Origin of the sequence: Viridibacillus sp. NPDC093762 (assembly GCF_050279675.1) — a bacterium.
Lineage (GTDB): Bacteria > Bacillota > Bacilli > Bacillales_A > Planococcaceae > Viridibacillus.
Genome location: NZ_JBNNUK010000001.1, coordinates 592,042 through 781,914 on the forward strand (window position 1 = coordinate 592,042; position 189,873 = coordinate 781,914).

Consider the following 189,873-nt stretch of genomic DNA (forward strand, 5'->3'; position numbering starts at 1 on the left):
GCCCTGCAGATGAGCTTGGTGAAATTCATTTAAGTGCTGTGCAGGAAGCAATGAACCAAATGATGGGTTCTGCTGCAACATCTATGTCTACGATCTTTAATAAAAAAGTGGACATTTCACCGCCATCAATCGATTTGATGAATATTTCTAAAAATGAAGGTAGAGATAATATTCCTGAAGAAGATTTACTTGTTAAAGTTTCTTTCCGCTTAAAAATTGGTACTTTAATAGATTCAGATATTATGCAACTACTACCTCTAGGGTTTAGTAGGAAGTTGGTTAACCAATTAATGAATCAAGATACTGAAGAAATTGCTTCAACTATGGTAGCTCCTGCACCAACACCACAGGAAGCACCAGTTCAAGCACCTCCTGTACAACAGGCACCAGTAGCACCACCTGCTCCAATGCAAGAGCAACAATATCAACAATCATATGCAATGCCTGAAAGACCAATGTATTCACAACAGCCGGCAAATGTACAACAAGCACAATTTGCAAGCTTTGAAAATGCATCATTGAAGCAAGCAGAAGCTAGAAATTTAAATATGCTACTTGACATACCACTGCAAGTTACTGTTGAATTAGGACGTACGAAGCGTTCCGTAAAAGAGATATTAGAGCTAGCAAGTGGATCTATTATTGAACTTGATAAACTTGCTGGTGAACCGGTTGATATTCTAGTAAATAGCCGTCTCATTGCTAAAGGAGAAGTAGTTGTAATAGACGAAAACTTCGGTGTTCGTATTACAGATATTTTGAGTAAAGCGGATCGCTTAAACAATCTAAGATAGATAGTTATTGGAGGAGTTTGACATGTCTAAAAGGATTTTAATTGTGGATGACGCAGCTTTCATGCGCATGATGATCAAAGATATTTTGACGAAAAATGGTTTTGAAGTTGTGGGAGAAGCTGGTGATGGCGCCCAAGCTATTGAGAAATACAGCGAATTAAAACCAGATTTAGTAACAATGGATATTACTATGCCTGAGATGGATGGAATTGCCGCATTAAAATCTATTAAAGAAAAAGATTCAAGTGCAATTGTTATTATGTGCTCAGCAATGGGACAACAGGCAATGGTAATCGATGCAATCCAAGCAGGGGCAAAAGACTTTATCGTAAAACCTTTCCAAGCTGACCGTGTTATCGAAGCGATCCAAAAAGCGTTAGGTTGATCAAAATGTTTTATAAAGCCTTATTGAAACTGATGTTGTGTGCATCATTATTAACAATTACATTTATTATTCCTATGCTAAACCCGACACCAGTTTTTGCTGAGGAGGGTGAAACGGTTGATAAATGCTTAAAAGACCCAGGTGCATGTGAAGAGGATTCAACTACAGCTGTCGATAAAAACACACAATCGACAGCTGTCGGCTTGTCTCCATGGGATTATATTAAAATGGTCCTAGCTCTTATCTTTGTAGTAGCACTATTGTATGGAATGTTAAAATTCGTCAATAGTCGCAGCCAAAAATATCAACATAATCAATTGATGCAAAATTTAGGTGGATTATCTTTAGGCCAACAGAAATCTGTGCAGCTCTTAAAAGTAGGAGATTCGCTCTATTTGGTTGGCGTAGGTGAGGATGTACATATTCTTAAGGAAATCTCAAACGAGGTCGAAAAAGAGCGTCTAATGACCTTATATAACGATAAACAAGAATTTGCAAATCAAGTTCCATATATTGCAGACCTTTTTACTAGTTTCAAAGAAAAAGTACGACCTTCATCGAAAGTAGATGAGAAGCCAAACGAAGAATTCAAAGATCTATTTCAACAAAAAATCTCGAAAATAAAATCTGAACGTAGTCAAGATTTGAATGAGTGGAAGCAAAAGGAGAGCGATAAAGAATGAGTGATTTAGTTAATTATTTCTCAGGCAGCGATCCATCCAATGTTTCTACTTCTGTAAAACTGATGTTAATGCTAACAGTCTTATCATTAGCACCAAGTATATTAATACTAATGACATCTTTTACAAGGATTGTTATAGTCCTTTCGTTCGTACGTACAGCTTTAGCTACACAGCAAATGCCTCCAAACCAAGTAATCGTTGGATTGGCACTTTTTTTAACATTTTTTATCATGGCACCAACATTCCAAGAAGTGAATAAAGAAGCATTACAGCCTCTTTTTGATGAGAAAATCACATTGGATGAAGCTTACGAAAAAGCGAGTGGGCCATTTAAAGACTTTATGAGTCAGCATACAAGGCAGAAGGATTTAGATTTGTTTTTAAAATATTCTGGTGCAGAACGTCCTGAAACAGTTCAGGATATTTCATTAACTACTTTAGTACCTGCTTTTGCGTTAAGTGAGATTAAAACTGCTTTTCAAATTGGTTTCATGATTTTCATACCATTCCTTGTAATCGATATGATTGTTGCAAGTGTATTAATGTCTATGGGTATGATGATGCTACCGCCAGTTATGATTTCACTGCCATTTAAAATCCTATTGTTTGTACTTGTAGATGGCTGGTATCTTGTAATGAAATCATTGCTGCAAAGCTTTTAGGGGATGAATCAATATGACAGGTGAAATGGTCATTTCAGTTGCAGAACGTGCGATCATGGTTGTCCTACTTACTTCAGGGCCTTTATTACTAATCGCTTTAATTACTGGTTTGGCGGTCAGCATTTTCCAAGCAACGACACAAATTCAAGAGCAAACGCTTGCGTTTGTGCCGAAAATTATTGCTGTTTTAGTAGGTATTGTGTTTTTTGGACCTTGGATGCTTACGCAAGTGACTTCGTATGCAACAGATATTTTTGAAAATTTACTGCGATATGTAGGGTGAGCGAATGGAAGAACTAGTACCAAAAGTAACGGTGTTCCTTCTCATTCTAGTGCGAATTTCGGCATTTTTTATAACGGTCCCCTTGTTTTCTTATAAAACAATCCCGTCCAAAATGCGACTTACATTAGCGGCAGTAATTGCATGGATGATGTACTACACAATTGACGTTACTCCTATGGAAGTAAACGGGGAATACATATTATTGGTAATAAAAGAAGCCATGGTTGGTTTAATTATCGGTTTAATTGCTTATATAATTATGTCAGCTATCCAAATAGCAGGAAGTTTCATAGACTTCCAAATGGGTTTTGCTATTGCGAATATTATAGATCCACAGACAGGGGCACAAAGCCCCCTCTTAGGACAATTCTTTAATACTCTGGCATTGCTAGTGTTGCTAGGTACCAATGGTCATCATTTACTATTGGATGGTATTTATTATAGTTATGAATACTTACCAATTGGTGAAATGTGGCCATCCTTTGGATCGGAAAATTCCACTGACTTTATTATTAAAATGTTTGCTACAGTGTTTGGTATTGCTTTTCAAATGGCTATCCCAATTGTTGCTACTTTATTCTTAGTTGATATTGCTTTAGGGATAACAGCTAGAACAGTTCCGCAGTTGAATATTTTTGTGGTTGGTTTTCCAATCAAAATTGGTGTGAGTTTTCTTGTTCTTGTAACAATGATGGGTGTAATGGTAGCAGTTATTCAAAAGTTATTTAATATTATGATTGTTAGTATGCGTGATTTTATGGTTCTAATAGGTGGTGGATAAGATGCAATATATTCGTCTTGACTTACAATTTTTTGCGGGAGAAAAAACTGAAAAAGCAACGCCTAAGAAAAGATTAGATGCCCGAAAAAAAGGTCAAGTATTAAAAAGTCAGGATGTTACAAGTGCAATTGTCCTCCTATCTGTTTTTTTATTCTTATTATTTGGCGCAGCATCTATGCGAGATAGCATCATGGCGTTTTTTAAACAAACATTTAGTCGATACTTGTTAGTTGAATCTATTTCGATTAGCTCAGTTATGGAAGTCTATAAAGAAGTCATGATTGAGATGGCATTTGTCTTATTACCAATCATGGTGATTGCGGTAATTGCTAGTCTCGCTGGAAATTTCCTTCAATTTGGATTACTTTTTACAACAGAGTCATTAAAATTTGATTTAAAGAAGATTGATCCAATTAAAGGCTTAAAACGGATGTTCTCAATGAGAGCTATTATTGAGTTATTAAAATCAGTTTTAAAAATAACCTTTATCGGATCAGTTACAACAGTTATTCTTCTCATGAATATAGATGATGTACTAAGTTTGTCTTTTAAATCTCCGTGGGTCACTTTAATAACTGTTGGAAAATTAACAGTAATAATGGGGATTGCAGCTTCATTTACATTGTTTTGTGTGGCAATCTTGGATTATTTCTATCAGAAGTTTGATTATGAAAAAAACTTAAAAATGTCCAAGCAGGATATTAAAGATGAATATAAAAATACTGAGGGTGACCCCCTTATAAAATCAAAAATAAAACAACGTCAACGTGAAATGGCTATGCGTCGTATGATGTCGGAAGTACCTAAAGCGGACGTGGTTATTACCAATCCAACCCATTATGCAATTGCACTGCAGTATGATGATGAAAGTATGGATGCGCCAAAAGTTGTTGCTAAGGGGACCGACTTTATCGCACAAAAGATTAAATTAATTGCCAAAGAAAATGATGTTGTGATGGTGGAAAATAGACCGTTGGCTAGAGCAATGTACGATCAAGTGGAAGTTGGGGGCCGCATCCCAGACGAGTTTTTCAAAGCGGTTGCGGAAGTTTTAGCTTATGTATACCGTATTAAACGCAAAATTTAAAGTTTTAAGCAGGAGGGACAAGTATGAAAATTCGCGACATAGGGGTATTATCGGCAGTTATTTTAATTGTAGCGATGCTCATTATCCCTCTACCTCCGTGGATGTTAAGCTTTCTCATTATTATTAATATATCGCTAGCGTTATTAGTTTTATTAACAGCTATGAACATGCAAGAGGCACTTCAATTTTCAATATTCCCATCATTACTTTTATTACTTACATTGTTTCGCTTAGGATTAAACGTTTCGACAACCCGAGCAATTTTAAGTGGTGGTGAAGCTGGGAATGTAGTTGAAACATTTGGAACATTTGTTGTAGGTGGAAATATTCTTGTCGGTTTAGTAGTGTTCGTAATTTTGATTATCATTCAGTTTATTGTTATTACTAAAGGGTCTGAGCGTGTTTCTGAAGTTGCTGCCCGTTTTACATTGGATGCGATGCCAGGTAAGCAAATGGCGATTGATGCCGATTTAAATGCAGGATTAATTTCTGAAACAGAAGCTCGTCAAAGACGTGAAAAAGTAAGTAATGAGGCCGATTTCTACGGAGCTATGGACGGTGCCACAAAATTTGTTAAAGGGGACGCCATTGCAGGTATTATTATCGTTATCATTAACCTACTTGTAGGAATGATTATCGGCGTTGTGCAAATGGATTTAGAGTTCTCTGAAGCAGTGCATCTTTTCTCTACTTTAACAGTAGGTGACGGTTTAGTGTCGCAAATTCCAGCACTATTAATTTCCACAGCAACAGGTATTGTAGTTACGCGAGCAGCTTCTGATGGTAATTTAAGCACAGATATTACAGGGCAATTGCTTGCTAATCCAAAGTTGTTGTATATTGCAGCAGCTACAATCTTTCTGTTAGGAATTGTAACGCCAATTGAATTAATTTATACAGTTCCATTAGCTGGGCTACTTGCATTCGTAGCATACCGTATAAGTCATAAAAAACAAGAAGAAATTGAAGAATTACAAGAAATTGAAGAAGAAGTGGTTACTGATAATCTGAAAAGTCCGGAAAATGTCATTAATTTATTGAACGTTGATCCGATTGAATTTGAATTTGGTTATGGATTAATTCCATTAGTAGATGCAGCACAAGGTGGGGATTTATTAGATCGTGTTGTAATGATTCGACGACAACTTGCGCTTGAGTTAGGAATTGTCATACCGGTTGTTCGTATTCGAGATAATATTCAATTACAACCGAATGAATATCGTATTAAAATTAAAGGGAACGAACTTGCGCAGGGTGAACTATTATTAGATCACTACTTAGCAATGAGTCCTGGGGATGATGACTCGATTGAAGGAATCGATACAGTGGAGCCCTCATTTGGTCTACCTGCAAAATGGATTACTGACCAAGTGAAAGAGGAAGCTGAAATGCTTGGTTATACAGTAGTGGATCCGCCTAGTGTTGTTTCTACTCATTTAACTGAAATTATTCGTGCAAACGCTTCAGACTTACTTGGTCGCCAAGAAACAAAACAATTAATCGATCATTTAAGAGAATCAGCACCAATTTTAGTAGAAGAGTTAACACCAACCCCATTATCAATCGGTGAGATTCAAAAAGTATTGGCGAAATTGTTAGAAGAAAATGTTTCAGTTCGCAATTTACCAATCATTTTCGAGACATTAGCAGATTATTCAAAGTTAACATCAGATGTGGATGTTCTTACTGAGTATGTCCGCCAAGCACTTGCTCGTCAAATTACTACTCAGCATGCAGGCAGTCAGCCAGAGCTAAAAGTATTAACTGTGGCTGCTAAAGTGGAAAAAATGATTGCAGATAGTATTCAACAAACGGATCACGGAAATTATTTAGCGATGGATCCACAAGATTCTCAAGCGATACTAGAATCTATTGCAAGAGAAATAGAGCGTATTGCATTCTTTGAACAATCTCCGGTGATCTTATGTTCACCAGCTGTTCGAATGTACCTACGACAATTGACAGAGAGATATTTCCCTCAAATTCCAATTCTTTCGTATAATGAACTGGAAGCATCGATTGAGATCCAAAGTGTTGGGGTGGTGAATGTTGAATGAAAATGAAAAAATATGTAGCACCGTCAATGCCAGCCGCAATGAAAAAAGTTCGTGCTGATTTTGGTGATGATGCAGTCATTGTTAATTCTAAAGTAGTGTATTCAAAAGGTTTTTTAGGATTATTTAAAAAGAAAAGTATTGAAGTGGTAGCAGGGCTAGATCGCGCAGAAGTAAGACAATCTGCGCCTCTTCTAGCTCCAGTTCAGCCTTTGATTGAAAAAAGTATTCATTCAGATCAAAATTCTGAAGAAATCAAAAAGGAAATAGCTGATTTGAAATTACTTATGCAATCAATGCAACGACACTCTGTAGGGGCCCAGTATCCAGATGAACTCTTACCTCTTATTGAACAACTAGAGAAACAGGAGCTAAATCAAGAGCTTGTCACATGTATTGGTGATGAGCTTTTTGCAATTATAAAAAATAGTAAAGGAGATTTATCGCAAGAGGAGCTTTTCAATCTTGCAAAAGAATCTCTTGTAGCTAATATTGAGCAGCTTCCTTTCGGTGGTATTTCTTATGAAAAAAAATATATAAACGTTTTAGGACCAACTGGAGTTGGTAAAACAACGACAATTGCTAAAATGGCTGCTAGAGCAGTACTCGAGAAGAAACAAAAAATAGGTTTCATTACAACTGATACGTATAGAATTGCTGCAATTGAACAGTTGAAAACGTATGCGAATTTACTGCAAGCACCTGTAGAGATTGTTTACAACAAACAAGACTATGAACATGCGTTAGAAAAATTTGATCATCTAGATTTAATCTTTATTGATACAGCTGGGCGAAACTATAAAGAAGTAAAGTACGTAGAAGATTTACGAGAATTAATGAATTTTGAACAGAATATGGAAAGCTTTTTAGTCCTATCAATGACATCAAAAGAGCGAGATATGGAAACGATTATTCAACAATTTTTGGAATTTCCTATTACTAAACTAATATTCACTAAGCTTGATGAAACAAATTCTATTGGCTCAATGATTAATTTAATGGTTAAATATAATAAAGGACTTGCTTACTATACAACTGGTCAAGAAGTACCAGAGGATATTGAGGAGGCCTCTTTTGAAAGTGTAGTTGAATTGTTCTTTCAAGGAGATAGGAAATGAGAGATCAAGCAGAATCTTTAAGAATGTATATGTTGCGAAGCCAGGGATTAATAGGGAAATCTATTGCAGTTGTAAGTGGTAAAGGTGGCGTTGGAAAAAGCAATTTCACAACGAATTTTTCTAATACTTTAGCCTCCCATGGTAAAAAAGTTGTCATTGTTGATATGGATATCGGAATGGGTAATATTCATATTCTTTTAGGTGAAAGCGCAAGGAAAAGTTTAAAGGACTATTTACAGGGAGATTGTTCATTACAAGAGGTTATTTTTGAGGGGCCTAATGGTTTGCAATATATTTCAGGCGGTACGGGTATGAATGGGCTAATGGAATGGTCTGAAAAAATGTTTAATCGTTTGATTGAAGCATTCGAAGTGCTGCAAAAGTCAGTTGATTACATAGTGTTTGATATGGGAGCAGGAGCAACTAATTGGTCTTTAGATTTGTTAGTCGCAGTTGAAGATATTATTGTCATTTCTACTACTGAGCCAACATCAATTACAGATGCTTATTCTATGATGAAATATATTCACTATAGAGATTCAGAAAAAAAGTTTTATCTTCTTTGTAATCGTACTTTGGATCAAGAAGAAGGTCCTGATGCCCTTAGGCGTTTAAGCCATGCTATGTCACGATTTTTGTCAAAAGAAGTCACTGTATTAGGGTCTTTACCTGAAGATCCACTTGTAAGACAAGCTGTTCGCAAACAAGTTCCCTTTTCAATTTTATTTCCAAATGCTCCAATCACGAAAACGTTACGAGATATAACTTATCGTTATATGGAAGATTGCATTGAAGAAGTACATGCACCTGCTCAGACGAATAAGTTTTTGTCTAAATTGAAAAGTATTTTTTCGAAAGGTCGTGATTAGTTGAACATTTCTCAACCCAAAAAGCTACTCATCGTTGATGACTCTGCTTTTATGAGGAAGCTCATTTCAGATTTTTTTACGGATAATACTAAAATACAAGTTATAGGCACTGCTCGTAACGGTAATGATGCATTACGCAAGATTAAAAGTCTTAAGCCTGATGTTGTCACTATGGATGTTGAAATGCCAGAAATGAATGGTTTAGAAGCTCTTAAAAAAATCATGGTAGAATCACCGGTTCCTGTTGTAATGCTTTCAAGTACAACAGAACGGGGGGCTGATTCGACTCTAGAAGCAATGGCTAATGGTGCTGTTGATTTTATTGCTAAACCAAGTGGTACAATTTCACTAGATTTACATAAAATCAAAAATGACCTTGTATATAAAGTTGAGCATGCTGCTAATGTACAAGTTTCAAAACTTCAGCAAACAGTTGTCAAATCAAATACAACTAAATTTACTGGAGAACTGAGTGATTCTGCTCTTTTATCACGAAAGGTACAGAGAGTTAAACAACTGGAAAGAATGTCTGAAACAGCTACAACGCAAGTCAAAAGGGACTGGTCAGCTCATTCTAAGAAAATAATACTGATTGGAACTTCGACTGGAGGTCCAAGAGCTTTACAAGAAGTCATTACTAAAATACCGGCAACCATCAAAGCGCCAATCCTAATTGTTCAACATATGCCTGCTGGTTTTACAAAGTCACTATCCAATCGATTAGATCAACTATCTGATATTACTGTGAAAGAAGCTGAAAATGGTGACATTTTGCAAAATGGAGTAGCTTACATTGCTCCCGGTGGTTATCATATGAAACTTCGTAAAATAGGTATGTCTTATGGCATCGTACTAGATGATCAAGAGCCACCTCGTGGGGGACATAGACCGTCTGTCGACGTACTTTTTGAAGATAATTGTCAATTTAATGAAATTGACAAAATAGCCGTTATTATGACGGGAATGGGCTCCGATGGAACGAAGGGTTTAATTCAGTTGAAAAATACTGGGAAAGTAATTGCTATTACAGAATCTGCTAATACATGTATTGTGTATGGCATGCCTAAGGCAGCTTTTGAAACGGGCTTAGTTAATGAAGTAGCGGATGTAGATGATATTGCAGAAACAATAATGAAATATTTACCTTAAAGGGGGACATTCTATGGATACGAATCAATATTTAGAAGTGTTTATTGACGAAAGTAAAGAGCATCTTCAGTCTTGTAGTGAAAGTCTACTAGAATTAGAGAAAAACCCAAATGATTTAGCAATTGTGAATGATATTTTCCGTAATGCTCATACATTAAAAGGTATGTCAGCGACAATGGGCTTCGAAGATTTAGCTGATTTAACTCATAAAATGGAAAATGTTTTAGATGCTATTCGTAACGAAAAGATTAAGGTTACACCAGAGATTTTGGATGTTGTCTTTGAATCAGTAGACCATCTTGAAGAAATGGTTAACGATATTGCAAGCGGTGGAGATGGGAAAAAGGATGTAAGAGCAACAGTTGAATCTCTAAAGAAAATAGAATTAGGTGAAGCGCTTACTAGTTCTATTTCAAATAACGAAGTGGCAGCAACTACAAATGTTGAATCTGCAGTGTTACTTGAATACGATGACTTTGAATTAACGGTTATTCAACAATCACAAGAACAAGACTTTAACACATATGAAATTTCAGTTCATCTACGTGAAGATTGTTTATTAAAAGCAGCACGCGTATATATGGTGTTTGAATTGCTTGAAAAATTGGGTGATGTTATCAAGTCATCTCCTTCTGTTGAAAAGCTTGAAGAAGAGCAATTTGATAATGACTTCTATATTGCCTTTATAACAAAAGAACCAGCTGAAGATATTGAAAAAAAATTGTTAAAAGTATCTGAAGTAGATCGTGTCATTGTTCAGCCAGTCGATTTCCAAGTCTTAAATCAAGCAATGCTTGGAACGCTAGAAACACCACAAGTTGAACCACCACAGCAACAGGTAGCGAAGAAAGAATCTGATAATGCACCTGCTGCTAAAAAAACACCTACAAAGAATAGTGGTGGTCACGCAACTAGTAAAACCATTCGTGTGAATATTGAACGTCTTGATATTTTAATGAATCTGTTTGAGGAGTTAGTAATTGATCGTGGGCGTTTACAATCAATCGCGTCAGAGTTAAATCATAGCGAACTAAATGAAACAGTTGAAAGAATGTCCCGAATTTCTGGAGACTTACAAAATATTATTTTAACAATGCGTATGGTGCCAGTTGAAACAGTATTTAATCGTTTCCCTAAAATGGTGCGTCAGTTAACACGTGAATTAAACAAAAAAGTAAATCTAGAAATTATCGGAGCTGAAACAGAATTAGATCGTACAGTAATTGATGAAATCGGTGATCCACTTGTTCACTTAATTCGCAATGGTTTGGATCATGGTGTTGAAAGCCCTGAAGTACGTCGTGCAAAAGGTAAACCAGAAGAAGGTACAATCGTTCTGCGTGCTTATCATAGCGGTAACCATGTCTTCATCGAATTAGAGGATGACGGTGCGGGCATTAACCGTGAAAAAGTATTGTCTAAAGCAATCTCTAAAGGTGTCGTAACGCCAGAAGTTGCAGCATCAATGACAGACAATCAAGTTAATGAATTAATTTTATCATCTGGGTTCTCAACAGCAGACGTTATTTCAGACGTATCAGGTCGTGGTGTAGGACTAGATGTAGTTAAATCCACAATAGAATCTTTAGGTGGGAATATTACAATCGAATCGACTGAGGGTAAAGGTTCATTATTCTCAATTCAACTACCATTAACATTGTCAATTATTTCAGTAATGCTTGTGGAAATTGATAAAGAGATTTATGCAATTCCTTTATCTTCAATTATCGAAACATCAATTATTCGCTCTTCGGATATTATGAATGCGCATAATCAAAAAGTAATTGATTTCCGCGGCAAAGTTGTACCTCTTGTATTTTTAGAAGAAATCTTTGAAGTGCCACGTAATGAAGCAATAGATGAAGAGTTCCATTCAGTGGTCATCGTCCGTAAAGGTGAGAAAATGGCTGGACTAGTTGTTGATTCATTTATTGGGCAACAAGAAATTGTACTAAAAGCTTTAGGTAATTATTTAACAAATGTTTTTGCTATTTCTGGTGCAACAATTCTTGGGAACGGTAAAGTTGCATTAATCGTAGACTGTAACGCTCTTATTAAATAATGAAATGATCGAAAGAGGTGTAAATGATGGTAAATACGCTCGATGTAGAAAGTTTGAAAGTAATTGTTTTTCAATTGGCAGATAAAGAATACGCAATTCCTGTTAGTCAAGTTCAAGGAATTGAAAAAACAATGCATATTACACGTGTTCCAAAAACACCAAGATACGTGAAAGGTGTTATCAACTTACGAGGTGTAGTAACGCCGATCATTGATTTACGCGAACGCTTTGACTTGGATACTTCATCGGATAATGAAAGTACTAGAATCATCATTATTTCATTGGATGAAATGGAAGTTGGATTCATCGTTGATGCAGCTAATGATGTAATGGATATACCAAAGGAATCAATTGAACCGCAACCTGAAGTGGTTGGTTCATTAGAAGAAGAATTCATTTCAGGTGTTGCGAAAGTCGGTAAGCGCCTTCTTATTTTGCTTCATTTAGATAAAGTGCTAAATACGTTAAAGTAAAGAAAGGTATGAACCTATGACATTTCACGATAAAATCACGTCATTACATTTAGATGTTTTGAAAGAGATAGGTAATATTGGAGCAGCGCATGCTGCTACTGCTCTTTCATCTTTATTGAATACAAAAATAGATATGCGTGTACCGAAAGTTGAAATGGTGTCATTTAATGAAATGATGGAAAGAGGTGGCGGTGCGGAACAAGCCGTCGCTGGCATCTATTTGAGAATTGAAGGAGATGCTAAAGGTGGAATGTTCTTTATTCTACCGATTGAACAAGCTAATCATTTCATACAAAAATTAATACGAGATGAAGACTTTGATTTCCGTCAAACACCTGTTTCCGAATTAGGTTTTTCTGCAATGCAAGAGCTCGGAAATATTTTATCGGGCTCATATTTATCGGCGCTCTCGGATTTCACTAGTTTGAAAATTTATCCAACCCCACCTGCTTTAAGTATTGATATGTTTGGTGCTATTATCAGTTTTGGATTAATCGAAGTATCGCAAGTGAGCGATCATGTTATTGTCATTGATACTACGATTTATGAAGAAAATATGGGAGATACAGAGACGGTTAGAGGACATTTCTTCTTGTTACCTGATCCTGACTCCTTTGAATCTATTTTTAGAGCATTAGGAGTTTCTTAATATGATAGATAGCTCTAGTGTAGTCAAAGTAGGAATAGCTCAAATGGACGTAGCAAAAGCACCTAACACAATCCGAACATCTGGGTTAGGTTCATGTGTAGGGGTTGTGTTATATGATGAATTAAAAGGGGTAGCGGGGTTAATTCACGTGATGCTTCCAGATTCCCAACTTGGCAGAACAGACTCGATTAATGTGGCGAAATTTGCCGATACAGGTATTCCTGCCATGGTAAATCAATTGAAACAAGATGGGATCCAACCTTTTAGGTTGAAAGCAAAAATAGCTGGAGGGGCGCAGATGTTCCAATTTACATCGAGTAGAGATTCTATGAGAATTGGACCGCGCAATGTAGAGGCTGTGAAGTTGCAATTAAAAAAATTGTCCATACCCCTTATTGCGGAAGATACAGGTGGTAGTAGTGGTCGAACGATAGAGTTTGATTTACAAACGACCAAATTAAATATTCGAACAGTAAATCAAGGAGTGAAAGATATATGATGGTTGGCTCAATTTTATGGAATTGTTGGGCTTCTCTGATTGGATTTTCAATTTATTTTTTCATGACATTCCAATCATCTAAGATGCCAACGACAATATTATTTAACTCATTTATAATTGCTTTAGTCGTTTTTTTAGTTGCGTTTTTAGTGCGATTTGTCATTGCATTTGTCTTTTTTTCACCACAATCAGAAGGTTTGACTCTTGCAGAGGATGGACTTGCAGTGAACAATGGACAAATAAAAGAGCAGCAGACAGGTCAATTGAGTAATACTATTGAAGAAAATGCTGAAGAAGTAGCAAAAGTAGTTCAATCCATGATGTTAGAAGACATAAAATAAACCTGAATTGCTTGGAATTAGCGAGTTTTATACAGTAATAGATTGATATAATAGATTTACAAATCGTACTTTACTAAATGGGAGGATTCGGCGATGCAACCAACTGTAAATGAAGAGCAGAAGCTTTGGAGTAGCTGGACTGCTGAACGAGATCCTCGTGCAGGAGACTTGCTAATAAAAAAGTATATCCCATTAGTATCCTATCACGTACAGCGTATTAGTACTGGCTTACCTAAAAATGTATCAAGGGATGAATTAACAAGCCTTGGAATGATGGGACTCTTCGATGCATTAAATAAATTTGATCCAACTCGTGATTTGAAATTTGATACATATGCATCATTCCGCGTTCGCGGAGCCATAATTGATGGTCTTAGAAAAGAAGATTGGCTTCCACGTTCTGCTCGTGAAAAAGCAAAAAAATTAGATGCACAAATTGAGTCGTTAGAGCAACGTTTAATGCGTCATGTAACACCAGAGGAAATTGCTGTTACTTTAGATGTGCCTGTCGATGATATTTATCAAACAATGCAAGAACATTTTATTTCAAATGTATTGTCAATGGACGAGCAGTCTCAAGATCAGGATGATCATGAAGGTAAATCATTTATTATTCGTGATGATACTGTGAAGACTCCTGAACAAGAAGTTGTGAAAATGGAATTATTAGGGGATCTTGCGGACAATATATTAAAGTTAAATGAGAAAGAGCAACTTGTATTAAGTCTGTTTTATACTGAAGAAATGACACTTACTGAAATTGGAGAAATGCTAGAGCTTTCAACTTCGCGTATTTCACAAATCCATTCAAAAGCATTATTTAAATTGCGGAATCTATTATCATCTGAAATGCAAAATGCATAAATGGAGGCATGTTGTATGAGCTTAAAAGGTGTCGAGCTTCAAATAGCTATTCCAAAAACATTCGAAGCTGGTAAAATGGCTGACCAAGCACAACAACAAGTAAACACGAACCAAGACTTGGCTAATGTAGCTTTGCAACGCCAAATTGAGCGCAATCGTACATCTGTATTGGAATCAGAAAGTACTGATGAGATTAAAGATGAAGATCCAGCTGCGAATGATCAATCAGGTAGTGGTAAGAATGGTAAGAAAAAACAAGAGTCAGAAGAAGTGAACGAAAAAGCTAAACATCCATATAAAGGACAATTCGTGGATTTTAGCGGTTAGGAGCAACAATGGTAGCTGCAATACTTGTCTTTTTATTTATCGCGCAAATCATCAGCTTCTTTTTAATTATCATGCTATATTCTAAGCTTTCACGTTTTAAAGATATTGAAGTAAAACAAGAGCGTTTAAAAGATGACATGGATAACGCAGTTGGTGCCTATTTGGCTGAAATGCGTGATGAAAACAATCGATTAATCGAAGAACTTTCTAACATTAATATAACTAAGAAAACAACCGATAATGAGCCGCTGGAGCAATTGATGAAAGAAAAAGAAGTCCCAGTTGTACCTGAAAGCGAACATAAGCAAAAAAGCGAAGAAGCCTTTTTGCTACCAACATTTAGCGCATCAAAAAATGTTGCAGCAAAGGCTTATAAGCAGAACCAATCTCAACCACAAAAAAAACAACAAGCTGTTGAAACAGTTCCTCAAGCGAGTGAAGAGACAGTAGCAGTTATAGAACTTTCTCTAGAAGATCAAGTTCGAGAACTATATTCTAAAGGTCGATCAATCGAAGAAATCGCCAAAACCTTACAAAAAGGCAAAACTGAAATTGAACTGATACTAAAGTTTAAGCATTAAATTTGTTGCAGTTGTAAATGTTGTGTGATATAGTAGCAAGTGGTGTTACAATACACACGTATTCTGATGTATGGAGCAGGTGCTCTTTTAATAGAGTTACTCTTACAAATGACGAATACGGAGGACAAAAAAACCATTTTCAGGAGGAAACACACATGTCAGTAATTTCTATGAAACAATTACTTGAGGCTGGTGTACATTTCGGTCACCAAACTCGCCGTTGGAACCCAAAAATGAAGAAATACATTTTTGTTGAACGTAACGGTATTTACATTATCGATTTACAAAAAACTGTTAAAAAATTAGAGGAAGCTTATGACTTCATGCGCCAAGTTGGTGCTGATGGCGGTAAAGTGCTTTTCGTAGGTACGAAAAAACAAGCACAAGAAGCTATCAAAGAAGAAGCAGAGCGTTCTGGTAACTACTATATTAACCAACGTTGGTTAGGTGGTACTTTAACTAACTTCGGTACTATCCAAAAACGTGTTGCTCGTATGAAACAAATCGAAAAAATGGAAGAAGACGGTACTTTTGAAGTTCTTCCTAAAAAAGAAGTTGTTCAACTTAAAAAACAACACGAACGTTTAGTTAAATTCTTAGGCGGTATCCGCGACATGCAAGGTATCCCTGATGTTATGTTCGTTGTAGATCCACGTAAAGAACGTATTGCTGTTGCTGAAGCACGCAAACTAAACATCCCTCTTGTAGGTATTGTTGATACTAACTGTGATCCAGATGAAATCGACTACGTTATTCCTGCAAATGACGATGCAATTCGCGCTGTTAAATTATTAACTGCAAAAATGGCAGACGCTTTAATTGAGTCTAAACAAGGTGAAGAAGAAGCTCCAGCTACTGAAGCTGCAGCAGAGTAATTCACGAGTAAGAAACAGGTGATAAGCGGCTAAACCCTCTTATCGCCTTTTTTTGAGAAAATAAAATTCATAACATGATTACACAAGGAGGAACTAACAATGGCAGTAACTGCACAAATGGTAAAAGAATTACGCGAAAAAACTGGTGCTGGTATGATGGATTGTAAAAAAGCATTAGTACAAGTAGACGGAGATATGGACGCAGCAATCGACTTCCTACGCGAAAAAGGTCTTTCTGCTGCAGCTAAAAAAACAGATCGTATTGCAGCTGAAGGTACAACTTTCATCTTAGAAGAAGGAAACGAAGCTGTACTAGTTGAAGTAAATGCTGAAACTGACTTCGTAGCTAAAAACGAAGGCTTCCAAGTTCTTGTAAAAGAATTAGCAGCTCATCTTCTTGCTACTAAACCTGCTTCAGTTGAAGTGGCTGTAGAATCTACTATGGAAAACGGTTTAAAAGTAGCTGATCACATTTCAAATGCGATTGCTAAAATTGGTGAAAAAATCACTCTTCGTCGTTTTGAAATTGCTACAAAAACTGACGCTGACTCATTCGGACCATACCTACACATGGGCGGTCGTATCGGCGTATTAACAGTAGTTGAAGGTACAACTGATTCTTCAATTGCTAAAGACGTAGCTATGCACGTTGCAGCTTTAAACCCTAAATACATTACTCATGACCAAATTTCTCAAGAAGAAATCGATCATGAGCGTAAAGTATTAACTGAACAAGCTCTTAACGAAGGTAAACCAGAAAACATCGTAGCTAAAATGGTTGAAGGTCGTATTCGTAAATACTTCGAAGAAATTTGTGTTCTTGACCAATCATTCGTTAAAAACCCAGACCAAAAAGTTGGCGATTTCGTTAAAGCTGCTGGCGGTACTTTAAAATCATTCGTACGCTATGAAGTGGGCGAAGGTATTGAAAAACGCGAAGACAACTTTGCTGAAGAAGTAATGAACCAAGTTAAAGGTAACTAATTAATACACATTTAGTATAAACAGACTAGGGAGCACAGCTTTTCGTGTTCCCTATTTTTCAAGAAAAAAGTATGACGGAGGTTTCCAATGAGTGTGCCACAATACAAAAGAGTCGTCATCAAATTAAGCGGTGAGGCTTTAGCAGGGGATCAAGGCTTCGGACTTGTTCCTAATATCGTAAAATCAGTAGCAGAACAAATTAAAGAAGTTGTGGACCTAGGAGTAGAAGTTGCCCTTGTTGTTGGCGGCGGTAATATTTGGAGAGGTAAAATCGGTAGCGAAATGGGTATGGAACGTGCAAATGCGGACTATATGGGTATGTTAGCTACAGTGATGAACGCTTTAGCACTACAAGATTCATTAGAAAATCTTGGTGTTGCAACACGTGTACAGTCTTCAATAGTTATGACACAAGTAGCGGAACCTTATATTCGTCGTAAAGCAGTACGCCATTTAGAGAAAAAACGCGTAGTTATTTTTGCGGCAGGTACAGGTAACCCTTACTTCTCGACAGATACAACAGCTGCATTACGTGCCGCTGAAATTAATGCGGATGTAATTTTAATGGCGAAAAACAATGTAGATGGTGTATATTCAGCTGATCCAAAAACAAATGCTGATGCAGTTAAATATGATAATTTGACATACTTAGAAGTTATTCAACAAGGATTACAGGTAATGGATTCTACTGCTTCAACGCTTTGTATGGACAATGATATCCCGCTCATAGTATTCTCAATAATGGAGAATGGAAATATTAAACGTGCCGTTCAAGGTGAAACTATTGGCACAGTTGTTAGGAGGAATTCGTAATGCCTAAAGAAGTGATGACTCAAGCTAATGAGAAAATGGTCAAAACAATTAACGCGTATTCTCGCGAACTAGCTTCAATTCGTGCTGGTCGTGCGAACGCTTCATTATTAGACCGAATTTCAGTTGAATATTATGGTTCACCAACACCTATTAATCAATTAGCAGGTGTATCTGTTCCTGAAGCTCGTCTTTTAGTTATTCAACCATATGACAAAACAGTTCTAGGTGACATCGAAAAAGCACTAATGAAATCAGATATCGGTATTACACCAACGAATGATGGGAATGTGATTCGCTTAGCAATCCCTGCTTTAACTGAAGAACGTCGTAAAGAACTTGTAAAGGTCGTTAAAAAATCTGCTGAAGATGCTAAAGTTGCAATCCGCAACGTGCGTCGTGATGCAAATGAGGATTTCAAAAAACTCGAAAAAAATGGCGATATTACAGAAGACGATTTACGCGGCTATGCTGATGATGTCCAAAAGGCTACAGACGAAAGCATTGTAAAAGTTGATGAACTTGCTAAAGAAAAAGAGAAAGAAATCATGGCAGTTTAATTTCAAGAACCTTGTTTTCTAAAAGACGTCCTAACTAAGGGGACGTCTTTTTTTTAACAAGATTAAGGAAAAGAATTCTTATTTTTGATATGATAGAGGAAGTATACGTTCCGATTTGTAAGCTAGTGGAGGATTCTAAATGTTGAATAAACTCGTATGGAGAAAATCAGATAAACAAAATCGAAATTTACAGGAACGAATTTCAGATATGACCGGAGAAATTGTGCCCAAGCACATTGCTATTATTATGGATGGTAATGGTCGTTGGGCAAAAAAACGTGCAATGCCACGTGTAGCTGGTCACCATGAAGGTATGAAAAATGTCCGTAAAATTACAAGGGCTGCAAATAAGATTGGTGTGCAGGCTCTTACTTTGTATGCATTCTCAACTGAAAATTGGAAGCGTCCTAAAATGGAAGTGGAATTTTTGATGCGCTTACCTGAGGAATTTTTAACTTCATTTTTACCCGAACTCATGGAACTGAATATTCGAATCGCTATGATTGGAGAAATGGGCTCTCTTCCTGAACATACACAAAATGCTGTAAAAAAAGCGATGAAAGAAACGGAAAAAAATACAGGTATGGTATTAAATTTTGCACTTAATTATGGTAGTCGATCTGAGATAATATCAGCAGTACAACAATTAGTTAAGAAAGCTCAAAATGGTGAAATTACCGTGGAAGATATTACAGAAGATAGTATTTCAACACATTTAATGACCAGTGAGTTACCAGAACCTGATTTATTAATTCGTACAAGCGGGGAGATCCGTTTGAGTAATTTTATGCTTTGGCAGCTAGCATATACTGAATTTTGGTTTACTGACACGCTCTGGCCGGATTTTGACGAACATTCACTTTTAGATGCGGTGAACGATTATCAAAAACGTAATCGTCGATACGGAGGATTGAAAGGGGAATAAAAGGTGAAACAGCGTATTATCACAGGCGTTATTGCTGCTGCGTTATTTATACCATTTGTTGTTTTGGGAGGACTTCCATTTTCGTTATTAGTATATGCGATGGCAGCAGTTGGGCTGTATGAAATTTTACGAATGAAAGGCATTTCGCTATTTTCAGTACAAGGCATTTTAACATTACTAACAATGTTTATTTTGCTAATGCCAAATGAATGGGCAGCAAAAGTTTTAGAAGTAACATCTTATTCGAAAATAGAATTTCTGTTTTTAGGTGCTATTCTATTACTGATCTATACAGTGCTAATTAAAAATAAGTTCACTTTTGATGAAGTAGGATTTGTTATTATTAGTGTGCTTTATGTTGGAATGGGTTTCCACTATTTGATTGAAACACGAATGGAAGGGTTAGAATATATTATCTATGCCTTAGTTATCGTGTGGACAACGGATTCAGGTGCGTATTTTGTAGGGCGAAAGCTTGGGAAAAACAAATTATGGCCAGAAATTTCACCAAATAAAACAATTGAAGGATTTATAGGCGGGATTGTTACCGCTATTGTCTTTGCAATACTATTCCAACTTATTGTTGGTATTGAAACAACATATGCCACTTTAATTATTGTATCGGTTATTGCTTCTATTTTCGGTCAAATGGGCGATTTAGTAGAATCAGCGATTAAACGTCATTATGATGTAAAAGACTCAGGTAAAATATTACCTGGACATGGCGGTATTTTAGACCGTTTTGATAGCTTATTATTTGTATTACCATTGTTGCATTTCTTGCACTTTGTTGGATGAAGAAGGAGATTATTTTGATGAAATCAATTAGTTTACTAGGCGCAACAGGATCTATTGGTATTCAAACGTTGGATATTGTGAAGGACCATAAAGATTCGTTTCAACTTGTAGCCTTCTCAGCAGGAAGAAATATTGAAAAAACACGTGAAATTGTAACGGAATTTAATCCTCTAATCGTTTCAGTACAGCTTGAGGAAGATGCAACAGCTTTGCAAAAAGAGTTTCCTAAAACTGATTTTGTATTTGGGACACAGGGCTTAATAGACGTAGCTACTTGCCCAGAAGCTGATGTGTTAGTCAATGCCGTATTAGGAAGCGTTGGTTTAGAGCCTACACTAGCAGCGATTAGAGCTAGAAAGAATATTGCTATTGCTAATAAGGAAACCTTAGTAACTGCGGGTCATATAGTAATGTCGGAAGCCAAAAAACATGGCGTGGCAATTCTCCCGGTAGATAGTGAACATTCGGCTTTATGGCAATCGATGCAAGGTGAAAATCGCAAAGATATTTCTCGTTTAATATTAACTGCTTCAGGTGGTAGTTTTCGGGATCAAACGCGTGAAGATTTGAAAAATGTTTCTTTAAAAGAAGCGTTAAATCATCCAAACTGGTCAATGGGAGCTAAAATTACAATTGATTCAGCAACATTGATGAATAAAGGGCTTGAAGTCATTGAAGCGGCAGTGTTATATGATGTGGATTATGATAATATTGACGTGTTAATACATAGAGAAAGTATTATTCACTCAATGGTTGAATATCATGATACTAGTATTATGGCTCAACTAGGGACACCTGATATGCGAACACCAATTCAATATGCACTTAGTTATCCAGAGCGTTTACCACGGTCAACCGCAGAACGTCTTGATTTGGCGAAGATATCTCAATTACATTTTGAAAATGTAGATTTAAACCGTTTCCGCTGCCTTGATTTTGCATATCAAGCAGGTCGTATGGGAGGGACAATTCTTACAGCCATGAATGCAGCAAACGAAGCAGCTGTTGGAGCATTTTTGCAAGAGAAGATTAAATTCTTAGAAATTGAAGATCTTATTGAACGAATTATGGACAAACACGTGAACATTTTACAACCTGATTTAGAAACTATTTTACACGTGGACAAAGAAACGAGAAAATCAGTTCAAAGCATGATAAAATAACTACAGAATTGAATGATATTTTTTCAAGCTGAAGAAGGTGGGATTCCATGCAATCAATTATTGCATTCATAGTAGTGTTCGGCTCAATTGTATTCTTTCATGAGTTAGGTCACTTTATTTTTGCGAAACGTTCAGGTATTTTAGTTAGAGAATTTGCAATCGGCTTTGGTCCTAAAATTTTAGGGATTACTAAAGGTGAAACACTGTATACTATTCGATTACTTCCACTTGGTGGTTATGTACGAATGGCTGGAGACGATATGGACAATATCGAGCTACAACCTGGTTATAGAATCGGTATGCAGCTGAATGACAAAGATGAAATCGAAAAAATTGTTTTAAATCAAAATAAGCAACTACCGGACATATTATTTTTGGAAGTTGAAAAAGCAGATCTACAAACGGAATTGTGGATTGAAGGCTACGACGAAGATGAACAACTTGTACGTTATGATGTAGCGCGTGATGCAGTTATTAATGAAAATGGTACAGAAACAATTATTGCTCCTTATGATCGTCAGTTTAATTCAAAATCATTAGGTAAGCGTGCAATGACGATTTTTGCAGGTCCATTATTTAACTTTATCCTTGCATGCATAATATTCATTGTTATTGGACTAGTTCAGGGAATTCCAACGAATGAGCCAGTTATTGCTGATGTAGTAAAAGGTAGTCCCGCTCAAGTGGCAGGTATAGTTAAAGGGGATGTCGTTACTGCTATAAATGGTAAAGCGATTGACAGTTGGCAAGAATTATCTGAAGCTATTCAAAATAGCCCGAAAAAAGAAATGACTTTAGATGTACAACGTGGTGAAGAAAAAGAACGAATTAAATTAACACCAAAAGAAGTTGTAGTAAATGAACAAAAAATGGGACAAATAGGTGTACAATATTCAAGTCCGATGGAAAAAAATCCACTAAAAGCATTCTCGTATGGTGTGGAACAAACGTATACATGGATAATGAAAATCTTTGAACTATTAGGTATGCTTGTAACTGGTAAATTTACACTAGATGCATTATCTGGTCCTGTTGGTATTTACAAAGCAACTGAAGAGGTAGCTAAATACGGTTGGACAAATGTCATGAACTGGGCAGCTATTTTAAGTATCAACTTAGGAATCATGAATTTATTACCACTACCAGCTTTAGATGGTGGACGCCTATTATTCTTCGGTTTTGAAGCTATACGTGGCAAACCGATTGATCGCCAAAAAGAAGGTATGGTACATTTTGTTGGTATTATGTTGTTAATGATATTAATGATTGTCGTTACTTGGAACGATATTCAAAGATTTTTCTTTTAATAAATAATTATAAATAACGCTAAAGGTGTGGTTTTTATGAAACAAAGTAAAACATTTATCCCAACCTTACGTGAAATACCTGCTGATGCTGACGTTAAGTCTCATCAGCTATTATTACGTGCAGGTTTTATCCGTCAAAATACAAGTGGTGTCTATTCATACTTACCACTAGCTACAAGAGTACTTAAAAAAATAGAACAAATTGTTCGCGAGGAAATGGAAGCAATCGATGCTGTCGAATTGTTAATGCCTGCTTTACAGCAAGCTGAACTTTGGCAAGAAACAGGACGTTGGGAAGCGTATGGTCCAGAGTTAATGCGTTTAAAAGACCGTCATAACCGTGATTTTGCATTAGGAGCTACACACGAAGAAGTTATTACTTCTTTAGTGCGTGACGAAGTAAAATCTTATAAAAAATTACCATTAACACTTTATCAAATTCAAAATAAATTCCGTGATGAAAAGCGCCCTCGTTTTGGTTTATTACGTGGTCGTGAATTTGTTATGAAAGATGCATATTCATTCCATGCTACTCGTGAAAGTTTAGATGAAACATATAATGATATGGTAAAAGCTTATACGAATATTTTCACTCGACTTGGCTTGAACTTCCGTGCAGTTATCGCAGATTCAGGTTCAATAGGCGGTAAAGATACACATGAATTTATGGTGTTATCTGAAATTGGAGAAGATACAATTGCTTTCTCTGATGAATCAAGTTTTGCTGCTAATATTGAAATGGCTGAAGTAAACGTAGATTATAGTCATTCAAATGACGATATGCATGAACTTGAAAAAGTTTCTACACCTGACCAGAAGTCAATTGATGAGATTGTTGAATTCTTAAAAGTATCCCCTGAATCTTGTATTAAATCATTAGTATTTAATGTAGATGACGAACTAGTTGTTGTATTAGCTCGTGGAGATCATGAAATCAACGATATTAAATTAAAAAACGCACTTGATGCACAATCTGTTGAATTAGCAGATGACAAAGTTATCTTTGATTTATTAGGTAGTCATGTTGGTTCTTTAGGGCCTGTAAAACTTCCGGTGAATGTAAAAGTAATTGCGGATAATGCAATCAAGTCTATCCGTAACGGTGTATGTGGTGCAAATGAAGACGGATTCCACTATATTAATGTAAATCCAGGCCGTGACTTTGCAATTGATCGTTTTGAAGATTTACGTTTCATTCAAGTGGGCGACCCATCTCCAGATGGAAAGGGCACAATTAAATTTGCTGAGGGCATTGAAGTTGGGCATGTATTCAAACTAGGTACAACATACAGTGATTCTATGAAAGCAACTTTCCTGGATGAGAATGGACGAGCTCAATCATTTATCATGGGTTGTTATGGTATCGGTGTGTCACGCCTTGTAGCTGCAGTTGCAGAACAATTCCAAGATAGCTATGGCTTTGTTTGGCCAAAACAAATTGCGCCATATGATATCCACTTGATTTCAGTAAACGAAAAAGATGAAGCACAAAAGAATTTAACTGAGGAAACGTACAAATTGTTACAATCATATCGCTATGATGTGCTTTATGATGATCGTAAAGAGCGTGCGGGCGTTAAATTCGCAGATGCAGATTTAATCGGTTTACCAGTACGTGTTACAATTGGTAAAAAAGCTTCAGAAGGTATTTTAGAAGTGAAATTTAGACAGTCTGGCGAGACTTTCGAATGGGCTAAAGAAGAGTTAGTCGATCGCTTGAATAACTTTTTTCACGCTGAGTAATGTCGAATGAGTCAAAAGGAGGAAGTACTTTAATGTACTTCTTTTCTTTTTTTACAGAAGGTAGGTGGGATAATGACAAACGAGCAAGACGCAAAGTTGAAATTTCAACTACTGCTTCAACAAATTGATCTAACAGAAGACGTTTATATGCCTTATTTTAATGCTGCAGAATTAGCTAGAATGACTGTACACAAAAAAGAACGCGTTTGGCGATTTTCTCTCAAATTACCTGCGATCTTACCATTTGGTGTATATCGCGAATTTGAAACACGCGTAACAAAGGCATTTTCGCAAATTGCACAAATTGAATTAAATATTGAAGCTCCGCAACAAACAATTTCAAAGGAATTAGTAACGGATTATTGGCTAAAAGTGATTGAAGACATTGATGAACTATCCCCACCATTGCGAGAAGGTTTAGTGAAACAGCTACCTGAGTGGAATGGTCAGAAAATGATGATCACTTGTCAACAAGAGCTAGAAATGATGACACTTAAGAAGAAGTATACAGAGATTATAGCGGATGCTTATGAAACCTATGGATTCCCGCATATGCCAATTGATTTCCAACTAAATGAATCAACTGAAGCATTAGCAGAAGCACAACTTGCCTTTTTAGAACAACGCCGTTTAGAAGAGGAAGCTTTTGCAAAAAAAGCCGTCGAAGATATGCAAAAGCGTGAAAAAGAACGCAACGATAATCCAAGTGGTGTAGACGTTTCAGACCGTCCATTCCAGCTTGGAATCCCTATAAAGCCCGATGAAACTATAATGGAGATTCAACAAATTCAAGATGAAGAACGTCGCATTACGATTGAAGGTTTTGTCTTCGCTGCAGAAGTAAAAGAATTACGTAGTGGTCGATCGCTCCTGACTTTGAAAATTACCGATTATACAGATTCCATTTTAGTGAAAATGTTCTCACGAGATAAAGAGGACGCTGCACTTATGCAGCAGGCTAAAAAGGGTATGTGGGTGAAGGCGCGTGGATCAGTTCAAAATGATACATTTGTTCGCGATCTAATTGTTATGGCACAAGATATTATGGAGATAAAACCAGTCTTACGTAAAGATACTGCTCCAGAAGGTGAAAAGCGTGTCGAGCTACATCTTCATACACCGATGAGTCAAATGGACGCTGTTACATCTGTTGGTGATCTTGTTGCTCAAGCAGCTAAATGGGGGCATCCAGCAATTGCAATTACCGATCATGCTGTTGCTCAATCATTTCCTGATGCCTATAATGCGGGGAAGAAGCATGGAATAAAAATTTTATATGGTTTAGAAGCCAATCTAGTAGATGACGGTGTACCTATCGCATATGATGAACAGCATCGCCTACTTGAAACGGATACATTTGTTGTATTTGACGTAGAAACAACTGGATTATCAGCTGCATACGATACTATTATCGAGCTCGCTGCTGTTAGAATAGTTAATGGTGAAGTAGTCGATAAATTTGAGAGTTTTGCAAATCCTCATCATCCTCTTTCTGCAACAACGATCGAACTCACAGGTATTACAGATGATATGGTTAGAAATGCACCAGAAGTTGTGGATATGATAAAAAAATTCCATGAATTTATTGGTGATGGAATTGTTGTCGCTCACAATGCTTCATTTGATATAGGTTTTTTATATGAGGCTTATAAAAAAGCAGGAATTGATGAAAAGAATCATCCAGTTATAGATACATTGGAGCTAGCTCGTTTCTTACACCCAGAAATGAAGAATCACAGATTAAATTCTTTATGTAAAAAATTCAATATAGAATTAACACAACATCACCGTGCCATTTATGATACGGAAGCTACGGGATTTCTACTTTTACATCTCTTAAAAGAAGCAGATGAAAAGGGTATTAAATATCACGATGATTTCAACAAAAATATCGGTGGAGGGGATTCATACAAACGAGCTAGACCAACACACTGTACAATTTTAGCAACTGATAATGTCGGTCTGAAGAATCTCTTTAAACTTATTAGCTTTTCACATACGCAAACTTTTTACCGTGTCCCTCGCCTTACACGCTCAATGTTGACGAAGTACCGAGAAGGGTTAATTATCGGTTCAGCTTGCGATAAAGGTGAAGTTTTCACAACAGTTATGCAAAAATCAATGGAGGAAGCAGAACAAGTTGCAAAATTCTATGATTATTTAGAAGTGCATCCAAAAGCTGTATATTCACATTTGATTGATAGTGAACTTGTCCGTGATGAGTGGAATTTAGAAGATATAATCCGTAAAATTGTCAAGTTAGGAAAAAAATTAGACAAGCCTGTTGTGGCGACAGGGAATGTTCATTATTTAAATGAAAATGATGCTATATTCCGTCAAATTTTAATCCGTTCACAAGGTGGGGCAAACCCATTGAATCGTCATACGTTACCAAAAGTACATTTCCGTACAACTAATGAAATGCTAGATGCATTTGCTTTTTTAGGAGACGACATTGCAAAAGAGCTTGTTGTTACAAACCCTCAGAAAATTGCTAATATGATTGGTGATGTGAAGCCGGTAAAAGATGATCTTTACACACCTAAAATTGAGGGTGCAGATGAGGAAGTACGTAATATGAGTTATGATATGGCTCATTCTATTTACGGCCCCAACTTACCTGAAGTTGTAGAAGCGCGTCTTGAGAAAGAGTTAAAATCGATAATTGGTCATGGATTCGCTGTTATTTATTTAATTTCACATAAACTTGTGAAGAAATCATTAAATGATGGTTATTTGGTAGGTTCGAGGGGGTCGGTAGGTTCGTCACTTGTTGCAACAATGATGGAAATTACCGAAGTAAATCCTTTGCCACCACACTATGTATGTCCAAATTGCCAGCATGCAGAATTTTTCGATGACGGTTCTGTTGGGTCAGGCTTTGACCTCCCTAATAAGGATTGTTCTGAATGTGCTACGTCTTATCAAAAAGACGGCCACGACATTCCATTCGAAACTTTCCTTGGATTTAAAGGAGATAAAGTTCCTGATATCGACCTTAACTTTAGTGGTGAATATCAACCACAAGCCCACAACTATACGAAAGTATTATTTGGCGAAGAGTATGTGTATCGAGCGGGAACAATTGGTACTGTCGCAGAGAAAACTGCATATGGCTATGTAAAAGGTTATGCCAGTGATAATAACTTGAATTTTCGTGGTGCAGAAGTAGACAGACTTGTACAAGGTTGTACCGGTGTTAAACGAACAACAGGGCAACATCCGGGCGGTATTATCGTAGTACCTGATTATATGGATATTTACGATTTCTCGCCAATTCAATTTCCAGCAGATGCACAGGATTCTGAATGGAAAACAACCCATTTCGACTTCCACTCAATTCATGATAACGTTTTAAAACTAGATATACTTGGACATGATGATCCGACGGTTATTCGTATGCTACAAGACTTATCTGGAATTGATCCAAAAACAATTCCTACTGATGACGTAGAGGTTATGCAAATTTTCAATGGTCCAGAGTCATTAGGTGTAACATCTGAACAAATCAATTGTAAAACAGGTACTTTGGGTATCCCAGAGTTTGGTACACGATTTGTTCGTCAAATGTTAGAAGAAACGAAACCGTCGACTTTTTCAGAGCTTGTCCAAATTTCTGGACTATCTCATGGTACCGATGTTTGGTTAGGGAATGCTAGTGAATTAATCCAAAATGGTACATGTGTATTATCTGAAGTTATAGGCTGTCGTGATGATATTATGGTGTATTTAATCTATCAAGGATTGGAGCCATCATTGGCCTTTAAAATTATGGAGTCAGTGCGTAAAGGTAAAGGATTATCAGAAGAATTTGAAGCAGAAATGAAAGCTAATAAAGTACCTGGGTGGTACATCGATTCATGTAAGAAAATCAAATACATGTTCCCAAAAGCCCATGCCGCTGCATATGTATTAATGGCAGTGCGTATTGCATATTTTAAAGTACATTTACCAATTCTTTATTATTGTGCATACTTTAGTGTGCGTGCTTCAGACTTCGATCTTATCGCGATGGTGAATGGTTCGCAGATGATTAAGTCAAAAATTGATGAAATTGATGCAAAAGGTTTAGAAGTTTCTACGAAAGAAAAAAGCTTGCTAACTGTCCTTGAGCTTTCTTTGGAAATGTGCGAACGCGGTTATCACTTCCAAAAGGTAGATTTATATCGTTCTAAAGCAACGGAATTTGTGATTGATGGGGATAGTTTAATTCCTCCTTTCAATGCAATTCCGGGTCTTGGTAACAACGTAGCATTTGCCATTGTTAAAGCACGAGAAGATGGCGAATTTTTATCAAAAGAAGATTTACAACAACGTGGACGTGTATCAAAAACATTAATCGAATATATGGATAAACTCGGTTGTTTAGAAGGTATGCCAGATGCTAACCAACTCTCTCTGTTCTAGGGTTTATTTGCATTTCGGGCTATACTGTGCTATCATTTGTTTAATTAATTTGTTGATAGAACGCCAGCAAAAGAGTGGGATTTCCCGCTCTTTTCTGTTGTTATGACAACATGAAGTGAGTCAGGAGGATTGTATGAGCAAAGTTATCTCAGCAGTGGAACAACTTGCAACGCCTATAGTAGAAGGGTTAAACCTTGAATTAGTCGAAGTTGAATTCGTTAAAGAGGGTCGCGATTGGTTTTTGCGCGTTTACATTGATACTCCTGAAGGAAGCATTGACATTGAACAATGTGCTCAAGTAAGTGAATTATTAAGTTTAAAATTGGATGAATCTGATCCAATTGAACAAAATTATTTCCTTGAAGTGTCATCTCCAGGAGCAGAACGACCATTAAAAAAAGAAGCTGATTTTGAAAAAGCTATCGGTCAATTCGTGCATATTAAATCATATGAAGCCATTAACGGTATGAAAGTATTTGAAGGTTATTTAAAATCTTATACAGACGCAGGTGTAGAACTTGACGTTAAGATTAAAACAAGAAAAATTAAGGTCGTTATCGATAAAGATAAAATAGCATTAGCTCGTTTAGCAATCGATTTTTCTGCAGAAAGTTAATAGTAGGAGTGAAATAGACAATGAGTAAAGAATTGGTTGGTGCGTTAAATGCACTTGAAGCAAAAGGTATCTCTCGTGATATCATTATTGAAGCAATCGAGGCGGCACTTATTAATGCATATAAAAAGAATTACAACCAAGCGCAAAACGTGCGTGTTGATTTAAACCTTGACCGCGGTACAATGCACTTGTATTCAAGAAAAGATGTAGTAGATGTAGTAGAAGACGATCGCTTACAAATCTCTGTAGAAGATGCGCAAGTTATCAACCCTGCCTATGAGATCGGTGATATTGTGGAACAGGAAGAAACACCACGTAATTTCGGACGTATCGCTGCAACTACAGCGAAACAAATCGTTACTCAACGATTCCGTGAAGCAGAACGTGGCATTGTCTATGAAGAATATGTGGATCGCGAAGATGATATCGTAAATGGTGTTGTAGAGCGTTTAGACCCACGTAATATTTATGTTGGTTTAGGTAAAGTCGAAGCGGTATTACCACAAAATGAACAAATTCAAGGTGAGTCTTATGCACCTCACGATCGTATCAAAGTGTATATCACGAAAGTAGAACGTACTTCTCGTGGACCACAAGTATACGTATCACGTACTCACCCAGGTTTACTTCGTCGTTTATTTGAATTAGAAGTTCCTGAAATCTTCCAAGGTACAGTAGAAATTAAATCAATCGCTCGTGAAGCTGGCGATCGCTCTAAAATTTCTGTCTTTGCACATAATGAAGAAGTAGATCCAGTAGGTTCATGCGTAGGTACAAAAGGTGCCCGTGTACAAACAATTGTTAACGAACTAAACGGTGAGAAAATCGATATCGTTGAATGGTCAGAAGATCCTGTCGTATTCGTTGCAAACGCACTAAGTCCTTCAAAAGTTCTTGATGTGCAAGTTGATGAAGAAGAAAAGTCAACTACAGTAGTAGTTCCTGATTATCAATTATCTTTAGCTATTGGTAAACGTGGTCAAAATGCTCGCCTTGCTGCGAAGTTGACAGGCTGGAAGATTGATATTAAGAGTGAAACAGATGCAAGAGAATTAGGAATCTACCCAAGTCAATCTTCAACTGTTGTTTATGAGGAAGCTCAAGACGAAGAAGATGTTGATTATGACGTTGATTTATATAAAGACGACGAAGAATAAGTAAAAGCATTTGATCATATGTAAAGTCTTTTAATAGAACCAATATGGCCAAAAGTTCTTACGCTATAAGGAAGGTGTGTTCTTATGTCGATAAACAGAAAAATTCCTTTAAGAAAATGTGTAGCAACTGGTGAAATGTTCCCTAAAAAAGAGATGATCCGGGTTGTTCGTTCTAAAGAAGGCGAAGTTTCCGTGGATGTAACAGGCAAGAAATCAGGTCGCGGCGCATATGTTTCAAAATCCGAAACAGCTGTTGCAGAAGCGAAAAAGAAAAATGTCCTGAAACATCAGTTAGAAGTGGAAATTCCTGAACAAGTATATGAAGACCTTTTGAAAGTCATTCGCAAGGAGACGTTAACATGACGCCACAGCAATCTATTTTAAATTTACTTGGATTGGCTGCCAGGGCTCGTAAAATCGTTTCAGGCGAAGAACAAGTTATTAAAGAAGTGCGCAATAATGGTGCGAAGCTTGTTATTTTAGCAACAGATGCTTCTGCCAATACGCGCAAAAAAATGCAAGATAAATGTTATTCTTTCAACGTTGAGTTGCAGGAGTTCGGGACTAGATATGATCTCGGACATGCTACGGGGAAAGACGCACGGGTCTCATTAGCCATCGTGGATGACGGTTTTGCAAAAAAACTGTCCGAGCTTCTCAACGAAATCTAACCGGGGGTGAATACATGACAAAATTACGCGTCCATGAATATGCGAAACAAGTAAATAAGTCAAGTAAAGAAGTTATTGATCAGCTTACAAAGCTACAAATAAACGTCACAAACCATATGTCTACGTTAGAAAAAGATGCAGTTAGCAAACTAGATGGTGTATTTAAAATGAAAATTAACGCACAATCATCACAAGGACCAAAAAGAACTGAGCACCAAAACAGAGGACAACAAGGGAATCGTCCGAACGCTAGAAAAGACGAAAAAGCACCACAAACTAGCGCTGCTCAACCAAAACAAAATACTAATCAAGGAAGTACTATGAATAACAATTCCACTTCAAAAAACAACTCAAACTCAAATTCAAACAATCGTTCTAACTCAAATGCAAGACCAAATACTAATGCAAGACCGAACTCAAACACAAGTTCAAGACCAAACACTAATTCAAACACAAACACAAACTCAAGACCAAATACAAATTCGAACACAAGAACTGGTTCGAATACAAACTCAAGTCAAAATCGTAATACAAATCGCGGCCCAAGTGGTCAATCCAACCAACAAGGTGGAAACCGTAACTTTAACCAAAGAAAAAAACCAGGTATTAATGGTGGACAACGTCGTAAACACAGACCACAACCAGTTGTACCTGCAGTGAAAAAAGAATTACCAGAAAAAATCACTTTCTTCGAATCATTATCAGTAGGCGAATTAGCGAAAAAATTAGGCCGTGAGCCATCTGAAATTATTAAAAAATTATTCATGCTTGGTGTTATGGCTACAATTAACCAAGAGCTTGAACAAGATGCTATCGAACTAATCTGTGCTGATTATGGTGTGGAAGTTGAGGAAGAAATTCGTATCGACGTAACAGACCTAGAAACGTACTTTGAGGGTGACCAAGAAGAAGTAAATACAGCTAACATAACAGAGCGTCCACCAGTTGTAACAATTATGGGTCACGTTGACCATGGTAAAACAACATTACTAGATTCTATTCGTAACACAAAAGTAACTGCTGGAGAAGCTGGCGGTATTACACAACATATTGGTGCTTACCAAGTAGTTGTAAACGATAAGAAAATTACATTTTTAGATACACCTGGACACGCAGCGTTCACAACAATGCGTGCGCGTGGTGCAAGAATTACTGACTTAACAATTTTAGTAGTTGCTGCTGATGATGGTGTAATGCCACAAACAGTTGAAGCAATCAACCATGCAAAAGCTGCAGAAGTTCCAATTATTGTTGCTGTAAACAAAATGGATAAACCAACAGCTAACCCTGATCGTGTAATGCAAGAGCTAACTGAGCATGGTCTAGTACCAGAAGCTTGGGGAGGCGAAACAATCTTTGTTCCAATTTCAGCTTTAAAAGGAGATGGCATTGATTCATTACTTGAAATGGTATTGTTAGTTTCAGAAGTAGGCGAATTAACAGCTGACTCAAAACGTAAAGCTATTGGTACTGTAATCGAAGCACAACTTGATAAAGGTCGCGGTTCTGTTGCTACTTTATTAGTACAAAATGGTACTCTTAACATAGGTGATCCAATTGTAGTTGGCCACGCTTACGGTCGTGTTCGTGCAATGGTTAATGATATTGGACGTCGCGTAAAAACTGCAGGTCCTTCTACACCAGTTGAAATTACTGGATTAAGTGAAGTTCCTCAAGCTGGTGATCGTTTTGTAGTATTCGAAGATGAAAAAACAGCTCGTCAAGTAGGGGAAGCACGTGCAATGACTGCTATTCAAGCACAACGCTCTGAAAAACAACGAGTAACTCTTGATAATTTATTTGAACAAATGAGTCAAGGTGAAATGAAAGAATTAAACTTAATCGTTAAAGCTGACGTTCAAGGTACAGTAGAAGCAATGGCAGCTTCATTAATGAAAATCGATGTAGAAGGTGTAAATGTACGTATCATCCACACAGGTGCTGGTGCAATTACAGAATCTGATATTTCGTTAGCAGCTGCATCAAATGCGATTGTCATTGGTTTCAATGTACGTCCTGATACTAATGCGAAACGCGCAGCTGAAGCTGAAGGCGTAGATATCCGTCTACACCGTGTTATTTATAAAGTAATTGAAGAAATCGAAGCAGCAATGAAAGGATTACTAGATCCTGAATTCCAAGAAAAAATAATCGGTTCAGCAGAAGTTCGTGAAACATTCAAAGTATCTAAAGTCGGCACAATTGCTGGTGGATACGTACTTGAAGGTAAGATTACACGCGATAGTGGCGTTCGTGTTATCCGTGAGGGTATCGTTATTTTCGAAGGCGAATTAGACTCTTTAAAACGTTTCAAAGATGATGCAAAAGAAGTAGCTAAAGGTTATGAATGTGGATTTACAGTGAAAAACTTCAATGACATTAAAACAGAAGATGTAATTGAAGCATTCATCATGGAAGAAATTGTACGCAAATGATTGTCTACGCAGAGTGTGAATTCTTCATCCCTGCGGCCCATTCATTAAAAGAAAAACGTGCTGTCTTGCAAAGTATGATTACCCGCACAAAACAGCGGTACAATGTTTCCATTGCAGAAATTGACCATCAAGATGTTTGGCAAAGAGCGTTGCTCGCGATTGTTACTGTAGCTTCTTCTAAGGATGCAGCAGATCGTGAGCTCACTCGTGCTCTTCAACTTCTAGAATCAAATCCCGAATGGGAACGACTAAACATACAAAGAGAGTACTTATAAGAATTGAGGTGAAACGATTATGAGTATGCGCGCGAACCGTGTTGCAGAACAAATGAAAAAGGAACTCGGCGATATTATCGTTCGTAAACTAAAAGACCCTCGTGTCGGATTTGTTACTGTAACAGATGTTGAAGTAACAGGTGACCTACAACAAGCAACAATTTATATTACTTGCTTAGGTACTGAGAGAGAGCGTCAGGACACATTAAAAGGACTTGAAAAAGCAAAAGGCTTTATTCGTTCTGAAATTGGTCAACGTATTCGTTTAAGAATTACACCAGAATTACTCTTTGAGTTCGACTCATCAGCAGAATATGGTAATAAAATTGACACGCTTTTACGTCAACTACATGAATCAAAAGATCAATAATTGAAACAAGCCTGCAAACCTTTTTATTTGCAGGCTTTTTCTGTCTTTAAAATAAAATTATTTATACTAAAAAGGAGTTGACACGAATGCAACATGGCATACTTCCTCTATGGAAAGAACGGGGAATGACTTCTCACGATTGCGTATTTAAATTACGCAAAATATTGCAAACGAAAAAAGTAGGGCATACAGGTACACTTGACCCAGGTGTAGAAGGTGTTTTGCCGATTTGTATTGGCAATGCAACACGTTTAGCAGAATATTTGACAGACGCAGGTAAAACGTATGAGGCCGTTATTTCAATTGGTACTTCTACAACAACTGAAGATGCTGAAGGGGAAATAGTTGCGGAAGATAGTAGTGTCAAAACTATTTCCCATGAACAATTATTACAGGTACTTGCTAACCTTACTGGAGAAATCTCACAAACACCACCGATGTATTCTGCAGTAAAAGTAAATGGCCGGAAGTTATATGAATACGCTCGACAAGGTCAGATCATCGAACGTCCATCCCGTAATGTGATGATCTACAGCTTGGAACTATTAGATGATGTATTGGTGTATGAAGGAGCTACAATCACTTTCCCAGTCCGCATTGCATGTAGTAAAGGGACATATATTCGAACTTTAGCAGTACAAATAGGTGAAGAGTTAGGATATCCTGCGCATATGGCTTCACTAGTTCGTACAGCTTCTGGGAATTTCAAGAAGGAAGATTGTGTAACAATTTCTGAATTACGTGAAATCGCTGAGGCGGGGGAATTGGATAAAGTAATAATGCCAATTGAGCAAGCATTAACTAATTATCCAACTTTCCAAATTACTGAAGAGAATCATAAGCAAATTACAAATGGACAAGTACTTCCTATGCACCCATCTCTAGAAGAACATGATAAAATAGTATTTGTAGAAAATAGAAGAGCGGTTGCTATTTATATTAAGCATCCAACAAAAGACGGGCTTATGAAGCCAGAAAAAATGTTCCCAGCTGTTGATTAGGAGGCAGTCTTTATGATGAAAGTAATTCAATTAATGTACCCTCACCAAATTAGTCATCCAAATATTGAAGGACCCTATTCGCTTGCAATCGGCTTTTTTGATGGAGTACATCGAGGTCATCAAGCGGTGATTGGGCATGCGAAAAAGCAAGCACACGATAAAAACTTGAAAACAGCTGTTATGACGTTTGATCCTCACCCTTCGATTGTATTAGGCCAAAGTAAAGAACAAGTATTTTATATTACACCTATAAAGCAAAAGCTAGATATCCTTGAAAGTATGGGAGTTGATACGGTATTCGTCGTACGCTTCACTTCGGATTTTGCTAAGCTTAGTCCTAGTAAATTTGTAGATGTATTTATTCGTAATTTAAATGTAAAACATGTGACAGCAGGATTCGACTTTACATTTGGTGCATTTGGTAAAGGAACGATGGAAGATATGGAGTCACTTAGCAATGAAGACTTTGGAGTTACTGTAATTGAAAAGCAAGTTCAAGAAGAGGATAAAATTAGCTCTACTAGAATTCGCAAGTTGTTACAAATGGGTGAAATGGAAGCTGTTCATAGTTTACTAGGAAGACCATTCCAAATTCCAGGTATTGTCGTCCATGGTGATAAACGCGGACGTCAGATTGGTTTTCCAACAGCAAATATTCAAGCGCATGAAGGAACGTTCATACCTGCGAATGGTGTTTATGCTGTTAGAATGCAAGTTCAAAATGAATGGTTCGATGGTGTTTGTAACGTGGGATATAAACCAACATTCAAAAACCCGGATGAAAAAAACTTATCAATAGAAGTACATATTATGGACTTCAACAAAAATATTTATGCTGAAGAAGTACAAATAGATTGGTATAAGCATTTAAGGTCAGAACAAAAGTTTGATGGGATCGATGCGCTAAAAAGGCAAATCGAAATAGATAAGGAAACGGCAATGAAATATTTACGTGAACGTTAGATAATAGTTGATTCTATTAGGCGCTTATGTTACTATTTCATAAGTGAGTTGCTCTAAATGAAGTATTTCATTTGCAACCACTGAACCATTGCTTGGCTTTCGAATCACCAACGTTTGCTCAGCATTTGGGGATATTTCAATTTAGGAGGTGAATAGGATGGCACTAACACAAGAACGCAAAAACGAAATCATTGCTGAATTCCGTGTACACGAAAGTGATACTGGTTCACCAGAAGTTCAAATCGCTATCCTTACGGAAGAGATTAACAACTTAAATGAGCACTTACGTACTCATAAAAAAGACCACCATTCTCGTCGCGGTTTATTCAAAATGGTTGGACGTCGTCGTAACTTATTAAAATATTTACGTGAAAATGACGTACCACGCTACCGTGAAATCATTACTAAACTCGGCTTACGTCGATAACATGCAATTTTGTGAAAGCGGGCTTGTCCCGCTTTTTCTTTATGCTTCAATAAATTAACCTCCTACAACAATTTGAATATAAAGAATTGAAATGTTTCGCATAAGCCTCCCTTTTTTGATAAACTAATAGTACTACATAAATACATGAATAGATGTTTTCTTTGAGAGAGGAGTTCAAATAAATGAACGAAAAAAAGGTTTATACCTATGAATGGGCCGGACGACCTTTACAAATCGAAGTAGGTCAGCTCGCAAAGCAAGCTAATGGATCGGTATTAGTACGTTATGGAGAAACAGTTGTACTATCAAATGCAACAGCTTCAAAACACCCAAAACCATTAGACTTTTTCCCATTAACAGTTAACTATGAAGAAAAATTATATGCAGTTGGTAAGATTCCTGGAGGGTTTATCAAACGTGAAGGACGTCCTTCTGAAAAAGCGGTATTAACATCTCGTTTAATCGACCGTCCAATCCGTCCATTATTCCCAGATGGCTTCCGTAATGAAGTACAAGTAATCTCTATGGTTATGTCTGCTGATCAAGATTGCCCTTCAGAAATGGCAGCTATGCTCGGATCATCACTTGCACTAATGGTTTCTGATATTCCATTTGACGGACCAATCGCAGGTGTCCAAGTTGGGCTTGTTGACGGTGAATTTATCGTAAATCCAACAGTTGCACAATGGGAAAAATCAACAATTAATTTAATTGTTGCTGGTACAAAAGATGCGATTAACATGGTTGAAGCAGGTGCTTTAGAAGTTCCTGAAGAAAAAATGTTAGAAGCTATTATGTTTGGCCATGAAGAAATAAAAAAAATAATTGCTTTCCAAGAAACAATTGCTGCTGAAGTCGGCAAAGAAAAAATGGAAGTAATTTTACACGGAATAAATGAAGAATTATACGCTGAAATCAATGCGGAATTCGGAACTAAGATGGTTGCTGCTATCCAAACTTATGAAAAGCATGCTCGTGAAGAAGCAATTAATGCTGTAAAAGCTGAAGTTGTTGCAAAATACGAAGAAGCTGAAGCAGATGAAGTAACTTTAAAACAAGTAGGCGAAATTCTAGATAAAATGGTGAAAGAAGAAGTTCGCCGTTTAATCACTGAAGATAAAATTCGTCCTGATGGTCGTAAATTAGATGAAATTCGTCCATTATCTTCAGAAGTAAATTTACTTCCAAGAGCACATGGATCTGGCTTGTTTACACGTGGACAAACTCAAGCACTCTCAGTTTGTACTTTAGGCGCACTAGGCGATGTTCAAATTATCGACGGTTTAGGTGTTGAAGAGTCTAAACGCTTCATGCATCATTATAACTTCCCTCAATTCTCAGTAGGAGAAACTGGACCAATTCGTGGACCAGGCCGTCGTGAAATTGGGCATGGTGCGTTAGGTGAACGTGCTTTAGAAGCAGTTATTCCAAATGAAAAAGACTTTCCTTACACAATCCGTTGCGTATCAGAAGTTTTAGAATCTAACGGTTCTACTTCACAAGCAAGTATTTGTGCTTCAACTTTAGCAATGATGGATGCAGGTGTTCCTCTTAAAGCACCAGTTGCAGGTATTGCGATGGGTCTTATTAAAAAAGATGAACATTATTCAATCCTAACTGATATCCAAGGAATGGAAGATCACCTGGGTGATATGGACTTCAAAGTAGCAGGTACTGCAAAAGGTGTTACTGCACTTCAAATGGATATTAAAATTGATGGATTATCAAATCAAATTTTAGAAGAAGCTTTAACTCAAGCAAAAATTGGTCGTATGCATATACTAGAGTCTATGCTTGCAACTATGCCAGAAAGACGTGATCATCTTTCTAAATATGCTCCGAAAATTATCATGGTAAAAATTAACCCAGATAAAATTCGTGATGTTATCGGACCTGGTGGTAAACAAATCAATAAAATCATCGAAGAAACTGGCGTGAAAATTGATACTGAACAAGACGGTACAATTTACATCTCTTCTATTGATGAAGCAATGAATGCACGTGCAAAAGAAATCATTGAAAATATCGTACGTGAAGCAGTTGTAGGCGAATATTATATGGGTAAAGTAAAACGTATCGAAAAATTCGGTGCATTTGTTCAAATCTTCCCAGGTAAAGACGGTTTACTACACATTTCTGAAATTCAAGAAGAGCGCACTAAAGCAGTAGAAGATGTTCTAAAACTAGAAGATGAACTACTTGTAAAAGTCATCGAAATCGACAACCAAGGTCGCGTAAACCTTTCTCGTAAAGTAGTGTTAAAAGAAGAAAAAGAACGCGCAGAGCAAAAGTAAACTGAGGTCTTCCGAAATAGGGGATTCCAATTCAATACTTCTCGCTCACAACTTGAGTGTCTCAACATCATAAATGTTAAAATTATTGAGGTCGTCCGTTTCCAGCAAAACGGCGACCTCTTTTGCTTGTATTAAAAGGAGGAAACTAATTGGTTACAAAACATATTTGTGCTAATGGAGTACGCATCGTTGCGGAAGATATACCGCATGTACGTTCAGTAGCAATGGGGATTTGGGTAAATGTAGGTTCTCGATACGAACAACCGCATGAAAATGGAATGACACACTTCATTGAGCATATGCTATTTAAAGGGACAGATACACGTTCTGCAAAAGATATAGCTGAAGAATTTGATCGTATAGGAGGGCAACTCAATGCCTTCACATCAAAGGAAAATACTTGTTATTATGCAGTTGTTCTTGATCATCATGCAGAAAAAGCAATTGAGATGCTGTCTGATATGTTCTTTCATTCCAAATTTAGTCCTGAAGATATTGACAAGGAAAGACAAGTGATATTAGAAGAAATTGCAATGACTGAAGATGCACCTGACGATGATGTAGATGAAAGATTATGGCAGGCAATGTTTCCGAATAGCGCATTAGGTTCGCCGATACTAGGAACAACAGAAACATTACAAACGTTTAATCGTGAAAATCTTCTAGCATATATGCACAGACATTATCGTCCCGAACAAGTAGTAGTTTCAGTTGCGGGTCATTTGTCACAAACGTTAATTCAAACGATTGAGAAATTATTCAATCAATTCCCAACAACAGCATCATATGAGCCTACAATTTTTACTTCACCAACATTTGTTCCTGCGAAAATCGAAAAGAAGAGTCAAGTAGAACAGTCACATTTGGCATTGGGCTATCCGGGGTTAAGTATGCAAGCACCTAATCTATTAAGCTTAGTTGTGTTAAATAGTGTACTGGGTGATTCTATGTCTTCTCGTTTATTTCAAGAAGTAAGAGAGGAAAAAGCGCTTGCTTATTCCGTCTACTCCTATTATTCTGCGTATCAAGATGCCGGTGCATTTGTTATTTATGCGGGCACTTCGCCGCATCAGCTACCTTTGTTGCAGCAAACAATCACTCGTTCTATTGACACGATATGCAGAGAAGGTATTACTGAAAAAGAATTACTATTTGCAAGAGAACAACTTGAAAGTAATTTGCTTCTTGGATTAGAAACAGCGTATGATTTTATGAGTCGCAATGCTAAGAATGAACTTGTATTTGGTTATGATCGCACGATTGAAAAAGCACTATCTGAACTAAAACAAGTAACTGTACAATCAGTAAATCACATTATTAATGACCATTTAAAACAACCATTTGCAAGCTCCATCATTACACCAGCTAAGGGAAGCAACTAATGCCCTTAGCTTTTTCTTTTGTTCTTTTTTCCTTTGAAGCAAAAAATCACTAAAAACAAAGCAAAAGCATATACATAATATACATGCGAAAAGGAGGGGAAGCATGCTCTTATCAGAGTTAGCTGAAAAAGAATTAATTCAAATGAATGATGGCATACGTTTTGGTATTTTGGCTGAGACAGAATGTTTACTTGACCCAAAAACAGGTCAAATTTTTGGTTTTGAAATGATTCATAAAGGGCATCGAATTCCATTTAAAGCAAAATCACCAAAAATGCAAGAATATATCCCGTGGGATGAAATTGTTCTCATTGGAGAAGATCGAATTCTATTTAATCAAGTAAAGCCAATGAATTCGGGGTTAACAGAATGACCGATGAAAGATGGCTACTTATAGGAACGGACGCACGTTTTAAAAAGCTTGCAGTACAACTTTCAAAACCTCATCGAACCGTTGTATACAAATATACTGACGAGTGGAATGAAGAGCTCTTAATGTTGAGTAAAAAGCTTCAACCAAATCGCATTGTTTTACCTATTCACCCACCTAAATGGTCAGCAGATATGAATAGTTTTTTTAGTGTAGCTGAGAATGCAATGTTGTTTGTTGGAAGAACGACTCCAGACTTTAAACAACAGTTATCTACTACACAAACTGTTTACTACCTAGAAGATGAACAATTTATCTGGCAAAATGCGAAGCTCACTGCAGAAGGGATGCTAAGATCATTCTACGATCATGAACAAAGATCAATGGATGGGCAACACCTCATTATTACAGGCTTTGGAAGAGTCGCAAAGATGACTGCTGCATTATGTAGAGACCTAGGTGCTACAATCCATGTTATGGCACGCTCAGCAACTCAAATATATGAGGCCGAGGCTTTTGGTTATAGAGCTTCTGTTTTGGCGCCTGAGGCTTTTGAAAGTAAATCAGACTACATCATTAATACTATCCCCGTAAAATGGATTACAAGCGCTTTTAGTGAGAGGTTACAATCATCTACTACAGTGTTTGATTTAGCATCAGCACCAGGATGTCTGGCATTTGAAGAACAACCTGATTTTGACTATATACAATTACCAGCATTGCCCGGGAAATTTTTCCCCCAAGATGCTGCAGATTTACTAATTCAAACGATTGAACTGCATAATGCAAAATATAAGGAGGAACATCATGCTTGATGGGAAGCGCATCGGCTTTGGCATAACTGCATCACATTGTACGTATGAAGACGTTGTACCAAAAATCAAACATCTTAGAGATGTAGGCGCGACAGTTGTGCCTATTATTACCCACTCAGTATTGCATGCGGCAACCAGATTTGGTACAGGGGAAGATTGGATTGCAAAAATAGAGGAAGTTTCAGGTCATGAAGTGGTTAAGACAATGGTGGAGGCAGAGCCACTTGGTCCGAGAAATCCACTAGATTGCATGGTGATTGCACCGATGACAGGGAACTCACTCAGTAAATTTGCTAATGCGGCAACAGAATCGCCAGTTCTAATGGCAGCGAAAGCGACACTACGTAACGGTAGCCCAGTTGTCATCGGCGTTTCTACGAATGACGCTTTGGGGTTAAATGGTATGAATCTCATGAAACTCCTAAATACAAAGAATATTTTCTTTATACCATTTGGGCAAGACGACCCATATAAAAAGCCAAATTCATTAATTTCTGATTTTACTAAAATAAATGAAACAATTATAAGTGCGTTAGAAAAGAAACAACTTCAGCCATTATTGATTCAATATACTAAATAATTTAATTTTTATACACAATTATGAAAAATTATGATACAATAGCGCCATTATCAATGTCGAGTTGAGGAGAGATGTATGATGACTAAGCAATATACAGTAGCTGTCGTAGGAGCTACAGGAGCAGTAGGAACGAAAATGATGGAGCAGCTTGCTAAGCGTAAGTTTCCGATTGGTAAGATTAAATTACTAGCTTCCAAAAAATCTGCTGGAAAAGATATTACATTTAACGGTCAGTCATACACGATTGAGGAAGCAACACCTGAAGCATTTGAAGGTGTAGATATTGCGCTATTCAGTGCAGGTGGTGCTGTATCAAAAGTGTTGGCACCAGAAGCTGCAAAACGTGGTGCTGTTGCAATTGATAACACAAGCGCTTTCCGAATGGATCCAGAAGTACCGCTTGTTGTACCTGAAGTAAACCCGGGTGATTTGGCTAAACACAAAGGGATTATTGCCAATCCAAACTGTTCGACAATTCAAATGGTCGCAGCATTAGAGCCAATTAAAAAAGCATTTGGTTTATCAAATGTAATCGTATCTACATATCAAGCAGTATCTGGTTCAGGTATAAATGCCATTGAAGAGCTTAAAACACAAAGTGGTGAGTGGGAAAAAGGTAAAGAAGTGGAAGCCAATGTATTACCAGTTAAAAGCGATAAAAAACATTATCCAATCGCTAGAAACGTTATTCCACAAATTGATGTCTTCACTGAAAATGGCTTCACATACGAAGAGATGAAAATGATTAATGAAACGAAGAAAATTATGCATATGCCAGAGCTTCCTGTAGCAGCAACTTGTGTTCGTGTACCAGTTGTATCAGGACACTCTGAATCTGTTTATATTGAAGTAGAAAAAGATAATGTGTCGGTCGAAGATGTAAAGAAGGTACTTGAAAACGCATCTGGTATTTTACTAGTTGATGATATTACAGCGCAAGGTTATCCAATGCCAATCTATGTAGAAGGCGAAGATGAAGTATTTGTGGGCCGTATTCGCAAAGATTTAGCGAAGGATAATGGCTTCCATTTATGGATTGTTGCTGACAACCTATTAAAGGGTGCGGCACTTAATTCTATCCAAATCGCAGAAGCTTTGATTGATGAAGGTATAATCTAAGGGGGCGTCACATATGAACATAGGGAATGTAGCGACAGCAATGATTACTCCATTTCACGAAGATGGCTCTATACATTATGAAATGGTGGCAAAAGTAGTAGAACATCTAATTGCAACAGGGACTGATTCAATTGTTGTTTGTGGTACAACTGGAGAATCACCAACATTAACACATGAAGAGAAAATGCATCTTATCCAGTTTGTTGTTGAAACCGTACGTAAACGCGTTCCAGTAATTGCTGGTACAGGAAGTAATAATACGGCGGAATCGATTCAAGCAACAAAAGAAGCAGAGGAAGCTGGTGTTGATGGCGTTATGCTCGTGACACCATATTATAATAAGCCTAGCCAACGTGGTATGTATGCTCACTTTGCAGCGATTGCTAAAGAAACAACGTTACCGGTTATGCTTTACAATGTTCCAGGACGTTCAATAGTAAATCTACTACCTGAAACGATTCTAGAATTAAGTAAAATATCAAATATTCAAATTGTGAAAGAAGCAAGTGGTAGTCTTGATCAAATGACAGAAATTCTAGCAGGCGCACCTACAGGTTTCAAAGTTTACTCAGGTGATGATGGTTTAACTTTACCACTTTTAGCAGTTGGAGGATCTGGTATCATTTCTGTAGCAGCACATGTTGTTGGTGAAGATATGCAGAAAATGATCCAAGCTTTTAAAGAGGGGCGTCATAAGGACTCAGCGTTTATACATCAAGCATTACTCCCTTTAATACGTGCTTTGTTCGCAACTCCGAATCCTACTGCGGTTAAATATGCTCTTAGTAAATTAAATATTGCGTCTGAAACAGTTAGGTTGCCTTTAGTGGAAATGACTGAACAAGAAAAAGTACATTTTGATATAATTTGGGAACATTATTTAGTAAAACAAAAACAGTTCCAATAAAAAAATGGAATGGGTGATAAAACCCATTCTTTTTTTGTTTGTGAAAACGGTCTACTACCGATATAATAAAAACAAGTGGATGCTGTTCGGGATTATTTTTAGGAGGAAAACAAGTGGTTAAAACAAAAAATGAAGTAATACGAGTAATACCTCTAGGTGGGGTTAGTGAAATCGGCAAAGCAATGTATGTCGTTGAAATTGATGACGAGCTATTTGTAGTCGATAGTGGACTAATGTTTCCAGAGGATGAAATGTTAGGAATTGATTTTGTTATTCCGGACATTTCATATTTAGAAGAAAATAAAACAAGAGTAAAAGGAATCTTCTTAACACATGGTCATGAAGATGCAATTGGCTCAATTGCGTACCTATTACAAAAAGTCAATGCACCAGTGTATGGTTCAAAACTTACAATTGCTTTAGCGAAAGAACATTTAAAAGAATTGCCCGCGCCACAACAAGTGAAGTTTTTTGAAGTAACAAGCAAAAGTCGTATGAATTTCCAAACGACATATGTGACATTTTTCCATACAACTCATAGTATTCCAGATTCACTTGGCGTTGCATTCCATACATCTGAAGGTGCAATCGTACACACTGGTGAATTTAAATTTGACCAATCAGCACAAGGGAAGTACAAACCCGATATCGCTAAAATGGCTGGTCTAGGTGAAGAGGGTGTCTTCATCTTAATGTCTGATTCAACAGAAGCAGAACGCCCAGGATATACAATCTCAGAATCAATTATCCGTGAAAGATTATCAAAAACATTCCATCGTGCAGAAGGAAGAATCCTTGTAGCACTGTATGCATCAAACTTCATCCGTATTCAACAAGTATTTGACCAAGCCGCAGCATCAAACCGTAAAATTGCTGTTGTAGGTCGTAGCCTAGAAAATGTTTTTGAAGTAGGTATGCGTTTAGGTTATCTTTCTGTTGATCCAGAAAGAATTATTCCAGTAAGTAAAATCAATGATTACCCTGAAAATGAAATTGTTGCAATTGTAACAGGTAATCAAGGTGAGCCTTTAGAAGGTCTTGAGAAAATCATTCGTAAGCATCATCGTGATATTCGCATTAAACCTTCTGATACTGTATTAATTACTTTCACACCTTCTCCAGGTATGGAAGTGCAAATTGCTGAAACAATGAATAGCCTTGCCAAAGCAGGTGCTAAAGTAATGTCAGCCGATAAAAAGGTACATGTATCTGGGCATGGTTCGCAAGAAGACCTTAAATTAATGCTTAATCTTATGAAACCAAAGTACTTTATTCCTATTCAAGGGGAATATCGTATGTTAATAGCACACTCTAAACTTGCTCAAGAAACAGGTCTATCGAAAGCGCAAATTTTCATCGCTGATAAAGGCGATATTGTAGAATACAAAAACGGTAAAATGCGTATGAGCGGCCGTGTAACTGCTGGTAATGTTTTAATAGATGGCATTGGCGTTGGTGATGTGGGTAACATCGTTTTACGCGATCGTAAATTATTAAGTCAAGATGGTATCTTTATTGTTGTTGTTACTATTGACCGCCAACATAAGAAAATTGCTTCAGGTCCGGAAATTTTATCTAGAGGATTCGTATATGTTCGTGAATCAGAAGAACTAATGGAAGAGTCTGCAGCACTAGTGAAGAATGTTGTCGAAAAGTATGTGAATAAAGGTACGTACGAATGGACAAACATTAAACAAGAAATCCGCGATACGCTAAATTCCTATTTATTCCAAAAAACGAAGCGCCGCCCAATGATCATCCCGATTATTATGGAATATTAATGCGTAGCGGATACAAAGGATTTCCTAGCCGATTTATGGTGGGAAATCCTTTTTTCCTTTAAAAGAGAAAGGCAGGTCCGGAAATTGGCTATAAAAAAGAAAAAAGAAACAAAACCTAAAAAGCCAGAACAAAAACTTACCATGCATCCTCTGATGTATGAAATCATCGGCCTCCTATTAGTAGGAATCGCCATCATTACATTCTTTGAATATGGCTTAGTTGGACGATTCTTTCAAACAGCTGCTTTATTTTTATTTGGTAATTGGTCAATTGCTGTACCGTTTATGCTTATTCTTAGTGCTCTTATTTTAATGATTCGTAGAACCGTTCCGAATATGAAAAATCGAACAATTCTAGGTTGTGCTTTTATTCTAGGGAGTTTAGCTTTATTCAGTCATATTGCACTGTTTGAACAATTACTAAATGGAAATGGAATTGGAAGTAATTCCGTATTAAAAGAAACATGGAGAATACTCATAACGAGTGGTGGTATTGAAGAACGTAGTCAAGCACTTGGTGGGGGAATGGTCGGCGCTTTATTATTTGCATGCTTCTTTGTTTTATTTGACTCTGCTGGAGCGTCTATTGCTAGTTGGTTAATGTTATGTATTGGGATGATTTTATTAACTGGGAAGGCATTAGTTCCATACTTAATGCAAAAGACACCTGAATGGCAAACTAAATGGAGAGAACGACGTGCCCAAGCGAAAAGCGCGAAACAAGCAAAAAGGTCTCCGCAAAAACAAGAGGCGCCAAAAGCTACATCACGTCGCGCTCGTAAATCTGTAAAAGATGAAGCGACGCAACAAATTGAAGAAAATCTTGAAGCTGCCACAGACGTAGAGCTTCCTGTCCATAAGGAACCGTTTATTTCAGCTTTTACACAACGTGTTGAAGAAACTGAAGTAAAACCACAGGAAATAAAACCAGAAGAAGAAATAGAGATTCAACCAATGGCGGGTGATGAGGTTATTGAAAATGTCAATTACCAATTACCGGCAATGTCTTTATTAAAAGCACCACCACATGTTGATCAAAGTGGAGAATTTACATTGATTCAAGCAAATGCACGAAAACTGGAACAAACTTTTCAATCGTTTGGTGTGAAAGCAACTGTAACACAAGTCCATTTAGGTCCAGCTGTTACAGAGTATGAAGTACTTCCAGATAAAGGGGTTAAAGTAAGTAAAATTGTCGGCTTGCAAGACGATTTAGCATTAGCATTAGCAGCTGAAGATATACGTATTGAAGCACCTATTCCTGGGAAATCGGCTGTCGGTATCGAGGTACCAAACAAAGAAGTGGCAATTGTTAGTTTGCGTGAAGTATTAGAGGCAAAAGAAAATAATCAACCTAATGCCAAACTACTAATTGGTTTAGGGAGAGACATTACGGGTGAAGCGAAGTTGGCCCAGTTAAATAAAATGCCACATTTATTGGTAGCTGGTTCAACAGGTAGCGGTAAAAGTGTTTGTATTAATGGCATCATAGTAAGTATATTAATGCGTGCAAAACCTCATGAAGTGAAACTCATGATGATTGACCCGAAAATGGTTGAGCTAAATGTTTATAATGGCATTCCGCATCTGTTAGCACCAGTTGTTACAGATGCACGTAAAGCTTCTCAAGCTTTGAAAAAGGTTGTATCTGAAATGGAACGCCGCTATGACCTGTTTTCACATACAGGAACACGTAATATTGAAGGCTACAATGGACATGTTGATGCGTTTAATGCCGAAAATGATGAGAAGCATCCCAAATTACCATTTATCGTCGTCATTGTTGATGAGCTAGCGGATTTAATGATGGTTGCCTCGAGTGATGTAGAAGATTCCATTACTAGACTTGCCCAAATGGCACGTGCAGCAGGTATCCACTTAATTATTGCGACACAAAGACCAAGTGTCGATGTCATTACGGGTGTCATTAAGGCAAATATACCATCTCGAATTGCTTTTGCAGTATCATCTTCAATTGATTCTCGTACCATTTTAGATATGGGCGGAGCAGAACGTCTTCTTGGAAGAGGGGATATGCTATTTTTACCAGCAGGACAATCGAAACCTGTTCGAGTCCAAGGGGCCTTTTTATCAGATAATGAAGTACAGGATGTTGTTGATTTTGTTATTAGTCAACAAAAAGCACAATACCAAGAAGAGATGATACCGACTGAAGAGGACGATTTAAAGAACTTAGATGACACAGATGATTTGTATGAAGAGGCAGTACAATTAGTAATGGATCAAGAAACGGCATCGGTATCATATTTGCAAAGAAAGCTAAAAGTGGGGTATGCAAGAGCGGCTCGTATAATGGATCAGATGGAAGAAAGAGGAGTTGTAGGGCCTGCTGAAAAAAGCAAGCCGCGTCAAGTTCTTATCGGAAAATGATAATGGTAAAATTTTCTGTATCAAAAAAATACTAAAATAACTACAGATGTAAAAAAAAAAAACTGTTTTAGCACAGTTTTTAAAAAAACCTATTTATTTACCTAAATAATAATGGTATAGTAACGAATTAGTAGGAATGTTTTACGTCAGATGTCTGATCTCTCTAGGTGGTGGTATGTATGACGATTAAAACAGATAGTCGGCATTTGTATCTCCAAGTAATCGATCGTTTGAAAGAAGATATTGAAAAAGGAGTTTTTAAAGCAAAAGAAAAACTCCCATCTGAATTCGAATTATCCAAAAAACTTGGAGTCAGTCGTGCCACTCTACGTGAGGCACTTAGACTGTTGGAAGAAGAAAACATCATTGTTCGTCGACATGGAGTGGGAACATTTGTGAATCCAAAACCTGTGTTTACATCAGGAATTGAACATTTATCAAGTATTTCTTCTATGATCATAAATGCTGGAATGGAACCCGGAACAAACTATTTAAGTTCATTCGGGTTGCCAGCTTCTGAGGATGATGTAAAACGCTTTCATTGCGAAAAAGATGAAACTATCATATCAATTGAAAGAGTTCGTACTGCGAACGGAGAGCCCGTAGTCTATTGTGTAGACCAAGTACCTTCAAAGTATTTGCCTAATGATTTTTCAAATCGTGAAGATTCTTCAATCTTTTCTGCGATAGAGGAATCTGGTGATATTCATGTCGCGTATGCAATCACATATATCGATCCGGTTGGTTATCATAACCAAGCATCTCCAATTTTAGAGTGTGAGCCTGAAACAGCTCTCCTCGTTTTAAAACAGCTCCACTATGATGATAACGATCAAGTGGTGTTATATTCTAAAAACTATTTTAGAGCTGATAAATTCAGCTTCCATGTAGTTCGAAAACGTGTGTAAAACTGTATGCATTCCTGCTAACATCAAACACTTTTGGGGGGACTCCAAATGAAAAAACGTAAATTTGGCTTAGCACTTTCAGTCGTATTAGCTGCTGGTACTTTATTAGGTGCATGTGGTTCTAAAGATGATACATCTAAAGGCGACAAAGAAGACAATTTCTCACTTGCAATGGTAACTGACGTTGGTGGTGTGGATGACAAATCATTCAACCAATCGGCTTGGGAAGGTATCCAAAAATTTGGTAAAGACAATGGTTTGAAAAAAGGTGACGGTGGTTATGACTATAAACAATCTTCGTCTGATGCTGATTACAATCCAAACTTAACTAGTATGATTCGTCGTAACTTCGACCTAATATTCGGTGTTGGTTTTATGATGGCTGATTCTGTAAAAGAAGTTGCTGAACAAAAACCAAATTCTCAATTCTCAATTATTGATGCTGAAGTTGATGCTCCAAACGTAGCTTCTATCTTGTTCAAAGAGCAAGAAGGCGCTTTCCTTGCAGGTGTAGCTGCAGCTAGCGTTACAAAATCTAACAAAATCGGTTTTGTAGGTGGTATGGATATTCCGGTTATTAATCGCTTCCATGCTGGATTTGTTGAAGGTGTTAAAGCAGTAAACCCAGATATTACAGTTGATGCTCAATATACTGGTGCTTTTGATAAAGCAGAGCTTGGTAAAACTACTGCTAATCGTATGTATTCTACAGGCGTAGATGTAATTTTCCACGCTGCTGGTGCAACAGGTAATGGTGTATTCACTGAAGCAAAAGAACGTAAAGCTAAAGACCCTAATGCGAATGTATGGGTAATCGGCGTAGATGCTGACCAATACAAAGAAGGGCAAGTTAACGATAAATCTAATGTTACTTTAACTTCCGTTCTGAAACGTGTTGATGTTGCAGTACAAGACGTTGCAAAACAAGCAAAAGAAGGTAAATTCCCAGGTGGAGAAACTGTAGTATACGGTTTAGCAGATAATGGTATGGCATTAGCAGATTCACATGGTGCTATTTCAGAGGATATTATGAAAAAAATCGATGATTATGCTAAACAAATTGCTGACGGTACAATTAAAGTTCCAGAAAAAGTAGAAAAGAAAAAGTAATAATTTAACTTAAGTCGTCATCATAAAGACTAGTTAAGTACAAGTCTTTATGATGACTTTTATCTGAAAAAATTTAATAGATAAAAGTTTTTGATAATTTCAAAATCTTTCCTGTGTTAATTTTTTTAACCTATGTTAATTTATTAATAACAACAAATATAATTTACAGTGTCCAAGGGAGTGAACACATTGGAATATGTGATAGAAATGCTAGATATTCGAAAGCAATTCGGATCTTTTGTAGCAAATGATAATATCACCCTTCAGCTGAAAAAAGGTGAAATTCATGCATTGCTTGGTGAAAATGGTGCAGGGAAATCGACTTTAATGAACGTGCTTTTCGGACTTTATCAACCTGAAGCTGGCGAAATTCGTGTGAATGGAAAGAAAGTTAAAATTTCTAATCCTAACGTAGCGAATGACCTAGGTATTGGAATGGTTCATCAACACTTCATGTTAGTTGAAAATTTTACAGTAACAGAAAATATTATTTTAGGTAGTGAGCCTACTAAAAATGGCATCGTTAATATCAAAGATGCTGCGAAAAAAGTACAAGCTCTATCTGAAAAATATGGATTGAATGTAGATCCATATGCGAAAATAGAGGACATTTCTGTCGGTATGCAACAACGTGTAGAAATTATTAAAACGTTGTATCGTGGGGCAGAAAATATTATTTTCGATGAACCTACAGCATCATTAACACCACAAGAAATTTCAGAATTGATTCAAATTATGAAACGTTTGATTGCAGAAGGTAAATCTATTATCTTAATCACTCATAAATTGCAAGAAATTATGGAAGTTTCAGATAGAGTGACTATTATCCGTAAAGGACAAGGCATTGGAACGGTAACAACTTCTGAAACATCACCAAATCAATTAGCAGAGTTAATGGTTGGACGTCAAGTTGAATTTAAAACAAAAAAAATAGAAGCCAATCCTAAAGAAGAAATTTTGAAAATTGAAAACTTAGTCGTAACTGACTACCGAAATATTGAAAAAGTGAAAGGTTTGAATCTTTCGATACGTAGCGGTGAAATTGTCGGTATTGCCGGTATTGATGGTAACGGACAGTCCGAATTAATAGAAGCGATAACAGGACTTCGTAAAGTGAAGTCAGGTACAGTTTCATTAAATAATCAAAATATAACTAATCTAAAACCACGTGATATTACGGAATCTGGTGTTGGGCATATCCCACAAGATCGTCATAAACACGGATTAGTATTAGATTTTCCAATCGGTCACAATATCGCACTTCAAACTTATTACAAGTCTCCAATCGCAAAAGCTGGAATAATAGATTATAGCAAAATATCTGAACTTGCGCAAAAGATAATGAAAGAATACGATGTTCGCTCAGGTCATGGTGAAGTTACACCAGCTCGTGCATTATCAGGTGGTAATCAACAAAAAGCAATTATCGGTCGTGAAGTAGATAGAAATCCAGATTTACTAATTGCTGCATTGCCAACACGTGGCTTGGATGTTGGAGCCATTGAGTTTATTCACCAACGCCTAATTGAACAACGTGATAAAGGAAAGGCAGTATTATTAATTTCATTTGAATTGGATGAAGTTATGAATGTTTCTGATAGAATTGCAGTTATATATGAAGGTCAAATTATCGATACTGTGAAGCCAAATGAAACGACTGAACAAGAGTTAGGTCTATTAATGGCAGGACAAGGTCGACAATCTAATAATGGACAAGTAAAGGAAGGTGACGAATAACATGTCGAAGAAATTGACTAATATCCTCGTCCCTGTGATTTCAGTAATTCTAGGCTTAATTGTCGGTGCAATTGTTATGCTTGTAAGTGGTTATGACCCTGTAGAAGGTTATATTGCTCTTTGGGAAGGTATCTTTGGGGATATGTTTACTATTGGTGGCACTATCCGCCAAATTACGCCATATATATTGGCAGGTTTAGCGGTAGCATTTGCGTTCCGCACAGGTTTATTTAATATTGGTGTTGAAGGTCAATTAATTATGGGGTGGTTAGCAGCTGCATATGTAGGATATGCTTTCGAACTACCAGCTATTATTCACCTTCCATTAGCTATAATAGCTGCTGCAGTAGCAGGAGCACTATGGGCGTTTATCCCAGGTTTATTAAAGGCGAAATTACAAGTGCATGAAGTTATCGTCACAATTATGATGAACTATATTGCTCTACATGTATCAAATGCAGTGATTAAATCACTTTCTGATAATGGAGAAAAAACACCGATGATTCATGAATCGGCATCATTGCGATCGACTTTTTTAGATACGTTTACTGATTATTCACGTATGCATTACGGTATTATAATCGCTTTAGTAATGGTTGTCGTTATGTGGTTCATTTTAGAGAAAACAAAACGTGGTTTCGAGCTTAAAGCAGTTGGTTTCAATCAAAATGCTTCTGAATATGCTGGTATGAATGTTAAAAATAATATTATTCTTGCTATGGTTATTTCGGGTGCGTTTGCCGGTCTTGCAGGTGCAATGGAAGCGCTTGGAACATTCGGTAACATTTCAGTTAAAGGTGGCTTTACTGGTATTGGATTTGATGGTATTGCGGTAGCTTTACTCGGTGCCAATACACCATTTGGAGTATTATTAGGTGCAATATTATTCGGTGCATTGAAATTCGGTTCATTAAATATGCCAAACGTCGGCATACCTTTAGAAATAGTTTCGATAGTAATAGCATTAGTTATTTTCTTTGTAGCTTCAGGTTATATCATTAGATTATTCCTTGAACGATTGAGCAAGAAAAAGGAGGCGAAATAGCATGAGCTTTTTGGAAGTGTTATATTTCCTTGTTCCTACTGCGATTTTCTATGCAGCGCCTCTTATTTTAACGGCTGTCGGTGGTGTATTCTCCGAACGTTCTGGCGTAGTTAATATAGGACTTGAAGGTTTAATGGTTATAGGTGCGTTTGCTGGGATTGTATTCAACTTAACGTATGTTGATACATTTGGAGCTTGGACACCTTGGATTGCATTATTAGTAGCAGGACTTGCTGCTGGTATTTTCTCAATATTACATGCAGTAGCAGCTATTTCATTCCGTGCCGATCAAACGATTTCAGGGGTAGCCATCAATTTGCTTGGTCTTGCAATAGCATTATTCTCTGTGAAAATGCTTTACGATAAAGGGCAAACAGATATGATTAAAGTTCGTTTCCCACGCTTTAATATTCCTTATCTAGAGGATATTCCGTTAATCGGTCCTATGTTCTTTAAGGATGTTTATGGTACCTCAATTCTAGCAATTGCAGTAGCGATTCTTGCTTGGGTGATTATTTATAAGACACCATTTGGTTTGCGTTTACGTGCAGTTGGGGAACATCCAACTGCGGCAGATACGATGGGTATTAATGTAACGAAAATGCGTTACATCGCCGTTATCATTTCAGGTGTTTTAGGTGGTATTGGTGGTGCAATCTATTCGCAAACAATTTCTGGTGACTTTGGTCACGGAACAATTAATGGGCAAGGGTTCATGGCTCTTGCGGCAATGATTTTCGGTAAATGGCATCCACTAGGTGCCTTAGGAGCTGCAATTTTCTTCGGATTTGCGCAATCTTTAAGTATAGCAGGGAACTCGATTCCATATATTCAAGACATTCCATCTGTATACTTACACATTTTACCTTATGTATTAACAATCTTCGCTGTAGCTGGCTTTATTGGTAAAGCACATGCACCAAAAGCAGTTGGTCAACCATATATTAAAGGTAAGCGTTAATTTTCATTTAAAAGAAAGGACTGGGCATTAGCCTAGTCTTTTTCTTTGTGAATAAAGACTCTTTAATAGCAAGACTTAATACTCACTTTGCCTGAAGTTGCTTTTTTATTTAAAAGGCATGTATAGTGAGTGTAATGGTTTGTTATATTAAAGAGATAGGAGGGGTCTACATGTTCCAAACAATTCAAGTGGCAAAAGGTGTCAATATTCATACAAGAACGACTGATCAATTCAAAACTGTCAATTTTTCAGTGAAATTTAAAAGACCTTTAACTGTCGAGGATGCATCTGAAAGAACGGTGTTAACAAATGTACTGCAACATAGCAGTGCGAGATATCCATCTACTGCTGCTATGCGTATGTATTTAGATGATTTATATGGAACAGTATTGTATTTTGATACTACAAAACGTGGTGATGAACATACTGTTTTATTAAATGTTGAAACAGTCAATGATCAATATTTGAAAAATGGGGAAGTTTTAGACAAAGTGCTAGAGCTAATGCAATCAGTTCTATTTGAGCCGAACTTCGATAACGGTGTATTCCGTGAAAGTATTGTTGGGCGTGAAAAAGAAATGGTGATTGAGCGAATTCAATCTGTTTTTGATGATAAATCACGCTATGCTCAACAGAAATTATTAAATATTATGCGCCCAAATCATCCCGCATCTATCTCAGCTAACGGCACAATTGAAGATGTTAAAAAAGTTACGTCAGCGTCATTAGTTAAAACGTACGAAGAGATGTTAGCTGATGATTTAATTGATATCTACGTAGTTGGGGATATTGATGAAAAAACAATAGTTGAAAGCTTGAAAAAAGCATTACCATTTGCTGATCGTACAGTGGAACATGCTACACATCCAACTGTGGAAAGTAAACCGACTGAAACGTTTGTCAGTGAACAGCAAGATATGAAGCAAGGTAAATTACATATCGGCTATCATACTCCTGTCACTTTCACGCACCCTGATTTTCCTAAAATGCAAATTTTTAATGGTATTTTTGGAGGATATCCACACGCGAAATTATTTATGAATGTACGTGAAAAAGAAAGTATGGCTTATTACTGCTCAAGCTCATATTCTGCCCAATATGGGTTAGTATTTGTCATATCAGGAATTGATGCCAACAAAGAGAAAAAGGCGATTTCATTAATCGACGAACAACTAGTTGCGATTCAAAAAGGCGACATTACAGATTTAGAATTAGCGCAAACTAAAGCGATGTTAACTAACCAAATAAAAGAAGCACTTGATTCAGCAAGAGGCCAAATCGAAATATATGATCAATATAAAGAATTGCCTACGGAGTTCTCGGTAGAAAATATGGCAGCAAAATGGCAAGCAGTAACGAAGGAAGATGTAGTTAATATGGCTAAACAAGTAGAAAAAGAAACAGTATATTTCTTAAGGGGTAAGGAGGATGCTGCAGAATGAAAACAATCCAATTCGATCAATTAGACGAAACGCTTTATTACGAGAAGTTAGATAATGGATTAGATGTTTATATTTTGCCGAAAAAAGGCTTCTCTAAAACATTTGTCACTTTTACTACAAAATATGGTTCCATCGATCGTTCATTCATACCGCTTGGTGGTACGGAAGCTATTACAGTTCCAGATGGTATTGCACATTTTTTAGAGCATAAAATGTTTGAAAAAGAAGATGGAGATGTATTCCAAAAGTTCGGTGAAAAAGGTGCTTCAGCAAATGCTTTCACATCTTTCACAAGAACAGCGTATTTATTCTCTGCAACAGATCATTTATATGAGAGTACGAAAACGTTACTTGATTTCGTACAACAACCATATTTCACGGAACAAACCGTTGAGAAGGAAAAAGGTATTATAGGTCAAGAAATTACAATGTATGATGACCAACCAGATTGGCGTTTATACTTTGGAACGATTGAAAATATGTTCCATGAGCATCCAGTGAAAATTGATATAGCAGGTACTATTGAGTCGATCGATGATATTACGGCAGATCATTTATACACTTGTTATAATACGTTTTATCATCCATCTAATATGCTTCTATTTGTCATCGGTGCTGTTGAACCAGAGAAGATGATGGATTTTATTCGTGCTGATCAAGCAGATAAAACATTCGATGAGCCAGCACCAATTCAACGTATTGAAGTGACTGAACCTACAGATGTAGCAGTAAAAAGTAGCACGTTAGAAATGGATGTATTAAAGCCAAAAGTTATTGTAGGTATAAAAGCCAAAGAAACAAGCCTTTCTGGCAAAGCTATGTTAAAGCATGAGCTGTCTATCCAGTTAGCGCTGGATGTATTATTTGGGCGTTCTTCAGAATTTTATACAAATGTGTATGAAAAAGGCATGATTGATGAATCGTATTCTTATGACTTCTCATTAGAAAAAGGCTTTGGTTTTGCCTTAATTGGTTCTGATACGAATCAAACAGGTGAATTAGTTGAAGCTATTCAAAATGTATTACAAAATGCACAAGAAAAATGGCCTTTTGGTGAAGATGGATTAGAGAGAGTAAAACGTCGTAAGATCGGCTTTTATTTAAGAGCATTAAATTCAATTGAATTTATCGCAAATCAATTCACAAGATATGCTTTTAATGATATGAATTTATTTGACGCAGTTCCGGTCATTGAAGAATTGACGATAGCGGACGTGCAACAAGCTTTTGCTTCATTACAAGGGGAATCACAGCAAACAGTATTTAAGATTTTACCTGTAGGAAATAAAGCGAAATCAAGTAATGATAAAGAAGGTCAAGAGCGATAATGAAACAGTTTTGCTTAGTACTTGGCGCGTCCGGTGCAATTGGACGTGCCATAAGTGAGCAGCTTGCTAAAGATGGCTGGTCTTTATATTTGCAGTATAATCACAGTGAAGAGGTGGCTGTCGAGCTTGAAAGTAATCTGTCAGCCTTATATCCTGATCAAGAATTTATGAAGATGCAAGCTGATTTAACAGACCCTCTTGCTGCAGAAAATATTTCTAATTCCGTATTTTCAATACAAGCGATTGTAGTAGCTAGTGGACAAGCACTTTACAAACTTGTGGAAGATACTACTGCTGATGAAATGGATGCGCTTTGGAAAGTCCATGTACAAACTCCAATTAGATTGATTAGCCTTTTAGCTTCAAAATTACGCCAGAACGAAATAAGTCATATTATTATGATTGGTTCTGTTTGGGGCGAAGCAGGGGCATCAGGAGAGGCTTTGTACGCTACTGTGAAAGGTGCACTTCATGCTTTTGTTAAATCGTACGCGCAAGAAGCAGCGAGAAATGGTGTTCTTGTTAATGCGGTAGCACCAGGCTTAATTAGTACTAAAATGAATGGGCATTTGACGGATCAAGAAGAGCAGGAGCTAATAGACGAAATTCCATTAGCAAGAGCAGGAGAACCAGCTGAAGTTGGTCATTTAGCGTCTTTCTTGTTATCAGGACGTGCCAATTATATCACTGGTCAAATTCTTCGAATTAATGGTGGATGGTACATATAAATACCTTTTTTACACATACTAAATGTGAAAAGGAGGGATTCTATGGATATCATTGAAAATTGGCAGAAGTGGACGAGCTTTTTAGGGCAAAATGTTTCAAAAGCGGAATCTGCAGGAATGTCACAAAAGGTAATACAAGAAGCGGCAGTACAAATAGGTGAATACTTGGCAAATCATGTCGATCCAAAAAATGAACAAGAGAGAGTACTTTCTGAGCTTTGGTCGGTGGCAAGCGATGACGAAAAGCAATCTCTAGCTAATTGTGTTGTAAAATTAGTCCAGAATAGGAAGGTGCAATAGGAAAAAGGGGGTTATTGCCCCTCTTTTCCTTTTTTTCTTTCCATATGTATAAAAATCAGCTATTATGGAACTTAGAAATGTTTTAAGCGTCGTATAATAGAAGGGATCGTTGTATGTGAGAGAATGGTATTTTGAATATGAAATACAAATCAATCGCCCCGGCTTATTAGGAGATATTGCTTCCTTATTAGGTATGCTTCGTGTGAATATTGTGACAATCAACGGTGTCGATCAAGTTCGAAGAGGAATGCTTTTACGAGCTGAGAAGGACGAACAGATTGAACGATTTGAGAACATCGTTTCGACTATGGAAATGATAAGTGTAACAAAATTTCGCGAGCCAACAACACGTGATCGTCTAGCGATTCGACATGGTCGTTATATACAAAGAGAAGCAGATGAAAAAAAGACGTTTCGCTTTGTACGAGATGAACTAGGTATTTTAGTAGACTTTATGGCAGAAATTTTTAAAAAGGACGGTCATAAACTTATTGGAATTCGAGGGATGCCTCGTGTTGGAAAGACGGAATCAGTCGTAGCGTCTAGTGTTTGTGCAAATAAGAGATGGTTATTTTTATCATCGACTATGATTAAACAAACTGCACGCAACAAGCTGATTGGAGACGAATTTAATAGCAATAATATATTCATTCTGGATGGAATTGTCACAAGGAGATCTTCTGATGAAAAACATCAACAACTTGTACGTGAAATGATGAGTATGCCATCTATTAAGGTAGTAGAGCATCCTGATATGTTCGTGCAACATTCTGAATATACAATTGAAGACTTTGATTATATTATCGAATTAAGACATCATCCAGATGAAGAAATTACATACGAAATCATGGAGAAACATAACAGCTTACTTCAAGATTCGAGTGGTTTCGGTGGCTTTGGAGGATTTAATTTTTAACAGGTAGGTGTTACAGTTGACAGAATTAGGAGCTCGTTTAAAAGAAGCGAGATTGTCAAAAGGGTATAGTCTGGATGACTTACAAGAAATTACGAAAATTCAAAAACGCTATCTTTCTGCAATCGAAGAGGGAAATTATAGCATAATGCCTGGAACGTTTTATGTTCGAGCATTTATTAAACAGTATGCAGAAGCGGTTGATTTAAGTGCCGATGAATTACTTGAGACGTATAAATCTGAAGTACCTGCAAACAAAACAGTTGAAAGTACAACGACAGCAACAATTCAACAACCTCAATCGCGTAGAAGCTTGTCTAAAATGCCATCAAAAGGTTTTATGGACTTAATGCCGAAACTTGTTGTTGCTTTATTTATCATAATTGCAATCGTAGTAATCTGGGTATTGTTCCAAAATAAAGCTGATAATTCTACACCAGATATTAATGCAGAAACACCAGTAACTGTGGATACAAAAACTCCACCTACAACTGGCAAGAATAAAGACAATGAAGTAGCCGGTTCAAAAGATCAAGATAAGAATGATGAAGAAACAACTAAAAAAGAAGAAAAACAACAAGAACTTTCTAAAGGTACACTAGTGAACGATAATGAGACAACTAATTATACTTTAACTGGTACAGAAGAGTTTAAAATTCGTGTAGAAGTTACTGGCGATACATGGGTTGGTGTACAAGATGAAAATCGTACAGAAATCTCTGATACAGCAGATGTATATCATGCTGATGATGTAGTTGAAGTTGATGCGAAGGGCAAGCAAAGCGTTCGTATTCGATTAGGAGCATCTGCAAATGCTAAAGTTTTTGTCAATGATGAGAAATTGAAACTTGCGGCTTCTCCAAGCGAGCGAAGTACTCAAAATATCGTCATTAATTTTTCAGAGAAAGAATAGTCATCTAGAGAAAGATGGCTATTTTCTTTGAAAGAAGGGTGAGGAAATCGTGAATATACCAAATAGAATTACAGTTTCAAGGGTTTTGCTAATCCCAGTATTCGTGCTTTTAATGTTAGTGGACTTTGGATGGGGGCAAATGACAGTACTTGGTGCAACAATGCCTATCGAGCACTTTGTTGGTGCGATGATTTTCATCATAGCTTCTATCACAGATTGGGTAGATGGCTACTACGCACGGAAATATAATTTAGTAACAAATATGGGGAAATTCTTAGACCCATTAGCAGATAAATTGTTAGTTTCTGCTGCATTTATCCTGCTTGTTGAATTAGGAACAGCTCCTGCATGGGTAGTTATTATTATTATCAGCCGTGAATTTGCAGTAACTGGTTTACGACTAATTTTAGCGGGTGGTGGCGAGGTAGTCGCTGCTAACCAATTAGGTAAAATTAAAACATGGGCACAAATTGTTGCGATTTCTGCGTTATTGCTAAATAATATTTTCTTTACTATGTTTAGCATTCCTTTTGCTGATATTGCATTATATGTAGCTCTATTCTTTACTGTTTGGTCTGGAGCAGATTATTTCTACTTGAATCGTCGTGTATTATTAGATTCAAAATAATTATATTATGAATTTTAGTAGGTGAGGATGTAAGTGTGGAGGATTTTCTCCTACATTATATACCTCGCCTTTTGTAATTTTGCACTTTTTGAGCATCATACATATTATTAGATAGAGGAAGGGATTGTTAGAGATGAATGCAGAAATCATTGCAGTTGGATCAGAGCTTTTACTAGGTCAAATTACGAATACAAACGCACGTTTTATATCGGGTCAATTATCTGAGCTAGGAATTAATGTGTATTATCACACTGTCGTCGGAGATAATGTAGATCGTTTAGTAAACGCGATTAAAGTAGCTGAGACCCGTGCAGATCTCATTATCTTCTCAGGCGGCTTAGGGCCAACGAAAGATGATTTAACGAAGGAAACAATCGCACGACATTTAGGGACTGTACTGGAAATAGATAATTTTGCTATGCAATCGATTGAAGAATTTTTCACTTTTCAAAATCGTATTATGACAGATAATAATCGTAAACAGGCTCTCGTATTAAAAGATTGTGAAGTTCTAATAAATCGTCATGGTATGGCCCCTGGTATGCTGTTGGAAAAAAATAACCATATATATATGTTGTTGCCAGGACCGCCGAAGGAATTGGAGCCTATGTTCCAATTTGAAGCGAAGCCAAAATTAGCTGCAAGAGTTAATGATGGAGCTCAGATTGTATCTCACGTACTACGCTTCTATGGCATAGGTGAGGCAGAGTTAGAGGTAAAGGTACAAGACTTACTTGATAACCAAACAAACCCTACTATAGCACCGCTAGCGTCAGATGGGGAAGTAACTCTACGTATTACAGCAAAGGCATTTAGTCTAGAACAAGCTGAACAGCTAATAGCTGGAGCAAAGGATGAAATATTACGTAGAGTTGGGCATTTTATGTACGGTGCGAATGATGATTCTCTTTCTTCTAAAACAGCTGAAATTCTTATTGAAAACAATTTAACCATTGCCGCTGCGGAAAGTTTAACTGCTGGACTCTTTCAATCTGAATTAGCAGAAAATCCTGGTATAAGTCAATCGTTAATTGGTGGAATTGTTACTTATACAGAAAAAGCAAAACGTGAGCAACTAGGAATTTCTGCTGACTTATTAGAAAAATACGGAGTTGTAAGTTCCCAATGTGCTGTGGCAATGGCTAGTAAAGTAAAAGGAAAGTTCGGTACAGATATAGGTATAGGTTTAACGGGGGCGGCAGGTCCTGAAGGGCATGATAATCAACCAGCCGGTACTGTGTGGATAGCTGTAGTTATCGGTGATAATGAACCTCAAACTTATCAATTACATCTAACAGGGCAACGCAATACAAATCGTTTACGCGCAGTGAAACGTACTTTTGCTTTTATTATTCAATTATTGACCGAACAAGGTTATCGTAAAATATAAATTTATCCATTCAAAGTGGAGTAAAATCAGCTTTTGAGCAATAAGTTGGGCATACTTTTCGATTTTGGTTAAATTTTTCCGAATAAATGTTCGCTTTTTTCTTGTGTATTTCTCAAAAAAGAAGTATAGTAGATACAGATATAAAAGAGATAATGTTTTCGAAGGAGGAACAAGATTGAGCGATCGTAAAGCAGCATTAGACATGGCCCTTAAACAAATTGAAAAGCAATTTGGTAAAGGTTCAGTTATGAAATTAGGCGAAAAAACAGACATCGAAATTATGACTTCTTCAAGTGGCTCTTTAGCACTTGATACAGCACTTGGAGTAGGTGGATATCCACGAGGTCGTGTTATTGAAATATATGGACCAGAGAGTTCTGGTAAAACAACTGTAGCGCTTCATGCTATTGCGGAAGTACAAGCTAACGGTGGTACAGCAGCGTTTATTGATGCAGAACATGCACTTGATCCAGTCTATGCACAAAAATTAGGTGTTAATATTGATGAATTATTACTATCACAACCTGATACAGGGGAGCAAGCTTTAGAAATTGCTGAAGCTCTTGTACGTAGTGGTGCAATCGATATCATTATCATCGATTCTGTAGCAGCTCTTGTACCAAAAGCTGAAATCGAAGGTGACATGGGTGATTCACATGTTGGTCTACAAGCACGTTTAATGTCGCAAGCATTACGTAAACTATCAGGAATTATTAACAAATCTAATACAATTGCTATTTTCATTAACCAAATTCGTGAGAAGATTGGTGTTATGTTCGGTAATCCAGAAACAACACCAGGTGGACGTGCTCTAAAATTCTACAGTTCTGTACGTTTAGAAGTACGTCGCGCAGAAACAATTAAGCAAGGTAATGATATGGTAGGTAACAGAACTAAAATTAAAGTCGTTAAAAACAAAGTGGCACCGCCATTCAAAACAGCTGAAGTAGATATTATGTATGGTGAAGGGATTTCAAAAGAAGGCGAAATCATCGATATCGGTGTAGAAAAAGAAATCGTGCAAAAAAGTGGTTCTTGGTATGCGTATGAAGAAGAGCGTTTAGGCCAAGGACGCGAAAATGCAAAACAATTCTTAAAAGAAAACCCTGAAATCAGCAATGAAATTGCACATAAAATCCGCGTAGCTTCTGGGATTGCAACTGACTCTTATACAGTTGAAAATGAAGAAGACGAAGCAATGGATGCAGAATTATCATCATTATTAAATGAAGAGTAAGATTTTCAGAGGGTCTTTCAATGTCAATTGAAGGGCCCTTTTGACTATAACTATAACTGTGAATCCTTGACATTGTTTTTTTTCAACTATACAATTAAACTTGTATAATTTCTAAAATTGAAATGAAATAGGCAGTATATTGAGAGCTCATAGAAATACTTAATGTATAGCCGACTAAAAATGAAAACAATACAGCAAGAGGAGGTGTTCGAATGACTGGAAACATCATCTCCGCTTTGCTTGGACTCATCGTCGGTGCCGCTGTTATCTATTACGTCAATAAAAGAGTGAATGATTCAAAAGTGACAGGTGCAAAGAGTTCCGCAGAGCTCATCATAGATGAAGGTAAAAGAGAAGCGGAAGCTCTAAAGAAAGAAGCACTTCTTGAAGCAAAAGATGAAACTCACACACTTCGAACTGAAGCAGAAAACGACATCCGTGAACGCCGGTCTGAGCTTCAGAAACAAGAAAACCGGTTATTGCAAAGAGAAGAAAATCTTGATCGCAAGGATGAAGCTCTGAATAAGAGGGAAGCAGGTTTAGAGCGCAAAGAAGACGCTCTTAACGACAGACAACAGCATATTGAACAGATGGAAAGCAAAGTGGAAGAACTCGTAGCTAAACAGCAATCTGAAATCGAACGTATCTCAGCATTAACTCGTGAAGAAGCAAAAGTCATTATTCTAAAACAAGTAGAAAACGAGTTATCAACTGATATAGCAGTTATGACGAAAGAATCTGAAATGCGAGCGAAAGAAGAATCTGACAAAAAAGCACGAGAAATTTTATCACTAGCCCTTCAGCGCTTTGCAGCTGATCACGTTGCAGAAACGACTGTCTCTGTCGTCACTTTACCAAATGACGAGATGAAAGGTCGTATTATTGGACGTGAAGGCCGTAACATTCGAACACTTGAAACGCTTACAGGTATCGATTTAATTATTGATGACACTCCTGAAGCAGTTATTTTATCAGGGTTCGATCCAATTCGCCGTGAAACAGCTCGTCTAGCACTTGAAAAATTAGTACAAGACGGCCGTATCCATCCAGCTCGTATCGAAGAGATGGTTGAGAAATCTCGCCGTGAAGTGGACGAGCAAATTCGTGAAACAGGTGAACAAACTACATTCGAAGTGGGTATCCACAATTTACATCCGGATCTAATGAAAATTTTAGGCCGTATGAAATATCGTACAAGCTATGGTCAAAACGTCTTGAAACACTCTGTAGAGGTAGCTCATTTAGCGGGCTTACTAGCAGCAGAATTAGGCGAAGATGTACTTTTAGCAAAACGTGCAGGGTTACTGCATGATATTGGTAAAGCAATTGATCATGAAGTAGAAGGAAGTCACGTAGAAATAGGCGTAGAATTAGCTACAAAATACAAAGAACATCCTGTTGTTATTAATAGTATTGCTTCTCACCATGGTGATACTGAACCAACTTCAGTAATTGCAGTATTAGTAGCTGCTGCTGATGCTTTATCTGCAGCGCGCCCAGGTGCACGAAGTGAAACACTTGAAAACTATATTCGTCGACTAGAAAAACTAGAAGAAATCTCTGAATCATATGAAGGCGTTGAGAAATCATTCGCTATTCAAGCAGGTCGTGAAATACGTATTATCGTACGTCCCGATCAAATTGATGATTTAGCTTCACATCGTTTAGCACGTGATATTCGCAAACGCATTGAGGATGAACTGGATTATCCAGGGCATATTAAAGTGACGGTTATTCGTGAAACACGCGCAGTCGAATATGCGAAATAGTTAAATCCAGAATAAGAAATTAGTATATGCCAAATGTAAAGTAAGAAAATTGAATTGAAAAATTCAAATATTTTATAAAGAAGGCTTCTTAGAACCTCGGTCGAGAAGCCTTTTTTGTTGGAAAAGAGTGAATCAATAATGAAAGTACTATTTATCGGAGACATTGTCGGCTCAATTGGCCGTACAGCTGTTGAAACATATTTACCAAGATTAAAGAGAAAATATGCACCAGATGTTGTCATTGCGAATGGGGAGAACGCCGCTGCTGGACGTGGAATTACAAGAGCCATTTATCAAGAGTTATTAATGGTGGGCGTAGATGTTATTACAATGGGTAACCACACATGGGATCAGAAAGAAATTTTCGATTTCATTGACGATGCAGAATTTTTAATCAGACCTGCAAACTTCTCAGACGAAGCGCCCGGCAAAGGGATGACGACTATTTCAAAAAATGGTCATACTTTATCTGTAATCAATTTACATGGACGTACTTTCTTACCACCACATGGCGATCCATTTGCTAAAGCAGACGAATTAATAGAAGAAGCAAAAAAAGTTTCTCCACTTATTTTCGTAGATTTCCATGCTGAAACAACGAGTGAAAAAATTGCAATGGGATGGTATTTAGATGGACGAGTATCAACTCTTGTAGGGACGCATACACATGTACAAACAGCGGATGCACGCATTTACCCTGGTGGTACAGCATATATTACTGATGTTGGAATGACTGGACCTTATGATGAAGTACTTGGAATGAATAAAGAAAGCGTAATCTATCGATTTAAAACAAATATGCCAACACGCTTTGAAGTACCAAAACAAGGTCGAGAAGTACTAAGTGGCTTCTTTGTTGATCTTGATGATAAAACGGGCTTAGCAAAATCATTTGAGCGTATATATATTAACGCAGATTATCCTTTCAAAGCATAATTGTAAGTCTATTCCCAAAACTCGGTGCATACAATAATCCATGGACAAGAGAGATGTCCCACATTTTTTCAAATTAAGGGAGGAATTGTTGTGGATTCATTGAAAGTATCTTCTCGCTCAAACCCGAACTCAGTAGCTGGCGCATTAGTAGCAGTCATTAGAGAGCAAGGCTATGCAGAGATGCAAGCAGTTGGAGCAGGTGCACTAAATCAAGCTGTTAAAGCAGTTGCAATTGCAAGAGGATTTGTTGCACCAAGTGGAACGGACTTGACTTGTTCGCCTGCATTTACGGATATCTTAATTGCAGGTGAAGATCGAACGGCTATGAAGCTTTTAGTTGAAAAGCGTACGAGATAGATAAAAAAACTAAAATACCGGGAAACCGGTATTTTTTTATGGAGAAAATAATGAATCATCGCATTTTGCTCATTTGAAATCAAACTTCAAGTTGCTAGTTGGTGTATTTTGTAAAATAAAGTGAGCACACTAAGCTTTTATTACTATACATAAAAAAGTATGTTAACATATTGAGTATTGTCAGTGATTATTATTACAACTTATTGAACGAGCTTTTCAGTCAAAGGTCTGAATTTCAAAGAATTCGCCTATAAACAATAGTTTACATCGAGTCTTCGTGATAAACTGATGAAGGATAAAAAGCTAAAAACCTGTAATTAAGGAGATGTTATAGATGTTACATCAGCTTTCATGGAAAGTCGGTGGGCAACAAGGGGAAGGTATTGAGAGTACGGGGGAAATTTTCTCTACGGCTATGAACCGTCTTGGATACCATTTATATGGATACCGTCACTTCTCTTCCCGTATTAAAGGTGGCCATACGAACAATAAAATTAACGTACGCACATCTGTCGTACACACGATTCCAGATGATTTAGATATATTGGTTGCATTTGACCAAGAAACAATCGATGTCAATTATAAAGAATTAACTTCAGAAGGTGTAATTTTAGCAGATGCTAAATTTAAACCAGTAAAACCAGAAGATTGTCCTGCAACATTGTATGTTGTACCATTCACTGAAGTCGCTGCTGAATTAGGTACTACTTTAATGAAAAACATGGTAGCAATCGGTGCAACTGCTGCATTATTAAATCTTGAAGATGAAGTTTTCCAAAGTGTCGTTGATGAAATCTTCGGCCGTAAAGGTGAAATAGTAGTCCAAAAAAATATGACAGCCATTGCACAAGGACACGAACTAATGAACGGTATGCTTGGTGATAATATTGGTAAATTCGAATTAGAGCCAGCTGATGGTAAGCACCGTCTATTTATGATCGGTAACGAAGCTATCGCACTAGGTGCATTAGCTGCAGGAACTCGTATTATGGCAGCATATCCGATCACTCCAGCTTCAGAAATAATGGAGTATTTAATCAAAAAATTGCCGAAGTTCGGTGGTACTGTTATCCAAACAGAAGATGAAATCGCGGCTGCAACAATGGCAATCGGTGCAAACTATGGTGGCGTTCGTTCATTTACTGCATCTGCAGGTCCAGGCTTATCATTAATGATGGAAGCAATTGGCCTTTCCGGTATGACAGAACAACCTCTTGTTATTGTTGATACACAACGAGGTGGCCCATCTACGGGTCTACCAACAAAACAAGAACAATCTGATTTGATGGCAATGCTATACGGAACACATGGTGAAATTCCGAAAGTTGTTATTGCACCAAGTACTGGTGAAGAAGCATTCTACGATACAATTCAAGCGTTTAACATTGCAGAAGAACTGCAAATACCAGTTATCTTATTATCGGATCTTCAGCTATCACTTGGTAAACAAACTGTTGAACCATTTGATTACTCTAAAATCGAAATTCGCCGTGGTAAATTAGAACTTGGCGAATTACCTGAAGCAGAGGATAAAGCTTACTTTAAACGCTATGAAGTAACAGAAGATGGCGTGTCAACTCGTGTTGTACCTGGTCAAAAGCATGGTATTCACCACGTTACAGGTGTTGAACATGATGAGACAGGTAAACCATCTGAAGCAGCGGGTAACCGTAAAGCGCAAATGGACAAACGATTCCGTAAATTAGATCACGTGAACTTTAATATGCCTGTATTTAAAAACACACCACACGAGGAAGCGGATGTTCTATTAGTTGGCTTTAACTCGACTAAAGGTGCAATAGAAGAAATTCAACCGATGTTAAACGAAGAAGGCATTAAAACAAACCACGCACATATTCGACTAATTCACCCATTCCCAGCAGTGGAAATGAAAGAATTAATCGACAATGCAAAAAAAGTAATTGTCGTTGAGAATAATGCTACTGGTCAATTAGCTAATGTAATGAAAATGAATATTGGCGCACATGATAAAATTATTAGCTTAGTGAAATATGACGGCACACCATTCTTGCCAAAAGAATTGTTAGGCCGCGTGAAGGAGTTGCTAACAGATGGTAACATTTAAGGATTTCCGAAATAATGTTAAACCTAACTGGTGTCCTGGATGTGGTGACTTTTCAGTACAAGCTGCAATCCAACGTGCTGCAGCGAATCTAGAAATCCAACCACATGAATTAGCAGTTGTTTCAGGGATAGGCTGCTCAGGTCGTATCTCGGGATATATCAATTCATACGGTTTACACGGTATTCACGGACGTGCATTACCAATTGCGCAAGGATTGAAAATGGCTAACCGTGATTTAAAAGTAATCGCTTCTGGCGGTGACGGTGACGGTTTCGCAATAGGAATGGGTCATACAATTCACTCAATCCGTCGTAATGTCGATATCACGTATATCGTTATGGATAATCAAATCTATGGTTTAACTAAAGGACAAACATCACCACGCTCAGCTGCTGGTTTTGTCACAAAATCAACACCAGGTGGCGCAATTGAACCGTCACTAAAACCATTAGAAGTAGCATTATCTGCTGGCGCAACATTCGTAGCACAAAGCTTTTCAACAGATTTAAAAGAGCTAACTGCGATCATTGAAGCAGGTATGAATCACAACGGCTTCGCATTTATTAATGTATTCAGCCCTTGTGTAACTTATAATAAAATCAATACTTATGACTGGTTCAAAGAAAACATTACAAAATTATCAAGCATTGAAGGATACGATTCAACAAACCGTGCCCAAGCAATGGCAACTGTAATGGAACATGAAGGTCTAGTAACAGGTATCATTTATCAAGACGAAGAAACACCTTCGTATCAAAACTTAGTAAATGGATATAGTGAAGAACCTCTTAACCAACAAGATATGATGATTGAAGAAAAAGATCTTCAAGATCTAATGAAAGAATTTATGTAATAAATAATTTAGTAACTAATCCTCAAGTCTTTTTTCGGGCTAGAGGATTAGTTTTTTTATTGTTAATGAGGCATTGATAAGAATAAAAGTGGCTTACCTTATTAGTGGAATGGGATTACAAAGTCTGAGTAGAGCTAAAGAAAGCCTGAGTAGCGCCAAAGAAAGCCCGAGCAGCGCCAAAGAGTCTGAGTAGGGCTAAAGAAAGTCTGAGTAGAGCTAAAGAAAGTCTGAGTAGCGCCAAAGAAAGCTCGAGCAGCGCTAAAGAAAGCCTGAGTAGCGCCAAAGAGTCTGAGTAGGGCTAAAGAAAGCCCGAGTAGCGCTAAAGAGTCTGAGTAGGGCTAAAGAAAGTCTGAGTAGCGCCAAAGAAAGCTCGAGCAGCGCTAAAGAAAGCCTGAGTAGCGCCAAAGAGCCAGTGAGTAGCGCCAAAGAAAGCCCGAGCAGCGCCAAAAAGTCTGAGCAGCGCTAAAGAAAGTCTGAGTAGCACCAAAGAGCCAGTGAGTAGGGCTAAAGAAAGCCTGAGTAGCGCCAAAACGAGCCAAGAAGACCCCAGATAACGCATGACCCCCAACCAACAAAACAAGCTATATGTCTAAACACCGACAATTAACGTTCTTTTCTTGTAGGAACCATACTCCATTAAGTATAATAAGAAAATGGGTATTCGAGTGTGCGAATACGAGTGGAAGGAGTTTACTGATGAACGAAGAACAGAGACTTGCTAGTCAACAAGTGAAACATCCAGATCCATCGGACAAAAAATCCGAGAAGGACTATAGTAAATATTTTCAATCTGTATATACAGCGCCATCTTTAAAAGATGCAAAGAAACGTGGTAAAGAGGAAGTTCAATACCATAAAGACTTCGCGATTGATGAAAAATACATGGGTATGGGACATGGTCGTAAATTCTATATTCGTACGTACGGTTGCCAAATGAATGAACACGATACAGAAGTAATGGCTGGGATTTTTCTGCAGCTTGGTTATGAAGCAACAAATAACGTAGAAGATGCGAATGTCATTTTAATGAATACTTGTGCAATTCGCGAAAATGCGGAGAACAAAGTGTTTGGTGAACTTGGTCACTTTAAGCCATTAAAGCAAAAAAATCCTGATTTATTAATTGGTGTATGTGGTTGTATGTCGCAAGAAGAGGCAGTAGTTAAGAAAATCTTGAAAACGTATGACCAAGTTGATATGATTTTCGGGACGCATAATATTCATCGTTTACCAGACATTTTAAATGAAGCTTATATGTCGAAAGAAATGGTTATAGAAGTGTGGTCTAAAGAAGGGGACGTTATTGAAAACCTTCCGAAAGTTCGCAAAGGGAATACGAAGGCTTGGGTAAATATCATGTACGGCTGTGATAAATTCTGTACATATTGTATCGTACCTTATACACGAGGAAAAGAGCGTAGTCGACGACCAGATGATATTATTCAAGAAGTACGCCAACTAGCTGCACAAGGCTATAAAGAAGTGACATTACTTGGTCAAAACGTAAACGCTTACGGAAAAGACTTTGAAGATCTAAAGTATGGTCTTGGCGATTTAATGAATGAATTACGTACAATTGACATTCCGCGTATTCGTTTTACAACAAGTCACCCACGTGATTTTGACGATTATTTAATCGAAGTATTAGCGAAAAAAGGAAACTTAGTTGAGCACATTCATTTACCTGTGCAATCAGGTTCAAGCGACATGTTGAAGATTATGGCTCGTAAATATACGCGCGATAGCTATCTAGAACTTGTACGCAAAATTAGAAAAGCGATTCCAGATGTAGCGTTAACAACTGATATTATCGTTGGTTTCCCAAATGAAACAGACGAGCAATTTGAAGAAACGCTATCTTTATATAAAGAAGTTGGCTTCGAAATGGCATTCACATACATTTATTCACCACGTGAAGGTACGCCTGCAGCGAAAATGCAAGATAATGTACCGATGGAAGTGAAAAAAGAGCGTCTACAGCGTTTAAATGACTTAGTGAACCAACTATGTGGAGAAGCAATTAAACAATATGACGGTCAAATCGTCGAAGTGTTAGTTGAAGGGGAAAGTAAACGTAACCCGAATGTACTAGCAGGTTATACAAGAAAAAATAAACTCGTAAACTTTGTAGCTCCTAAAGAAGTAATTGGTCAAATTGTTAAAGTACAAGTTACTGAAGCAAAAACTTGGTCATTACAAGGAGATTTTATCGAAGTTGTAGAGGACCAAAAGGTGGAATTATAATGGCAGAAATATATACTAAAGATCAAATCATCGCAAAAGCAATGGAAATTGCCCATATGGTAGCGAACACGGAAGAAGTTGATTTCTTCAAACGTGCAGAAGCACAAATTAACGAAAACCAAATGGTACGTGAAAAAATCGCAAGTCTAAAAAGTTTACAAAAACAAGCAGTAAACTTCCAACATTATGGTAAAGAAAAAGCACTTCGATTAATTGAAGATAAAATTGCAAAAATCGAAGAAGAAATTGATTCTTTACCAATCGTTGAAGAATTTAAACAATCTCAAGGCGATGTAAATGATCTATTACAATTAGTATCAAACACAATTGCGAACAGTGTGACAGATGAAATCGTTGAATCAACTGGTGGCGACGTATTACGCGGTGAAACAGGTTCAAAAGTACAAAACTCAAAACCAGGTAGCTGTTCTTAATAGAATAATTGTTAACCCTTATAAAGAATAACTATCTTTATAAGGGTTTTCTTTATATAGTAGTAGAAGTTTCATTGAATAAAACTGAATGTAATGTTGGAGAAGTGAAGTATCTTTCCGTAACTAACTTACCGAGTAAGAAATGGTTCTTGTCTGGAACAGGATGAAGGGAAGTTGAGTAAGTGGATTAGGTTTTGCAGTGAATTTTCTATTTGAAGTACAGTGAAAATAAACGTTGAAGGTCAACTGGATTAAATTTTTGAAATATCAGTAAATGTTTATCCGAAATCAAGGCTCATTAGTACGAAAATTAATCCGATGGATCATACCAATCGGATGGACTGAGTTTGATAATGCGTACTATGTAACGTATGACAATGCCTATACGGGTGACTTATGCGCCTTTAATAGCCAAGGGGATTTAACCTACGATGTAGTCGCTACTAGTGTTAGAGGATATCATCTAATTGATCTTTATCCAGGGATTTATAAACAGAAGGTATTAGATATAGACATGACATTGATTCAACAATTAACGTATAGTACGGATCATCCGGGTTAAGCGATGCCTTAGCATTAAAAGTAACGGAAAAATTACAGACTACTGTGTAGCCAAAGAAAGAACGGCTATTGAGTAGTTTTTTTATTTTTAAAAATTAATCTAATCACCCAATAGGCACATACCGCATAAGATGAAATTAAGAGAAGCAAAGGAGGAGTCGCACTGAAACAGTTGCGTCAAATTGTCACAAAGGCGGTCGTCGCGAAGGGTAAAAAAAGAACAGAAGTATGTGAAAATTTAAGACCACCGAATCAACCATCAAGTATTTTAGGGTGTTGGGTAATCAACCATACGCATTCAGCGAAAAAACATGGTAATTTTGTAGAAGTATCAGGCAAATTTGATGTCAATGTTTGGTACGCTTATCATAATCATTCAAAAACAGCAGTATACTCTGAGACGGTACTGTATAAAGACCGTATCAAACTACATTATAGAGATAACGAAACAACTGGTAAAGAAGATGTACATGTAAAGGTGATTCAACACCCGAACTGTACAGAAGCTATTATTACGCCTTGCGGTGAGCAATTCCAAGTCACAATTGAGCGAGAATTGCTTGCTGAAGTCGTAGGTGAGACAACAATTTGTATCTCAGTACATCAATTAGATTTTGAAGAAGATTGGGATTTCGAAGAGGAAAGTTCATCATCAAGCTCATCTTCTAGTTCATCATCAAGCTCTTCATCATCATCATCAGGACCAACATTAGGAACATCATTTGAATCTTCATCATTTCAATAAGCATTTTTAAAGCCGGAGGCGACGCCGGCTTATTTTTTTTTTGAGAAAACTGGCTAAAAGGTATGAAACGCATTTCAATGCTTATTTTGTTATAATAGAAATAAGATTTAGCTACACAAGAGAGGTTTTAAAATGACAACATATACACCGATGATTCAACAATATCTACAAGTGAAAGCAGATTATAAAGATGCTTTTTTATTTTTCAGATTAGGTGATTTTTATGAAATGTTCTTTGATGATGCTTTAAAAGCTTCTCAAATTTTAGAAATTACATTAACGAGCCGAGATGCAGGTATGAAAGAACGCATTCCTATGTGTGGTGTACCTCATCATTCCGCTAAAAATTATATCGAGACACTTGTTCAAAAAGGTTATAAAGTAGCAGTTTGTGAACAAACAGAAGATGTCAAACAAGCAAAAGGTGTTGTAAAACGTGAAGTTGTTCAGCTGATAACGCCTGGAACAATTATGGAAGGCAAAGCGTTAGATGGAAAAACAAATCACTTCATCGCAGCTGCTGAGCAAATAAACACCTCAGAGTGTGCTTTTTGTTATTTAGATTTATCTACTGGTGAGGCGACTGTTACTTATGTCGAAGGTGATGGTCTAGTCTTATTACAACAACTTCAATCATTTGGTATTAGAGAAATGGTTGTTGCAGAGCAACTATTTGCAGAACTGAATGAACAGGCAGAAGCGTTATCTATAGTCTTATCAATTGAAGAAGAGGCAATGGATGAAGCGAAAAGTGCACAGTATTTAGAAGGAGCGCCAAGTAATTTACAGGGTGCTGGACGAAAGCTTCTACACTATATTGAACGTACGCAAATGCGTTCACTATCTCATATTCAACCATTCAAATACAACGAAAATAAAGATTACCTAAATATAGATACAAATTCAAAACGTAATTTAGAACTCATCCAATCTTTGCGTGGTGGGGACCAAAAAGGAACACTACTATGGTTACTAGACGAAACTGCTACTGCAATGGGTGGGCGAAAATTAAAACAGTGGTTACATCAACCGTTAGCAAACCGTCAACATATTGAAAATCGCTTGAGTATCGTGACAGATTTGTTAGAAGAATATTTTGTTCGAGCAGAATTACAAGAATTATTTAAACAAGTGTATGACTTAGAACGTCTAGCAGGACGAGTTGCATTTGGAAACGTTGGAGGACGTGATTTAGCGCAATTAAGAGAATCATTACGTCAAGTTCCTTTCATTCAAGAACAACTACAAAACTCTTCAAAAGAAAACCTACAAAACTTAGGGAAAGCACTTGATCTATGTAGTGATGTCGAAAGTTATTTAAGTCATGCGATTACAGATCATCCACCAATCTCGATTAAAGAGGGCGATGTTATCCGCGGTGGCTATGATGCAAAACTAGATGAGCTTCGTTATGCTTCTCGCAACGGTAAAGATTGGATTGCAGCGCTTGAACAACAAGAACGTGAGAAAACAGGAATTAAGAATTTGAAAATTGGTTATAATCGAGTGTTTGGATATTACATCGAAATCACGAAATCATATATTCATTTAGCTGATTTAGAAAGATATGAACGTAAACAGACGCTTGCTAATGCAGAGCGCTACATTACAGATGAACTAAAGGAAAAAGAAGCCATCATTTTAAATGCTGAAGAAGAAAGTTTGGCACTCGAATATACTTTATTCACACAAATCCGTGAAGAATTAAAGCAATATATCCCGAGACTACAAGGACTTGCCTCTGCTATTAGTGAATTAGACGTCTACGTAGGTTTTGCAACTGTTACAGAAAAGTATCGTTTCACAAAACCGGTCTTCCATGAAGGACGTTCACTTAAAATAGTTAATGGTCGTCATCCGGTCGTCGAGAAAATGATGAATCAACAATTATATGTGCCAAATGACTGTATATTGACTGATAATCGCAATATGATGCTAATAACAGGACCGAATATGTCTGGTAAAAGTACGTATATGAGACAAGTGGCGCTTATAACAATTCTTGCGCAAATGGGTTGCTATGTACCAGCAGATGAAGCGGAATTACCGATAACTGATCAAATTTTTACACGTATTGGTGCAGCCGATGATTTAGCAGCTGGACAAAGTACTTTTATGGTAGAGATGTTGGAATCACAGCATGCCATTACAAATGCTACAGAGAAAAGCTTATTGCTCTTTGATGAAATTGGGCGTGGTACGTCAACTTATGATGGTATGGCATTAGCACAATCTATGATGGAGTATATTCACAATAAAATCGGCGCTAATACATTATTCTCTACTCATTATCATGAATTAACAGATTTAGAAAATGACTTAAATCGTTTGCAAAATGTTCATGTATCCGCAATGGAGCAAGACGGGAAGGTAGTCTTTTTACACAAAGTTAAAAAAGGCCCAGCTGATAAAAGTTACGGTATTCATGTAGCAGAGTTAGCAGAGTTACCAACTGATATTATTTCTAGAGCGCGCATTTTACTAGAAGAATTTGAGGCAACTAATGCAGTCTCAGCCGCGACTGTTACAAAAGCAGAAGCAACGCCTGTTGTGAAGGATGAACCAGTTTCTATTATGAAGGACGAACCAGCACAACTGTCTCTATTTGCAGAAGAAGAGCCGAAAGAAGTTATTCAATTAGCCGTTTCTAAATTAGAGCAAGAAGTACTAGAACAAATCCGATCAGTAAATGTATCTGGCACAACACCGATGGATGCATTGCAACTTGTATATGCATTGCAACAGTCTTTAATAAAAAAGTAGGAGGTGCAACAGATGGGTCATATTCATATAATGGATGAATTTCTGTCCAATAAAATCGCAGCAGGTGAAGTAGTCGAGCGACCTTCATCTGTTGTGAAAGAACTAGTTGAAAATGCCATTGATGCAAGTAGTACCTCGATAGAAGTAATTTTAGAAGAAGCTGGACTAACTTCCATTCAAGTAATTGATAATGGTAGTGGGATGGATGAAACTGATGCACTGAAATCTTTTCAACGTCATGCTACAAGTAAAATTGAAAATGAACATGATTTATTCCGTATTCGTACACTAGGCTTTCGTGGAGAGGCATTAGCCAGTATTTCTTCAGTTTCAAAAATTACCCTCGTCACATCAAATGGAGAAGTGGGTATTGAAGTGCAGATGGAAGGCGGTCATGTTATTGACAAAAAACCAGCACCTTTACGAAAAGGGACGGATATGAAGGTATCCCAACTTTTTTATAATACACCAGCTCGCTTAAAATATATGAAGACGATTCAAACTGAATTAGGTCACACAATTGATTTGATGAATCGCTTGGCTCTTTGTTACCCAGATATCGCATTCAAATTACGTCACCATGACCATATATTATTACAAACAAATGGACGTGGTGATTTACGCCAAGTATTAGCGGCGATTTATGGTATTGCCAATGCGAAAAAAATGGTGCCATTTGAAGGAGAATCACGAGATTATAAAATTTCGGGGTTTGCGACAATACCTGAAATCACAAGAGCATCTAAGAACTATATGTCGATTTTCGTCAATGGCCGATGGGTGCGTCATTTTACGGTACAAAAAGCAATAATTGATGCATATCATACATTTTTGCCGATTGGGCGTTTTCCGATTTCAGTTATTAACATTGAAGGCGATCCATTTTTAACAGATGTTAATGTACATCCGTCAAAGCAACAAATTCGTTTAAGTAAAGAAGCTGAATTGATGGACTTAATTGAAAAGACGTTGCATAAGGTAATTCGTCAGTCAATGCAAGCACCTGAAATTACAGAGAAGAAGAAAAAAGTGCCGCAAACCGGGGAGCAAATTAATTTCTGGAAATCGATGAATTATAATAACACGAGTATGCCTCAATTTAATGAAAAACCTAAGCAAGAAGAAGATTCAACTCTGTTTTCAGGACCATTTCCAAAAGATGTTTTAAATTCATCAGCCAAATCAGGTTTTGTAAAGGAAGCAACATGGGAACAAGTAAATAGCACAGAGAATTTTGTGGAATCAGAATTACCAGTAGAGCAAGATATAACCGATGAAGAGTATATAATGCCAATAGAAGAATCTGAAGAGAAGGAAACGAAAGAGCCATTTCCTGAACTTGAAGTTGTGGGTCAAATACATGGGACGTATATTGTGGCACAAAGTGAGGATGGTTTTTATTTAATTGACCAGCATGCTGCACAAGAACGAATTAAATATGAGTTTTTCAAAGAAAAAGTGGGAGAGGTCGATCCAAATGAACGACAAACACTACTATTTCCGCTAACATTTCATTACTCAGCTGATGAAGCATTAGTGTTAAGAGAAAATATGACTTATTTGATAGATGTAGGTGTTATTCTTGAGGAATTTGGCACAAACTCATTTGTAGTAAGAGAACATCCTGCTTGGTTCCCAAAAGATTTTGAAGAGGAAATCATTGAAGAATTAATTGAACAGGTGCTACGTGAACGTAAAGCAGATATACGAAAATTACGTGAAGACGCAGCTATAATGATGAGTTGTAAACGTTCGATTAAAGCAAATCACTACTTAAATACACAACAAATGGAAGTGTTAATGCAAGATTTGAAAAAAATGGTCAATCCGTTCACATGCCCACACGGAAGACCTGTTATCGTCCATTTTAAAACGTATGAAATTGAAAAAATGTTTAAGCGAGTTATGTGATTTTTACGAAATAAAGGAGGAAGATAGTATGTTTTCATCTGCACAACGTGAAAGTTTTATTGAAACACTCGATGCGTATTCTTTTGATGTGTTAGTAATTGGTGGTGGAATTACAGGTGCGGGTATCGCGCTAGATGCTGTTTCTAGAGGATTATCTGTTGCTCTTATTGATATGCAGGATTTTGCTGCTGGTACTTCAAGTCGATCAACTAAGCTAGTACATGGTGGTTTACGTTATTTAAAACAACTACAAGTAGGTGTTGTTGCTGAAGTAGGAAAGGAGCGTGCCATTGTTTATGAGAATGGGGTACATATTACAACTCCGCAGTGGATGCTGCTTCCTTTTTACAAAGGAGGATCATTTGGACCTTATTCAACTTCATTAGGCTTAAAAGTGTATGACAAACTAGCTCAAGTTAACAAATCAGAACGACGTAAAATGCTAAATGCAAAAGAGACTTTACAAAAAGAACCTTTACTCAAAAAAGAAGGATTATTGGGTGGAGGATATTATGTAGAATACCGTACAGATGATGCACGTCTTACAATTGAGGTTATTAAGAAAGCTGTTGAACTTGGTGCTGTTTGTTTAAATTATGTAAAAGCTGAAGAATTTAAGTATGAAAATGAGAAAATTACTGGAGTTGTTGTTCGCGATCAAATTTCATCTCGCACTTGGACAATTCAATCGAATTCAGTTGTAAATGCTACAGGACCATGGGTAGATGAAGTACGTAAAAAAGATCAAATTAGTAATAATAAACAATTACGTCTCACTAAAGGTGTACATATTGTGATTGATCAATCCCGTTTCCCACTTCAACAATCTGTTTACTTTGATACACCTGATGGCCGAATGGTCTTTGCAATACCTCGAGATGGAAAAACGTATGTCGGTACCACTGATACATTTTATGAGGAAAATCCAATAAACCCAGTTGCAACTGATGAGGATATTACTTATTTAATGGAAACGATTCACTATATTTTCCCGGATGTCCAAATTACTCGAAAAGACGTAGAATCAAGCTGGGCTGGAGTTCGTCCACTTATTTTCAAAGAGGGAAAAGATCCTTCAGAAATTTCTCGTAAAGACGAGATTTGGGAATCTCCAACTGGACTTTTGACAATTGCAGGTGGGAAGTTAACTGGTTATCGTAAAATGGCTGAAAATATTGTAGACAAAATAGTAGAAAAGAAACAATTTAAAAAGTCTGGACCTTGTGTTACGGAGCATTTGTCCCTTTCAGGAGCTAAAGGTATAAACCCTATAAATTTTGGCCCTTATGTAAAAAATAAAACATACGAGGGAACGAAATTAGGTTTAACTAAAGAAGAGGCGAATATGCTCGTATCAAAATACGGTACGAATATTCAAGCCATATTCAACATTATTCATACTCTGAAAGTTAATAATTCAGTAGAGGAATTACCGATTGCTATACATGCGCAGTTACTTTATGCTATTCAGTATGAATTGGCACAAACACCAGCGGATTTCTTTGTTCGCCGCTCAAGTCGATTATTATTTGATATCGATAGTGTCTATAATCATAAGGAAGCAGTAATAAAGCTAATGAAAAAATACTTGGCCTATTCAACAGCAATGGAAGAGCAATATCGCTTGGAATTAGATCAAATTCTATTCGAAGCGTCCCATTTTGCTAAAGAGGGCATTTATGAATAAAAATACACATTCATTTAAAACTTCAGATGGTCACCGTATTGCGGTGACTGTCTATCTCCCTAATGAAGATCCGAAAGGTCATATTCACATTCTTCATGGTATGGCAGAGCATAGTGGAAGATATGAAAATTTTGCTAATTTCCTTATAAATCGTGGTTATGTAGTTTCTATGCACGACCATCGTGGCCATGGGCAAACAGCATCTATTAACGAGTCACCCAAAGGTTTTTTTGCAGAACAGCAAGGATTTGATCGAGTTGTATTAGACGTACATGAGGTGCTTGAATTTGTTCGGTCGGATCGACATTTACCTCCTGTTATTTTATTTGGTCATAGCATGGGGTCGTTTATAGCAAGGCGTTATACAGAGCTTCACAGTGAAATGCTATCTAAAGCAATTTTCTGCGGAACAGGTGCTGCAAGTGTGACACATCAAGCTGGTCATATACTTGCTAAAAGTCTTACGAAATTACAGGGGAAAACGAAGGAAAGTCCATTATTAGATAAATTGTCATTCGGTAATTTCAATCGTGCATTCTCAAATACACAAACTGATTTTGATTGGTTATCATCTGATTCATCTGAAGTTGCTAAATATCTTGAAGATGAAGATTGCGGATTTTTAGCTACTAATCAGTTTTATGTTGATTTAACAGGTGGTATTTTAACTTTATCAAAGGAAGAGGAAATAAATAGAATTCGAAAAGATTTACCTATCCTCTTAATAAGTGGTGCAGAAGATCCTGTTGGTGGCTTTAGTAAAGGTATCTGGAAAGTGGCGAAAAGTTATCAAAGTTGCGGTTTAACAAAGGTTACCGTACAGTTATTTGAAGGAAAACGACATGAAATATTAAATGAAGTAAACCGACAAGAGGTTTATAACAAAATCATATGGTGGTTAGAAAAAGAATGAGACAACAAGATTTAGAGGTAATTGCCATTGTGGGCCCTACAGCTTCAGGCAAAACAGCTTTAAGTATAGAGCTAGCAAAAAGGTTAAATGGAGAGATTATAAATGGTGACTCCATGCAGATATATAAAGAGCTGAATATAGGTACTGCTAAGATTACTGAAGCTGAAATGGAAGGGATACCGCATCATCTCTTAAGCATCAAAGAACCAACTGAATCTTTTTCAGTCGCTGAATATCAGCAACTCGTGCGTGAACGTATAGACTTTATTCGTGCGAAAGGAAAATTTCCAATCATAGTTGGAGGAACTGGTCTTTATATACAAGCTGTACTATTTGATTATCGCTTCACAGAAGAAAAGGTTGATGAAGCGGCACGCGAGGCCTATTATAAAGAACTTAATGAAATTGGACCTGAGGAAATGCATGTAAAATTAGTAAAGCTTGACCCTAAAACTGCTGAAACGATTCATCCAAATAATACTCGTCGCGTTATCCGGGCACTTGAGATGATTCAGCATGGAGGTATAGCCAAATCTTCTGATGAACAAAACCTGGGTGATAAGCCACTTTATAAACATATTATCATTGGTTTAAATATGGACCGTGAGCTGTTGTATGAACGAATAAATAAGCGTGTTGATATAATGATGGAACAAGGACTGCTAGCTGAAGTAGAAGCACTTTGGCAAAAGGATATACGAGGTGTACAATCGGTACAAGCTATTGGATATAAGGAGCTTTATGCATATTTTGATGGGAAACAATCACTCGAGGATGCTATAGAGCAGTTAAAACAAAATTCAAGACGCTATGCAAAACGTCAATTAACATATTTCCGTAATAAAATGGACGTTAAATGGTTTAATAGTTTAGACGGCACAGAAAAAATAATCGGAGAAATATTGGAATAATAAAGGGTTTTTCGTAAATGAAATCGAATACATGGTATTGAGGAGATTTATTTAAAATAGAAGAGGGAGTGGCTTTGCATGAAATCTATTAACTTACAAGATGCGTTTCTAAATCAAATGCGTAAAAATGGGGTTTTCGTTACCGTTTTCTTGCTAAATGGTTTTCAATTAAAAGGTCTTATTAAATCTTATGATAATTTCACAGTACTACTGGAATCTGATGGGAAACAGCATTTGATTTATAAACATGCCATTTCGACATTCGCCCCTTCAAAATCCATTAATATTTCTCAAGATAACGAAGAGTAAAATGAATTCGGCTAGTATAAAGACTAGCCGAATTTTTTATTTCTAGCTATACTAATAGAGATATTTGATATGTTTAATTGATAATGGAGGATTATAATAATGAAAACTATTACAACAACTGAACTTTTAGAAAAAGTTGACGCAAATGAAGATTTATTCTTAGTAGATGTACGTGAGGATGAAGAAATAGCAAATGGTATGATTCCAGGGGCTATCCATATTCCACTTGGATTACTACCTGATAGAATTGATGATTTAGATAAAACGAAACCTTATATCTTCATCTGTCATGCAGGTGGGCGTAGCGGTAGCGCATGTGCTTATCTTTCTGGTTTAGGTTATGACGTTACGAATATGGAAGGCGGTATGCTCGCTTGGGAAGGCGAGTTAGAATTCTAAGATAAAAAAAGACGAATCGTATATTGATTCGTCTTTTTTATTTGGCTGAATTTTGCCCCCGTAAAGATTTTAAGGGTAGTCGCCAATGTTTCATGTATGATAATACACGAAGAGCGGTCATACTAACGAATAACATATATAACCATAAATCATGTTTAAAGATACCTAGGCCAACAATTATACCGGCAAGTGCTGCCCAAACAGCATATACTTCCTTGCGTAATACAAGCGGCTTACGACCGGCAAGTACATCGCGGATAATTCCGCCACCAGAACCAGTTAATACTGCAGCTACAATCGCAGCGCTAACAGGTAAATTTAAGTTAACAGCAAAAAGTGCTCCTTGAATCGCAAATGCTGATAAGCCAATAGCATCAAAGAAATTGCCCCATTTATGCCAATGTTTCAATAACTTTTGAGGGAAGATAAAAACAATAGTAATAGATATAAGTGCAATTTGAAACATTGTTTCTTGCTCCCAAAGAGCAGTGATCGGTACACCAATTAGTGTATTTCGAATGGCTCCACCACCAAATGCAGTCACGATCCCTAGTAAATAAACACCAAACAAATCATATTCTTCTTCCATCGCCACAATTGCTCCAGATATAGCAAAGGCAATTGTACCAACTATATTAAATACATCCCACGCCATAATAGATCCTCAACTTTCTAATAACGTCCTTGAATTGTACCAAAAACAGTGATAATTACAAGGTTTACTGATTGAATGATTGACTCTTTGGTTGTTATTGGTAAGATAGTAATGGAAAAATAAAAAGGGAGCCGTAAAAAAATGACGTATTCTACAACATTTAGTAATGAATTATTAATGAAAGCAAAAGAAATTGAAGCACAAGTTAAACCCTACCATAATCACGTCGATGAAGTGGCTTTCTTCAACCAACAAAAAGTTTTATCGGCTTTTCGTAATCATCAAGTTAGTGATTTTCATCTGCATCCATCAAATGGCTATGGCTATGATGATGAAGGACGCGACAATCTAGAACGCGTTTATGCTGAAGTGTTCGGTGCAGAAGCTTGTATCGTTCGTCCACAAATTATTTCTGGCACTCACGCCATTACTTTAAGCCTCTTCGGTGTATTACGTCCGGGAGACGAACTTATGTATATTACAGGGCAACCTTATGACACTTTACAATCAATTGTTGATGGTGGTGACAAAGATACAGGTTCATTAAAAGACTTTAATATTAGCTATCAACATATTGACTTAGAGAATGATAAAGATGTTAACTGGGATGCAGTAACAAAAGCAGTATCTGAAAAAACAAAAGTCATCGCAATTCAACGATCAAAAGGCTACGCATCACGTCCTTCCTTCACAGTAGAACAAATCGCTGACATGATTAAAAGAGTTCGTGAGATCCGACCATCAGCTATTATATTCGTGGATAACTGCTACGGTGAATTTGTTCAAGAGATTGAACCAACAGATGTTGGAGCAGATTTAATGGCTGGCTCTTTAATTAAAAACCCGGGTGGTGGCTTAGCTAAAATAGGTGGATACATTGCTGGACGTGCAGATTTAGTTGAACAATGTGCATTCCGTATGACTTCGCCGGGAATAGGTGCTGAAGCTGGACCGACTTTAAATGCTTTAGCAGACTTTTATCAAGGTTTCTTCTTAGCCCCACATGTTGTTGCGCAAGCTTTAAAAGGTGCGATATTCACATCTGCCATGCTTGAATCAATTGGCATGACGACTTCACCACATTATTCGGCATCAAGAACTGATTTAATCCAATCCGTCTCATTCAAAACGGCAGATCAAATGATTGCGTTTTGCCAAGCAATTCAAGCGAGTTCGCCAATAAACGCTCATGTTGCACCTGAACCAGCTTATATGCCTGGTTATGAAGATGATGTCATTATGGCAGCTGGAACATTTATACAAGGTGCAAGCATTGAACTATCAGCTGATGGACCAATTCGTCCACCATACACTGCTTATATTCAAGGTGGCTTAACTTACGAACATGTAAAGTATGCAGCTTTAAGTGCTGTACAAAAATTGCAAAAATAATTTTCAGAAAATAATATAAAAAACAAATAACTAAAACAAGGAAAAAGCTTAGCAAACCATATGGCTCTAAGCTTTTTTCTTTATATAAGATGTCATGTTAATTTATATGACATACAATTGACAGAAAACCTAACATGATGTATTATTTGAATTATAAAGGGGAAGGTGAATGATATGAGTCGTGAAATACGAAGATCAATGCCATTACTTCCAATTAGTATAGTCATGCAATTGACAGACTTAACGGCTCGTCAGATTCGATATTATGAAGAACATAATTTAATCGAACCTGCAAGAACAGAAGGCAATCGTCGGATGTTCTCCTTAAATGATGTCGATTCATTGCTTGAAATTAAAGACTTGTTGGAGCAAGGGATTAATATGGCAGGTATCAAAAAAGTATTTGCTTTAAAAAATGAACCAGCAATAGCGAATTTAGGTAAAAAAGACATTACGGATGCAGATTTACGTCGCATTCTAAGAGAAGAGATGCAACAAGCACAACGTCTTCAAAAAACATCTATCCGTCAAGGGGATTTATCACGTTTCTTTCAATAAGAAACTGAGTAAAATATAAAATTTATTACATGGAGAGTGAATCGAGTGGGGAAATTTACAAAAGAAGATATTAAGAAATTAGTAGCTGAAAAAGAAGTAAAGTTTATCCGTTTACAATTTACTGACATTTTAGGGACGATTAAAAATGTTGAAATTCCTGTAAGTCAATTAGATAAAGCACTAGATAACAAAATGATGTTCGATGGTTCTTCTATTGAAGGTTTCGTTCGTATTGAAGAATCAGATATGTACTTATATCCTGACCTAAGTACTTTCATGGTATTCCCATGGACTACTGGTAAAGGCACAGTATGTCGCTTCATCTGTGACGTATATAACTCTAATGGTACTCCTTTCGCAGGTGACCCACGTAACAATTTACGTCGTATCTTAGCTCGCATGGAAAAAATGGGGTTCACAAGCTTCAACTTAGGACCTGAGCCAGAATTTTTCTTATTCAAATTGGATGAAAAAGGCGAACCTACTTTAGAATTAAATGACCACGGTGGTTACTTCGACTTAGCACCAACTGACCTTGGTGAAAATTGCCGTAGAGATATCGTGTTAGAGCTTGAAGAGATGGGCTTTGAAATCGAAGCTTCTCACCATGAAGTTGCTCCAGGACAACATGAAATTGACTTCAAATATGCTGATGCAATTACTGCGTGTGATAATATCCAAACATTCAAATTGGTTGTTAAAACAATTGCTCGTAAACACGGCTTACATGCGACATTCATGCCAAAACCAATTTTCGGTTTAAGTGGTTCAGGTATGCACTGTAACGTTTCTCTATTTAATGGCAAACAAAACATGTTCTTTGATGAAAAAGCTGAAATGCAATTATCAGAAACTGCTATGCAATTTATGGCTGGCGTTTTAAAACATGTTGAAGGTTTTACAGCAGTAACAAACCCTACTGTAAACTCTTACAAACGTTTAGTACCAGGATACGAAGCACCATGCTATATTGCTTGGTCAGGACAAAACCGTTCACCACTAGTACGTATTCCAGCTTCTCGTGGCTTATCAACTCGTATTGAAGTTCGCTCAGTTGACCCCGCTGCGAATCCGTACTTAGCTATGGCTGTTATTCTAGAATCAGGGCTTAACGGTATAGAACAACAATTAACACCACCAGCAGCAGTTGACCGCAACATTTATGTAATGAGTGCAGAAGAACGTGAGGAAGCTGGTATCGGTAACTTACCAGTCAACCTTGATGACGCACTACAAGCATTAGCAAAAGATAAAGTAATTCAAGAAGCACTTGGAACTCATATTTATGAAAACTTCCGTGAAGCAAAAGAAATTGAGTTTGACATGTTCCGCACTCAAGTACACCAATGGGAACGTGACCAATACTTGAAAATGTATTAATAGTTAAACCCGTTGAGGCTCTAAGCTTCAACGGGTTTTCTATTTACCACGATTCACACTCTCGTGGTAACACATTTGGAAAGTTACCACATTTATACCACGAAATTTTTACGATTTATTTTAGGTTTTGGATAGAGTTTGATTTAAGGCAATTCTAAAAGTCATGTTTGACAGTAAATGAAAACAAATCATATTTAGATTTAGTTTGGTAATCCTAAGTTACCTTCTTCTGAAAGCACTAAGAAAATCAAATCAAGAGTAACTCCAAAAGCATCTCCAATTTTAACAGTTTCCGTACCTAGCTGTAGTTTTTTTAAAGAGTTGCCAGGTACTTTGTCCTTTATAGTTTCTAATTGTTGACTATATATTTTTATTGCGTTTTTTTCTATTTCTTCATAGTTAGATCCCTCAAGGCATTTGTTATAATAATTCAAACCCTCTATAATTTCGGCATACTTGTTGTCTATCGATCCGCGGGGATTGCTTAATATCAATATGTGATGGATAGCGATGTCTCTATTACTATATTTTCTTTTAGTTTCATCCATTTTATTAATATCATTAATAACGCCCCCGTTATACCACACGTTATTTTTAGAAGCGCCCTTAACTCCGATTGGTATATCACTATTATTTACAACCCAGCTAGCTTTATGAAATTTAAGCTCAAATAATGTAGATGGGAAGAAGTTATATATTAAACGTTTGGATGATATACTACCTTCTATAATTGCGATATCATGTCGTTTCTTAAATTTATCATGTACAGCTGTAAGATAACTGCTCTCAGTATCAAGCTCTGACCTAACATCTTCGCACACCTTTTCGAGTTTAATAGTCAGTAAATCTCGAACAAGATTTTCACCTTTCTTAAGTAAGAAGAGTCTAGCAAGTTCATTTGACACGAGCGAATTACTTTTTTTTATAACCTCCAAAACTTCTTTCTGAGTCATTCTCAATAACTCCACAACCTTCGTTTGATAATTTTATTATAATTATTTGTTATAAGCACTTTTTCAACTAACCTGACCTTATTAATTTAAGTACTTTTCTTCAAAATTTCTACATCTATTTTAACATAAATATCCAAATTAAAATCACCTCTAAGAAAACTAAAGAGGTGATTTTATAAGTACTTTCTGCAAAACTACATTTATCATTTCGCTGATTTTTTCTGCATGTATTCATCGAATTTCTCAATAGATTTATTTTCCATTTTTCTTGTAACGTGAGAATAGATATCTGATGTAATTTGAATTGATCCATGACCTAAGCTTTCCTGGACCTCTTTCATTGGTACTTCAGCTTCTAGCAGCATAACAGCATGGGTGTGTCTGGTAGAATGAATAGGTAATAATTCATGGTCAATATGTTTCATTGCGGACTTGTATGCATTGTATAGTGTGGATTTAGGAAAGGGTGTTCCATCGTCACGACCAAATACAAAATTATTATCTGTGTTATAAAGTGTACCTATGAGTGTTCTCTTTTCCATAACCGAGGTGAAAATTGATGTCCGAAATTGAACAAGCAGTAAATCACATAGCAAACATTGTTGGTACGATTAAACGTTTTGGTTATACGGTAGCACTTGAACAACAATTTGAATCACATTTAAACACAATCATGAGCCATACAGGGCTTTGTAAAGATAAGGCGACAGATTATGCCATTGAAGTTGTTGGAAGGTAAAATATGCAGGGTAAGGGGTGTGTGGCGGGATGAACGTGAAAAGGAACGGAATCATGGTCGACAAGTTAGATAAACTCAAAAAGGCTCGTAACCAACGTAAAAAGATGAAATTAGGCCATAAACAAAAAATGTCGTGAGAGTCTGCCAACTCTTACGACTGATTTCAAAGATTAATTTAGTATACGGGACAAGTTTCAGAAAGATTCATTTTTATAAAAATATTGGGGGGATGGAAATTGAGGTTAAAAGAATTAGAAATTGACTCCCAAAACATCCTGGAATTAGATATAATAGAGTTACCAAAGTCGTGTGTCATTGTAATTAGTGACGGAAAAGTAAAACTTGCTGAATTACCTCCATTCGCTGAAACGAAGATCTATACGCATCGAGGAAAAGTGCAACGTGTTAAGTGGGATGAGGGGGAGACTTTTTGAAAAATAGTATATTCAGTATAGTACTTTTTTTAATATTTACGGCTATAGGAGTCACATTAGGAATTTGGGATTATAAAGATTATTCTAAGATGTCATTTGATACGGCCACTTTTTTTCTTTGCATTAGTATGCTTTTCTCGATGTCGAATTTTTCAAGTAACTCTGCCAACAAAAAGCAATTAAAAAATGCTAAACAGAAGAAATTTAAGAGTAAGTACTTATTCACATGGCTAGGTGATGAACCTCCATTAGATTATTTGTTTTTTGATATTGTAGGACATACTAGAGTGCATCTAGATTTTAAACAAAATTTAGTTGATTTTAAGTTAATGGTTAGGGAGAAATTGGGGGAGGATTTAGAAGATTATTATTTGTTAAGAGATGTTTTAAAACTACGATTAAATAAAAGTTTTCTGCAAATTATCGGCGACTATAGTAAAAGTATTTTTCCTGGTATTGTAATAGCTTTTACAACTGCTTATTTTATTCAAAGAGCCAATAATAGCGAAAACACTTTTGATTTATATCGTATTTACATCTATTTTATTTTATTTGTATTATTTATTATTTTTGTTTTAATAAACATTGGTTTTACTTTTGCAAGAGAAAGAAATAGAGCGGAAATGCTATTATTAGTTTTAGAGAGAATAATTGAAGAAGACAAAGAAAATTAAGTCCCACCAGCAATCTGGAGGACAATATTTGATAACGGCAAACACCGTTTCATTTGTTGTCCTCTTTTTTATTGTCAAAAAAGGAGATGGAGAGAATGAAGAACTGGGCAGATAAATTATTAGTAGAATATAAAGAAGGAAGAAATGCGCTGCACCAAATGAAAGCAAATCTACATGAAGATAACTTTGAGGATGAAACACAGATCAACAGCATGATTGAGAGCATGACGTTTGCAATGGATTGGATGGAGACGGGAAGACGACCAGATACATATGGCGGTGTTGATAAGGGATCCATTTATCAGAGACAGTTTTTCGAAAGTATCGATGTGATTCCAGATATTACGGAAGAGCTTTATGATATCGATTCTAAGCAACTTTACATGACGACTGAAGAGAAAAAAGCACTTGCTAAGATATTTGCAACTTGGAGCCATAAAGAGAGAGTTTGCTACATTGCACATGAAGTTCAGAAAAAAAGTTTTCAAAAGATTGCTGATGAGCTGAAAGTCAGTAAGGGCGCGGTTCAATCGTATATTAAGAGAGCGAGAAGTAAGGTGAAAGAGCTAGTTTCATGAAATTTCCTTGCCTTACGTTGCCTTACGAAGTCTGCATATATGAGAGGAGATAATAGAGGGGTGCATCTGTAAACCACGCCTATCGTTCTTCCTCTCATTTAACCTTAACCTAAAAGAATGAAAAAACAGACCGACCGACCCAAAAAGATAAATTCCTAAACTTATACTTCGCTAAGATGGAATATATCACAGGTAACTAAGGTCACTTTGGACTCTGTCCATTTTTAAATTACGTTGATTCAAGCGAATGATACGGACCATATACGATTGTTTAGGGGTTATCAGTATTGTTCGTTTGAATGAGTGTAATGTGATAGTTTTATCAAAAATACATTAAAGACTTACAGTATCTCTAGTTCTATAATTATTCTGGAGGTGCTTCGTGGACATACTTGGTTCTAATTTTGATAACAGTGTTATAAATGAAATGGCTAGTCAATTCGGTGTTTATCTAAGTATTTTGGTGATTGGGCTTTTAGTATTGGTATTTTTGTTTAAGATGTTAAAAGTGCCGGATAAATATGCCGGAATATTAACAGCTGTGTTCTTTCTGATAATCGCATACAAATTAATAATGATCACATCTTAATGATGTGGCTTTTTATATGTCTGTAAACTTACTAGTTTTATCAGATATGCATTACAGACTTGCAGTCTTCTACAACATATAATTGTTGTTGGAGGTGGCTGATAGAATGCAAAAAGATCCAGAAGAAGTAATCACTAAAACAAATGTATCTTCCTCAGGAAAGAAGTTAAGTAGTGGTAATGAAAAGACTCCTAAGAGACGTAAAGATAGATTTTCGTGGAAATTCGATGATGTGGCGTTCATTAAAAATAATAACGAGTAAGTACCCTATGAGTGCCTTTTATTTTGCTTTGACACAAACGAATGCCTAGCTGACCAAAACTTACCTTTAGCAACCTTCACCCAGTAGTCAATCTCTTCATGTTGCTTGGCGTGTTCTTCAATTAGATAGATATTTCCTTTATCGTCAATACCCATCACTACAATGGACCCAAAGTGTTCATAACCCCAGTCAACGCCAGATAAATATTTAACGATATTTACTTTCTTAAATTGTTCTGCAGTCATGTAATGAACATCCTTTCTGAAATCCTTATAGATAACACCTTCGGCAGATACCCATTGACCATGAATATCTCTGTCCGTGAACATTCCTGTTGGAGTTGATGCAATAATACTCTCGACATACTCAGGATCTAAAAAGATATTATCGAACAGTGTGAAATGAAATGCTCGAATGTTCAAACGGCCACTATCTCGGCAAGGAAACAGAAAGCTGGCTAATTAAAGCACTACCATTGAAGTCATTGTTGACTCAACGTTTAATCTTGCCACCTAGCCATACGTCTAACGATAACAAACAAGGAAAAGCCGAAACAGTCATGAAACATTACGTCAATAATAACGCTGTTAATCCAGTAGATATAAAGCGTAAATTTCCGAACTTAGTCATTGCACCTGATTTACAACGAGGAGATACAATTAGCCGTAGTGCTAGGTTTGATATACTCTCAGAAGAGTTAATAGCTATATCCCTGTTAAGCGGTTTAGGTTGGAATATTATCGTAGTCATCAAGAATAAGCAGTTTGTGTTTGATATACAAGTTGGGGTTAATAGAGTAGCAACTCAGCGTATTAATCCACCTGTAATTTGTAGTCCTGAATACAACTCACTTGAATCAATGAGCTACACAGAATCTTTTTTAAATTATAAAAATATGGCGTATGTTGCAGGGCAAGGTGAAGGAATAGAACGCCGTGTTATTACTTTAGGTGACAACACAGCAGGCTATGATAGATATGAATTATTTGTTGATGCAAGGGACGTAGAAGAAACTATGCAACAAGATGGTGTGGACGAAGAAGGCAATGAAACAGCCGAAGATGTACCACGTCTGGTTGAAGATATAGTTAAAGACCTTACTGATCGTGGTGAAGAAAAGCTATCCGAACATGTTCAAGAAATTTACATGGAAGGTCAGATTCTAACTAAATCACAGTTCAAATATGAAAAGGATTGGGATTTAGGGGACATCACAACCGAACAATATAAAGAGTGGGGCATAACAATAAATGCTCGAATCACTGAAGTAAAAGAGATATACGAAGTGTCTGGAAAGCGCATCGAGGTAGCATTCGATAATGATAAGCCAACATTTATATCTTTGTTAAAACGTGAATTAAAGCAACTGAAGAAGGATTTAAAATGATGAGCCTAATGGCTTTTTTATTTTGGAGAAAAGTAGGTGGGTGTATTGGAAGATGCGACAAATAAAATTCTAACAAATATTCTCGAACGAACTGTAAGAGTCGAAACTAAAATCGATTTATTCAACGATGTTAAAGATGTTGCGGAAGAAGCAAAAGATACTGCATACAAAGCATTGGAAAGTACAAAGAGCGCTCATAAACGGCTTGATAAAATAGATAAGATTGTTTGGTGGGTAGGTACGACAATCATTGGTGCAGTAATTTTAGCTTTAGTAGCTTTAGTAATCAAAACAGAATAGGAGGTCATTTCATGACAACAGAAAAACTAAAACAATACATTGGATTATTTGGAGGATGGCTTGGTGCCGTCCTTTTATTTTTGCAAGCTTTAGATATTAAATTACAGCACTATAACGATGTAACTATTGATGCATTTGTTGGTGTCTTAATGGCAAGTATTCCATTTATTTTAGTTGGCTACGGAGTGTGGAAGAACAGCTATTTAATTAGTAAGAAAGCGAAAGACCAGGAGGAAGTTTTGAAAAAGAAAGGGTTGAGATAACATGGTAACTATCCTAAAAAATCTAGTTTCTCAATCTATCATTAATAATGTGACAAGCGGTATAGGTAACGGTTGTAAATGGATTACAATACATGAAACAGACAATGAGAAAGCTACAGCAAATGCGAATGCTCATGGTCGTTTGCAAGCAGGTGGTAACAGTCGTTCAGCTTCATGGCACTATACTGTGGACGACAAAGAAGCTGTGCAATCATTCAACCATAACATCAGATGTTGGGCTGCAGGTGATGGGACTGGCAACGGAAACTACAATTCAATCCATGTTGAAATTTGTGTGAATGAAGATGGAGATTATAAAAAAGCTGTTAAAAATGCAGCCGAACTTGTTAAGAAGATCATGAAGGATGAAAATATCCCATTAGCTAATGTGGTCCAACACAATCATTGGAGTGGCAAAAATTGTCCATCTAAAATGAGAAGTGGAAAGTGCGGTTATACATGGACACAATTTAAATAATTGTTGAAAATGATATTACAATTGTCTCGAAACCAGTTGGCAATCCATCCACATCAAATAAAAATAGTTACTTCACTACTAACCCAGGTAAAATAAAAGTAATAAAAGATTGTTGGCAATATAGCGGTACTAGCTTCAATAAAAAGCAACGTGAACAAAAAGTTGATGCTGGGCCAAATATATATACGGTTGTAAAAATTGAGAAGACAAAGAAAGGTACGCCACGTTTATTAATGAAGAACGGTACTTTTATGACAGCTAATAAAAAATATATAGAAAAAGCATAGCCTGTGTAACAATTCGAGCAAGGTAGTTATACGTTTAGTTATATCTCAAATGCTCTCATGCAATGTTTCTTCTATATTAATAAATCAAATATGTAACAAAATTAGCCCTATCCATTTGGATGGGGCTTATTATTTTGTATTAAAATGTCGAACAATTAATAGAGGCAATAATTAACTTTTGTGGAATTTAAGTGGTAAATGGAGGGTGGAGATGAAGAAATATTATGTGGAAGTGACGTTTAAAAATGGCGAGAAAATGAATTTCGAAACAGATACAGATATTCGAGAGGTTAAGCCTTTACCTATCCCAGATGCGGAGTTTATCCATGTACCTGAAGGTTATGGTTATAATCGAGTTTTTGTACAAAGTTTAATTGTTTGCGAACGTTCAACTAGGGATCCCTAAAAGTGAGGTGATTAAATGTTTGCGCGAGTAGATAAAAAGTATAAGGCATTAGTAATATACCTATATGGTCGTGAATTAGAATTTGAAACAGATATTGATATAATAAATACACATGAACAAGGAAATGAATATGTGGATTTAGAAGACGGAAGTCGTATAGACCTAACCAACATAGAACGAATAATAATTGCAACTGATGATTAATTACATAATTTAACCCCTCTACTATTTAGTGAGGGGTTTTTATTGTTAAGCATCATCTGAGTAAGGATTTCAAATAATTTTAGATTATCCATTATAAATTTTTACCATTTCATCTTTTGACAATTATCCTAATATAATGTAACATATTTGAAGTAATGTAACCAATATAAAAAACAGGAGGTTTTTGGATGAAAAAAATTTTAATAGGTTTGGGTGCACTAGTATTTTTAGCTGGCTGTAATTCACAAGATGCAAGTAGCAAGGTAGAAGAAGATAAACTAATACCAGCAGGTATTGACAAAGAAATTATTCCATTCAATTTAGAAGAAACAACAGTAGATGCAGATTTGATAGCAAATGTAGTAATTAAAGATAAAGTAGACGAAATAAAAGCAGAGCCAATCCCCTACACAGTATTCAATGCAGAGGTAATAGTAGTTTATAAAGGTGATGAAACTACTAAAGACATCACTATCAAACAAGAAGGTGATAGCGAATGGCTTATAAATGGAAGCAAAATGTTTGAAACAGGAGAAGAATATATTCTCTTTATGAATAAGACAACAGTAGATAAAGGCGATTTTTGGATTATTGGTGGCGAAACAGGCACTTTCCAAGTTTTGGACAATGATAAAGTTGCAAAATTATTGCTTCCAATAGATGAATTTAGTGATATTGAGGTAGACCATTCACAAGAAGTTAGAGCACTAAAATTTTTAGATAATCAAGATATAGATGAAGATATTATTCAAGTATTAAACAAAGATGAATTTATCCAAAAAATCAAAGATGAAGTGGAGAAATAATAGAATGAATCGAAAAAAACTAGCCAGTATATTAATACTTTTAATATTTTCTATATCAATATTAGCTTTACCTAGTAAATCAAGTGCACATTCAACTACTTGTAAACCAGGTTCTGAAAGTGTGGGGTGGAAAGTAAACTGTAGTGGTAATGGTCATGCAGGGAAATCTAATTTTACATATAGAACTGCATTATCCTCTAATTATTCAGGATATACACAGGTAGGAGTTGGCAGATGGAATGCTACTTCTATTGTAAACATTACATATGCAGTTGGCTCCTCAAACTTAATTACTTCTCATGGTGGACCAGATACAAGTACAGCAGCTGCAACTAGTAGTTGGGTAAACAGTAATGGTCATAAATCAAAATGGGAAATAAGTTATAATACTTATGTTATGGATAAAAGAACTAGTACAAAAAATAATGGTACAGCAGCTCATGAATTAGGTCATGCAATAGGATTAGCTGATTTATATCAAAGTACAAATACAAATAAATTAATGTATGGAGTTTCAGATAGAACAGTTTACTCTCCTGTAACCGCTGACAAAACAGGAGCTAAAGAAGCTATTAAGTAGTTCTTAATACTATAATTTTTAAAAAGATTGCATTAGCAATAAGAATGAAAGGAACCATTTTGAAATAACCTTTTCAAAGTGGTTTCTTTTTCTTTAGAGTAAAGTAATGATTCACTCATACATTCCATTTCCATCACCTGCAGCCCAAAAACGCTTGTTTACGTTATTTCTGCATAATAAAAACGAACCCTGAATGTGGATGCGTTGAATATTTGTAGCTGAGGTATAAGAGATCTTATTGATTTTAAAAATGAAGATAAAAAAGACCACCAATAACGGTGGTTATTTTTTTATTTGCCATAAGAACAAATTAATATTCATAGAGTAATAATAAAAAAGAAAATATTGGAAATTAGAGGGGGAATCATTCCATCTGTTGAATTAGTATAGGTGTACCATAAAAAAATATTTGAAGGAGTGTTTGTGAATGAATGGTAAAAAAATTCTATTCAGTTCTGTACTCTCTCTATCCCTATTGGTGCCTGTTGTGTCTGCTGCCCCAGCTTTTGCAAGTACAGAAAACACCGTAAGTTCTTCAACTCAATCAGATGCCTCAACTAGAGGGATCATTACTAGGGATATCCCCAAAAAAGAAAATAATTTTGCGAACTCTTTTACTGAAAGCGGCGTCACTTGGTATCTAAAAGGCATTAGCTATTCAAATGGCTGGTACATTGGACATTATGAAGCTAATGTTTAATATAAAAGAAGAGATTTGACAGTATGAGAAAAAAAGAGCGATAGCCAATAGGCCGTCGCTCATTTTTGATACCGTTATTTCTTAATAGCAGCATTCATTGATTTTACGTATTTAGCAAAATCCTTGTCACTCATGTCACCGTTCATTTGTAGAAGGAATAAACCTCTTTGATGAGTATGTGAATAAAACATTGGTCCTCCGTTACCTAACTCGTCATAATAAGATTTAACTCTTTTTAAATCTTTTTTATTTTTGAATTCATATAGGCGGCCACCGTTATCCTTACCAAGCGAAGGAATTAATACGCGCTTACCGTCCTTGCGTAAATTTCCAAACTCTCTATTATTCAATTTAGAAACTTTTCCAACTTCTAAACCATCAGATTTAAAGCCCTTTAAAATAGAATTAGTTGTCACCTTTTTTGCTTTAGCTGCAAGAGTAATAACAGTAGCATCACCTTTATTAGCTTTGGCTTCTACGTTAGCAAATGGCGTTAATATTAATGTAACTGCAATCAATGATAAGAATATTTGTTTCTTCATATTAAAATTGACCCTCCTTTTATTCACTATAAATGTAACAAATCTCCTATAATGTGTCTGTAATAAAAATTTGCTATGAAAGAAAAGTAAATCGGATAACGATTTGTTTAATTAAAAACGATTATGCCGCTATAAAATTTGAGTTTCTACTATATATAAGTTAGCGAGCGTTTATCGTAAGATAAAGGAGTTGAAAGTATATATTTTACTTACCACGAGCGCTCATAAATCCATACCACAAACTTACCACGGTTTAGTGATGGTGCATGATTTTATATGAGTGGATTAACCATTAAAACGTTGATATATCAATATTTTTTTGGGGTATTAATGAGTCGTTAGTTTATAGCACTTGTTCCGCACACAAGTTCACCAATGGGAACGTGACCAATACTTGAAAATGTATTAATAGTTAAACCCGTTGAGGCTCTAAGCTTCAACGGGTTTTTATTTGTACGCCAAATGTCTAGGTGTGGGCAGTATTTATTTATCTGCCCGCAATTTGCCCGTGGAATTTTTACAATCTGTTATTTTGTTGATTTTCTTTGCATGTATTCATCGAATTTTTCAATTGATTTATTTTCCATCTTTCTTGTATCGTGTGAATAAATGTCTGATGTAATTTGAATTGATCCGTGACCTTATCTGTCCTGCTTCATACTACGAGATCAATCAATAAGCAATAGGATTTAGAGTGATTTATAAACCAACAACTAATAAATATTGTGTTAAACACAAAAAGGACATAGCTAGATAGAGTTTACCGATCCATCCATTACTTAAAGAGGAGATAATTTATTAATCCAGTTGTTGGCCTGGAAATCGCAAAAGGTGAAAGACAGGATCAAATGCTCTTGGATAAAAAAATTCCATATAAAAACAGTGTGAAAGTTAATCATACGGTGGAAGAATTAGAAGAGTTACATTCTTTTTTACTAGATTTAGAGCATCAAACAGGGATAAAACCATCTATTGTTTTAGAATCGAATTGTCACTATCATACCCCAGTTGTACCGTTTTTAAAGGCAAGAGCACATTGTCATAATCGTAAATCCACTGGTACCTTATCGAGCAAAAAGCTCTAACCTATGAAAAATATTACTTCCAAAGGTACAAATTCACTAATTAACGAGTAATTGTCCGTTTGAGAGTATAGCAAAAGGCGAGAAACATTATTAAATTAACGTTTCTCACCTTTCTTCTTTTGTAATGTTTAAGGATCTTATACATCCTTACTGACAAATGGTTTCAGACGTTTTTCAACAACTTATACCTTTGCTTGAGTTCGTGTATAAAATCAAGAAAACTATTGATCAAATTATCGCTGTTTTCTTTTTCTTCTTATTAAAAAATAACTAATTAATATCACGACAATAATAAAGACTATTAAAAGTGATAGATTAGTGTAATTAATGCCCAATCCATATTGATTTGTAGACATAATATTACCTCACTTAAACTTTATATATTAATAAGTTTAAAGAATACTTTTTTTATTGAAAATCACTCCATATCTACTTTTTTAGTTTAATTAATCTTGGAATAAGACTTGAAAAATAGTGAACCGAAATAACATGAATGCTATGTCAACATTCATTCGAAAACCATATCAATACTATTGTTTATTCTTATTATGTATCAGAATCTCCTCCCTCTTAATTTCTGCGCATTAACATTTTTCAGTAAATTTACCAATTACCTTTAATGTCTAAATTAATTGTAAAATTTACATGAAAATTCAATATATACATATTGCAACATTCAGCAAATTTTTACAAATTATAAGTGTGAAAAAGATCTAAATTTATTGTTTATCTATGGAGTAATGTATACCATAGTTTAGGTTTATCAAATCCTCGCAGGGAAGTGCGATTTTCTTATTATTAGCAAATATTTTATCAATTCTATGGATTTTCTTGTTAGTTGTTTCCTTACTATTACTTGTCTTTTCACTTCTTTTTAGTGTATGACATTCTACAATTCCTGAGAAATCGAAAAAAAATCATTAAAAAGTCTTCAAACATATAAAAATACACATTGTGGCTCAATATAGATTTCCATTATATTCTATAATTTATGATGAGTGGTTATGTGTCAGGGAACATTCTTAGAAAAAATATGACTTTTGAATATACGTCGATGCTCCATCAGGTTTTTAAAAATGTAAATTTAAATATCAACGAAAATTGGAAATTAGGGCTTGTGGGCAGGAATGGCTGGGGAAAGACAACTTTTTTTAAGATTCTTCTAAATCATTTAGAATATGATGGTTCTATTAGGACATCATTAGATTTTTGATATTTCCCTTCTTATCCAAATAGTCATGAAAATCGGACCACTTTAGAGAACAAAACGGTTACAGCGGTGAGATGACATGGAACTATGCACAAGATGCAAAAGACCTTTGAAGTCAAAGAAATCCATAGAGAACGGCATCGGACCTGTTTGTAAGCGAAAGAAAGGAATTGCAGATGCTGAGTTAGAGAAAATTCAATCAGTATGGATGAAATGATTTTAGAAGGGGCTCAGTATGAACCTTACATTTGAAATTGGCGGAGATGTTCAAGCACAACAAAGACCAAAGTTTTCTTGCTTCGGCAAAAGTGAAAGCGTACGTGATCCATCCTTTCTGTGAAATGAAGTGATAGCATGCACGAATGGCAAATACTTTTTATGTACGGTTATAGCCTACGCTTAAATTCAGATGATTCTCTTGCTGGTTAGAAAGGCCTCTTCCAGTAAGAAAGAGACCTATTATTACTTATTAATCTGCTTCAATACGAATAGCTTGAATTTCTTCGCAATCTACGATAATTGTTGAACCAGGTTCAGTTGTTGGATCATTAAAGAATGCACAACAATTTTTCTGGTCTAAGGTAATAAAAACGACATCTTCTAACACACAACCACCTCTTAAAAAAACATCGACTTCAGTCTGCGTTTGCAATCGTCTTAACTGATCACATGCGCAACCATTACAACGATGTTTTTCTTTTTCATGGTGATGTTGCTTATCACACCTATCACACCTACAACCATCTCTTTGAATACTCATTTTCAAGACCTCCTTTCCGATTCGAATGACTTTCATTAATAACATATGGATTAAAATGAAAAGAGGTTGTGCAATTTGTCCAGTAATAAAAAAATAGATGTTTTTAGAAAGTATCCTAGTGGTATTTACGAAAACCTTTGTGATGTGCGTTCAGTAGAGGGATATAACCAAACAGTGTCGCTGGTGAAAATTTGAATTTTATTTATTGAAGACATTTGTTTATCAATGTTACATACGTCGGATACCTTTAGACCAAGCTATTTCTATAATCCAACAAGTAACAATGATTAACCCTAATGCAATACACTAACTGGAATAATAGTTTGCTAAAAATAAGTATCGGAGGTCAGTGTTAATTAATGTTATTTAGGGTTGTTATAAGAGAAACCGCAAAATCGAAAAACGTCATACATGAAAATTTGACTTAGAAATGCTAATGCATTTCCCAAGACACTGATGTCATATTCCCCACCTGTTTTTTAAAGAAATCTCCATTCAAATCTCTTTGATATTCTGTCTTACCTGTATTTTGGTGGTAAATTTTCCGATATGTATGTGCTTTTTGCCCTGCGTGAATACCTTCTTGTTTAACCATGACTTAAAATCTAGCATCACCTTTGGCTAAGAATATTCGTTCATGTCCAAAATCACCCATATCAGTGTTTCTTTGGGTATTAATAAAGCTTTAGTTTATAGCACTTGTTCCGCACACAAGTTCACCAATGGGAACGTGACCAATACTTGAAAATGTATTAATAGTTAAACCCGTTGAGGCTCTAAGCTTCAACGGGTTTTTATTTACCTATTTAAGCTCTCTGTGTGGGCATTAATTATTTAACTGTCCACAATTTACCCACGGAATTTTTTCTATCTGTTATTTTGTTGATATTTTTTACTTGTTTTTTGACTTTCTTTTTGTGTAACCGAATAATACGGAAAGTTACAAAAATAGAAAATAAATTATGATAAAGATATATGGGGCCTGCGTTAGATAGAATGTGTGATTATACGAATAATATATTTTAGTTATGTATATAAAAAAGATTGCAAGAATCAAAAATTTCATTGATTCTTACAATCCGATATGAATGTTCCTTATAATACGTTACGATACAAACCAACTACTTTTCCTAAAATGGAAACTTGATCTACAATAATTGGCTCCATAGAAGAGTTTTCTGGCTGTAAGCGGAAATAAGATTCCTCTTTAAAAAATCGTTTTACAGTTGCTTCATTGTCCTCTGTCATCGCTACAACAATTTCACCATTACTCGCGGTTGCTTGTTGTTTCACGATTACATAGTCCCCATCTAATATACCAGCTTCGATCATAGATTCGCCCATAATTTCAAGCATGAAAATTTGATCTTCAGTTGTTCCATATGAATCTGGGATAGGGAAGTATTCTTCAATATTCTCAATTGCAGTAATAGGAAGACCTGCAGTAACTTTACCAACTAGGGGTACATGTACAACACCTTGTTTTGCGATTGTAGAATCTTGCTGATCTAAGATTTCGATTGCACGAGGTTTCGTTGGATCTCGTCGAATCAGTCCTTTGCTCTCAAGTCTAGCAAGATGTCCGTGGACTGTAGAACTTGATGCAAGACCAACTGCTTCACCAATTTCACGGACGGAAGGTGGGTATCCTTTGGTGCGAACTTCCTCTTTGATGAAAGACAATATATCTTCTTGTCTTTTCGATACTTTTTTCAATCCAATCACCTCTTTATCTCATACTATGTAAAAGTTATTAATAGTATAGCATTAGCGAACAAACAATGCAAACATAAGTTCGAGAAAATCGTTGACAAAAACAAGTGTTCGGTTTATATTAAGAACATACATTCCGAACAGGTATTCGAAAAAAGGGGAGAATAAGTGTGAGTTGGTTCAAAAAAAATCAATATATTACATTGCTTTTTGGGTTTTGCGTAATATTTACAATAGTTTCTGTGGTTGCAAATAATGGGAATACATCATATAAAGAAATTAGAGTTCATGATGGGGATACTTTAATTTCTCTTGCAGATAGATATAGAGGTGAAATGGCTGACCACGAGTGGATAGCAAAGGTGAAAAATGAGAATAATTTAATTGACGATACTATTTATGCGGGTCATACTCTAATAGTTCCGGAACATGATAATTTTAAAGTTCCAAAAATCGGAGTAGAAGTGGCGAGTGATAAGAAATGAAACAAAAAATAGCAATACTCTATTGCCGTGTAAGTACTGAAAAAGATACACAAGATACTTCGCTTGAAAGGCAAGAGATTGAGTTAAGGGAATTTGCAACGAGTAAAGGATATGAAGTTGTACATGTCTTTACAGATCGACATAGTGGATATGATATTGATCGAGAAGGTTTACTTGATCTACTTGAGTGTGTGAAGGAATATGAACAACCAACACTATTTGTTCAAGATGAGACGCGCTTAGGACGTGGAAATGGCCGAATGGCGGTACTTCATTTACTGCAAAAAACGAATACAGATATTTTTACATTAAGTGACGCAGGTCACGTCCGGCTAAATGAGATGGACGCTATGTTGCTAGAAATTCTAGCGATAGTAGAAGAGTATCAACGTAAATTACATAATGCGAAAATCCGTAGAGGGATGAGACGAGCAGTACAGAATGGATACAGGCCAGAAAAGAATTTAAAAGATCGGGGAAATCCTGAGGGACGAGATCGCATAGATGTTCCGATTGAACAAATTATTCAACTTAGACAAAAGGGTATGACTTTTGAAGAAATTACAGATACATTGAGAGGATTGGGCTTCCAAGTAAGTAAAGCGACAATTCATCGAAGATTTATGGAATTAAAGGAGAAAAAAAAAGACTAAAAGCTTGCGCTTGCAGTCTTTTTTGCATACCTTTGTATTAAGGTCTGTATGAAAGGTGAGAAATAAATGTTATCAAAAGAAAAATTACAACGTATAAGTGAACTTTCGAAAAAATCAAAGTCACAAGGATTAACTGTTGAGGAAGCAAAAGAACAAACAACACTTCGTAAAGAGTATTTAGACACATTCCGATCTTCGATGCGTGAGACGATTGAAAATGTCCGCGTTTTCGATCCAGAGGGAAATGAAGTAACTCCTGAGAAGTTACGTCAAAAACAAAATAAGAATAATCGATTAAATTAAACACATATTTATAGAGAAAACATTGTTTTATATAAGAATGTTGACTAAAATATAATAGTACACTATTTAGCTTAAGAAAGGATGTCTATTAAAATGACTCAACAAGCAGATCAGCTTGCAATTAACACTATTCGAACTTTGTCAATTGATGCTATTGAAAAAGCTAATTCAGGTCACCCAGGATTACCAATGGGGGCTGCTCCAATGGCTTATACTCTTTGGACAAAACAACTTCGTCACAATCCTTCAAACCCTAAATGGTTTAACCGCGATCGCTTTATTTTATCAGCAGGTCATGGCTCGATGCTTTTGTATAGCCTGTTACACTTAGGTGGATATGATTTACCAATGGAAGAAATCAAAAGCTTCCGCCAATGGGATTCAAAAACACCTGGTCATCCAGAATATGGTCATACAGCTGGAGTTGAAGCAACAACTGGTCCATTAGGACAAGGTATTGCAATGGCTGTCGGTATGGCAATGGCGGAAAGTCACCTTGCAGGCGTTTATAACAAGCCGGAACATGAAGTAGTAGATCATTATACATTTGCACTTTGTGGTGATGGAGATTTGATGGAAGGTGTTGCTGCTGAGGCAATTTCTTTAGCTGGTCACTTACAACTTGAAAAACTGATAGTGCTATATGATAGCAATGACATTTCTTTAGATGGCGATTTAAATAAATCATTCTCTGAAAACATTCAAAAACGATTTGGATCATATAACTGGAACTACATTCATGTAGCTGATGGTAATGATATTGAAGCAATAAATACGGCTATTGAACAAGCCAAAGCACATAAAGGCCAACCTACTATTATTGAAGTAAAAACGGTTATTGGCTACGGCTCACCTAACAAATCAGGTAAAGCTGACTCTCACGGTTCACCACTAGGTGCTGATGAAGTGAAACTTACTAAAGAACACTACTCATGGCCTCATGATCCATTCCATGTACCGGAAGAGGTATATGCGACATTCAAACAAGCAGCTGAAGTTCAAGGAACTCTTGCAGAATCTGCTTGGAATGAACAATTTGAAGCATATAAAAAAGCATATCCTGCTCTTGCGGAACAGTTTGTTTCTGCGATGAATGGGGAACTTCCTGAAGACTTCGCATCTGCAGTACCTGTTTATGAAGCAGGTAAGTCAATTGCTACACGTTCGTCTTCTGGTGAAGTAATCAATGCACTTGCAAAAAATACACCTTCATTCTTCGGAGGAAGTGCGGATTTAGCTGGATCAAATAAAACATACATGAAAGATGCTGGCGATTTCACAGCAGAAACTCCAGAAGGTCGTAACATTTGGTTCGGTGTTCGTGAATTTGCTATGGGTGCAGCTCTAAATGGAATGGCACTTCATGGTGGTGTAAACGTCTTTGGTGGTACATTCTTCGTCTTCAGTGACTATGTACGTCCAGCAATTCGTCTATCTGCATTAATGGGACTACCTGTAACGTATGTATTTACGCATGACAGTATCGCTGTTGGTGAAGATGGTCCAACACATGAACCGGTTGAACATTTAGCTGCATTACGTTCTATGCCAAATCTTTCTGTTATTCGTCCTGCTGATGCAAACGAATCTGCTGAAGCTTGGAAATTAGCCGTATCATCTAAAAACCAACCAACAGTATTAGTACTTTCTCGTCAAAACTTACCAGTGTCTGAAAACTCAGCTACACTTGCAGCTGAAGGAGTTTCTAAAGGCGCTTATGTTGTTTCAAAAGCAACTAAAGAAGTAGCGGATGCACTAATTTTAGCAACTGGCTCAGAAGTTAGCCTTGCTATAGAAGCTCAAAAACAACTAGCAACTGAAGGTATCGATGTATCTGTTGTTTCTATGCCATCATTCGATCGTTTTGAGGCTCAAGATGCAGCGTATAAAGAAGCAGTATTACCAAAAACAATTACCAAACGTTTAGCAATTGAAATGGGTTCATCATTCGGCTGGCATAAATATACTGGCTTCGAAGGTGATGTTCTCGCAATTGATAAATTTGGTGCAAGTGCGCCAGGTGAAATTGTTATGAAAGAATATGGCTTCACTGTAGATAACGTTGTTGCAAAAGTAAAAGCATTATTTGCTTAAAAAATAGCGATAATATTGAAAAGTAGAGGATTTTTTCCTCTACTTTTTCTTTTTTGACAAATATAGTGCTTTAAATCGGACGTCAATTGACAAAATGTTCTTGCAATCTTTGTTATACTGTTTACAAGAGAGGAGTGGTAATCTTGCGAATATACTCAATCTTTCATGTGAAAAAGAAACATCAGGCTTTTGTTTATGGTAGAGAACGTTTACTATTCGATTTAATTCAATCCTCAAATACGTATGAGCATGCAATACATCCGACGCAAGAAATCTCCTATTTATGTGAGCCTTTGGATATGGTGGAAATTGAACTAATCATTCAACAACAATTAGGTAATAGCTTTTCAGGCATTCAAACGAAGGATCACCAAATCTTTTTAATGAATGAATTTAAAGGGGAAATCCAAATTGATATTTTTCCTTATTACATAGCTGTTGTCTGTGTTGGGTCACGCATGCTAGAGTTAGACTTATTTGCAACATTATCAAAATTAAGTGATTGCTTTATCGGATTTAATAAAGATGAAATGGAATGTGGTTGGTTGAAACCGCTTAAATTCCATTCGCACGAAAGACGATAAATCTTGGCAAACAGTAGTATGTAGTGGTTTTTTATTGTATAATCCTTGTTGGAGATAGTTTTCTCGCATAAGAAACTTGGAGGAGGAAAACCAGTGAATACTACGTTATGGATTATACTTGTTATCGTGGCATTAATAGCAGGAGTAGCTATCGGTTTCTTTGTTGCCCGTCAATATATGATGAAATACTTAAAAGACAACCCACCTATTAACGAACAGATGCTACGAGTAATGATGTCTCAAATGGGACGTAAACCGTCTGAAAAACAAATCAAACAAATGATGAACTCAATGAATAAATTAAGCAGTAAATAAAAAATAGCACTCAATTGAGTGCTATTTTTTTGTCTTTGTCTTTGAAGACAAACTCTTTTAAAAAATCTGCGACCAACAGCTCATAGGCTTCAGGGTTCATATTAAAGGATTGTGCATGAGGACCTACATCAAAAAGCTTTAACTTTTTAGGACCAGGCTTTAAGCTATACATTTCAATTGTCATTTCAGGTAGGATGAAGTCATCTGGAAGACTGTGAATAAACAGGACTGGCTTTTCAATTTTAGTTACAGCCTCTTTAGGAGAAATGCTCTTTAAAGAGTATCCATCACGCATCCTTAAGAAGATACCAGCAAGTTTAATGGCTATACTGTTACGTAAGGGTGTTTGTTTCATCATCAAGTAATATAATTGTTCTGAAAAATCGGAAAAGGCGCAGTCAGAAATGTAGAAGTCGGCTTCGTCCTCTAATGTACCTGCGTATAATAATGTTGTAGCAGCGCCCATAGATTCTCCTTGTACACCAATTATACCTTCACCACCTAGCTTTTGTTTTAAGGTTTGCATAACCGCTTGTAAATCATATTTTTCGTAATGCCCATAACTTGTTGTTTTGCCACCAGAGTCACCATGTCTACGATGATCATAAACGACTGAGTTAAAGCCTAAGCGCTCGAAGAGACGAGCGTATTTAACGGAATTAATCTTATTTTCCGTAACACCATGGCAAATAATAATCGTGTTATTTGTTTGCAAAGGATGGAAGTGGATGGCTTTAATTGAATAGCCATTCGGGGAATCAACCCACATCTCTTCCTTATTTACATGCTCAAACCAAACTTCGTCAAAACGCTTTGCATCCTTTTCTCGTTGTAATATGAAGGCTGCATCTTTGTTCTTCATATACATAATATTACTTGAAAATAAGTATCCGAGAATGGCTATAATGGCACCAAGAGTACCGGAAATAAGCCCGGAAATCCAAAGCAAACGTTTTTTCATGATCATCACTCCTCTACTTTTGCTTAAAGAGACGGTACTGACCGCTGTCAATTGTTCCGGATATTAAAGGTTCGACAATTTTTGCCGCTTCGCAAATTTTTTCGACATTAATCCCTGTGTGAACTCCTATACTTTCTAGCATATGTACAACATCTTCTGTTGCAACATTTCCTGTAGCACCTTTCGCAAAAGGACAACCTCCAAGTCCACCCGCTGATGTATCAAATCGGTCTACACCAGCTTGCAATGCAGCATATATATTTGCTAGCGCCATTTTTCGTGTATCGTGAAAATGGGCAGTTAAAAGTAAGTTAGGTAATTCTTCTTTCAAACGCTTAAATAGTGTATAACTTTCCACTGGATTAGCCATGCCAATTGTATCTGCAACACTTAACTCATCCACACCCCAACTCGCGAATACTTTACATAAAGAAATTGTGTCTTCAACTTCAATTTTCCCTTCATAAGGACAATAAAAAGCTGTTGAAATACAAGCGCGTACAAATTTCCCTTGCTCTTTCAGTTTTGCCAAGACAGGTGCTAAACTATCCATAGCTTCGTTAGTATTTTTATTAATATTATTTTTATTAAATGTATGACTGACTCCAACAAAAACGGCAATGGCATCTGCACCGTTCTCCATCGCACGCTCCACCCCTGTAGCATTCGGTGCTAAGACAAATTGTCGACCCACCTTAGCAGTGTTCTTTACTATTTTTTCTGCATCTGCCATTTGTGGCACCCATTTTGGTGAGACAAAAGAAGTTAACTCCATTTCTGTAATGCCGGCATCCTGCAAGCATTTAATGAAATCAAGCTTCTTATTAGTCTCAATTAAGTTTTTTTCATTTTGTAATCCATCTCTTGGACCTACCTCGATAATTGTCGCATTATTTGGTAAACTGAACATAACATCCCCTCCTATATTCCATTGTAAGGAAGGGATGTACATATTAGCAAATAAATTCGTACTTAAACAAGGGGGAATAATTATGACAACTGAAGTTGTGATTGTAAGTGCTGTACGTACAGCAATTGGAAGCTTCCAAGGCGCGTTAAAGGATGTACCTGCAACAAAACTTGGTGCAATTGTAATAAAAGAAGCTTTATCAAAGGTAGGGGTGCCTTTTGAACAAGTAGATGAAGTGATTATGGGTAATGTATTACAAGCTGGTTTAGGTCAAAATCCAGCGCGTCAAGCAGCTATATTTGCAGGACTTCCAAAAGAGGTACCTGCCTTAACTATAAATAAAGTTTGTGGATCAGGTCTTAAAGCTGTTCATCTAGCAACACAAGCCATCATTGCAGGCGATGCAGATATCATCGTCGCTGGCGGGATGGAAAATATGAGCCAAGCACCATATTTATTGAATAATGCACGTGAGGGCTTCCGTATGGGTAATCAGAAGGTAATTGATAGTATGATTACTGATGGCTTATGGTGTGCATTTAATGACTATCATATGGGTATTACAGCTGAAAATTTATGTGATCAATATGCAATTTCTCGTGATGAGCAAGATCGCTTTTCAGCGCGTTCCCAAGAAAGAGCAACAACAGCGTTAGAAGTGGGAAAATTTAAAAAAGAAATTGTAGCAGTAGAAATTCCTCAACGCAAGGGAGAACCAGTCGTATTTGATACAGATGAGTATGTAAAGCCGGGAACTACAGCTGAAAAGTTAGGGAAACTACGACCTGCGTTTAAAAAAGAAGGATCTGTGACTGCGGGAAATGCTTCTGGTATTAATGACGGGGCGGCTGCACTTGTAGTAATGTCAAGAGCTAAAGCTGATGAGTTGGGCATTAAGTCAATTGCAACAGTTGTATCAAATGCAAGTGTAGGTGTAGATCCAGCTGTAATGGGAAGTGGTCCTGTGAGGGCAGTACAAAAAGCCTTAACAAAAGGGCAATTAGAATTAGGGCAAATTGACTTAATTGAAGCAAATGAAGCATTTGCAGCACAATCAATTGCAGTTGATCGAGAATTGCATTTTGACCATGAGAAGTTAAATGTTAATGGTGGTGCAATTGCTTTAGGTCACCCAATTGGTGCAAGTGGTGCTAGAATATTAGTAACACTACTTCACGAAATGGAGAAGCGAGATGTTAAAACGGGTCTTGCTACACTCTGTATAGGTGGAGGGCAAGGTGTTGCAACAATTGTAAAAAGAACGTAAGAAGGAGATTGACCATGGCTAAAAAGAAAAGACAACAACCAGCACAACAACAATCCGCAAAAAGTGAGGCACTAACATTAAAAGACCAACTTAATGGTGATGTGTTAGAGAAATTAAAGCTTGCTAAAAAAGACCTTGTTGCAAAAGAACAAGCAGCACAGGATGAACGCGAGGCAAAGTTAGCATTTGAACGTAAACAACGTGAGAAGAACAAATCGTTTGAAGAGTTATTGAATGAGTACGGAGAAAAAGGCTCCAAATTTAATAGTTAACAAAAGACATGGTTGGCTTGCTTAAAACGGCATTGAATCCATGAATTAAGGTAGTTTCATAAAGTTAGTAGTTTAACTATAAAAAAGTCATAGTAGTGTGATATAGAAGGTAGTTTTGAAAGTTTTCTATCGGAGCTACCTTTTATTTCATATTAAGCGATGGTATAACTTAATATAAATTATTTTAGTATAATACTTTACTTTTTCACATTGATAACTTTTAAATAGCTTGAAAATAACAGGGGTGAAGTATGGAAGTTTCTAAAATCAAGTCACTTTTATTGGTTTTCCCTTTTGTTTTTTTTATTCATGATTTGGAGGAAATCGCAACCGTTGAAAATTTCACTATGAAATTACCTTTTTCTGTTTCTACTGAGGAATTTATTTTCGCATTTATTTTATTATGGATTATCGTAGTGATTGGCTGTGTGACTGCGGCTAATAATAAACGGTTTATCGGAATATTCCCCATAAAATTCTTTACATTATTAGTCGCTGGTGTGTTTCTTGCGAACGGAATAGGGCATGTTGTGCAAAGTATAATCTTTAAAAAATATGTACCTGGTGTCATTACCGCTGTTGTCATCTTAATCCCTTTTTGTCTATTTAGTATTAGAAAGCTAGTACTAGAGAATTTAATCAAGCCTAAGCAGGTAGGTGTGTATTTACTAATGGGTTTCATATTACAGACTCCCTTTGCTTTGATGGCGCTACTAATTGCGAAATTCATATTATAAGTTTATAAGAATTATGTATTTTGATTTTTTAAAAAAAGAAGGATCCATAATACGAATCCTTCTAGCAAATTTAACGATGAGCATTATACGTCTCTATTTTTGTTAGTTTCTCTAGTTCTTTAGCATAAATTGATGGTGCATTATTGTAAGCTGAAATTGTTGCTTCCAATTGTTCTTTTGAACTTGCTCCAATCACTGCAGAGGCTACAATAGGTGATTGTAATACATAAGCAAGTGCTGCTGCATGTACATTATTTGTGTTATTTGCCAATTCTTCGAGAGTAGCTTGAAGATCATCTTGGCTAAAAGTTTGATAGCCATCTGCTTTTGCTAAACGGTTTGACCATTCATTTGTTAATAACCCTTTTGCTAAAGAGCCACGCGTCACAATAGACGCACTATTTTCTTTTAGCACATCAAACCATTCTTCGGGTCTGCGGTCTAGCAAGCTATATTGCATCATGACAGATACTGCATCGCTTTTTGATAAAAATTCCTTAATGACATTTGGGCGGATTGATGAAATACCGTATGCCCGAATGATACCTTCTTTTTTTAAGTGATCAAATGCTTCGATTATTTCATCCCATGGGTCTTCAATTGTTCCACCGTGTAGTTGATATAAGTCAATATAGTCTGTTTGTAAGCGAAGCAAACTTTCTTTTACTTGCTGTTCGATATTTTTCTTAGAAGGGTCCCAGTGCCAACCTTCTCCGTCCTGGTTCCAAACATTGCCCACTTTAGTGGCTAATATAATATCTTGTCGTTTCTCATTTAGTGCCTTACCTACAAGTTCCTCATTGATGCCCTTATCATATAAATCCGCGGTATCAAAATAGGTAATACCATGATCTACAGCTGCATCTACTATCCATTTCGCAGTCTTTTCATCAGTTGGTAGAGACATGCAACCAAGGCCGATTTCTGAAATAACTAAATCGCTATTACCTAACTTTCTACTCTTCAAAAATATCACTCCTCATATGATAATGGTACAATGATTAATGACAAAAGCACAACGGAGAGGGTTATTATCATGAAAAAATTTGAAGAAAAAACGATTAATTCTAAAAAAATTTTTGAGGGTCGCGTTATTTCTGTCAAAGTAGATGAAGTCACATTACCAAATGGCAACATATCAACTAGAGAATTAGTAACTCATCCAGGAGCAGTAGCAATTATCCCTATAACAAACGAAGGTAAAATTGTTCTTGTGGAGCAATATCGTAAACCTTTAGAGCGTAGTATTATCGAAATTCCCGCGGGTAAATTAGAAAAAGGTGAGAAGCCTGAGTATACAGCTATCCGCGAGTTAGAAGAAGAAACAGGATATGGTTCGAAAAATTTCACGTTTGTTCAATCTTTTGCCACATCTCCAGGCTTTGCAGATGAAGTTATTCATATATATGCTGCGAGAGATTTATATAGAATTGAGAATCCAGCTGATCTAGATGAGGATGAATTTGTCGAATTATTAGAAGTTACGTTAGAAGAAGCTGAACAATTGATTCGTGAAGAAAGAATTTATGATGCTAAAACAGTTTTTGCAATTATGTGGATGAAAAATATCTTTTAAAATAAGTTATGAAATAGGTCGGGACGAGCATAGGTTGTACGAAGTAAAGGAAGGTGACCTATATGAACCGATCATTTCAAATTATTTACTTTTTCTTAATTATTGCAATTGGCTTTATCGGAGGAATTTTACTGTTGCAACTTTCTACTGTTGAACAAGCAGAATGGCTCATTCGAAAAATGGATAGTAGAGTACTCCTACAAGGGAAGCCGTCGATTTGGCAATCTTTATTGCCAGTTGTCATTCCATTTGCCATTGTTTCGTTGCTCGCATCTCATAATTACTTAAGGCATGTGGCAAGGGTTGTTGTTGTATTAAAATCAGCATTTTTTGGATACAGCGCAGGTTATTTAATAGACACACAAAACGCATTTTGGTCATATGCTGCATGGTGGTTTCCTTTTCAATTGCTTTACAGTATAGTATTAATGGTGTTTTGCATAGTACTTGTACCTGAACCAGTTTATGCGGTCAGGAAGAAGTTACCGATTTTACCTCGTGTAATAGTAGTACTCATAGCCACTCTAGTAATTTTAGGGGGCGAATTACTTGCAATTCATTTCATTTATAAACTAAAATAACTATCAAATAATAATTATTATAATTATAATTAATTCAATCTTGTATTGAGAATTGACTTTTTGGTATAATAAAAGAAGTTTAGGGGGGCGTCGTATGGAAAGCCGTATTGATCGAATAAAAAAACAATTACATGGTGCGAGCTACAAACTGACGCCGCAGCGTGAAGCGACAGTAAGAGTGCTTTTAGAGAATGAGGAAGATCACCTAAGTGCTGAGGATGTTTATTTACTCGTTAAAGAAAAAGCACCAGAAATTGGACTTGCAACTGTGTATCGAACATTGGAGCTTTTAACGGAGCTTAAGATCGTCGATAAAATCAATTTCGGCGATGGCGTATCTCGTTATGATCTACGTCAAGAAGGAGCTGCTCACTTCCATCATCACCTCGTTTGTATCGAATGTGGTGCTGTTGATGAAATTCAAGAGGATTTACTTGAAGACGTAGAAGCAGTCGTTGAAAAAAGATGGAATTTTATTATTAAAGACCACAGATTAACATTTCACGGTATTTGCTGGCGCTGTCATGATAACGAGTCAGATAACAATAGCAATCAATCATAAGTTTATAGCATACAAACAAAGGATGGCGGAGGTGCTGTCCTTTTTTATTTACCTAATTTTAAGGAGGGAACCAAAATGAACCAAGATGTACTTGATGCAATACAAGATTATCTACACTTTTTACGCGTTGAACGCCAGCTTTCTGACAATACATTGCAATCTTATAAAAGAGATATTACTGCTTATACTAAGAATATTTTCGTAAGTCAAGGTGTACAATATTTTGACGACATAGATAGAGTGCATATATTACATCATTTACAGATGCTGAAAACATCTGGGAAGTCGGCGCGAACTATTTCAAGACATATTTCATCAATTCGTTCATTTCATCAATTTTTATTAAGAGAAAAAAGAGCTAGTGGGGATCCGACTGTGCATTTAGAAATGCCAAAATTAGAGAAAAAATTACCAAAAGTTTTATCGATTGAAGAAATTGATAACTTAATTGCCATGCCAAATCTTGCAAAACCCCAAGGGATTCGAGATCAAACGATGCTTGAGTTGTTATATGCAAGTGGTATGCGGATAAGTGAATGTATTGCACTGAATTTAGAAGATGTACATACTACGATGGGCTTCGTACGAGTTTTTGGTAAAGGTGGAAAAGAGCGTATTATTCCGCTTGGACGAAAAGCTTTAGAAGCGTGCATGGCATATTTAGAAAAGGGAAGACCAATACTAGAAGATAAGCTACATAAAGCAGAGGCTTTTTTTATCAGTCAAAGGGGAGATCGCTTAACACGACAATTTTGTTGGAAATTAATGAAGGATTATGCAGAGAAAGCAGGTATAGATAAAGAAATCACACCACATATTTTACGTCATTCTTTTGCGACGCATTTAATTGAAAATGGTGCTGATTTACGTGCAGTTCAAGAACTTCTTGGACATGCTGATATTTCAACAACTCAAATTTATACACATATTAGTAAGACGCGATTATCGGAAGTATATAAGCAGTTCCACCCACGTGCATAAAAAAAAATTCAAATGTCAGAGGTCTGACATTTATTTTTTCTTATAGTTTGGTAAAATGAATGTAAAGATAAAGGAGGAACACAAATGAACACAAAACCATTTAAACGCATTCACTTAATCGTGATGGATTCAGTAGGTATTGGAGAAGCACCTGATGCTGAAAAATTCGGTGATGTAGGTGCAGATACATTAGGTCATATTGCAGAAAAAATGAATGGCTTAACTATGCCCAATATGGGGGAATTAGGTTTATCAAATATCCGTGAGTTACCTGGTATTACTCCAATCGAAAAACCTGCAGCTTATTTTGGTAAAATGCAAGAAGCTTCAGTGGGGAAAGATACAATGACTGGTCACTGGGAAATTATGGGTTTGAATATTGATAAACCGTTCAAAGTGTATCCTGAAGGCTTCCCACAAACTTTAATCGAGCAATTAGAAGAACGTACTGGTCGCAAAGTACTTTGTAACAAGCCAGCAAGTGGTACGCAAGTGATTGACGATTACGGTGAAGAGCATATGAAAACAGGCGCTATTATCGTCTATACATCTGCTGATCCAGTATTGCAAATTGCAGCACATGAAGAAATTGTTCCATTAGAGGAATTGTATAAAATTTGTGAAATTGCTCGTGAATTGACTTTACAACCTGAATATTTAGTAGGCCGTGTAATTGCTCGTCCTTTCATTGGGACTCCAGGTAAATTTGAGCGTACATCGAATCGTCATGATTATGCTTTAAAACCATTTGGACGTACAGTGATGAATGAATTAAAAGATGCTAAATTTGATGTCATTGCATTAGGTAAAATTTCAGATATTTTTAACAATGAAGGCGTAACAGAAGCAATCCGTACAAAGGATAATACAGATGGTATGGACAAGATATCACAAGTTGTACGTAAGGATTTCCACGGCTTATCATTCTTAAACTTAGTTGACTTTGATGCAGCTTATGGTCATCGCAGAGATCCAATTGGATATGGTGAAGCGTTAGAAGAATTTGACCGTCGTTTACCAGAAGTTTTGGAAGCGCTGACGGAAAATGATCTATTAATAATAACAGCTGACCATGGAAATGATCCAACTTTCCCTGGAAGTGATCATACTCGAGAATATGTGCCATTAATCGCTTATTCACCACGCTTTAAAGAAGGTCATGAATTACCATTACGACTTACATTTGCTGATATAGGTGCTACAGTTGCAGAAAACTTCAATGTAAAATTACCTGAATTCGGCACAAGCTTTTTATCAAATTTAAAATAAGCGAGGGAATAATTAAATGCGAATAGTTGATATTATTGAAAAAAAACGCGATGGTGGAGAATTAACTACAGAAGAGATTCGCTTTTTCGTAGAAGGTTATACAAATGGTTCTATTCCAGATTATCAAGCAAGTAGTTTATTGATGGCTATTTATTTCAAAGATATGAACGATCGTGAACGTGCAGATTTAACAATGGCAATGGTTGAATCTGGAGATCAGATTGATCTTTCAAAAATCGAAGGTATTAAAGTTGATAAGCATTCTACTGGTGGAGTTGGTGACACAACAACGTTAGTATTAGGCCCTCTAGTAGCTGCTGTCGGTGTTCCTGTTGCGAAGATGAGTGGACGCGGTTTAGGTCATACAGGAGGCACTATTGATAAATTAGAGGCAATTGAAGGTTTCCATGTTGAATTGACGACAGAGCAATTTATTGAGCAAGTAAATGACATTAAATTAGCTGTTATTGGTCAAACCGGTAACTTAACACCTGCAGATAAAAAATTATACGCTCTAAGAGATGTGACAGCGACAGTAAGTAGCATCCCTTTAATCGCGAGCTCAATTATGAGTAAAAAAATTGCCGCAGGTGCAGATGCTATTGTACTTGATGTAAAAACAGGTGAAGGTGCCTTCATGAAGACTGTTGAAGATGCGAAAAATTTAGCACATGCAATGGTCCAAATTGGCAATAATGTCGGTCGTAACACAATGGCTATTATTTCTGATATGAGCCAACCGCTTGGTTTTGCGATTGGAAATGCATTAGAAGTAAAAGAAGCAATTGATACTTTACGAGGAGAGGGTCCGGAAGATTTAACGGAGCTTTGCTTAACTCTTGGCAGTCAAATGGTGGTTCTAGGTGGTCACGCGAAAACAATCGAAGAAGCGCGTGAACAATTACTTGAAGTTATCAAAAATGGTAGCGCATTAGAAATCTTCAAACAATTTATTGAAGGACAAGGTGGTAACCCTGCAGTTGTGGATGATACTTCATTGTTGCCGCAAGCTCAATATACTTTCGAAGTACCAGCAAAAGAAGATGGCTTTGTATCATTCATCGAAGCAGATGAAGTTGGAACTGCGGCTATGCTTTTAGGCGCTGGTCGAGCAACAAAAGAGTCTACTATCGACTTAGCTGTTGGTCTAATGCTGCGCAAAAAAGTTGGCGATAAAGTAACGAAAGGTGAGTCTCTGGTGACAATTTATGCAAACCAAGAAGATGTTTCATCAGTGATTGATAAAATATATTCACATATTAATATTGCCAAAGAAGCACCTCAAGCACCGAAATTAATCGAGGCTATCATTACAGAATAATTTTTTGAAAAGCTGTTACTCAATTAAATGAGTAACAGTTTTTTTGTTGATTAAATGTTTAGGACTCAAAAAATGGAAATGAATGATTTTGTATTAACGCCATGTCGGCAAAGAGCATACGTTCTTTATTTTTCTTCACCGAAACAATCCAAAACTCGAGAGTCAAGAGTTGAAAAAAGCATGCAGCAAAATTTCAATGGAAAGGGATTAAATTGCTGGTGCACCATTTGGCAGAGATGAAAAATTTCGGTATTTGCCGTGAAACTTATAAATCAACTTTAGATGCATACTCACAAACTAAAAATATCTCCTTACTAAACTAAGAGGGCTATAGTGCAACAACAATATTAAAAGGGCTACCCATATAGATGTTTCTATATGGGTAGCCCTTTTAATATCAACTAACCAAAATATAATTATCTTGAAAATTGGCTTTTTATGTTTAACAGAACTAATAATCCTTTAGAAAACAGACAAAAACTAAAATGTTGTGAAATGGGATCTCTATTCAAATAAGGAGAATGTCTTGTTGTCCTAATTTTTTAATGCCACATCTTCCTTCATACAATATTGTTTTTTTTTGAATAGAGATTTTTTTTGATTAAAATTACCTCGAATCTCCAATACTTGTAGATAAAGATGCCATCCATTTACTGTCGATTTAGTTCTAATTTTAGAAGGTTTCTTCTTAAATTGTCATGCGGAAGGATAACGCAAAACAAATGTGGAATATGCTTGTGAAAAGGAGGTATGACTATGCAACAACTAATTCAACTGACAGTGGATGGCATTGCCGTTATTCGTTTAAAAGGTGATTTAGACCATCACGCTGCAAACCGTATTCGAGAAGATATTTCACAAGCAATATACCAAGGTAGCGTTCACGCAATTATTTGGAACTTAGGTGACCTACAGTTTATGGATAGCGCTGGTATTGGTTTGATCTTAGGAAGGATGCGTGATTTAGCTCCTATCAATGGACAAACCGTCATCTTAAATCCGTCTGCTACGATGCAGAAAATATTCCAGTTTTCAGGGTTGTCTAAATATATTTGGCAAGGAACAGAAGATGAAGTAATTCGAACTTTAGGGGGGATTTTGAATGGATAATGAAATGACTTTATCGTTTTTAGCGGTCAGTGAAAATGAAGCACTAGCGCGTATGGCGATGACGAGTTTCATGACAGTGCTAGATCCAACGATTGAGGAATTGTCCGAGGTGAAAACTGTCATTTCAGAAGCAGTTACAAACGCTATTATTCATGGTTATGAGGAAAATCGCACAGGTATTGTAACTGTTTATGCTACTCGTGTTGATCGCGAAGTGACTGTGACGATTTCTGATCAGGGATGTGGAATTGAAGACGTACAGCAAGCAATGGAACCTTTATATACTACAAAGCAGCAAATGGATCGCTCTGGTATGGGCTTTACAATTATGGAAAGCTTCACGGATCAGTTATCTGTTAAATCCGAACGCGGGAAAGGGACAACGGTCACCTTCAAGAAGCAATTTCAACCAGTAGGTTCACCGTTTGCCGCTAGGTGAGAAAATGACATCTAAACCACAAGCCTCTTCCATATTGCTGACACAGGAGAAAATGCGAGAGCTCATACTGCAGTCTCAAGCTGGCGATGCTAACGCTAGAAAGGAGATGGTGGAGGGGAATACGCGTCTTGTCTGGTCAATCGTACAGCGTTTTGCATCACGCGGGGCAGATTTAGAAGATCTTTTTCAAATTGGTTGTATTGGTTTGATGAAGTCAATAGACAAATTTGATCTGTCATACCAAGTGAAATTTTCAACGTACGCAGTACCTATGATAATCGGAGAAATTCAGCGGTTTTTACGGGATGACGGTATGGTTAAAGTAAGCCGATCTATTAGAGAGCTTAACTATAAAATTCGCCATGCCACAGATGATTTTCTTAAAATCAATGAGAGACCCCCTACCATGAAGGAATTGGCCGATTTGTTGGAAGTCACAACTGATGAAATATCAATGGCTTCTGATGCTCTAAGGGACCCTGCATCACTGCATGAACAGTTATTCGAAAGTGATGGTGATCCAATTACGTTAATGGATCAAATGAGAGATGCTACCTCAGAAAGGCCTTTTGAGCATATACCACTTCGAGACATTTTAACGAGACTTGGTAAAAGGGAACAATCTGTAATCTATTTACGCTATTACTTAGATTGTACTCAAAGTGAAATTGCTGAGAGACTTGGCATTTCACAAGTACAAGTATCGCGACTAGAAAAACGAATCTTATCACAGTTGAAAGTATGGCTAGCACCAGGTCAATTGAAAGGATTAGAAAAGGCGGCAAAAAAATGACTGAAGAACAAAAACCTATTTTCGCAAGTATAGAAGAAGCAGAAAAGTTTATGATTTCAAAATTCGGTGAAAGTGAAAGCTTTGATATAGGAATGAAACATTTGCATTTACACAAAATGCCGGTGTTCTCTATTTATATTAATGGGCTCATTGATAGTGCCAACTTCACAGAAATTCTTGTCAATATTCAACCGACTCAAGAGGTAGATGGATACACGCCTGAAAATGAGTCGGAATTTTTCCAATTTTGCTTCCCATATTTTGCTTGGGAACCGATGAAGAGTCAGGAACAGCTATTAACTGCGATATTAGGGGGCCAGGTGGCGTTTATTACTCCATCTGGCTATGCTTTTATAGCAGATTTAAGAGCTTATCCTGGTAGACAACCTGATGAACCTGATAATGAAAAAGTTGTTAGGGGATCACGTGATGGATTTACAGAAAATATTGTACAAAACTCAGGGCTTATAAGAAGGCGAATTCGAGATGCAACTTTGCGTTTTGAACTGCATCAAATCTCAGATAAAGGCAAGACAGATACGGCAATCATCTTTATGAAGGGTATTGCGAATGAGGACCATCTTAATTATATACGTCAGCGTATGAAGAAAATTCAACATGATGGTTTAACAATGGCGGATAAATCACTAGAGGAATGGTTGTTTAAACAAGGTTTCCATCCACTGCCTTTTGTACGATACACTGAGCGACCTGATATTACTGCGGCTCATTTATTAGAAGGTCATATCGCGATTCTTGTCGATACGTCACCTTCTGTTATTTTAGTACCCGTGACCTTTTTCCATCACTTACAACATGCAGAGGAATATCGTCAGGCCCCATTTATCGGGACAGTTGTCCGATTCATACGCTTCTTCGGGACTTTTTTAAGCCTCATATTATTACCCCTTTGGTATTTATTAATCAAGCATCATGAATTGGTTCCTACGTTTTTAGATTTCATCGGAGTAGATAAGAAGTCCGCCATACCGATATTACTCCAAATATTAATAGCAGATTCAGGGATAGAATACTTGCGGCTTGCCTCTATTCATACACCAACTCCACTATCCACTGCGATGGGATTAATCGCAGGGGTCGTTATCGGACAGATTGCAATTGATGTCGGGCTATTTTCACCTGAAGTTGTGTTATATACCGCAGTTACTGCCATTTTCACATTTGTAATTCCTTCGTATGAATTGAGTATAACTATAAAAGCATTTAGGATTGTTCTATTACTCTTTACCGCATGGCTCGGAGTGAATGGATTCTTCTTAGGTATATTAGGGCTTTCATTATATATTTGCTCTTTACGACCAATGAATGTACCTTATATGTGGCCATTTGTTCCATTCTTCCCACAAGCATTTTTACGTATATTCATACGATTCCCTATAACGAGCGATGCTTTAAGACCGTATATTGTAGGTGCAAAACAGCGAAAACGTTCATGATATGCCATTGCATACATTTCTCTTTCTATGATAAAGTTCAATTAGTTATAGAAAAATTCCGTGAATTCTTTTTGGTGATACGGGTAAAGGGAGAGATTTGAATGCATTTATATGGGACTCAAAACGTAACTGAAAATGGTCATTTAACTATCGGACAAGTAGACGCTATAGATCTAACAAAAACATATGGTACACCTTTATTCGTTTACGATACAGCGCTTTTCCGTGAGCGAGCGCAAGGTTTTATTAATACTTTTAAAAATGCAGGTGTGCAAGCACAAGTTGCTTATGCTAGTAAGGCGTTTTCAAGCGTTGCAATCTATCAATTAGCGGCTGAAGAAGGACTATCAGTCGATGTTGTTTCTGGTGGTGAGCTATATACCGCTTTAAAAGCAGGTTTCCCAAGCGAACGCATTCATTTCCATGGTAATAATAAAAGCTACGATGAATTAAATCTTGCTTTCGATTCGAAAATTGGATGTATTGTAATTGATAATTTTGATGAAATTGATGCCTTGAAACAACTATCTGAAGCACGTCAACAAAAAATGCACGTCCTAATTCGTGTGACGCCAGGAGTAGAGGCGCATACACATGACTTTATTACAACAGGTCAAGCAGATTCTAAATTTGGTTTTGACTTAAATAATGGACAAGCGGACTGTGCATTTACACTACTGCAAAATCACACATATTTAGATTTACAAGGAATGCATTGTCATATTGGTTCACAAATCTTTGATACAGCAGCTTTCAGCTTAGCAGCAAAAAAAATAAGCGATAAAATGGGCGAATGGTATAAAGAATCCGGCTTCATTAGCCAAGTATTAAATTTAGGTGGAGGATTCGGAATTCGTTATACAGAAGAGGACACACCACTTCAACCAGCAGTTTATGTAGATGATATGATTAAAGCGGTACAACAAGAGATGGCTGCTTTTTCAATGCCGATGCCTGAGATTTGGATTGAACCGGGTCGTTCGTTAGTTGGAGACGCTGGTACTACACTTTATTCAGTCGGTTCTCAAAAGGAAGTTCCTAATACGAGAAATTATCTTGCGGTTGATGGTGGGATGTCTGATAATATACGTCCAGCTCTATACGACGCAAAATACGAGGCTGTCATTGCCAATAAAATGAATGACAAATTAGTTAACACATATACGATTGCTGGTAAGTTATGCGAGTCTGGTGATAAACTAATTGAGGATATTACGTTGCCGAAGGCAGAATCAGGGGACGTTTTGGCTGTGTTCTGTACAGGGGCGTATGGTTACTCAATGGCGAGTAACTATAATCGTATACCAAGGCCGGCTGTCGTTTTTGCGGAAAATGGAGCGCACCAATTAGTTGTGAAGCGCGAAAGTTATGAAGATCTTGTGAAGCTTGACCTTCCTCTAACGATTGGGAAGGAGGTAAATCGTTAATTGAAGAAAAGTAATATTTTATTACTTCTGTTATTCCTAATATTAACAACTGCATGGGGCGTTATTTATTGGCTTTATATTGCTCCATCCAGTATAGGTAAATAATGTGAATCTATTTGCGTAATTTTTGCTTTTCGTGTAGGATGTTGAAAGATACTTAAAGGCAAAAAGAGGGATCATATAAATGTTATGTCGTTATAAGAAAGCATTCGAAAAAATTGCGATGGGGCTCTTGTCATTTATGCCAGATCAAAAAGATCTGAAATTACTACAAGAAACGATTCGACAATACGATACAGATCCAAACTGGCAACTGTTTTTATGGAAACAAGAGGATGACTTTATTGGTTTAGTTGGCGTAGAGATTGCTGATGACGAATGGATTGTTAGACATATATCGGTTGACCCTTCACATAGAGGTGAGGGACTCGGTAAAGAGATGGTTAAACAGCTTTCTAAGATGGATATGGATTGTGTGATTGCGGCTTGTGATCAAACTGCATCGTTCATACAGAAATGTAAAGCGTTGCTAGAAGAAGCAGACAAAGAAATTTAATGTCTGCTTCTTCTTTTTTCGTCTCTTGCTAGGAGAATATCCGAGCGGTCACGTAGCATATGCTTATGTTGTAGGTAATGAGCATCTGTTTCTTGCAATAAGGAAATTGATGTGAGAACTTGCTTCTCTAAGGTATCAGAGGTAATTGGTAGAATAAATTTTTGGAAAGGCTCTTTTTTTTCTACTGCATGTTGAACTTGCTGCATAGAGTGTAAAATTGCAATAGCGTCCACTTCTTCCATAAATGAAGAATTGACGGACTGCTCTAAAGTAATATATGCTTTTTTTAGGATTGTTTTGGCGCCACTAAAATTTTCTCGGCGCCAATGGTAGAGGCCGGTCGCTAGTTGAATCCATCCCGTTAAGGGGTGAGTTTTATCTCTTGGAGCTATTTCTTTCCAATACTCCTCTAACACTTCGTGACATTCAAAGTAATCTTGATTGCCATTGAAATATGTTAGAAACTGGACAAATAATGGGTGGTACATCGGATGCATTTCGAACATCATTCCTCTATACTGTATTTTGAACAAAAACTGTCAGGTGGTTGACTATGTCATATGAAGTAAAACTCGAGGCCTTTGAAGGACCTCTCGATCTATTATTACATTTAATTCATCGCTTGGAAATTGATATATATGATATTCCAATGGCGGAGCTTACGGCTCAGTATATGGAGCATATTCGTGCAATGCAAGTACTTGAATTGAATGAAGCAAGTGAATATTTAGTTATGGCGGCATCTTTACTAGCGATTAAGAGTAAAATGCTCTTACCAATCCATGAAGGGGAGTTAGATGAAACGGAATTCGACATGGATGAGCCCGATCCACGTGAAGAACTCGTTGCCCGATTAATTGAATATAGAAAATTTAAAGATGCTGCAGTGAATTTAAAAGACTTAGAATCGTCTCGTGCGCAATATTTTACAAGGCCACCAGCGGATCTTTCAGCATTCGCACCGGCAGAACAACTAGCATTATTTGAAACGTCTGTAAATGTGTTTGATATGGTCGGTGCTTTTCAGAAAATGCTTAGACGAAAACATTTAAAGGCGCCATTAACTACTAAAATTACTAGGCACGATGTTTCCATAAAAGATCAAATGAAAACTATGATGGGTGTGCTAAAATTAGCAGGTGGACGCTCAAGCTTTTTCGATCTATTCCCTTATGAAGATAGATCAACTTTGGTTATTACTTTTTTATCATTACTAGAATTGATGAAACGCCAAATAATAGCAGTAGAGCAGAATAATAACTTTGAAGATTTAACGGTAATATTACGGAAGGAAGATTTGAACGATGAACAACTTGAAACAATTGATGAGCAAAATTGAAAGCTTACTTTTCGTAATTGGTGAAGATGGTTTAACTGTCAGACAACTGAGTTTCTTAACAGAAGAACAAGAAGAGAAGGTAGCACAAGCTATAGAACAATTAGCTCATCATTACAACACAGAGGAAGGGCGTGGCATTACACTGAAAGAATTAGCTGGTACCTATCAGCTTACTTCAAAACCTGCCCTAGCAGATACGATTCAGCGACTTGTTGAAAACCCGCCTAGTCAATCATTATCACAAGCCTCACTAGAAGTCCTTGCCATTGTTGCATACAAACAACCCATTACTAGAGTAGAAATTGAAGATTTACGTGGTGTGAAAAGTGAACGACCACTACATACTTTAAGCTCAAAAGGTTTAGTACAGGAAGTAGGTCGAGCTGATGGAACAGGCCGAGCAATTTTATACGGCACAACAAAGGAGTTCTTAAACTACTTTGGCTTGAAAGACTTAAACGAATTACCAGATTTACCTATGGGTGAAACTGATTCAACTGATGAAAACCCAGATTTATTCATGTCTAAGTTCCAAGAAGCTTTCCGAGATTCAGATTCAGAATAGAAGAAAGGTGTGGGCGATTGCTTCGCCGATATATAATCGGATTATTGATGGTAGTTTTACTACTAATTACTACGACGCCTAGTTCCGCTGCATCAAGTTCATATGCAGTCATTGATGCAGAGACAGGGAGATTACTAGCGGGGTCTAATGAAAATGTACCCTTACCAATTGCTAGTTTGACGAAAATGTGGACTGCGCTTGTTGCAATAGAGAATTTGGATTTAAAAACACCAGTTACCATATCTCAACGAGCAGCAACGAGTGAAGGGTCTTCTATTTATCTAACTGCAGGAGAAGAAACATCATTAGAAACCTTACTTTATGGACTATTGTTACGTTCAGGTAATGATGCAGCTGCAGCAATAGCAGAAGCTGCAGGTGGATCTCTAGAAGGTTTTTCTAAAATGATGAATGATACCGCACTCTTTTATGGTTTGGAAAATACGCATTTTGAAAATCCATCAGGTCTCCACGATGAAAAGCACTTAGCTTCTGCATATGACACAGCACAAATGTTACGGATTGCCATGAAAAATAAAAAATTTGAGAAGATAGCCTCTACAAAATATTTTAAAGGTACTACAGAGAACGGGACATTATGGGAAAATAAGCATAAGCTCGTTCGTAATAACAAATTTGCGATAGCTGGTAAAACAGGCTATACGAAAGTAGCAGGACGAACACTTGCTACTTATTTTGAAAAGGATGGTAAAAAGGTAATTGTAGTTACGATCAATGAAGGTAATGATTGGGTTGTCCATAGCAATTTTGCTGATTACGTGTTTAAACATTATACGAATGAAGTAATAGCAAAAGCCGGTACGTATTCAGTACAATCAGATATTGATATAAAATTGACAGAGCCACAGCACTTACTTCTGACGAAGAAAGAAGTAAAAAAAGTGAAACATATCTTACAGTTACCTAGGTCCAAAACCAAAGACTCGATAGGTAGATGGTCATTTTATATAGATGACCAACCAGTAAAGGATGCTATTGTTGATGTAAAGTGGAAATAAATAGTTGAGTAGAGAAAAGGCTGCTTATATTAGCGGCCTTTTTCGATTTTATATAAAAAAGTGATATGAAAAGCAGATAAACTGTTTACAAACATATTAGTGAAGGACTTAATTAAGGTACTAATACTTTTCTTATAGTAGAAAGTGTGCCATAATTTTGGACAGGCTAATAGTATTTAACTTATGAGGTGAACGAATGGAAAGACTACAAAAAGTAATAGCGTATGCAGGGATTGCATCACGTAGAAAAGCAGAAGAAATGATTAAGCAAGGCTTAGTGAAAGTCAATGGACAGGTAGTTAGAGAGCTTGGCACAAAAGTCTCTCCTTCTGATTCAGTAGAAGTAGAAGGAGTTAAATTAGAAAAAGAACGTAAAGTATATCATCTTCTATATAAACCAAGAGGTATTATTTCAGCTGTAACAGACGATAAAGGTCGTAAAACGGTAACAGATTTATTCCCCGAAGTTGAACAACGTATTTTCCCTGTTGGTCGTTTAGATTATGAAACTTCAGGATTGCTACTTTTAACAAATGACGGTGAATTTTCTTACCAACTTACACATCCAAAATTCAAAATTGATAAAACATATGTAGCACGTGTAAAAGGAATTCCTACGAGAGAAGCTTTAAGACAATTAGAGCGTGGCGTTATGCTTGAGGATGGAAAGACTGCACCAGCTCGCGTGAGACTAATGTCTTCAGATAGCAAATCAGGCAAGGCGATTGTGGCAATCACAATTCATGAAGGCCGTAATCGTCAAGTGCGACGTATGTTTGAAGCAGTAGGTTACCCAGTACAAAAATTAAAACGTGAACAATTCGCTTTTTTAACATTGCATGGATTGAATGCAGGTGAGTCAAGAGAATTGACACATCATGAAGTTAAACAATTAAGAGTGTTAGCTGAGACAGGTAAAATAGGTTAAACCTTATGTATGTCAATAATCGTTAACATTCTAAAATAGGTACAAGACGTTTAGTTAGTATTTTCTAAACGTCTTAACCAATTTTACATAGCATAAAACAACATGAGGCAACCTACAAAAAATGAAATAAACAACACTATGCTTAGAATGGAAACGTTCACAAACACTTCAAATATACAAAATTCCGTCATTCAAAACTTTGCTATAATTAGGTAGATTGTTTCGGATGTTTTTTAGGAGGTCTACTTCGAGTATGGATAAAAAGAAAAAAAGGTTATATGTAAGAACGCTGATTTTAGCAATTCTTGTAGTTGCAATTGGTTATACCATATATACGACAGCTACTAAGGATGAGGTTCGATTATTAAAAGTTGGAGAAGAAGCGCCAGATTTTTCCCTAGTTGATTTAGATGGTCAAACACATCGGTTATCTGATTATAAAGGTAAAGGTGTCATGTTGAATTTCTGGGGTACTTGGTGTAAACCTTGTAAAAAAGAAATGCCAGCAATGAACAATCAGTATAAGGTATTTAAAGATCAAGGCATAGAAGTGATATCAATTAACCAAGCACAAACAGTTTTTGAAGTGGAAAATTTCATTTCTGACTTCAATTTAAAATTCCCAGTTGTAATCGATAAAACCAAAAGTGTCACAAGGGCTTACAATGTTGATAACTTACCAGCGTCTATATTTATTGATCCAACAGGTAAAGTTGTTCGAGTACATGAAGGTGAATTGACAGAAGAAATGTTAGCTGAATTCTTTTCAAGTATCAAGCCAGAGTAAGGAGTTCTAGAGGATGAAAAAAATTATTTGTGAATGCGGTCACGAGAACCCAGAAGGCACAACTTTATGTGAAAAATGTGGTAGCCCTCTTACTGAAGAAGAAAAAAGCAGGAAATTAGCAGATATGCGTTATGAAGGAACCGCAATTCGTTCAAAAACGTATAACAAAACGATTATTGATAAAATTTGGAGCTTCTTTTCAAGTGTAAAAGTTGGCGTTGCAATTATTATTATCACTTTAGTTGCTGCAGGTATTGGTACATTCTTACCACAAGTTATTTATGTTTCGCTTACAGAATATCAAGATGCAGCTGCTGCATATAAAGCGGCTTATGGTACTTTCGGATCGATTTACTATAAATTAGGATTAGCGGATATTTATAGTTCATGGTGGTTCCAGACGTTAATCGGTATGCTTGGTATTTCGATTATTGTTGCCAGTCTTGACCGAGGTATTCCACTATATAAATCTCTAAAAAATCAACGAGTAAAACGTCATGAAAACTTCTTGAAACGCCAACGTATTTTTGCTTCAGGCGAAATGTCCGCAGAAGAAGCTGATAAAGCATTTGATCTAACAGAAGAGAAAATGAAAGCAATGAAATACAATGTTCGTCGTGAAGAGGGCGCATTATTAGCTGAAAAAGGTCGTTTTGCTAGATGGGGTCCTTATATCAACCATGTCGGATTAATCATTTTCTTATTCGGTGTTATGCTCCGCTTAATGCCAGGTTTTTACATTGATAAAACACTTTGGATCCGTGAAGGTGAAACAATGGCTATTCCAGGAATGGAAGGCTATTATTTAGAAAGTAAAAAATTCACTTTTGAAACGTATTCAAAAGATGAACAAAAAGAAGAATTTAATGAATCAAAAAAAGCGGTTAACGCTGTTGCGAAAAACTATCAAACAGATGTTAAGTTATTTAAAGCACCAGACGACGCAGTTCCTGGTGATACATCTAATTTAACTCTAGTGAAAGAAATGCCGATAATTGTAAATAAGCCGTTGAAATATGATGGTTATGCACTTTATCAAATGGATTTCCGCTTGAATGAGTTAAAGACGATGCACTTTGATTTAATTGATAAAAAGTCGGAGAAATCCCTGGGAGAAGTAGCAATCGATTTAACTAATCCTGAAAAAGAATATAAAGTGGGGAAAGATAGTAAAGTTGTCTTGAAAAAATACTTCCCAGACTTTGCAGGCTTTGAAGATGGAGAACCACAAACAGCTTCACCTTTACCAAATAATCCAGCATTTATTTTTGATATGTATACACCCGAAACACCAAAAGGCGAAACAAGCTTTGTAGCTATTAAACAAACACTTGAACCATTAGGTGAAACAAAGTATAAAATGAAATTTAGTGCTGTTGATACACGTAACGTATCAGGTTTAACAGTCCGTAAAGATAAAACACTTATGATACTAATGTTAGGTGGCATAATCTTTATGCTAGGTGTAACAATAGGTTCCTATTGGAGCCACCGTCGCTTATGGCTATTAAAAACAAAAGATGGTCGTCTATTAATGGCATCGCATACAAACAAAAACTGGTTTAGTATGAAAAAAGATTTGGATGCAGTTACGGAGTACGCTCATCTTCCAGTTTATGTGGATCAACATGATGAAGATCAAAAAGCAGAGGATGCTGAGAAGAAATTGAAAGACAAAGAAAAGGAAGGTGACAACATCTAATGAGTTTAATTGACTTAAGCGGAAATCTACTATTTGTAGCCTTCGTCGCATACCTAATAGCTACTTTACTTTTTGGTGGTGCAGTCAAAGGTGGTTCAAAAGATGAATCAGCCGATGCAGGGAAAAAATGGGGTTCATTAGCAATTATCATTACGCTTATTGGATTCATAGCAAATCTAGGTTATTTCATTACTAGATGGGTGTATGCTGGACATGCACCTGTTAGTAATATGTTTGAATTCACGACAGCATTCGGCATGTTCGTTGTAGGAGCATTTATCTTAATTTACTTTATTTATAAAGTGCCGGCACTTGGACTCTTTGCCTTACCAATCGCAATTATTATTATTGCTTACGCTAGTATGTTCCCTCGTGAAGTAAATCCATTAATTCCAGCTTTAAAAAGTTACTGGTTATACATTCACGTAATTACAGCTGCAATTGGAGAATCTATTCTAGCGATAAGTGCTGTAGCAGGTTTAATTTATTTACTAAAAAATATCGACTTGACAAAAAGATCTAAACAAAGTTTCTGGATAGAAGCGGTTATGTACGCCTTAGTACTAGTACTAGGATTCGTAGCAGTAACAACGACATTTAACGTAACAGGTTATGAAGCGGAATTTAGCTACGTAGATAAAGATGGTAATACTAAAGAAATTACGTATAACACACCGGCGTTGTTCGGGATGCATCAATCTGAATTATTAACCGCAGATAAAATGCAACCAATTGCAGACGTACCAGCAATTGTTAATGCAAAAAAATTGACAACAGTTGTTTGGTCAATCTTAATTGGTACAGTTTTATACGGTTTAATTCGTTTAATCATCCGTAAACCAATTGCGGTTATCATGCAACCGTTCGCAAAACGTGCAAACTCACAATTGATGGATGAAATTGGTTATCGTTCGGTATTAATTGGCTTCCCAGTATTTACGCTTGGTGCATTAATCTTCGCGATGATTTGGGCGCAAGAAGCATGGTCTCGTTTCTGGGGCTGGGATCCTAAAGAGGTTTGGGCACTTATCACATGGTTATTCTACGCGGCATTCTTACACTTACGCCTTTCAAAAGGGTGGCAAGGTGAGAAGTCAGCTTGGTTAGCAGTAATTGGTTTCGTTATCATTATGTTCAACCTTGTTGCTGTTAATTTAATCATTGCAGGTCTTCATTCATACGCTGGTTAATAATCAGCATAGAATTGTAGCAAAGCTAAAGCCTTTTCCTTTATAGGGAAGGGCTTTTCTTTTCATTTCGATAGGCTGATTGTACAATAGACATATAGATGGTTTTGGGAGGAATAGTTGTGAATGAACAAATTTCAGTTTTAGTAGTAGACGATGAGGATAGAATCCGCCGTTTATTAAGAATGTATTTAGAACGTGAAGGGTATGTAGTAGAAGAAGCTGAAAACGGAGAGGAGGCAGTGGAAAAGGCATTAGCAAATGACTATCATTGTATTCTCCTTGATATAATGATGCCTGAAAAAGATGGCTTACAAGTATGCGAAGAAATTCGTGATAAAAAAACAACGCCAATTATTCTATTAACGGCAAAAGGTGAAGAGGCAAACCGTGTATCAGGTTTCGAACTAGGTGCTGATGATTATATTGTAAAACCATTTAGCCCCCGTGAAGTGGTTTTACGCGTAAAAGCTATTTTACGTCGTTCTGCAGCATTCTCACCAATTACAACAACTTCTGCATCAAAAGATTTAGTTGTCTTCCCACATTTAACAATTGATCATGATGCACACCGAGTTTCTGCTGATGGTGTAGAAGTCAATTTAACACCGAAAGAATACGAATTATTGTACTTTTTAGCAAAATCACCAGATAAAGTATTTGATAGAGAGCAATTGTTAAAAGAAGTATGGCATTATGATTTCTTTGGGGATTTACGTACAGTTGATACACATGTGAAACGTTTACGTGAAAAACTAAACCGAGTTTCTGAAAATGCAGCGAAAATGATTGTAACAGTATGGGGCGTCGGCTATAAATTTGAGGTAGTCAATGAATAGAATGTGGAACAGCGTTGTCGGGAAGCTATGGGTAACCATATTGCTTCTCGTTTCTTTTGTATTGTTTGTTTTCACTGTACTAATGCTCGAATTTTTATCAAACTACCATATTAAACAAACAGAATCATCACTACGTCAAGAAGCTTCTACAATTGCTCGTATTATCAATGACCGTGAAACAACGGATTCTACAAAGGCTATTATTTCAGATGTTCTAAGTGATGAAACAAATGCATTAATCGCAGAGAAACCAGGTAATGTTACTTTTTCATTACAAGAGGGACTTAATCAAGAAGAAATTAAACAACAAATTCTTAATGAAAAAGCATTTGATAAAGTATTTACAACGAATGCACCTGTTGTAAAAGAAATGATGCTACCTTCAACAACGAAAAAAGAGCATATGGAGTCTTACATTGTTTTAGCTTTCCCGATAAATGTTGAAAACGAACTACACGGAGCCATTTTTATTTATCAAAGTCCGGATGCTATACATAGGACGACAGAAGAAACGACTAAAATTGTCTTTCTAGCAGCGGCAATTGCTTTGATGTTAACAACGTTCTTTGCGTTTTTCTTATCGACCCGCATTACGTCTCCTCTTCGTAAAATGAGAGAAGCAGCATTTGAATTAGCAAAAGGTAATTTTGAAACAAAAGTACCTGTTTTACAAAATGATGAAATAGGTCAATTAGCGACAGCTTTCAATCAAATGGGCAAACAACTTAAACACCACTTAGAAGTAATTAACCAAGAGAAAGAACAGCTATCAAGTATATTAACATCGATGACAGACGCTGTAATTACGTTTAATCGAGATCGTACCATATTGGTCAGCAATCCACCTGCGGAACTTTTACTACAAAAATGGTTTATCATTAAAAGTGCTAATAGTGATAAACCTATTCCTGCTGAGATTTACCATATGCTTGACCACGTTTTAGATTTGGAAGAAGAGCTGGAAGTTGAGCTCGAAATTGAAAGATCCTATTATGCGATTTCAATTAGCCCGTTATATAGCGGAAATTCCGTACGCGGTGCAGTAGCTGTGTTACGAGATAAAACCGAAGAGCATCGTTTAGATAAATTACGTTCAGACTTTATAGCAAATGTCTCACATGAATTACGAACGCCAATAGCCATGCTTCAAGGCTATAGTGAAGCTATTATGGATGATGTCGTCTCAAGTGAAGAAGAACGTAAAGAAATGATTAAAATCATCTATGATGAGTCGCAGCGAATGGGCCGTTTAGTCACAGACTTGCTTGACTTAGCTCGTATGGAATCAGGACATATGCGTTTATATAAAGATTCTGTTCCAATATCACCTGTTATTGAAAGAATTACACAAAAATTTGTTCAAGTAGCAAGAGAGAAACAAGTAAATCTAACATTTAATACAACAATTGAAGATACACATCACTTAGAAATGGATGAAGACCGTATAGAACAAGTATTAACAAACTTAATTGACAATGCTATACGCCATACACCAGTCGAAGGAAGCGTAGAAGTTTTTGTAGATCGTCAGCTATCCTTTGCACGCATTCAAGTAAAAGATAACGGTGCAGGGATACCAGCAGACGATCTGCAGTATGTATTTGAGCGTTTCTATAAAGCTGATAAAGCTAGAACACGTGGTAAGGGAGGTACTGGTCTAGGTCTGGCCATTGCCAAAAATATTGTTGAAGCACATAAGGGTAGAATTACAGTGGAAAGTGAAGTTGATAAAGGAACTACATTCACATTCTATTTACCTATTGATAAAATGTAAATAAAAATCAAAAAACGAATTGTAAGTTAGAAGACTTTACAATTCGTTTTTTTTTGCATATAGTTATAGTGTATTACAATTAAATTATGGTTCATCTTCGGGGCAGGGTGAAATTCCCGATCGGCGGTATTAGAGAACTAAGCAATACTCTTGAGCCCGCGAGCCGCAAGGCAGGATTTGGTTAAATTCCAAAGCCGACAGTATAGTCTGGATGGGAGAAGGTGAAGGTACGGTCGTCTTTCAATTTGAGTATCAATAAGACGCTTATTTGACTATGCCTAAATTCTCCCTTGAGTACACTATGTGCTTAAGGGTATTTTTTTGCATAGCAACGACTATACCTTTCCTCTTTTTGAAGTGGATCTACAAAAGGAGAGAAAAGTATTATGAAGAACATGAAATTGCAGAAGAGGATTGCAATTGCAATGTTAAGTAGTATTTCTTTTGTGTTAATGCTATTTAACTTCCCACTACCACCGTTTCCGGCATTTTTGGAAGTGGACTTTAGTGATGTGCCAGCCTTAATCGCAGCAATCACAATGGGGCCGCTCGCAGGTATTCTAGTCGAGTTATTTAAGAATGTGTTAGATTGGATTTTCTCAGGGAGTCCAACAGGTATGCCAGTTGGTCATATTGCAAACTTTACAACAGGCGTATTATTTATTATGCCAGTATATTTTGTCTATAAACGTCTTTCAAGTACGAAAGGCTTAACTACTGGATTTGTCGTTGGTACCTTAACAATGGCAGTAGGTATGAGTTTACTGAACTATCTGCTATTCTTACCTATGTATACGTACTTTTTAAATGTCCCAGCTACAACTGGAACAGCATTAACTAAAATGATTGTACTTGGTATACTACCCTTTAATATTATTAAAGGATTCATCGTTATGATAATATTCATGATATTGTTTAATAGCATGAAAAAATGGATTGAAAAACAAAGGATGCATTATTTAAATTAAACCTTCAGCCGATGTTGTAATAAAACATCGGCTTTTATAATTGTATAAAAAGATGAATGATTGTATAATACTGTTATTAAAAGAATATTCAGCACATTAAGTAGTATAATGGCGAAGAAACGAGAATGTTTAGTTTGAGGTTTTACGATGTTATATATTATCAACAATATATCTTTATCAACTTCCAAGAAAAGAAAGGATGTATGTGAATGGCTGAAAGAAAACTATTAAGCGCTTTTTTTACATCGATTATTTCCTTCTTTATATTACCTTTTTTATTTATGCAAGCAGATGAATATTTTCTACACAGCGCATTTGCATTAACCGTATATGTTGTTCCGATAATATTTACGTACGGTTTATTGGCTTCATATATAGCAGATAGAATAGCGGAACGTAAAATGAATGTGAGAGGTTACTCGCTGTTATTGCATATGGCTTTCGGAACAGGTATTGTCATTCCGATTACATTTGCTTATTACTCACAAGGTGGAGTTTGGTCTCTTCAAATAATAACAGCTGCTACTGCTGGTTTCATTTTAGGAAGCGTTTTCTTTTTCGTAGATTTAACGTTACGTAAAGTCGCTATTCGTATGACGCAATATTCTTATGAAGAGCAGAATATTTGAATGTAATATCAATTAGCAATGAGGTACTATACCTCATTGCTTTTTTTATGATAACAATAAAGTGAAAAAAGCTAAAGAAACAGGGCTACACTCTATACTAATAGCTGTAGGTGGAAAAAGAAGTGCCGATACAAATTGATAACTTAATAACAACAAAAGAAAAAGGTTTGTCATATTACTCTTATGAAGTAGAATGGAAAAGCCAATATCACATGCTTACGGAGATGTTTCCTATGCTATTTGTAATAGAAGTAGAGTAGACAGGTAGTTGAATTCGGTTATACTTTGAAAGCATTTAGTGATTCTCTTACATTTATATTAAATAAAAAAACCTGAGCATAACGCTCAGGCCTTCATCATTCTTTATGAGTTAAGGTCATTATAAAACTTACTATTAAAATAATTTCTTGTAGACTAAAAATGAAACCTACATAAGTTAATTGATAGTGTGGTGGAAACTTGAGAAAACGATAAAAAAGTACAATAATCTAAAATTACTCTACGAAATAAAGTGAAGGATGAACTGAAAATTTGCCTGGGATTAGAATATGACAAGCGGTAGCGACGCTATTTTGATTATTCCTTAAAAAGTCCCCCAATCGTCCCCCAACACAAAACAGAATAATGATGTATAATGATATAGGTGCTTTTTTTGAAAAGTGCTATAAAACAACAAATGCAAGAATAATGCTATACATTAAAACCCTATAACTATATCTTGCAAATATACACGATAGGTGGAAACAACATTGAATTACCATGTTTTACTTTATTATTTTTACACAACGATTGAAGACCCAGAAGCATTTGCTGCAGAGCATTTAGCTTACTGTAAATCAATTGAGTTAAAAGGTCGAATTTTAGTCGCTTCAGAAGGTATTAATGGAACAGTTTCAGGAACTGTGGAACAAACAGATGCTTATATGGCTCATATGAAAGCTGATCCTCGCTTTGACGGTATCGTTTTCAAAATTGATGAATCAGAGCAACATGCTTTCAAGAAAATGCATGTACGTCCAAGACCTGAGCTTGTAAATTTAAGCCTAGAAGACGATGTTAACCCGCATGAAATTACAGGTAATTATTTAGAGCCTGCAGAATTCTTAGAGAAGATGCAAGAAGAAAATACAGTAATCGTTGATGCACGTAATACGTACGAATTTGATGTAGGCCACTTCAAAGGTGCGATTCGCCCAGATATCGAGACGTTCCGGGATTTACCAGACTGGATTCGCGACAACAAAGAACTACTAGAAGGTAAGCAAATTTTAACTTACTGTACTGGTGGTATTCGTTGCGAAAAATTCTCAGGTTGGTTAAAACGTGAAGGTTTTGAAGATGTGAGTCAATTACACGGTGGGATCGTTACTTACGGAAAAGACCCTGTAGCTAAAGGTCAGCTTTGGGACGGTCAATGTTACGTTTTCGACGAGCGTTTAACTGTTCCCGTGAATCAAGTAGAGCATGTAATAGTAGGTCGTGATCATTTTGATGGCGAACCTTGTGAACGTTATATTAATTGTTCAAACCCTGAATGTAACAAGCAAATTATCGCTTCAAAAGAAAATGAAGATAAGCATTTAGGTGGCTGTACTCATGAATGTCGTGTACACCCTCGTAACCGCTATATCGCTCGTAATGGATTAACTGAGGTAGAAGTAAAAGAACGTTTAGAACAAATCGGCGAAGTGTTCGCTTAATCAAATTCAAAGAAGGCTGCCAAATGTGGGAATACCGCATACAATGGCAGCCTTTTATCCGTTTAATATACTAAGATAGCAGAAAGGAATTTATGATGCCGGCTTTAAAAGGAATAATTATTATTCAAAAAATGAAAGGACCGAATATCCTTTACATAGATAAAACTGCGCTTGCTAAATACTTTATTGATTTTGATGGAGAAGACGTGCAAATGAACTTACATTTGCAAAAGTCTCAATCACAAGAATATAAAGGTACAGCTGAAATTTTCTATTTTGAAGGAAAAGATGGTTATGGTGGCAACAAATTTGCCAATGATTTTTATATAGATGATCAAGACATCTTGGAATTATTAGAAGAACATGAAGGAGAAATAGTTGAATTAGTAGTCGAGTTAATAAAATAATAGGGACATGGAAGTTGAATCTAAAGTAAAAGCAGAAAAAGAGCCTATTGCTGCTCTTTTTCTGCTTTTTTCCGTGCCTCAAAGAAATCCAGTATGAATTTTTGGAATTGCTTTGCAGCAGGGGATAAATAGCGCCCCTCTGCCCAGGCCATGCCAATAATACGTTCACATTTCACATCACTGATATGAATTTTAGCAATTTTCCTAGGATTAATTTCCTCACCGTCTGGTAACAATGAAAAGCCAAGTCCATTTGCTACAAACCCTGCAACAGTCCCTACCTCATCACCTACAAAGGTGATTTTAGGTGTAATCCCGACTTTTTCGAAAATTTCATCAACCGTAATGCGTAAAGCGTACCCTTTTTTTAACAAAATAAATGATTCATCAGCTAATTCTTTAAGTGTAATACTCTTTTTCATAGCTAGTGGATGATAAATAGGAACAATTAGATACAACTCATCTCGCCATAATTCAGTCCATTGAATAGGTTTTTCGACTTCCATCGCTGCTAGTAAGGACAGATCAAGCTCACCTGATTTTAATTGCTTCAATTGTGTATGTGTATGATTTTGAATAAGTTGAAAATGGATATCAGGGAAATCTTTGCGGAATAGACGTATTAAATCAGGTACTACATTTGTACCTAGTGTATGTAAGAAGCCTAGTGCAACTTCACCTTGATTAGGGGCGACGAGCTCTTGAATTTCATGTAAGCCATCCTGATATTCCTGCATAATATTATTTACACGTTTTAAAAACATAGCACCGTAACGATTTAAAATAATTGAACGTCCTTGCCTTTCAAATAATGGTACGCCTAACTCATCTTCAAGACGTGCGATAGAGCGACTAAGTGCAGGTTGTGAGATAGATAAAAGCTCTGCTGCGCGGGTCATATGTTGGATATTAGCTAGTTTTTGGAAGTATTCGAGTTGTTGCCATTCCATGAAAAGACCACCTTTTTTATAGTGAATCAATTGATACCTTTTATGCATGATAATGATAAGAATTATAAATTATACATTATTAATCGTCAATGTTAATATGAGGTAGACATAAAATAGACACAACAAAAATATTGACATTTTTAAGTAGATATTTTGTTGAGAAAGACAGTCTTTACATAGAAATGAAAACATTTCTAATGTTTTAAAGATTTTTTAAAGAAAATTAAATTAAATATGTTTTATATAAACGGAATGGCGAAAGCCAGAAATTAATTACTTGTCGATTACAAAGGAGATAGTCAAAATGAAACTAGTCGCACCTAAATCTTTTACACTTGAGGGAGGAAGTAAAGCAGTATTATTACTTCATGGCTTTACAGGAAGTACAAAGGATGTAAAAAGATTAGGAAAACATTTGCAAGATCGAGGATATACAGTTCATGCACCGATGTATAAAGGTCATGGTGGATCACCTGAAGAATTACTTGAGACAGGTCCTGAAGACTGGTGGAATGATGTTGTTGCAGGCTATAACCATTTAAAAGACCAGGGATACGAAGATATTGCAGTAGTTGGTATTTCACTTGGTGCAGTATTCTCATTACGCGTAGGAGAAGAGTTCCCCGTAAAAGGCGTAGTATCAATGTGCGCACCAATCAAGCGTGATAATACTGATGGGCTTTTTGATCGTCTTTATGACTATGCTAAAATATATAAATCATTTGAAGGAAAAACAAGAGAACAAATCATTGCTGAACTTGAAAGTTTAAAAGCAACACCAAAAGGCTCATTAAATGATATTCAAAAAATCACAGAAGAAACTTGTGAAGACTTACATGAAATCACAGCACCGACATTAGTTATGCAAGGTGCTTTAGATGCACCGATTTACCAAGAAAGTGCACCATTTATCTATGAACAAGTTGATGCAGAAGAAAAAGATATCATCTGGTATAAAGAATCTGGGCACATCATTACAACAGGTAAAGAACGCGATAAAGTGTGTGAAGATGTAACGGATTTCCTAGATCAAATTGATTGGTCAATCGCTAACTAATAATTTCTGGCATAAGAGAGGCACCCAAGTTAATATACTAACTTGAGTGCTTTTTCATTTGTTGAGCCTTCATAAATGTAACAGTTCGTGCTGTTGAATCATATAAACACCATTCTCTGGACCCTATTACAGCACCAACATTAACACCATATTTTTTTTCCTTCAATTGAATAGGTTTACCATAAGTAAATGATTTTTTTTTACCTTTTTTATAAAATGCGGAATCATGGCTATGACCAAAAAAGAAGACGGATTGTTTAGCTTCTGTAAACAGGGGCTTCCAATCTAACGACCACTTAAATTGATGTCCATGTATAATGAGTGCGCCATCAATATTTAGTATCTCTGGAAGTTCTAGGAAAGTTTGGAGGCCCGTTACTTGCATAATACGCTCTTCCTGATTTCCTCGTACAGAAGGGAACTGTAACAAATTGCTAAAGTACTCTGAATTCTCAGCAGCTTCTTCAAATGCTAGACCCCTAATGTTTTTTGCTCTCTTTTTTCCTATTTTGCATTCAAATAAATCACCTAAACCAATGATTGTGGCATCTTCAGCCGTTTCATTTATATGTTTTAAAACTGCGTTAGTATCTTCAAAACACGAGTGCAAATCTCCAATCAATGCATACTTCATTTAGGTAATCATCCTCTCAAAAATATATTAGAAATAATAGCATACATTAAATTACCAGTAAAATAACCATTAATAGATAAAAATAGTATAGCTACTTGTCGATAAATGTAATCACTTTACAAAGCATTTATTAAATAGATGTGTAGTGTATCGACTTTAATAAGGAGACAAATTTATCTAATTGTTACAAAAACATGACACGAATTACGCTTTTATTAAGGTTGGGAAATTCAGTGCCCATTTTTTACAAGGCATGGTAGAATAAACGAGTGAGAAATTTGGAAACTGAAATAATGATTAGAGAAATGAGTTGACTAAGTTTGAAGATGAATACGAAATGGGGCCGCACCGCGGTTATGACATTAGCGTTAACAAGCGCCTTTATGTACACCGCGCAACCTCTACAAGCAGATGCAGCAACATCACAAGAAATGACACAAAAAAAAGTAAAGATAGATAAGAAAATCAAAAAGCTAGATAATGAGATTAAAGATTTAAAAAAGAAATTACAAAAAAAGACGGAAGCCTACAAAGTAACTCAAAAAGACTTAAAAAAAGTGAATGCTTCAATTATGGAAACTGAAGAGCGTATAAATAATCGTTCAGAAATAATCGACGATCGACTTAAAGCCTATCAAAAAAATGATAGCACAGTTAGCCCATACATAGAGGCAGTTCTTGGTTCTGACAGTATTACAGACTTAGTCAGTAGAGCAATGAGTGTTAAAACAATTATTGATGCAGACCAAGACTTGTTAGAAGAACAGGAAGCTGATAAAGAAAAATTGGCTGATCAAAAAGTTGCTTTAGAAAAAACACAGGCAAAATTGCAAAAACAATTCCAACAAATGCAAGAGGAAGAAAATGCACTTGAAACAAAAAAGGCTGAAAATAAAGTAGAATCATTAGAGCTAAAAAAACAAATTGCCTCTAAAAAAGAGGAAGAACGCATTGCAAAAGAGTTGAAAGAAAAAGAAAAAGAAGCTCAGAAGTTAAAGGATCTACAGAATACACGATTTGTAAGCGATGATAATAATGTTGAGAATGGAACTAATGCTGGAAATGGGAATAATGGTGGTAGTCCAGATGACGGCAATCAATCAGCACCGAATGTTTCAGGTTCACAAGCTGCAACAGAAGCCATTGCAGAAGCTAGTAAATATTTAGGTACTTCTTATGTATGGGGTGGAAGCAATCCTAGTTCAGGGTTTGATTGTTCAGGTTTAACGCAGTGGTCATTCAAACAAGCAGGATACTCACTTCCAAGAACAGCTGCACAGCAATATTTAGCAACTAAAAAAATTGACCGTAGTAGTGCCAAAGCTGGGGATTTAGTATTCTTCAGTTACGGTTCAGGTGTTGCACACGTTGGAATATACTTAGGGAATAATAGGATGTTAGATGCACAAAATAATGGTGTCGTTGTTGAATCATTAGATTGGTGGAATCAATATTTAGTAGGATTTGGCCGTGTCTCGGGTGTAAACTAAACAAGCATAAAAGCTCTTTGATCATAAAAGAGCTTTTTTTATGAGAAAAATAATACAATAATGTGATTTTTCGTTTATCCGGATATATAAAATAGTCCTCACCAATCGTGCTTGCATATCCGATGCAAATAATGCATAGCTTAAATGATTCACAATTAATTATTTCTGTTTGAGAATTTTTCCATTAATTATTTGGATGAAAGTGATAGGGGAATTATTGTTAACTCTTTTTGGTATTATGAGCCCAGATGTGGATACGGCTTAATTACATACCGAACACATTTGGAAGGATGGAAAGACGGTTTTTAAATAGGCAATGGGGATTGCAAACACCTTTGCAGTCGCGTTTTTCCTATATTTAGTATAGTAGGACTTAGAGCTTTTATAAAAAGTAACCAAATGTTAGATAAATTAGAGGGAGGCGAAGAGCATAAGGAAGTTCTCCTGCATATAAACAAGGACTTTTATCAAGTGAACTATATCCAAAAGTGGTAGTGTTTTTCTGACGCTTTTAACTCAATTTGTAACAAGTGAAAATGTTTCTTATTGATTTTGACTTAACCTTTGTACTTGAAAAAGACCTTTACGCAAAACGCTGGGATTTTTGGTTTATTATATAAAATAATAGGGTAAATGTCTTGGGGAGAATAGAATTCTAGCAGCGAAATGATTATATAGATTAATAGACAAATATTATATTGAAGTACATTAAAATATTATCTTTTTTGATTCAAGATAGATAGTGTTAGGCGGCAATGGGCTATCGTGAGGTAATTCATCGCCAATTGATATGTGATGATGATTAAAATTCATAGGTATTAAGTCATGAGTGACGAGGATTTCATAGTTGGAAAACTTATGAATATGCTATTGTGGCTATAATATTATTTTACTTATTAATCAAAAAGAAGGATAAAAAGTACTTTGGATATGTATTAATTTGTCGATTATTTGATAGATTTTCGCTATAATAGTAATTGTAAATATTGAATAGAGAAAGTAGTGAACGATTATGGCAACAGCATCACACGCAGTAGAAATTCCATTACCAGCGACGGAAGTTTGGGATTTTGTAAGCAATATGGAGAAATGGGCAACACTTGTGCCTGGATATAGAGAACATGAAATTATCAATGATCGTCAATCTACTTGGACATTTGCTGGAAATGTCGGTGTCTTGAAAAAAACTGTAAAAGTACAAATAGATATTATTGATTGGATAGAGCCAACTAAAATTACATTTAACCTCATTGGTTTAACAGATAAATTTACTGGAAATGGCTATTTTGAAGCAACAGCATTAGAAGCAGAAAAAACCGAAATGGTCGGTTACTTAGAAGTAAATGCTGGCGGTTTAGTAGCACCTGTTTTAAATCCAGTATTCAAAGCGGTATTACCAAAAGCAACAACTATGCTAACTGAGCGTGTTGCAAATAAGATCCGATTAGTCCAAGTTTAATAGCGAAAATCGTCAAAAGTCTCTCCGATTGGAGAGACTTTTTTGATTTCTGCTTTCAGACCTTTTTCTGAAAGATAGCAGTGAGCAATCCATCAACACCAAAAACGGGTTCATTTGATTCAGCAATTCTCATATTTCGTACTTCAATACACTCAAAGTCATGGAAAATCCTTCTTAGCTTTTCTTCTGTAAATCCTAAACCTCCCTGTAAACTTTTTATCCTGTACACTTCCCAATCTGAAATACTAGAACCTCCAATAGGTCCATCTTCGATAAAACAGTTAATAGCAAAGTAACCGTTTTGCTTTAGCGATTTTTTAATTAAATCTCTGTAATCCATTCTCCTATGTGGTGCAATATGATGAAAACAACCTGAATCATAAACTAAATCATATTTCGAATCTTCGATATTTAAATCGAAAATATTATGATTTATAAAATTGATTGACATATTTTTTTCAATCGTTCTGTCCGTAGCCCATTTTAACGATTCAATAGATAAGTCTACTGCATCTACTTTATATCCTTTTTCAGTTAGGTATATTGCATTTCTACCTGGTCCACATCCCAACTCTAATGCATTACCAGAGTTTAAAAGTTGTCGGTCGAAATAACTGACTAGGTTTTCATCCGGTTTGTTTTCAAAAAAAGGAATCCTCTTTTTACGATCTGAATAAAACTCATCCCAAAATTGTTCGGGTTCTCGAAGTAAATTATCTAACATACTTTTTAAATCATCATAATTATTAATGTACTCCATGCTGTCTCCCCTTTTAATTGATGTATGTTACTAAATTAGCTTATCAAAAATTAGGTATTTTATGGTTACAAATACATTAATTGATTATTAAAAGTGAAAGGGATTAACAGTAGATAGTTCATCAAAAAGCTGTTTAAATAAACATACGATCTCTTATATGCTACTCAATTGAAAATATAGATAATTGTACGATGAGTTAATAAAACTAAAAGAGAATATTGTTAAACGGTTTTTAAGGGGCATCCACTTATTTAACAAGAGAACCTTTTTTACAATTATTACAATAATATTTCAGTAGAAGCACTAAATTAAGTAGGTTTGCAGCAAAGTTAGCTTTGTTTTTTATTAGCATCTATTATTAAAAAAATACAACTTATAGTCGTAGTTATTCTATTTTAGGTATTCGAAACGATACAAGAAGAGACATTCTTTTATCTTTTTAGAGAAATCTCCAAAAACAATAAGTAAATTTCATATTTTACACTATATCAATATCACTGATTATTCATTATCATTTAAATATTCAGAAAAAAGGGGGTTTCCGATGACGAAAACGATGAGCAAAAAGCCAAAAAAGAAGATAATTGAACGATTTTTAGATGGAGTAGAGAAAGCGGGTAATAAATTACCCGATCCTGTGACGCTCTTCGTCATAATGGCGTTTTTAATCTTAGGAATGTCATGGATAATGGCAAAGTTCAATGTTTCGGCTGTGAAACCTGGGACAGATGAGAGAATTGCCGTTATCAATTTACTTAATCAAGAAGGTTTAATACGTATTTTAGGTGAAATGCAGTCAAATTTTACCTCATTCCCACCTCTTGGAATGGTTATTGTTTCAATGCTTGGTATCGGTTTAGCAGAGCAAACGGGTTTGATCGCAGCATTGATGAAAAAATCTGTGATGAGTGCTCCACAGAAACTGATTATTCCATTTTTAATATTAACAGGATTGGTAGGGAACGTAGCTGCAGATGCAGCATTCATAGTTTTACCACCAATTGCTGCTTTAATCTTTATGAGTATTGGACGAAATCCACTTGTTGGTTTAGTCGTTACATATGCCGCGATTGCGGGAGGTTTTAGTGCTAACTTGTTAATTAGTTCGCTTGATGTTCTATTACTTGGTATAACAGAATCTGCAGCCCGGTTAGTAGATCCTGAATATACTGGTCGAGCAACAATGAACTATTATTTCCTTATTGCTTCAACATTTGTTTTAGTTGCTTTAGGAACATTTGTAGCACATAAATTTACAATTCCACGTTTTGGAGAATTTAAAGGTGAGTTGGAAAAACTTGAGCCTATTACTCCTCTTGAACATAAAGGTTTGAAATGGGCAGGTATTGTCACAGCAATATATGTTATTATTCTATTAATTGCAGTTGTACCATCTAATGGTATTTTACGTGACCCCGAAACAGGTGGATTCTTATCTTCACCGTTTATGACGGGTATTGTACCAATCATGTTATTTTTCTTCCTGTTGCCTGCTTTAGCTTATGGAATTGTTACAAGAAATATTAAGAGTGACAAAGATGTCGCAGAGAAAATGTTTAAATCTGTTGCAGATATGGCTTCATTTATTGTATTAGCTTTTGTAGCAGCTCAAATGATTGCTTATTTTGGATGGAGTAATATAGGTCCGATTTTAGCGATTAAAGGTGCCGAACTATTACAAGCGATGGATTTTACAGGTTTACCAATGATAATTGGCTTTATCGTAATATGCGCAAGTATAAATATGCTAATTGCTAGTGCTTCTGCTAAATGGGCATTATTAGCACCAATCTTTGTTCCAATGTTCATGTATTTGGATTATAGCCCAGCACTAACACAGGCTGTTTATCGTGTAGGGGATTCGATAACGAATCCGATAACACCAATGCTTGCTTACTTTGCCATTCTTTTAGCCTTTGCTAAAAAATACGATAAAAATATTGGTATAGGAACTTTGATTTCCGCTTTACTACCATACTCAGTTATCTTTGCGATTGGATGGATTTTGTTGTTTAGTATTTGGTTCTTATTAGGATTACCACTTGGACCTGGTGATTCAATCTACTTAAAGTGAGGGAATTTAAATGGAAAAATTATATGATTTATTGAAAGATAATTACGGTGAAATGATTGAAATTAGACGATTCCTACATGAAAATCCGGAATTATCTTTTGAGGAAGTAAATACGCCTAAATATATTGCTGAATATCATCGTAACCTTGGGCATGAAGTAACTGAAGGTGTAGGCGGACGAGGTGTAGTTGCAAAATTGCATGGTGCAAAACCAGGTAAGACTGTCGCACTTCGAGCAGACTTTGATGCTTTAGCGATTCAAGAACTAAATGATATCCCTTATAAATCTAGAGTAGATGGCGTTATGCATGCATGTGGGCATGACGGTCATACTGCAACACTTTTAGTACTAGCTAAAGTATTAAATAAGCTTCAAGCAGAGTTAGAAGGAACAATCGTATTTATCCACCAGCACGCTGAAGAACTTGCTCCTGGTGGGGCAATTGCAATGATAGAAGATGGTTGTTTAGAAGGAGTAGACGTTATATTTGGTACACATTTATGGGCTCCTGAACCAGTAGGGAATATTATGATAAAAGATGGTCCTTTAATGGCAGCGGCTGATGGCATCTATATTACTGTGAAAGGAAAGGGCGGACATGGCTCCGATCCAAGTAATACAAAGGACTCAATCGTAATTGCTGCTCAATTTATCACAAATCTACAGCAACTAGTTGCTCGCCGTGTAGACCCGATTAAACCAGCTGTAGTTTCAATAGGACATATTGAAGCGCTAAATCCTTTTAATGTAATTGCAGACTCTATTTACATGAAAGGTACGGTTCGTACATTTGATGAGGATACACGCGATTTATTGGAAAAAGAAATTGAAGAAGTATTAAAAGCTTCATGTTATTTAACAAAAGCAGATTATGAATATAATTTTGTACGTGGGTATCCTGCTGTTGTGAATCATACGAAAGAAACGGAATTCATTATGGATTTAGTACCACAAGTTCCAGGTGTGGATGAACTTCGTGTTTGTGAGCCGGTAATGGGTGGAGAAGACTTTGCCTATTATCTAAAACATGTCCCTGGTACCTTCTTCTTTACAGGTGCGAAAGATCCGAATTGGGAAGAGGTTTTCCCTCATCATCATCCTAGATTTAATATTGATGAGCGTGCTATGTTAATAGCTGCAAATACTTTAGGCGCTGCAACACTGAAATATTTGGCTGAAAACAAGAACAACTAATAAAATGTATAAAAATGAAAATCCACGAGAGTTTTAGTCTCGTGGATTTTTTATGGTTGCTGTTTATATAAAAACAAAGCAGCTTGTATATTCATAGAATGCTGACTATCGTTTAAATCAAGTTGGAGTTTTTCTTCTATTTGTTGGATTCTATAGTAGACTGTATTTTGATGCATATGCATTCGTTCTGCAGTTTGAGCAACATTTTTATGACAATGAAAATAATTAATAAGTGTATCTAATAAGTCGTTCTTAGTAAGTTTGTTATCTTGAGAGGGTAAGATAGGATTCAATATTTCTTCGATAAAATATTGTTTTTCTATGGAAGACATAGATAGTAGATAACGATATATTCCAAGTTTTTTATATGAAATAATTGTTCCATCTAGTAAGTGTTGAGTATTCTGTAAGAGTTCTAGATCCTGATAAGATGCTAATATTCCACCAATATTAGTTATAATTCGACCAATTAAAATTCGTTCATTATTTTGTAGAGTAATATATTTATTAAGAGAATTTTCGATGTTCTCATGTGGATCTCTTAAGGCAATTAAAATAATTAAAGAATCTTTATGTGGAAAAAATATGCAGTTCCCAATTGGTTGGAATTTATTTTGATATTGAGTTTCTAGATTTAGTAAGTTTGCATAATTCGTCTCGTTAAAACCTTCTTGCTTATAAGAAAGTAAGCAGTATGCCTGAAAGTATGTATCATCTAGAATCGTGTTTAATGTCTGAACTGATTGATCAATCAGTAATTCTCGAAAGAGTGCCATTCTTTCTTGGACTTTTGATTCTAAAAATTTTTGCTCCTTCATTTGTTCAATAGCCATTATTGCAGTGCCATGGGATAGGGTTAATTTTGAATAAATATCTAGTGAATTTGTAGGGCAAATAACTAGAAGATAACCGGTTATACCATATAAAGATGATATTTTGAAAATATATCCAGTCATTTCGTTGGGCAAATTAACTTGAAAATACTGTTTTTTTGAAGGGAATTGATAAAGTGATTGTTCTATCCAATCTATTATCAATGGTAGATTCATATTAGTACTTGTATGGCTACCAAACAAATAATGACCATTTGCATCAAAATACAAGATTTCTTTGTCAATCATACTTGCTAATGATAAAATAATCTGTTTTGTATCACGTTCATTTAATATAATTTCATTTAAATTATGGTGAGATGCTAATGTTGAACTCAAAGTTTGTGCGCGTTTTTCTTTTTCCTCAAGATTTTGACTAAGTATTAAGACCATTGCAATTTGAGTAGCAATTGCTTCAACAAATCCTATTTCTTCTTCAGTGAAATCTTCATCTGAGAAGAAATTATCTAAAGTTAAGACACCGATTTTTGTCTCCTTATAGGTAATAGGTACTGAAAGGCAGCTTTTCGGTGGAAATTGCTGAATGGAAGATTTTAAGTAATATTGATAATTAGGTTCTTTCATGTTACTCATTGCCTTTTTTACTTCTCTTTCACCATGGATAACTAATGTCTTTCCAGTTTTAAATACAGTGCCGGATATACCTTCTCCAGGAGCGAGCCTGCTATGAATATAATATTCTTCTTTAAAATTAACTGCTGCTTCAATAATGAGAGTCTCTTGTATCGTATCCCACAAAAGTAAGAAACCACCGTCTGCGTTATCGATTGTATCGATAACGACTTCAATTATTTTCTGAACATCGGTAGTATTTTCTATGTTTTTGGTAATTTCTATAAAGGCTTGCCATTGCTTTACTAATCCTGTTTCTCTAATTTGCATATAATGAGCTCCGTTTATTTAATTGGTTTATCTATAAGACAATGAAATAGATTTAAAAAGTAGCAACATCGTATGAATGAAAGACACTTTAAGCTGAAAGTCTGTTTAAGAATATTGACTTACAAATAGATGTGTACCTTAAAAATAAGTTAAATATATGAATTCTCCAGCTTCGCATACAAAATAATTCAATGGTTATAGCTCGCATGGACCCAATTTTAATATTAATATCTGGTGTGTCCAAAATTATAGCCTGTATTTATTATTTTATCATAACTATTCCGATAATTTAGAAAAATAATTACAAAAAGGAAACTGATAAGCAACTAGGGTAGTGATTCCATCAAAAAACAAAGAAACAAGCATGAGGAATCCTTTTAATTTCTTCTACTAACTATTTTTAAATTAGATTTACTCTTTCAAGACACTTTCCATGTCGTCCCCTGTATCTTCAATTTTACCTTCAGGTTTGATTTCAATAATTTATTTATCACCATCATTTTATAGTCTCCTCTTATTTTTAATAACACTATTACTAATCTTAATAGTTAGAATATTCTGTGTAAATGATGTATTATTTTGAAATTTAAACAATGGTTCTGTCGAAAACATATACTTCTAGGGAAATTTGTTTTAATATACACAAAATGTATATTTAATCTTTGAACAATATATATTTTTTTAATTAAGGGGGTAATTTTATGGGTGAAGAATTAGTTAATGTTATTCGAGGTGGGCTTATTGAGAGTGTACATAGTGGACATATTGCAATTGTAAATTCTCACGGTGAACTTCTTTATGAGATGGGTAATCCTTACAAAAAAGTATATGCCAGATCATCTATGAAACCTATACAAGCTATACCGATTGTTGAACAACAGGTGGACGAAACGTATTTTTTTGAAGATGCAGATCTCTCTCTTTGTTGTGCATCGCATATAGGGGAACCCATGCACACAGAAAGAGTACAAAATTTACTTGAAACAGCTTTAATGGGCGTTTCCAATCTAAAGTGTGGTGCGCACCCTCCTAGAATAGAAGAAGAATATAAAAAGCTATTGCAGGAAGGAAAACCAATTACTGCAATATATAATAATTGCTCTGGCAAACATACCGGAATGCTCCTAACAGCAAAAGTGATGGGGGAGGACTTGGAAAACTACTTCCTTCTCGAACATCCTGTCCAGCAAAGAATTCTCGATACAATTAGTGAAGTTTGTGAATATCCAAGGGAGCAAATTGATATTGGTATAGATGGCTGTGGTGTACCAGTACATGGCTTACCCCTTTATAACATAGCGTTAGGATATGCCCGAATGTCAAACCCGCAGAATCTCTCTCAAAGTAAACAACATGCTAGTCGAAAAATTATTCAAGCGATGACTTCAGCTCCTGAGATGGTAGGTGGGACAGATACATTTTGTACGAGCCTAATGACCGTAACAAAGGGCAAGTTGTTTGGAAAAGCGGGTGCTGAGGCAGTATATTGCATTGGTCATATTGATACAGGTATTGGTATAGCGATTAAGATTGATGATGGTAATAGTCGTGCAGTTTATCCTGTAGCTGTGGAAGTCCTGAAACAATTAAATCTAATTACTAAAGAAGAAATAGAATCTTTGAAACCATTTCATGAAACACCATTAAAAAATGTAAGAAAACAGATAGTGGGAACAGTGATACCTAAATTTATGCTTCATCGTACCAATGATATAACATCAAAATGATAAGGGGAGTGGTTTTAATGTTTAAAAGAAGGTCATTAATTTTGCTTAGTATGTTGTTGGTTTTATCGCTAATTTTAGTAGCTTGTTCAGGAGAAAAATCATCTGAAGAATCTTCATCAAAAGGCAATTCAGGAGCGAAGAAAGATCTAGTTGTAGCTGTAAGCGCTAACTTTGTAACATTAGATCCGCATGATTCTAATAATACACTTGATAACTCTGTCCAAAAAACAATGATGGAAGGATTATTAGGTTTTGACAAGGATATGAAAGTAATTCCTAAGTTAGCAGAAAGCTATGAGGCAAATGGCGATGCTACGGAATTTACATTTAAGCTTAGAAAAAATGTTAAATTCCAAGATGGTACAGATTTTAATGCAGATGCTGTAAAAGTGAATTTTGACCGTATATCTAATCCAGATAATGCTCTAAAAAGATACAGTCTGTTTTCTAATATTAAAGAAACTACTGTTATAGATGATTACACTGTTAAATTTACTTTAAAAGAATCTTTTGCTGCAATGATTAATAATTTTGCACATCCATCGGCAATGATTCATAGCCCGAAATCTCTAGAAGAAAAGAAAAAAGAAGTTAGTAAAGGACCTGTAGGAACGGGGCCATACGAATTCGTATCTTGGGACTCCAGCGATATTATTAAAGTGAAAAAATTCGATGGGTATTGGAATGCAGATGGTCCAAATGCAGACTCTATAACATTTAAGCCAGTTCCTGAAAATGGTGCAAGAACAGCTATGATTCAAACAGGAGAGGCGGATTTTGTATATCCAGTTCCAACGGAGCAAATAGACTCACTTAAGAATTCTGGCGTGTCTGTTGAAAATAATCCTTCCATTGTTGTGAACTACTTATCTATGAACGTGAAGAAAAAACCATTTGATGATATTCGAGTTAGACAAGCATTAAATTATGCTATTGATAAAGAAGCGTTGATCAAAGTTGTATACAACGATTATGCAAGCCAAGCTACGTCTGTAATCGGGAAACAAGTAAAATTCTACTCAGAGCAAGAACCATTTGCCTATGATGTAGAAAAAGCAAAAGCTTTACTGAAAGAGGCAGGGTTAGAAAAAGGTTTTAAAACAAAAGTATGGGCAACTAATTCATCAAATTATATTAAAGCAATGGAATTCATTCAGCAATCATTAGCAGAATTGAAAATCGATTTAGAGGTAGTACCTATGGAAAGTGGTACTTTAGATAGTTCACTTTGGTCAGTAGATAAACCTGAGGATTCTAAGGTGGAATTATACTTCGGCGGATGGTCACCATCAACAGGTGAAGCCGATTGGGGAATTCGACCATTGTTAGGAGGAGATTCATTCCCTCCGAATTCTTATAATATTTCTTACTATTCAAATGAGAAGGTAAATAAATTACTAAAAGATGCTCTAGCAACATCTGATGAAGGAGCACGTACAAAAGCATATAACGAAATTCAAAGCACAATATGGAATGAAGTTCCTTGGGTAGCAGTATCTAATCCAGATACGATTTTTGCGAAGAAAAAGAACATTGACGGAATGGTATTACTACCAGATGGTTCATTATCTATCGATCAATTAATAATCGAATAATGAGTCAAATTAAGCGCTATATAAATTAAATATAGCGCTTAATTATTCAATTTGCTGTTAGAGGAGATGATCATTAATGCTTCAATATTTGCTTCGAAGGTTGTTAGGAATGATACCTATTCTGTTTATTGTTACGATCATCGTTTTTTTATTTGTACATTTGATACCTGGAGATGCCGCCCGATTAGTAGCGGGACCTGATGCAAATAAAGAAACAATTGAACTGGTTCGGAAGGATTTAGGTTTAGATAAGCCAATGCACGAACAATATTTTACATTTATCGGTAATTTAATGAAGGGTGATCTCGGAACTTCATTAAAGACACATAAACCCGTTTTTGACGAATTAGCAGGCAGATTTATACCTACTTTTTGGTTAACTTTTTGGAGCATGTTATGGGCATGTATTGTAGGTATCCTAATAGGCATAGTATCTGCTGTAAAAAGAAATAAGTGGCAGGATTATACTGGCATGTTGATAGCAGTTGTAGGAATTTCAATCCCTTCTTTCTGGCTAGGATTACTTTTAATGCAATTATTCTCTGTTAAATTGGGGTGGTTACCAACAGGGGGCTTAGAGGATTGGCGAGGATACATTCTTCCCTCTATTACGCTTGGAACAGGGGTTGCCGCTATAATTGCCCGATTCTCTAGGTCTTCACTAATGGATGTACTAAAAGAAGACTATATTAGAACAGGACGAGCTAAAGGATTTGCAGAAAATAGCCTTGTAAAAAGACATGCAATAAAAAATGCGATGATTCCTGTCATAACAATGACGGGATTACAATTCGGATTTTTATTGGGGGGCTCAGTTGTTACAGAAACTGTTTTCAGCTTCCCTGGTTTAGGCCGATTATTAATAGATGCAATAGCAACACGGGATTATCCTATTATCCAAGCTGAAATCTTATTATTTTCGGTAGAGTTTATACTTATTAACTTAGTTGTGGACTTAATGTATGGATTTTTAAACCCACAAATTCGTTACTCTTAAGGAGGCGAAAAAATGCAAAAAACAAAAGAATTAGAAGTAATAGAAGAAGTATTACCGCAATCATATGAAAAGACAGTAAGAAAATCGCCTGCAAAAGAGTTTTGGAAAAAATTTAAAAAGCAAAAGTTAGCACTTATTGCAGGTGTATTTATAATTTTTTTAATTGTTATTTCGATAATTGGACCTTTTATTGCACCCTTTAATTATGCCAAACCAGATTATATGCAGGCTTTGCAAGGACCATCTTGGGAACATTGGGCTGGAACTGATGCGTTTGGACGAGATATATTTAGCAGAATTATTGTAGGTACAAAAATTTCATTGCTAGTAGGATTTACTTCTGTATTCGCTGGAGCAGTAATAGGAACTATTTTAGGGCTGATTAGCGGTTTTTATGGGAAGTGGATAGATAGCATCATTATGAGATTTTGTGATGTACTCTTTGCATTTCCTGGAATCCTTTTGGCGATTGGTATTATCGCTATTTTAGGCCCTGGTTTAGAAAATGTTGTTGTTGCTGTAGCAATTTTTACAATACCAATGTTTGCTAGGATAGTTCGAAGTAATACTTTAATGCTTAAATCATCACTGTATGTTGAGGCTACCAAATCATTAGGGGCAAAAAACTTTAGAATCATTTGGCGTCACATATTCCCAGGTGCTATTTCAAGCATAATTGTATATTTTACAATGCGTTTAGGTACCTCCATTTTAACAGCAGCAAGTTTAAGCTTTTTAGGACTGGGTGCACAACCACCTTCACCAGAATGGGGAGCTATGCTAAGTGCAGGACGAGATTATTTAGGTTCCGCGCCACATATTACAATCTTTCCAGGGATGGCAATTATGTTAACTGTACTTGCCTTTAATCTATTTGGTGATGGTTTGCGTGATGCGTTAGATCCGAAAATCAAAGATTAGAAAGGAGTTACCTTGATGGTTAGTAAATTACTTGAGGTTACAGATTTAGAAACGCATTTTATCAGTGACGATGCAACTGTTAAAGCTGTTGATAATGTTTCTTTTTATATTAATAATGCTGAAACACTAGGTATTGTAGGCGAATCTGGCTGTGGTAAAAGTGTGACTTCCTTATCCATTATGCGTTTACTTAAAAATACCCCGGGGAAGATTGTTGGGGGTGAAATTACATTTCTAGATCAAAATTTGTTGAATTTATCAGAGAAAGAAATGCAAGCGTTACGTGGAAACCAAATCGCAATGATATTCCAAGAACCTATGACCTCATTAAATCCAGTATACAAAATTGGTAGACAAATAGAAGAAGGTATTCGTCTACACTTGAAGTTGGATAAGGCAGCTGCAAAAGCACGCGCTTTGGAAATGTTAGAGGTAGTAGGAATACCAAGGGCAAAAGACATTTTAAATGAATACCCTTATCAACTTTCAGGTGGTATGAGGCAAAGAGTTATGATTGCCATGGCAATGTCTTGTGTACCTAAGCTATTAATCGCTGATGAACCTACTACAGCTCTTGATGTGACGATTCAAGCGCAAATTTTAGATTTAATGAGAGATTTAAGAAAAAATAGTGATACCTCAATTTTGATGATTACGCATGATTTAGGTGTTGTTGCAGAAATGTGCGATCGAGTCATTGTAATGTATGCTGGACAAATTGTAGAAGAGGCAACTGTTTTAGAACTATTTGAAAATCCACAACACCCTTATACTAAGGGATTGATTAATTCTATACCAAAACTAGGAAACTATACTGATAAGCTAGATTCTATTCCTGGTAATGTACCAACTCCTGAAAATATGCCAACAGGATGTAGATTTGCTCCGCGATGCAGTTTTGTAATAAAACGGTGTTTGACGGAGGCCCCAATGCTAAATGTAGTGCAAGAAAATCATTCTTGTCGCTGCTGGTTAAGCGAGGTGGAAAAGAATGACTGACATCTTATTAGAAGTAAAGAATCTTAAAAAGCATTTTGTACAAAACAAAGGTATTCTGAAAGGGAAAAAAAGCGTTGTTAAAGCAGTAGATGGTGTTGATTTCTTTATATTTAAAGGTGAGACTTTAGGAATAGTAGGAGAGAGTGGTTGTGGAAAATCTACAACAGGTAAGATGATTATGCAATTATTGGAACCTACGGAGGGGGAAGTATTCTTCGAGGGTACAGATATTGTGAAAATGCCACAAAGTGACATTCGTCATTTACGAAAAGAATTTCAAATGATATTTCAAGATCCTTACGCCTCATTAAATCCAGGCATGAAAGTTAGAGAAATTTTACGTGAACCTTTCATCATTCATGGCTATAACAGAAAAGACATAGATGCTAAAGTAACAGAGTTATTAAAAGTTGTTGGATTAAATACCTATCATGCTGACAGATACCCACATGAATTTAGTGGAGGACAGAGACAAAGGATTGGTATAGCTAGGGCACTTGCACTCAACCCAAAGCTAATTGTAGCAGATGAGCCTGTTTCAGCTTTGGATGTATCGATTCAATCACAAATATTAAACTTAATGAAAGATTTACAAAAGAGTTTTAACCTGACATATCTTTTTATTGCACATGATTTAAGTGTTGTAGAACATATAAGTGACCGTATTGCGGTAATGTATTTAGGGAATATAGTAGAATTAGCAGATAAACAAAGCTTATATAAGGAACCATTACACCCTTATACACAAGCCCTATTATCAGCTATACCTGTTCCAAACCCAAAAATGAAAAAAGAAAGAATTATATTAAAGGGCGATATTCCTAGTCCAGCAGATCCACCAAAAGGTTGTGTGTTCCATACTAGATGTCCACTTGTAATGGAATCATGCAAAACTATAAAACCTCAACTTAAAGAAGTAGAAAGCAATCATTTTGTTGCCTGTCACTTGTATAACAAATAAATATTTTAGCTAAATATAGAAAATGGAAAAATAATAGCCCCTATTTGGACAAATCAAATGGGAGTTATTATTTTTTCCTATTATATTGTATAAAATATCAAGGGAATGAAACGACAAACCAATTAAAAATATTAGAAAATGGAGCCATGTTATACTTTTAAATAGACAAAATATAAACTATTACTGGGAAACGTATCACTAAATATCTCCATTGAAATTAAACTTTTCAAATTTAACCCTTCTTATTACACCAAAGGTTGTATCTTGAGTGTAATAAAATCAAAACCTGCTAATTAGCAATGTAGAAAAAGAAAGATGAGGGAAAATGTAATGTGGAAAACTATTGTTCCAAATGAATTTTCTTGGAATTGAAATATAGATTAATCCCGAAACAATTCATCCATCAAATCAGCTACTTCTCTACCCAATTGTTTTTTTTCTTCTGAATCAATTGTTATCTCTCCATTTTCAAACAGTAATACATCTCCTATTTGAACACCTTTAGGTAATTGAGTAAGAAAAAAATCTTTCATACCATTTTGAAATTCAACAACAGCAATGCCCCCTTCAAAACGATCAATGATTCCTTTTTTCATGCTGAGTCACTCCTTAAAAATAGAGTAAAAACAAACAAAATAACTTTAAGGCTTATTTTTTATAATCGATAAAGTAAGTATCATAAGACTCTTTAAAAATATATCCGAGCTTTTGAGCTAATTTAACAGATTCTATATTAGCACCATCCCAACTAGGATATATTCCTCTGTTAAGACAATCTAATATCAAGGCAGAAGCTGTTATGGTTGCTAAGCCTTTTCTAGTATGATCAGGGTGTGTAGCAACTTCAATTTCAATGCCTTCATCATAAATACTAAATGATGTGGCCCCACATACAGCTTTCCCTTCATTTAAAATTGCAAAACCTACCCCTCTATCTATAAAGTCTTCTATAGAATTAAACTGACTTACAAAGTCTTCAGAAAGTTCATGAAGAGATGGTTCATTCACGATGGTCTCATCTATTTTTTTTAGCTCATAACCTTTAGGTAGTATAGATAATAAGTTCTTTATATAGCGCACATCTAGATGTTCAGGAACTTTTTCAAATCTATATCGTTGGAATTTTTCTATAGATCCATTATGTAGTTTTTCAAGTAGCATTTTCCACTCATCAGAATTAACAATTGCAAGTGTATAATCAGGTAGATTAAATAATAGTTCTTCAGCTTCCTTGGTATTCGGATTTCCAGCATAAAATACAAAAATCCCCACCGTTATTTGTGCTACTTTTGGATTTTCAAGATCGTCTACCCAAGCAGTACCCATATGTCCTTGCAGACATGAAAGAATAATAGTACTATCCATATTTTCGAACATTGGTACTAATTTTTTTCTTACATTGATATCAGCTTCATAAATCATTCAATTCCTACTTTCCTCACAAAATATTTTAAATAACCCTTTTTATCAATATTATCATTATTTTTCCATTTACGATAACTAATTTATTTTTTCGCATGATGATTACAACTACATTTTAGAAAAATAAATTTATATACGTATTGTCTTTTTAACTCAAATTGTAGAGAAAATGAATAATAAAATGTAATTTTAGCAGAGAATTGTAAAGGATATATAAATGATAAAGTATTGGCAGTTCGTTATAATAAATTTAATGGAACGCCATACAGAAAGAATGTGATAATATGAATCGCAATATAGTAGGATCCATTATATTATTCCTTGGTATACTTACTATAGCAGGGAAATTTTTCTTTCGTAATATAGAGTATAGTGAAGCGTTATCTTGGGGGGGATTAGCGCTGACGATATTAGGTGCGTTTGTAATAAGTGAGAAAAAGGGGAGTCAGTAATGGAGTCTTTGTTTGTTCAAAATATTTTAGGGATAGATAAACCAATCGTGCAAGCACCGATGGCTGGAGTGACGACGCCTGAATTTGTAGCAGCATGTGCAAATGCAGGTATTTTAGGTTCTATTGGTGCTGGATATTTAACTGCAGAAGCGACTAGAAATTGTATTCTAGAAGTAAAATCTTTGACTGACAAATCTTTCTCAGTAAATTTATTTGTACCTGAACAGGTTGATACTACTGAAGAACAAATTGCACAAGCGTATGAGGCATTAAAGCCATTTCAACAAGAACTTGGGTTGTCGGGAGAAAAGGTAGTATTATCTTCCAGTGAGTTCGCGGAACAGGTAAAAGTTGTCGTTGATGAGGGCGTGAAAATTTGCTCTTTTACTTTTGGAATACCAGATCAAGAAACAATATCCTATTTACATAAACATGAGGTTTATTGCATTGGTACTGCTACGACTGTAGAGGAAGTAATTGCGGTTGAACAAGCAGGATTAGACGCTGTTGTTTTACAAGGTGGAGAAGCAGGTGGTCATCGTGGGACGTTTTTAGAGCCTCTTATATTAAATCCAACAATGGAGTTACTTAAAAATACAATCGGCAAAATAAAGATACCCATTATTACTGCTGGGGGTATTATGACAAAACAGCATATGCTTGATTTTCTTGATGAAGGAGCAGCAGCTATTCAGATTGGTACCGCGCTACTAGCAACTAAAGAAAGTGGCGCACATCCACTACATAAAGAAGCGATTTTACAATCAGAAAAAGATGTTACAGCTTTGACAACCGCTTTTTCAGGGAAAGCTGCAAGAGGGATCGTAAATGATTTTATGACTTACATGGCTGACCAACCGATTGCTCCTTATCCAGTTCAAAATGATTTAACAAAGGAATTACGTAAAGTAGCCGGCCAACAGGGTAAAATGGAATATCTATCAATGTGGGCTGGAGAAAATTTATATTTAGCAAAGCCAGGGACGGTTGCGGATATTGTGCATCATTTTATAAGTGAAGATTATTGATTTAGATTAATTATTAGGCGTCCTACATTTTTTGTAGTGCGCCTTTCGTTTAATGAATTATTGTATTTTCATAGAAAACTAGATCAGTTAATGGTTGAACTTTACGTTAACGTCAATGATATACTGCTTCTAAGTTCTTGTTAGGATGGTGACGCTATTGAGGACAATTACAGATATCGCAAAAGAATTCAAAGTAACGACACGGACCATTCGCTATTACGAGGAACTCGGTTTATTGTCTCCACAACGGACAGATGCAAAAAAAAGAATGTACACAAATTCGGATTATGCAAAGCTAAAGCTGATTTTCAGAGGTAAGAGATACGGGTTTTCACTCGACGAAATCAAAGAAATGGTTTTACTATTTGACAAGGATAGAACAGGGAAGAAACAACTTGAAAGAACAGTTGCATTTGGAAAATTAAAAATGGCTGAAATTGATGAGAAAATGAGGGAGTTACAGGAAATTCGAGATGAATTGGAAACTCTGCATCTTGATTTTACTGAAAAATTAAATATTTTAAAAGGGGGCAGTGATATTGAATAGTTCACAATTATTAACGCGCAATGCAAGAAAGTATCCACATGTGGAAGCTGTTGTGAGTCAAGGCAAGCGAGTCAATTTCAAAGAGTTAAATCAACTAGTTAATCAATTTGCTAATGCTTTACAAGAGAAGCAAATTAAACAGGGAGATAAAGTTGTCTTATTTATGCCGAATGTTGTTGAATTTATGATTAGCTATTTTGCAGTACAACGTCTAGGAGCTGTAATTGTACCAATCAATGCAAAGTTTTCAACAAAAGAAGTGGAATATATTGTTGAACATTCGGATGCAACCGCTTTCATTGCGCATGAACTTTTATTTCCTGTAGTCAAAAAGCTACAAAATCTAGGTTTACTAATTAAAACAGGTGCTGAAGAAGATGGATGGTTAAGCTTCGAGCAATTAGTAGCTACTGGTAAAGATAACGAAATAAATTGTTCGTTAAAAGAAGATGATGAATCAACTATTCTCTATACTTCTGGTACGACTGGTAATCCAAAAGGGGTACTATTCAGTTATCGAAATATATTAACAGTTGCCCAGATGATCTGTGTAGAAATGGAGATGAAGCCAGAGAGCAGGTTACTCCTTATGATGCCACTTAGTCACTCTGCTCCCTTACACTTATTTTTAATGGCTGGAATGATTGTTGGAGCAACCGCTGTATTAACACCAACTTTCACACCAGATCTTTTCATCGATACGGTTGTTGAAGAGAAGACAACGCATTTCTTTGGAGCACCGGTTGCATATCTATTAACAGCACAAAATCCAAAGTTAAGTGATGCTGACCTTTCTTCAATGAAATGGTGGGTATATGGTGGTGCCCCAGTATCTAAAAAAGAAGTAGAGTTCATACAACGCGCTTTTAAAACTGACAATTTGGTATGTGTATATGGTTTAACAGAAGCAGGGCCAAGTGGTTCGATTTTATTGGCACATGAACATGAAAATAAGGCAGGGAGCATAGGGCACCGTGCACCACTCCATACCGAATTGCGCATAGTTAACGATAATGGTGAGGATGTAGCAGTTGGAGAAGTAGGTGAAATTGTTCTATTAGGTGAAGGTAATATGCTAGGTTACTATAAGAATGAAGAGGCAACTAAAGCAGCATTTATAGGTGACTGGTTGAAAACTGGTGACTTAGCTAGATTTGATGAAGACGGGTACATTTGGGTTGTTGATAGAAAAAAAGATTTAATTATTTCAGGAGGGGTTAATATTTATCCAAAAGAGATTGAAGAACAATTATTGCAATATGCTAGTATTCATGAAGTTGCAGTAGTAGGAGTTCCTCATCCTGAATGGGGGGAAACTGTAAAAGCTGTATTTGCTTCAACTGAACAAGTGGATGTAGAGGAGTTAAAGTCTTATTTAACTGAGCATTTAGCGAAATTTAAAGTGCCGAGACTATTTGAGCAAGTCGAATCCTTACCAAGAAATGCGTCAGGTAAAATATTGAAACAGCCTCTAAGAAATGTAGGTGTAGTTCAATGAAAGTATTACAAGGTGTAACTGAGCAAACTGACCGAAACTTCTTTCATGATAATCAAACTTTACAACTTATACTAGAAAAATCATTAGATGCAGATTTTTTAGATTATGCTAACCGGGAATTATCTATTTTTGGTGAATTATGTGCGAACGACATCGACTTACGTGCAAAACATACTGATCGTGAAGGCGAACCAAAATTGAAACGCTATGATAAATATGGTGAAGAAGTTTCTGAAGTATGGGTTAATGATGGCTATAAAAAAACGATACAGGAAACTTATGATACAGGGATTGTGGGCTATGTGCATAAGGAAATTCCAGCTCTTGGAGTGAAAGGAAATTACACATATAGCTTTGCTCAAGGCTATTTATTATCCCATGCTGAGCCGGGCTTTTATTGTCCTGTAACTTTAACTATGGCTACAGCTTATTTATTAGACCATTATGCAGATGAAGCATTAAAAGAGCGTTTTTTAACACCAGTTTGTTCTACAGGGGAAGGTCCCTTATTTGAAGGGGCTACGTTTTTAACAGAAAGACAAGGCGGTTCAGACGTTGGTGCCAATGTTGTAAAAGCAATAAAAGAAGGCAACAACTTCCGATTATATGGTGAAAAATATTTCGCATCGAACGCAGGAATGTGCGGAGTTGCTATGGTACTTGCACGTATTGAAGAGGCACCAGGAGGTTCGAGAGGATTAACATTATTTGCAGTACCTTGGCGAAAGGACAACGGCGAAGTCAATCATTTACGGGTGCGTCGTCTGAAAGATAAACTAGGTGTTAGGGCAGTACCTTCAGGTGAAGTAGAATTTGATGGAGCTGAAGCTTATGTTGTTGGAGATCCTACTAGAGGATTTTACTATATGATGGAAGCTTTAAATCTCTCACGGATTTGTAATGCGGTTGCATCTATTGGTATTATGCGCAGAGCATTACTTGAGGCAAAAGACTATGCAACCCGTAGAAATGCATTTGGCAAGAGATTGGCCGATTTTCCAATGGTGCGAGATACATTAAGTAAGCTTGCAGCAACACTTCATGTGGAAGTAGCAACCGTATTTGATTTGATTGGACTTTATGACAAAGTGACAGCGGGTGAAGCCACGGAACAAGAAGTGATATTGAATCGCTTGTATATCGCTATTATGAAAAAGGAAACAGCTGAGCAAGCAATTCATTTTGCGCATGAAGCAATCGAAATGCATGGTGGAAATGGCTATATTGAGGATTTTGTGACACCAAGATTATTACGTGATGCGCAAGTTCTTACGGTTTGGGAAGGAACTGCGAATATTCTAGGATTAGAATTAATCCGTCTAGTAAATAAATACTCAGCACATATTGTTTTCACGGATGTTATGCAAAAACGCCTACAGCAAATTGCAAACAGTGAGCAAAAACAAATTGTCGTTAATCAGCTAAAATTATTAACAGAAGAACTTTCTAAATTCGCGGGTTTAGATGCCGATTTACAAAGCTTTGAGGCAAAAAAATTAGCAAAGAAAATGGCGCATGTTTATGAAAGTGTAATAGCGATCGAATGGGCAGTAAAACATGGTAGACGATATGAGAAACTTGCTGAAGTGTATTTAGATGAGGTGTGGTCTTTAAGGGAAATAGGGGACCCGATGAAAACAGTACAATATTTTGAAGAGATTGTATAAAGGAAGTGGGTCTGTCTAATATGGCCCCAAAAATAAAATCCCCAAAGAAAAACGTACTGTTTTTCTTTGGGGATTTTTTCGTTTTTCCCTATTTTTATTAAATTGTGGGCAATTGTCAAAATGCCGAACTTAGTCATTTACTTCTTTTTACGAGAAGGGAGATTTTTTTGTATTTAAATTTGAAGAGATAGAGCTACTCTCAAAATTAAGTGTGACTTCTCTAACAATACTAACTAAACAGTTAATAACAGCATTAAAAAATTAATAACTTACAAATACATTCATATTCTCCTTAGAGGTACTATATATTGATTTGTTAAAAGTGAATTTTTGTAGGAGGAAAAGAAATGAGTGTTGAATGGTTTGAAATAGCTCTTGTTTAAAGGTAAGTGTACAGCAGTTTTATTATCTCTGGAATAAATGGGATTATATGATAATGTTAAGTTGGAGTGAAATTCATTTTTAAAAGGGTAAATCCAATTGAAAATTTAATCATTGGTGGTGTGATTCTCATTGAAAACTATTCAAAAGATGTATGAGCATTTAAATTGGGCTAATCAGCGTATTCTTGAAACATTACAAAGTATTGGAGATGAAAATCAAGACGTATGCGGTTTATTTTCCCATATTCTATTAGCAGAAAAGTATGGATAACTAATTACAAGGATTGGACAGTTCACAACTGCCTATCTGGTCAGATGTCGAAATAGAAGTCTGTGCAGAACTTGTTAGGCAAAATGAAGAGACCTTAACTATGTTTCTTACTAATCTAGCAAATACTGACCTAGATAAATTAATTTCCTACAAAAATAGTAAAGGAAAAGAATGTAAGAATTCAGTAAGGGATATTTTAACACATGTAGTATTGCATGGGCAGTATCATCGAGGACAGATTAACTCACTACTTCGAGAAAAGGGTATTGAGCCAATTAATGTTGACTTTATTACATTTGTGAGATAGATGTTTTCATATTAGTCTTGTTCAACATCAAGTTTATATAGGCAGCATATGTATAGTTAAATATGAAAGGGTGTATAGAATGAATAAATATTCGATAACTGAGTTTATTAAAAATACAGAGCAAGAGGATAAAGGAGAAGGTTTTTTTGAATTAGAGACACCGCGTTTGTTAGAAGTGAACCTTGATGGACTCGTTTGGGCCAAGGCAGGTTCTATGGTCGCTTATCATGGAAGGATTAAATTTGAGCGGGAGGGTATTTTAGAGCATGGCATTGGAGCTATGTTTAAAAAGGCTTTGACTGGTGAAGGTGCTACGCTCATGAAAGCAAATGGTCAAGGAAAGTTGTATCTTGCTGACAGTGGAAAAAAAATCATTATTTTATATTTACAGAACGAAGCAATTTATGTAAATGGAAATGACCTACTTGCATTCGAACCATCTATCAATCACAATATCAAGCTTATGAGAAAAGTAGCAGGTATGATGGCAGGTGGTTTGTTTAATGTTCGGTGCGAAGGAACGGGTATGATTGCCATTACAACCCATTATGAACCACTCACATTACGTGTAACACCAGGAAAACCAGTTATTACAGATCCAAATGCAACTGTAGCGTGGTCGGGAAACCTACAACCTGAATTTCAAACGGATATTTCACTAAAAACCTTTATTGGAAGAGGTAGTGGAGAATCGATTCAAATGAGGTTTGAAGGAGACGGTTTTGTCATTGTTCAGCCGTATGAAGAAGTTTATATGCAAACACAGAGTTAAAGGCTTTCAAGCGAATAAATATCCTTTCATTCTACTTATCTTTTTGACACAATTCATTTCAGCAAACAATAGTTACGGTTCACTTCCATTCTTAATCTTAGGCGCTACTGTTGATTTAAAATAAAGTCGTACCGTTTATAAAAAAGATATACCGTTTTAAATAAAGTTATACTGTTTGTAAAAAAGTTGCACCATTTTACTCCTTTGGAGTTTGTTGTAGCTTTATAAAAAAGTTTGATTAAAATCATCTCACCTCTATAGATTTTTAGAGGTGAGATGATTTTTTAGTTGGATATTTATGTTAATATCACTATAAAGATTGTGAAGAAATGTACTTAAACTAACGGGGCAGTTTAGTTGAATAAGAGCCATCGAGGTGTTATGTCGCATTTGACAAAAAAGAAGAGAAAGAACTATTCCTTCTCTTCTTTTTATTTGATTATTTCTTTACAATGACAGATGTTGATTTACTTTTATTATTAGCTTTGTCTTTTGCGTATATTATTAGCTTAGTTCCGACTTTTTGCTTACTGATTTTCACGCTAAAGCGACCTTTTGCGTTTGCTTTTGATGTACTTATTTTTATTTTCCCTTTATAGATATATACGAACGCATTTTTTTCTGTTTTCCCTGTTACTTTCTTATCTTCGGTACCTACTTTATTTACTATAGGTTTAGCTGGATCTGTTTTATCTAGTACTTTAATCGTTTGTGATTTTTTATTGCTAGCCTTATCTATAGCGACAATCGTTACTGTTACACCTGACTTTTGCTTACCGATTTTGAAAGTATATATACCTTTGGCATTGGCTGTTGTTGTTTGCTTTAAATTTCCCTTTATATACAATCTAACTTCCGTATTCGCCTCGGTCGTTCCGCTAATTGTCGTGCTCTTGTCACTAATTTGCTTAACAGTTAATTTTGGTGGTGTTTTGTCTAACACTCTTACCATCTCAATTTCACTTGATGGTTTGCCTTCTAATTTTGCAAAGGCAGTAATAATTGTGCCTGCTTTTTGTTTTGAAATCCGAATACTGAATATACCGTTATTGTCTGCTATGACTGTGCCAATAACTTTGTCATCAGCCTTTATTGTCACCAATGCACCGGCTTCAGTTGTACCACTTATAGAAGTATCTTTATCACTTACTTCAGAAAGTTTTGGTGCGGTTACAGGATCCTTTTCTTCTGGTTTTGGTGGTTCTACCCCTGGGTTATTTGGTCCGGGATTGTTATACAACCATTTCGCATATAAAGTCGTATCTTTTGTTACTTGATCCGTTGTAAAATTCCATTTTGTTGAAAATGCATCATCTATATACCAGCCTTCAAAGATATATCCTGACTTCGTTGGTGCTTGTGGTTCAGTAATCTTCTTACCTAGATCTACCTCTTCATTCGAAATCGCTGTACCTCCGCTAGTCTCAAACTTTACTAAATATTTATCTAGCTGCCACATTGCATACAACGTTATATCTCCTTCAGGTTGCACTAGTGTTCCTTCCTTAAAGTCTGTTCCTTTACCGTCTGGTTTGCTGTTCCAACCAGTAAATGTATAACCTACTTTCTGTATATTACCGTTTGATTTTATAGTGAGTTTTTCATGATAGTCATATTCTTTAGGATCTCCTGGTTCACTGCCACTTGTATGACCATTACCTAAATAGATAACTTTATAGTTTGTTTTTATGAAATTATTGCCCGTACTATCGGCATACCTTTTTGCTTCTGAAGGATCATAACCGATAATGGTGAACTCTTGTGGATTATAAGCAAATGCAGCATTTTCTATGTTTGTTACGCTTTTTGGAATGATTACACTCGTTAGTTGATTATAAGCAAATGCTAATGTTCCAATACTCGTTACACTATCAGGAATGCTAACACTCGTTAGTAGATTATTAGCAAATGCATATGTTCCAATACTCGTTACACTATCAGGAATGCTAACACTCGTTAGTTGATTATAATAAAATGCAAATGTTCCAATACTCGTTACACTATTAGGAATGCTAACACTCGTTAGTTGATTATAAGAAAATGCAGCATGTTCTATGACCTTTACACTATCAGGAATGCTAACACTCGTTAGTTGATTATTAGCAAATGCAAATATTCCTATGTCTGTTACGCTTTTTGGAATGCTAACACTCGTCAGTTGATTATAATAAAATGCATTTGATCCAATACTCGTTACACTATCAGGAATGCTAACACTCGTTAGTTGATTATAAGCAAATGCATATGATCCAATACTCGTTACACTATTAGGAATGCTCACACTCGTTAGTTGATTATAAGCAAATGCATATGATCCAATACTCGTTACACTATCAGGAATGCTCACACTCGTTAGTTGATTATTAGCAAATGCATATGATTCAATACTCGTTACACTATTAGGAATGCTAACACTCGTTAGTTGATTATAAGCAAATGCATATGATCCAATACTCGTTACACTATCAGAAATGCTAACACTCGTTAGTTGATTATTAGCAAATGCATATGTTCCAATACTCGTTACAGTATTACCACCCAATTTATCAGGAATGTTTACATTTTTAGCGGAACCATTATACTTAGTAATCGTAACCTCCCCATTGGACTCACTGTATTCAAAATCCGCCTCCTGTGCTGCTTTTACTTCTCCACCTGAAAATGGCAGAAAAGAAAGCAACAATAAAAAAGAAATCATTATCTTGTTTATACGCATTAACATTCTTCCTCCTATGTAATTCGACTTTATTGAATTTAGATTTTTTGCCAAATTCAAAAAATTCACACCTAATATATATTTTACCAGACAAAAGTTAAAATTAGGTTAAAAACCATTAGTATATATACATACCTATTACTATTAACTCATAAAACGATATACTTGAATTAAATTAGTTAGTAGAATAATTAGTTTAAAGAGTTAAGGGGATTAGAGTGTATTTCCTAAGATCATTATTGAACATATTGTTGTATTTTATTTGAGGTGGATACAAGTTAGTATATTTGTTATAACGACATTGTGAAAAATTGTACTTAAACTAACGGGGTGCTTTACTTGAAGATCATTGAGTTCATATGCAGCTCTTTTTTCTTTATTGAACTAACGGGGCAGTTTAATTGAAGAAGGAAAATAATTGTTTTACATAGAAGGAAATAAAATGTCTTTAAAAAATAGTGGGGTGTATAAACGGTAGTTATTATTAGAAATCTAAAAAAGTGAATTTGATTTTTGATATAAAAGTAGCAAAGGGGATATTAAATGGTAAGTAAAATAGAATTATACGAAAAAGAGTCTCAGGAATTCAAACCTTTTAAACACTTTATTTCACGCATTCAAGTAATGCGGAAAGAATCCAGCTATGGGGCTGAAGTTGCCTCAAAATGGACTGATATTTTAAACCAAAATCTTGGAGATGAAACTTACCCAGTGATACATCCAATTGGTCAGGAGACATTCTCGTTATATGCAGAGTTCACGACTGGGGTATTTGAGTATGCCTTAGACATAGACGGGGCTACTACATTTATTAAAGAAAAAAACATTAAACCCATAAAGACTTCTCCATCGAATATAATTGAAGCTGTTGACCAAGGTAACATAAATAAAGACCCAAACCGAATAAAACCCAATCATAAAAATCCTGTAATGGTACTTCAGAGTCGGTATTTAACCAACAACAAACCTTATTGTATCAATGGAAACCATCGTATATTTGAAGCATATAGAAATAATGATGAACAAATAGAAGTTTATGTTTTTAAAGATTTGGAGTTTGTTCCTTTCTTTTATGACGTTCTAAGTAAAGTAACATATTTTTTAGAAATTGATTACCATAATGTAGTTAATGATAAAAGATATTTATTGCATTACGAAAATGGTGCATTTGCAAATGAATTTAAGTAAATAGTTATTCAACTAACGGGGGCTTTATTGGAATAATGAGATTTAAAATAATTCTGGGAAAAAATATGCCATTAGATATGCAAGGAAATTATAAATGAAGTGTTATTATATATTATTAATTTGTCTTATTATTGGATCAATATTTTCAATTATCCTAAGTTTCAAATGGACTAAAAAAGGAGCTGCAAGAGGGACAGGACCATCATGGACAATTAGTGGTGGAAACCCTTTCATTAATTTTCTATTAGGCTTAGTTAAAATTATTCCATTCAAATTCCAAAAAAATTTTCTTATTATATTATCATTTCTAAGTTTAATATTTTTTTCTTTGTTACTCATTTTTACATAGTAAAATTGAAAATTAACAAGTTTAATTAAGAGCATCTTTCCTATATATATTGCTTAGGGGAAATTCTTCTGTAAGTGTAATCACTATAAAGATTGTGAAAAAATGTAATTAAACTAACGGGTGCATTAGTAAAAAGGGCAGCGTCATATAGACGTTGCCCTTTATTATTTAAAAGTACTTTTGATAAAACTCTTTTCTATGTCTCCCGCTTAATTGAGCATAAACCCGAGTGGTTTCGCTTTTCTCATGTCCCATCAGACTTTGAATAACTTCAATAGGTGCACCATTGTTTAATAAATGAGTGGCGTAACTATGTCTGAGTTGATGTGGATGTATCTCTTTATTAATTCTTGCACGATTTGAGATTCGCTTGATGATATATCTCATTTGGGCGACGCTCATTCTATAAGGATGTCTTTCAGTCACGAAGATGGCTGGATCAGTGTCATTTCGATTATCAATATAGCGTTTAAGCCATATTCGCTCCTTATATTAAAATAAACTTCCCTCTCCTTATCACCTTTTCCTCTTACTATCGCAGATCGATTGGACCAATTAATGTCGTTCTTTTCCAACGAAATAATTTCCCCTATTCGGCAACCTGTAGAGAACATAAACTCAAGCATCGCTTTTTCCATTTCTGTATGACAAGCTTCACGAAGAAGTTCAATTTCCTTTTCAGATAAATACTTTGGTATTCGTTTTCCCACTTTAGGCTCTTTAATTTTGGAGGCGGGATTCATCTGTAGGTAACCCTCTTCATGAGACCACCGAAACAAAGACTTCATAAAGCGAATTCTATGTGAAAGGCTAGATGGTTTTAAATGTTTCCCTGAAACCGAAAGATATTCTTTCAGTAGATTTGTTTCTATATTTGTTATTTCTATATCCTTAAAATATTTAATTAGCAACGAGGCTTGGAGTCGATAAGCTTTCAATGTCAGTGGGGAAAAGCCTTCAATTCGTTTGTCAGATTCAAATGCTTCCCATGCTTTTGACAGTAGCATTGTTTCTACCTCCTAAAAAGAGTGGTCATAAGATAGTAGGGATTGATTCACATGAAGGTATGCTAAATGAAGCGAAGAAGAAATCCAGTAAATTGAAGTTACCAATAGAATGGATACAGCAAGACTGTACGAAGTTAGAATTAAATTTTAAAACCGACTTTGCATTCTCTGTTGGGAATTCTTTTCAACATTTTCTAAAGAATGAAGATCAAGATGGTTTATTATCTTCGGTTAATAGACATCTTTTTCAGAACGGTATTCTCATCTTTAATACGAGATTTCCAAGCGCTGAAGAATATTACTATAGCCAGAAACAGAAGAATTCTGGTATACATATATTGATAGTGAAACGCAATATAAAGTAGATGTATCTACAATTGCTAAATATGACGCGCTCAATCAATTGCAATATTATACAACAATTCGAAAATATAAGGATGAAACAAATCATATAGTAAATGAAGTGAGTACTAATATTACATTAAGATATGTTTACTCAAAGGAGATGGAACGAATGTTTGCTAATCATGGGTTTGAAGTTATTCAAATATATCAAGATTGGCAAGAAAACCTAATAACAAATGATAGTTATTCAATGATTTTTGTATGTAAGAAAGTTAGTGAATCATGTAAGTGAAGTGTTTATATTTTATTAGTAACAAATAACATTATAGAGGAGAGAATATGTGTCTGTTATTCCTTACTATCATTATTTCGCTCTACTGATTGTGTTCATTTCAAGCTTTATTGGGATTTTTAAACACAAAAGTATCTTTTATTCATCTGTCGTTACAATATTTTTATTAGTAGTTCCTAATATTTTGCCGATTTTCGAGGTTTACGAAAAGAAAGAGTCCGTTGTCTATTCTATTTTTTATGCTATTAATGCAGTAGTTCTTTCATTAGTTTTATTACAATTGCAAAGAAGTATTTTGAGTAGCCATGAAAAGAATTTGGAATTGTGAAGTTCAATTGAAATAATAGATATTAAACATTTTGGGGTGAGAGTAATTGCAAATATTTAATATATCTAAAAGGCAGATGAATGTGTTTGATTCGGATTTTCAACTATCGCATATTTGCCAAACTTCAACAGCAACGAATATTAGTTTAATGACTCTAGAAGAGAATGGTGTGATAGGTAACCATCAAACAGTAACGAATCAAGTGCTTATAGTATTAAACGGAACAGGCAATGTTGCTGGTAAAGAAGGCGGAAAAACGGTAGGTCCCGGTGATGTCGTGTTTTGGGACAAGGGTGAATGGCATGAAACTACTAGTGAATGTGGTATGCAAGTGATGGTTATAGAGAGTGATGAATTGAGAAAGTCTGACATGCTCACATTAAAAAGGATGGACGATTTGAGTATTTTCAAGATGAAATGAAAATTAATAATAAAAGGACTAGCCTAGAAAATCAGCTAGTCCTTTTTATATGCCTATTTTGTATTTATAAAACATGTTTTACTAATAATTGTATGGAAGGGGTATCAAATGGGAGCAACTATACCTTTTCATTATTTTTACTTAATTGTGGTGTAGTCCTAACCATATTCTAAGGCTAAGATTTTGGAATAATTGTTACTGCGACTATACGTGTAGGGATATTTTGGATGTTAATTTTTTTATTGTAATACTTGAGCATTAAACTATTTAATTCTTGCTGGAAATTTTCAAAATGTTCATCATCGATTTTTAATTCTAACAGTGAAAAGGTTGCCTTGTCTTCTTTAGATCCGTCTAGGTCTAATCCTGATAAATATCTTTCATATTGAGTCATTAAAGATAATTGATAATTAGATAAATAACTAACCTTTTTGTTATTTCAAAGATAAATTCATCGGCATATTCACTGGCAACAGATATCAAATTTACTGAAGAACATATGGAAGTTATCATGCTAGGTTAGCCTGTTAAGTTTAGGGAATGTAAGTATATAATGCCAATAACATTTCTCTTAACTTATACCCTAATTGTTTATTAAAAGTATGTTGAACATGTTCATTCTATTATTTTTATGAATTACATGTTTGATAAAAGGAAAAAGACTAGCTGAAATTAGTTAGTCTTTTTTATATTTAGATGTAATTATTTTGAATATATAGGATAATGATGTATAGATGTTAGGGAGAAGTGAAAAGGGGGTTTTTATGGACAAAAAAGTGAAAAGGATGCTGTGGATAATTCCTAATATATGTTTTTATTAAACAGTAATCTTTTTAAGCATTTGGGTGGCCATCAATATGGAGGCCTTAGATGAAATAAATAGATTAGATATATTTGGAATCATATCAGATAGTTTTTTGGATTAGATCCGGACAGTTAAAAGAAGAGTTGATGAAAGCTGGTTGCTATTTAAATTGAATGTTTGGCGAAGAAATCAAAAAAATTGATATGGAGAGGGGCTATAAACGATGGTGATATATTATGAAGTGGTCTGTGGTTTGTGTAAAGAACCTTATAAATTGATAGAAGGCACGAAGCATTACAAGCTATATAAAGAGAGAAAAGCAAAAAACTTTCATTGTGTAAGTTGTACAAAGAAATTAGAGCATGTGGCAAAACGGAAGAGGTACTAATAAATGTAATCTTTATAGAGTTAGAAAATGGGTTATTAGTCCATCGTATATTAGGGAGTGAGCCGATTTATGCAGAGACTAGAAAAGGTTTTAAAACTACGAGCGAAAAATTTATTAAGAGATTCTAATCAATTAATGATGGATATTCATCGGGATTACCCGGAAGACGGATTAGTAAATTATCAAACTGCTTGGAGCTTAGATGTTCTAGGTCTTGAAAATGAAGCCATACCTTACTATGAAAAAGCTATTTTACTAGGATTAAATAATCAAGATGAACCTAATGCTTATCTAGGTTTAGGTAGCACGTATCGAACAATTGGAGAGTATCAGAAGTCAGAAAAAGTATTGCAAGAAGGTATCACAAAATATCCGGATTTTAAAGCGCTCCAAGTATTCTACGCGATGACTTTGTTCAATTTGAAAAAGCACGAAGATTCTATTGGACAATTACTTGATGTGATTATCTCGTCTACTAAAGATGAAAGTATTAAAGAATACGAGCGCGCTATTCATTTTTATAAAGATAAACTTCACTTAGTTTGGTAGTGAAAGGAGTTATAGAACAGTGTTTTTCATTCAAATGTCTGGATTTCCTGGATCAGGTAAATCCACACTTGCGCAAGCTATTGCAAAGCGTACTGGTGCGATTATAGTAGATCATGACATTATCAAATCAGCCTTATTAGCAAGTTGTACAGAAATATTAGATAGAAAAACATCAGGTTCTATTTCTTATGAAATGGATTGGCAGCTAATCGATTATTATCTTGGACTAGGTAATAGTGTGATTTTTGATAGTCCATGCTTATATGATGAAATGATTGATAGAGGACTTTCACTACAGAAAAAGCATAATGTAACTTATAAATATGTGGAGTGCTTACTAAATGATTTTGAAGAAATTAATCATCGGTTAGCTTCAAAAAATCGTAAGATGAGTCAGATCGCTTCTATAAATTCAAAAGCGGATTTTTTATATACGATTCAAAATAGTAAAAAACCAGAAATGATAAAATGTTTAAAAGTAGATACTTCGTTACCTTTAGAATCTTACATTGACGAGGTAATCGATTATATCCAGAATGATCATTGTTAAATCCTAGGAGAAATCTAAATGATTTTAAATGGGAGATATGCTGTACTGTCGGTTGTATTATGCATAGTAGGGATTTTGTTGTTCTATTTGAGCACATTAAGTATGGAGGGCATTTTAAATCAATATTTTTTCCTATGGATTGCTTCTTGGATAGCAAGTTTTTGGTTTGGAATTAAAGGAGTAAAATCCAAAGAAAATGGACCCGTAAAGTATTTTGGTATGGGTACTATTGCTGTTCTTGGTTATGTTTTGATCCTTGTGTTAGTTTTCATTCGCGGTTTTGGCGCATAAATTATTTGAGGGGAAGTACTGACTATTTTGACAGGATAGAAAAGTAACTAACGTTAATAACGAAAAAAACGCACCCCTAAGAGTGCGTAATATTATTAAATTCCCATAATATTATAGCCACCATCAATATAAATCGTTTCGCCAGTGACGCCACGAGATAAATGACTCAGCATAACAATTGTCATATCAGCTACTTCAGCTTGTGTAACATTACGTTTTAACGGTGCGCTTTCTTCAATACGGTTTAAAATTTTGTTGAATGAAGGTACGCCTTTTGCTGCTAAAGTTTTAATCGCACCAGCTGAAATTGCATTAACACGAATATTATCAGCACCGATATCTGCTGCTAAATATCTTACAGATGCTTCTAGAGCAGCTTTAGCTACACCCATAACATTGTAACCTTCTAAGACACGTTCAGCTCCAAGATAACTCATTGTTACAATTGAACCGCCTTCAGTCATATAAGGATGTGCAGCTTTTGCAGCTGCAATTAGTGAATAGGCACTTGTGTCCTGTGCAAAAGCATAGCCATCACGTGAAGTTTCAAGGAAACGGTTTTTTAAATCCTCTGCGTTTGCAAATGCAACTGAATGTACGATACCATGAATTGTACCAACTTTAGCACCAATTGTATCGAAAGCAGCTTTAATACTTTCATCACTATTCACATCACATTGGATGAAAGTAGCCTCTTGGTCTTCATAACCTGCCATTAACTTTTCCAATTTCATTAAAGAGCGTTCTTTTCGATATGTAAAGATGACGTTAGCGCCAACCTCGAAAAGAGATTTAGAGATTCCCCATGCAATGCTACGATCATTTGCCACGCCCATTACGACGATATTTTTATCTTTTAATTGTAGTAAGTTCTCCATAATAGCCTCCTGTATATAGTTACTATTAGTACCTGATACTAAAATTTTACCCTAAATTAGCGGTTAATGCAACTAGTGATTTAGCTACTTTGTATAACCATGTAGTTGACAATCAAACCATTCCAATATATAGTAAGTATAGCTATTTTGTAATACAAAGTAGTGTTTTATTTGTATAGCTATCTTGTCATGCAATATACTGTACTGAGAGGTGTTGAATAGGGTGTCTATTAGAAGTCAATTGCTAAAAGGCATATTAGATGGCTGCGTATTGGCAGTAATTGAAAATGAAGTTGTCTATGGCTATGAGCTTTCAAAAAAGCTACAAACAGTAGGCTTATCTGATGTCAGTGAAGGCACAATTTATCCGGTTCTTCTCCGGCTTCAAAAGAATGATTTAATTAAAGGAGAAATGAGACCTTCAGATTCAGGTCCGAATCGTAAATATTATAAACTTACAACAGCGGGCAAAGAAGCATTAGATGATATTCGCTCTGAATGGCTCGGTATTTCTGATGCTGTAGGAAAACTAATGAAAGAGAAGGGTTAGTAAGTAAGGTTTAATTCTATATCTTATAAAATTCTTAGTGGTATGAACGACTACCGAAAGGGGATAAGCGGAAATGGTTATAGTGAAGAAGTTAATAGCAGATAATAATGAAAAACGTAAGCTATTAACGAAAGAAAATGAAATTTATTTTGATAAATTAATTGTCTATATTAGAGCGCATTTATTGCTCTCTGAACGTCAATCAGAGGAAGTATTAACAGAGATCCTCGACCATTTATTATTAGCTCAAGTAGAAGGGAAAACAGCAAGTGATGTGTTTGGTTCTAATCCAAAAGTGTACGCTGAAGAAATAGTAGAGGCATTGCCAAAAGAAAAGAAGGGAAGTCTTGTTACTTTCGGAGTCGAAATTTTATGTGACATAATCGGTTGGTTCATTATTATTGGAGCTATTGGTCGCTATTTCACAAAATCAGATCAGATTTATTTATATTCATCTATCATAAATGTCGTTACAGTTGTTGCAATAGGCTCGGGCTTACTGTATCTAATATTGAAGCAGTTAAAACAAAGTGCATTTGAAGAAAAAATGTCGAAAAGAACGATTGTTAAATCAGGAGTTTTGGGAGTAGTAACGTTTGCCTTGTTTATAGCCATTCTTTATCTTACTGATGAGCTAGGGCCCCTTGTTAATATTACTTGGTTTACTCAGCTAGGTGCAGGATCTGCATTATTACTTATTAGCTATTTAATGAAACGTGATCGGACGAAAAGTTATTAAAAAAACTGCAGAAGCAATTCTGCAGTTTTTTCTCTATTCGTACCGAAATACATTTATAAGCAATTCAGATGATACCATACCTAACATAATAGCTATAAAGATGAATATGATTTCGCTCACATTGTAATCAAACGACATTAGAGGACCAGCCTCTGAAAATATCTTAATATATACATAGATAAAAAAGGTAGATAGGGCAAACTTTATGAGTCCAATGAGTAAGTTTTTCAAAATATCAGCCCCTTGAACATAAATAGTTTTAATGTAAATTACTATTTGTCAAAAAATAAAGATAATAAATTATAATTCGAATAATGGCAAGACAACTTTTACTCAATATACGGATAAGTTGTGCAATATATGACTACAACAAAAAAAGACTATTTCCACTTAAGTGAAAATAGTCTCTGTACGTTAATACTATTCGTATTTTAATGCATCACCTTCGAATGACTCGTCAGCTACTTTAATTGAATCAGTAGGACATCCTTCGAATGCATCTTGCATATCTTCCATTAGATCATCTGGAACTTCTTCAGTTCCCATGTTATCATCTAGAATAACGAAGGCAATACCCTCGTCGTCATAATCGTAAATATCTGGTGCAGCAGCGCCGCAAGCACCACATGCAATACATGTATCTTTATCAACAATGGTAAATTTCGCCATGCTTATCTCTCCTTTTTACAATCGCTCCTAATTAGCTTCCTTTTCATTCTAAAGTGCTTTTCAACACATTTCAACCAAAATTACTTATTCATGGGGGAAATCGCATTGTACATACAACAAATTTTGTTACAGATTTTTCATAAATTTGGAGGTGAACGCTCCGTTTCAGCGGGTTTTCATTTGCTAAAAGGAAAACGTTCAGGACAAACAATTCAAGATGTAGGAAATTTTAATCTCCATTCTTTTTTCGGCTTAACACCTAAACTCACAAAAGAAAAATATATGGAGAATGCAGAACAACTAATTGACTTAGGCTATGCTACATATAGAGATGAACAGTATTTTATACTAACAAATACCGGTTTAGAGGTACTTGGAAAAAGTAAACCTATGTATTTTAATGGCTGGTATTACCGAGGAAATGAGCATATCTTTTTCAAAAGGTTATCATTAGTCGTACAATCATTGTCATATTCAGTACAGGAAATAAAATCGTTTGCTCCTATCCAAAAAGATGAAGGTATTCAATTATGGGTAAAAAAATTTTTATTAAAAAATAATTATAAATCAGACATGTTTTATCAGGCTATGAGAGTTGAAATCTCAGATTCTCTTAATAAGTTGGATGTTGAAGATTCCTCGTTAAATCTTTTACTCTATCGTTTAAGTGGATTTAATACACCTGGCTGGACGTGGCAACAGCTTGCTAGGGAACAAAATCGTACTTTGTTAGATACTCAACTAGCTTATATAGAAACACTGCATATGTGGTTAGATGCTTTATATGAAGAGCCCAAGCGCTATTTGTCACAACTAGCTGAAGGCGTACGTATTGAACAACTCTTAACAGAATCATCTCAAAAGACTGCAAACTTGTTTCAACAAGGTTTTACGTTAGAACAAATTGCTATGATGCGTCGTTTGAAAGAAAGTACGATTGAAGATCATTTCGTAGAGATGGCGATGACTATGTCGCAGTTTCCACTTGGAGAATTTGTGGCATCTCAAGAGGTTGAGGCAATTGTACTTGTTGTAAAACAAGCAAATAGTAAAAAATTAAAAGTATTGCGTGATGCCGTTCCTGAACTTTCTTATTTCCAAATCAGGCTCATTCTTGCGGCGAAAGGAGAAATGTGAAATGACAAATTTGGAACAGCTGTTACAACAACATTTTGGTTATTCAACATTTCGTTCTGGTCAAAAAGAAGTAATAGAGGCACTCGTTGAAAAACAAGATGTCATTGCTCTATTGCCTACTGGAATGGGCAAGTCACTTTGTTATCAATTACCTGGTTATATATTAAATAAACCGATATTAATCATTTCTCCATTGTTATCGTTAATGCAAGATCAAGTAGAGCAATTAAAACGATTTGGCGAAAAGCGTGTTGTAGCATTAAATTCTTTTTTGCAAATGCCTGAGAAACGAAATGTATTACAGCATTTACAGCAATATCGATTCATTTTTACATCACCGGAAATGTTGATGAATCCACAAGTACAAGGTGCACTTCGTGAAATGCAGTTAGGGCTAATTGTTGTAGATGAAGCACATTGTATTTCACAATGGGGGTTTGATTTTAGACCAGATTATTTAAAAATTACTGACTGGCTAGATGATACGAAACGCCCACCGATTTTAGCATTAAGTGCTACTGCAACAGAGCAAGTTGTAAAAGATATGAAGAATTATTTGCATATGAGAGAGCCATTTGAATATATTCATTCTGTGGACCGTTTCAATTTACACTATGATGTAGTACAACTTGAAAACACCACTGAAAAAGCCCCATGGATAGTGGAACATGTCTTAAAAACTTGTGGTCCAGGGATCATATATACACAGTCCCGTAAAAAAACGGGTATCTATGCTGAGCAACTCTTAGCTAATGGTATTCGAGCAGCAGCATATCATGCGGGGATGGAGGCAGAAGATCGACAATTTATCCAACAGCAATTTTTGGCTGGGCATCTCGAATGGATTTGTGCAACTAACGCTTTTGGTATGGGAGTTCACAAAGATAATGTTCGTCAAATCATTCACGATCATATACCATCTACAGTAGCCAACTATATGCAAGAGGTAGGGCGAGCAGGACGTGATGGACAGGACGCACTGTCAATATTGCTTTATGTTCCAAATGATGAGGATATGACGAAATTTATCGTCACAGAAGATTTACCTCAGCAACGCCATGTCGAGCAGTATGTAGCATATAAACAACAAGGTGAAAACCCCGCAATTATGCTAGATCAACATCAAATAAGTGAAACTGGATTTCGAGTACTTTCTTATTGGATGCAAAGTTTGACTCCAGAAGAAGTGCAACAAAAACTTACTACAATTCGTTTTAGTAAAATGCATCAAGTAGATGAAATGAAAGAACTTGTAACAGCAGAGAAATGTATACGAGAGCAGCTACTACATTATTTCGGACAGTCATTAGAAGAAAAACCTGCTCATTGTTGCCATTATTGTGGTATAGAAGTTGGTGTAATTTTGAAGGAGAGAAAGCATTTAGAAATTAAGGGAAATATATCTTTTTGGGAAGAGAGATTGACTGCTTTATTGCCGAATCTTTAACAGAACGTACATTTACTTTTATGTTTTATTTCGTCATAATATAGAATAGTACTAGTGAAAAAGGAGGGGTTAAGATGGCTCAAAAGGATTATCGCGAAAAAATAGAAGAGCATCGTCAAACCATTAAGTTAAAGCTCGATTTCGAGAATAACGAAAACCCTTCGAGAATAACCCGTAGTCAGCTTCATGGTAATAATAAAAAGAAACGACGTATTAATCCATTACCAACGATTTTAGCCGTTATCTTTATATCAATTCCAATATCTATCCTTATTTATGTAGGTTTTTTCTATGACAAGGGTGGTAATGAAGAAACGGAATTAGAAAAAGACCATGTGAAATTTGAAACTAATACAAAAGCAAATACACAAGCAAAAGCTGAAAAAAAAGCGGAAGACAAGAAGGAAAAAGAAAAAGCTAAAGAAGAAAAGAAAGCAAACAAAGAAAAAGAGGATACACCTACAAAAAAGGTTGACGATAAAGTGGTAGAACCTCCAAAGGAATCTGTTACAACCACTCCAAATAATAACGGACAGAATACTGAAACCAATACAACCTCTACTGCAGAAGCCTATCAACAAGCGCAGACGAGTGGTCGTTTACATACTGTTCAAACAGGGGATACACTTTATAACATAGCCATGAAGTATTACGGTAGTATAGATGGCATCGCGAAGATTAAACAAGCAAATGGTTTGACTAGTGATAATGTTGTAGTTGGAACGAGCTTGGCGATCCCTCAATAACTTTGGTTATAAAATTGAATACATATCTGAAAATGATTGGTAAAGTGGAATGATTCTAAAGAATACTTAGTACTCTCGTCTAACTAACATTGTGGTTGTTTTATTATTCACCAACATTCAAGATGAAGTTTAATCGCAGACAGTGACGTTTTAGTCATTGTCTGCTTTTTTGTTGAATAGAGATAGGAGCAGAACCTTCGGAGAAAAAATGAACATTAAGTTGTATGGCAGATGGGAAAGATAAAGAGATAATAGGATTTCTCATCATCACTTTTAGACATCCTTATATTCCAAAATTTATTAAAGCAGGTATATTGGGAAACATGTCGAATCAATTTGTTGAGCTAGTGTTTCCGCATGTCGCTTTAGACAGAATTTAAATAAGGAGGCTAGAGATGTTTAGACTTATTGATGACTTAGCTGGTGCTATCTATGATTTCTTTAAGTTTGTTTTAACAAGCATTTCTTATGTTGTTACAGGTTTGTTGATTGTTGGAATACCACTTTATATAATTGCATCAGTATTTGAATGGTTTCATTAACTGATGCCTTTTTATAATCAACTGGATACTCTTCTTACTTCAATTAATGGAGGCTATTGTTAAGTATTCGTTCTCGAAATACCAACAGTAAAACGGAGCTGATTCTACGTATTTGTAGAGCCAGCTCTATTTTTTGTAGAAAAAAACAGATGAATTTAACATAATCTTGTCGAAAAATAGTGCAAGAACCAAGAAAATTTTAATGGATGAGCGTATAATAGAGATGTTAAAAGAGTATACAGTGTCACATCTCCTTGTTTATAGGAGATGTTTATTTATGAGGAGTGAAGGTTCATGCGTCAAATAGATGCAATTATCGTAGGTGGCGGCCCATGTGGTTTAGCAGCAGCGATTTCATTACAAGAAATTGGGTTACAACCAATAGTGATTGAAAAAGGAAATATTGTAAATGCTATTTACAATTATCCAACACATCAAACATTCTTTAGTTCAAGTGAAAAGTTAGCCATTGGAGATGTACCATTTATCATCGAACAGTCTAAACCGAAACGAAATCAGGCTTTAGTATACTACCGTGAAGTAGTAAAACGTAAAAACATTCAAATTAATCGCTTTGAAACGGTTCTTAATGTAACATCAACGAACGGTACATTCGAAGTTATTACAGATAAAGATCAATATCTAACTCCATATGTCGTTATCGCAACGGGGTATTATGATCATCCAAATTACATGGGGATTGAAGGGGAAGAACTGCCTAAAGTCCATCACTATTTTAAAGAAGCTCATCCCTATTTTGATACAGATGTATTAGTAGTTGGTGGGAAGAACTCTTCAATTGATGCAGCGTTAGCCCTTCATAAAGCAGGTGCTCGTGTGACAGTTGTTTATAGAGGTGCAGAATACTCACCAAGTATTAAACCGTGGGTACTGCCAGACTTCGATGCCCTTGTTCGTAATGGTGAAATAGAAATGCTGTTTGAGTCAAATGTTATTGCCTTCAAAGAAGATGAAGTTATTTTATCAAAAGAAGGTAAAGAATTTATAGTGAAAAATGATTTTGTCTTTGCTATGACAGGTTACCATCCAGATCATGATTTCATCCGTGCAATGGGCGTTAAAGTAGATAGTGAAACAGGCCGCCCAATTTATAATCCGGAAACAATGGAAACGAATGTTCCAGGATTATTTATCGCGGGTGTAATCGCTGCGGGAAATAATGCGAATGAAATTTTTATTGAAAATGGCCGTTTCCACGGTAATCTCATTGCAAACTACATTCAGGAGAAATAAAAAAAGCTGTCTCACTAGTTTTTATGACTAAGAGACAGCTTTTACTATAAATAGGATAAAGAAGTCATAAACAGGTAAAGTAATAACCAATTCCTTAGGCGATGGTACAATTGATGAAGCAACCGTTATTTCTGCTTTAAAGCTAATTAAAGACGGTATGGGAACGAACTCTAAGAAGAATAAACAAGTCCTTGTAAGGAAAACATTAGAAGCAGGAAAATCCAAAGAGGATATTGGATCAAACAGAAAATGAACTTTTTGAAATGCACATAGTGATAAATGAGAAAAAGGGAGCCACTAATTCTCCAATGGTAAGTGTAGAGTTAATGAGGGGGAAAAAGGTTGAAGATAACATTTTTGAAATGTTATTCGCTGTTGAAATTGTTAATTAAACGGTTTTGATAGCGGGAATTGTCACTAATGTTCTAGTTAAGTGAAAGGAAAGGGGAGGTTTTAATAAATTGATGAAAGTTATGCAGATAATTTATTTTAAGAAGGAATGATTATATGAAAAAAATTATTATCCTTTTGGCCGCAGCTGCTATCACGATTGTTTTAGTAATAGATAATACCAAAGCACAACAGGATAATTCAATATATGTAGCTGTAAATGGAAATGATCAAAATAATGGGACAAAATTAAAGCCATTTCGAACACTAAAAAAAGCTGCTTCAGAAGCTGTAGCCGGAACTACCGTCTACATACGAAAAGGAACCTATAATGAAAGACTTGTCATTAAACATAGTGGAACAAAATCAAAACCAATTATTTTTAAAGCTTACAAAAACGATAAAGTTGTTCTTAGTGGAAAGCATTTAAAAGATGTTGAAGGGGATACATCCTTAGTTACAATAAATAATAAAAATTATCTTACGATTAGTGGATTAGCTATACAGGATTTATCTACTAATTTAACAGATGAAACGGTAATGGGGATTTATGTAACAGGAGCTAGCAGTCATATTACATTAGAGAATAACCAGGTGCGGCGAATTGAAACACATGCAGATAACGGAAATGGCCATGGGATTGCCATATACGGAACTGGTCCAATGAAAGACATAAATATTTTTAATAGTATAGTAGAGGATCTAAAACTCGGTTCAAGTGAATCTCTTGTACTTAATGGAAATATTGACGGCTTTAAGGTGGAAAATAATCTAGTTCGCCGAAGTGATAATATCGGTATTGATCTGATTGGTTATGAGGGTACCTCAAATGATAAAAAAGCTGACTATGTCCGAAATGGGGTAGTAAAAAATAATAAAGTCTATGAAATATCCTCGTACGGAAACCCGGCTTATGGGAAAAACTATTCTGCTGGTGGAATATACGTAGATGGGGGGAGGAATATAACTATTGAAATGAATACCATTTATAAATGCGATATCGGAATTGAAGCAACGTCTGAACATGCGAAAAAATATGCTAGTCATATTAATATTAAAAAAAATACTATTTATAACAACTATTTCACTGGGATATCGATTGGTGGGTATGATAAAAATCGTGGAGGTACGATAAATTCAACAATCTCGAAAAATATTATTTATCGAAATGACACGAAGGGACTAGATGGGGGACAGCTTTTATTACAACATGATACAAAAAACAATGTGATCGAAAAAAACATTTTAACAGCTGGACCATCTCGCCTGTTTATTGCTAATTATTTCACAACCAATAAAGCAAATAAACTGCAAAATAATGTATTCCATAAGGAAAAAGGAAAAACTGGTATTTGGATATGGAAAGAGGGAGAATATACTTCTTTTCCGGAATTTAAAATTACTTCAAGTAGTGATGAGAGATCCAGTTATTTAAATCCGAAATATGAAAATGAAAAGAAATATGATTTTAGACTGAAAAAGGATTCACCTGCAAAGAATATTGTTTTCTAGTAAATAACAATTATCTCAGAACATGGTTCGGACAAAAGTACCTGGCAACAGGTTTTACATAAGTTTTTAAAAAGGCACTCAAATGATTTTAATAATCGTGCTAAACAATTTTGGGGAAATAGGTTGGATTATTGTTATTGATTAATCAAAATGAGGGATAAACCCTCATTTTATTTTTTGCCTATTTTTGATATTTCCTATTATGGTGTATTTTGGTTTTTTAACATTAATCATTATAAACTTCGCCTTTTCAATAGCTTCTCCATCTCCAGGTGGTTCAACGCTAAAACGTATTACATATAAGTCATTCGGCGGATTATGCGCTCCTTCATAGGTATGCAATTGTGCAGTAATTTCATGTCTATTATTAGATTCTTCAATCCGCTTCCTCATACATTAGAGGTAACACATCCAGATAAACCAATTTGGCCAGCAATTAACATACAGAAGGATGATTACTTATTATATCTACAACATGTAGCGCCATATATGCTGCCATATCTAAGAGATCGTTTACTTACAGTTATTCGTTACCCGCATGGAGTACCTGGAGAGAGTTTTTATCAAAAGAATAGTCCTGATAACGTACCTGATTTTGTGACTACGAAACAAATTCGCGGTAAGAATTATATTATTTGCAATGACCTTGAAACACTATTATGGCTTGGAAATCAACTAGCTATAGAGTTTCACATCCCATTTAATAAGATTAATTCAAATAAGCCTACGGAAAATGTCTTTGATCTGGATCCACCCTCTTTAAATGAGTTCGCTATAGCAACAGAAGCAGCACTACACTTAAAAACTATATTTAATCAGTTTGGACTTCAGTCATTCCCAAAAACTTCAGGTGGTAAAGGTATATACGTTTATATACCTTTACCCTTTGATACGTTTACTTATGATGATACACGCCTTTTTTTCGAGTTTAAATGTAAGTTTTTATGTGAGCAAGAGCCACGATGGTATACCACTGAACGATTAAAGAAGAATCGGAATAATAGATTATATCTCGACTATGTTCAGCATAAAGCTGGTAATACGTTAGCAGCTCCTTACTCTCCTAGAGGGAATGAAAAAGGATTAATCTCAACACCGCTAAATTGGGAAGAAGTTAACGATTCGTTAACACCGACAATGTTTACTATTCCTGCCGTTATAGACCGTATTCAGAAGCAGGGTAATCCATTTCATAGCTTCATTCGTACAGAGAATTCACAACAATTTGCAAATGTCCTAAGCCAATTAAAGAAGGAGTAAGTTAGTAGCAGCAAAACCTAATTAGGTGTATCTAAGTAATATTTTCAATATTTCTTAGATACAGTTGCATTTTAAAGCAATGATTCCATTAAAAAAATGATAGAATAACAAGGTTTTTGGGAATATTTGTAGAATGATAATCTATAATGGGAATAAAGTTAAGTCAAATTAGTATAGAAAAAGACGGTTCCTATAATATAGGAGGGGAAATTCTTGAATATGAAAAAAAGAATAATAAGTATTATGTTTTTAGGAATCATAATAATTGGAGGTTATTTCATTATTTTGAATTTCAATGAATTTGTCATAGAGAATGAGCCTACAAAAATTGAAGAAGGGCTAAATAAATTTATCAATCGTCCAGAAGGTAATTTGAAGGTTAAGCTATTAAAAATTCAACAGATAGATAAAACGGATACATTTGTTGCAATTTTTTCTATAAATGAAAGTGACTTCGGATATGCAAAGTTGGAAAAAAAGTTTTTCAACAAGTTAAAAATTATTTATACAAGTAGTGGTTCAGCAAAAATTGCATATAAAGATATTGAAACGAATAAAGGAAATTATGGATTATTATTTGGATTGAATCCTCAATTTGTAATACATACTGTTCAAATCAATAATTTAGAAGGAACGCATACCCAAAAGGTAGATGTAAGTAATAAAGAAGTTATTCTCGTTGCTGACAAATTATCAAAGGAAGTAGAAAAAGCGATTACTTCTAAATTGTTGTTTTTTGACAAAGAAGGAAATGAGGTTGTAGAGTAGTTGGATTTAGGGGCTTTTGCTAGGTAAAGTGAAAAAGGAGACTGATTTGTTCATTTCTACTCAAAAATCAAGCGTATTCTAGGGTAAAATGATATGCACCCCTTTTGGTAGACAGATTAAAAAATAAAATCTGTTTATCTAAGGGGAGTATTTTTATGGTACGAAGTAAACACACATATGGATTGAAATTGATCGTTCTAAATTTATTAAGTGAAGGTCAATATTCAATGAAAGATTTAGTTAAACAATTCGAAGTATCTGCGACAACTATTAAACGCTGGAAAATCAAATATGAGACCTTGGGTGAAGATTCTCTTCGAGAAGCTACTTCCTGTATTAGCTACCCTAAAGAACTAAAATTAGCAGCTGTTGAAGATTATATAGCTGGTGGACTTTCTTTAATTCAGACCATATCTAAATATGGAATTACCAGTGATTCTGTTTTAATGCAGTGGGTGAAAAAGTATACTAGTCATAGAGAATTCAAAGATTCGAATAAAGGAATGAGCCACTCTATGACTAAGGGAAGAAAAACAACATTACAGGAACGTATTGAAATTATTTCCTACTGCATAAAACAACATAAAAACTATCAATTAACAGCGGAAACATATCAAGTTTCTTATCAACAGGTATATCAATGGGTGAAGAAATTCGAAGAGAATGGCGAAGAAGCTTTACGAGATAAACGCGGTCGAACAAAGGAAGAAGTAGAATTAACACCGGATGAAAAAATGAAGATAGAAATGAAACGATTAGAAAAAGAAAATGAACGCTTGCGTGCTGAAAATCTTTTATTAAAAAAGTTAGAAGAACTCGAAAGGAGGCATCGTTAACTAAGATTCGCCAACAAAATCAATATAAAGCTATTCAAGTAATACATGAAAAAGAGAACCTGCCTGTACAATTATTGTGTAAGATTGCGTGTGTTTCGCGTGCAGCTTATTATAAATGGCTTCAGCGCTCACATTCGGTTCAAGAATTAGAAAATGAAGCGATTCTACAAGAGATTCAAGCATGTTATAGACAAGTTGAAGGTATTTATGGTTATCGGCGTATAACCTTAACAATCAATAGAAAACGCCAAGAACAAAAGAGACCAACGGTCAACCTTAAACGTATTTACCGCTTAATGAACTTGAGTGGACTAAAGTCTGTCATTCGTCGAAAGAGAAAACGATATGTCTCTTCTCCGGTACACCACGTTGCAGAAAATCTATTGGATCGTAAATTCACTGCAGCTCAATCAAATGAAAAATGGGTAACTGACGTGTCCCTCATGCCAAAACCACCTCGTATATGTAATAGTCTAGATTATCGTTTGATATTACATTATAGCAAAAGTAACAGTTAAAGTTATATTCTATAGCAAAGAGATTTTAGATAAATGTACTGAATTTTTAAAAAGAAAGGAAGACTTTATACCTGAATTATGTTCAGTATATTGAATGTAGTATTTTGTACTTTTATCCGATCTAGAGTAAGTTTATACAATAATCAAGTAGTATTATTTTAAAAAATAAAACAAATAAAGAAAAATATGGTAATGTTAAAAGAGTTGAATGGCTGAAAATTTAAAAAATTTAAGATGCTCTTCATTACATAATGATAGTATCGAAAGGAGAATAAAAATGAAAATAAATAAACTTTTTGCAAGTATAGCAGCAGTAGGTATTTTGACAATAGGGCTTGGTTCGTTTGCAAATGGAGCAACTTCTTATTACGGATATGGAGGAAAAGTTCCAACTGTAAATGATTTAGAGTCTACAAATGCTGTTAAAGATAACAGTGCAAGCGCTTACAACTTTGTTCAGTATATTCAGAGAGGTAAATTGGTTTCATGGGTTGAGAATACAAGTGGTAGTAATGTTTCACAAAGCGGGACGTACTCAGCTCGTGCCGTAATTCCAATGGATTACTTGGGGAATGCTAGTTCTCTAATAGGAAAAAATCTTCATTTGAATATATCTACATCTACAGGTACGGTGGAATCAGTAGATACTGACGGAGAATGGACACCTAGTTAAATAGTAATTTGATTAAATAAGGTACTAAAAATTTTTGGTCATTCAACGAATAATAATCAATATCAATAATGTTAATTGTAAAAGATAAAAGTTGAGGTGTTCGAGTTGATGATGTATATCAGGCAAGAACTTAGAAGAGCATTATTATCAAAAGTTGGACTTATCACTATATTGTCTTCCACTCTTTTGGTTTTTATAGGTATGTTTGGACCATTAAAATGGATAACAGGTGGTGGCATTTCAATAATGTACACCTTTTTACAGGGCTATAACTCAGGAACTGCGTCTTTTTTGGTGATCACATTTCCAATAGTTGCATGTATTCCATTCGCTAGCTCCTACCGAACAGATATTCAGACAGGATTCCATAATTATGTACAATTACGTATGAAAAAAAGGCAGTACATGAGTATAAGATTAGCTGTGAATGCCCTGGTTGGCGGAGTAGCAATTGCAATTGGACCATTTATTTCCTTTTGTTTTTTAATACTTGTCAAGCTACTGTTTAATGTCCCGATGTTAAGAGCAGAAGAACGATTAGAACCTGTAATGTTCTTTAACAGTATCGGTGTGAGTTCACCAATTTTAATGATTTTAATCATTATAGTTATTATGTTTTGTTGTGGCGCCATTTTTGCTACTTTAGGATTAGGGGTATCTACAATAATACAAAATAAATATATTTCAATCTTCGTCCCGTTTATTTATCTCATCATTTCTGCGACTGTATTAGCAAAAATTCATCCCAGTTTAAATGCAATGGCATTGTACGATGTTGATTTAATGAATGGATCTATCGGACAAACTTTTTTATATGGCACACTGCTTGGTTTGTTTGGTATTACAATATTCTTAATAGGAGGGACAGCAAAGTTTGAGGAGAAGTATAAAGAATAAAAAAGTGGTAAAGTTCTATTCACCAAAAAAAAGTTATCTTTTCGTATATCTTGTATTGATGTTGTATTTCTTTAATCTATTAATTTCGACAAAGATAATCGGAGGAAATATTTACGATCTATTACTTAATCTAACAGAATTTCATCCTCTTTTTTATTTTATCCTACCAGCATTTTTAATAGTCCTAGTATCGTTATTTTCATTGGGAAACGTGCAAAACTATTTGTTAATTAGGTTTGATACTAAACGTAAATGGTATCATGCAAATTTATTGCGAATGGCAAAATCTGTAACATACTTCTGCATGTTGCTAGTTGCCATTATGTTACTGCAAGCTGTATTCGTGTTAGATTTTAATAACAAATGGAGTAATTATAGTCTTAACCACTATAAATATCATACAGAGCTGCTGAAAAACATAACTCCATTTTTCTTAACGACCATGTCAGTCGTACTTTTATGGCTGTTTTTATTTTTTTACGGGATGCTTTTTTACATAAGTTATTTGTTATCAGGTCGGCTTCTATTTTCTGGTATGGTTGCATTTCTAGTCAACTTTCTAAGTATTGGTGTGGTTCTTTCAAAAGTAACTCCAATATCTCGCTACTTGTTTTATGAAAACATTAATATTTTTCAATACACATATGGTTTCTCCCCTATGATAGGTGAGTATCCATTTGAAATAATACTATATTGGATTGGATTGATTTTTGTTATTTATATAATTGGTTTTTTCTGTATAGACAAAAGAGATATGTATGTTAGTGAGAGAAAATAATGTTGAAAAAATTGGTTAAATACTACTTAAGTTCTTTCTTTAAACCTATGTATTTTCTATGCATAGTTGTATTTTTTGTTCTGAATGTATTTCTTGTTAACTCTTCATATAGCGATTTCATACCAAATGGTTATGTAAATCGAATAGTATTTATGTTTTATATGCCACTGGATTTCAAATTTGATTTATTACGTTGGTTATTGATTACTTTGCCTATTCTCCTATCTCTTAGCTCGTTCATTGTAAATGAGGTGCATAAACGTCCTGCTTACATTATTCTAAGGATGAAAAATTATAGTAGTTGGTTTCATAGTATGTTCATTTCCATTTTCATAATTATAATTGTAACTATAGGAATTGGCTTTGGCATTACAGGTATAACTATTTTCTTGTTTAATAGCCAGATAGTAGCATCAAGCGAATTTGGATTATCTTCTTTCCTAAATACAAATGAATGGGTACTGATGTTGAATCAATTTACACTAGTTATTTTTACATTGGTGTTATTACTTATTTTACATACAATTTTTTCATTTTTAGTAAACAATTCAGCCTTCGCAATGTTACTGGTAATAATTAGTATGATTTCATCTGCTACTATTGGTTATATATTTCCATCACTAATTAAGATGTTACCCTTAACATATATGTTTCTCGGTTTCAGGGAAATTAAGAAAATATCCTTTTTTTGGTCTAACAGTATAATTTTTATTTGTATCGTTTTGTCATATTGTTTGCTTTATTTTCTATTTAAAAACCTAAAAGAAAAAATAGTTAGTGTTTGATTGAAAGGAGATGTATGAATGACAATACTAGAAATTCAAAATCTGCATAAAAAAATAAAAGGCCGTGAGCTGCTTAAAAATATAAACTTAATTGTTGATAAACCTGGAATTTACGGTATAGTCGGTAGAAATGGTTCAGGAAAAAGCCTATTATTTAAGACGATTGCGGGGTTATTCGTTCCGAGTAGTGGAACTGTGAAGGTGTTTGATGACATTATTGGGAATGGGAACTTTCCTAAATCATTTGGTGCACTTTTAGATACACCAGGATTCCTCACGCATTATTCGGGTTTCGAAAATTTAAAAATACTAGCCTCGATTCAGAACAGGATCAATGATAAAGATATAGAAAATGTTCTAACATTGGTTGGTTTAGATTTTAATGATAAGGGACCGGTTCGTAAGTATTCATTAGGAATGCGACAAAGGCTCGGAATCGCCCAAGCTATTATGGAAAAGCCGAAATTATTATTAATGGATGAACCTATGAATGGACTGGATGAATCAGGTGTATCGGATATGCGGGAAATGATTCTTGAATTTAAAAAGCAGGGGATAACAATTCTTTTGGCTAGTCATAATCCTGAAGATATATCCTTACTTTGCGATAAGGTTTACAAAATGGATGGAGGGGAGTTAAAGCTCGATACTCTTAAAAAAATAGAGATAACAAACTGAGTCTATCCTAATCTATCATTGTTCCATTCATGTTCAATTAACTGGTTTAACTATTAAGCAACTTTTTCAGCAACTAAAATATGATAATAAAAAGGACTCTATCAAATTTGATGGGGTCCTTTATTGATGATTGACGAATAATTCGGCTAGAAGCTTAACGTAATGAAATATAGTGTACAACAAAAGTTTGGATTTCAAATGCCGTCCTTCCTTTTGATTTTGTCAATATACAACTCACTTCTGACGTACCAATTACTACTTGAGTGAAATTTCATACAACTACTCGTGACGTAGAAAGTAATTAAACGTTAATAACGCTGCAATGACAGGGGGGAGATGAATAATTCACATCACGATTAGTTTGTGTACATCACAACTAAGTTGTTTTCGTCACGATTGAGTTGTTCACGTCACATTTAAGTTGTTAGTGGACAGATTTAACTGAAAGAAGTACTAAGTAAGAAAAATCCATTGTTCGCAAAATACCAATTTAACGAACAATGGAATAAGTGTAAATAAAAAAGAAAGACAAATTTACATACTTCGATTTAATCTAACCTCGTCATTAGGAATCTTATACACTTCAATATTCATGTTAGAATAGTAAAATCAGGTAAATAAATTTACTTTATAGGAGTTGAGTGGTTATGGCAATAAAGTACTTTCTTACTAAACGTATTCCGCCTTATAAAATATATAAGAATGATAATCAAAAACCAACTATGAACGCCATGAGCGCTGTGCAAGATCATTCGAATCGTATACAAGGAGTTATGGGGCTAGCTGGAAAGCAAATGGCAGCTGTGAGCGCGGCTCAGGATAATTGGAAGCATGCACAAGGAGTTATGGGGTTAGCTGGAAAGCAAATGGCAGCTGTGAACGTTGCTCAGGATAATTGGAAGCATGCAC

At 35.8% G+C, this 189,873-nt stretch carries 200 protein-coding genes, 3 pseudogenes and 1 riboswitch (1 of these 204 only partly in view); of the genes and pseudogenes, 178 read left to right on the top strand and 25 right to left on the bottom strand.

Translation table 11 applies throughout. The features are described from left to right. The 78 genes from fliY to ACQKM9_RS03220 form a co-directional block, all read left to right on the top strand. On the top strand, positions 1-794 hold the 3' portion of the coding sequence (gene fliY, locus ACQKM9_RS02835; protein WP_427732450.1) for a flagellar motor switch phosphatase FliY. 388 nt of this gene lie to the left of the window's left edge; the window shows 794 of its 1,182 coding nt (coding positions 389-1,182); the start codon falls outside the window, past its left edge; it ends in the stop codon at positions 792-794. A 22-nt stretch (positions 795-816) separates the two neighbouring features. Then, a complete protein-coding gene (locus ACQKM9_RS02840) occupies positions 817-1,179 on the top strand; it encodes a response regulator (RefSeq protein ID WP_427732451.1) in 363 nt (120 codons plus the stop codon). A gap of 5 nt (positions 1,180-1,184) precedes the next feature. Beyond that, positions 1,185-1,862 (top strand): flagellar biosynthetic protein FliO, encoded by a 678-nt coding sequence (locus ACQKM9_RS02845; protein WP_427732453.1) that lies wholly within the window; start codon positions 1,185-1,187, stop codon positions 1,860-1,862. Further along, entirely contained in the window at positions 1,859-2,524 is a 666-nt protein-coding gene (gene fliP / locus ACQKM9_RS02850) for a flagellar type III secretion system pore protein FliP (RefSeq protein WP_427732455.1), read from the top strand. Before ACQKM9_RS02845 ends, fliP begins: the two co-directional genes overlap by 4 nt. Before the next feature lie 13 nt (positions 2,525-2,537). Beyond that, positions 2,538-2,807 carry a flagellar biosynthesis protein FliQ gene (fliQ, locus tag ACQKM9_RS02855; RefSeq protein ID WP_038184135.1) on the top strand — a complete coding sequence of 90 codons (270 nt, stop codon included), beginning with the start codon at positions 2,538-2,540 and terminating at the stop codon, positions 2,805-2,807. 4 nt (positions 2,808-2,811) lie between these two features. Next, positions 2,812-3,588, top strand: coding sequence for a flagellar biosynthetic protein FliR (gene fliR / locus ACQKM9_RS02860; protein WP_427732457.1), 777 nt, complete (start codon positions 2,812-2,814; stop codon positions 3,586-3,588). Between the two features lies 1 nt (position 3,589). Beyond that, entirely contained in the window at positions 3,590-4,675 is a 1,086-nt protein-coding gene (gene flhB, locus ACQKM9_RS02865; RefSeq protein WP_427732459.1) for a flagellar biosynthesis protein FlhB, read from the top strand. 23 nt (positions 4,676-4,698) lie between these two features. After that, positions 4,699-6,732, top strand: coding sequence for a flagellar biosynthesis protein FlhA (gene flhA, locus ACQKM9_RS02870; RefSeq protein WP_427732461.1), 2,034 nt, complete (start codon positions 4,699-4,701; stop codon positions 6,730-6,732). Next, entirely contained in the window at positions 6,729-7,847 is a 1,119-nt protein-coding gene (gene flhF / locus ACQKM9_RS02875) for a flagellar biosynthesis protein FlhF (protein WP_427732463.1), read from the top strand. Before flhA ends, flhF begins: the two co-directional genes overlap by 4 nt. Further along, positions 7,844-8,716 (top strand): MinD/ParA family protein, encoded by an 873-nt coding sequence (locus tag ACQKM9_RS02880; protein WP_427732465.1) that lies wholly within the window; start codon positions 7,844-7,846, stop codon positions 8,714-8,716. Before flhF ends, ACQKM9_RS02880 begins: the two co-directional genes overlap by 4 nt. Positions 8,717-8,767: 51 nt before the next feature. Then, positions 8,768-9,865 (top strand): protein-glutamate methylesterase/protein-glutamine glutaminase, encoded by a 1,098-nt coding sequence (locus ACQKM9_RS02885; RefSeq protein ID WP_427732467.1) that lies wholly within the window; start codon positions 8,768-8,770, stop codon positions 9,863-9,865. 13 nt (positions 9,866-9,878) lie between these two features. Continuing rightward, positions 9,879-11,927, top strand: coding sequence for a chemotaxis protein CheW (locus ACQKM9_RS02890; protein WP_427732469.1), 2,049 nt, complete (start codon positions 9,879-9,881; stop codon positions 11,925-11,927). A 26-nt stretch (positions 11,928-11,953) separates the two neighbouring features. Beyond that, a complete protein-coding gene (locus ACQKM9_RS02895) occupies positions 11,954-12,400 on the top strand; it encodes a chemotaxis protein CheW (protein WP_427732801.1) in 447 nt (148 codons plus the stop codon). 16 nt (positions 12,401-12,416) lie between these two features. Then, the gene (locus ACQKM9_RS02900) at positions 12,417-13,049 is read left to right on the top strand and encodes a chemotaxis protein CheC (protein WP_427732471.1); all 633 of its coding nucleotides are present in this window, start codon (positions 12,417-12,419) and stop codon (positions 13,047-13,049) included. Position 13,050: 1 nt separating this feature from the next. Beyond that, positions 13,051-13,548, top strand: a complete 498-nt coding sequence (locus ACQKM9_RS02905) for a chemotaxis protein CheD (RefSeq protein ID WP_427732472.1) — start codon at positions 13,051-13,053, stop codon at positions 13,546-13,548. Then, complete coding sequence (locus ACQKM9_RS02910) at positions 13,545-13,889, top strand: hypothetical protein (protein WP_427732474.1); 345 nt, start codon at positions 13,545-13,547, stop codon at positions 13,887-13,889. The genes ACQKM9_RS02905 and ACQKM9_RS02910 overlap by 4 nt, the downstream gene beginning before the upstream one ends. A 93-nt stretch (positions 13,890-13,982) precedes the next feature. Next, positions 13,983-14,753, top strand: a complete 771-nt coding sequence (locus ACQKM9_RS02915; RefSeq protein ID WP_427732476.1) for a FliA/WhiG family RNA polymerase sigma factor — start codon at positions 13,983-13,985, stop codon at positions 14,751-14,753. Positions 14,754-14,768: 15 nt separating this feature from the next. Further along, positions 14,769-15,080, top strand: a complete 312-nt coding sequence (locus ACQKM9_RS02920; protein ID WP_427732478.1) for an RNA polymerase subunit sigma — start codon at positions 14,769-14,771, stop codon at positions 15,078-15,080. A gap of 8 nt (positions 15,081-15,088) precedes the next feature. After that, positions 15,089-15,661, top strand: coding sequence for a hypothetical protein (locus tag ACQKM9_RS02925; RefSeq protein WP_427732480.1), 573 nt, complete (start codon positions 15,089-15,091; stop codon positions 15,659-15,661). A gap of 155 nt (positions 15,662-15,816) precedes the next feature. Next, positions 15,817-16,536, top strand: a complete 720-nt coding sequence (rpsB, locus tag ACQKM9_RS02930) for a 30S ribosomal protein S2 (RefSeq protein ID WP_038184184.1) — start codon at positions 15,817-15,819, stop codon at positions 16,534-16,536. A gap of 99 nt (positions 16,537-16,635) precedes the next feature. Next, positions 16,636-17,520 (top strand): translation elongation factor Ts, encoded by an 885-nt coding sequence (tsf, locus tag ACQKM9_RS02935; protein ID WP_427732482.1) that lies wholly within the window; start codon positions 16,636-16,638, stop codon positions 17,518-17,520. An 87-nt stretch (positions 17,521-17,607) separates the two neighbouring features. Beyond that, positions 17,608-18,333: a UMP kinase gene (pyrH, locus tag ACQKM9_RS02940; RefSeq protein WP_427732484.1), complete on the top strand. Its 726-nt coding sequence runs from the start codon at positions 17,608-17,610 to the stop codon at positions 18,331-18,333. Next, the gene (gene frr / locus ACQKM9_RS02945) at positions 18,333-18,890 is read left to right on the top strand and encodes a ribosome recycling factor (protein WP_427732486.1); all 558 of its coding nucleotides are present in this window, start codon (positions 18,333-18,335) and stop codon (positions 18,888-18,890) included. Before pyrH ends, frr begins: the two co-directional genes overlap by 1 nt. Positions 18,891-19,029: 139 nt before the next feature. Continuing rightward, entirely contained in the window at positions 19,030-19,815 is a 786-nt protein-coding gene (locus ACQKM9_RS02950) for an isoprenyl transferase (protein ID WP_427732488.1), read from the top strand. A gap of 3 nt (positions 19,816-19,818) precedes the next feature. Beyond that, on the top strand, positions 19,819-20,613 hold the full coding sequence (locus tag ACQKM9_RS02955; protein ID WP_427732490.1) for a phosphatidate cytidylyltransferase: 795 nt from the start codon (positions 19,819-19,821) through the stop codon (positions 20,611-20,613). Positions 20,614-20,630: 17 nt separating this feature from the next. Then, positions 20,631-21,776, top strand: coding sequence for a 1-deoxy-D-xylulose-5-phosphate reductoisomerase (locus ACQKM9_RS02960; protein WP_427732492.1), 1,146 nt, complete (start codon positions 20,631-20,633; stop codon positions 21,774-21,776). A gap of 47 nt (positions 21,777-21,823) precedes the next feature. Next, the gene (gene rseP, locus ACQKM9_RS02965) at positions 21,824-23,083 is read left to right on the top strand and encodes an RIP metalloprotease RseP (RefSeq protein WP_427732494.1); all 1,260 of its coding nucleotides are present in this window, start codon (positions 21,824-21,826) and stop codon (positions 23,081-23,083) included. Positions 23,084-23,119: 36 nt separating this feature from the next. Further along, positions 23,120-24,826 carry a proline--tRNA ligase gene (locus tag ACQKM9_RS02970; RefSeq protein ID WP_427732496.1) on the top strand — a complete coding sequence of 569 codons (1,707 nt, stop codon included), beginning with the start codon at positions 23,120-23,122 and terminating at the stop codon, positions 24,824-24,826. 72 nt (positions 24,827-24,898) lie between these two features. Beyond that, positions 24,899-29,233: a PolC-type DNA polymerase III gene (locus ACQKM9_RS02975; RefSeq protein WP_427732498.1), complete on the top strand. Its 4,335-nt coding sequence runs from the start codon at positions 24,899-24,901 to the stop codon at positions 29,231-29,233. Positions 29,234-29,366: 133 nt separating this feature from the next. Beyond that, positions 29,367-29,849: a ribosome maturation factor RimP gene (rimP, locus tag ACQKM9_RS02980; protein WP_427732500.1), complete on the top strand. Its 483-nt coding sequence runs from the start codon at positions 29,367-29,369 to the stop codon at positions 29,847-29,849. Between the two features lie 20 nt (positions 29,850-29,869). After that, positions 29,870-31,006 carry a transcription termination factor NusA gene (nusA, locus tag ACQKM9_RS02985; protein WP_427732502.1) on the top strand — a complete coding sequence of 379 codons (1,137 nt, stop codon included), beginning with the start codon at positions 29,870-29,872 and terminating at the stop codon, positions 31,004-31,006. A gap of 84 nt (positions 31,007-31,090) precedes the next feature. Continuing rightward, on the top strand, positions 31,091-31,369 hold the full coding sequence (gene rnpM, locus ACQKM9_RS02990) for an RNase P modulator RnpM (protein ID WP_038184222.1): 279 nt from the start codon (positions 31,091-31,093) through the stop codon (positions 31,367-31,369). Beyond that, entirely contained in the window at positions 31,366-31,677 is a 312-nt protein-coding gene (locus tag ACQKM9_RS02995; protein ID WP_427732504.1) for a YlxQ family RNA-binding protein, read from the top strand. Before rnpM ends, ACQKM9_RS02995 begins: the two co-directional genes overlap by 4 nt. Before the next feature lie 14 nt (positions 31,678-31,691). Beyond that, the gene (infB, locus tag ACQKM9_RS03000) at positions 31,692-34,112 is read left to right on the top strand and encodes a translation initiation factor IF-2 (RefSeq protein ID WP_427732506.1); all 2,421 of its coding nucleotides are present in this window, start codon (positions 31,692-31,694) and stop codon (positions 34,110-34,112) included. Further along, entirely contained in the window at positions 34,109-34,387 is a 279-nt protein-coding gene (locus ACQKM9_RS03005; protein ID WP_038184231.1) for a DUF503 domain-containing protein, read from the top strand. Before infB ends, ACQKM9_RS03005 begins: the two co-directional genes overlap by 4 nt. Positions 34,388-34,406: 19 nt before the next feature. After that, a complete protein-coding gene (gene rbfA, locus ACQKM9_RS03010) occupies positions 34,407-34,757 on the top strand; it encodes a 30S ribosome-binding factor RbfA (RefSeq protein WP_427732508.1) in 351 nt (116 codons plus the stop codon). An 86-nt stretch (positions 34,758-34,843) separates the two neighbouring features. After that, a complete protein-coding gene (gene truB, locus ACQKM9_RS03015) occupies positions 34,844-35,758 on the top strand; it encodes a tRNA pseudouridine(55) synthase TruB (RefSeq protein ID WP_427732510.1) in 915 nt (304 codons plus the stop codon). 15 nt (positions 35,759-35,773) lie between these two features. After that, a complete protein-coding gene (gene ribF / locus ACQKM9_RS03020) occupies positions 35,774-36,721 on the top strand; it encodes a riboflavin biosynthesis protein RibF (protein WP_427732803.1) in 948 nt (315 codons plus the stop codon). 157 nt (positions 36,722-36,878) lie between these two features. Continuing rightward, the gene (gene rpsO / locus ACQKM9_RS03025; RefSeq protein WP_053417428.1) at positions 36,879-37,148 is read left to right on the top strand and encodes a 30S ribosomal protein S15; all 270 of its coding nucleotides are present in this window, start codon (positions 36,879-36,881) and stop codon (positions 37,146-37,148) included. 182 nt (positions 37,149-37,330) lie between these two features. Further along, positions 37,331-39,442 (top strand): polyribonucleotide nucleotidyltransferase, encoded by a 2,112-nt coding sequence (gene pnp / locus ACQKM9_RS03030; RefSeq protein ID WP_427732512.1) that lies wholly within the window; start codon positions 37,331-37,333, stop codon positions 39,440-39,442. Between the two features lie 149 nt (positions 39,443-39,591). Then, positions 39,592-40,824 carry a M16 family metallopeptidase gene (locus ACQKM9_RS03035; RefSeq protein WP_427732514.1) on the top strand — a complete coding sequence of 411 codons (1,233 nt, stop codon included), beginning with the start codon at positions 39,592-39,594 and terminating at the stop codon, positions 40,822-40,824. A 103-nt stretch (positions 40,825-40,927) separates the two neighbouring features. Continuing rightward, on the top strand, positions 40,928-41,197 hold the full coding sequence (locus ACQKM9_RS03040) for a YlmC/YmxH family sporulation protein (RefSeq protein ID WP_038184249.1): 270 nt from the start codon (positions 40,928-40,930) through the stop codon (positions 41,195-41,197). Beyond that, entirely contained in the window at positions 41,194-42,009 is an 816-nt protein-coding gene (locus tag ACQKM9_RS03045) for an NAD(P)-dependent oxidoreductase (RefSeq protein ID WP_427732516.1), read from the top strand. The genes ACQKM9_RS03040 and ACQKM9_RS03045 overlap by 4 nt, the downstream gene beginning before the upstream one ends. After that, positions 42,002-42,589: a dipicolinate synthase subunit B gene (locus tag ACQKM9_RS03050; protein WP_427732518.1), complete on the top strand. Its 588-nt coding sequence runs from the start codon at positions 42,002-42,004 to the stop codon at positions 42,587-42,589. Before ACQKM9_RS03045 ends, ACQKM9_RS03050 begins: the two co-directional genes overlap by 8 nt. Before the next feature lie 78 nt (positions 42,590-42,667). Then, on the top strand, positions 42,668-43,708 hold the full coding sequence (locus ACQKM9_RS03055; RefSeq protein ID WP_427732520.1) for an aspartate-semialdehyde dehydrogenase: 1,041 nt from the start codon (positions 42,668-42,670) through the stop codon (positions 43,706-43,708). 13 nt (positions 43,709-43,721) lie between these two features. Then, positions 43,722-44,615 (top strand): 4-hydroxy-tetrahydrodipicolinate synthase, encoded by an 894-nt coding sequence (gene dapA / locus ACQKM9_RS03060; protein ID WP_427732522.1) that lies wholly within the window; start codon positions 43,722-43,724, stop codon positions 44,613-44,615. Positions 44,616-44,728: 113 nt separating this feature from the next. Beyond that, on the top strand, positions 44,729-46,396 hold the full coding sequence (locus ACQKM9_RS03065; protein ID WP_193738753.1) for a ribonuclease J: 1,668 nt from the start codon (positions 44,729-44,731) through the stop codon (positions 46,394-46,396). A gap of 141 nt (positions 46,397-46,537) precedes the next feature. Continuing rightward, the gene (locus ACQKM9_RS03070; RefSeq protein ID WP_427732805.1) at positions 46,538-48,787 is read left to right on the top strand and encodes a DNA translocase FtsK; all 2,250 of its coding nucleotides are present in this window, start codon (positions 46,538-46,540) and stop codon (positions 48,785-48,787) included. Between the two features lie 179 nt (positions 48,788-48,966). Continuing rightward, positions 48,967-49,695, top strand: a complete 729-nt coding sequence (locus ACQKM9_RS03075; protein ID WP_427732524.1) for a GntR family transcriptional regulator — start codon at positions 48,967-48,969, stop codon at positions 49,693-49,695. A gap of 48 nt (positions 49,696-49,743) precedes the next feature. Continuing rightward, a complete protein-coding gene (locus ACQKM9_RS03080) occupies positions 49,744-50,805 on the top strand; it encodes a BMP family lipoprotein (protein WP_427732526.1) in 1,062 nt (353 codons plus the stop codon). 189 nt (positions 50,806-50,994) lie between these two features. Next, entirely contained in the window at positions 50,995-52,542 is a 1,548-nt protein-coding gene (locus ACQKM9_RS03085) for an ABC transporter ATP-binding protein (protein ID WP_427732528.1), read from the top strand. A gap of 1 nt (position 52,543) precedes the next feature. Continuing rightward, entirely contained in the window at positions 52,544-53,587 is a 1,044-nt protein-coding gene (locus tag ACQKM9_RS03090; protein ID WP_427732530.1) for an ABC transporter permease, read from the top strand. Position 53,588: 1 nt separating this feature from the next. Next, complete coding sequence (locus ACQKM9_RS03095; protein ID WP_427732532.1) at positions 53,589-54,548, top strand: ABC transporter permease; 960 nt, start codon at positions 53,589-53,591, stop codon at positions 54,546-54,548. Positions 54,549-54,718: 170 nt separating this feature from the next. Further along, positions 54,719-55,990, top strand: a complete 1,272-nt coding sequence (yfmF, locus tag ACQKM9_RS03100; RefSeq protein WP_427732534.1) for an EF-P 5-aminopentanol modification-associated protein YfmF — start codon at positions 54,719-54,721, stop codon at positions 55,988-55,990. Then, positions 55,987-57,318 carry an EF-P 5-aminopentanol modification-associated protein YfmH gene (gene yfmH, locus ACQKM9_RS03105; RefSeq protein ID WP_427732536.1) on the top strand — a complete coding sequence of 444 codons (1,332 nt, stop codon included), beginning with the start codon at positions 55,987-55,989 and terminating at the stop codon, positions 57,316-57,318. Before yfmF ends, yfmH begins: the two co-directional genes overlap by 4 nt. Then, positions 57,318-58,046, top strand: coding sequence for an elongation factor P 5-aminopentanone reductase (gene ymfI / locus ACQKM9_RS03110; RefSeq protein WP_427732538.1), 729 nt, complete (start codon positions 57,318-57,320; stop codon positions 58,044-58,046). Before yfmH ends, ymfI begins: the two co-directional genes overlap by 1 nt. A gap of 42 nt (positions 58,047-58,088) precedes the next feature. Further along, positions 58,089-58,346, top strand: coding sequence for a DUF3243 domain-containing protein (locus tag ACQKM9_RS03115; protein ID WP_427732540.1), 258 nt, complete (start codon positions 58,089-58,091; stop codon positions 58,344-58,346). Positions 58,347-58,461: 115 nt separating this feature from the next. Further along, positions 58,462-59,262: a DUF3388 domain-containing protein gene (locus ACQKM9_RS03120; RefSeq protein WP_427732542.1), complete on the top strand. Its 801-nt coding sequence runs from the start codon at positions 58,462-58,464 to the stop codon at positions 59,260-59,262. Positions 59,263-59,269: 7 nt separating this feature from the next. Further along, on the top strand, positions 59,270-60,172 hold the full coding sequence (locus tag ACQKM9_RS03125; RefSeq protein WP_427732544.1) for a RodZ domain-containing protein: 903 nt from the start codon (positions 59,270-59,272) through the stop codon (positions 60,170-60,172). A gap of 49 nt (positions 60,173-60,221) precedes the next feature. Further along, on the top strand, positions 60,222-60,800 hold the full coding sequence (gene pgsA / locus ACQKM9_RS03130; protein WP_053417411.1) for a CDP-diacylglycerol--glycerol-3-phosphate 3-phosphatidyltransferase: 579 nt from the start codon (positions 60,222-60,224) through the stop codon (positions 60,798-60,800). Positions 60,801-60,933: 133 nt separating this feature from the next. Continuing rightward, positions 60,934-62,190, top strand: coding sequence for a competence/damage-inducible protein A (locus tag ACQKM9_RS03135; RefSeq protein WP_427732807.1), 1,257 nt, complete (start codon positions 60,934-60,936; stop codon positions 62,188-62,190). Positions 62,191-62,365: 175 nt separating this feature from the next. Beyond that, on the top strand, positions 62,366-63,427 hold the full coding sequence (gene recA, locus ACQKM9_RS03140) for a recombinase RecA (protein WP_427732546.1): 1,062 nt from the start codon (positions 62,366-62,368) through the stop codon (positions 63,425-63,427). 212 nt (positions 63,428-63,639) lie between these two features. Beyond that, the gene (gene rny, locus ACQKM9_RS03145) at positions 63,640-65,196 is read left to right on the top strand and encodes a ribonuclease Y (protein ID WP_053417409.1); all 1,557 of its coding nucleotides are present in this window, start codon (positions 63,640-63,642) and stop codon (positions 65,194-65,196) included. A 138-nt stretch (positions 65,197-65,334) separates the two neighbouring features. Then, entirely contained in the window at positions 65,335-66,132 is a 798-nt protein-coding gene (locus ACQKM9_RS03150) for a TIGR00282 family metallophosphoesterase (RefSeq protein WP_340707593.1), read from the top strand. A gap of 90 nt (positions 66,133-66,222) precedes the next feature. Beyond that, the gene (locus ACQKM9_RS03155) at positions 66,223-66,489 is read left to right on the top strand and encodes a stage V sporulation protein S (protein ID WP_038184313.1); all 267 of its coding nucleotides are present in this window, start codon (positions 66,223-66,225) and stop codon (positions 66,487-66,489) included. Positions 66,490-66,823: 334 nt separating this feature from the next. Beyond that, positions 66,824-68,575 (top strand): 2-oxoacid:acceptor oxidoreductase subunit alpha, encoded by a 1,752-nt coding sequence (locus ACQKM9_RS03160; protein WP_427732548.1) that lies wholly within the window; start codon positions 66,824-66,826, stop codon positions 68,573-68,575. Further along, positions 68,562-69,428 carry a 2-oxoacid:ferredoxin oxidoreductase subunit beta gene (locus ACQKM9_RS03165; protein ID WP_427732550.1) on the top strand — a complete coding sequence of 289 codons (867 nt, stop codon included), beginning with the start codon at positions 68,562-68,564 and terminating at the stop codon, positions 69,426-69,428. Before ACQKM9_RS03160 ends, ACQKM9_RS03165 begins: the two co-directional genes overlap by 14 nt. 696 nt (positions 69,429-70,124) lie before the next feature. Beyond that, positions 70,125-71,672, top strand: coding sequence for a tRNA (N6-isopentenyl adenosine(37)-C2)-methylthiotransferase MiaB (gene miaB / locus ACQKM9_RS03170; protein ID WP_427732552.1), 1,548 nt, complete (start codon positions 70,125-70,127; stop codon positions 71,670-71,672). Beyond that, positions 71,672-72,106: a RicAFT regulatory complex protein RicA family protein gene (locus ACQKM9_RS03175; protein ID WP_390008851.1), complete on the top strand. Its 435-nt coding sequence runs from the start codon at positions 71,672-71,674 to the stop codon at positions 72,104-72,106. The genes miaB and ACQKM9_RS03175 overlap by 1 nt, the downstream gene beginning before the upstream one ends. Before the next feature lie 274 nt (positions 72,107-72,380). Further along, complete coding sequence (locus ACQKM9_RS03180; RefSeq protein WP_427732554.1) at positions 72,381-72,668, top strand: hypothetical protein; 288 nt, start codon at positions 72,381-72,383, stop codon at positions 72,666-72,668. A gap of 162 nt (positions 72,669-72,830) precedes the next feature. After that, positions 72,831-73,412, top strand: coding sequence for an outer spore coat protein CotE (gene cotE / locus ACQKM9_RS03185; RefSeq protein ID WP_427732809.1), 582 nt, complete (start codon positions 72,831-72,833; stop codon positions 73,410-73,412). A gap of 132 nt (positions 73,413-73,544) precedes the next feature. Further along, positions 73,545-76,175: a DNA mismatch repair protein MutS gene (mutS, locus tag ACQKM9_RS03190; RefSeq protein WP_427732556.1), complete on the top strand. Its 2,631-nt coding sequence runs from the start codon at positions 73,545-73,547 to the stop codon at positions 76,173-76,175. A 12-nt stretch (positions 76,176-76,187) separates the two neighbouring features. Continuing rightward, the gene (gene mutL / locus ACQKM9_RS03195) at positions 76,188-78,086 is read left to right on the top strand and encodes a DNA mismatch repair endonuclease MutL (RefSeq protein ID WP_427732558.1); all 1,899 of its coding nucleotides are present in this window, start codon (positions 76,188-76,190) and stop codon (positions 78,084-78,086) included. A gap of 28 nt (positions 78,087-78,114) precedes the next feature. After that, positions 78,115-79,773, top strand: coding sequence for a glycerol-3-phosphate dehydrogenase/oxidase (locus tag ACQKM9_RS03200; RefSeq protein ID WP_427732560.1), 1,659 nt, complete (start codon positions 78,115-78,117; stop codon positions 79,771-79,773). After that, positions 79,766-80,686, top strand: a complete 921-nt coding sequence (locus ACQKM9_RS03205; protein ID WP_427732562.1) for an alpha/beta fold hydrolase — start codon at positions 79,766-79,768, stop codon at positions 80,684-80,686. Before ACQKM9_RS03200 ends, ACQKM9_RS03205 begins: the two co-directional genes overlap by 8 nt. Continuing rightward, entirely contained in the window at positions 80,683-81,597 is a 915-nt protein-coding gene (gene miaA, locus ACQKM9_RS03210; RefSeq protein ID WP_427732564.1) for a tRNA (adenosine(37)-N6)-dimethylallyltransferase MiaA, read from the top strand. The genes ACQKM9_RS03205 and miaA overlap by 4 nt, the downstream gene beginning before the upstream one ends. Before the next feature lie 78 nt (positions 81,598-81,675). After that, complete coding sequence (gene hfq / locus ACQKM9_RS03215; RefSeq protein WP_038184348.1) at positions 81,676-81,906, top strand: RNA chaperone Hfq; 231 nt, start codon at positions 81,676-81,678, stop codon at positions 81,904-81,906. A gap of 99 nt (positions 81,907-82,005) precedes the next feature. After that, positions 82,006-82,305: a rhodanese-like domain-containing protein gene (locus ACQKM9_RS03220; RefSeq protein ID WP_427732566.1), complete on the top strand. Its 300-nt coding sequence runs from the start codon at positions 82,006-82,008 to the stop codon at positions 82,303-82,305. A 37-nt stretch (positions 82,306-82,342) separates the two neighbouring features. Here the strand turns inward: ACQKM9_RS03220 and ACQKM9_RS03225 are convergent, their stop codons facing one another. Continuing rightward, complete coding sequence (locus tag ACQKM9_RS03225; RefSeq protein WP_427732568.1) at positions 82,343-82,960, bottom strand: trimeric intracellular cation channel family protein; 618 nt, start codon at positions 82,958-82,960, stop codon at positions 82,343-82,345. Positions 82,961-83,101: 141 nt separating this feature from the next. Between ACQKM9_RS03225 and ACQKM9_RS03230 the strand changes: the two genes are divergently transcribed. The 3 genes from ACQKM9_RS03230 (at position 83,102) to glnA (ending at position 86,290) form a co-directional block, all read left to right on the top strand. Next, complete coding sequence (locus ACQKM9_RS03230; protein WP_427732570.1) at positions 83,102-84,352, top strand: aminotransferase class I/II-fold pyridoxal phosphate-dependent enzyme; 1,251 nt, start codon at positions 83,102-83,104, stop codon at positions 84,350-84,352. Positions 84,353-84,526: 174 nt separating this feature from the next. Beyond that, positions 84,527-84,910 carry a MerR family transcriptional regulator gene (locus ACQKM9_RS03235; RefSeq protein WP_038184365.1) on the top strand — a complete coding sequence of 128 codons (384 nt, stop codon included), beginning with the start codon at positions 84,527-84,529 and terminating at the stop codon, positions 84,908-84,910. A gap of 45 nt (positions 84,911-84,955) precedes the next feature. Beyond that, positions 84,956-86,290, top strand: a complete 1,335-nt coding sequence (gene glnA, locus ACQKM9_RS03240; RefSeq protein ID WP_427732572.1) for a type I glutamate--ammonia ligase — start codon at positions 84,956-84,958, stop codon at positions 86,288-86,290. A 200-nt stretch (positions 86,291-86,490) separates the two neighbouring features. Here the strand turns inward: glnA and ACQKM9_RS03245 are convergent, their stop codons facing one another. Continuing rightward, complete coding sequence (locus ACQKM9_RS03245) at positions 86,491-87,243, bottom strand: hypothetical protein (protein WP_427732574.1); 753 nt, start codon at positions 87,241-87,243, stop codon at positions 86,491-86,493. A 203-nt stretch (positions 87,244-87,446) separates the two neighbouring features. After that, on the bottom strand, positions 87,447-87,785 hold the full coding sequence (locus ACQKM9_RS03250; protein ID WP_427732576.1) for a tyrosine-type recombinase/integrase: 339 nt from the start codon (positions 87,783-87,785) through the stop codon (positions 87,447-87,449). 17 nt (positions 87,786-87,802) lie between these two features. On the opposite strand from ACQKM9_RS03250, the gene ACQKM9_RS03255 reads away from it, so the two are divergent. The 6 genes from ACQKM9_RS03255 (at position 87,803) to ACQKM9_RS03280 (ending at position 90,519) form a co-directional block, all read left to right on the top strand. Then, a complete protein-coding gene (locus ACQKM9_RS03255) occupies positions 87,803-87,982 on the top strand; it encodes a hypothetical protein (protein WP_427732578.1) in 180 nt (59 codons plus the stop codon). Between the two features lie 236 nt (positions 87,983-88,218). Then, positions 88,219-88,416 (top strand): XtrA/YqaO family protein, encoded by a 198-nt coding sequence (locus tag ACQKM9_RS03260; protein ID WP_427732580.1) that lies wholly within the window; start codon positions 88,219-88,221, stop codon positions 88,414-88,416. Further along, positions 88,413-89,090 (top strand): hypothetical protein, encoded by a 678-nt coding sequence (locus ACQKM9_RS03265; protein WP_427732582.1) that lies wholly within the window; start codon positions 88,413-88,415, stop codon positions 89,088-89,090. Before ACQKM9_RS03260 ends, ACQKM9_RS03265 begins: the two co-directional genes overlap by 4 nt. Positions 89,091-89,185: 95 nt before the next feature. Beyond that, positions 89,186-89,668, top strand: coding sequence for a sigma factor-like helix-turn-helix DNA-binding protein (locus ACQKM9_RS03270; protein WP_427732584.1), 483 nt, complete (start codon positions 89,186-89,188; stop codon positions 89,666-89,668). 382 nt (positions 89,669-90,050) lie between these two features. Then, entirely contained in the window at positions 90,051-90,257 is a 207-nt protein-coding gene (locus ACQKM9_RS03275) for a hypothetical protein (protein ID WP_427732586.1), read from the top strand. A 106-nt stretch (positions 90,258-90,363) separates the two neighbouring features. Then, positions 90,364-90,519: a hypothetical protein gene (locus tag ACQKM9_RS03280; protein ID WP_427732588.1), complete on the top strand. Its 156-nt coding sequence runs from the start codon at positions 90,364-90,366 to the stop codon at positions 90,517-90,519. Positions 90,520-90,581: 62 nt separating this feature from the next. Here the strand turns inward: ACQKM9_RS03280 and ACQKM9_RS03285 are convergent. Next, positions 90,582-90,950: pseudogene (locus ACQKM9_RS03285) on the bottom strand (PBSX family phage terminase large subunit); the annotation flags it as partial. Here ACQKM9_RS03285 and ACQKM9_RS03290 point away from each other — a divergent pair. The 10 genes from ACQKM9_RS03290 (at position 90,926) to ACQKM9_RS03335 (ending at position 95,930) form a co-directional block, all read left to right on the top strand. Beyond that, positions 90,926-91,906, top strand: coding sequence for a siphovirus ReqiPepy6 Gp37-like family protein (locus ACQKM9_RS03290; RefSeq protein ID WP_427732590.1), 981 nt, complete (start codon positions 90,926-90,928; stop codon positions 91,904-91,906). The pseudogene ACQKM9_RS03285 and the gene ACQKM9_RS03290 sit on opposite strands and share 25 nt — an antisense overlap. A gap of 36 nt (positions 91,907-91,942) precedes the next feature. Next, positions 91,943-92,206, top strand: a complete 264-nt coding sequence (locus tag ACQKM9_RS03295) for a hemolysin XhlA family protein (RefSeq protein ID WP_427732592.1) — start codon at positions 91,943-91,945, stop codon at positions 92,204-92,206. 11 nt (positions 92,207-92,217) lie between these two features. Continuing rightward, entirely contained in the window at positions 92,218-92,469 is a 252-nt protein-coding gene (locus ACQKM9_RS03300) for a phage holin (RefSeq protein WP_427732594.1), read from the top strand. 1 nt (position 92,470) lies between these two features. Further along, the gene (locus ACQKM9_RS03305; protein ID WP_427732596.1) at positions 92,471-92,947 is read left to right on the top strand and encodes a peptidoglycan recognition protein family protein; all 477 of its coding nucleotides are present in this window, start codon (positions 92,471-92,473) and stop codon (positions 92,945-92,947) included. Between the two features lie 20 nt (positions 92,948-92,967). Further along, the gene (locus tag ACQKM9_RS03310) at positions 92,968-93,234 is read left to right on the top strand and encodes a DUF5776 domain-containing protein (protein ID WP_427732811.1); all 267 of its coding nucleotides are present in this window, start codon (positions 92,968-92,970) and stop codon (positions 93,232-93,234) included. 211 nt (positions 93,235-93,445) lie between these two features. Then, on the top strand, positions 93,446-93,640 hold the full coding sequence (locus ACQKM9_RS03315; protein ID WP_427732598.1) for a hypothetical protein: 195 nt from the start codon (positions 93,446-93,448) through the stop codon (positions 93,638-93,640). A 15-nt stretch (positions 93,641-93,655) separates the two neighbouring features. Further along, entirely contained in the window at positions 93,656-93,844 is a 189-nt protein-coding gene (locus ACQKM9_RS03320; RefSeq protein ID WP_427732600.1) for a hypothetical protein, read from the top strand. A gap of 188 nt (positions 93,845-94,032) precedes the next feature. Further along, positions 94,033-94,650, top strand: coding sequence for a lipoprotein (locus tag ACQKM9_RS03325; RefSeq protein WP_427732602.1), 618 nt, complete (start codon positions 94,033-94,035; stop codon positions 94,648-94,650). Further along, positions 94,634-95,230, top strand: coding sequence for a hypothetical protein (locus ACQKM9_RS03330; protein WP_427732603.1), 597 nt, complete (start codon positions 94,634-94,636; stop codon positions 95,228-95,230). The genes ACQKM9_RS03325 and ACQKM9_RS03330 overlap by 17 nt, the downstream gene beginning before the upstream one ends. Before the next feature lie 427 nt (positions 95,231-95,657). Beyond that, positions 95,658-95,930 carry an LCI fold-containing protein gene (locus ACQKM9_RS03335; RefSeq protein ID WP_427732605.1) on the top strand — a complete coding sequence of 91 codons (273 nt, stop codon included), beginning with the start codon at positions 95,658-95,660 and terminating at the stop codon, positions 95,928-95,930. Between the two features lie 74 nt (positions 95,931-96,004). On the opposite strand, the gene ACQKM9_RS03340 is transcribed toward ACQKM9_RS03335, so the two are convergent. Beyond that, positions 96,005-96,472, bottom strand: coding sequence for a stress protein (locus ACQKM9_RS03340; RefSeq protein WP_427732606.1), 468 nt, complete (start codon positions 96,470-96,472; stop codon positions 96,005-96,007). Between the two features lie 854 nt (positions 96,473-97,326). On the opposite strand from ACQKM9_RS03340, the gene ACQKM9_RS03345 reads away from it, so the two are divergent. The 3 genes from ACQKM9_RS03345 to ACQKM9_RS03355 all read left to right on the top strand — a co-directional run bounded on the left by ACQKM9_RS03345 (position 97,327) and on the right by ACQKM9_RS03355 (position 98,984). After that, positions 97,327-97,557: a hypothetical protein gene (locus tag ACQKM9_RS03345; protein ID WP_427732607.1), complete on the top strand. Its 231-nt coding sequence runs from the start codon at positions 97,327-97,329 to the stop codon at positions 97,555-97,557. 1,054 nt (positions 97,558-98,611) lie between these two features. Then, the gene (locus ACQKM9_RS03350) at positions 98,612-98,770 is read left to right on the top strand and encodes an ATP-binding cassette domain-containing protein (RefSeq protein ID WP_427732813.1); all 159 of its coding nucleotides are present in this window, start codon (positions 98,612-98,614) and stop codon (positions 98,768-98,770) included. Between the two features lie 76 nt (positions 98,771-98,846). Beyond that, positions 98,847-98,984: a DUF6011 domain-containing protein gene (locus ACQKM9_RS03355; protein ID WP_427732609.1), complete on the top strand. Its 138-nt coding sequence runs from the start codon at positions 98,847-98,849 to the stop codon at positions 98,982-98,984. A 252-nt stretch (positions 98,985-99,236) separates the two neighbouring features. On the opposite strand, the gene ACQKM9_RS03360 is transcribed toward ACQKM9_RS03355, so the two are convergent. The 3 genes from ACQKM9_RS03360 to lexA form a co-directional block, all read right to left on the bottom strand. Further along, the gene (locus ACQKM9_RS03360; protein ID WP_427732611.1) at positions 99,237-99,527 is read right to left on the bottom strand and encodes a hydrolase; all 291 of its coding nucleotides are present in this window, start codon (positions 99,525-99,527) and stop codon (positions 99,237-99,239) included. Between the two features lie 433 nt (positions 99,528-99,960). Then, positions 99,961-100,122: a hypothetical protein gene (locus tag ACQKM9_RS03365; RefSeq protein ID WP_427732613.1), complete on the bottom strand. Its 162-nt coding sequence runs from the start codon at positions 100,120-100,122 to the stop codon at positions 99,961-99,963. Positions 100,123-100,622: 500 nt separating this feature from the next. Further along, positions 100,623-101,243, bottom strand: coding sequence for a transcriptional repressor LexA (gene lexA / locus ACQKM9_RS03370; protein WP_193738834.1), 621 nt, complete (start codon positions 101,241-101,243; stop codon positions 100,623-100,625). Positions 101,244-101,410: 167 nt separating this feature from the next. Between lexA and yneA the strand changes: the two genes are divergently transcribed. From yneA to ACQKM9_RS03400, 6 genes are all read left to right on the top strand, one after another. Then, positions 101,411-101,725, top strand: a complete 315-nt coding sequence (gene yneA / locus ACQKM9_RS03375; RefSeq protein WP_427732615.1) for a cell division suppressor protein YneA — start codon at positions 101,411-101,413, stop codon at positions 101,723-101,725. Beyond that, positions 101,722-102,378 carry a YneB family resolvase-like protein gene (locus ACQKM9_RS03380; RefSeq protein ID WP_427732617.1) on the top strand — a complete coding sequence of 219 codons (657 nt, stop codon included), beginning with the start codon at positions 101,722-101,724 and terminating at the stop codon, positions 102,376-102,378. Before yneA ends, ACQKM9_RS03380 begins: the two co-directional genes overlap by 4 nt. Positions 102,379-102,444: 66 nt before the next feature. Then, a complete protein-coding gene (locus ACQKM9_RS03385) occupies positions 102,445-102,681 on the top strand; it encodes a DUF896 domain-containing protein (RefSeq protein WP_038191014.1) in 237 nt (78 codons plus the stop codon). 93 nt (positions 102,682-102,774) lie between these two features. Next, on the top strand, positions 102,775-104,775 hold the full coding sequence (gene tkt, locus ACQKM9_RS03390) for a transketolase (RefSeq protein ID WP_427732619.1): 2,001 nt from the start codon (positions 102,775-102,777) through the stop codon (positions 104,773-104,775). Between the two features lie 143 nt (positions 104,776-104,918). After that, positions 104,919-105,359 carry a sporulation inhibitor of replication protein SirA gene (gene sirA / locus ACQKM9_RS03395; protein WP_427732621.1) on the top strand — a complete coding sequence of 147 codons (441 nt, stop codon included), beginning with the start codon at positions 104,919-104,921 and terminating at the stop codon, positions 105,357-105,359. Between the two features lie 93 nt (positions 105,360-105,452). Beyond that, complete coding sequence (locus ACQKM9_RS03400; RefSeq protein ID WP_427732623.1) at positions 105,453-105,674, top strand: YneF family protein; 222 nt, start codon at positions 105,453-105,455, stop codon at positions 105,672-105,674. A 10-nt stretch (positions 105,675-105,684) separates the two neighbouring features. On the opposite strand, the gene ACQKM9_RS03405 is transcribed toward ACQKM9_RS03400, so the two are convergent. Together ACQKM9_RS03405 and ACQKM9_RS03410 are read right to left on the bottom strand one after the other, a co-directional pair. Beyond that, on the bottom strand, positions 105,685-106,635 hold the full coding sequence (locus ACQKM9_RS03405) for an alpha/beta hydrolase (protein WP_427732625.1): 951 nt from the start codon (positions 106,633-106,635) through the stop codon (positions 105,685-105,687). A 13-nt stretch (positions 106,636-106,648) separates the two neighbouring features. Continuing rightward, positions 106,649-107,545 carry a hydroxymethylglutaryl-CoA lyase gene (locus ACQKM9_RS03410; RefSeq protein ID WP_427732627.1) on the bottom strand — a complete coding sequence of 299 codons (897 nt, stop codon included), beginning with the start codon at positions 107,543-107,545 and terminating at the stop codon, positions 106,649-106,651. Positions 107,546-107,627: 82 nt separating this feature from the next. Between ACQKM9_RS03410 and ACQKM9_RS03415 the strand changes: the two genes are divergently transcribed. From ACQKM9_RS03415 to ACQKM9_RS03425, 3 genes are all read left to right on the top strand, one after another. Then, positions 107,628-108,812 carry an acetyl-CoA C-acetyltransferase gene (locus ACQKM9_RS03415; RefSeq protein WP_427732629.1) on the top strand — a complete coding sequence of 395 codons (1,185 nt, stop codon included), beginning with the start codon at positions 107,628-107,630 and terminating at the stop codon, positions 108,810-108,812. A 14-nt stretch (positions 108,813-108,826) separates the two neighbouring features. Next, on the top strand, positions 108,827-109,084 hold the full coding sequence (locus ACQKM9_RS03420; protein WP_427732631.1) for a YqkE family protein: 258 nt from the start codon (positions 108,827-108,829) through the stop codon (positions 109,082-109,084). Positions 109,085-109,335: 251 nt separating this feature from the next. Then, on the top strand, positions 109,336-109,821 hold the full coding sequence (locus ACQKM9_RS03425; protein ID WP_427732633.1) for an HXXEE domain-containing protein: 486 nt from the start codon (positions 109,336-109,338) through the stop codon (positions 109,819-109,821). 70 nt (positions 109,822-109,891) lie between these two features. Here the strand turns inward: ACQKM9_RS03425 and ACQKM9_RS03430 are convergent, their stop codons facing one another. Continuing rightward, positions 109,892-110,788, bottom strand: coding sequence for an aldo/keto reductase (locus ACQKM9_RS03430; protein ID WP_427732634.1), 897 nt, complete (start codon positions 110,786-110,788; stop codon positions 109,892-109,894). A gap of 69 nt (positions 110,789-110,857) precedes the next feature. Here ACQKM9_RS03430 and ACQKM9_RS03435 point away from each other — a divergent pair, with 69 nt between their 5' ends. The 13 genes and pseudogenes from ACQKM9_RS03435 (at position 110,858) to ACQKM9_RS03495 (ending at position 121,893) form a co-directional block, all read left to right on the top strand. Continuing rightward, positions 110,858-111,397 (top strand): NUDIX domain-containing protein, encoded by a 540-nt coding sequence (locus ACQKM9_RS03435; protein WP_427732636.1) that lies wholly within the window; start codon positions 110,858-110,860, stop codon positions 111,395-111,397. 62 nt (positions 111,398-111,459) lie between these two features. Continuing rightward, a complete protein-coding gene (locus ACQKM9_RS03440; RefSeq protein ID WP_038190973.1) occupies positions 111,460-111,978 on the top strand; it encodes a hypothetical protein in 519 nt (172 codons plus the stop codon). A gap of 94 nt (positions 111,979-112,072) precedes the next feature. Then, positions 112,073-112,540, top strand: coding sequence for a Fur family transcriptional regulator (locus ACQKM9_RS03445; RefSeq protein ID WP_427732638.1), 468 nt, complete (start codon positions 112,073-112,075; stop codon positions 112,538-112,540). Positions 112,541-112,615: 75 nt separating this feature from the next. Continuing rightward, positions 112,616-113,521, top strand: a complete 906-nt coding sequence (gene xerD, locus ACQKM9_RS03450) for a site-specific tyrosine recombinase XerD (protein ID WP_427732640.1) — start codon at positions 112,616-112,618, stop codon at positions 113,519-113,521. 84 nt (positions 113,522-113,605) lie between these two features. Next, positions 113,606-114,790 (top strand): phosphopentomutase, encoded by a 1,185-nt coding sequence (deoB, locus tag ACQKM9_RS03455; protein WP_427732642.1) that lies wholly within the window; start codon positions 113,606-113,608, stop codon positions 114,788-114,790. Between the two features lie 16 nt (positions 114,791-114,806). Beyond that, entirely contained in the window at positions 114,807-116,111 is a 1,305-nt protein-coding gene (locus ACQKM9_RS03460) for a pyrimidine-nucleoside phosphorylase (RefSeq protein WP_427732644.1), read from the top strand. Between the two features lie 93 nt (positions 116,112-116,204). Continuing rightward, a pseudogene (locus ACQKM9_RS03465) lies at positions 116,205-116,351 on the top strand (YdeI/OmpD-associated family protein); the annotation flags it as partial. Between the two features lie 516 nt (positions 116,352-116,867). Continuing rightward, positions 116,868-117,221, top strand: a complete 354-nt coding sequence (locus ACQKM9_RS03470) for an STAS domain-containing protein (protein WP_427732646.1) — start codon at positions 116,868-116,870, stop codon at positions 117,219-117,221. Further along, positions 117,214-117,660, top strand: coding sequence for an anti-sigma F factor (gene spoIIAB / locus ACQKM9_RS03475; RefSeq protein WP_038190956.1), 447 nt, complete (start codon positions 117,214-117,216; stop codon positions 117,658-117,660). The genes ACQKM9_RS03470 and spoIIAB overlap by 8 nt, the downstream gene beginning before the upstream one ends. A 4-nt stretch (positions 117,661-117,664) precedes the next feature. Next, the gene (locus tag ACQKM9_RS03480; RefSeq protein ID WP_427732815.1) at positions 117,665-118,453 is read left to right on the top strand and encodes a SigF/SigG family RNA polymerase sporulation sigma factor; all 789 of its coding nucleotides are present in this window, start codon (positions 117,665-117,667) and stop codon (positions 118,451-118,453) included. Beyond that, positions 118,450-119,910 carry a spore germination protein gene (locus ACQKM9_RS03485; protein WP_427732648.1) on the top strand — a complete coding sequence of 487 codons (1,461 nt, stop codon included), beginning with the start codon at positions 118,450-118,452 and terminating at the stop codon, positions 119,908-119,910. The genes ACQKM9_RS03480 and ACQKM9_RS03485 overlap by 4 nt, the downstream gene beginning before the upstream one ends. A 101-nt stretch (positions 119,911-120,011) precedes the next feature. Beyond that, on the top strand, positions 120,012-121,337 hold the full coding sequence (lysA, locus tag ACQKM9_RS03490) for a diaminopimelate decarboxylase (protein WP_427732651.1): 1,326 nt from the start codon (positions 120,012-120,014) through the stop codon (positions 121,335-121,337). 184 nt (positions 121,338-121,521) lie between these two features. Beyond that, entirely contained in the window at positions 121,522-121,893 is a 372-nt protein-coding gene (locus tag ACQKM9_RS03495; RefSeq protein WP_427732653.1) for a GNAT family N-acetyltransferase, read from the top strand. Here the strand turns inward: ACQKM9_RS03495 and ACQKM9_RS03500 are convergent. Beyond that, on the bottom strand, positions 121,890-122,390 hold the full coding sequence (locus ACQKM9_RS03500; RefSeq protein WP_427732817.1) for a DUF309 domain-containing protein: 501 nt from the start codon (positions 122,388-122,390) through the stop codon (positions 121,890-121,892). The genes ACQKM9_RS03495 and ACQKM9_RS03500 overlap by 4 nt on opposite strands. A gap of 56 nt (positions 122,391-122,446) precedes the next feature. Between ACQKM9_RS03500 and ACQKM9_RS03505 the strand changes: the two genes are divergently transcribed. The 14 genes from ACQKM9_RS03505 to ACQKM9_RS03570 all read left to right on the top strand — a co-directional run bounded on the left by ACQKM9_RS03505 (position 122,447) and on the right by ACQKM9_RS03570 (position 135,737). Continuing rightward, positions 122,447-123,232 carry a segregation/condensation protein A gene (locus tag ACQKM9_RS03505; RefSeq protein WP_427732655.1) on the top strand — a complete coding sequence of 262 codons (786 nt, stop codon included), beginning with the start codon at positions 122,447-122,449 and terminating at the stop codon, positions 123,230-123,232. Beyond that, on the top strand, positions 123,198-123,797 hold the full coding sequence (gene scpB, locus ACQKM9_RS03510) for an SMC-Scp complex subunit ScpB (protein ID WP_427732657.1): 600 nt from the start codon (positions 123,198-123,200) through the stop codon (positions 123,795-123,797). Before ACQKM9_RS03505 ends, scpB begins: the two co-directional genes overlap by 35 nt. 17 nt (positions 123,798-123,814) lie before the next feature. Further along, a complete protein-coding gene (locus tag ACQKM9_RS03515; protein WP_427732659.1) occupies positions 123,815-124,816 on the top strand; it encodes a D-alanyl-D-alanine carboxypeptidase family protein in 1,002 nt (333 codons plus the stop codon). A gap of 196 nt (positions 124,817-125,012) precedes the next feature. Beyond that, entirely contained in the window at positions 125,013-125,744 is a 732-nt protein-coding gene (locus ACQKM9_RS03520; RefSeq protein WP_038190931.1) for a pseudouridine synthase, read from the top strand. A gap of 253 nt (positions 125,745-125,997) precedes the next feature. Continuing rightward, positions 125,998-126,531, top strand: a complete 534-nt coding sequence (resA, locus tag ACQKM9_RS03525) for a thiol-disulfide oxidoreductase ResA (RefSeq protein ID WP_427732660.1) — start codon at positions 125,998-126,000, stop codon at positions 126,529-126,531. 13 nt (positions 126,532-126,544) lie between these two features. After that, positions 126,545-128,233 carry a cytochrome c biogenesis protein ResB gene (locus tag ACQKM9_RS03530; protein WP_427732662.1) on the top strand — a complete coding sequence of 563 codons (1,689 nt, stop codon included), beginning with the start codon at positions 126,545-126,547 and terminating at the stop codon, positions 128,231-128,233. Next, a complete protein-coding gene (gene ccsB, locus ACQKM9_RS03535; RefSeq protein ID WP_427732663.1) occupies positions 128,233-129,423 on the top strand; it encodes a c-type cytochrome biogenesis protein CcsB in 1,191 nt (396 codons plus the stop codon). The genes ACQKM9_RS03530 and ccsB overlap by 1 nt, the downstream gene beginning before the upstream one ends. A 98-nt stretch (positions 129,424-129,521) precedes the next feature. Continuing rightward, complete coding sequence (locus ACQKM9_RS03540) at positions 129,522-130,259, top strand: response regulator transcription factor (RefSeq protein WP_427732665.1); 738 nt, start codon at positions 129,522-129,524, stop codon at positions 130,257-130,259. Further along, complete coding sequence (locus tag ACQKM9_RS03545) at positions 130,252-132,033, top strand: ATP-binding protein (RefSeq protein WP_427732667.1); 1,782 nt, start codon at positions 130,252-130,254, stop codon at positions 132,031-132,033. The genes ACQKM9_RS03540 and ACQKM9_RS03545 overlap by 8 nt, the downstream gene beginning before the upstream one ends. A gap of 89 nt (positions 132,034-132,122) precedes the next feature. Then, a riboswitch (FMN riboswitch) is annotated at positions 132,123-132,260 on the top strand. A gap of 159 nt (positions 132,261-132,419) precedes the next feature. Beyond that, entirely contained in the window at positions 132,420-133,001 is a 582-nt protein-coding gene (locus ACQKM9_RS03550; RefSeq protein WP_427732669.1) for an ECF transporter S component, read from the top strand. A gap of 209 nt (positions 133,002-133,210) precedes the next feature. Then, the gene (locus ACQKM9_RS03555; RefSeq protein WP_427732671.1) at positions 133,211-133,630 is read left to right on the top strand and encodes a hypothetical protein; all 420 of its coding nucleotides are present in this window, start codon (positions 133,211-133,213) and stop codon (positions 133,628-133,630) included. Positions 133,631-133,752: 122 nt separating this feature from the next. Continuing rightward, complete coding sequence (locus tag ACQKM9_RS03560; RefSeq protein WP_427732673.1) at positions 133,753-133,890, top strand: hypothetical protein; 138 nt, start codon at positions 133,753-133,755, stop codon at positions 133,888-133,890. Between the two features lie 477 nt (positions 133,891-134,367). Then, a complete protein-coding gene (locus tag ACQKM9_RS03565) occupies positions 134,368-135,330 on the top strand; it encodes a rhodanese-related sulfurtransferase (RefSeq protein ID WP_427732675.1) in 963 nt (320 codons plus the stop codon). A gap of 92 nt (positions 135,331-135,422) precedes the next feature. After that, positions 135,423-135,737, top strand: a complete 315-nt coding sequence (locus ACQKM9_RS03570) for a hypothetical protein (protein WP_427732677.1) — start codon at positions 135,423-135,425, stop codon at positions 135,735-135,737. Between the two features lie 44 nt (positions 135,738-135,781). Here the strand turns inward: ACQKM9_RS03570 and ACQKM9_RS03575 are convergent, their stop codons facing one another. Further along, the gene (locus ACQKM9_RS03575; RefSeq protein ID WP_427732679.1) at positions 135,782-136,687 is read right to left on the bottom strand and encodes a LysR family transcriptional regulator; all 906 of its coding nucleotides are present in this window, start codon (positions 136,685-136,687) and stop codon (positions 135,782-135,784) included. 304 nt (positions 136,688-136,991) lie between these two features. Here ACQKM9_RS03575 and ACQKM9_RS03580 point away from each other — a divergent pair, with 304 nt between their 5' ends. After that, a complete protein-coding gene (locus ACQKM9_RS03580; RefSeq protein ID WP_427732681.1) occupies positions 136,992-137,744 on the top strand; it encodes an alpha/beta hydrolase in 753 nt (250 codons plus the stop codon). Positions 137,745-137,781: 37 nt separating this feature from the next. Here ACQKM9_RS03580 and ACQKM9_RS03585 read toward each other — a convergent pair whose 3' ends face one another. Further along, positions 137,782-138,378 (bottom strand): metallophosphoesterase family protein, encoded by a 597-nt coding sequence (locus ACQKM9_RS03585; RefSeq protein WP_427732683.1) that lies wholly within the window; start codon positions 138,376-138,378, stop codon positions 137,782-137,784. A 326-nt stretch (positions 138,379-138,704) separates the two neighbouring features. Between ACQKM9_RS03585 and ACQKM9_RS03590 the strand changes: the two genes are divergently transcribed. Both ACQKM9_RS03590 and ACQKM9_RS03595 read left to right on the top strand, forming a co-directional pair. Then, positions 138,705-139,868, top strand: coding sequence for an NlpC/P60 family protein (locus ACQKM9_RS03590; RefSeq protein ID WP_427732685.1), 1,164 nt, complete (start codon positions 138,705-138,707; stop codon positions 139,866-139,868). 1,012 nt (positions 139,869-140,880) lie between these two features. Next, a complete protein-coding gene (locus tag ACQKM9_RS03595) occupies positions 140,881-141,327 on the top strand; it encodes a CoxG family protein (RefSeq protein ID WP_427732687.1) in 447 nt (148 codons plus the stop codon). A 55-nt stretch (positions 141,328-141,382) separates the two neighbouring features. Here the strand turns inward: ACQKM9_RS03595 and ACQKM9_RS03600 are convergent, their stop codons facing one another. Further along, positions 141,383-142,087, bottom strand: coding sequence for a class I SAM-dependent methyltransferase (locus ACQKM9_RS03600; RefSeq protein WP_427732689.1), 705 nt, complete (start codon positions 142,085-142,087; stop codon positions 141,383-141,385). Positions 142,088-142,631: 544 nt separating this feature from the next. On the opposite strand from ACQKM9_RS03600, the gene ACQKM9_RS03605 reads away from it, so the two are divergent. Next, positions 142,632-144,161 carry an AbgT family transporter gene (locus ACQKM9_RS03605; protein WP_427732691.1) on the top strand — a complete coding sequence of 510 codons (1,530 nt, stop codon included), beginning with the start codon at positions 142,632-142,634 and terminating at the stop codon, positions 144,159-144,161. A 10-nt stretch (positions 144,162-144,171) separates the two neighbouring features. Beyond that, positions 144,172-145,356: a M20 metallopeptidase family protein gene (locus tag ACQKM9_RS03610; RefSeq protein ID WP_427732692.1), complete on the top strand. Its 1,185-nt coding sequence runs from the start codon at positions 144,172-144,174 to the stop codon at positions 145,354-145,356. Positions 145,357-145,406: 50 nt separating this feature from the next. On the opposite strand, the gene ACQKM9_RS03615 is transcribed toward ACQKM9_RS03610, so the two are convergent. Further along, entirely contained in the window at positions 145,407-147,131 is a 1,725-nt protein-coding gene (locus ACQKM9_RS03615) for a helix-turn-helix domain-containing protein (RefSeq protein WP_427732693.1), read from the bottom strand. A 701-nt stretch (positions 147,132-147,832) separates the two neighbouring features. Here ACQKM9_RS03615 and ACQKM9_RS03620 point away from each other — a divergent pair. The 6 genes from ACQKM9_RS03620 (at position 147,833) to ACQKM9_RS03645 (ending at position 154,331) form a co-directional block, all read left to right on the top strand. Continuing rightward, positions 147,833-148,858 (top strand): asparaginase, encoded by a 1,026-nt coding sequence (locus ACQKM9_RS03620; protein WP_427732694.1) that lies wholly within the window; start codon positions 147,833-147,835, stop codon positions 148,856-148,858. 17 nt (positions 148,859-148,875) lie between these two features. Next, positions 148,876-150,453 (top strand): glutathione ABC transporter substrate-binding protein, encoded by a 1,578-nt coding sequence (locus ACQKM9_RS03625; protein WP_427732696.1) that lies wholly within the window; start codon positions 148,876-148,878, stop codon positions 150,451-150,453. A gap of 76 nt (positions 150,454-150,529) precedes the next feature. Then, positions 150,530-151,450: a glutathione ABC transporter permease GsiC gene (gsiC, locus tag ACQKM9_RS03630; protein WP_427732698.1), complete on the top strand. Its 921-nt coding sequence runs from the start codon at positions 150,530-150,532 to the stop codon at positions 151,448-151,450. A 12-nt stretch (positions 151,451-151,462) separates the two neighbouring features. Next, on the top strand, positions 151,463-152,371 hold the full coding sequence (locus ACQKM9_RS03635; RefSeq protein ID WP_427732700.1) for an ABC transporter permease subunit: 909 nt from the start codon (positions 151,463-151,465) through the stop codon (positions 152,369-152,371). A gap of 15 nt (positions 152,372-152,386) precedes the next feature. Further along, positions 152,387-153,370 carry an ABC transporter ATP-binding protein gene (locus ACQKM9_RS03640; RefSeq protein WP_427732702.1) on the top strand — a complete coding sequence of 328 codons (984 nt, stop codon included), beginning with the start codon at positions 152,387-152,389 and terminating at the stop codon, positions 153,368-153,370. After that, positions 153,363-154,331: an ABC transporter ATP-binding protein gene (locus ACQKM9_RS03645; RefSeq protein ID WP_427732704.1), complete on the top strand. Its 969-nt coding sequence runs from the start codon at positions 153,363-153,365 to the stop codon at positions 154,329-154,331. Before ACQKM9_RS03640 ends, ACQKM9_RS03645 begins: the two co-directional genes overlap by 8 nt. Positions 154,332-154,711: 380 nt before the next feature. Here the strand turns inward: ACQKM9_RS03645 and ACQKM9_RS03650 are convergent, their stop codons facing one another. Continuing rightward, a complete protein-coding gene (locus ACQKM9_RS03650) occupies positions 154,712-154,927 on the bottom strand; it encodes a DUF3006 domain-containing protein (protein ID WP_427732706.1) in 216 nt (71 codons plus the stop codon). Positions 154,928-154,979: 52 nt separating this feature from the next. Next, positions 154,980-155,753, bottom strand: a complete 774-nt coding sequence (locus tag ACQKM9_RS03655; protein ID WP_427732708.1) for a GNAT family N-acetyltransferase — start codon at positions 155,751-155,753, stop codon at positions 154,980-154,982. Between the two features lie 451 nt (positions 155,754-156,204). Here ACQKM9_RS03655 and ACQKM9_RS03660 point away from each other — a divergent pair, with 451 nt between their 5' ends. The 7 genes from ACQKM9_RS03660 (at position 156,205) to ACQKM9_RS03690 (ending at position 162,678) form a co-directional block, all read left to right on the top strand. Further along, a complete protein-coding gene (locus tag ACQKM9_RS03660; RefSeq protein WP_427732709.1) occupies positions 156,205-157,233 on the top strand; it encodes an NAD(P)H-dependent flavin oxidoreductase in 1,029 nt (342 codons plus the stop codon). Positions 157,234-157,390: 157 nt separating this feature from the next. Continuing rightward, positions 157,391-157,780: a MerR family transcriptional regulator gene (locus ACQKM9_RS03665; protein WP_427732711.1), complete on the top strand. Its 390-nt coding sequence runs from the start codon at positions 157,391-157,393 to the stop codon at positions 157,778-157,780. Further along, on the top strand, positions 157,773-159,278 hold the full coding sequence (locus ACQKM9_RS03670; protein ID WP_427732713.1) for a class I adenylate-forming enzyme family protein: 1,506 nt from the start codon (positions 157,773-157,775) through the stop codon (positions 159,276-159,278). Before ACQKM9_RS03665 ends, ACQKM9_RS03670 begins: the two co-directional genes overlap by 8 nt. Beyond that, positions 159,275-160,945 (top strand): acyl-CoA dehydrogenase family protein, encoded by a 1,671-nt coding sequence (locus tag ACQKM9_RS03675; protein ID WP_427732714.1) that lies wholly within the window; start codon positions 159,275-159,277, stop codon positions 160,943-160,945. The genes ACQKM9_RS03670 and ACQKM9_RS03675 overlap by 4 nt, the downstream gene beginning before the upstream one ends. A gap of 513 nt (positions 160,946-161,458) precedes the next feature. Beyond that, positions 161,459-161,599 carry a hypothetical protein gene (locus ACQKM9_RS03680; RefSeq protein WP_427732715.1) on the top strand — a complete coding sequence of 47 codons (141 nt, stop codon included), beginning with the start codon at positions 161,459-161,461 and terminating at the stop codon, positions 161,597-161,599. Between the two features lie 100 nt (positions 161,600-161,699). Then, positions 161,700-161,906, top strand: a complete 207-nt coding sequence (locus ACQKM9_RS03685; protein WP_427732819.1) for a DinB family protein — start codon at positions 161,700-161,702, stop codon at positions 161,904-161,906. Between the two features lie 79 nt (positions 161,907-161,985). Further along, complete coding sequence (locus ACQKM9_RS03690) at positions 161,986-162,678, top strand: AIM24 family protein (RefSeq protein WP_427732716.1); 693 nt, start codon at positions 161,986-161,988, stop codon at positions 162,676-162,678. A gap of 439 nt (positions 162,679-163,117) precedes the next feature. Here the strand turns inward: ACQKM9_RS03690 and ACQKM9_RS03695 are convergent, their stop codons facing one another. Further along, positions 163,118-165,394, bottom strand: a complete 2,277-nt coding sequence (locus ACQKM9_RS03695; RefSeq protein ID WP_427732718.1) for a leucine-rich repeat protein — start codon at positions 165,392-165,394, stop codon at positions 163,118-163,120. 543 nt (positions 165,395-165,937) lie between these two features. Between ACQKM9_RS03695 and ACQKM9_RS03700 the strand changes: the two genes are divergently transcribed. Next, positions 165,938-166,582, top strand: coding sequence for a hypothetical protein (locus ACQKM9_RS03700; protein ID WP_427732720.1), 645 nt, complete (start codon positions 165,938-165,940; stop codon positions 166,580-166,582). 105 nt (positions 166,583-166,687) lie between these two features. Here the strand turns inward: ACQKM9_RS03700 and ACQKM9_RS03705 are convergent, their stop codons facing one another. Further along, positions 166,688-166,921, bottom strand: a complete 234-nt coding sequence (locus ACQKM9_RS03705) for a hypothetical protein (protein ID WP_427732722.1) — start codon at positions 166,919-166,921, stop codon at positions 166,688-166,690. A 178-nt stretch (positions 166,922-167,099) separates the two neighbouring features. Then, positions 167,100-167,938, bottom strand: a pseudogene (locus ACQKM9_RS03710) (tyrosine-type recombinase/integrase). Here ACQKM9_RS03710 and ACQKM9_RS03715 point away from each other — a divergent pair. Together ACQKM9_RS03715 and ACQKM9_RS03720 are read left to right on the top strand one after the other, a co-directional pair. Beyond that, entirely contained in the window at positions 167,911-168,303 is a 393-nt protein-coding gene (locus ACQKM9_RS03715; RefSeq protein WP_427732724.1) for a class I SAM-dependent methyltransferase, read from the top strand. The pseudogene ACQKM9_RS03710 and the gene ACQKM9_RS03715 sit on opposite strands and share 28 nt — an antisense overlap. Positions 168,304-168,979: 676 nt before the next feature. Beyond that, positions 168,980-169,324, top strand: a complete 345-nt coding sequence (locus ACQKM9_RS03720; protein ID WP_427732726.1) for a cupin domain-containing protein — start codon at positions 168,980-168,982, stop codon at positions 169,322-169,324. 175 nt (positions 169,325-169,499) lie between these two features. Here ACQKM9_RS03720 and ACQKM9_RS03725 read toward each other — a convergent pair whose 3' ends face one another. Next, complete coding sequence (locus tag ACQKM9_RS03725) at positions 169,500-169,718, bottom strand: hypothetical protein (protein ID WP_427732728.1); 219 nt, start codon at positions 169,716-169,718, stop codon at positions 169,500-169,502. 868 nt (positions 169,719-170,586) lie between these two features. Between ACQKM9_RS03725 and ACQKM9_RS03730 the strand changes: the two genes are divergently transcribed. Genes ACQKM9_RS03730 through ACQKM9_RS03740 form a run of 3 tightly spaced genes read left to right on the top strand, consistent with a single transcriptional unit; the run spans position 170,587 to position 171,907 of the window. Further along, a complete protein-coding gene (locus ACQKM9_RS03730; RefSeq protein WP_427732729.1) occupies positions 170,587-171,066 on the top strand; it encodes a tetratricopeptide repeat protein in 480 nt (159 codons plus the stop codon). Positions 171,067-171,085: 19 nt separating this feature from the next. Then, the gene (locus ACQKM9_RS03735) at positions 171,086-171,616 is read left to right on the top strand and encodes an AAA family ATPase (protein ID WP_427732730.1); all 531 of its coding nucleotides are present in this window, start codon (positions 171,086-171,088) and stop codon (positions 171,614-171,616) included. Positions 171,617-171,634: 18 nt separating this feature from the next. Beyond that, on the top strand, positions 171,635-171,907 hold the full coding sequence (locus ACQKM9_RS03740; protein ID WP_427732732.1) for a hypothetical protein: 273 nt from the start codon (positions 171,635-171,637) through the stop codon (positions 171,905-171,907). A gap of 95 nt (positions 171,908-172,002) precedes the next feature. Here ACQKM9_RS03740 and ACQKM9_RS03745 read toward each other — a convergent pair whose 3' ends face one another. Then, positions 172,003-172,785: an enoyl-ACP reductase FabI gene (locus tag ACQKM9_RS03745; protein ID WP_427732734.1), complete on the bottom strand. Its 783-nt coding sequence runs from the start codon at positions 172,783-172,785 to the stop codon at positions 172,003-172,005. A gap of 223 nt (positions 172,786-173,008) precedes the next feature. On the opposite strand from ACQKM9_RS03745, the gene ACQKM9_RS03750 reads away from it, so the two are divergent. Both ACQKM9_RS03750 and ACQKM9_RS03755 read left to right on the top strand, forming a co-directional pair. Beyond that, positions 173,009-173,335: a PadR family transcriptional regulator gene (locus tag ACQKM9_RS03750; RefSeq protein WP_427732736.1), complete on the top strand. Its 327-nt coding sequence runs from the start codon at positions 173,009-173,011 to the stop codon at positions 173,333-173,335. A 73-nt stretch (positions 173,336-173,408) separates the two neighbouring features. Beyond that, positions 173,409-174,074 carry a DUF1129 family protein gene (locus ACQKM9_RS03755; RefSeq protein WP_427732738.1) on the top strand — a complete coding sequence of 222 codons (666 nt, stop codon included), beginning with the start codon at positions 173,409-173,411 and terminating at the stop codon, positions 174,072-174,074. A 420-nt stretch (positions 174,075-174,494) separates the two neighbouring features. Here the strand turns inward: ACQKM9_RS03755 and ACQKM9_RS03760 are convergent, their stop codons facing one another. After that, positions 174,495-174,743, bottom strand: a complete 249-nt coding sequence (locus ACQKM9_RS03760) for a ferredoxin (protein ID WP_038190800.1) — start codon at positions 174,741-174,743, stop codon at positions 174,495-174,497. A 105-nt stretch (positions 174,744-174,848) separates the two neighbouring features. Here ACQKM9_RS03760 and ACQKM9_RS03765 point away from each other — a divergent pair, with 105 nt between their 5' ends. From ACQKM9_RS03765 to ACQKM9_RS03800, 8 genes are all read left to right on the top strand, one after another. Further along, positions 174,849-175,880, top strand: coding sequence for a helix-turn-helix domain-containing protein (locus ACQKM9_RS03765; protein ID WP_427732740.1), 1,032 nt, complete (start codon positions 174,849-174,851; stop codon positions 175,878-175,880). 1 nt (position 175,881) lies between these two features. Then, the gene (locus ACQKM9_RS03770) at positions 175,882-177,327 is read left to right on the top strand and encodes a RecQ family ATP-dependent DNA helicase (protein ID WP_427732742.1); all 1,446 of its coding nucleotides are present in this window, start codon (positions 175,882-175,884) and stop codon (positions 177,325-177,327) included. 74 nt (positions 177,328-177,401) lie between these two features. Further along, on the top strand, positions 177,402-178,073 hold the full coding sequence (locus ACQKM9_RS03775; RefSeq protein ID WP_427732744.1) for a LysM peptidoglycan-binding domain-containing protein: 672 nt from the start codon (positions 177,402-177,404) through the stop codon (positions 178,071-178,073). Between the two features lie 224 nt (positions 178,074-178,297). Further along, positions 178,298-178,453, top strand: a complete 156-nt coding sequence (locus ACQKM9_RS03780; RefSeq protein WP_427732746.1) for a hypothetical protein — start codon at positions 178,298-178,300, stop codon at positions 178,451-178,453. Positions 178,454-178,468: 15 nt separating this feature from the next. Continuing rightward, on the top strand, positions 178,469-178,615 hold the full coding sequence (locus ACQKM9_RS03785; RefSeq protein WP_427732748.1) for a hypothetical protein: 147 nt from the start codon (positions 178,469-178,471) through the stop codon (positions 178,613-178,615). Positions 178,616-178,909: 294 nt separating this feature from the next. Continuing rightward, complete coding sequence (locus ACQKM9_RS03790; RefSeq protein ID WP_427732750.1) at positions 178,910-179,869, top strand: YpdA family putative bacillithiol disulfide reductase; 960 nt, start codon at positions 178,910-178,912, stop codon at positions 179,867-179,869. Between the two features lie 233 nt (positions 179,870-180,102). Next, positions 180,103-180,261 (top strand): hypothetical protein, encoded by a 159-nt coding sequence (locus tag ACQKM9_RS03795; protein ID WP_427732752.1) that lies wholly within the window; start codon positions 180,103-180,105, stop codon positions 180,259-180,261. A gap of 115 nt (positions 180,262-180,376) precedes the next feature. Further along, on the top strand, positions 180,377-181,771 hold the full coding sequence (locus ACQKM9_RS03800; protein ID WP_427732754.1) for a right-handed parallel beta-helix repeat-containing protein: 1,395 nt from the start codon (positions 180,377-180,379) through the stop codon (positions 181,769-181,771). A 165-nt stretch (positions 181,772-181,936) separates the two neighbouring features. Here the strand turns inward: ACQKM9_RS03800 and ACQKM9_RS03805 are convergent, their stop codons facing one another. Beyond that, positions 181,937-182,113 carry a hypothetical protein gene (locus tag ACQKM9_RS03805; RefSeq protein ID WP_427732756.1) on the bottom strand — a complete coding sequence of 59 codons (177 nt, stop codon included), beginning with the start codon at positions 182,111-182,113 and terminating at the stop codon, positions 181,937-181,939. A gap of 15 nt (positions 182,114-182,128) precedes the next feature. On the opposite strand from ACQKM9_RS03805, the gene ligD reads away from it, so the two are divergent. The 8 genes from ligD to ACQKM9_RS03845 all read left to right on the top strand — a co-directional run. Next, a complete protein-coding gene (gene ligD / locus ACQKM9_RS03810; protein WP_427732758.1) occupies positions 182,129-183,031 on the top strand; it encodes a non-homologous end-joining DNA ligase in 903 nt (300 codons plus the stop codon). Between the two features lie 213 nt (positions 183,032-183,244). Then, positions 183,245-183,799: a hypothetical protein gene (locus tag ACQKM9_RS03815; protein ID WP_427732760.1), complete on the top strand. Its 555-nt coding sequence runs from the start codon at positions 183,245-183,247 to the stop codon at positions 183,797-183,799. A gap of 155 nt (positions 183,800-183,954) precedes the next feature. After that, a complete protein-coding gene (locus ACQKM9_RS03820) occupies positions 183,955-184,635 on the top strand; it encodes a transposase (RefSeq protein ID WP_427732761.1) in 681 nt (226 codons plus the stop codon). 74 nt (positions 184,636-184,709) lie between these two features. After that, positions 184,710-185,153, top strand: coding sequence for an IS3 family transposase (locus ACQKM9_RS03825; RefSeq protein WP_427732763.1), 444 nt, complete (start codon positions 184,710-184,712; stop codon positions 185,151-185,153). A 277-nt stretch (positions 185,154-185,430) separates the two neighbouring features. After that, positions 185,431-185,826, top strand: a complete 396-nt coding sequence (locus ACQKM9_RS03830) for a hypothetical protein (RefSeq protein WP_427732765.1) — start codon at positions 185,431-185,433, stop codon at positions 185,824-185,826. A 108-nt stretch (positions 185,827-185,934) separates the two neighbouring features. Next, positions 185,935-186,723, top strand: a complete 789-nt coding sequence (locus ACQKM9_RS03835) for a hypothetical protein (protein ID WP_427732766.1) — start codon at positions 185,935-185,937, stop codon at positions 186,721-186,723. A gap of 1,581 nt (positions 186,724-188,304) precedes the next feature. Further along, positions 188,305-188,964, top strand: a complete 660-nt coding sequence (locus ACQKM9_RS03840) for an ATP-binding cassette domain-containing protein (protein ID WP_427732768.1) — start codon at positions 188,305-188,307, stop codon at positions 188,962-188,964. 647 nt (positions 188,965-189,611) lie between these two features. Continuing rightward, positions 189,612-189,873, top strand: a 262-nt coding sequence (locus ACQKM9_RS03845) for a hypothetical protein (RefSeq protein WP_427732770.1), incomplete at its 3' end; no start/stop codon positions are given.

What these genes read in the sequence shown, in the direction of transcription:
- ACQKM9_RS03070 (WP_427732805.1), top strand. Translation starts at nt 46,538, where the DNA reads ATGCATCCTCTGATGTATGAAATCATCGGCCTCCTATTAGTAGGAATC.
- ACQKM9_RS03685 (WP_427732819.1), top strand. Translation starts at nt 161,700, where the DNA reads ATGTTTCTTACTAATCTAGCAAATACTGACCTAGATAAATTAATTTCC.
- ACQKM9_RS03360 (WP_427732611.1), bottom strand. Translation starts at nt 99,527, where the DNA reads ATGAGTATTCAAAGAGATGGTTGTAGGTGTGATAGGTGTGATAAGCAA.
- lysA (WP_427732651.1), top strand. Translation starts at nt 120,012, where the DNA reads ATGCATTTATATGGGACTCAAAACGTAACTGAAAATGGTCATTTAACT.
- ACQKM9_RS03385 (WP_038191014.1), top strand. Translation starts at nt 102,445, where the DNA reads ATGTTATCAAAAGAAAAATTACAACGTATAAGTGAACTTTCGAAAAAA.
- ACQKM9_RS03320 (WP_427732600.1), top strand. Translation starts at nt 93,656, where the DNA reads ATGTTTGCGCGAGTAGATAAAAAGTATAAGGCATTAGTAATATACCTA.
- ACQKM9_RS03550 (WP_427732669.1), top strand. Translation starts at nt 132,420, where the DNA reads ATGAAGAACATGAAATTGCAGAAGAGGATTGCAATTGCAATGTTAAGT.
- ACQKM9_RS03290 (WP_427732590.1), top strand. Translation starts at nt 90,926, where the DNA reads ATGCTCGAATGTTCAAACGGCCACTATCTCGGCAAGGAAACAGAAAGC.
- ACQKM9_RS03840 (WP_427732768.1), top strand. Translation starts at nt 188,305, where the DNA reads ATGACAATACTAGAAATTCAAAATCTGCATAAAAAAATAAAAGGCCGT.
- ACQKM9_RS03640 (WP_427732702.1), top strand. Translation starts at nt 152,387, where the DNA reads ATGGTTAGTAAATTACTTGAGGTTACAGATTTAGAAACGCATTTTATC.
- yfmH (WP_427732536.1), top strand. Translation starts at nt 55,987, where the DNA reads ATGAAAACAATCCAATTCGATCAATTAGACGAAACGCTTTATTACGAG.
- ACQKM9_RS03300 (WP_427732594.1), top strand. Translation starts at nt 92,218, where the DNA reads ATGACAACAGAAAAACTAAAACAATACATTGGATTATTTGGAGGATGG.
- ACQKM9_RS03160 (WP_427732548.1), top strand. Translation starts at nt 66,824, where the DNA reads ATGTTACATCAGCTTTCATGGAAAGTCGGTGGGCAACAAGGGGAAGGT.
- ACQKM9_RS03835 (WP_427732766.1), top strand. Translation starts at nt 185,935, where the DNA reads ATGATGTATATCAGGCAAGAACTTAGAAGAGCATTATTATCAAAAGTT.
- ACQKM9_RS03785 (WP_427732748.1), top strand. Translation starts at nt 178,469, where the DNA reads ATGTTTAGACTTATTGATGACTTAGCTGGTGCTATCTATGATTTCTTT.
- ACQKM9_RS03485 (WP_427732648.1), top strand. Translation starts at nt 118,450, where the DNA reads ATGACTGAAGAACAAAAACCTATTTTCGCAAGTATAGAAGAAGCAGAA.
- ACQKM9_RS03200 (WP_427732560.1), top strand. Translation starts at nt 78,115, where the DNA reads ATGTTTTCATCTGCACAACGTGAAAGTTTTATTGAAACACTCGATGCG.
- rbfA (WP_427732508.1), top strand. Translation starts at nt 34,407, where the DNA reads ATGAGTATGCGCGCGAACCGTGTTGCAGAACAAATGAAAAAGGAACTC.
- ACQKM9_RS03695 (WP_427732718.1), bottom strand. Translation starts at nt 165,394, where the DNA reads ATGCGTATAAACAAGATAATGATTTCTTTTTTATTGTTGCTTTCTTTT.
- ACQKM9_RS03580 (WP_427732681.1), top strand. Translation starts at nt 136,992, where the DNA reads ATGAAACTAGTCGCACCTAAATCTTTTACACTTGAGGGAGGAAGTAAA.
- flhA (WP_427732461.1), top strand. Translation starts at nt 4,699, where the DNA reads ATGAAAATTCGCGACATAGGGGTATTATCGGCAGTTATTTTAATTGTA.
- ACQKM9_RS03115 (WP_427732540.1), top strand. Translation starts at nt 58,089, where the DNA reads ATGGATATCATTGAAAATTGGCAGAAGTGGACGAGCTTTTTAGGGCAA.
- ACQKM9_RS03425 (WP_427732633.1), top strand. Translation starts at nt 109,336, where the DNA reads ATGGAAGTTTCTAAAATCAAGTCACTTTTATTGGTTTTCCCTTTTGTT.
- ACQKM9_RS03605 (WP_427732691.1), top strand. Translation starts at nt 142,632, where the DNA reads ATGACGAAAACGATGAGCAAAAAGCCAAAAAAGAAGATAATTGAACGA.
- rseP (WP_427732494.1), top strand. Translation starts at nt 21,824, where the DNA reads ATGCAATCAATTATTGCATTCATAGTAGTGTTCGGCTCAATTGTATTC.
- ACQKM9_RS03445 (WP_427732638.1), top strand. Translation starts at nt 112,073, where the DNA reads ATGGAAAGCCGTATTGATCGAATAAAAAAACAATTACATGGTGCGAGC.
- ACQKM9_RS03470 (WP_427732646.1), top strand. Translation starts at nt 116,868, where the DNA reads ATGCAACAACTAATTCAACTGACAGTGGATGGCATTGCCGTTATTCGT.
- ACQKM9_RS03760 (WP_038190800.1), bottom strand. Translation starts at nt 174,743, where the DNA reads ATGGCGAAATTTACCATTGTTGATAAAGATACATGTATTGCATGTGGT.
- ACQKM9_RS03405 (WP_427732625.1), bottom strand. Translation starts at nt 106,635, where the DNA reads ATGAAAAAACGTTTGCTTTGGATTTCCGGGCTTATTTCCGGTACTCTT.
- ACQKM9_RS02975 (WP_427732498.1), top strand. Translation starts at nt 24,899, where the DNA reads ATGACAAACGAGCAAGACGCAAAGTTGAAATTTCAACTACTGCTTCAA.
- ACQKM9_RS03440 (WP_038190973.1), top strand. Translation starts at nt 111,460, where the DNA reads ATGAACCGATCATTTCAAATTATTTACTTTTTCTTAATTATTGCAATT.
- ACQKM9_RS02885 (WP_427732467.1), top strand. Translation starts at nt 8,768, where the DNA reads ATGAGGAAGCTCATTTCAGATTTTTTTACGGATAATACTAAAATACAA.
- ACQKM9_RS03800 (WP_427732754.1), top strand. Translation starts at nt 180,377, where the DNA reads ATGAAAAAAATTATTATCCTTTTGGCCGCAGCTGCTATCACGATTGTT.
- ACQKM9_RS03245 (WP_427732574.1), bottom strand. Translation starts at nt 87,243, where the DNA reads ATGACTCAGAAAGAAGTTTTGGAGGTTATAAAAAAAAGTAATTCGCTC.
- ligD (WP_427732758.1), top strand. Translation starts at nt 182,129, where the DNA reads ATGTCTATTATTAGATTCTTCAATCCGCTTCCTCATACATTAGAGGTA.
- ACQKM9_RS03270 (WP_427732584.1), top strand. Translation starts at nt 89,186, where the DNA reads ATGAAGAACTGGGCAGATAAATTATTAGTAGAATATAAAGAAGGAAGA.
- pnp (WP_427732512.1), top strand. Translation starts at nt 37,331, where the DNA reads ATGAACGAAAAAAAGGTTTATACCTATGAATGGGCCGGACGACCTTTA.
- ACQKM9_RS03660 (WP_427732709.1), top strand. Translation starts at nt 156,205, where the DNA reads ATGGAGTCTTTGTTTGTTCAAAATATTTTAGGGATAGATAAACCAATC.
- ACQKM9_RS03150 (WP_340707593.1), top strand. Translation starts at nt 65,335, where the DNA reads ATGAAAGTACTATTTATCGGAGACATTGTCGGCTCAATTGGCCGTACA.
- ACQKM9_RS03250 (WP_427732576.1), bottom strand. Translation starts at nt 87,785, where the DNA reads ATGGAAAAGAGAACACTCATAGGTACACTTTATAACACAGATAATAAT.
- ACQKM9_RS03460 (WP_427732644.1), top strand. Translation starts at nt 114,807, where the DNA reads ATGCGAATAGTTGATATTATTGAAAAAAAACGCGATGGTGGAGAATTA.
- ACQKM9_RS03380 (WP_427732617.1), top strand. Translation starts at nt 101,722, where the DNA reads ATGAAACAAAAAATAGCAATACTCTATTGCCGTGTAAGTACTGAAAAA.
- ACQKM9_RS03335 (WP_427732605.1), top strand. Translation starts at nt 95,658, where the DNA reads ATGAATGGTAAAAAAATTCTATTCAGTTCTGTACTCTCTCTATCCCTA.
- fliR (WP_427732457.1), top strand. Translation starts at nt 2,812, where the DNA reads ATGGAAGAACTAGTACCAAAAGTAACGGTGTTCCTTCTCATTCTAGTG.
- tkt (WP_427732619.1), top strand. Translation starts at nt 102,775, where the DNA reads ATGACTCAACAAGCAGATCAGCTTGCAATTAACACTATTCGAACTTTG.
- ACQKM9_RS03340 (WP_427732606.1), bottom strand. Translation starts at nt 96,472, where the DNA reads ATGAAGAAACAAATATTCTTATCATTGATTGCAGTTACATTAATATTA.
- truB (WP_427732510.1), top strand. Translation starts at nt 34,844, where the DNA reads ATGCAACATGGCATACTTCCTCTATGGAAAGAACGGGGAATGACTTCT.
- ACQKM9_RS03720 (WP_427732726.1), top strand. Translation starts at nt 168,980, where the DNA reads ATGAATGTGTTTGATTCGGATTTTCAACTATCGCATATTTGCCAAACT.
- ACQKM9_RS03225 (WP_427732568.1), bottom strand. Translation starts at nt 82,960, where the DNA reads ATGGCGTGGGATGTATTTAATATAGTTGGTACAATTGCCTTTGCTATA.
- ACQKM9_RS03095 (WP_427732532.1), top strand. Translation starts at nt 53,589, where the DNA reads ATGAGCTTTTTGGAAGTGTTATATTTCCTTGTTCCTACTGCGATTTTC.
- ACQKM9_RS03755 (WP_427732738.1), top strand. Translation starts at nt 173,409, where the DNA reads ATGGTTATAGTGAAGAAGTTAATAGCAGATAATAATGAAAAACGTAAG.
- ACQKM9_RS02920 (WP_427732478.1), top strand. Translation starts at nt 14,769, where the DNA reads ATGAGCTTAAAAGGTGTCGAGCTTCAAATAGCTATTCCAAAAACATTC.
- ACQKM9_RS03165 (WP_427732550.1), top strand. Translation starts at nt 68,562, where the DNA reads ATGGTAACATTTAAGGATTTCCGAAATAATGTTAAACCTAACTGGTGT.
- ACQKM9_RS02890 (WP_427732469.1), top strand. Translation starts at nt 9,879, where the DNA reads ATGGATACGAATCAATATTTAGAAGTGTTTATTGACGAAAGTAAAGAG.
- ACQKM9_RS03610 (WP_427732692.1), top strand. Translation starts at nt 144,172, where the DNA reads ATGGAAAAATTATATGATTTATTGAAAGATAATTACGGTGAAATGATT.
- ACQKM9_RS02960 (WP_427732492.1), top strand. Translation starts at nt 20,631, where the DNA reads ATGAAATCAATTAGTTTACTAGGCGCAACAGGATCTATTGGTATTCAA.
- ACQKM9_RS03230 (WP_427732570.1), top strand. Translation starts at nt 83,102, where the DNA reads ATGACGTATTCTACAACATTTAGTAATGAATTATTAATGAAAGCAAAA.
- ACQKM9_RS03690 (WP_427732716.1), top strand. Translation starts at nt 161,986, where the DNA reads ATGAATAAATATTCGATAACTGAGTTTATTAAAAATACAGAGCAAGAG.
- rny (WP_053417409.1), top strand. Translation starts at nt 63,640, where the DNA reads ATGACTGGAAACATCATCTCCGCTTTGCTTGGACTCATCGTCGGTGCC.
- ccsB (WP_427732663.1), top strand. Translation starts at nt 128,233, where the DNA reads ATGAGTTTAATTGACTTAAGCGGAAATCTACTATTTGTAGCCTTCGTC.
- gsiC (WP_427732698.1), top strand. Translation starts at nt 150,530, where the DNA reads ATGCTTCAATATTTGCTTCGAAGGTTGTTAGGAATGATACCTATTCTG.
- ACQKM9_RS03620 (WP_427732694.1), top strand. Translation starts at nt 147,833, where the DNA reads ATGGGTGAAGAATTAGTTAATGTTATTCGAGGTGGGCTTATTGAGAGT.
- ACQKM9_RS03330 (WP_427732603.1), top strand. Translation starts at nt 94,634, where the DNA reads ATGAAGTGGAGAAATAATAGAATGAATCGAAAAAAACTAGCCAGTATA.
- scpB (WP_427732657.1), top strand. Translation starts at nt 123,198, where the DNA reads ATGAACAACTTGAAACAATTGATGAGCAAAATTGAAAGCTTACTTTTC.
- pyrH (WP_427732484.1), top strand. Translation starts at nt 17,608, where the DNA reads ATGAGTGTGCCACAATACAAAAGAGTCGTCATCAAATTAAGCGGTGAG.
- rnpM (WP_038184222.1), top strand. Translation starts at nt 31,091, where the DNA reads ATGTCGATAAACAGAAAAATTCCTTTAAGAAAATGTGTAGCAACTGGT.
- frr (WP_427732486.1), top strand. Translation starts at nt 18,333, where the DNA reads ATGCCTAAAGAAGTGATGACTCAAGCTAATGAGAAAATGGTCAAAACA.
- ACQKM9_RS02950 (WP_427732488.1), top strand. Translation starts at nt 19,030, where the DNA reads ATGTTGAATAAACTCGTATGGAGAAAATCAGATAAACAAAATCGAAAT.
- ACQKM9_RS03005 (WP_038184231.1), top strand. Translation starts at nt 34,109, where the DNA reads ATGATTGTCTACGCAGAGTGTGAATTCTTCATCCCTGCGGCCCATTCA.
- ACQKM9_RS03725 (WP_427732728.1), bottom strand. Translation starts at nt 169,718, where the DNA reads ATGACTCAATATGAAAGATATTTATCAGGATTAGACCTAGACGGATCT.
- ACQKM9_RS03655 (WP_427732708.1), bottom strand. Translation starts at nt 155,753, where the DNA reads ATGATTTATGAAGCTGATATCAATGTAAGAAAAAAATTAGTACCAATG.
- ACQKM9_RS02915 (WP_427732476.1), top strand. Translation starts at nt 13,983, where the DNA reads ATGCAACCAACTGTAAATGAAGAGCAGAAGCTTTGGAGTAGCTGGACT.
- ACQKM9_RS03635 (WP_427732700.1), top strand. Translation starts at nt 151,463, where the DNA reads ATGCAAAAAACAAAAGAATTAGAAGTAATAGAAGAAGTATTACCGCAA.
- mutS (WP_427732556.1), top strand. Translation starts at nt 73,545, where the DNA reads ATGACAACATATACACCGATGATTCAACAATATCTACAAGTGAAAGCA.
- flhB (WP_427732459.1), top strand. Translation starts at nt 3,590, where the DNA reads ATGCAATATATTCGTCTTGACTTACAATTTTTTGCGGGAGAAAAAACT.
- ACQKM9_RS03770 (WP_427732742.1), top strand. Translation starts at nt 175,882, where the DNA reads ATGACAAATTTGGAACAGCTGTTACAACAACATTTTGGTTATTCAACA.
- ACQKM9_RS03305 (WP_427732596.1), top strand. Translation starts at nt 92,471, where the DNA reads ATGGTAACTATCCTAAAAAATCTAGTTTCTCAATCTATCATTAATAAT.
- ACQKM9_RS03350 (WP_427732813.1), top strand. Translation starts at nt 98,612, where the DNA reads ATGCTCCATCAGGTTTTTAAAAATGTAAATTTAAATATCAACGAAAAT.
- ACQKM9_RS03315 (WP_427732598.1), top strand. Translation starts at nt 93,446, where the DNA reads ATGAAGAAATATTATGTGGAAGTGACGTTTAAAAATGGCGAGAAAATG.
- ACQKM9_RS03775 (WP_427732744.1), top strand. Translation starts at nt 177,402, where the DNA reads ATGGCTCAAAAGGATTATCGCGAAAAAATAGAAGAGCATCGTCAAACC.
- mutL (WP_427732558.1), top strand. Translation starts at nt 76,188, where the DNA reads ATGGGTCATATTCATATAATGGATGAATTTCTGTCCAATAAAATCGCA.
- ACQKM9_RS03045 (WP_427732516.1), top strand. Translation starts at nt 41,194, where the DNA reads ATGACCGATGAAAGATGGCTACTTATAGGAACGGACGCACGTTTTAAA.
- ACQKM9_RS03650 (WP_427732706.1), bottom strand. Translation starts at nt 154,927, where the DNA reads ATGAAAAAAGGAATCATTGATCGTTTTGAAGGGGGCATTGCTGTTGTT.
- ACQKM9_RS03495 (WP_427732653.1), top strand. Translation starts at nt 121,522, where the DNA reads ATGTTATGTCGTTATAAGAAAGCATTCGAAAAAATTGCGATGGGGCTC.
- ACQKM9_RS03365 (WP_427732613.1), bottom strand. Translation starts at nt 100,122, where the DNA reads ATGGTTAAACAAGAAGGTATTCACGCAGGGCAAAAAGCACATACATAT.
- ACQKM9_RS03820 (WP_427732761.1), top strand. Translation starts at nt 183,955, where the DNA reads ATGGTACGAAGTAAACACACATATGGATTGAAATTGATCGTTCTAAAT.
- ACQKM9_RS02905 (WP_427732472.1), top strand. Translation starts at nt 13,051, where the DNA reads ATGATAGATAGCTCTAGTGTAGTCAAAGTAGGAATAGCTCAAATGGAC.
- ribF (WP_427732803.1), top strand. Translation starts at nt 35,774, where the DNA reads ATGAAAGTAATTCAATTAATGTACCCTCACCAAATTAGTCATCCAAAT.
- nusA (WP_427732502.1), top strand. Translation starts at nt 29,870, where the DNA reads ATGAGTAAAGAATTGGTTGGTGCGTTAAATGCACTTGAAGCAAAAGGT.
- ACQKM9_RS03780 (WP_427732746.1), top strand. Translation starts at nt 178,298, where the DNA reads ATGGCAGATGGGAAAGATAAAGAGATAATAGGATTTCTCATCATCACT.
- ACQKM9_RS03520 (WP_038190931.1), top strand. Translation starts at nt 125,013, where the DNA reads ATGGAAAGACTACAAAAAGTAATAGCGTATGCAGGGATTGCATCACGT.
- ACQKM9_RS03090 (WP_427732530.1), top strand. Translation starts at nt 52,544, where the DNA reads ATGTCGAAGAAATTGACTAATATCCTCGTCCCTGTGATTTCAGTAATT.
- ACQKM9_RS03590 (WP_427732685.1), top strand. Translation starts at nt 138,705, where the DNA reads ATGAATACGAAATGGGGCCGCACCGCGGTTATGACATTAGCGTTAACA.
- ACQKM9_RS02925 (WP_427732480.1), top strand. Translation starts at nt 15,089, where the DNA reads ATGGTAGCTGCAATACTTGTCTTTTTATTTATCGCGCAAATCATCAGC.
- ACQKM9_RS03410 (WP_427732627.1), bottom strand. Translation starts at nt 107,545, where the DNA reads ATGTTCAGTTTACCAAATAATGCGACAATTATCGAGGTAGGTCCAAGA.
- flhF (WP_427732463.1), top strand. Translation starts at nt 6,729, where the DNA reads ATGAAAATGAAAAAATATGTAGCACCGTCAATGCCAGCCGCAATGAAA.
- rpsB (WP_038184184.1), top strand. Translation starts at nt 15,817, where the DNA reads ATGTCAGTAATTTCTATGAAACAATTACTTGAGGCTGGTGTACATTTC.
- ACQKM9_RS03625 (WP_427732696.1), top strand. Translation starts at nt 148,876, where the DNA reads ATGTTTAAAAGAAGGTCATTAATTTTGCTTAGTATGTTGTTGGTTTTA.
- ACQKM9_RS03420 (WP_427732631.1), top strand. Translation starts at nt 108,827, where the DNA reads ATGGCTAAAAAGAAAAGACAACAACCAGCACAACAACAATCCGCAAAA.
- infB (WP_427732506.1), top strand. Translation starts at nt 31,692, where the DNA reads ATGACAAAATTACGCGTCCATGAATATGCGAAACAAGTAAATAAGTCA.
- ACQKM9_RS03830 (WP_427732765.1), top strand. Translation starts at nt 185,431, where the DNA reads ATGAAAATAAATAAACTTTTTGCAAGTATAGCAGCAGTAGGTATTTTG.
- ACQKM9_RS02970 (WP_427732496.1), top strand. Translation starts at nt 23,120, where the DNA reads ATGAAACAAAGTAAAACATTTATCCCAACCTTACGTGAAATACCTGCT.
- ACQKM9_RS03355 (WP_427732609.1), top strand. Translation starts at nt 98,847, where the DNA reads ATGGAACTATGCACAAGATGCAAAAGACCTTTGAAGTCAAAGAAATCC.
- ACQKM9_RS03075 (WP_427732524.1), top strand. Translation starts at nt 48,967, where the DNA reads ATGACGATTAAAACAGATAGTCGGCATTTGTATCTCCAAGTAATCGAT.
- ACQKM9_RS03540 (WP_427732665.1), top strand. Translation starts at nt 129,522, where the DNA reads ATGGTTTTGGGAGGAATAGTTGTGAATGAACAAATTTCAGTTTTAGTA.
- ACQKM9_RS03675 (WP_427732714.1), top strand. Translation starts at nt 159,275, where the DNA reads ATGAAAGTATTACAAGGTGTAACTGAGCAAACTGACCGAAACTTCTTT.
- ACQKM9_RS02995 (WP_427732504.1), top strand. Translation starts at nt 31,366, where the DNA reads ATGACGCCACAGCAATCTATTTTAAATTTACTTGGATTGGCTGCCAGG.
- ACQKM9_RS03645 (WP_427732704.1), top strand. Translation starts at nt 153,363, where the DNA reads ATGACTGACATCTTATTAGAAGTAAAGAATCTTAAAAAGCATTTTGTA.
- ACQKM9_RS03505 (WP_427732655.1), top strand. Translation starts at nt 122,447, where the DNA reads ATGTCATATGAAGTAAAACTCGAGGCCTTTGAAGGACCTCTCGATCTA.
- ACQKM9_RS03545 (WP_427732667.1), top strand. Translation starts at nt 130,252, where the DNA reads ATGAATAGAATGTGGAACAGCGTTGTCGGGAAGCTATGGGTAACCATA.
- ACQKM9_RS03050 (WP_427732518.1), top strand. Translation starts at nt 42,002, where the DNA reads ATGCTTGATGGGAAGCGCATCGGCTTTGGCATAACTGCATCACATTGT.
- fliP (WP_427732455.1), top strand. Translation starts at nt 1,859, where the DNA reads ATGAGTGATTTAGTTAATTATTTCTCAGGCAGCGATCCATCCAATGTT.
- ACQKM9_RS03745 (WP_427732734.1), bottom strand. Translation starts at nt 172,785, where the DNA reads ATGGAGAACTTACTACAATTAAAAGATAAAAATATCGTCGTAATGGGC.
- ACQKM9_RS03615 (WP_427732693.1), bottom strand. Translation starts at nt 147,131, where the DNA reads ATGCAAATTAGAGAAACAGGATTAGTAAAGCAATGGCAAGCCTTTATA.
- ACQKM9_RS03205 (WP_427732562.1), top strand. Translation starts at nt 79,766, where the DNA reads ATGAATAAAAATACACATTCATTTAAAACTTCAGATGGTCACCGTATT.
- ACQKM9_RS03730 (WP_427732729.1), top strand. Translation starts at nt 170,587, where the DNA reads ATGCAGAGACTAGAAAAGGTTTTAAAACTACGAGCGAAAAATTTATTA.
- ACQKM9_RS03280 (WP_427732588.1), top strand. Translation starts at nt 90,364, where the DNA reads ATGCAAAAAGATCCAGAAGAAGTAATCACTAAAACAAATGTATCTTCC.
- hfq (WP_038184348.1), top strand. Translation starts at nt 81,676, where the DNA reads ATGAAATCTATTAACTTACAAGATGCGTTTCTAAATCAAATGCGTAAA.
- rpsO (WP_053417428.1), top strand. Translation starts at nt 36,879, where the DNA reads ATGGCACTAACACAAGAACGCAAAAACGAAATCATTGCTGAATTCCGT.
- ACQKM9_RS03740 (WP_427732732.1), top strand. Translation starts at nt 171,635, where the DNA reads ATGATTTTAAATGGGAGATATGCTGTACTGTCGGTTGTATTATGCATA.
- ACQKM9_RS03220 (WP_427732566.1), top strand. Translation starts at nt 82,006, where the DNA reads ATGAAAACTATTACAACAACTGAACTTTTAGAAAAAGTTGACGCAAAT.
- ACQKM9_RS03480 (WP_427732815.1), top strand. Translation starts at nt 117,665, where the DNA reads ATGACATCTAAACCACAAGCCTCTTCCATATTGCTGACACAGGAGAAA.
- ACQKM9_RS02840 (WP_427732451.1), top strand. Translation starts at nt 817, where the DNA reads ATGTCTAAAAGGATTTTAATTGTGGATGACGCAGCTTTCATGCGCATG.
- ACQKM9_RS03175 (WP_390008851.1), top strand. Translation starts at nt 71,672, where the DNA reads ATGGCAGAAATATATACTAAAGATCAAATCATCGCAAAAGCAATGGAA.
- ACQKM9_RS03325 (WP_427732602.1), top strand. Translation starts at nt 94,033, where the DNA reads ATGAAAAAAATTTTAATAGGTTTGGGTGCACTAGTATTTTTAGCTGGC.
- ACQKM9_RS03600 (WP_427732689.1), bottom strand. Translation starts at nt 142,087, where the DNA reads ATGGAGTACATTAATAATTATGATGATTTAAAAAGTATGTTAGATAAT.
- ACQKM9_RS02880 (WP_427732465.1), top strand. Translation starts at nt 7,844, where the DNA reads ATGAGAGATCAAGCAGAATCTTTAAGAATGTATATGTTGCGAAGCCAG.
- ACQKM9_RS03040 (WP_038184249.1), top strand. Translation starts at nt 40,928, where the DNA reads ATGCTCTTATCAGAGTTAGCTGAAAAAGAATTAATTCAAATGAATGAT.
- ACQKM9_RS03255 (WP_427732578.1), top strand. Translation starts at nt 87,803, where the DNA reads ATGTCCGAAATTGAACAAGCAGTAAATCACATAGCAAACATTGTTGGT.
- dapA (WP_427732522.1), top strand. Translation starts at nt 43,722, where the DNA reads ATGAACATAGGGAATGTAGCGACAGCAATGATTACTCCATTTCACGAA.
- ACQKM9_RS02910 (WP_427732474.1), top strand. Translation starts at nt 13,545, where the DNA reads ATGATGGTTGGCTCAATTTTATGGAATTGTTGGGCTTCTCTGATTGGA.
- ACQKM9_RS02900 (WP_427732471.1), top strand. Translation starts at nt 12,417, where the DNA reads ATGACATTTCACGATAAAATCACGTCATTACATTTAGATGTTTTGAAA.
- miaB (WP_427732552.1), top strand. Translation starts at nt 70,125, where the DNA reads ATGAACGAAGAACAGAGACTTGCTAGTCAACAAGTGAAACATCCAGAT.
- fliQ (WP_038184135.1), top strand. Translation starts at nt 2,538, where the DNA reads ATGACAGGTGAAATGGTCATTTCAGTTGCAGAACGTGCGATCATGGTT.
- tsf (WP_427732482.1), top strand. Translation starts at nt 16,636, where the DNA reads ATGGCAGTAACTGCACAAATGGTAAAAGAATTACGCGAAAAAACTGGT.
- ACQKM9_RS03530 (WP_427732662.1), top strand. Translation starts at nt 126,545, where the DNA reads ATGAAAAAAATTATTTGTGAATGCGGTCACGAGAACCCAGAAGGCACA.
- ACQKM9_RS03715 (WP_427732724.1), top strand. Translation starts at nt 167,911, where the DNA reads ATGCTTCCCATGCTTTTGACAGTAGCATTGTTTCTACCTCCTAAAAAG.
- yfmF (WP_427732534.1), top strand. Translation starts at nt 54,719, where the DNA reads ATGTTCCAAACAATTCAAGTGGCAAAAGGTGTCAATATTCATACAAGA.
- ACQKM9_RS02895 (WP_427732801.1), top strand. Translation starts at nt 11,954, where the DNA reads ATGGTAAATACGCTCGATGTAGAAAGTTTGAAAGTAATTGTTTTTCAA.
- ACQKM9_RS03595 (WP_427732687.1), top strand. Translation starts at nt 140,881, where the DNA reads ATGGCAACAGCATCACACGCAGTAGAAATTCCATTACCAGCGACGGAA.
- ACQKM9_RS03235 (WP_038184365.1), top strand. Translation starts at nt 84,527, where the DNA reads ATGAGTCGTGAAATACGAAGATCAATGCCATTACTTCCAATTAGTATA.
- ACQKM9_RS03500 (WP_427732817.1), bottom strand. Translation starts at nt 122,390, where the DNA reads ATGCATCCGATGTACCACCCATTATTTGTCCAGTTTCTAACATATTTC.
- ACQKM9_RS03575 (WP_427732679.1), bottom strand. Translation starts at nt 136,687, where the DNA reads ATGGAATGGCAACAACTCGAATACTTCCAAAAACTAGCTAATATCCAA.
- rimP (WP_427732500.1), top strand. Translation starts at nt 29,367, where the DNA reads ATGAGCAAAGTTATCTCAGCAGTGGAACAACTTGCAACGCCTATAGTA.
- xerD (WP_427732640.1), top strand. Translation starts at nt 112,616, where the DNA reads ATGAACCAAGATGTACTTGATGCAATACAAGATTATCTACACTTTTTA.
- ACQKM9_RS03435 (WP_427732636.1), top strand. Translation starts at nt 110,858, where the DNA reads ATGAAAAAATTTGAAGAAAAAACGATTAATTCTAAAAAAATTTTTGAG.
- miaA (WP_427732564.1), top strand. Translation starts at nt 80,683, where the DNA reads ATGAGACAACAAGATTTAGAGGTAATTGCCATTGTGGGCCCTACAGCT.
- ACQKM9_RS03135 (WP_427732807.1), top strand. Translation starts at nt 60,934, where the DNA reads ATGAATGCAGAAATCATTGCAGTTGGATCAGAGCTTTTACTAGGTCAA.
- ACQKM9_RS03585 (WP_427732683.1), bottom strand. Translation starts at nt 138,378, where the DNA reads ATGAAGTATGCATTGATTGGAGATTTGCACTCGTGTTTTGAAGATACT.
- ACQKM9_RS03790 (WP_427732750.1), top strand. Translation starts at nt 178,910, where the DNA reads ATGCGTCAAATAGATGCAATTATCGTAGGTGGCGGCCCATGTGGTTTA.
- resA (WP_427732660.1), top strand. Translation starts at nt 125,998, where the DNA reads ATGGATAAAAAGAAAAAAAGGTTATATGTAAGAACGCTGATTTTAGCA.
- ACQKM9_RS03080 (WP_427732526.1), top strand. Translation starts at nt 49,744, where the DNA reads ATGAAAAAACGTAAATTTGGCTTAGCACTTTCAGTCGTATTAGCTGCT.
- ACQKM9_RS03055 (WP_427732520.1), top strand. Translation starts at nt 42,668, where the DNA reads ATGACTAAGCAATATACAGTAGCTGTCGTAGGAGCTACAGGAGCAGTA.
- ACQKM9_RS02845 (WP_427732453.1), top strand. Translation starts at nt 1,185, where the DNA reads ATGTTTTATAAAGCCTTATTGAAACTGATGTTGTGTGCATCATTATTA.
- ACQKM9_RS03570 (WP_427732677.1), top strand. Translation starts at nt 135,423, where the DNA reads ATGATGCCGGCTTTAAAAGGAATAATTATTATTCAAAAAATGAAAGGA.
- ACQKM9_RS03415 (WP_427732629.1), top strand. Translation starts at nt 107,628, where the DNA reads ATGACAACTGAAGTTGTGATTGTAAGTGCTGTACGTACAGCAATTGGA.
- ACQKM9_RS03705 (WP_427732722.1), bottom strand. Translation starts at nt 166,921, where the DNA reads ATGAGTAACAAAGAAAAAAATATTAAACTTAGAAATGATAATATAATA.
- ymfI (WP_427732538.1), top strand. Translation starts at nt 57,318, where the DNA reads ATGAAACAGTTTTGCTTAGTACTTGGCGCGTCCGGTGCAATTGGACGT.
- ACQKM9_RS03700 (WP_427732720.1), top strand. Translation starts at nt 165,938, where the DNA reads ATGGTAAGTAAAATAGAATTATACGAAAAAGAGTCTCAGGAATTCAAA.
- spoIIAB (WP_038190956.1), top strand. Translation starts at nt 117,214, where the DNA reads ATGGATAATGAAATGACTTTATCGTTTTTAGCGGTCAGTGAAAATGAA.
- ACQKM9_RS03555 (WP_427732671.1), top strand. Translation starts at nt 133,211, where the DNA reads ATGGCTGAAAGAAAACTATTAAGCGCTTTTTTTACATCGATTATTTCC.
- deoB (WP_427732642.1), top strand. Translation starts at nt 113,606, where the DNA reads ATGAACACAAAACCATTTAAACGCATTCACTTAATCGTGATGGATTCA.
- ACQKM9_RS03180 (WP_427732554.1), top strand. Translation starts at nt 72,381, where the DNA reads ATGTTTATCCGAAATCAAGGCTCATTAGTACGAAAATTAATCCGATGG.